Origin of the sequence: Dysgonomonas sp. UBA7710, assembly GCF_002482385.1 — a bacterium.
GTDB lineage: Bacteria > Bacteroidota > Bacteroidia > Bacteroidales > Dysgonomonadaceae > Dysgonomonas.
In genome coordinates this window covers 1-184,538 of the sequence record NZ_DLFW01000022.1, presented here as the reverse complement: position 1 = coordinate 184,538, position 184,538 = coordinate 1, and the positions used below count along the sequence as shown (strand labels likewise).

Below are 184,538 nucleotides of genomic sequence, written 5' to 3'. Positions count from 1 at the left end.
ATTTTGTAGATTTTTTGAATTTTAAGTAATCCGGATAATTTATTGCCGCATGTCATCGGCTCGCCGAAGGTTGTTTCCGTCCGGAGGGAGGGTTCCCGGCATGCCTGAAGAAAAGAGATGCTTCGTTATCCGGCATAATAAAATGTGATATCGTTAACTGCTGACTGTTCACTGATATATCTGTTACCTTTTGAAAAAGACAGTGACTTGCAATCCGGTTGTATATAAGGTGTTTACCCCCCGATCTTCCGGATCTGTAATCCGATGAAACCGGGGATAATTTTGAGTAGAGAACTTATGTCGAAATAGTGCTAGTAAATTGTCGATAATTTATCATTTTTAATTATATTTAACTTGTATATTTGTATTCGTGAATTAAACCTAAAAAATAAGAATGAGGGATGAACTGTTTCACATCTTGTGTTTCACAATTAGAAATAACAGTTAATCGATTACATATCGAAAACGTTAACCCTTTAAAATTTAACATTTTAGATTTGTTTTTGTGCGCAAATAAACTAGAGAGAGAGAGAGAGAGAGAGTAATCAAGTCTTACCTAAAGATATACAACTCGAATTATTACTATTCGGGTTTTTTACTATGTATATATATGATAAAAAAGACCTTGTCTTCTGTATTCCATTCAGAAGGTAGGAGGTCAGTTGCGTCGTGTCGTTATGTTTAGGGCAGATACAGATTTTACAGATTCAGAAACGATTTATCCGGTAATTTCTTCTTTATTATTATTAATGGGTAACCTCAAATTTTTTTATTATGAATGTTTACTTAAAAGAAAACAGAATTAGTAAGAGTATATTTAAAGTACTGCTATTGTGCGGTATCTTATTATGCTCTCATGCCTTTGCTCAGGCTCAAACAGTAAGGGGTGTCGTTAAAGACACAAATAATGAGCCTATTATTGGAGCAAGTGTCACCGTGAAAGGAACGACTAATGGTACCTTGACGGACGTAGATGGGAAATATACTATATCGGCAGGTACAAATTCGGTATTGGTCTTTTCCTTTGTCGGTTATAAGTCACAGGAAGTAACTGTAACCTCATCGGTAATTGATGTGGCCCTTCAGGAGGACGCCCTTCAGCTGGATGAAGTTGTAGTAACAGCTTTGGGTATTAGAAAAGAATCGAAAGCGCTGGGCTATTCGGTTAGTACAATAAGTGCAGGCGATTTAACGAAAGCAGCTGCGCCTACTTTAGGTTCCGCTCTTTATGGAAAAGCAGCCGGTGTGCGTATCCAGACAGCCCCGGGCGGTATGGCGGGTGCTATTTCCATTAAAATCCGCGGTCTGAATTCCCTGAACCTGACCAATATGCCCCTGGTCGTGGTGGATGGTGTACCTATCCATAACGGTGATGCCAATCTGAGCGGTTACTGGGATAATCAGCGGATATCGTCTAATGGTTTGGCAGATATCAATCCCGAGGATATTGAAAGCCTGTCTATACTGAAAGGTGCCGCGGCCTCTGCCTTGTATGGTTCGGAGGCGACCAACGGTGTTGTGATGATTACGACCAAAACAGGTAAGGGTTCTACGGGCTTGGGCGTGGACTTCAATGCCAGTCTGACATGGGACCCGGTGGCTTATATGCCCCAATATCAGACTAAATATGGCCCGGGAGTTAATGGGTATCAACGCACTGCGGCAAACGGACTCGATGAAGAAGGATGGAGGATTAATGGCTGGGATGACAGACATGGCGTAAACCACAGAAGAGCGTCTTCAACGACAAGGTATTGGGGGCCGAAATACGATGGTAAAGATGTGCTCTATTATGACGGAACAGTACGCAAATACTCTCCGATAAATGATAATCCGTGGTCGGAAACATTCCGTACAGGCTTTACCCAACAATACAACCTGGCTGTTACAAACGCTACTGAAAAGGGCAATCTCCGCTTTTCTTATACTTATCTAGACAATTTGCCTACGCAGTATAATTCCACGTTTCATAAGCATAATTTTAACCTGACAGGTAATTATAACGTAACGAAAAATATTTCAGTCGGTTACGGTGTTAATTATATAATACAGGATCAAAAAAATCCGCCTTACCGCCTCAGCCGTACATTGACTAACTTTGGCGGTATGGCAGGGCCTTTCGATGACGTTAAGTACCTGCGCGAGCATACAAGAACAAGTTTGGGATACCTGAACCGGATTTATTCTGATGAAGCTAATCAACTTACTCCGGATGAAGGATTCGAATGGACTCCGGCTCCTTATGCATTGGTGGAGGAATATTTCTGGAATATCCTGAGTAAGGAATATCTTAAAAATACCAACCGCTTGTTGGCAAATGTTACTCCAAGCTGGCAAATAGTAAAGGGTCTTACCCTGAAAGGGCGTATAGCGACGGATTATACTGCCGAAAAGATCGAGCAAAAAGAACAGGCAAGCAACTCTCCTATGATCAACAAAAATGTAGGATACTATATGGCGCGTAACAATCGCTACGAGATTTTCTACGGTGACATTATGTTGAATTATGAAACCAACCTGACAGATAAGTTGGGCATGAACGCTATGGTCGGCTGGCAGGGACGTACGGAAAATGAATTCGACACTTGGGCGAATACCAATGAAGGCCTCTCGGTAGAAAACTGGTTTCACCTGAATGCCAGCAATGCTTCGAAATCTTCGGATATGACTAAAATGAGCCTGTTGAAGACCGCGTATTTCGGAACATTAAACCTGTCGTACAACAACTGGGCTTATCTGGAAGGAACACTCCGTCAGGAAAAAGTTTCCACGCTGGCACCCAAGAAGAATGTATTTTATTTCCCATCCGCGAGTGGAAGTATATTGTACTCCGAATTATTTAAGGATAAAATGCCTTCGTGGTACGATTATGGAAAGATCCGTGCGTCTTACGGCGTTGTGGGTAATCCTCCACCGGCATATTACGCTGCTCAGGCTTATACGCAAAAGTCAGTTGCCGGATGGATATATAATAGTGTCGACCCTGCAGTGGGCAATTACAACCTCCGCAACGAGAAGAAATTCGAGTGGGAATTTGGATTGGAAAGTAAATTCTTCAACAATCGCTTAGGTTTCGAGCTTTCTTATTATACGAATAAAATACAGGATATGATTTTGGAGGCGACCATGCCTGCGTCTTCCGGTGCTACAAGTCTCAAGATGAATATCGGCGACATGAAGAACAGAGGAGTTGAACTTTCCCTGTACGGTACGCCGGTTCTGACACGTGACCTGAGATGGGATGTGCGCGCCAATTTTGCATGGAACAAAAATACCGTGGTCAGGCTGGCGGAAGGTATCGACCAGATGACACATACAAACTGGGATAATGGTTCCGCGTACCTCTATTCAAAGTTAGGAGAACCGGCCGGAGATATATATGCTTTGGCGCCTAAACAAGATGATAAAGGTAATTATATTATCCGTGAAGATGGTTTCTATCAACTGACCGATAAACCGGTTAAAGTGGGAAATGCCATGCCGAAGATGGTCGGAGGTTTCGCTACTACTTTCTCATATAAGAATTTCGTGCTCGATGCTTCGTTCGATTACCGCATAGGCGGTGCGGTAATGAATATGCCTTACCAGTATATGATGGGACAGGGAGCGATTAAAGAAAGCCTGGATTATCATGATGGAGAAGGTAAAGGGCTGACCTATTACTTCGATGCCAATCGTAATGTAGTTCCTTTCACAGGTTCTGCAGGCCCTAACGGAGAGCGGATTTATGATAACGGTGTGATATTGCAAGGTGTTAAAGCGGATGGAAGCGCTAATACGACGATGATTCCGGGTGATAAGTTGGCATATTGGACTTACAACTGGGGCGGTTATGATCCTACGGATGTAACTTATTATTCTCATGGCGTATTTGATAATACCTATGTAAAATGTCGCGAATTGTCAATAGGTTATAATCTTCCGAAGTCTGTACTTTCCAAAGTCAAGTGTAAGAGTTTGATGGTATCCGTATTTGGACGCAACCTGTTCTATGTTTACAAGAACATGCCGATGCTGGATGCCGAAGCAGCCGACGGTACAAATTGGATAACACAGACCAGCCTGGGCGGTTCTACTACGACAACCCGTTCGGTAGGTATTTCGTTACGAGCCAGCTTCTAGTTTTTTAATTAATAAAAAAAGGAACAATATGAAAAAAATATATTTATTTCTCATTGTATTGGTTGCGGCGCTTACATTTTATTCCTGCGCCGACAGCGAGTATTCGGATAAATATCCTGATCCGAAATTGACTACCAAGGCATACTGCGACAAACTGATGACGGGAGTGTTTTATACAGGACGGACATATACTTTTAACTCCTATTGGCGTATGTACACTTGGGATAATACTGTTACGGGGAAGTATGCCCAGACACTCGGGTTTATGAATTCGCAAGGCTCCCTTTATTCGGCTAACGACAGCTACGCTAACGACCGTTGGGTACATTTCTATAATACACTGACCCAATTTCGTGTACTTCAGAATGTCTATGAAGGGTTAAGCGACAGCGAAAAAGATACATATAGAATATTCAAGAATTTGTCCGAAGTATTTGTTTACGATCATTTATCGCAGATAGTGGATACTTTCGGCGACGCGCCGTTCAAAGAGGCCGGATTTCTTGCCATTACCGGTGATGTGGCCGGCAGCTATCCGGCATATGATAAGGCTACGGACATATATACTACGATGCTCGACCGTCTGGGCGAACTTTATACAGATATACATAATTTAAAAAATAATTTGGACAAGCAAGCCTCTGCATCTCTGCCTATCCAGGATTTCATCAATTACGGCGATCTGGATAAATGGGAAAGGTATTGTAATTCGCTTCGCCTGCGCCTTGCCGTACGGGTGGCTTCACAAGGAGACTTATCTGCCAAAGGGAAGCAGGTGATAGCTGAAATCCTGGGTGGTGGCTATCCCCTCGTATCCAGTCTGAACGAAACTATTAAACTGGATTCCAATGATAAAGACACCGGAGTTTTTTTCAATCCGGATGATCTTCGGACAGGCTATATTGACCAGAGCCGTGCATCACAAGCCATGTTAGATGCATTAACAAACGCCGTTTCGGGAGAAAAAGACCCGCGCCTGCCTATCATGTATTCCAAGAACGCGGCAGGAGAATATAAAGGGCTGTCTACTCACGAAACGTATGCCGAACAAGAAGTAAACACCGCGAAGCCGGAATCAGAGCGCGTATATTCGCGTATCGACTCTACTACAGTGATGTACAATACACAGTTTATAAGTCCGATCTTCACGGCAGCTGAAGTAGACTTTCTGAAAGCAGAAGCGTATCAGAAAGGATGGGCCAGCGGCGATGCAAAAGCGGCTTTTGTTGACGGGATTCTACACTCCGCACAGTTCTATTTCGAAGAGAACGCAATTAGTCCGAGCAAAGACGGGACAAAGATGGACATGCCGGCAGAGTCGGTTATTAAGGCTTATGCAGAAAAAGTATGGAATGCCGCCTCTAACAAAGAAGAAGCTATCATTACTCAGAAATGGCTGAATTTTGGTTATATGCAGCCGTTCCAGGCTTGGAATGAAGTGCGTCGTACAGGATACCCTCAGTTATATTATCCGGAAGATCAGTCGGCTCAATTATTGAAAACATTACCTTTCCGGGTTCGTTATCCGGATTCCGAGAGAAGTAATAACGCAAAAAATTATGATGCACAGATACAGGCTATGGGTGGAACAGATAATGCCTATATAAAATTGTTTTGGGCGAAATAATACGATAGATTGCAAATGCTCTGAAATTTAGAAATAATCTTAAGTTATATAGTGGGTTCACACAAACATTAAATTTAAGACACTGAAAAACTCCAGATCTTTATTAGGTCTGGAGTTTTTATTTTTTTTACACTGTTGATAATAGTGTAAATATAAGGTATTTACATAATGTTCGGAGTTAGCGTGTAACAGCAGTCAGTTAATAACTGATATTGTGTCATGTTTTATACAAAAAGAATAACATAAAGAATTCTCATTTTTCTTAAAAAAAAATCTGTTCATTTGTAACACTTCTTTTTTTATTGCGTACATATAATTAAAGGAAAGTGTTTAATGCCATATTCAGCAGAGTTAACTATCAGTTGTTATTATGCTTAGGACGTCAGTAAACAGATATGAGGCCTAAATAGAAAGGGTAACAGGATTAGTAAATGATAAGTTTCGACTCAGGTATAATCGAGCAGTGCAGGAAAGGCGAACGCAGGGCGCAAATGCAGATGTATACAACCTTTTACAAAAGGGTTTACAACACATGCTTTCGCATACTCCGTGACTCTGCCGAGGCTGAAGATACGATGCAGGATGCTTTTCTGAAAGTTTTTTCAGGACTGGATAATTACAATGACTCTGTTCCTTTCGAGGCCTGGCTGGTGCGAATAGCTATTAACACGTCCATTGACAGGCTGAGGAGGAGAAACATGGAGATGACAGAGTTGCATGATAATATGAATTATGACATTGCCGACACGGACGATAATGCCGATTGGGAGCAAATAATGGAGAAAGTAGGTCAGGTGAAATCAGCTATAGATAAATTACCGGAATCGAGCCGTCTGGTTATAAATTTGTATCTGATAGAGGGTTATGACCATGAAGAGATCGCTGAAATACTAAACATAGCATCGGGTACGGCCCGTATACAATATATGAGAGCAAAACAAAGATTAATCGAACTTATCTGAAAGGAGAGAGAGATGAAAGATAGAAAAGAATACATAGAAAAGAATAGAGAACTATTTGACGATAAAGAGCCTTCGGTAGGTCATATGGCGCGATTCGAAGCATTGCTTAACAGGCAAACCGAGATTCAGGAAGCTGAAAAGAAGCCTACTAAAAGAGTAAAACTGATAAGCTTTATCTCTATTGCTGCATCCATTGCGATATTAATTGGAGTAGTGGTCAGATTTTACGCGCCGCAAAGCATAGAAGTGGCCCCGCCAACTGAAAGTTCCATAGCAACTGATGAATTCAGGGCGACAAACGATTACTATAATCAGCAGATGGAGGAGCAGATTGCGGATATCATGTGCAAACTGGCCTATACCGATACCGAAAATCAGGCACAGCTGACTCGTGATATAGAGAAGATAATGAGCAACAATACAGCCTTTGTGGATGAGATGTCAAAAAATGAGAATCAGGAAATGGCAATACGCTATCTGGTGAAACACTATAAAATAAATATACAAAAACTGGAAAGTATAAACGAAAAATTAGGTAAATACACAAAATGCTAAAAATGTACACACGATGAAGAAGAATATATTATTAACGTTTTTATGTTGCCTTACCCTCTTTCATACATTTGCGAATGAAAGCGCAGGTAATCAGCCTCAGGACTCTGTCAAAGTATTCAAAAAGAAACTGAATCTCGATTTAGATAAGGTATTGGATGGAATAGACATAGACTCAAGCCAGTTTATGGAATTAAACGACTTCAACATCAATATAAATACAGACTCTATCACTGCACTGGCTATGAACGCTGCAAAAGAGGGTATTAAAACGGCGAAGTCAAGTCTCAGAAATCTCAATGTTGACGGGAAAGGATACACCGCTTATGCCTTTAGTTATGATAGTAAGGGAACCAGGCAACGTGCTGAAGGTACACCTACCCGTATAGAAAAGAAGAGCTTTTCGAATATATCCGAGATCGAATTCTTCCATAAATACGGAAATATAATAGTAAAGGAATCAAATTCGAGTCAGATAGATCTGGAGATACAATATTTCGATAAGAGGGATCAATCCGCTTCATGTAATATTGCAACAAGCAATAAGCTTCTTTCCATCACTACGAATAATACCGGCAGGAGTAATTCGAAACCTCAGATTAATTATATAATAGCTGTTCCTAAAAATATATCGCTGAATATTAATCTGGACTATGGCGATGTGAAATTGGATAAACTAAACGGAAGTTTCGACGCGAACCTTTCGTACAGTGATCTCTCCGCACAAGCCTTAAATAAGGCTGCTTCTGTAAAAGCACGGTATAGTGATGTGAAAATAGGAGAAGCACAGGATATTAGTATATCAGGGTCCTATTCGGATTTCAGAATAGAGAAGGCAAAAAGAGTGGAGTCGTCTGGTAACTATAACGATTGCCGGTTCAATAACGTACAAACCCTTGTGATTCCTAAATCCTCCTCATACGGTGATATGAAGATAGGTACTATCGGCAGTATGACAGGGCAGCTGATGTATGCAGATATAATTATAGATAACTTGTTGTCTGATATCGATATTCGCAGTTCTTATGGCGATGTCACGATTAAGGGAATGTCGCCTAAAGTGAAAACGATAAATGTAAAGGGCAGTTACTGCGATGTTGCAATAGGCCTTCCGCTGAATATTTCAGCTACATTCGATGCCAGCCTTGTATACGGAGATCTCAACATATCGAAAAAGTATGCTGTAAAATATACCGAATCCATTGAAAAGAGCAATAAGGTAACTAAAAAAGGCCAGATAGGAAACGGTACGCCTACTGCAACTATAGTAGTGTCTAATAATTATGCAGATATTGATATAAGGTAAGCAAAAGAAGGTATTTAATGCAATATTATTTATACATACTATTGCTGTTTTTAGATACGAAAGTAATAAATAGGTCTGCGACCTTAAAAATAGAAAGAACTATGAAAGTAAAAAGTATTATCCTGTTAGCTGTGTGTTGTGTGGTATCTTTAGGTATATCGGCACAAGTTGTAAAAGAAAAGAAACCAGTAAGTTCATTTAACAAGATTGCCGTAAGTGGAGGTATAGATATTTATTTTACCCAAAGCAACTCGCACTCATTGGAGATTGAAACCGATGCGGAGAATATGCCGAAAATTGAAGTAATAGTAAGCAATGGCAATCTCCAACTGAAGCGGAAAGACGGCGAGCGTTTTAAAAGAAACTCAAAGATATATGCTTATGTTTCTGCCCCTGCATTAGATGCGATAGCCATATCGGGTGGTTCGGATTTCAATGCGAAAGAATTGAATAATAAAGGAGCATTGTCTATCGCGGCATCAGGCGGTGCGGATATAGAGATAGACCGGTTGAATGTAAATGAGGCAAATTTTGCTTTCTCCGGAGGTTCCGACTGTGATATCAGGGATTTAAGAGCGAATAAGCTCAAGATAGCAGCATCAGGCGGAAGCGATTCAAATATAAATATCGGCAGTGCAGATGAAGTAAGCCTTTCCGTTAGTGGCGGAGCCGATGTAGAACTATCGGGAAAGACGAAGGTTATCTCTGTTAGTTGCAGTGGCGGAGCCGATGTTGATATCAAGAAACTGACATACGAAACTATCAATGCCCACAAGTCGGGTGGAGGTAGCATAAGTAAGTAATAGATTTGTGATAAGAATAGAGGTGTACCCGAAAGTACACCTCTACTTTCTTTTACTTCGAACGAGACCGCTTCTTAATTCGTCTTGAACTTATACTGAACTTTGGCTAAATCTTCATTAGCCTTTTCAATTTTACTTTTCAAGGTTTCTTTGTAAGCGATCAGTTTCTTATGCAAGTCTTCATCTCCCGTAGCTATCATTTGCAGGGCAAGGATAGCCGCATTCTGGGAACCATTGATACCCACTGTGGCAACAGGTATTCCCGGAGGCATTTGCACGATAGCCAGCAATGCATCCATTCCGTCGAGCGAAGCATCGATAGGCACTCCGATAACCGGAATAGATGTCATAGAAGCTATAACACCCGGGAGATGGGCGGCCATACCGGCTGCCGCGATAATTACTTTAATTCCGCGTTTGTGAGCTGCTTTAGCGAAAGCCTCTACACGTTCGGGAGTACGGTGTGCCGACAAAGCGTTTATTTCGAATGGAATCTCCATTTCATCGAAGAACTTTGCGGCTTTTTCCATTACGGGAAGATCGGATGTACTTCCCATAATTATACTTACGATAGGTTTCATTTAATTATTTACCAATTAGTTTTTTGTAATCTGCCGCCGAAAGCAAGCTGTCCAACTGGGCGGCATCGCTTACAGCAATTTTAATAATCCAGCCTTTTCCGTATGGATCTTCGTTAATCAATTCAGGCTTGTCTTCCAGATCGGCATTTACTTCGAGTACTTCTCCGGATACGGGCATCAACAGGTCGGAAACGGTCTTTACAGCTTCTACACTGCCGAATACTCCGTCTTTGTCGATTGTTTCCCCTTCGGTAGTAACATCTACATAAACGATTTCACCCAGTTCGCTTTGAGCAAATTCTGTAATACCAACTACAGCTTTATCACCGTCAACTTTGATCCACTCGTGATCTTTTGAATACTTCAGATTTTCAGGAAAATTCATAATTTCTTTATTTATGCATTAATAAATTATAAGTTCTTAATAAACATGATAACACCCCAATATGCCCCGATCAGTACACACAGGTATGAAACAACAAGGCCGACTAAAAAGCCCGTATATACTTGTCCCGGAGTGTGCCGTTGAAGCGTCAGCCGGGATACGCCCAAACACCCTGCTAAGATAAACAAAATGATGAACAAAATGAATGGATTCAGCCCTTTAACGTTGTAACAAACCGACAAAGTGCAACCGATCAGTCCTCCAATTCCCATCATATGTGCGCTGATCTTCCAATATTTAGTTGTGATGGCAGCTATAACGATCAGAACGAGAGGTGCAGCCAGCACACCGATAAACCATGCATATAATCCGGCCGATACAAAGTAATAGATCAGTAAGCAGTAAGAACAGAACGCCGCGACAAAGGGGATCAACCTGTCATTTCTGTTTTTCAGGTCATAATCTTTTATCAGCCCGGCTTTTCTCAAAAAGTATATGCTACTCGCCGGAATCACGCATGTAAGGAAAAATACGGGAGTGATAAACTGTATAAACTGCCCGGCAAAGATCAACCTGAAATCCGTATACAAAAACAAAAGTGAGACACCATACACTCCCATAAAAAAGGGATGCAGGATAATAGATATTATCCGTGCAGGAAGTGGCTCTTTTTCTTTTGGTGGTTCATATGAGAACGGCGATTTACCGGAGGCGGACTCATCCCCGGCATTCGCGGGATTGTTTCTTATCTCCGGCACATTGTCTATTTCTTCTATCATATTTCCTTTCTTAATCGGGCAACAGGCAAGTTCATCTGTTCCCGGTATTTAGCTACAGTACGGCGGGCAATTATATATCCCTTCTCTTTCAGTATCTCTGAAAGCCTGTCGTCTGTAAGTGGTTTCTTCTTGTCTTCGTGTTCGATACATTCTTTTAATATGGCTTTCACTTCACGGGAAGAAATTTCTTCGCCTGTGTCAGTCTGCATTGACTCTGAGAAGAAGTATTTAAGCGGGTAAATCCCGAAATTAGTCTGCACATATTTACTGTTGCTCACCCGTGATATGGTGGATATATCGTATCCTGTACGTTGAGCCACATCTTTCAGTATCATTGGTTTTAGCTGGGCTTCGTCTCCTGTAAGGAAGAAGTCGTACTGCATATCCATTATAGCCTGCATAGTGCGCTGAAGTGTATCCTGTCTCTGTTTGATGGCGTCGATGAACCAACGGGCGGAATCCAGCTTCTGCTTTACGAATAAAACAGCATTCTTGCTATCGGCAGACATGCTTTCCTTATTATCGGCATACCCTTTGAGCAGGTCGGAATATTCGCGGCTTACTTTCAGGTCGGGGATATTACGGTTATTCATGCTTAACAGAAGTTCACCGTTATATGTTTCTATGATAAAATCGGGAACAATAGTACTCAACGTAATGGACATGGAATCTCCCCAGTTATTCCCCGGTTTAGGGTTTAGAGTAGTGATTTCCTGTATTGCACCTTTTAGCCCGGTCTCATCAATATCCAGTTGTCTTATGATTTTATCATAATGCCTTTTGGAGAATTCCTCGAAGTAGCCGGAAATTATCTTTATAGCTGATTCCGTATTGTCTGATTTTTCTTTTCGCGTCAATTGCAAAAGGAGACATTCCTGTAGATTCCGGGCGCCTATACCTGCCGGCTCGAAGTCCTGGATCGTATTCAGGATTTCTTCGAGTTTAGAAACCGGAATATCCAGGTTCTGTTGGAAAATAAGGTCGTCTGAGATTGCAGAAAGAGACCTGTCCAGATAACCGTTTTCATCAATGTTTCCAATAATATATTCGGCTACTTTTTCATCATCCTTTTCCAATTCACATTCGCCCAATTGCTCTATCAGGTATTCGTGCAGGGAAGCTGCTACCGAGAATGGTATTTCGTCTTGTTTACCGGAAGCTTGTCTATTACTGTCCCGCAATTGATAATCAGGAATCTCTTCTTCATTCATGTAGTCACCTAAAGTCAAATCTTCCTGCGATATATTTCCATCGTCTTCCGAATTGTACTCATCATCGAAATCCGATGAGTCATCTGTCGCTTCAAGACCTTCTTCAAGAGCCGGATTATCTTCGAGCTCTTGCTTTATTCGCTCTTCCAGCTCAATAACAGGCAGCTCGGTTAATTTAATAACCTGCATCTGAAGAGGTGAAAGCTTCTGCTGCTGCTTGAGTTGTAAGGACTGTTTTAGAGCCATAAAGTACCTGATAAAATTCTATTAAGACAAAGATAATAATAAAAACAATATTTAAACGTAATGGTTCAGCTATTGAATAACATAAGAATTATAAAGGTTCTCCCTCTTGTACTCCGGAAGGGCAGAGCCATTCAACTCTATGAGTTTTTGGTCATGCAGGGAAATACAGGACGGCACCGGGTATTTTGTTAAAATCTGACATATCTGACAACTTTTCAGTAAACAGTTAGCAATAAACAACCCGTAAGATGTAAAAACTTTGCGCCTTTGCGTGAAACAAAATAAGGCGTCAGCCAACCCGTAACTATTAAAAAAGGTAACAACCTTTTCAGTAAACAGTTATCAGTCATCAGTTAATAACTCGTATCTCGTGTCTTGTCTACTCGTATCTCATATTACTTAAAACTCACGACTTGTTAAAACCTGACAAACCTGACAGCTTTTCCTGCTTTTTTACTTTTTCCCAATCTTTAAATTCCTAAACATTAAATTTTTAAATCCTTCCACATCTGTCAAAGAACTATAAGCTAATAGCTAACGGCTAAAAGCAATATATAGATAAAGTTCTTTTGAAATATTTACGGATTCGGCTTGTCAGAATTCTCTCAATCCCGAAACCTTATATCTGCTGAGGGCCTCCAGTTTTACATCCCTGTTTACGACAACGCCATTGATGGCCAATGCCTGTTCTACGGTTTTGAATGCAATTTCGGGATGGTTATTGTCCTGGCTGAGATGACAGAGCCAGATATTTCGGAGATTTTCATTATAGATACTTGCAATAAATTCGGCCGAAAGACGGTTGCTCAGGTGTCCCATACCGTTTTTTATCCGTTCCTTGAGATAATACGGGTACCTGCCTGTCTGAAGCATATATTCGTCATAGTTGGCCTCTATTACAAGATGGTTGGCCTTGCAGGCATAATCCCTTATTTTGTCGGTAATCTGGCCTATATCCGTTACGATGACAAGAGCCTGCCCGTCAAACTCGATGTGATAGCCTACGTTTTCGATGCTGTCATGCGGCACATCAAAGGCTGTTATATTAAAGTTATCGATTGCAAACGCTATCTCTTTCTCTATGACCCTTTTTGATTGGTACAGTTTGGCCTGAACGACCCTGTTGCGCTGAATGCCTTCGTGTACGGTCTCGGTCGCATAAATAGGGATGTTGTACTTGTCACCGAAGCATCCGACTGTTTTGATGTGATCGGCATGGTCGTGCGTAATAAGGATTGCTTTAATCTTTTCGAAAGCGACCCCGTATTCCCGCAATGCTTTTGTCACGTTGCGGATACCTATTCCGGCATCTATAAGGATACCATTTTCTTTGGTTCCCAAATAGTAACAGTTTCCGCTGCTACCGCTGCCCAGGCTGAAGAACTTATATTTGTATTGTGAAAATAAATCATATTGCATAGCGTGCAAAGTTAAGGAGTATCCGGATAAAAAAAGGTGTCCGCAACGTTAAAGTTATGAACACCTCCGGATATAATTTGAGCGGGTTCTTATCCTTTTTTCAGGAAGCAGGTTTTTAAGACGATGCTCGACCCGTCTATTTTGCAGTCTACTTCTGTCGGTTCTTCTGTCAGGCGGATACTTTTTACTTTTGTTCCACGCTTGATGACCATCGACGAACCTTTTACTTTCAGGTCTTTAATAACTGTTACGGCATCACCGTCAAGTAATTCTGCACCATTGCTGTCTCTGGGGGTTGTGTCTTCTGTTTCTGTGTTTGCTTCGCCTGTCCATTCGTGAAAGCAATCGGGGCAAACATATGCCGTACCGTCAAAATAAGTATTTTCCATGCTGCACACAGGACAATTCGGAGTTCCTTCCATTTTTGCTAATTTTTAGTGTTAAAAACGCAAAGATAACGCTTTTAATGTCTGTAGCCAAAATCGGTACATTTCGGCAAACGTATCCACAATATTTCCGGGGCCTGTATGATTAAGTTACTATTCAGAATTAATATAAATTTCTTCTATTATTAAAAAATTCAAAAAATCTTCAAAATTGGCAAATATATTTACATGCGATTTAATCGGTAAAGTCCGTTAGATCAGGTTAGTTTATTAATTAAATGTCTGAAATAGGAACAGACGTAAAATCAATTTGAAATGAAAAAATGTTTATTATTTGCCTTCGTGATGGTTGTGTCGATCATTTCTGCTAATGCTCAGGAAGCCGGAAAATTCAGAGGTGGACTAGACTTTGGTTATGCGATACCTAAAGGAGGAGGAGGTATTGGGGCTGCATTAGAGTTTAAGTACAATCTGAAAGATAATATGAACGTGGGTATCCGTATCGAAGATGCGTTTATGGCTAAAGAAGTAGGAGAATTAGAGGGAAGCGTATCAGGAAATGAAGCTTATCTGGGTACTTTCGATTACTATTTCAACAAGGGAACTTCCAGTTTTGCTCCATTCGTAGGCGCCGGTGCCGGCTATTATAGCTTGGCGACAATCAAAGTCAATGATACTGATCTGGGTGCTGATACATCCGGTAAATTCGGCGGATTGTTAAGAGCAGGTTTCGAATATAAAAAATTCAGAATGGCAGCAAGCTATAATCTTGTTCCTTCTTCAAAGTTTGAAGTTGGTAACCAGAAAATATCTTCTTCAAATGGCTATTTCTTAGTAACGGTAGGATTCTATATCGGCGGTGGTAGCTGGAAAAAATGATATTGAAGAGAAAATAACTAATATCGTAATTATATAAATAAGGTTTCGCCAGTTCACTGGCGAAACCTTATTTATCTTTATAAGAAGGAGGTAATGAATTTTCAGATTGCTATTCATTAAGTTATAAAGTAATTTGAATAATCTGATGTCTGAATAAAATAACAATATCGAAAACGTATTAAAATAAAAGTTTAACTATTTAATCGTACACTTTTGCTTTTGACACGCCCCCCTCTCTACTTTTTCCGTTCATCGCTTATTACGGGCTGCCTGTTAACAGTCGTTTGTGTCGAATCTGCCGGTAGGGCAGGAGGGGTTTGCTGCTCTGCCGGAGTTGTTGCATCTTGTTGCGACTGACTTTGTGTCTGGGTCTGTCCCTGCTGGGTCTCATTCCGCCTGAACCTTCTTGGCTTGAATGACTGGAACAGGCGCTTCAGAGTAGCGGCTTCTTTGTTATAAATAATACCGACGCCCTGTGTAGTAGGTGCCTGTCGGTAATATTTATCATTGGTATGGCTATATGCTCTTAATGTCCACATTGTATTTAATTTATATTCCAGGTCGAAATTACCGATAAAGGTATTATCCACACTCGATTGATCTGTCCGGTAGCCTAAGTCGGTTTTCAATATCAGTCTGTCATCCCAGAATGTACGCGATACATTTACCTGCATGTTCATGTCAGACAATGTACCGTCGTTCGACTCCACTGTGGCGCCTACCTGCCATTTATCTCCCAGCATATTACCTACCAGGGATGACATAGCACCGGATAGGGCGCTGCCGGCGATGCTGGTCCATATACCGTCGCCGAAGTTTGCACCGCTGCTTCCCGAACTTGGATAAAATGTACCCATGGCAATTAGGGATGCAAATTGTTTTATCTTCTGTTCATCGGTGCTGATATAAGTGTTTACTTTTCGCTGTACATCATCGTTGGCATCAGGTAAGCTAATGTTGTAGGTCAGATCCATATTATCCATATTTCCTACAATGCCCAGCACACAGTCAACGGACACCTTGGAAGATGAATTATCCATCGCAAAACTAGGGTCTAATGTTTCCAGTGCTGCCCTCACCCTCCTGTAAGCCGTGATTTCGAATCTGGTTTTCATAGGGTCTCCGATAAAATGCAATTTGCTGCCGTTCTGTATTTTAAAGTCCAGTTTCTTTATGTTTTGCAGGTTCAGTTTCACAGTCCCGTCCGTCAATGAGTAGTCGCCAAACGCCGACATATTCTCATTCAGCATGTTATAATTGAACGTGATAGAACCGTTTCCTTTTGCTTGCAGCTCATCGCCTGTGGTTGGATCTATGATAATGCCGATTGCCAGATCGGGAGTTACATCGAGTTTTACCGTCAGCTGTATGGGTAATGGTTGATCCTGAGCTTTGGCAACCATATCTTTAAGCGAATTTTTCAGTTTTTCTTCCGGCACATTTATATATACTACACTCTTATAATCGGTCGCTTCCGAGTGTTGAGGCAAAAGAATATTCAAATTCGAATTTTTGTCATTCTTTATCTGCAGGTTCATATTAATGCCGTCGTTAGTCCCGTCTATCCTGACATTACCTGAGGCATAGACCCGCCCGTAGAAAAGACTGTCGGTCCTGTGCTCTGTATTCAGCACCATGAGTTTGTTCATCCGCATATTGAGCGAATATTTCATGTTGTCGAAATTCTTATGTGTTACAGTAGCACTTACGTTGGCCGTATTCCCCTGGCTGTCTTTCAGGGTCAGGTTGTCAAATCCGATACGGTCGGGGCTTACCCTGATGGTATCGGATATGGTATAGGTTACATTGGTGTAATCCACCCCTATCTGTGTATCGTTGAATCCGAGAAATCCCCTCACAAGCGGCGCTTTTGTATTGCCTTCTATCATCAGGTTGGAACTGATGGTTCCGTCCACTTTGTTGAGCATATCGGAAACGAATGGCTGTATCCAGCGCAGGGGCATCTTTTCCATCCTTAACTGGAGGTCGAGTGAGTCCTGATTCGTATATATTGTACCATCTATCTCGGCGAAGGTTTCCCCCGCTTTAACCAATGCTGCCTGCATAGCCACTCCTCCGTATTCGTTACTCCAGTGACTATCGAGGTCCATTGTGCCCAATGTGTCGCTGAAGAGGACGATATCGGCTATCTGAAATCCTTCCGTATATAATTCGGGCTGGTCGAGTATATTTGTGAGCAGGACATCTCCGTGGATACATCCGCGGATGTTCTTCACATCGAATGCTTCCAGCAGGTCTCCTATCTCGGCATGGGTGAAGTAAACCCTGAGGCTATCGCTTTTTTCTCTCGAGATCACTCCGTCTATATTGAAATACGGTTTTTTATTCACACCCAAGCCTACATTATGTATTTCGGTTCGGGTTCCTTCGTTCAGTATTTCGGCAGGCAGGAGATTTAGCGCTAGTTTGTCGACCGTGATGTCTGACGGAGTTATCTTGAGGGAAGATACAAGCTCCTTTTTCTCATTCCTGCTAAAACTGGCCAGAGCTTCTATATCCCCTTTTATATTAATATTGGTGCTGTCGCTGGTTACGCTTATGAATGTATAGATTGTATTTTTCTCTCCGTTGGTATTGAGGGCGAGGTTATACTTTCCTTTATCCATCATGACACTGCTAGCTCCTGAAATATTGAAGGCCGAGTCGAGGTTCATGACATCCAGAGTCGTATTTTTAATTTCAATTTCGCCATAACGAAGACGTGGAATATTCCCTTTCACCGACAATTGTTTGTCTATGGTATTAATGCGTCCGCTTATCGAAGCCGGATCTATGATATCGACAGGTAAGACGAATATTTCTCCCAGTTTTTCAGTATTGTTGGCTGTAATATTGAAGGTGAAGTTATTTTGCTCTTTCTTTGTACGTTTTCTCATTTGGAATACATCGGGCAGATATCCGTTCATCAGGTTTGTAAATTCGTCTCCGATAGTAGTGAATGAATATTGTCCTGCTATATTGGCTGTCAATAGAGAAGAGGTGAGCGTGATAAATTTACTGCCATCCTCTTCTTTTCCTGATTCCAACGTAAATTTACCCGGTTGAAACGTAAAATTGTCATCATGGAAGTCAAGGCTGTCCAAGTCTGCTTTCCCTATAATATTATCAATGTCCAACCCTTTAAACTGGCCCTTGAGGGCGAGGGTTAGGCGAGGGTTTACCCAATCAGGATTCTTGTAGAACGGGTCTATGTGTACCGAATCGAGTCTGATATGTACATTGATATCAGGTACTTTGGCCTGAGACATATCTGCGTCAACGAATATTTTTCCTATTTTCCAGTCGGCACGGGCAGTCAATCCCATCTTTTGAGCATTGTAAAATCCGCTGAAAGGAACGTTTTTCATTGTTTCTTTTTCGAATTGCAGGGCATCTATACTTCCCTGCATCTGTGCAGAGAGAGATTCTTTTTCTGTTTGTCTTGCTCTCAGGTCTATATGTGCTGTGAGTCCACCCAATCCTGTTGTGCCTCCGAGTAATCTGCCCAGATTGAAGTTGCGTGTTTTCAGTCCGGCGTTTACATTGAAATTGGTAAATGTCGTATCTACACCACCGGTAGCGACGAGCGAGACGAGCCCCTGCCTGCACCATGCTTCGGTATTGAGTTTGAACTTATTCAGTTGTCCTGTCAATGTTCCTTTAAGGAATATGTCTCCCATATCCCTCAATATATCAGGAGTCACAAAGGTGGAATCGCCGAGTTTGGCAAAATCGGAAATTGCTCTGGTCGATGCTTTCAGTTTACTGATGGAAAGACTTATATCCGAGTTCCCATATCGCTCATAATTCCCCAGACTGGCCAGCCCTTCAAGGACAAAATCATCGCCATAGGTGAGGTTTATATTTTCGATATTCACAGCAGGCAGCGTTCCCGATATATTGGTTTTCAGTGAAAGTCTGTTTCGCAGAAATTTGAGATTCGGCAGGAACGCGATTAAATCTCCGGCTGATAATTCCGTGTCGTCGGTGCCTATTTCGAAAGCGCTGTTCGATAGGTTATATCTTACTTTAGTGGTTATCAGGTGAGAGTTAGGTAAGTTTAAGGAGAGGTTTTCTACCCAGAGTTGCGACTTGTCGGAGTATAAATGCCCTTTCAGGCTTTTGATTTCAACTCCCGACTTTTCTTTTGCCGACAGACTGTTGAGCGCGATGTCGAATTTGTCGGCATCTATCGAGTTCAGGTCTACATTCGCATTCACATCGTATAAGGATATATGGGATGCATTGAACATCTGCGGTGTCTCCGGCACAGACAATACGTCATAATTCAATCGACCGCGTTTCAGACTGACGTCTTCGATGACCACTACCAGCGAGCTTTTGGTCGTATCCACTTTGGTGGTGTCGGCGCTCGAAAATGCATCTATTACAAACTGGAAGTTAAAGTCGCTTACACTATCTTTCTGATTTACATTTATCAGGAAATTATCTACCGTGATTCCTGTAATAGCGAGTTTATTACTTTTGATAAATTCCCAAGGGCTGAGGCTTACGCTCAGGTCCTGCGCATAAAGCAGTGTATCCCTGGTCTGATCTTCTATATAGATGCCTTTAAGGCTTACATTATTGAACAGGCTTAAACGGACTTCGTCTATCGAAACCTCCGTTTTCATCGTCTCTTTCAGTTTGTTTACGGCAAAGTCCGCAACCTTTTGCTGCACATACGGTATGGAAAGCAGTACATATAAAAGCACATTAAGCCCGATAAGTCCGAAGACTATATACAGGAATATTTTGAAAAGCTTTTTAATCAGGCTTTTCTTTTTCGGGGTTTCTTCCGGCGCTAATTTTACGTCTTCTTTTTCCTCCATGCAGAACTATATTATTTTAGTCTTTCAGACCATTCTTCCTCATTGAATCCTACCAGTACAAAGTCATTTCCTATAACCAGCGGCCGTTTTACAACCATTCCGTTAGATGCGAGTATATCTATCAATTCACTCTCGGATGCAGACTTGACCTTTTCTTTCAGATTTTCTTCCTTATAAATTCTGCCTGAGGTATTAAAGAACTTTGCGATAGGTAATCCGCTCTTCTTTATCCATGCAGCCAGTTCTGTCTTTGTCGGGTTATCAGTTGTTATATCACGGCTTTCTACGGTGACATTGTTTTGTTTTAGCCATTTGGCCGCCTTCTGGCATGTGCCGCATTTTGGATATTGCAGGAATAGTTTTGTGTCCATTCTGATTTCTTTATTTTATTTTGACTAATTGCAAAATTAAGGATTTACTAATGATTAACGCAGTTTATGCATTTAAAGTTCTTGTTTTTTAATCGGAACGCATAATATTTGTGTATTTTTGTGCCTAAATCTAAAATTAGCAGCATGATACAATCAATGACAGGTTTTGGGAAAGCCACAACCGAACTTGACAAAAGGAAAGTTACAGTAGAGATTAAATCCCTTAACAGCAAACAACTGGACTTGTCAGTCCGTATGCCAAACCTATACAAAGAACATGAAATGGAAGTCCGCAATATGCTTTCCCGTGAATTGGAACGTGGAAAAGTAGATTTCCTTATATATGTGGAGAATATCGGCAATGAAACAGCAAACCAGATCAATCACAATCTGCTCGAAGGATATTATAACCAGATAAAGGAATCGGCCCGTAAACTGGGAATAGATACTCCTGCCGATTGGTTTTCGACTTTACTTCGTTTACCGGACGTATTAAAATACGAATCGCAGGAAGTGGATGAAGCCGAATGGGCTGCCGTTTCGAAAACAATAAGTGAAGCGAAGAAGCAATTGCTTTCTTTCCGCAAACAGGAAGGAGCTATGCTGGAAAAACTGTTTGAAGAAAAAATAGCGAATATATCACGGCTTCTGACTGACATAGAACCACATGAAGCCGAACGTGTAGATAAAATAAAAACCCGTATTACAGAAGCCTTGCACAAAATAGAGGACTTCGATTATGACAAAAACCGTTTCGAGCAGGAAATGATATATTATATCGAAAAACTGGATATAAACGAAGAAAAAGCTCGTCTGACAAATCATCTGAGCTACTTCCTCGAAACAATGAAATCCGGTTCGGGACAAGGTAAAAAGCTGGGTTTCATTTCTCAGGAAATGGGGCGTGAGATAAATACAATGGGTTCGAAGTCGAATCATGCCGAAATGCAGCAGATAGTTGTACGCATGAAGGATGAACTGGAGCAGATCAAAGAACAGGTGTTGAACGTATTATAAAGGTCACTTATAAAGTTAATGGGTAAATTAGTCATATTTTCGGCTCCTTCAGGCGCAGGTAAATCTACAATCGTCAATTACCTGCTTTCGCAGGATTTGAACCTTCAGTTTTCAATATCGGCTACCAGCCGTCCGCCAAGAGGAACAGAAAAGCATGGAGTGGAATACTATTTTCATAGTCCGGAAGAATTCAGGGAAAAAATCGCCCGTGGTGAGTTTCTCGAATATGAAGAGGTATATACAGATAAGTTTTATGGTACGCTGAAAGCAGAGGTGGAACGTATTATGAACGGTGGAGGCAATGTGATTTTCGATGTGGATGTAGTAGGCGGCTGTAATATAAAGAAATATTACGGAGATAAAGCTTTATCCGTTTTTATAGAGCCACCTTCCATAAATGAACTGCGTTACCGTCTGGAAAAAAGGGGTACCGATTCGCCCGAAGTTATCGAATCCCGTATAGCAAAAGCCGAATATGAAATGACATTCGCATCCCGGTTCGATGTGGTGATACACAACGATAATCTGGAAGAGGCGAAAGCAAAAGCATTGAACGTGGTAACTGATTTTCTGAAGGAATGAATATCGGCATCTTTTCAGGGTCTTTCAACCCGATACATATCGGGCATCTGATTCTCGCGAATTATATAGTGGAATTCACGGAAATAGAAGAGGTGTGGTTTCTGGTAAGCCCGCAAAATCCGTTAAAATCGGAGAATGAGCTTTCGGATGAACATATACGTCTGGAAATGACAGAACTTGCGCTGGCAAAATATACAAAGTTAAAAGCCAGTGATTTTGAATTTTCAATGCCCACCCCATCTTATACGGTGAATACTTTGGACGCTTTGCAGAATGAATATCCCGGACATAATTTCACTCTGATTATCGGCGCAGATAACTGGAATGTATTTGAAAGCTGGCGGGAATATGACAAGATTCTCGAAAATTATAAAATTAAGGTATATCCGCGATTGGGTTACCGTATCACTATTCCTACGAAATTGAGGGATAAGGTAGAGGCGCTGGATTCTCCTATTATCGAGATTTCATCGACATTTATCAGGGATAGTATTGCCGGAGAAAAAGATATAAGGGCCTTTTTACCGGATGACATATATGATTATATTTTGAATAAAGGATTGTATAAATAAAGATTATGAACAAGGAAGCATTGACAAAAGATTTGGAGATTCGCTGTTCCCGTCTGCAGAAAGCAATGCAGGCAATGGAAGTAGAAGCTTGTGTATTAAGTACATCTGTGAACGTATTTTATATGACAGGCATGGTTTACAATGGTTATTATTATCTGCCGGCCGGGGGTACCCCTATACATTTTATTAAGCGGCCCGAAGGTATCGCTTTTGAAAATACGATCTATATCCGGAAGCCGGAACAAATTGCGGAAGAACTTCAAAACAGAGGCATGTCATTGCCCAAGACTTTATTATTGGAGACAGATGTCCTTTCCTTCGGTGAATGCGCCCGTTTGATGGGAACATTTAATATAACCAAAGCTGCTAATGCTTCAACTTTTATGCGTAAAATACGCAGTGTGAAAACGGATTTCGAACTGGAACAGGTGAGAGCCTGCGCCCGGAAACATGAAGCTGTTTATAAGCTGATCCCGTCCGTTTACAGGCCAGGGATGACTGATATAGAATTACAGATAGAGATAGAAAAGCTGATGCGTCTGCACGGCTCTATGGGTATCTTCCGCAGTTATGGCGACAATATGGATATTTATATGGGAAGTTTGCTGGCCGGAGAGAATGCAGAAGCTCCGTCTCCTTACGATTACGCTTTGGGCGGAGCAGGTAGTAGCCCTACTTTACCTCTGGGCGCATCGGGACAAAGGATAGAAAAAGGACAAACCATTATGGTGGATATGGCAGGAAATTATTCCCCGTGGATGACCGATATGACACGTGTATTTTCGGTGGGAAAGACATTAGATATCGCTTATCGTGCCCATCAGGTATCGATAGATATTCATAACCATATAATGGATATTGCCAAACCCGGAACCGCTTGTGCCGAACTGTATAATATCCCGATGGAAATGGTAGTAAAGAATAATCTTGAACCATACTTCATGGGTACGAAACAACAGGCTAAGTTTGTCGGACACGGACTCGGTCTTGAGATAAACGAGCCTCCGGTATTGACTCCCCGTTCGAAAGAATTACTGGAAAAGAATATAGTTTTTGCGCTGGAACCGAAGTTTGTGATTCCGGAAGTAGGGGCCGTGGGAATAGAAAATACATATGTGGTGACTGAAACCGGAATAGAGAAACTGACCGTATTGGAAGAGGGGATAATAGAGCTGTGAGGGATAGGGAAAAAGGGCAAACCACTATCGGAGATAATTAACCCTTCGTTTGCGGGTTCGCAGTGTGAGTACTGCTCATAGAGCAAATCTTTCTACTTTTTTTAAGTAAGACGCAGTTTGTGAAACCGCGCCGGTGGGAGGAAGGCAAATTCTTATATTACCACATCTTTTACCGTGTTATTTCTCATCTCCCAGCTAAGGCCGAAGGTAATTCAACAAGACAAAGAGGAATATATCTTAATTATTATTCATTACTTAATTCAATATATACTCTAATAAACTAATGCTTGGAATTTATTTTACTTATCAGACTTTTTAATAAGTACGGATTCTATCAATTCTTTTGCTGTAAAATTCTTTAATTGGATTCCATTCGAAGCCACTGCCGCTCTAACCTCCATAGCTTCATCTCCGGATAGCTCTTCCAATAAATATTCGGGGCAATTCGGATTTCCGGCAAGTGCCGCACGAACCTTAAAATCCTTATCTTTGGATAAAGCATCCATGATATTTTTATGTAAATTGGGATTCGCTCCCACAGAACAGCGTACCGCACTGTTTCCGGATACGGATAATCTTTCCAATACCGCGTCCGGACAATTGGGATTTCGTGTTATGGATAGCTGCATGTTAACGTCTTCATAGCAGGCAAACTTATCCAGTATTTTTTTCGGACAGTTTATATTTGAGGCGACGGTGTGATGGATTTCAATGGATTTGTCACCTGAAAGCTTTTGTAATAGTTTTTCGGGACAACTTGTATTTGAAGCAACTCCTAAACGGACTTTTATATTTTCATCCCTCGATAGCTTATCCAATACGCCTTTATCAGTAGAAGGATTAGCGGCTACGGCCGCGCGTACATTAAATGCCTTTGACCGCGAAAGTAATTCGAGTAGTTTCTCCGGGCAATCAGGGTTGGAGGCGATTCCTACGCTGATCTTCTGGTTATCATTTTCATAAAGGCTCAACAAAAGCTCCTTCGGACAAGCGGGATTTGAAGCCATGGCACAAAGAATGTCCAAAGATCCCGTAGCATGGAATTCTTCAAATAATTCCTTTGGACAATTTGGATTTGAAGCCACCGCAATACTGAAATAAGAAGCGTTTAACGCCAGTTTGTGCAAAAGCTCTTTGGATGCATTGGTATTCAGCGCGACACCCAAACGCACTAGATTATCCGTGCTTTCTGAAAAAAGTAAAAGCAGATCTTTCGGGCAATCGGGATTCTGAGCAACCCTGGAAACCACTTCAACATTTTTATCCCTGGACAAGCGTTCCAACGTCCATATATATTCTTTTGTGTACTTTCTTTTATAATAGTAGTTTCCGGGGGAAACAGCGGAACATAAGCCACAACTGAAATAAAGTATAAATAACCATACAATAAAATGTTTCTTCATGAAAAAATCCTCTGTAACTGACATTGTTGCTATTTTTTTATGTATTTTTTATAATATTTATTTCATTAAGTTTTTAACCGCGTTGATACGAACATTCTGGTCGTTGTCCTCAGTCAGCTTTTTTAATACATCCCAAGGGGTGTTCGGGTTGTTTGCCACTCCCCAACGTACATCCGTATTTGCATCTTCGGCCAATACAACCAGTATATCCCGGGGTGTATTCGGATTTTCAGATACAATCCAACGTACATTTTCACTCCTATCCATTGATAAAAATTTTAATATATCCTGAGGAGTATTGGGATTCTCCGCCACACTCCAGCGAACTTCATTATCTTCATTTTCGGCCAGTTTGGCTAATACTTCTTCTGGTGTGTTTACATCTTTGGCTACTTCCCATTCGGTAAAGCTGTTATTTTCTTCCGATAGTCTCTTTAATATTTCCTCCGTTTTATTTCGGTTGGCTGCAAGAGTTTCTGTTTTTACTTCTTCACGAGGGCTTACCTGTAAACTCTCTCCTGCTGAAAACTTATTTTCTGCATTCCTGATAAAATCTTTAGTATGATTCTGAACTTTATATATATCCGCGTATTCAGGAGAAAAGGCATAGGCGTCTATTGTTCCGTTTATGGTTCTGGATACAGCCCAGTTGACGTACAGGTTATTATCTTTTGACAGGGCTTCCAGCATCCGGGGGGAAGTATTCGGGTTTTCGGCGACTCCTTTACGAACATGATAATTAAAATCCGTCGACAGCTTACTCAATATATCCGGAGGGGTATTCATATTACGGGCCACACCATAGCGGATATTCCAGTCGTTATTTTCGGATAGATTCCTGAGGCTGTCTGTTTTAAGGTCAGGATTCAAGGCTATGTCCATACGAATGTCAATATTATCTCTGCGATTATAATTTTCCCACGTATTATCATCCGCGTATAAATTCCCAAAGAAATCGATTGTCCCATTTGTGCTTCGGGTCACAGCCCTGCGTACATATGGGTTGTCATCTTTCGACAGGGCTTCCTGTATTTTAGGAGGGGTATTCAGGTTCTCGGCAACTCCTTTACGAACTCTATAATCAGTGTCTACCGACAGTTTACTCAATATATTTGGAGGGGTGTTCAGGTTACGGGCCACACCGTAGCGGACATTCCAGTCTTTACTTCGGGATAATTTTCTCAAGGCGTTTGCTTTAAGGCCGGAATTCATGGCTATGTCCATACGGATGCTATCGTCCTTTTCCCGGAAAAGCTTTTCCGGAAACTGACCTTGTATATGAAATAAGGATGACCGGTGGAACGAAGACATATCATTCCTTCTTATACTATGTGCCCTGCAACAAATGGTAGAAACAGATAATACAAGGACTACAACAAAATTTGAATATTTCATTTTTAATTTATATTATACAAAATAAAAACAAATAGCATAACCCATCAATAGCTAATTATCACTGTTTTTTACAGAATAATTGTGTACAGGTATTTATATAGTTTTTAGCAAAATACGGGTTGCAAAGCTACACTACGGAGAAAATTAATCTTTATTGTTTGTATAATAATAAACATGGGTTGCATACCTATCGTAAATCAGTTCCAGATATCCATTGTTTTTAGGCTGTCAACCAAGGGGACTATTTTTTCCGAAGCAAAGCCATTAGAATGGGACGCTAATATATAAACAGAATCTTCATTCGTAATAAGCTTAATATCATTCCTGTTTTTACCTCCGCTAAAGAAACCTTTCCCCAAAATAACATTATGCTCAAAAGGGGCTAAGGATATCGTGTCATATTTATTTTTATAGCAGAATCTCGGTACGCTGGAAAAATAGAGATGTAGTTTGTCGTTTTTTTTAATGTTGTTCCCTGTAGAATCTATAGCTTGGTTCGTTTCTTCATTGTTTATATAGATATTTTCAAAATTTCTATAATACAATATACCATTGAGAGAGAATAGGATAACAAAAGAAATAGCCAGGATTACTATATTGGAAACAAGATTGTCTGAAAACGATTTGCCAAGAAAAAAAAAGAACAAGATGGCTAAAAGATGGTACAAGAACAGGTACAGTTTGTCTTGCACAGGATACACGCCTAAAATAGAGGCAAAGAGCGTTATAATAATACCTCCATAAATAACGTTAACAAATCGGTTTCTTTCAATGCATAAATTAATAAAGAAGCCTAGGGATACAATAATGAATATTAGATATTTATAATATCCGAAGTATATAAATAATTCCTGTATTAGCGTTTTCTGTTTTTCTATATGGGAGTAGTCCGTTGGAATCAGAGAAAAATTCTTATTTTTCCAGTATTCAGCCATTTCGCCTGCATCCATCACAGGATTCAGCCAGTGGAAATAGTGAAGGATAAAACTGATAAATATTATAATCCCCAGAATAGTCACGAACCTCATCTGAGAGAAATTTTTCTTTATCAAGCTGTCGGTAAATTCGATCAGTAAAACGCTTGCAATAAAAAAACAGCCTGGATTTGAGAGCCATATAATAGGTACAAAAGAAAAGCAGAAAATACATTTACTTACTTTTTTTTCATGGTATAAATAATACAGTATAATCACGAATAAGACTACGGAACAATCGCACATATATGGTTTAAATTCATTCGAATATCTGAATAATATTGCCATGTTGGACATAAGAGCTACACCTATTAAAGGATATCTCGTATTCAGAACTTTCTTTAAGATATAATATGAGAACGAGAGAAGAAAAATAAACGAGATGAATGACCATATCCGTAAAATGAATTCTGTATTTCCAAAAATTATTGTGATTATTTTTACAATATATAAATAAAGTACGGGTGCGGATTGTATCCATTCGAGAATATCGGAAGTAAGATTATCTAAAGACCTTTTAGTGAAAGAGTAGGCTAACATAGCCTCATCCAGCCACAGACTGCGATCTCCCAGATTCATCATAAAGCTGGTATATATAGCAGTAAGGATAATAAAGAGCAACAAGGCATATATAATGTACTTTAGTAGGACTATTTTTTTATCTTGAGTTTTCAGGGAAATGAAGATGCTTTTTACTGCTTTTGTATTCATAGAGTTTAAATATTATTCTTTGTACAATAATACCGGTCAATTTTGTAGAATTTTTGAATTTTTCCGGTATAATGGTTAATCTTGCCGTCCTTCGTTCTTGCAACAGTTCATCAGTGGGGAAATCATTTCACATCCAGTAACTGTTAACATTCTGCATAAATTGAAATCCTGTTTATCTATAAAGAAACTAATTAGCGAATTAGCAGATTTGTAAATAGCGCAAAGTGATATACCCGGGACTTTGGAAAAAATAGAAGCAGCAGATAATGCTGTGGAACAAAAACCGGTAGAAAAAATATTGGAGACCTGTGCTGCGGTAATCAGAGAATATCCCCCGAAAAACGAATATATGGGAAGGGAGATGAAAGTGCTGACTTCTTCCCAAAAAAGAAAGGCAGAACACAAAAAGAGGAAAAATAAGCCCCTGCGGGTAGTTATAAGTGATGAGTTTTAAGTAATAAGTGCTAACGCGTCACGATTGTTAACTGTTAACTTACAAAAGTGTCAGATTTACATACGCTACGCTCCTGTGACCGTTGGTTGTCAGATTTTAACATTTTGACTGAGCCGGAATAAGGATGGGAAAACTGATACTGTGATAAAAAAACACTTACTTTGTATCCACATTGAGAAAGCTAGATTTATCCGTAATCTGTTTACGAAACCCTATAAGAAAATCCGATGAAAACAATCAATATTAAAGGAGAACTACTAGATCTGTCTTATCCCGTTGTAATGGGGATACTAAACATTACTCCCGATTCATTTTATTCCGGTAGCCGCAAAGAAACCGGGCAGCAGATTATAGACAGGGTTTCGGAGATACTTTCTCAGGGAGGAACAATTATAGATATAGGTGCGCAGTCAACCCGTCCTTCCTCGACCTTGCTGTCTGCGCAGGAAGAAATAGAGCGGCTGAAGTTCGCTTTGCCTGTTATCAACAGGGAATTTCCCGATGCCATCCTTTCGGTAGATACTTTCTATGGGGATGTAGCCCGTTTTTGCGTTGAGGAGCATGGAGTATCCATTATAAATGATATATCGGGAGGTGAAATAGACAAAACCATGTTCGATACGGTTGCCCGGCTTAATGTGCCTTATATATTGATGCATATGCGCGGTATGCCTCAAACGATGCAGGATCTCACCGGTTATGATAATCTGATTCAGGATATTTTCTATTATTTCTCTAAAAAGGTAGCCGAACTGCACTTACTCGGCGTGAACGATATTATTATCGACCCGGGATTCGGGTTTAGTAAGACGATGGATCAGAACTATGAGTTAATGGCTGCGTTGCGGGGCTTCTCTGTTTTTGAATTACCTCTTTTGGTGGGGATCTCGAGAAAAAAGATGATTGCCGGTTTGTTAGACACAACTCCCGCCGGAAGCCTCAATGGAACTACTATCCTGAATACTTTCGCCTTGCAGAACGGAGCGGATATTTTACGGGTACATGATGTAAAAGAAGCGGTGGAAGCGGTGAAAATAGTGAAAAAACTGGAGGAATATAAGTTCTGACTGTCAGCTCAGTACATGTAATGTATGGCAAGCGACCAGAGCTGCTGTTTCGGTACGCAAACGGCTGTCACCCAAAGAGATGGGTTTGAATCCACTGTCTGTCGCCATTTTGACTTCCTCTTCGGAGAAATCGCCTTCCGGCCCGATAAGAATAAGAGCATTACCGCCTTTCTTATAAATGTCTTTCAGCAGTACTTTTTCCTGCGGATAGCAATGGGCGATGAACTTCTGTCCGTCATATTCCTGTTTGATGAATTTCGAGAAAGATTGTATGTCATCCAATTGAGGCAATAAGGCTTTTTGGGATTGTTTCATTGCTGAAATAAGTATTTTTTCTATCCGTTGAGTCTTTATCTCCTTCCGTTCGGAATGTTGGCAAAGAATAGGGCTGAGGCGGTCGATCCCTATTTCCGTGGACTTTTCTGCAAACCATTCTATACGGTCGATATTTTTTGTCGGGGCAAAAGCTATTTGCAGGTTGAAGTCCCAGCCTTTAGGCTGTTCTATGGTTTTGAGGATGTTTACTATACAATGTTTCGGGTTAGCCTGCATTATTTCGGCATCATAAAAAAAGCCCTTTCCATCGGTAAGTAGTATTTCATCGCCTTCTTTTTTACGCAATACTTTTATGCAATGCAGAGCTTCCTCCACCGGCAGTTCAACATTGGAGAGAATATCAGGGGTAAAAAAGATTGTTTTATCCATTGCTTAATCTTCGAAGATGATCTTATTATCGCCCAGCTCTTTGATTTTAGCCAGTGACTCTACATGAATACCGAGTTCGCGTAGACGTTGTCCTCCGTCCTGGAAGCTTTTCTCAATAATAAAGCCCATGCCGTAAAGTTCAGCCCCGGCTTCTTTTATCAGGTTGTATATGCCGATGGCTGCGTTACCGTTAGCCAGAAAATCATCGATAAAAACGACTTTGTCGTTCGGATTCAGGAAGTCTTTGCTTACGCAGATTGTATAGTCTCTGTCTTTGGTAAAGGAATGGGCAATGGTCGACACCATATTTACCATTGTTTTCGGTACTGCTTTTTTTACAAATACGACGGGCAATTCAAGCAGGTAACCCAGCATAATCGCAGGGGCAATGCCACTGGCTTCTATTGTTATAATTTTATTTATCGGCAGATTTCCGAACTTGCGGACAAATTCCACTCCTATCGATTTCATCAGGATAGGGTCCATCTGGTGATTGATAAAGCTATCTACTTTAAGGATTCCCCCGTCAAAGCTTTTTCCATCTTTAAGGATACGGTCTTTTAGTAATTTCATATTAGTTAGTTACGAGTTACAAGTAAACAAGTTACGAGCTGCTTTGTATTATTTTAAATTTTTCACTTTCCGTTTTTCACTTATATCAGTCTTTGATACGGATAATCACATTAGCCAGGATAGCAGCAACACCTCCGGTAGTAATTCCCGAAGCAAAGATCCCTTTTATGGCAGTCGGCATCTGGGAAAGGATATCAGGAACCAGTTCCACGCCGAGCCCACAGGCAAAGCTGACCGCAAGTACCAATATAGCCTTTCTGTCAATGTTTTGTGACGCAATGATGCGTACTCCCGATGCGGCAACTGTACCGAACATCAGCAATGTGGCACCTCCAAGTACAGGCTCAGGCATAATAGAAAATATACCGCCGATAAAAGGGAAGGCGCTCAATATAATAAGGAATGTGGCGATATAGTAACCTACACGGCGGCTGGCTACTCCTGTCAACTGGATCAGTCCGTTATTCTGCGCAAATATCGAATTAGGGAAAGAGTTGAATATTCCGGCAATAGCCGAATTGATGCCGTCGGCCAATACTCCCCCTTGTACACGCTTCATAAATTTAGGGCCTTCTATAGGTTCTCCGCCAATCATCGAGTTTGCAGTGATATCACCGTATGCTTCGATAGAAGTGATAAAATAGATAAGAGCTACGGCAATGAAAGCAGAGAGATCAAAACCTAATCCGTATTTGAATGGCTGGGGAATGGTAAATGCTCCTATTTCACCCATATTTGAAAAATCTATCCATCCCATGAAGTATGACACGACATAGCCGATAACAATACCGATAATAATGGAACTCATACGGATATACTTATTCTTTATACTGTTCAATATAAGAATGGATATTAGGACAAGGGCTGCGATACCCAGATTCTGCGGGCTGCCGAATCCTCTTTCTCCTTCAACACTCATGGCTCCGAATCCGCCGCCACAGGATATAATCGCCACTTTAATGAGGGAGAGTCCTATCATTGTTACCACAATGCCCGAAACGAGCGGAGTGATGATCTTCTTTGTATATTTCAGCAAGCGGCTCACAATCATCTCCACAGGAGAGGCAGCGATGCAGACTCCGAATATAGCGGCAAGGATGGCTGCCTCCGTCATATCGCCTTTAGCTGCGAAACTGGCAGTCAGCGCGCCGATGAAAGAAAAGCTAGTTCCCTGTATGCAGAGTAAGCCACAACCCACAGGCCCGAAACGACGGCACTGTATAAATGTAGATATACCCGAAGCGAGTAATGCCATGGAAACAAGGAACCCTGTGGTTTCGGCACTGAAATTTAACGCCCGGGATATAATTAACGGAGGGGTTATAATAGCCACAAAGATAGCCAGCAGGTGTTGAAATCCTGCAAACATGGCCTCGCTGAAAGGCGGTTTATCCTCAATCTGATAAATCAGGTCTGTTTTTCGTATCGGTTGGATAATTTCATCCGCTTCTTTCTCTGTGACTTGCATATACTTTAGTTATTTAAAGATTTAAAAATTTGGCTAACGCCGATTTCCAATTCAGGATTTCAAGATTAGACCTATACTAATATTATTTCTCGTTGCACCATCGGCACACCATATCAGCCGAGAGTATCTTTCATTTCCATATTGAATTCATACACATCCTTCACTGACACAATTTTTCTGGAAACATTATTTATATCTTTTCCCTCCTTTGTCCACAGGAAAGGTACAAAGCTGTATGCGTAATCGGGATTGAGTGCCGCAACATCCTTTTCCCAGCCTTTCCAGCGCAACCCCTCATAAAAGTCGTTCATATCCGTTTCGAAACAAAATAGAAGGAACTGGCTATATCCGATCTCCATTGGCAGCCATCGCAACGAGTCGGGTGCAAAATAATACATGTTACCCGCGTCTTTCCCCAGAAAGCCCGCATTAATCGCATAAAATCCGCCAATAGCATCATCTGCCACGAGCAGATACGGTGCAGGTTCCCCGAATTCTTCAAATGTTTTGCCTTGATTCCAGTCCGGCAGGGTTCTCTTCATACGGTCGCTACCTGAGCCCAGGATTCGTATCCAACCATTGTCGATGAGCAGGCCGCCTGTTTCGTAAATGATTGCTCCCATCAGGGAACGTGTGGTGACTTGGGTATTTACCAGAGCATTTTCGGCTCGCTCGCGTTCGCAAGGTAGAATTTCCACCTTGTTTTTGGCCATACTTATCCATTCCTTGATAACAGGCCAACCCGGATCTTCCGTATTTACAAGCTCTTGTAGTGTACGCATAGGTACAGGTTTTAGAATAAGGTGCAAAATTAGTATAATTATAGATATATGCTAAATAATGTAGTGAGAATAATGTAAAAGCCAGCGTTAAATATGACATTTTGGAAAAGGAAGAGAGTTTCATCATGAATCCGGCCGCCAACAGTGAATAGTAAACAGCGGTTGAAGTAAAAGCTGATAATTCGAGTCCTCTTTCAAGTTGTTAAAATCTGACATATCTGACACTATTTACAGTAAACAGTTAGCAGTAAACAGTAAGCAACCCGTAACTGTTAAAAGGTAACAAAAGTAACAGGAATCAATGTGCTAATTGGCTAATATGCCGATGTGCCAATGGCGCGAAGCGACAAAACGTGTAACTCATAACTGCCCGCAGGGCACAGTAACTCGTAACTAATTTTACAGTTATCAGTTAACAACTCGTATCTTGTATCTCGTCTACTTGTATCTCTTTAAAAAAAGGTAACAAAGGTAACACATGTATCAGTTAGCAGTTAACAATTAGAAGCCCTTTATACTTACTACTCAATACTTACTACTTCTTAAAAGGTAACAAAAGTAACAGTTTTTTAGCCTTTGTGCCCTTTGTGACTCCCTTCGTGTACTTAGTGGTTAAAACTCTTTGCCACAAGGGACACAAAGATTTACACAAAGAACACTATATATTCAGTTAACAGTCAACAGCATTTCCCGCAGAGACGCTAAGGCGCAAAAGGTAACAACCAACTGCCACGGGAATATAGCCTATGTAAAAGTTACCCCTTTTTAATTTTTAAATCTAAACCTTTCTGATATTTCAAAGAACGTTTTCATTGCCCAATTCGCTAATTGACACATTAAAATGATATAGATAATTATTTTCCGTTTTGTTGATGAATTTACCCACTTCAAATGTCATGGAGCTAGAAAGATTAATCTCCTCAGTCAGACATTCATATTTTTAATTAATTATTATATTTGACATCAATTTCTAATCGCATAATATAAGACTTATATGCTGATACAATTCCTCTTTGTTCTCACAGCCATTATTATCGGAGCCCGTATACAAGGCATCGGATTAGGAGTAATGGGAGGATTAGGGCTTGCAGTCCTTGTCTTTGGTTTCGGACTGGAGCCGACCTCGCCACCCATAGATGTCATGTTGATGATAGTTGCCGTTATTGCGGCGGCAGGTTGTATGCAGGCCGCAGGAGGACTCGATCTGATGGTGTCGATGGCAGAGAAACTCTTGCGGAAGCATCCGCAACGTATTACATTGCTAAGCCCGATAGTCACTTATCTGTTTACCTTTGTTGCCGGAACAGGGCATGTCGCTTATTCCGTATTACCTGTAATAGCCGAGGTTGCCCGTGAGACAAAGATACGTCCCGAGCGGCCGCTCGGCATCGCTGTAATTGCATCCCAGCAGGCTATAACTGCCAGTCCTATCTCGGCGGCCACAGTAGCATTGCTAAGTATGCTGGCAGGGTATGATATTTCCCTGCTTGACATCTTAATGATAAGTATACCATCGACCCTGATCGGAGTATTACTGGGCGCTTTGTTCAGTATGCGTGTAGGAAAGGAATTGCACGAAGATCCTGAATATCTCCGGCGGGTAGAGGATGGTATGTTTGCTAAAAGCACCTCAAAGGAGAAAATAGATTATAAGTTGAAGAGTAAAGCGGGATTGTCTGTCCTTATATTTATTCTGGCAACTGTCTTTATCATCCTGCTTGGATCGGTGGAAAGTTTGCGTAAAATAGGAGGTAATACTTTGAATATGCCCATTATTATAGAAATATTGATGCTATCTGCCGCCGCCCTTATCCTGCTTACCACAAATACAAACGGGATAAAAGCTGCACAGGGTTCTGTCTTTATTGCCGGAATGCAGGCCGTAGTTGCCATATTCGGAATCGCCTGGATGGGGGACACTTTTATCAATGGGAATATGGAGCAGTTACGCGCTTCCATCGAAGGAGTCGTGACTTCAATGCCCTGGATATTCGGAATCGCTTTGTTTGTAATGTCTATTCTGCTATATAGTCAGGCCGCTACTGTACGGGCGCTGATGCCTCTGGGGATTGCATTGGGAATATCTCCGTGGATGCTGATAGCTCTTTTCCCTACTGTAAACGGATATTTTTTCCTGCCGAACTATCCTACTGTTGTAGCGGCTATTAATTTCGACCGTACGGGAACTACCCGTATCGGTAAATGGGTTTTGAACCATTCCTTTATGTTGCCCGGACTGGTTGCGACTATCGGAGCCGTGTGTACGGGCTTATTGATGATTATGCTATTGGGAAAATAATACGCTATCCTGTCTGTTATTCAATAGTAAAGGTGCTGAGTACAGCCCTGTGATCGGATGGATACTTATTAAACTTTATATTGCTCAAAGGACTTTCTTCTCCTACAATCTGAGAATTCTCCAGTTTGATATTGTCCCCTGAGAAGAATACAAAATCGATACGGTCCAGGACTTCTGTATATGCTTTTGTCTCAGGCAGAGTTGTCCATGTATGTCCGGGATCTTTGACTTCATCCGGATATTTCTCCCGATAAGAATCTTTTAGTCCGGCATCTATAAAGGCTTTCGTCGATGGCCATGCGACAGCTGTCTTACACAGCTTTGCTTCTACAGCCTTGTCTGTCCAGTCCAGACAGGATGGTTCGTTAAAATCTCCTGTTAAGAATACCGGATACCCTTCTTTCTGAACAGTCAGAATATCTGCTATATTAGATTTAACCTCTTTTTCGCGGGAGTTTTTCGCAGATTCAATTGCTTCAGCTTCTGTGGAAAGAAACGGAGCTCCACAATATTCGATTCCGTTCAGCTGGTATGGTTCGTATGGGCAATGTATCAGATGCACATTGAACATCCACACAAAATGGCTGTCATCTATCTTTATTTTTACTCCTTGCTTATTCTCCGATGTGTCTACAATGGGGTATTTACTAATGATGGCTGTACTTCTTCCATATACATAAGAATGCCAGTTCAGACTGTCTGCTATCTGTTTTGCCGTATTCTGGTCTTTACGCGTGGCTTCCTGTATGCCTATAATATCTGCTCCGCTGTTTACCAGCACATCAGCGGTGGCTTCGATGGATTTACCGCCCCCCATCCATATATTAAAGCTCATTACGTTCAGAAATACAGGTTCGGAACTTTGCTTGTTGCGGCAAGATGCTGTTGTTACAAGCAGGATAAACGATAATAAAATAAATCCGGATATGTTTTTCATATTATATTGGGACTATATGTTTTTTTGAGGATACAAGATACATCTTTACTTGGATACTACAAAATAAGAAATGATTGAAAACTATTTCGTATTTTTGTTCCCTCTAAAAGTTTTAAGGTCACAGACCTATTTATTATTTTGGTAAATGAAGCAACAATAGTAAATTATGATTCAAAAATGTATCATTAACTCTATCTGTTACTAAATGATTAATTATGGAAATTGCAAGTAAATACAATCCTGCAGAAGTAGAAGACAAGTGGTATAAATACTGGTTGGAAAACAGGTTCTTTCATTCCGAACCCGATAGTCGTGAACCTTATACGATTGTTATCCCTCCGCCTAATGTCACCGGTGTGCTGCATATGGGGCACATGCTGAACAATACTATTCAGGATATACTTGTACGCCGTGCCCGCATGATGGGTAAGAACGCCTGCTGGGTGCCGGGAACCGACCATGCTTCCATTGCAACTGAAGCAAAGGTGGTGGCAAAACTTGCGTCCGAAGGTGTAAGTAAATATGATCTTACACGTGACGAATTCCTGAAACATGCATGGGATTGGACTCACAAACACGGTGGGATCATCCTGGAACAGCTAAAGAAACTGGGAGCGTCGTGCGACTGGGATCGTACGTGTTTCACTATGGATGAAAAACGGTCGGAAAGTGTAATAAAAGTATTTGTAGACTTATATAATAAAGAACTTATCTACAGAGCTAGAAAGATCGTTAATTGGGATCCAAAAGCTCAAACTACTCTTTCAGATGAAGAAGTAATATATAAAGAAGAACATAGTAAGTTATATTATCTGAAATATAAAATACAATTTGATAGTGAAGATAAATATATTGTTGTTGCGACTACCCGGCCTGAGACTATATTGGGAGATACTGCGGTCTGTGTAAACCCTAATGATCCACGATATAATCATCTAAAAGGTAAGCAAGTGCTTGTGCCTCTAATAAATAGACCTATTGATATAATAATGGATGATTATGTCGATATGGAATTCGGTACAGGATGTTTAAAAGTAACTCCGGCACATGATGAAAACGATTATGAATTAGGACAAAAGTATAAACTGAATATAATTGATATATTTGAAGATGATGGAACTATTAGAGACTATTATAGTTTTGACCCTTCTGTACCAGAAGTCGTAAAATCGTATGTGGGCATGGATCGTTTCGATGTTCGCAAGAAAATTGAGAAAGATTTAGAAGAGGCTGGTTTACTTGAAAAAGTTGAGGACTACACTAATAAAGTAGGTTATTCGGAACGTACTGATGTTGTTATAGAGCCTAAACTTTCAACACAATGGTTCCTAAAAATGGAGCATTTAGCAAAACCTGCTTTGGAAGCCGTAGAAAACGATACTATTAGATTTCATCCAGCTAAGTTTAAAAATACTTACCGTCACTGGATGGAAAACATCAGAGACTGGAATATTAGTCGTCAATTGTGGTGGGGGCATCGTATCCCAGCATGGTATTTTCCATTAACAATTAGTTATACCAACAATAAAGTAACAAAAAGGTTTGAAAATGTTTCAATTCCAACTATAAATAAATTTGAGTTTGTTGTTGCTGAAAATATTGAGGAAGCAAATGAAAAAATAAAAGAGCGGTATATAGAACTTGGTTATCCGGAAGAATTGATTCCATTCGTTTTAAATAATATTGTTCACCAGGAATCTGATTGCCTCGATACATGGTTTTCTTCATGGTTGTGGCCGATATCTGTTTTCGATGGAATAAACCATCCTGAAAATGAGGATATAAAATATTATTATCCGACTAATGACTTGGTGACAGGGCCGGATATCATATTTTTTTGGGTAGCCCGCATGATTATGTCCGGATATGAATATCGTAATAAGGCTTGTTTCGAAAACGTTTATTTTACAGGGATTGTACGCGATAAAGAGGGGCGTAAGATGTCGAAACAATTAGGTAACTCTCCTGATCCGCTCGATCTGATTTCGAAATACGGAGCAGACGGCGTGCGCATGGGATTGCTGCTCACTGCTCCGGCAGGAAATGATATTCCGTTCGATGAGGCTCTTTGTGAACAGGGGCGCAACTTCAATAATAAGATATGGAATGCTTTCCGTCTGATAAAAGGCTGGGAAGTGGATAAGAATATTGAACAACCCGAATCGGCCAAAATAGCGATAGAATGGTTTAAGAATATATTGGCTAAAACGATTGCAGAGCTCGACGATTCTTTCGGTAAGTATCGTTTGTCGGAAGCTCTGATGGCTGTCTACAAACTATTCTGGGATGAATTCTCTTCGTGGTATCTGGAAATGGTGAAGCCTGCTTACCAGCAACCGATAGACGCTGGGACGTACGAGGCTACACTTGGCTTTTTCGACTCTTTGCTTCGTCTGCTTCATCCGTTTATGCCGTTTATAACAGAAGAATTGTGGCAAGCGTTGGCCGAAAGGAAAGAAGGCGAGAGTATTATGGTTTCCGATATGCCGAAAGAATCTTCATCTGATAACGGATTGCTCGAAGCCTTCGAAAAAGTAAAAGAAACCATTGCCGGAGTGCGTACCATCCGCCTGCAAAAGAATATACCAAATAAAGAGGAATTATCGCTTGAGGTTATCGGTGAATACAATACTGCTTTCGATAGTGTTATTTCCAAGATGGGAAATCTTACTTCAATAAAGACTGTAAGTGAAAAAGATGTTACGGCGGTATCTTTCTTAGTTGGTACAACCGAATTCTCCGTACCTCTGGGTAATAATATTGATGTAGAAGCCGAATTGAAGAAACTGAACGAAGAGCTCGTTTATCTCGAAGGATTCCTTAAATCGGTAGCGAATAAACTCGGCAACGAAAAGTTTGTTGCTAACGCCAAGCCTGAAATTGTAGAAAACGAGCGCAAGAAACAGGCAGATGCGGAGAGTAAGATAAAAACGATAAAGGAAAGTATTGCTAATCTTAGCAGGTAATTTCCCTAATCACCTGAAAAATAACATAGAGGAGCTGCATTTGTAGCAGTTCCTTTCTTTTTAACCCAAAAAGATAAATAATATGGCTCGTATTTTATACTTCCCTTACCAATGGTTAATATTTGTTCCATTGCTGATTTTGGCTACTATCTGGTGTACGCTGACGATTATAATAGGGTCTGTCATCGGCAATAACAAATTCTGGGGATATTACCCCGGAGTGATCTGGGGTAGGTTTGTATGTATGGCCGCATTATTAAGAATCAAAATTAACCGGAATGAGAATCTCGATAAAAATCAGTCGTACGTCTTTGTAGCCAATCATCAAAGCGCGTTCGATATTTTCCTGATATACGGTTATTTGGGGCATAATTTCAAATGGTTGATGAAGCAAAGCCTGAAAAAGATGCCTTTAGTAGGTTTTGCCTCCGATAAAGCCGGCCATGTCTTTGTAGACTCCACCACCCGCAAGGGAATAGTGGATACGATGCGAAAAACAAAAGAGACGCTCAAAGATGGTATGTCTACTGTTGTTTTTCCGGAAGGCCACCGCTCTCCGGACGGGAAGATGGCTGAATTTAAGAAAGGCGCCTTCCAGACGGCGCTTAGCCTTAAACTGCCGATAGTTCCGCTTACTATCGATGGAGCTTATAAGGTATTGCCTATCCATTCGTGGATAATGAATCCTGTGAAAATAACGCTTACTTTCCACGACCCGATAGAAACCGCTGATCTCAAATCGGACGACTTGCCGGAGTTGATAGATAAGGTACATGCGATTGTAGGATCGTCGTTACCTAAGGGAAGTAAATGAAGTATGGCTTTTTAAGAGCCGGATATATTATCAAGACTTGTAATAATGGATGAAATATTGATTCGTCCCATAGAGGAAAAAGATAACAAGGAACTTGCCGCTTTAATCAGAGCTGTGTTTGAAGAATTTGGCTCTGAAAAAGTAGGTACGGTATATAGTGATCCGGAAACAGACACTCTTTTCCGGTATTTTTCCAAAGCAGGAGCCGAATACTGGGTTGCAGAAGAAAATGGGTCACTTATAGGGGGGTGCGGTATATATCCAACGAAAGGATTACCTGACGGATGCGCCGAGTTAGTCAAGCTTTATTTATCACCTTCAGCCAGAGGAAAAGGTCTGGGGCTCCGGTTGTTTGATAAATCAGTAAAGAGTGCTATTAAACTGGGTTATAAACAACTATACCTCGAATCGTTTCCTGAGTTTTCCAAAGCTGTGTCCATGTACGAGTCTTTCGGTTTTAAACAGTTGGATCATCCTCTTGGCAACTCCGGACATTATGCCTGTACTATTTATATGATTAAAGACCTCTGAATATCACCGTTATGCTCAATAAGATAAAGTCGTATATGATGCCTATAGCTATGATTACAGGGATTGTATTGCATCGGTATATGGGGGGATTATCTTTTCTTACTCCTTACCTTATTGTAGTAATGCTGCTTATTACTTATTGCAATATTTCTTTCAGGGATATTCAGTTCACACGCCTTCATCTTTGGCTGATACTGATACAGGTTGCCGGCAGTATCGCCGTTTATTTACTCCTGTTACCCGTACACCCGATAATCGCGCAGGGAGCGATGATTTGCGTTCTTGCTCCTACAGCTACATCGGCCCCTGTCATTACAGGGATGTTGGGCGGCAATGTAGCCAGCCTGACCGCATACAGCCTGCTTAGTAATATGACAATAGTTGTTGTCGCCCCTCTTATATTTGCATTTACCGGGGAAGTAAATGCTACGTCTTTCGCCGATTCGTTATGGGTTGTCTTTCAGAAAGTATTCATATTGTTGTTCCTGCCGTTCTTTGGAGCTCTCCTTCTGCAAAAGTTTTTGCCAAGAGTACATTATGAGATACAGAAAGCGAAAAGCCTTTCTTTCTACATCTGGTCTGTTGCACTGGTAATTATCACAGGAAAAACCGTTCAGTTTATTTTAGATCAGGAAAGTCCGAATTATGTTGTAGAAGTAGGTATCGCGTTAGCAGCTTTGGCCGTTTGTATTTCTCAGTTCTTAACCGGACGTAAGCTGGGCCGCGTCTATGATGATACTGTTGCCGGAGGACAAGGACTCGGACAAAAAAATACCATCCTTGCTATCTGGATGGCGCAAACATATTTGAATCCTATTTCATCGATTGGTCCCGGGGCGTATGTACTTTGGCAAAATGTAGTAAATTCTTTTCAGGTATGGAAAAACCGGAAGAGTTTGTAATAGGTTTAATTTACGCTGGCCTTAGGTTGTACAAAGATATCTGATGGCACCAGCACCATATTTTTCAGATATTCAAATTCCAGTTCAAAACATTCGCTGAATATTTCATCAGCAAACGCATCTTCAAGTTGTTTTATAGTCCAGAATTTTCCATTCATTTTTCCATTTTTCTTTATTAAGTCTTCGTCATCGATATTTGCTGTGAATAAAAATATAAGACGTCTTGTGTCTTCATTCTCAAAGACATATTTCAGCAGGAATTTAATGGAAAAATCTATCTCATCACCTACCATTTTGCGGATACTGTTGCGTGCAGCCAAATTGATCTCATGGTTGAAAAGCATGTATTTTTCGAAGGGATAGTCAAGTTTTCCCGGATTTAATATATCATTCAGAGGCCTTTCCTGTAAATACACTTTAGATTTTGAAATCAATGCTACTCTGACCACAGGATGTAAGAATTTGTTTTTCATGTTTATGGATACATTCTTTGCAATCTTACCTGTAACTTCACCCTTCTCTGTAACGATCGGGATCCATTCCTCTATCCTTAATTTGGCTACCAGATTGCTGATTTTGAGAACCTGATAGACCCCTATTGATAGAATGATAAGAATTGGCAATATAGAGAAGATTATAATTTCGGAGATATGGACGTTCTGGCTATTGACAGTGAACTGGCGATACAGCATTATGCCGAAAATATGGAGAGTGAGTCCATACTGTATCAATGTAGCCGTTTCGTAAAATTCATTTAACAGGGCCTTTTGAATCAGGTTCTTCTGGCGGAAAAAGTGAGCGGCCATATATGTCTTACTAGCCCTGAGCAGCATGAAAAGACAGATTATGATAACTTCACAAATGACAACATACGTATTAGGCTTTTCTACGTACGGATGAATGATAAGCCATATAATAAGGCTGATAAGGATGGAAATACCTGAAATATAGAATGTCGCACTAAAAGCCCGGCTTTTATAATACATCCGGAAGAACAATTCTCCAAAAACAGCCAGGGCAAGCCCTGCACATAATGCAAATTGTTCCATTACGTTCATTGTATGTAAAATGATGAACAGGATGAACGGGAAGAGTCCTATTACAGGATTTGAAGCGTGCTTTCTTAAACCTTTACTTAACATTTTTATTAATTCTATTATCCGAGAATGGTTATGTGAGTTTGTTTTTTCAAGTAATAGTGCTTTAAATACAATAAAGCAGGTTCATTAGGCGTAGTCTCGTCACAATTTATTATTCTCTTTAGTATTTAAACAAACTATGTGAAATTTTGTTTGATAAAATCCCTTAATTGTTCTTGAAGAAATTGCATTAAATCATTTTTCATATTCTTTAAATGTGAAAAATTTATTTATGGCAAATTGTATCGCAGCAACAATGAGAATAGCAAATACTTTGGCCTGCATATCATCTATTTTCATAACACCGATGAATAAGGTGAGTAACATCGAACTAATGACCATACCCACTATCGCAATGGAGGCAAAAGACATGAAACGCTTCAATTTCTTATCTGTAACCTTGAATGTGAAATAACTGTTGAGAATGAAATTGTTTATAACGGCCAGAGTCTGACTTATTATATTGGATATGAGTATGTCAAGCATGCCTATGGACATATTTCCTTTCAGCAATGAACTTATCGTTGCCGAAAACGGATAATGCACGGAAAACTTATTTACCAACAGGTAAAATATTCCCATATCTATTATTAATCCTACAACACCGACCAGACCATATTTGATTAATTGTCTGACGGCTTTTCGTTTAGCCAGTCCGGTTAACTGCTCCTTCATGTGTGCTTTTAAGTTTGTCTGAATACGCTAATTCTTCTTTTCTATTTTGAAGAAGAGTATTTCGTTTTTGTTTTCGTTCATTTTATCGCTCGATTCGAGCAGAGTGAATTCATACTCTTTATATTGTTCTTTTATTCTCTCTATATCGAGTTCTAAGGCGATAAAGTAGCCAGAGTCGGGTTTTTCTTTTTCTATATTCTTAAACCTGTTGTGCATCGAGAAATTAAGAGAATACAGATTTCTGTAGCTCTTCAGGTAATTAGTTACATATACGTTGTCATTAAGGTCATACTTCTTCGCAAGGAGTTCGGCAAACGGGCGGGTAGAATACGCATCTTTGTAGCCCGGTAGCAAATATGAGTCCATAAATATATTTATTGCCAACATGAGTCCGAATCCGGCCATCAGTATTTTCAGATTCATCTTTTTTCTCAACAGATAGAAACTGTTTACTATGGCGGCAAGCAGTATAGTTATCCCTAACAGACCAAGCCATCCCGGATACCGGAATAACGTGAAAAATACATGAATGTCCCGCAAGGTCCTTTCTCTTTTCGACAGGGATTGCGCCATATCTTCGGTTATTATACCCATATATGCTAATATTACCACCAATAATGCCAGTATACCTACAGACAACAATATTGAGGTAGATATACGCACTGCCATTGGTTTGGCATCTGTAAGAAAGATAAAGAAACGGGCAATAAAGATGGCAATAAACGGATAAGTGAGCATAATATATGTACTCCGCTTTGAGGCAGGAACCGTAAAAAAGATTATGGTTACGGCCGTTACAAGCAGACTGAACAGAAGTACCTTATCCATGGATATAATTTGGGAAATGAAGGATTTTATTGTCCCTGATGGTTTTTTATACCGGATAAAGAATAAGGAAATTGCCAGCAATATAGTCCACGGAAGAAATCCTCCTATAAGAGAAACAGGATAATAATACCATGGATTTTCCACTCCCAGTTCATAGTCTATATCAAGACTTGAAGAATCGAGACGCAGAAAACGTCCGAAATTCTCGGCAAAAACTTTATCCAGAAATGCGTCTCCCTGAATCTGGTATGCTGCATAGTACCAAATGAGCGGGACTATGAGAGCCGAGGCTAATATGGCAAGGCATTTCAGTGCGGATTTAAAGAAGTTTTCCCGCCGGGTGAGTAAGAATATTCCGAAAATAAGACAGGGAAGGAGGGCTCCTACAGGTCCTTTAGCTAAAGTAGCCAGACTAAGAAAGGCCCAGGCTGATAGAAGCAATCCGAACCGTCGTTTTTCATGCCATGTATATAATTGAATCAGTGCGGCAACCATCAGGAATGTGAGCAACATGTCTATCCGTGTAGTCATAGCCGCCCGATGTATTTCGAAACAGGTAATTATTATCAGGCAGGATATGAAGGCTTCCAATACAGGACGGCGGCGGGCAAAAAACATGAAACAAATGCCTATCATGGCAATAAATGCAATCGCTGAAGGCAGGCGAGAAGTGAATGGTGTAACTTCTCCTTTGTTTATGGCAAGGGAAAAAGCGGAAATGAGCCAATGATTCAACGGGGGCTTGTATGCGAATTCATCGGCATAGCTGGAAGGGATGATCCATTCTCCCTTTTCGATCATAGATATGGCTAATGCCGCCTCGCGAGGCTCTCCCTTAGTATAGAATTCCCCAAGTCCAATCCACGGTAATGTAGATAATGTAGCAATGAGGAGAATAAGTAGAAGAGGTTTTTGCAAGTATAGTGTTTGCAGAAAATGGGATTTCTTCATATACCTATAGTTCGTTTTTTTCTTTGCAAAGATAAGTTTTTATTCTTTTGGTAGCCATAATTCACAATTAAATATAAACAGAGCTTCTATAGCTCCCTGGAATATCGGAAAAATAGGGTGCACAAACCGGGAAATGGTATATTCTGACGAGGGGAATACTTTAAAATGTTTTAAAACAAGAACGATTCTCGCGACGATACAAAATAAATAAGTATTTTTGATCTCATATTATATTGACAATATGAATGACAGAATAAAATTATCGGTCTTAGGTTTTTCGTTCAATCAGACACAATCGGGGGCATACGGATTGGTTCTGGCGGAAGAGGATGGCATACGCCGGCTGATGATTGTAGTGGGCACTCCTGAAGCTCAGTCTATAGCGTTCAAATTGCAAGGCTCATATCCTCCGAGACCTCTTACCCATGATTTATTTCGTTCGTTACTTCATCAATTTGGTATCATTCTACGTGAAGTGGAAATATATAAATATGAAAATGGTGTTTTTTTCTCCCGTATGATATTAAGCCAGGGAGATAAAAATATTCAGATAGAGTCCAGGACTTCCGATGCAGTGGGAATTGCATTGAGAACGAAGTCCCCTATATTTACAACAGAGGCTATTATGCAGGAACAGGCGATCGTCTTTGATGAAAATTCTATTCAGGATGCAACTACTCCCGAAGATGAAAGGGATCATCTGGCCCTGGATTATTCTCTTCTTAATCAGGATGAACTGGAGACTCTATTGAAAGATGCAATTGAAGGCGAAGATTACGAATTAGCTTCTTTACTGAGAGATGAATTGAAACGAAAAGGCAAAAAATAATATCGCAATGCGTCTTTTATAATGCACTGTCCCGTTGAACCTAATCTATTCATTTCCTAATGGAAATACCTCAATCATACCAACATAGTGTTTATTGAGAAATACTTCAATAAATAATCTTATAAATAACAGGTGACTTTCAAAGCAGATATTATCTATTGTAAGTATTTCGCAAAAAATAATTAGCTTTGTGAGACTAATATTTTTAAATGAAAGACTTATGAGATATTATATAAGTTTATTATTGTTCTTCTTTATCGGGGCAAATTACGGAACAGCCCAAACAACAGTAAAAATGAGCGCTGTGAAAGCGAATAACTATGGTGTTGCTTATTCACTGCCCAAAACATCACTGGTAATTACTGTCGGTTATACAAAAAAGACGCGTAAAGCCGGAGAATTTTTTCAGTATGCCGAGCGCTATCTGAGCATCTCCAATCCTATAACAGAAGACGTGGTATCTTACACATTAGATAAAATAGACGCAACAACAAAAGGTGTGGTGGATAAAGATAAATCATATCTGGTAGAATTCAGATCAAACACGACTGCTCCGTTTGTAACACTCACAAAAGATGGCCTGATATGCGCTATCAACGATGATTATACATTTCCAAAAGAAGAAACTAAAGGAGATGCTCCCGCAGTCTCAGCAACTCTTCCAAATCCGCGCAGTTTCTTGTCCGAAGAAATATTAAGGGCCGGCTCTACAGCAAAGCAGGCAGAACTGATAGCCAAACAAATTTACCGGTTGCGCGAAAGCCGTAACAATATTCTGACCGGAGATGCCGATAATATGCCGCCTGATGGCAATGCCTATAAACTGGTGATGACTCAGCTGGAAGAGCAGGAAAAAGCGCTGACAGCCATGTTTGCCGGGACAGAGACGGTGGAAGCGGCAACAAAGGAGTTTGTTGTAATCCCTGATGAAAAAAATATAGATAACCGTATTATCTTCCGTTTTTCTTCCAAGCTGGGTATTGTGGGTGCCGACGACCTTTCGGGTTCTCCTGTGGCCCTGACGCTAAAGAATAAAGAGCCAAGGGAAGTACAGGTGCTTACCCCTAAAGAAGAGAAAGATATGGAAAAGAAATTCTCGGCAGGGATAATTTATAACATTCCGGGAAAAGCCGGTTTGCAGATATCATATAACGGGCGAAACTATGTACAGAAGGATTGCGACATTGTACAATATGGCGGGCAGGATGTACTCGTGCCAAAGATGTTTGATAACAATAAATTACCGATAAAGGTTGTCTTCTACCCTGATATGGGAGCGATAAAACAGATCATTCAATAAGCAAATTTAAATATTAGCCGATTAGCAAATACATACAAAAATGTCGGCTTTGTCTGCTTCTTACGAAAGTTACGAGTTGCAAAGTTCTGTTGACTGTTAACTGCTAACTGAAATACATGGCTTTAGAAATAGAACGGAAATTTTTAGTCAAGGGCGACTTTAAACAACATGCCTATGCACATGAGGAGATCGTGCAGGGCTACCTGTCTTCTGTTCCCGAACGTACCGTCCGCATCCGTATAAAAGGAGATAAGGCGTATATTACGATTAAGAGTGCAGGGGATGAGTCGGGTATGTCCCGTTACGAATGGGAGAAAGAAATACCCGGAGAGGAAGCCCGTGAATTGATAAAACTATGCGAACCGGGCATTATAGATAAAGTGCGCTATTATATTAGGAATGGGATTCGTAAATTTGAGGTGGATGAATTCCATGGTGAAAATGAAGGGCTTATAATGGCCGAGATAGAACTGGGCGATAAAGAAGAAGAATTTGACAGGCCTGACTGGTTGGGAACCGAAGTGACAGGAGACAGCCGTTACTATAATTCATCTTTGGTAAAATATCCTTATAGGGAATGGACGAATGAATGACGAATGAAAAATTAAGAATAAGGAAATAGTGTATTAGCATCTGATATACCAGCAAGTTAAAAACTTATTACCTATTACTCATTACTTACTACTTATGTAAAATATGATCGATACCGAAGTAAAAGTACATGACAACTTTTCATTAGAGTTTAAGATTGGCTTTATTACCAATAAAAATACTAAGGATGTGAATGATTTCAAGATCAACACGTGGTTGTTTTTGCCCAATAGTCTCGATATCAATCGTTCTACCTATAAGAAAAGTGACTTTTACAGGGATGTAAAGAATAATATCCGCCTTATTACACCCATATATTCTCTGGCCGAAATACTTAAAGCGGGGCGGGGGCCTTTACCGCGTTTACAGAAAGCACTGGACGATTTGGCTGTGAATCCTGCCGATGAGATAAGGTCGGAGAGTTTTGTCTATCAGGTGAAGATGTTTGTTTGTATTCTTAAAAGCGCGCTGCGCCGCCACGTACAGATAATAAAGAATACGGCAACAGATGAAAAAATAGCTTTGCATGTCGAAAATTATATACGCGATATCAGGGATATAGCATTGCAATACCGTGAAATGTGGGATGAATTGACTAAACCCGATATTACTCAGCAACAGAGGGAATTCTTCCTCTATGGAGATGACTTCCTTGGGAATATCACCGAGCAATACACATTCCAGATCATGAGATTTCTGGAAGGCCGGCCTGTATATACACGTTTGAAGCCCGAATTACACCGATTGGTGGAAGACGAAATCGCTCATCGTAAAAAGCGTGGATTCAGGTTGTTGGATAAGGACGACGAAAAACATAACAGTCTTGTTATTTCCCAGCGTAATATCTTGAAGAAACTTGTAGAAAGCGACCTGTTTCTGCAAATAGTGCGGAAAAAGGACGGATTACTGGCCGAACAGTTTTATTATAGTATAGCAGCAGGTATAGCCATGGTGTTTGCCACTGTCGTGTCCTTTTTTGCTACGTTACGGTTTGGTAATTTTACCACCGACTTGTTTATTATACTGGTCTTCAGTTATATGTTCAAAGACCGGATAAAAGATATGATGCGCTATTATTTTTCATCCAAACTGGGCAAAAAGTATTTCGATACCAAATTGAAGCTGAGTATCCGTAAACAGGAAATAGGATGGATAAAAGAGGCTTTCGATTATATAGAAGAGAACAAGTTGCCGGAAGCGGTTCGTAATTTAAGGGCCCGCTCACCGCTGGTGGAGGCCGAAAACCAATTCTATGACGAAAAAATCGTACTTTATCGTAAATGGGTAAGCCTGTCGAGGGAAGATATAGAGAAGTATAAAGAATACCGCTTATCGGGAATCAATGACATCACCCGTTTCAATCTGATGAACTTTACTCAGAAAATGGATAATCCTTCGATTCCGCTTTATATGTCCGATGAGGAGAAAGGTTTCGTGACACTGGAGGGCAATAAAATATATTCACTGTACTTTATAGTGCAATGCATATCCGATAAAGACGAATACTACAGAAAATACCGTGTGTTATTCAACCGCAATGGGATTGCAGATGTAAGCGAACTCGATTAGATAAAGTTTAAAGGCAGATTCCTGCGTTTCTTTTTCTTATTATTCTGAACATAAGCATATACCGCAACACTGGCTACGGCAGCTACTAAAGTTACGGCTAATACTTTTTTTGTCATATCGTTAATTTTATATCAAATATATATTAGTATATTATAGTAAAGGTAATAACAAAATCGGAATATAGGCGTATAGAAAACAAGAATATTTGAGATATAAAGACAGTCTCTTTATCCAGGCCTGAATTTCAACTTAAAGCCATTCTCTGCCACATAGACACCCAACAGGATAAATACGGAGCCAAACAACGCGACGATAGTGATATGTTCGTCTATAACAATTGCCGATGTGAGCAACGTGACAAGTGGAACGAAATAGATATAATTGGATGTTTGCACTACCCCCAGTTCCTTCACTGCGCTGTTCCATGCAATGAAACACAACAGTGAGGCTATTAATCCGAGAAAGATGAGGTTTGATGCTATTACGGGATTGATGAGCAAAGAGGGTGTGAATGTAGCCGAATCCATCAGGGAAAAAGGCAACATGGTTATGATTCCGTAAAAGAAAACTTTCCGGGTGATAAACAGAGTGGAGTATCTTCCGTTCAATTGTTTGAGTATAATGCCATAGAAAGCCCATGACAAAGCGGCTAACACAGTCAGCATATCGCCAAGCGGATTGATCTGTAAAATAAAACTACCATTGAAAACAACTAAAGCCATCCCCACAAGAGCGACCAGAGATCCGGTAATAAGGCGTGGTCTCAATGGTTCTTTTTTATAGAAAAGGAATGTCAGCAAGGCTGTAAAAATAGGAGAAGTACATACTATCAGTGAAACATTGGACGCCAGTGTTATTCCTAAAGCTGTATTTTCGAATACAAAATATAATGCGCCTCCTGTCAGTCCGGCCGCAGCGCACAACAACTCATCTTTCTTGCTGTTTGCAAAAAGAGTGCGGGGACAGAAAAACCATATTCCTATATAAGCCAGGACAAAGCGGTAGAGGAATATTTCAACAGGAGAAAGGCCATATCCGATCAGTATTTTTGTGGATACAAATGTTGTTCCCCATACTATCACCGTGAAGATGGCGATAATATGATACCAATATTTTTTACGTGTAATCATAATGTGCTTGGAATATGGCTACAAAAATAATGGATATGGCCCGTTTTATAGTATAATAGTCCAATAAATTTAACAAAAATCTACAGTTCCGTAAATCCCTTCAAGTGCAGCATCAACCAGTTCGCATACCATCACATTCTCTTCAGGGAATCCCAATATATGCCTGATCCCATATGCGGATGTAGGTTTAAATCCAAACCGGTGATAATATGCAGGATCACCACAAAGGAAAACGGATTTATAACCCATCTCACGGGCAAGCCTGAATCCTTCACGAATTAATGCAGAGCCGATTCCCAAATTCCTGTATTCGAGAAGGATGGAAATGGGTGCAATGAGAAGGGCTTCCGTTTTGCTGTTGTTGGCTCTGGTTACATATGTTTTTGTGAACATGATTTGTCCGGCTATCTTATTATTCACTTCTGCAACCAAATCCATCTCAGGAATATAATTGTCTCCTTGTCTTAATTCTTGAGCGAAGTCCTGTTCGTCACCGTCCTTTACTTTTGCTGTTTCAAATGCTGTCTTAATCAGCTTGTATACTTCGGGTTGTTCTTCCTCTGTAATTTTTCTTATTTTCAGATCATTCATATTGCTGCTTTTTACTGAATCAAGTTTCCACCATAGGCTACTTTTATTTTTTTGGTAATTTACGAAGCCACATTTTTGCAATATCCTGTGTGATGCGATATTACCTTTTTCTGTCTCTGCTGTTACGGATTTCACTCCCGGTTGACTTAATGCCCATTCGCACATGGCCTGTACGGCTTCGGTCATGTAACCCTTATTGCGGTAACGGGTATTTGTACCATATCCTATCTCAATACATTTATTTCCCGTCGGCGAATTTTTAAAATTGGCACTGGCGATAGCTTTATTCTCCGATTTTAATATGATTTGCCTGTTGGTAAGCCAGATAAAGTTATCTGGGTCAGACAACGCTTTTTGGTACTGATACTCCATTGCCTGTTGGGTGTGTTTATCCAGGCACTCTCCGGACGGTATCAGTCCCATTTCTGTTTCCATTCTGTCTACTCCGATCAAGAGCAGACGGAATTGCTCTGCCGTTAGCGGAACAATTCTCAATCGTGCTGTTTCTATAACCATTATTTACCTGAATTTTAGTACGATATAGAATGCATAGTTGCGGAAACCTTTGTATTTTTTATATAAATTGATTTCTGCCAGCTGGCTATTTATAAACTGTTTCGCTTCTTGGCTATTATTTTGCTGCTTCAGGAATGGACTTACCCGTTTTATTCCTTTTTCCGTTGTTTTTGTTTCTTTACTCATGATAATTGATGCTTTTAGTTTATGCATATCGTGGTATGAGGGTACGACAACCTTCATAGATGATAGTAACAAAATGTTTTTAATAAAATGCAAAAAAGTAAATCACCCGAAAAATGAAGTATTCGGGTAAAGAATGAAGGGATAGCCGGTAAAAGTAAGTTGTATTACAGATTACGGGCCATTTACAGCACCAATATATTCTTATGAGTAAGAGACATAAATTATTAAATATTGATGCAAAGATATAATTAATATCAAACCGGACAAATAATATTGGAATTTAGCGGAATGAATGTATCCGTATCAGGACAGGTTTTATCTGAGAATGACATATTCCTTAAAAAAAACAATTGGCTCATTAGAGTTGTTTTTATTAAAATATATTCGGAACTTAGAGGTACAGATAATAACCTATTAAAAAATAACCTATTATGAAGTTTTTTATCGACACAGCCAATTTGGACCAGATCCGTGAAGCCAATGATCTCGGAGTACTAGACGGAGTAACAACAAATCCTTCCCTGATGGCAAAAGAGGGTATAAAAGGTGTGGAAAACCAGCGTAAGCATTATGTGGAAATCTGTAACATCGTAGATGGCGATGTCAGTGCCGAGGTAATAGCGACGGATTATGCGGGGATGATAAAAGAAGGGGAGGAGCTTGCTGCTCTTCACAAAAATATTGTGGTGAAAGTACCTTGCATAGAAGATGGAATCAAAGCTATAAAGTATTTCAGCAAGAAAGGTATCCGGACCAATTGTACACTGGTCTTTTCTGTGGGACAGGCGCTATTGGCCGCAAAAGCAGGAGCTACTTATGTGTCGCCGTTTGTTGGGCGTCTCGATGATATTTCCAGTGATGGAATAGAACTGGTAAGCAAGATAGTGGATATGTATTCCACATATGATATGGATACTCAGGTTCTGGCGGCTTCGATACGCAGCACGCAGCACATTATCCAATGTATCGAAGTGGGGTCGGATGTGGCCACATGCCCGTTGGCCGCAATCAAAGGGTTGCTGAAACACCCGCTCACCGATAGCGGATTGGCTACTTTCCTTGCCGACTATAAGAAAGTGAACGGATAATCGGGGAAAATATATAATGAGTGCAGGTAGTGTTATATTACCTGCACTTTTGTATTTAATTCTTTTGTATGTTCATACGGGAAATGTCTATCCTTGTTATATATGAGTTATTTTATCCAATCGATTTTCTGTGTAAAGAGTTTATCATCTCCATTTTTTTTGTAAGTTTGTTAATGTCATCTTTTTATAAATTTTCAATAAATTACCCCAATGTCAATATTCGGTTATGCGATCCTTATCTTTATTCTTATCCGGCTTGTAAATCACTTTATGAAACAAAGCCGTGAGCAGAACCAAAATTCATCAAACGGGTTTAATTGGTCTGATTCTTATTCTCAAAGGCTTCGCTCTGTCCTTAAAACCTGCGAGGGGTTCAACGGTGATGAAATAATAGACAGCGCGGTAGGTTTCTATTTATTCAGCTATGATAGTGCAGCTAAAGAGTTCATTTTCATAGAAGATGATGACGTGATTCATCGGTTGTCCTACCGTGGTCTTATAGATTATAAAGTGAGAGAGAGCAAGAATTATAGGATAATAATCGATCTCAAAACCTCTCTTTCCGGTAAACCATATATTTCACTTGTATGTTTCGAGCGGGAAAAGCTTTTGCGGAAAATGCCTCAATTGCAATATAAGACGCATGAAATAGATAAACTATATGAATTGGAACGGGATAAGATTGATGAAATTGAAGATTTCCTGTCCGGGATTATAGAAGAAAACAAGGCGGTTTCCGATACTCCTCCTGCTTATAAGGAAGAAGAAATAGTGAAAGAAACTGGGGTAATAAAGATTGAGATTCCTCCTGTTCCTGCAAATGTGGCAGATATAGTAACAGCAATAAAAGAAGAGAAGGAAGAGGTTGCTACATTTTTGGATGAAGAACCGGTGATAGAGGCTGTAGAGGAAATCCCGGATGTGTACGAGACTACTTCTGCAGAAGAACAATCAGAACCACTTTTAGAGGAAGAAGAATCTATAGAAGCTGAGGTAGAGGAAGAAACACCGGCAATTGATGGGGGAATAAAAATATCACTTTCGGAAATAGAAGAATATTCGCGCGGAAAGTTTCTTGAATATGAGGTTCAGTCTGCAGTAAGTGATGCTAAAATGAAGGGACAGAAATATATCTGTCTTTCTAAAGAGCAACTGGAGAAGTTAAAGTCATAAACCGCCTCTGAGGTTGAACTTGTATTGAATTCTTCTGGAAAAACTTTATCTATGCAAAGAGAAGGTAAATGGAGAACAGCGAAAAAGAAGAACATGATAGAAAAACTGACAAATGAAAATCGTGTAAAAGTGTCAACTTTGTCAAGTCTATATAGAAACTGTGTAAAAAGGCATTCTTAATTCTTCATTTTTAATTATTAATTGATTTCTGTTACCTTTGTAACCTTTTCTAATTTATCATTAACAAGTAAGAATCAAAATATAAACAATGACAAACAGAATAACATCTTTATTTGGAATAAAATATCCCATTATCTCGGGAGGAATGGTATGGTGTAGTGGCTGGAGACTGGCTTCGGCTGTCAGTAATTCAGGAGGATTAGGGCTTATCGGGGCCGGATCAATGCACCCCGAAACACTCCGTGAGCATATCCGGAAATGTAAGGCTGCAACAGATAAACCATTTGGAGTCAACGTGCCGTTGATGTACCCTGAAATAGACACGATAATGGATATTATTATTTCCGAAGGGGTGAAGATTGTATTCACATCGGCAGGTAATCCAAAACTTTGGACTAAAAAGTTACAGGATAACGGCATCATTGTAACCCATGTGGTATCCAGTTCCAAGTTTGCACTGAAATGTCAGGAAGCGGGTGTGGATGCTGTTGTAGCCGAAGGGTTCGAAGCCGGAGGACATAATGGCCGTGAGGAAACATCTACCATGGTACTTATACCACAGGTAAGACAAAGTATACATATTCCGCTTATTGCAGCAGGAGGGATTGGTACAGGTAACGGAATGCTGGCAGCTTTTGCATTAGGTGCGGAAGGGATACAGATGGGTACACGTTTTGCCCTGACACAGGAGAGTTCGGCTTCTCAGGAATTTAAGGAACTCTGTATTAACCTGAAAGAAGGTGATACTGTTCTCTCTCTGAAAAAGCTCAGCCCTACCCGCATGATAAAGAATGAGTTCTATAATGCAGTGCAGTCTGCCGAAGACAGAGGTGCATCGGTAGAAGAAATGCGCGAGTTGCTCGGACGCGGCCGTTCTAAAAAAGGAATCTTTGAAGGTGATCTTGTTGAGGGTGAATTGGAAATAGGGCAGGTAAGTTCTTTGATAGATAATTTGCCTACAGCCGCAGATGTGATAAATCATATCGTTGCGGAATATAATATCAAAGTGGAAGATATAATCACTGGCGATTTTAAATTATAAAATGCTGACAGGCTTCGATCTGTGGAAGGTCTGGGCTGCCGGAGTAAGATTCACAATGTATTAAAAACAGGAGTTGCATTATGAAATATAGCCTTATCGTCTACCTGTTGCTTTCGTCCTGCTTTTTTTTCTCTTGTAAGAAGCAGCAGGAACAATCCGTTTACGACTTTGAACAAATAAAGGAGAAAGGCGAACTGACTATTATAACGCTCAATAGTTCTACTTCATACTTTATTTACAGAGAAGAGCCAATGGGGTACGACTACGATCTTGCTCAGGACTTCTGCGATCATTACGGGTTGAAACTGAATGTAAAAGTGGCGGAGAATACTACCCGGCTGATAGAAATGTTAAAAAGGGGGGAGGGAGATCTTATCGCCTATGCAGTGCCTATACAAAATGAGTTGAAAGATTCCATTTCCTATTGCGGACTGCAACAGATAACCCATCAGGTTCTTGTTCAGAGGGCGAATAAAGGAGACACTATAATAAAGGATGTAACAGGTCTTATCGGAAAAGAGGTGTATGTAGAGGCGGATACAAAATATCACCAACGCCTGCTCAATCTTGATTCGGAATTAGGAGGAGGAATTAAGATACATACAGTTAGTGAGGATACTATTACCAGCGAGGACCTGATAGAGATGGTATCGTTGGGCAAGATAAGATATACAGCCTGTGATGAATATATTGCCAGGTTAAACCGCACTTATTTCAGGAATATTGACATCTCTTTGCCAATAAGCTTCGAGCAACGGGCCTCATGGGCGGTGCGTAAGGATATGCCGAATCTGGCGAACGCTCTTAATGAATGGTTTGCCGAGAATGACAATACACCTGTATATAAGAGTATTATAAAGAAATATTTCGAGTTAAGCAAACAGCTTTTTGAGGGGGATTACGAGATTCCGAAAAATCTGCCCAAAGGTGCGGTTTCTGTTTATGACGATCTGTTCAGGAAACATGCCAAGAACACAAAATACGAGTGGCAGTTCCTTGCTGCTATTTGCTATCATGAGTCCCGCTTCCAAAACAATCTTACTTCGTGGGCGGGCGCTGCCGGAATTATGGGACTGATGCCTCGTACTGCGGCCTCATTGGGGTTGACAAGTCAAGACCGCATGAACCCTGACCTGAGTATCGGGGCAGCTGTCGAATTACTGGACAGGCTGGACAAAATCTTCCGGAAAGTAGAGAGTATCAGTGAACGCGAAAAATTTATACTGGCTGCCTATAATGCAGGAAACGGACATGTGAATGATGCGCAGGCTCTTGCCTTTAAATACGGAGCCAATCCCTATATATGGGAAGGAAATGTGCAAAAGTATCTGGAGCTGAAAAGCAATCCGGAATACTATAATGACCCGGTATGTAAAAGCGGGTATTTCAGAGGTGGCGAAACGATGAAGTATGTGAATAATGTACTGGCTACGATGGAACGGTTTAAAAGGATAAGCGGGAATAAAAATAGGGGATAGCCCTTTAGAGCCATCCCCCATTCTTCATATAGTAGATAGATTAGTTGTTTCCTTCGTTGTTGTTCTTCTGTATAGGCTTTTCCGGTCTTGGAGGACGTGGAAGAAGTACCTTACGGGATAATTTGAATTTCCCGGTTTTAGGGTCGATGTCAATCAGTTTCACTTCTATTTCATCGCCTTCTTTCAGTCCGGCTTTTTCCATATCTTCGATGCGATCCCAAGAGATCTCAGAGATATGAAGCAAACCATCTTTGCCCGGTAGGAATTCACAGAATGCACCGTAAGGCATTACCGAACGGACTTTGGCTGTGTACACCTCGCCTACTTCGGGAACGGCTACAATGCCTTTGATTTTCGCAACGGCGGCTTCGATAGAAGTTCTGCTTGTAGCAGATATTTCTACGCGGCCATAACCATCAATTTCCTCGATAGTAACGATAGCGCCTGTTTCTTCCTGGATACCTTGAATGATCTTACCACCAGGGCCGATAACTGCACCGATAAACTCTTTGTTGATGATAATAACCTCGATACGCGGAGCGTTTTCTTTGAAGTCCGCACGTGGTTCAGGCAATGTTTCAAGGATTTTACCCATAATGTGTAAACGTCCTTCACGAGCCTGGTTCAGGGCTTTTTCGAGTATCTCGTATGACAATCCGTCTACTTTAATATCCATCTGGGTAGCAGTGATACCGTCTTTTGTTCCACATACTTTAAAGTCCATATCACCGAGGTGGTCTTCATCTCCGAGTATGTCGGAAAGTACAGCGAAGTTTGTACCTTTTTTCTCTGAAATAAGTCCCATTGCTATACCCGTTACCGGTTTCTTGATCTGCACACCGGCATCCATCAGAGCCAGAGTTCCGGCACAAACGGTTGCCATAGAAGATGAACCATTCGATTCAAGAATATCCGATACTACGCGGATAACATATGGGTAGTTAGCCGGAATCATTGGTTTCAATGCCCTGTGGGCAAGGTTTCCGTGTCCGATTTCACGACGGCCTACACCACGTTGCGGGCGTGCATCTCCGGTAGAGAACGGAGGGAAGTTATAATGTAAAAGGAACCTTTCTTTTCCATTGTTCAGTACATCATCGATGATTTTCTCATCCAGTTTGGTACCTAAAGTAACTGTGGTCAGTGACTGTGTTTCTCCACGAGTAAAGATAGCAGACCCATGCGCTCCCGGCAGGTAATCCACTTCGCTCCATATAGGGCGGATTTCTGTTGTGGAACGTCCGTCGAGGCGTTTTCCTTCATCGAGGATAGAACGGCGCATAGCTTCTTTTTCCACATCGTGATAGTAACGGGATATCAAAGAACCCTTTTCTGCCAGTTCTTCTTCAGTCAGGCTTGCCTTATATTCCTCTACGATAGCTGCGAAGTTATCCCCGCGCTCGTGCTTGTTTGTATTAGCTGATGCTGCTACAGCGTAAGCCTTGTCGTAGCATTTTGCCCATACATCTTTACGAAGATCTTCATCATTTACTTCGTGACAGTATTCGCGCTTTACTGTTTTGCCTACAGCTTCCATCAGTTCTATCTGAGCCTGGCATTGTACTTTGATCGCTTCGTGCGCTACTTTGATCGCTTCCAGCATTTCTGCTTCTGAAACTTCCTTAAACTCACCTTCTACCATCATGATATTGTCGATAGTAGCACCTACCATAATATCCATATCAGCTTGCTCCAGTTGAGCGAAAGTCGGGTTAAGGATAAATTGTCCGTCGACACGTGCAACTCTCACTTCTGATATCGGCCCATTGAAAGGCACATCAGATACAGCCAGTGCGGCGGAAGCAGCAAGTCCTGCCAATGCATCCGGCATATCTATTCCGTCGGAAGAGAACAGCGTAACATTCACAAATACTTCTGCATGATAATCATCCGGAAATAACGGGCGAAGCGCGCGGTCTACAAGACGGCAAACCAATATTTCATAATCTGAAGCACGCCCTTCCCTGCGAAGAAAACCTCCGGGGAAACGGCCGAATGCAGCAAATTTTTCTTTATACTCTACCTGTAAAGGCATAAAATCAACGTCCGGTTTAGCGTCTTTGGCTGCGCAAACTGTAGCCAGCATCATGGTATTACCCATGCGCAGCATTACAGATCCATCCGCTTGTTTCGCTAATTTTCCGGTTTCAAGGGTGATAGTCCTTCCATCACCTAAATCGATACTCTTTGTAATCGGATTCATCATAAATATTTTTTTCTAAACTTCTTAAAATCGGACAAAGGTACGCAAAGTTTTTGAGAATTAAGGGGATGGAGACTGAAAAGACAATATACATGAGTTGCGTACCCTTCATTCTTAAATATTAAATGCTTAATAGATATAAAAAAGCAAGTTATTTTACTTATTGGCTGATCGTTGTTATCCAATAGTTTATAGGAAAAACTTTACAAAGTTGACACTTTTTACAGTTAACAGTTAGCAGTCATCAGTTAACAACTTGTATCTCGTGTCTTGTCTACTCGTATCTCATATAACTTTCAACTTACTACTTATTAAAAGGTAACAAAGGTAACTCTTAGTTTTGTCACAGGTTAAACAATTAAAGAATAATTAATTATGACAAAGCTCAATTCTCTCAAATTGGCCAGGATTAACAGGCTTATCCTTGCATCTCTCGAGTACGCTACGGCTCATTCTTCCGAATGTAAATTCCGTTCTCTTGACACTTCTCTTTTGTTAGTGTCTGATCGTTCCGGTGAATGTTACCCTAAATTGTCTATTCCGGTTAAAGTTGATCCTGTGTCTAAGGATTCTCAAGTTTACCCTGACGATTTAGTGTTGATTAAGGAAGCTTTTAAGGCTACTACCGTTCAGGTGTGTTATTGGCCTGGTCAGTCGCCTTATGTCAATTTCTATTTCGATTAGTTGTCTTTTCAATTATTACCCCCTAACGGGAAACAAAAATATAGTGCTCTTTATTTATTATTCTATTCTTAACCTTGCGGGGTGTGGTGAACTAGAAAGGTAGCTAACGCTTTTAGGCATATAGACTGTATTAGACCCGCCCCGTATTTTATTGGCAAGGCCTAGGTAGAAATTTAGAATAGAACTAATAAGAGTATTAGGAAACGTCAAATAAGGTTTTGAATGTAATAATTTAATAAAACCGTTTACATGGAGAAACAAGCGTTCATAGGTGTTGATATTTCTAAACTGACATTAGACATTTGTCTGTATGATTCGGAAAAGTACCTTTTAGAAAATTACTTAACTATAAGTAATGATTCTAAAGGTTTTTCCCATTTCCTTAAGTGGCTTAAATCTGAACATTTCAAAACTAACACTATCGCCGTATGTATGGAACATACAGGCGTCTACGGCTTGGAATTCAGCCGTTTTCTTGAATCTTCCGGTATAGACTTCATGTTCGTCCCCGGACATGAAATAAAATACTCCTGTGGCCTTCGCCGTGGCAAGTCTGATAAGATAGACGCCCGTGCGATATCCCGCTACTGTTATGAAAAACGTGACAGGCATGTTTACGACAAGCCTAAGACGGCTTACCGTCTCCGCCTTCAGGAACTTCTAACGGAACGTCGTGCCTATGTAAAAGAGCGTAAGCGTATCAAAACATACCTTACCGAACATAAGAACGCTGTAAACGCCTCTACCGGGCGTTATACCCGTCAATTAGAGCAAATCAGTATTCTTGTTAAAGAAGTTGAAACTGACTTATTGGAACTTATCCGTTCCGATGAAGAAACCTTCAACAATTACAATCTGCTGACTACCGTTGTCGGTATTTCCCTTGTCAATGCTGCCAATATCTTACTGCACACCGATAATTTTAAGGCTTTCGATAATCCCCGTGATTACGCCTGTTATTGCGGTGTCGCCCCCTTCGGTAAACAATCCGGTACGAGTATCAAGCGTGCCGATAAGGTTAGCCAGATGGCAAATAAACAGCTAAAAGCAGACCTTTCGCAATCTGCCCTTGCTGCTGTCCGGCATGACCCTGAATTGCGCTTATATTTCGAGCGTAAAAGGGCATCCGGTAAACACCGTAATAACGTTCTTAACGCTATCAAATTCAAGCTTATCCAGCGCATGTTTGCCACTGTCAAGCGTGGTTCTCCATACGTCAAACTCGGCGGTTATTCAACCCCGAAGCAATCATTAAATCATTCTATTAATCATCAAACTATTAATTCTTATGAAAATCAAAATTAACGCAGGCCTGGCCAGTATTCAGGAACTTACCCCTGACGAATTAGACGCAATATTTGGAGTTGTAGAGGCTGTTGATAGACAGTGTTTTCCTACTTCTTCGCGCGATGAATTTAGCGGTCTTTGGCTGTCTAAAGACGCTTTTGCAGCTTCTATTACAGATGCTCAGCGTTCTGCTCTAAAGAATCTCGGAACCCGTATACGTGACATCTATAACTCTTAAGCTATGGCATCTCTATCATTACTTACTGCTTTAAATTCTGTTACGGAATCTTTGAATAAGGTTGAATGTATTTCAGATATGTTTTTGTTGACTGTAAACTGCTACGGTCGTATTTTACTTTATTTCCGTGATAATACTTTGACGAAAGGTGAAATTTCGGATTTAATGGGAAAGTTGGGTATTTCTGACTATAAGATATCTTATTCTGAACTGTATTTCTGTAATTATGTATCATTCAGGTATATATGAATAATCAGGCGGTTTATTCCGCCTCTTATTATACTTATTTATTAATCAATCTTTTAAATTAAATCATTATGAAAGTTTACGAAGACGTTAAAAACTCGTCGGACTTGCAAATTGAAAACGGTTGTCATTTTCTGTTATTCGATTTAACGAAAAACACTGCTGTTGATGGCCTGCAAGCCTTCTTTAAGGACTTGAACCTTTCTCAGGCTGACAACCTGAAAGTGCTGTACACTTCCCGCAAAGGCGGTCAACGTACATTGGTTCCTTCCCTTCCTGTGTTTCCTTTGGCTATCGCTGCCACGATGGGCCCTCAACACATTCAGGCCTATAAACAAGGCGGTGCGCAAAATCCCGGTTACATCAACCGTGTTGTGTTCCCTGTCATGATCGGTGCAGGCGGTGCCCTTGCCCTTGATGACAACTCTTATGTATCCGTCTCTACCGGGTTTTCTGATGTCAAATCACTGAAAATCTATGCAGTTGATACAGTAAAGAGTTCCCTTGCCTTTGTTTACGAAAGCATTCACCTGAACGCTTCCAATCAGAAAGCAATTGACCTTACCAACTGTAACCAATTGTTAGTTCCTAAGCAGTTGCGTGACTTCCAGTTATTAGCGAAAAATTCCGCAGAATATTCTGTTAACTGGGATGAGAAAGAACTCGAAGCCGTTGCCCGTGCTCAAAATGACGTTCTTGCCGTTGTCGGTACTGAAATCACTTCTACCCGTGTTATCAACGGCCAGAATATCACTGACCTTGTTCAGGGCTTCACGAATGAACTCGAGTTCTCCGGCGGTGCGTTCTACGATGCTATCGGCGTTACTGATTTCGTTACTTCTAAGGTAACAACCCAGTATGATGACCGCGCCTATGTCCTTCGCGTAGTGGATACCTCTACTATCTAGTCTGGCACGGTATTTGAAAAACCGCTATATTTTTTTTTCATCCGGGACAATATATAAATCGTGCGTAGCACACCTTAGTATCATTCTCCCGGATAGCGGAATGAAATGTAGCATTAGAATTATTAATTATGGATTCGTTTAAAGCATTGGTAGAACGTGCCAACCCCGGTTATAACATGAACCTGTTCGAGAAAAGAGGTCATGAGGGCGAAACATTTGTAGCCCTTATGCGTGCTTTTCCTCACGAACTGTTCGAAGCTGCCGAAAAATACGGCTCTATCAGGAAGTTTATAGAGGATATTATGAACGGTGGTACATGGTACGCCAAAGGCGGTAATAAATACACCCTTGTACCTGATAAGCCCGGTTTCTTAGGCGGTTTCCTTACTGCCGCTTCTATCGTTCTCGGCGGCGTGTCTACATTCGTTCCTGTTGTAGCTCCCTTTGCTACTGCTGCCGCTGTCGGCGCGTCCGCTGCGAATACTGCGGCGCAAAAAGCCGTTTCCGATATGCCGTTCCAACAGCAAATAGTCTATGACTTTCTTTTAAAGCCCCTGCCCGGTGATATCCTGCTGACAGGACGTACGGATATGCCTTCCGGCTTTTACTATCTGGCTTCTACGAAAGAATACCTCTATACCCTTGATAAGAACGGTATCGGTATTTATGACGTTAAAGCCGTCGGTAACGGCTTAGGCTCTACCGACCTGAAAGAGCCCGGACAATTCGATACAAGCGGTTTGTCTCGAATCTACCTGAATGCTGACGGTACATTTAATAGTGAATTAAGTACATTTAATAGTGACGCTATGGCCTTTGATTTAAGTAAATTTCTTGATACGGCGGGTAAAGTGGTTGGAACTGCAACTAATATTTATAGTCAGGTTTCAAACTCTTTCCTGCCTACCTCCGGAAGTACTGCGGTTTCGTCTACGCTTGCCCCGCAAACGTCCCAAACTGCTGCTTCCGGTACTGTCTATTCCGCCCCCGCTTCTACAAATGCGGGTGGTTTATCTACTCCCGTGATGCTCGCCATTGGTGGCGGTATACTATTATTGTTTTTATCAATTTTTGTTTTACCAAATAAAAAATAGCTTATGTCGGTATTGACCGCCCCGAACGGGGCATTATATAACATTCCTGACGAACCGGGAGCAAAAGCGGAATATACACGGGTTCTTCTGGACTCCCTTGTCTCTCCGTTCCTTACCCCCTCGGCTATGGATGCCGGGCTTGTGAATAACTTCGTTTCCGGTACTGACCCCCTGTCAGGTGCGCAGCAATCCAACCTGTTAGGCCTCGATGTAGTGATGGAGTCTTCTACACAGGTCGATTCTATCGCCACCCGCTTGGCTGATTCTTCCGGCGGTAATAAAACAGACTGGATAGCCCTTATTACCGGCCTTTGGCAGACAGCCAAGCAAAGCAATATATTCGGTACGGCTAAAGATCAGCAAAAGATAGAGGGTGAACTCGGTTATGCCGTTGGCGCCGTTGTCGCAGATACCGTATCACAAAAAGTTGCCCGGTTTATCCGTGATAACTTCCTGCTTGTTGTCGGTGGTACTGTAACCCTTATCCTGTTCATTGCTTACTCCCTCGGAAAACGCAGGTAATAACAGCTAATCCGAAAAGTATAATTAAACACTTATTATTCAATTATTAATCAATCTTTTAAATTAAACGATTATGAAAAGTCTTATCAAATGGATGGCATTACTGGCCATCTTCGCAACTGCCGGAAAACTGTTTATGGACGCTTTCCTTCCCGAGTACGAACAATGGCGTGAAAAGTACCCGCCTGAACCGGAAGAAACGGACGATGACGAAACTGAAAAGGCAGATAATGTCATTCAGGCTCAGGACCTGTTTAAACCTGATGCGGAAAAATTCGCACAGGATGCCGAAACCTATAACGAGAAAGGAGGTTTGTAATGGCAAGGTATAGAAATTCATACGGCCGTCGCCGTGGCTACGGTCGCCGTCGCCGTTTCGGGTACGGCTTCCGCCGCTCCTTCCGCCGTTTCCGCACCCGTTACAGGACGATATTCAAAACCCGTTACCGTAACAGGTATGTACAGGTTCGTAATCGCAGACGCCGTTCTTACGGCCGTCGCAGACGTGGCGGAAACAATATGTTCCCGATGCTTAAGAAACTCGCTATAGGCGCATTGCTTATCTTCGGAGCTATATATGTCTGGAATAACTATCTGAAAGCCTTTTTGACAAAGCAAGGCATTCTTAAAATATAGTTATGGCCATGAATAAAAGTTTATTAGGTTTGATAATAGCGGCTATAGTCGCTATTATCGGCTACCTTATCTATAAGTTCTTCTTTAGTAAGGATAGCAATAGTACAAATAATGCTGCCGGGTTAGCAGGTGGAACCGTTGCAGCCAATGCAATTAAACCGCCTGTTGTTACCACACCCGAGAGTAACACGGCTGAATTCGGTAGTATTTATAGAAATGGATTTGATATGAACCAACAGGAGACATTAACCAACGGTACGGCTCTTAGCCAACGTACCAACAATCCCGGCGCATTGTTCTGGGATAATACAACCAAATGGCAGGGTATGAACGAAACCCTTACATTGAAAAACGGTATCATTTACTTTGACACGTTTGATTACGGTGTGCGTGCTCAGCTTATGACTTTGAAGAACTATTCAAAGAAGCACGGTATCAAGACACTGAACGAACTGACAGCCCGTTATGCTCCGGTAGGTTCCGGCGGACATGAGACCAATAACCCGATAGCCTACGCAAATATCTTGTCTTCGTATATCGGTATCGGCGTAAATGATACGTTCAACCTTGACAGTAACAGGGAACTGTTAGCTGCCATCGGTTACTTCATTCACCGTGTCGAAGCCGGTTACTTTTGGCTTCCACGTACCAAGTACAACGAATGGAGTACAAAAGTTTAAAGAGTTACATATTTTGTTTTGTGTATTATAGTTAATTTGTTCAGAATCCGGGCCGTTGTGAAACTCCCCGGCTTCATTTAACCCTTAATTGATAAAATTATGTCCCGTACATATAATATAGATTCTACCCGTAACTACGACATAGACGGCCGTACTTACCACAATACAAGTAATGAAAGCCGTTCACGTATCAATAGCGCACGCCAAAGCGATGTAGACGCCCGTAATTACTCCAATGCTATGCATAATACAGGCGGTGCAAAGATATTTAGTTTTAAAGGCGGTGGTACCGGAAAAATGATTACAGGCACATTTTCGTATGTGTTAATGTGGTCTGTTGTTGGTGTTATCGTTTTTCTTGCCTTTCAATTTCTTTGGCCGTTAATTAAGAAATGGAAAAATGTTATTAATCCTTCTGTTGGTGCTGCTATTGAAAAAGAGAATCAGGAAGTAGCAAAGCATTCATCTGACAGGATGTCTAACGGTGATACTTATCTTGGTGCTGCTACTTATCTTTTTGATGAAATGTATTCTGATACTTTGCTTCCGTGGGCAAAAGATACCGATCATGAAATTGTAGGCAATTATATGTTAACAGTTAAATCGGCTGAATTTGTTCAGTTATCGTCTACTTTCTCTTTGGTTAGTAAAGAGCGTCGAAGTTGGTATCATATGGGTGAAGAACAGTATTTTTCTCTTACGGATGCTTTGAAGAAATTGTTTTCATCTTCTGAAAAAACAAAATATTTATCTCATTTGGGAGTTCTTTAGTTCTTCTATTCTTTCTTCTAACATCTTTATTTTCTGTTTTTGTATGTGAATTTTTGATATAGCCCATATTGGAAGGGCAAGAAACGCTATAATTAGTATTGGTAATAGTATTAATATTTCTCCCGTTCCTAAGTTTCCTAAAAATAGTAATGTATTCATATTCTCTTATGCATTTTAGTTAATAATCCCCAAATATAAAAATAATTATGAAAAAGTTTATCATTTACCTTTATAAACGTTTCGTAGGTGACTTGCCTATCGTTGATAATAGCCCTCGTTTTTATTACCCTGAACCGGGTACGGTCCTGTATTATCACAGTCTCCGCGTTAAGGCTGTAGAGGCTACGCATGATTGTTCTGATTGTTTATTTCGTAATAGTCATGCTTGTTCTGATTTTGTGGATTCGTATAAGGGTCTTACATGTGATCGGTGCTACCGTCCTGATGGTAAAAGTATTATTTTCAATGTTGCACCTGCTGAAAATCTTTAGTATAAAATAATTATGTTGAAAAAGCTGATCCGTTATTTATTTAAACGTTATATTCTGAATTTACCTTCAGGTGTTGAGATAATTAATATTTCCCAAAAGAACTATTATGTTGTAGATGGTGAGATGTTTGAATGCTTTAGATGTGATTATAGGTCTATTTGCAAAGGTATTAACTTTGTACATAAGCCTTTTCCTGCTCCCTGTATTCCTTATCTTGAGTTACAAAATAGATCTGTTTACTTTAGAATTTGTGATACTAATGGAAACTGTTAAAATCACCCCAACTCTCACCCTCAAGCCCGTCCCGCAGCCTTATCACCGTCTCTGCTATGGCTGCTACCTTAATCAGTTCATTAACTGTTCTGATATCAAGGTTAAACACGGCCTGCATTGCTCGCCTAAAGCCCGTGAGGACGGTTTAAACGTAATCTTTAAAAAAGTTGACTCATGAAAAAGCCTCTCTTATCCTCCTGGCTCTTTGTCTGCTATGTACAAACCGAACGTAAGTTCATTATCCATACTATAGCCGTACAAAGCTTCTATCAGGCCTTAAAAGAGCACTCCGCTATCTTTCCCTCCCATGCGGTTATCTTTTCGCTGCAAATACCCCTGCACCTTGCCGAATACATAGGCAGGCAGTTGCAAGGCTATTTCATTGAACCGGAAAGGATTTATTCGGAGTTCGCCCGGTGTATCAACACCCCTATGCAGTCACTTGTAGTTAATCAGGTAAAAACCTATCAGGGTTTAGTCCCTTTAACCTACAGTGACGTTTCCAAACGCTTCGGTTTATCCGTTTGGAATGGTGATTATTACGAAAGCGCACAGGCTTTTGTTCTGCATCCCTCTTTAATCGAATTCTTCAATTCGGTTTTCTTTGTTACCAGTGATAATGTTTTAAATATGTTTAAATTATGAATGCCAACGGTATAAATAAGCTTAGCGAAAGGCAAACGTCTTACGCTCTGCGCATGTTCAAATGTACGCCCCTTACCGCCCCTGCTGTCGGGCAGATAGACAATTCTATGTATTTCGATTGCGACAGGCCTTTTGTCCTGCTCCATGCCTTTACGGTAAACAGGCAGCTTAACCGTGACCGTTATTCCGATTTGTCACAGGGTGTCAGTAATGCCCTGTTGTATCTCGACAATCACCCTATCGTTCAGGTCGCCCAGGTCGCCGAAATCAGTTCCTTTCATATCGCTGCCGGACGCTTCTTTGTCGATGACCTGCGCCCGATAGACGGTGATGTCGATATAGACGGCAATACCCTGATGCGTGATGACTTCGAACAATACGTGTTCGTCCTGGTCTGCATCAATTTCTAATCTTTAGTTTTTCACTTTTCACTTTTAAAATTATGAGTATAGATAAATTCCGGTTAAACTGGCGGTCCAACCCTCAGGCCCAGTATGACGAGTTGCAAAAAATGGTAATGCACCTCTCTAATATCGCTAACGGTATTACCGATATCAATATTAAATTGAATGTCCTGCCCCAGATTGTTACGGCAATCAATAATCAAAACTTGCTGTTACAGGCTATTTCAGACAATACGGGCTGTGCCTGTAATGCGCTTGGCGATGTTAACGGCAAACTTGACCAGATTATAGAGCTGTTAGGTGTTCCCACTTATGGTTTCGTTCTGTATACCACATCTGTGGATATTACCCCGGAAATAATTGAAGCCGGTTCATTTATCCTTGCAGGTGTATCCACTAAAGACGGTGAGTTATTCGATCAGCTTATGTTAGTGGATGAATATGACTTTATAGATAGCGTCAATGTTATTTCCGATACACAGATAGAAATACAGTTAGACCCTGCGTATGATATCCCCGAAGGTACTTTGGTTATTCAGGTTCAGCAGGCTGAAAGTAATATAATACAGCAGTTCAATATGTATTATGAGGCTCCCCCTGTTCCTGCATCGAACTTTGTCCGTCTGGACGATGGTACTATCGTTCCTCTTACATCTTCTAATGAAGTGGCTTCTTTGTGTACTACCGGAGTTGCTTCTACTTCCATTACTGTGGGTTCCCATACCTTTACCAAATACTCGGTAAAAGAAGTATGTATTGTCGATGGTTCGTTATTAGTTAATAATACTATACCGGGTAATTTCTGCCGTGAGTTTTCCGCTCTTACCTCTTTGACTATCCCCGGTACTGTTACGGCTATCGGTGAAGCTTTCCTGTTGAAATGTACATCTTTCAATCAGCCGTTGGCTTTACCAAATGGTTTGTTAAGTATTGGAAGTAATTTCTTGGATAATTGTACGGCTTTTAACTCGGATATTGTTTTGCCGGAAGGTTTAAAGACCGTCGATACTTACTTTATGTACACTTGTAAGTCTTTCGCCCGTCCGTTGACTCTTCCCGATTCGCTGACCTCTGTCGGCGGTCTGTTCATGTATGGTGCGGATGCTTTTACAGGCCCGTTAAATATCGGCCGTCTGGCGCCTTCCGTGTTCTCGCTTTCCCCTACCGGATATACCCTTTGTACGGGTAATGCGAATGCGGTCGCCTATACAAGCGGTATTAGTGTACTCGGTAATGACTCTAATGCATTCCGTGCCCGGTTCCCGAATCGTGATGCTAATCCGTTCCGTAACTTACTTCCTTACGGTATCGTTCCAATCCCGAACAGGCTTAATTTTTCATCTCCCGCAGGTTCGCAGTCTGTTAAGCTGACTTCTACCCTGCCGTGGTATTACGATAATTACACGGACGATCAGGGGCAGCCTCACGAAGACGTTTTGCCTGACTGGTTGCAGGTTAGTATCCTTAGTGGCCCGCATGGTACGTTTACCCCGGTATTTACCGTTACGGAAAATACAGGCCCTACCCCTCGTTATGCAAGCCTTACCTTTACCACAGGTGAAACCAGTTCCGGTCTTGTCGTTGAGCAGGAAGCTTTCGCCTCTGACCGTCATTTCCGGACACGTCTGATAATGGACTTCCCTGTTAACGATGGCACGGCAAAGGTTAACGTTATCGCTACCGTTAAGACTGCCCAAAATCAGTATGAGTTTATTAATTCCGCAGACTATCCTTCCGGGCATAGCTCGATGGAATTTAATTTCGATGATATCATACCGTCTGCCGATACAACCCCTATCGCATGGGCTAGTGTCAACGTTAACGGAAACTTTCAGGCCGGAGTATCTTCATTCCTGTCCGACGATACGGGCTTCCTGCAGGAAGGTGAATCCATGTACGGCAGCTTGTATTATTCAGGCCCTGTATCCGGCAACCTGTCTTTTGAGGCTCATTTTACAAATGCGTGACCGTTTGTAGCCTTATTTAGCTGACAGGCTAGCTCATTATTAATCAAAGGTTCGGAGTGTTGAAAAATACACTCCCGCCTTTCTTGCACCCTTACAGTTATGACAACTTTAGAAAAAAACATACAATTCCTCTGGCAGAAACGTGACCTCAAACATGAAACGTGGCTATGCCTGTTCGATTACCGTGGTATCAATATCCATATCCGTTTTGCTAAACACCCTGTCAGTGGTGAATATTCCGCTTCCTGCCAGTCTCCCCGCTTCGATTTAAAGCACGAAGATTTTCGCAAGCTGTTGCAGTTCGTTTTTATCCATTTGCGCCACTGTAAAGACCCGATTATAGGTATTGAGCATAAGAAAACGATTGATAGAACCCTGCGTTTTATTGACTCGTTAAAGCAGGAACCTACTTTGATGTTCCCCGAGGATTAGGAAAATGTATTATAACGTATACTCTCTATAGTTGGACTTGTTTATGTTACACTTTTCGGATTAGCTTATTTATGACCTTTTGCTTTAGTGTCTGTATCTTATTGATACTTTGTTTGTTGTCTATCCTGTTTGCGTCGATTGGTAAAACAGGTAAATTTTAACTGATATGTTGAACGATTATGTTCTTAAGATTCGTAGAGATTTTAGCAGTGTTCTTATTCCTGTTGGTGCGTGTCCTGCGGGTACTCGCAGAAAAAAGCAAGTCAAAGACCGAGCGCATCTTTATACTGGTGGTGCTTTTGCTCGTCATCGTGCTGGCTGTAGCTGCGATAGCTGTGTACTCCTTTCAGATGTTGTAGAGGACGATACACCCGCAAAAAATGATTCTGAGAACGGTTATCTTATCCGTTCCCGCAGTAAGCAGGCCATTAAGAACGCTGCGAACTCTATCTTCTTTCGCAGTCAGCACAAGGAATACCTGCGCTTCGTTACTTTCACCTTTCCCCCTGTACCCGTTAAATTTGATGACAAGGTACAGGAAGATAAATATTTACATAACCTCTTTAAAAAGTTTCTTGACAATGAAAGAAAAAACTACGGCCTTAAACGATGGCTCTGGACAAATGAACGACAGTCAGGCGACAGGCTCGACAAACACGAAAAACACGCCCGTGAAGTTCTTCACTATCATTGTATCTTTGAGTACGAAGACCGTATTAACTATTACCTTGTTAATCTGCGCTTTCTTCGGCTTTTGCATCGCAATAACTTCGATGTGCTGTCTTCTCATAGTAAAGCTGTTAAAAAAACTTCGCTGGAGTATCCCAAACTAAAGAAAGCCTGTCAGTCCATCGCCAAAGGTGATTATACTTATTTCATTCAGGACACCGAACGTATGTATTTTAGGGATGAACTCGGTATTAAGCGTTTCATGTTCCTTTCTCCGGTCGATTTCGAGCGCATCCGTTACAGCTCCCTCGACATCGGTAAAATATCCGCTTACATCACCAAATACATATCAAAATCAAGTGATAAAATCTACTGCCGCAGATGGGGCAGTTCTAAAGGTTTAGTTATCTCTGACAGCCAATTAAAACAGTTTGCGGAGGAAAACTTTCCCCAGGAACATATCGATTATGATACAGGTGAGATTATTATCACCGCTAATCAGGAACAGATATTTAAATTCTTCTGTATGGGTGACCCCGATACGAAGCTGTTTAAATTCAAAGTTGAAATACTGGATAAGGAAGAGGAATTAATCTATATCCCGCCCAACTGGCAAAAATGGCGAAACCATTCGCATCTTGCACAAGTCTTTAAGCAGTATTTTAATTATGATATCTAACAGCTTGCATTTAACATCATTTAACTCTTGGCTTTGATTTTCTGCCTGAAAAACTTGTTTTAACTTAGAAATACAGTCTTTTTAGCCTTTGTGCCCTTTGTGATTTCTTTTGTGTACTTAGTGGTTAAAACTCTTTACCACAAGGGGTACAAAGATTTACACAAAGAACACTATATAAAAATCTGACAAACCTGACAACTTTTCCTGCTTTTTTACTTTTTCCCAATCTTTAAATTCTTAAACATTAAATTTTAATCCCTTCCAAATCTGTCAAAGAGCTCCGGCTATCAGCTATATATAGATAAAGTTTTCTGAAAGTGTTTAAGTGGGTAGTAAGGTATTGTATATAAAAAAAACAAGCCCCGGGTTTCGGAGCTTGCTTTATATTCTGACCTGTTGTTTAGAACTTATATCCTACTGTCAGGTAAGCGTTCATATTTTTACCGCTCGGATTAGATATTCCTGTAATATCTTCAACAGCTGCACTGTTTTTTACATTAATCAGATTACTTAAACCTAAATCATAACCCAATCCTACGACAATCTTGTTAAACTCAGCCCCAACACCAAGACCGACACCAAAATCGAATCTGTTATATTTGAAACCTAACGCCTCTTCTATGTCTTTATTGAATGCATCAATACTTATTGCGCCGGCTTTGTATTTACCACTTGCAGCATATGCTATATACGGACCGGCATGCAATACCAATTTAGTATTTTCTGCTACCTGGAATTTATATCCTATATGTACAGGCAATTTCAAATATGATAAATTTATCTTTGAATCGCCTTCTTTTGTTCCTTCAAGAGAATAGTCCAGCCCTGTCAATAAATACAGGTCCGATGCCAAAGTATAATCCAATGTTACTCCTACATTGAATCCAATTTTAGCATCTCCTTTTAGGTCTTCAGTCATATTCGAAAGATTCATCCCAGCCTTTACGCCAAAAGTAAGAGGTTTGTCTTGTGCTTGAATGCCTATAGCCAATAACAGTGTAATAATAATTAAGTTTGTTTTAAGAATTGTTTTCATAAGTTACTTTTTGTTAGTTTTTAGTTAAGATTTATAATTAATCATAAGCAAATGTATATTCTTTTTATCAAATTTAAAAACAAATAGAAAAAAAGAATATAAAAAGATGTCATATAGATTATTTCTTAATAACCGCTTAACAAAAATATTCCTTTTCAAGGAAGATAAATATGTGTGCCTGAGTTTTTTCCAATCTCATCTGCACTTGTTATCACCACTTCTTTAACACCTGCTTCGATAGATTCGAATGCGTTGTCAAGTTTAGGTATCATACCTCCTTGTATAACACCTTTGTGAACCAAATCCTTAAATTCAGCTTTGTTTAGTGACGGGATTACACTATTATCATCATTTTCGTCCATCAGCACCCCCTTCTTCTCGAAGCAATACACAAGGTTCACATCAAATACTTTAGCAAGGGCTTTTGCTGTTTCTCCGGCTATTGTGTCGGCATTGGTGTTTAATATATGGCCTTGCTTATCATGGGTGAGGGGAGCCAATATAGGTACTATTCCCTGGGATATGAGAGATGATAGTATTCCGGTATTCACTTCCTTTACATCTCCTGCAAATCCGTAATCTATATCTCTTACAGGCCTTTTTTCGGAACGGATCAGATTCATATCCGCACCTGTAAGTCCAAGGGCATTGACGTCCAGGGCTTGTAGTCCTGCGACAATATTTTTATTAACAAGGCCTCCGTAAACCATCGTTACTACCTGCAGTGTTTCTATATCCGTGATACGGCGGCCGTTTATCATGCGGCTTTCTATACCGAGGCGCTCTGCCAGTTTTGTTGCTGACCGCCCTCCGCCATGAACGAGTATTTTATATCCTTCTATTCCGGCAAAATCTTTTAGTAGTTGTTTCAGCGATTGTTCTTCTTCCACAATTTTGCCGCCGACTTTTATTATGGTTAGCTTCTCCATATATTTACTGAATGAATGTGTATAAAGATAAAACAAAAAGAGATTGTTCCAATCGAAACAATCCCTTAATAAATCTTTTCTCCGAAAGATTACTTTCTGATACCTAGTTCTTTGATGATAGCACGATATCTCTCAATATCATTATCTATCAGGTAATCAAGCAAACGGCGACGTTTACCTACAAGGCGTCTTAGAGATCTTTCAGTGTTATAATCCTTCTTATTTGACTTCAAGTGCTCAGTCAAATGCGAAATACGGTATGAAAACAATGCTATCTGGGCTTCAGGTGAGCCAGTATCAGTGTTAGACTTTCCGTGTTTTGCGAAGATTTCTTGCTTTTTAGCTGAATCTAAATACATAAGTTGTTATTTATATTATTTAACGAGGTGCAAAGATAAAACTTATTTTTTGACAGACAAACATTTAACCCGAAAATCCATCAAAAAGGCAGGTCGTCGCCACTGTCGCCGCTAAAGTCCACCGGAGGAGCAGGTTGTGCAGGTTGGCCAGCTTGTCCATATCCCTGTGCCGGAGCAGGTTGACCTGCACCTGCAGGTTCTACTTTCCATGCTCTGAGATCAGTGTACCAGTTTCCGTTATATTCGCGGCTTTCTACGTCGAAAGATACATCCAGAATATTTCCTATTTGAAGTATAGACTCATTTATTTTATCGCCCCAGAAAGTCATGCATACTTTTTTGGGATACATACCATCGGTTTCCAGAATGATGCTCTGTTTTCTCCACTCTCCGTTTTTACCCATACCTGTCTGCACAGGAAGTACTTGAATTAATTTTGCTGTTAACTGCATTATTATATTATTTTGTTGATTTTCAAAAATGAGGCATAAAGATACAAAAAAATCAATTAATTTCAACTTTCATCGAAAGGTATCTCCTGTTGCGCTTCTTCTATGGCTTGCAGTTTTTCGGCTGAGGTAATAAATTCTTTGTAATAAGAAAGAAGCATTGTGGTAAGAGGAATGGCAATTATCATACCCACTACACCCAACAGTGAACCCCATACGGAAAGGGATAAGAGAATGATTGCCGGATTCAACCCCATGGCTCTGCCCATTATCTTCGGTACCAGGAATAAATCCATGATGCATTGCACAATGACATATATCAATGCTACCAGACCCAGCATAACCCAGAAACTGTCGTGGGTCTGTGATGCCCGCAACCAGCAGAGCAGTATCGCCGGCGGGAATGTGATAACCTGAAGGTATGGTATCATATGTACAAGACCGACAAAAAGACCAAACATAATTGCCATCGGTAAACCTATAATCTGAAACCCGGTAGCATACAGCACAGCCAGAATGCAGCAGATAAAAGCCTGATGACGGAAATATTTATTCATGCTTGTTTCAACGTCCAGTGTAATGCGTCCTACTATCGGGCGATATTTGGGGGGAATGAGAAATCGCCAAAGCTCATTTATCTTATCATAGTCGAGCAATATAAATATCAGGTACAGGATAACGATAAAAACTACCGTAAGGCCAAAAAGAAAGGATATCGTACCCGAAAACAGGGACTCTACGGCAGGGCTTATATATTGGATAATCTCTACGAGGTTGTCTTTCGATAAGGTGCTTTGAAGTTCCTTGTAGTCTACATACCTGCCTATAATGTCGGCTACACTTACCGGAATACCGTTTTGGCTTATTGCCGACAGATCATAACTCGCAATAAGGTTGTTGATCTGCCATATTTCATTTTCGATAAGGGGAACCAGTATGAATCCGAGCAGCGTAAATATTCCTGCCACCGACAGCAACGTAAGCACAACGGCTATAGAGTGCGGGAGTTTTAGCTTCCTTTGATAAAACCGTACCAGCGGATTAAGCATATAAGCTAAAAGCCATGCCACGAAAAAAGGCAGTAATACATCTTTCAGTAAATACAGAAAGTAAAGGGCGGCCCCGACAGCCAGTACGCTTATCAACAAGCGGATAGTACGGTCGAAGGTAAAAGGCTTGTCGAATGGTTGTCCCATTGTCATATGCAGATGCTGTTTTAATTAATTTGATATATCTTTACAAAGATATTTTATTTTTTCTTATTTACGGTAATAATCTGTCTATGATGAAAGCAAAGGGTAGATGTTTATTAACATTCTTGGTATTAGTTCCTTATATACTGAATGCGCAGGTAAAACAAGCAGGGATACAAACTTTCCTCAATCATCAGGGGCTCAAACATGCCTCCGTCGGTATTTGCGTTAAAGACCTGTCCGGCAGGCAGCTTGCCGGATATAATGAAGATAAGGCATATACTCCCGCATCAATACTGAAGGTGGTAACCACCGCCACTGCGCTGGAAACGCTGGGCCCTGATTATAAATATCAGACTACACTGGCTGTGGATAAAGATAAACGTGATAGATTACTGGTACATGGATATGGCGATCCTACACTGGGTACCGGGCAATTGGATAATATCCCCGATGCGTTCCTGTCTCAATGGACAGATCGGATCAGGCAGAAGTTCGATTCAACAAAAAATCTGAATATTACTATCGTCGACGATTATTTCGGGTATGAAGGAGTGTCGCAACGATGGACATATCAGGATATGGGCAATTATTACGCTGCGGCAAGTTATGGTATCAGCGTCTACGATAATACCTATAAGCTCTTTTTCAATACGATGCGCCGAGATACCTGCCCGGTTATAATAAAGACCCAGCCCGAAATGAACCTGTCGTTCCGTAATACCCTTACAATGAATACTACAGGTCAGGATAACGGATATATTCACGGAGAACCTTTTTCTGTGAACAGGATTCTCTCGGGCGATATCCCCGCTGGAAGGCCGTCGTTCAGTATAAAAGGTGATATCCCTGATCCGGGCTTATATCTCGGCGAGGTACTGGCAAAGGCCTTATTTGATAAAGGTTTTAAGATAGGTTCGGTAGAAAGCGCTTACGACAGGTATTACAATCAGATGTACTCGGAAAACAGGAAGGCTTTTAATGAAGATATATTCTATCGGCACGAGTCTTTTCCATTGAAAGACATAATAAAGGATACCAATGTAAGGAGCAACAACCATTATGCGGAACATCTTATACGCACTGTAGGCCGTACAAAAACGACCGATATATACTCCTCTGCCCTGGATGCGGGAATTGACAGAACGAAAGACCTGTGGAAAACCCGGGGATTGAATATCGATGCACTTACTATGTTCGATGGAAGCGGCCTTGCTCCGTCCAACGCCGTGAGTCCTGTATTTATGTGCGACTTGCTGGTGTATATGCTGGCAAAAAGCAAATATGCCGATGTATTTCTGGAATCGTTACCCAAAGCGGGGAAAGACGGAACTGTGAGCAACCGGCTTAAAGGAACACGCCTTGCGGGAAAGATCTCGATGAAAAGTGGTAGTATCTATGGGGTACAATGCTTTGCGGGATACTATACGGACGGGGATAAGAAATATGCATTTACCGTAATGGTAAATAATTTTACGGGTTCGCGTAGCCAGGTGGTACAGGCTATAGATAAATTGTTGCTCTCAATGTTTTGAGGGTAAGTAGTAAAGAATCTATGAGGGTGTGTCTAAAGTATTTTTTACTATCTATTTACATACGCTACACTCCTGTGACCGTTGGTTGTCATGTTGAACGGAGTGAAACATCTCGTTTCTCAGGGCTGAGATCCTTCGTTGCACTCAGGATGACAAAGAGGATAGCACATTGATAGTGCTGTTCTACTTTAGACACACCTCCCTAAAGATCTCCACCAGAAAATGGTGTATTAATTTTTATTGATTCTTTATCTCACTTTTTCTTTTCGCCCGTAAGCTCTTCCATCTTATTCAAGACTGCACGGATCGGTAAATCTCTTTCCAGAATGATTCCGGTCGGTGAAATCAGGATATTGTAAGGTATTTCGCGAATGTAATAGGTGTCGAACGGTTTTGCAGCCCAACCCCCTTTTACAGGTAATATATTCCATTTTATAGTATCGGTTATGTTTTCGGCGAGAGGTACCTGTTCGGAGTCTTTCACGATGGAAATGAATTCGATATTCTTTTTTTGTTTTTTCAGTTCGTTATAGACATTGATTGCGTCTTGTTTTTCGTCGCGGCATACCTCGCATGTGGTAGCTGCAAATAGAAGAAGTACATATTTGCCTCTAAAGTCAGATAGCTGCACTGTTTTGTCCTGCATATTTTTTAGAGAAAATCCCGGAGCGTAAGCATTTACTGCCGACAACTTAACTTTATCCCTAAAACTTTTGAGTTCTCCAGTCAGTGGAAAATCCACAGCTTTGCCTTTTAGCAGAGACAGGTTTTCGTCGAGCCGCGGAATGGAGGTTTCATCCTTGAAAAATGTATTTATCAGCATTACGCTGGCTATCTTGTCGGGGTTTGCCTTCACATAAGCTGCTGCGATATTTGATAATTCGAAGTTGATATTCTTTAGTTCCACAACATAATCTTTCACCACCAGGCTGTCTTCGTTCTTGAGATTATTTTCAGCGGTATTCAATATATCGGCACGGGATTTCAGCAAGGCCTTGTTTTTATCCTTGAAACTTGTGAGATCATCGTTCACATCACCTCCTTTCACATCTATGATGTCGGGATATAAGACGTCGCCTTTAAGTTCTACTTTCCAGCCTTTATCTGCCAGAACAAAGGTGCTTTTTGTGTTCTTGTTGAAATATAATGAAAATTCTGTCAGTGTATCAATCTCGCCCCGGAAAGAGAATTCACCTTTTGGGCTGATGGCGACAGTGTCTATAAATACGGAATCTCCGGCTTCATGCGACATGAAAAAATAATCGCCAGTTACATTGTCGAGTTTTCCGGTTATTTCAAATTCTTTTGGATTTTTGCTGCATGACGTGACTATTGCGACAAGCAATAGGATAAGTCCTGTGCAGTGTAATATGTTGTATTTTAACATCTTCTCGTTTTTTAGATAAGGTCGCGGACCTATTTGTTATTTTGTTAATTAAAATATGACAAGTAGTTAGATGGAAAAATATATCATAAAATACTTTCTTATGTTTATATACTAACTTCTCATTCTTATAATTAGTAACGCAAAAGTATAACTTTTATTTCTAAAACGTTTAAAAAAATAAATTGTTCTAAAAAAAAATTAATTAATTCGCTGTGCTCTTGCTGGTTCCGGTGATCGTAGACGTCCAAAGTATCAATCTGCACATGTTAAATCAATCTGCAACATAGAAATTCACTATCTTTGTTCACTAAAAATCAGCTATAGATATGAAATTTATTAATTCCGTTTTTTTAGCCATAAGCATTTTGCTTCCAATGAAATCACACAGCCAAGAAATACCCCTGACATTAGAAGACCTGACGCCCGGAGGTAAAACGTTTAGCAAGTATCGTGCCGAAATGCCCCGTCAACTCGGTTGGCATGGAGATAAGCTGACCTACATAAAGGGTGATTCCGTGATGATTGCTCCCAATACAGACAAAGAGAAACCTCAGGTGTTACTTAGTCTTCAGGATATTAACTCGGGGATGAGGTTCGATAAAGATGAGTCACTGAAAAGCCTGAATACAATACAGTTTATTTCTCCGGAGTCAAATGATATACTGATCGCCACTCCTGACAAGATATACTTATATGACTTTGTGGCAAAAAAGATAGTGGCCACATTCCTTTCGTTAGACAAAATGAATAACCATGACTGGGCCGAAAAAAGCAGAATGCTTGCATATACAAAAGATAATAATCTGTATATACAGGACTCGGAGGGGAAAGAGACTGCTATAACAAGTGAAACCAATCCGGGTATCGTCTGCGGACAATCTGTTCACAGGAACGAGTTCGGTATAAACAAAGGTATATTCTGGTCTCCGGCAGGAAACCTTCTGGCATTTTACCGCATGGATGAAACTATGGTTACCGATTATCCGTTAGTAGATATTTCGGCGCGTATCGCCAAACTGAAAGATATAAAATATCCGATGGCTGGCATGAAAAGCCACCATGTTACAGTTGGGGTTTACAATCCTGTCACACAACAAACAGTGTATCTGAAAACAGGTACTCCTAAAGAAAAATACCTGACAAATATAGCATGGAGCCCCGATGAAAAAAGTATCTATATTGCTGAAGTTAATCGGGGACAGGATACTTGTATTGTCAAGAGTTATGACGCTGCGACGGGTAAACTGCAAACAACGCTGTTTACCGAAACTCATCCGAAATATGTGGAGCCTGAAAACCCCGTGTTATTTCTGAAAAACGACCCTTCAAAGTTCTTGTGGCAAAGTGAACGTGACGGATTCAATCATTTGTATCTTTATGATACGACCGGAAAATTATTAAAGCAAATTACTTCCGGCAAATGGGATGTTACTTCTATATTGGGATTTGACGAAAAAAGCGAGAACCTGTTCTATGTCTCTACCGAAGCAAGTCCGATAGAGAAGCATATTTATAAATTGAATCTGAAAACCGGAAAGAGAGAGCAGTTGTCGAAGGAAGAAGGTGTTCATGACGGTATGCTTAGTGCTTCGGGAAAATACATCTGCGACAGATACACTTCGCAGAATAACCCCGGAAAAGTGACGATTACAGAAACCAAATCGAATAAATCGTATGTCTATTATTCTGCTAAGGATCCGTACAGAAATGTGCAGCTGCCCGAGATAACATTGGGCAAACTGAAAGCGAATGATAATGCGACAGACTTGTATTATCGTCTGGTGAAACCGCTAAATTTCGACCCGGACAAGAAATATCCGGTCATTGTTTATGTATATGGAGGGCCTCATTCACAGATGGTGGATAACTCATGGATGGGACAGGTCAGAGGATGGGATATCTACATGGCAGAGAAAGGTTATGTGGTGTTTACGATGGACAACAGAGGTACATCGAACAGGGGAATAGATTTTGAAAATATTACGCATTGCCGGCTTGGGGTAGTGGAGACGGAAGACCAGATGACAGGTGTGGAATATCTGAAATCGTTAGCGTATGTAGATGCCGGCCGGATAGGCGTGCATGGTTGGAGTTACGGCGGATTTATGACCCTGAACCTGATGCTTCGCCATCCCGAAACATTTAAGGTAGGAGTGGCGGGAGGGCCTGTTACCGACTGGAAATACTACGAAGTGATGTATGGTGAACGTTATATGGATAGTCCTCAGGAAAATCAGGAAGGATATAAAAATTCGAGTATGGTGGAACGCGCCGGAGACCTTAAAGGCCGCCTGATGCTGATACATGGGGATGAAGACCCTACCGTAGTGATGCAACAGAGTTTGCAATTCCTGCATTCTGCCATTAAAAAGGGTACGCATCCCGATTTCTTTATATATCCGGGCCATGGACATAATATGACAGGACATGACAGGGTACACTTACATGAGCATATAACCCGTTATTTTGATGATTTTCTGAAATAGGTAATCTTTATAATACCCTTATTGACTATGCCGGAGAAAAAGGACTGCCGGATATTATTATTTGGAATAATAGATTGCCCGGCAACAAATACTGCAAGTCTGTGTGAGCGGGGATAACAATATAAATCAGCCCTGACCGGAAAAGGTCAGGGCTGATTTATTAAATATTGTATTTACTTAGGGATTTATACCTTTTATCCGTATCGGTTCGGTTGTATTCTCAACCGTTTTTCCTTGCTTATTCGTTACAGATACTGTAAACGTATACTCATCGGTATGCTCGGGTGTAGTTTCCAACATAAGATTCAAACTAAGACCGCCATGTGGCTTGTCTGCTAAATTTACAGATAACAGTTTGTCTCCGAATAATGTATGAGATCCATAGTCATTAACAATAGAATAATAATTCGGTCCGGTAACAGGCTTATACCCATTTTTTACATAGGCGCAAATATCCTCAAAGTAAATAGAAAAGATATCGTTCAAGCTACTACCTGCCGGGTGGCTACTATCTATAGCCTTGTCGCAAGTTACATTTATATACCGCAAGGTATCTGCATTAGCGTGTCTCGTACCGTCACCATACTTAGTATTATAAGACGTGTCTCCGATCTTTTCTACTAATTCATAATAGTAATCTGTATTGGAACCATACCAACCGATAAAACCTCTTCCTTGACCTCCGTATCCTATGTCTACATGAATGGAAACACCATTCTTAACATCATAAACTTCAGGTTCTTTAATATTAACATTATTAGTAATTGTATTCTTCGTCTTATCCACGGTGATGCCACTAATAACACGTACCTGAATTTCATCCAATTCAGCGAAGCCTTGGATATAAGATTTTTCATTAACAGGTGGACTAACACAACCACAATCCTTTTTATCATCACAACTAGTAATAATTAGCAGTGATAAAGCCAAACATAATACAAATAACTTTTTCATTTTATCTCCTTAAATTAGTATAAATACTCAGATTGATAATTACGGGGCGTAAAATGTCCGGCAGTAGTTTTCTGCCGGACATTTTTATAACCTTATCAAAATTTAATCTGCTCCCTTTATCCGTACCGGCTCGGTAGTCTTTTCTATCGTTTTGCCCTGCTTATTTGTTACAGATACTGTAAATGTATATTCGTCCGTATGTTCCGGAACGGCTTCTAATATAAGGTCTATGTCAATACCTATATGCGGCTTTTCAACCAGATTGACGGATGATAATCTATCGCCAAACAAAGTATACGGATATTCATAATATTCATTAACAATGGAAAAATATTTAGAGCCTGTTACGGGTTTATATCCATTCTTAACCAAGGCACAGATGTCGAGAAAATAAATTGAAAAAAGATCGTTCAGGCTACAGCCTGCCGGATGGCTGTCGTCCATAGGTTTGTCGCATATAATGGTTATAACCTGTAAAGTATCTGCATTAGCCCATGTTATACCACTATTTGGATACTTATTATAAGATATATCCCCTATTCTTTCTACCAATTTATTGTAGTAGTCCGCATTGGAATTATCCCATGTTATGGCTCCTCTTCCTTTTCCTCCGTCTCCAATAAATACTCCGATACTTAGTCCATTTTCACTACCGTAAGTAATTGTATTCTTCGCTTTATCTACTTTAGCACCAGTTCCGATAGACAATTGAATTTCTCCCAATTCAGAGAAACCTTGTATATAAGATTTTTCATTAACGGGTGCAGTGTCACAACCACATTCGTTTTTATCACAACTAGTAATGATTAGCAACGATAGAACCGAACCTAATACAAATAACTTTTTCATTTTATCTCCTTAAATTAGTATAAATACTCAGATTGATAATTACGGGGCGTAAAATGTCCGGCAGTAGTTTTCTGCCGGACATTTTTATAACCTTATCAAAATTTAATCTGCTCCCTTTATCCGTACCGGTTCGGTAGTCTTTTCTATCGTTTTGCCCTGCTTATTCGTTACAAATACCGTAAACGTATACTCATCGGTATGTTCCGGTATAGTATCTAATACAAGGTATAGTTTAGTTCCGATATATGGCTTTTCAATCAAATTTACAGACGACAATTGCGATCCAAACAAGGATAACGGATATCCTTCTGGTGTTCCACCATCTAAAGAATAATAATTGAGGCCTGTTACGGATTTATATCCGTTCTTAACTATTGCATAAGGGTCTTTCACATAGATTGAAAAAATATCGTTCAGGCTACTGCCCGCTGGATGGACCTCATCCAGTGATTTATCGCATATGATATTAATAGACCGCAAGGTATCTGCATTAGCGTACATGTCATAGCCATAGCGGTGTACAGTTTCTGAATTAAAAGATGTATCCCCTATCTTTTCCACCAGTTCGTAATAATAATTAACATAGAGATTATTTTTCCCCCAATCTATTAGTCCTTTACCAATTCCTTCAACTCCAATATTTATCACAACGCCTATCCCATCTGTAATTTCATATATTTTAGGCGCATCGAAACTTGTGGACATAAGGTTGACTATCTTTTTCTTTTTGTCTATTTTAACCCCGCTTATCGGGCTTACATGAATATCTTCCAATTCAAAGAAACCTTGAATATAAGATTTTTCATTGGCTGGTACAGAAAAGGGTCCCGGAGGTTCTATATATGTACATCCAGTTACTCCGAACAATAATAAAGCCGAATATAATGTAGATAACTTTTTCATTTTATCTCCTTAAATTAGTATAAGTACTCAGAAGGTATTGAAAATTATTGGTTGTTCCTTCTTCTGCCGAACTTTTTGTATCGGAAAAAGCAACAGGGTCTTGAGTTGCATCAAATACCCCGCTGGCATAATATCCGTTTTTATCACCTCCCCAGCCCCAGTTGACATGTACAAGGTCACGGTAAATATAACTGATGACCGGTTGGGTTCCTCTGGCTATTGCACCTGTACTCTTAGAGACAACAATGGTTTCCATTCTCTGCTTCTGCTGAACATATCCATCGTAATTCCATGCATGCCCTTCTTTATAAGTCGTAGAGGTTGTTATTAGCCCCAATAACTTATTCTTTACTTTTAAGCTGTATCCTTCGGCATAAGCTATTCGTCTGAAATCCAATGAGCTTTTTACGCGATAAAAGTCATAACCGGATTTTTCGCCTCCCTCAAAACCAAGCGACTTCAACCAGTTTATAGCATCATCAGAATTGGCGCCACTGGTTTCGCATCCATAACTCATTCCCACATGTACACCTATCCGTTCCATCAGCCTTGCAACATTATCTTTTACTGCCTCATCAGCCTCGCTCAAATAGCCTCTCCATTTATTATAAAATAGAATACGTCTGCCATAATCATGTGTATATTTTGTCATTTCCGTCCAGTTCATACTATACCCGTCTATAGAAGTCGGATACCCCCAGTAAGCCATTATCTGTGCGGTTGCTACTGCTACACAGCCGACACAAGGCGCATTCCCGTTACAACCTTTTGACTTTGTATATTTATTGTATAAATCTGAATTACCATTTCCTTGATTCCATTCCACAACCAATAATGGAGCAACTATACTTACGCTTTCCCAAGGACCAATGCTTCTGGTGACAGTTTCCGTGCCGTAAGAACCTCGGTCGCCACTACCATCGCCTCTTCCGGCTTTCAGTATATTTTCCAGTTCTTCAACCGACAGCTTGCTTAAAATCTCCTGTGTCAGGGAATCCTTCCATGCTTCTGCTTTTTCAATCGACTGTGCGATATAGGTTTCGGCATTTTCCAAAAACAAACCCAGCCCCGGATTATCGGTATATGTCCCCAGTTCCCCGCTTTCCGTATAAGCCAGGATCTGGTCTGGAACCCTTATATCCGCCGATACGATGGCAAAGCCCTCTTCATTCTCAAAATTAAATACATAGGCGACGGTATCGGCAACTTCACCCGACGATTTTGTCCCGTTCGCTTTCGGAATGGTCAGCGCCAAAGAATTTTTGACAGTTTTTGCTCTGCCCGATTTGGTCAATCCTGAAAAAGAGTTTGCGATTTCGATTGCTTTGTTCATGGCTTCCGCCTCCGTTATTTTCGGAGAGCCATTCTCCATTTCGGCGAGCAACCTGAGTTCTTCGGGAGAAAAGGTAATTTCTTCCGTTGCCACATCCTTGTTTACCGGGGAGTCTTCATCTTTGCAACTTCCAAAAAAGAATAAAAGTGTCGCGAACGCAACTAAAAAACGGTTAACTTTCATAAAGCGTGTTATTATATTAGCCGATAGTTCCCCAATCAGCATTATAGTTTGAAAAAGAGGTATGGAAACTGTGTAACTTTATCCTGCTCATTTATTTTATGCACTAAATTAAACAAGGATAACTTTACAAATACCTCTTAGAATCTTTTGATAAAGCCATGTCCTGACAACTGCATAATAAACTATATTTTATACAAGAATACGGCCCGATTTTGTAGTTTTTTTGAATTTCCCTGACAAGGATATAAATAAGGAGTATTTTTAACTTTTTTTAATATGAATCAGTGTTTGGAAATTTTATCTATATGTGTAGCTATTAGCTAATAGTTTTTTGAAGTATTGATTGGCCCCTCCAACCTCCCCAAGGGGAGGCTACAAAGAGGGTAAAAAGTAATAGGTAGAAAAAGTGTTACCTTTGTTACCTTTTAATAAGTAGTAAGTTGAAAGTTATATGAGATACGAGTAGACAAGACACAAGATACAAGTTGTTAACTGAGAATGCTGTTACTTTTTAACTATAGAGGGTTAAAAGAAGTGAAATTAGTTGCAAGGAAGAAATATAAAAATGACTTATTGCCTTTTCTTAGACTATTATCTATGTATGAGAAATTAAAAGTGACTGATAATAAGCCGGAAGAAGACTTTGTTGTTAACTGTAAAATGTGTTACCTTTGTTACCTTTTAGAGTCGAATTAGAAATCGGCGGAGCCAGAATGAAAGGTTGAAAATAGAAATAGAAAAATTCCGGCTATTGCTATTTCACAGAGCTGAAGGACAAAAGTTATCAGCTGAAAAAGATAATACAGAAATAGCTAAAAAAGTGTCAACTTTGTCAGCTTTTAACAAAAGAATATATTATCCGGATTGGAATAAGTAAAAGAAAGTATTGCACACAACATTATTAATCATAATTGGTTGTTGTTGCAGATAAAAAAGTGATAAATAGGTCTGGGACCTTAAAATAATTATGTATAAAATAAGTAAACAATTTTCGTTTTCCGCTTCACATATACTCGGTGGATTGCCTGCCGGACATCCTTGTTCACGGCTGCACGGGCACAATTACGTAATTACTGTACATCTGCGGGCAAAAGGATTAGACAATGTAGGTTTTATTAAAGATTACAGGGAACTTGATAGTGTGAAACGGTATATTGATGATACACTCGATCACAGGCATCTGAATGATATATTGCCATTCAATCCGACGGCCGAGAATATGGCGAAATACCTGTATGATATTTTCAAAAAGGATATCCCCGAACTGTATGCGGTAGAAGTATCAGAAACCCCTAAAACAACAGCCATCTATGAAGCTGATAGTGAATGAGATTTTCTATTCGCTGCAAGGTGAAGGGGGGCGTACGGGTGAAGCGTCTGTATTTATCAGGCTCACAAAGTGCAATCTGGCTTGTAGTTTTTGCGATACGGATTTTGCCGATGGTGACGAAATGAGTGTGGACGAAATACTGGAAGCTATCAGTGTCTATCCATGCAAGTGGATAATATGGACCGGTGGCGAACCTACAATCCAGTTAAAGGATGAACATTTGGCTGTTTTTCGCGAACACGGATATAAGCAGGCAATAGAGACAAACGGTACGCGAAGGGTGCCTTCATTGATAGATTATATCACCTGTAGCCCTAAGCAGGACTATGAAACAATAAAGAACCGGATTCCTTTTGTCCATGAGATCCGTATGCCTATACAGGCCGGAGATCCGGTGCCGGATATTTCGATATTTCCACAAGCCGATAATTACTTTTTGAGTCCGGTCTTTGATGCGGATAAAATCAATGCGGAAAATGTCGCCTATTGCGTGGATCTCATAAAACAACATCCTCAATGGCGGCTCAGTCTGCAAACGCACAAACTGATACATATTGAATAGTAGGAATGGAAAAATTTGAACTCGATATATTAGGTTGTGGCTCGGCCACACCTACAACCTTACACAATCCTTCTTCTCAGGTATTGAATATCAGGGAAAAATTATTTATGATAGATTGCGGAGAGGGAACCCAGCTGCAATTTAGACGTAGCAAGCTGCGTTTTGGTCGTCTTAATCATATATTTATCTCACATCTGCACGGAGATCATTGTTTTGGTCTGATCGGATTAATATCTACATTGGGGCTTCTGGGACGGACAGGCGCTCTTGTTATACATACTGTTGCCGGACTTGAAAATACACTTCGCCCTGAAATCGACTTTTTCTGTAAGGACAACCCGTTCGAGGTCAAAATAGAGGTGTTCAATCCGAAAGTAAGTGAAATAATCTACGAAGACAGGTCTGTTTCTGTGAAGACGATACCGCTCGTGCACAGGGTGCCTTGTGCCGGATTCCTTTTTCAGGAGAAGCAGAAAGAGGCGCATCTGCTACCAGATATGATTAAATTTTACAATATACCGATAAGGGAGTTGGCAAAAATAAAAAAGGGAGCTGATTTTGTTACGGAAGAAGGTAAAGTTGTGCCTCATGAAAGACTGACAATTCTGGCGGAACCTCCGCGTTCCTATGCTTACTGCTCCGATACGGCTTATAGTGAGAAGATTATCCCCCTTGTAGAAGGCGTGGATCTGCTATACCATGAAGCGACATTCGCTGATACGGATAAGCCCCGCGCTAAAGAAACAGGCCATTCGACAGCCCGGCAAGCCGCGCAAATAGCAAAGATGGCTAATGTGAAGAAATTGATGCTAGGCCATTTTTCGGCACGGTATCCCGATAATAATATTTTACTGGAAGAAGCCAGGGTGGTATTTCCGAACACTGTACTAGCTAACGAAGGACTTCGTGAAAAATTGTGAAAGCTCTTATTTTTTTTACTCTTTTTATTCTTTTATAAGGTTTAATACCTATATTTGTGAATATTAGGAATAATAGATACATGGTAAATTTGAGAAACATACTATTCCTTATATTGTTTGGTGGGGCCATTTTCTCTACAAATGCGGGAGAAATGGATTTTCCGTCAAACATTTTTGCATCCGAGCCTCAGCAGACTACAGATAAAACAATGAATCTGATTGTTGAAGTGAATGGTGGTACTGTCAGGATTCCGTTAGAGAATGTTCCTACATCGGGCTATCTTGAGGTATACAGTATTTTGGGGGTAAAAGTTACCAGTGTCAACCTGAAGACATGTATTGGAACCTGCCCTCTCGAATTACCCAAAGGGCTTTATATAATAAAGGCGGGAAAAGTAGCACAGAAGATAGTTGTCAGATGACAGAAGATACGATATAATAGGGAGAGTCATTCGGAAGAGTGGCTTTTTTATTCAGTGGGTCACAGCCTATTTAGTGAGTGATACCTCCACTTCCATAATGCCGCCCCAAGGATCGCCCGCCATCATATTTTCATGGATAGATAGTTTGCATATTCCATCGGAAGGTATGCCGTAGCTCAGACTCCGGTCGAAAGGACCATCCATGCTACCGTCAGGAAGTGTTATTTGCGAGAATCTAATATTCGCAAGCGAGTCTGTAGAATATAGCAGGGCGGTAATCTTTTTATAGCCTTTGGATTCGAATTCGACATAAATGACCTGCTTCTTTTTCTTCTGTATCGCTATTTTACCTTTTCCGTTGATTACACTCAGGCGGATAATCCCATCATTGGATGGAATCATTGCCGGACTGTTTTCTATGTTCTCTGCCGGTTTATCGATACCGGCTTCCAGGCTGTCTTTCTTTGTAGGGAAAGAGCATGCAGAGGAAAGGAAACAGCTTGCGATTATGGCTATGATTGATCTGATCATAAAAATAATAATATAAAGATTTCAATTGCAGGTGCTGATATTAAGATAACAATGCCTAAATGACAATTGTTTGTAGATCGATATAAAAAAGGATAATCTTGCTGAGATTACCCTTTATAATTAGCCATTTTTGATTTGGTCAAAACTGATACATGAAGCCAACAGATACAACGAACTGTGAATAGTTTTTTATGAAAGCCTCTTTCGCTTCAATCTGGATAAATGTATTGTCAGTCAGGGAAACCTGTCCTCCGAGACCTAAATTCAGCCCTATACGGTCATTTGAATATTTAGGACCATCGAAATTAGACCTGCCCGGATCGTATGTCCAGCGGGTTAAATTCAATCCGGCAAGAGGATATAATGACACTGTTTCCGAGACGCCGAAGACATAATGTCCGTCAGCATTGATTCCGAATGCGCTAAGGTTATGCCTGTCTATATAGTATTTATACTCGGCGGTTCCTCTCAGATGGCTGGTAAAACCATATTGCGCCCGCAGGCCTATTCCTAATGATTCTACTTCCGAGCCATAATTTAGATTTCCTGCGAATGAGAGTTTTCCGGTCTGGTCTTGAGATGAAGCCGTAATTATTGCAGAGAAACAAATAGTTAAGATAATTAGAATTTTCTTCATAGGCATTCTATTTGTGTATTATTAATTAGTTTCGTAAGCAAAGATACGAATTTTTGAAAGAAGGGAGGGTAGTTATTGCTTCTTGTCAGAGGAATATGGCGCACCATCTGTCGAATTGCCGGACAGAGGCTTCACCGAACTTGGACAGGCTTTGCCGCACTTTTTCTATCGGACGTTCTTCTCCCAAGCGGGTTTTAGAGAAGAAACAATCCGCAAAACATATCAATTTCTCTTCAATGCTCACGGGACGCATATCTCGGTGAGGCAGAGGAAGTTTGTTCTCTATAATTTCCTCAAGAGACAATCCTGTACCGGTATGTCTTTCACAAACAAGCGCATGCAGGGGATAGCCCGACTTTTCTACAATTTCACGCCCGAGATATCCGTGTGCTAGATAAGGTTCTATTCCGAAGCACTTTATAGACGGCGCATTTGTCATAAAGATGCCGATGTCGTGAAGCATGCCTGCCTCACTTACAAACTTACTGTCGATATTCAGCTCCGGATGATTTGCCGCTATGGATAAAGCCTTGTTGGTAACATCGGTACTGTGTTGTACCAGGATATTGTACAGTTCCGAGTCTTTTATATAATATTTTTCGATTATAGCTAATGTATTCATACTGCATCAGGTCTTTTTCGTATAAAAATAAGTAAGTTTGTAAAACGGCTTTTCACTTTAAAAAACAGTCAGATAAATGAAAAAGTTTTATATATTTTTCCTTACCCTCATAAGTCTCACTTCAAATATAACGGTTTTTACTCAAACACTGTCATTAGGTGCGGACAGAATTGATGTTTTATTACCTGCTATCAAAGATAAAAAAATTGCTTTAATAGTTAATCAAACTTCAGTATTATCTAACGGAACACATCTGTTAGATACACTTTTATCTCACAAGATACGTATAACCAAGATCTTTGCTCCCGAACATGGTTTCCGGGGAAATGCAGATGCGGGGGAAAAGATTGTGGACGGTAAAGATGCTAAGACCGGAACCCCTGTCATCTCCCTATATGGAAAAAATTATAAACCGACGGCAGACCAGTTGAAAGATACGGATATACTTATTTTCGACATACAGGATGTTGGAGCACGTTTTTATACATATATCAGTACGATGCACTATGTGATGGAAGCATGTGCCGAGAACGGGAAAGAGTGTATTATTCTGGATCGTCCCAATCCGAATGACTATATCGACGGGCCTGTTTTAGACTTAAAATATAAGTCATTCGTGGGTATGCATCCGATTCCGGTATTGCATGGACTCACAGTGGGAGAATTAGCCCGGATGATAAACGGTGAAGGCTGGCTGAAAGGTGGGACAAAATCTGATCTGAAAGTGATTACAATGACGGGGTGGAAACATGGATTTTCGTATATTCTTCCCGTAAAGCCATCGCCTAATCTGCCAAATGCCTGGGCAATAGGTTTATATCCGTCTCTCTGTTTTTTTGAAGCTACAAATGTAAGTGTCGGGCGTGGCACTGATTTTCCTTTTCAAGTGGTGGGAGCTCCTGATCCGAAATATGGAAAATTTTCTTTTACTCCACGGCCGAATGATGGGAATAAAAGCCCATTGAATGTAAATAAGGTCTGCTATGGTCTCGATTTGAGAAATTATGAACATCATCGGAGATTGGATTTGAAGTTCCTGATCGACTTTTATAAAAAATCAGGGCAGGGCACGGCATTTTTTACAAATCCTAAATTTATGGATTTGCTGGCAGGGACGAATGTGTTAAGATTGCAGATCGTTAAGGGTATGTCGGCGGAGGATATTTATAAAACATGGGAAAAAGACCTTGCAAGGTACAGAACAATGCGGGAAAAGTATTTGTTGTATGCAGATGAATAACTACATCATAAAATAAGAGTATGGCTGATAACGATAACAGATGTCCGCTTTGCGGAAAAAACACAAACGAGGGTGAAACTTTTTGTGGCGACTGTCAGGAAATTGCTCAAAATGCATATCCGGAGGAATTATTGTCTAATAAAAGAGATTCAGAACCGATGTCCGGAGAAGAGGAGAAAGCTGATCCGGATATAGAAAATGAGAATCCGTCTTATGAAGAAAAGGTAATAGATAAAAGTATAGAGGAGAATTTGCAGAGGGTTTCCCTTTCGAGAAGCAATAAGACGTTGTTTATTTTTGTTGCTGTAGGGTTAGTATTTATGCTGTTGCTAGGTGTAGTAGGTCTTTTTATGAAGAACAAAGATGAGGAGGCGACAGAATCTGCATATTGGAGTAAATGCATTGAGGAAAATACGCCTTTAAGTTATTCCAAATATCTGGTTCATTATCCCGAAGGAAGTTACAGTGGAGAGGCTCAGAGTAAAATAATGGAACTACGGGAGAAGGAACGGGAAGAATGGGAGGCTCTTCGCAAATCAGGCAATATAGATGCTCTCTTTTCTTTCTTGTCCGATCATCCGCAGACCCCATATGAAAGGCAAATAAAGCATGTCGTGGATTCGTTAGGTTGGCTTCAGGCAATGGAACAGAATACGGCGGATGCTTACCAGGCTTACCTCGACAATGTAAAAATAGGACGGTTTACGGGAGAATATCAGGATATGGCGGAAGGAAGACTCGATTATCTGATTCAGCTAAAGGCTGTTGAGGGTGATGAGTTGAAGGATGTAGAGAAAGTATTGTCCGGCTTTTTTAAAGCCCTTTCGTCGGGGAATAATAAAGATATACAAAAGCATTCGGCATCTGTGTTGCTTAAATTTTTTGGTAAGGAGAATCAACTTAGTACAGTGATTGCGGATTCCCTGAAGGCAGATTTTAAAGTAAAGAAGATAAATAGCGTATCTTATGTATTACCTCCTAATCTGCCGGAGATTATTAAGGATAATAAAAGCATTTATTTTGCCACGCTACCTATAAAGGTTGAAACTACATTTGCCGACAGGAAAAAAAAGAAGCAAAGCTCAGAGCATATCTTCAATATAGAACTAGATGGGGAGAAACGAATCCGGTCGGTATATATGAAAGGGAAGTAATCGTTTTATGAAAGCTCTAAACCGAATTCGTCTTTCAACCGGCGGAGGCTTTCGTTCTCTTCCATCATCAGATTGAATTTTTCTGCTGGTGTGAAGGCAAGCTTCTTTTCATTGTCCTCACTTATACGGACTTGCATTTTTATATGGGTATTGCGAAGTTGTGTTCTCAATTTCACCAGAATATCCATTCTGTGCTCCAGCAATCGCTGTTCCTGTACAGGGTTATTTACTACAACCTCAAATAATGTATTTTCTATGAGATTTGGCAAGCAATTGAGCATTGTGTTCTTCAGATGATGCTCTTCTGTCAGGGCTTCGGCAAATGTTTTCCATTCATTGATGAGTTGCAGGGGGCTGAACCGTTCATTTAAGGATTCAACCTTCTCTTCCACTTTAGCCTCCACTTCTTTTTTCTGTCCAAAGGCTGAAATGGAGATTCCTAATTCACCGGGATATATGGGTTTTGGAGCGCTTGCGGTTGTTGTATTACCTGCTGCTTGTGGCGTGCTTGGTATATTCCTTGTTACGGGAGCTGTGGCAGGCCGGCTGTTTTGGGGAAGCGTTACAGGCTGGTTTGTTGCAGGAGCCTGTTTGGCTTCTTGCTTCGAAAATATGGGATCAATTACCTGCTTTTTTTTTTGATCTTCCAATCCTGTCTGAGGGGAAGATAGTTGGCATAGCCTTATGACGGTCAGATCGGAGAGTAACCGTTTATTCCGGCTTAGCCTGTAATTGAGGTCACTTTCGTTTACTATATCTATTGCCTTGTAGAGAAATTCGTTATTACATTTCCTTGCGGTCTCAATGTATCTGTCGCGGATAGAAGCACCGACCTCAAACAATTCAGCGGTTTTCGGGTCTTTGCATAGGAGTAGGTCTCTGAAATGAGACGCAATGCCTGTGATGACATTATTCCCATCAAATCCTTTGCTTAGTATCTCGTTTAATATGAGCAGCCCATCCACGACATTATTGGCAAGTATGCAGTCGGTAAGTCTGAAATAGTATTCATAATCCAGTACATTCAGATTTTCTATGACCGCCTTGTATGTTACATTTCCTCCGGTGAAACTAACTACCTGGTCAAAAATAGATAATGCATCGCGCATTCCTCCATCGGCTTTTTGAGCAAGTACATTCAAGGCTTCCGGTTCAGTCTGTACATTTTCCTGAGACGCTACATACTGGAGATGTTCGACAGTATCTTTTATTGTAATACGACTAAAATCGTATATCTGACAGCGGGATAAAATAGTAGGCAAGATTTTATGCTTCTCCGTTGTTGCAAGGATAAAGATAGCATGATGCGGAGGTTCTTCCAATGTTTTAAGGAAAGCATTGAAAGCTGCTTGTGAGAGCATGTGTACCTCGTCGATAATATATACCTTGTATTTTCCTATTTGGGGAGGTATGCGCACCTGCTCTATCAATGAACGGATATCGTCCACCGAGTTGTTGGATGCGGCATCGAGTTCATGGATATTAAAAGAGCGCTGTTCGTTGAATGCAATACAGGATTCGCATTGATTGCATGCTTCGCCGTCAGCTGCGGGTGAAAGACAATTGATAGTTTTAGCAAATATACGGGCACAGGTTGTTTTTCCTACTCCACGCGGGCCACAGAAAAGATAGGCATGTGCCAGTTTTCCTGAAGCAATCGCATTTTTGAGAGTAGTGGTCAATGCGCGTTGCCCGACAACCGAGTTGAAGGTCATAGGGCGGTACTTACGTGCTGAAACTATATAGTTATCCATCTCAATTTCTTCTTTAGCAGGACAAAGCTATGAAAAAAAACGGAAAGAAAAAAGCTAAAATTTACCCGAAAGCATTAACTTAAAAATTGTATGTTTGTTCTGAATTTCCGGGTCTTCTCCAGGCTTATATGATCTTATTTATATCAAAAATTCCATTTTTTGCATATAAAGCATTGTTATTAGAAAAATAATTATACCTTTGTACCCGCTAACGCAATTAGCTACGCGGATGTGGCGTAATTGGTAGCCGCGCCAGACTTAGGATCTGGTGCCGTGAGGCGTGGGGGTTCGAGTCCCTTCATCCGCACTGAGCCGAAAGGCAAAACAAAGTAAATCCTTGAAAATCAGCTGGTTTTCAAGGATTTTTTTATTCCCTGAAATTTGCTCAAAAAGCAAAAAAATGCGGTTATGTATCGAGAATTGGAGCTAGATGGTAAATCTATTACTGCCCAACTTCTCAAAGATATGTATCTCGGAAATCACAAAGCTGAAGAAATTGGAAAAACTTTAGTCGAAGGACATTCCGATTATAACGAGCGATGCCATAAACTACTTGGCATAGAATCTTCACAGTCTACAATCTATAAATTCGATACTTCTCTAAAATATCTGAAAGAGTTTATGTCAACAGAGATAAGTATTGAGGATATTCCACTAAAGGATATTAACGAAGATTATATCCGCAAATATGAACTCTATTTGAAAACCGAAAAAGGCTGTGCAAACAATTTTTGTGTAATATCCCACTCCTGGAAATACCAGGATGCTGTTAGAAAAATATTCAAATGATAAAGGATGTGAAATCTTTACGGAGGGAAAGAACAATTTATGGCTGAAATATCGCCCGAAGAAAAATGAGTTGTTGGCGCGTGTTAAACTGCTGCCCGAAGCAATCGCCTTAATTGAAAAGTGTGATGAGAACCGTGAAATGTTGTTTCCGATACAACCCTCTGCTACCTAGGCTCCAATACGAAAGTTTTGACCTCATTTAATCCAAACTGAGCTAAATTTCGCATACCGTATTCAGACTATTTACTGGGAAAAAGAAGGAGTTGAGAAGCAAAATAAAGTTTATTTGACAATAGGTAAAAGATATATCTGGGTTTAAAACCACTAAAGGTATGGAATCATTACCTTATATTTTTTAAGCTGGTAATTGATATTTGCCTGATTGTAATATAATATGGCTGTAGATTAAATTGTCAATTTTTTTATATGATATTTTATTAGCCCTTTCATGGGACTCTCCACAACAGAATCTACATAAATCCCAATACTCTGTGCGACATCCCTGAGTATAGTTGAGTACATTTTCGCTATTGGCCCAACAAAACGAATCGGATAATTACAATAGTCTTCATACTGAAATACATTTCTTTCCAGAAACACTTTCATATTGTCACACACTAACTTATATATATACGGATGGCTTATATTTTCATACAGAAAATAAGAAATAACAGATAATATTTTATTGGGAAATTGAGTAGTATAAAGATAGTCAACTATTCCATCTGGATCTATCTTGTTTTTTTTATAAAACAATTTTATAAGTTCTTTAGGTGCTATATTTTGCAGGCAATCGGCCAAAAACAATTTACCTAAAGTAGTTCCACTACCTTCATCACCTAGCATATATCCAAGAGACCTCACCTTTTTAACAATAGATGTCCCGTCATAAAAACAAGAGTTTGATTCCGTATCGAGAATACAGGCTATACCGGCTTTATCCTGAAACAACGAACGGGCAACACCATCCAGGTTATTTTCTACAATTGCTGGAGTTTTTAATTGTGTTTCGAGAGGTGTTTTCACCATATTCTTCATCTTTGACGAAGAGCAACCGGTACCATAAAAATATATCTTATCCACTTTAGTTGTGAAAAATACCTGCGGAAGTTGTAATCGCAAAATACGACTAATTTCTATCCTGCTCTGGAAGAGAGGATTGATTCCATCAGACACGAACGATTCTATGACTCCCTGTCTACAGATAAGTGCCCATTCCGTTTTTAAAGAATAACTTTGTGCTAATAAAATCACGTGTATATATGTATTTCTTAATACCAAAATAAAGAACTAATTGTTGGAATCAAAAGAGAATCCAAATCAAGGAATATATGTAATGCTATTTTTCATCATATTTTATATTCGGTTACAATCAATAATTATACTATGAATTATTATTCTCGAAACAAATATATATATTTCCACATATCAACATCTAAAAAATAAGATAATAGACCTATTAATTAACTTAAATTAATGATAAGATACATAAATTAAATATTTATATATGCTTTTAATCAAAAGGAGGGTATAAATAAAAAAGATGTACATAATTTCAATTAAAAATATAATTATCAGATATATAAATGTATTTATGCAAGCTTAAATCATCAAAATATTTTATTAAATTATGTATCTTATCATTAATATTAGTTAATATTAGAATCCAAATCTAGGTTTGTTATATTGTATTTATATATTTGCAATAATCTAATTGAAAAACAAAAAAAATATAAATCTAAATATTTAATATAAAAATCATTCTTATTAAATAATAGTCATATAGATTTAATTAATCAACAATCAACACACTATCGGCATAGGGCCAGTAAAATGAGCAACAGTACCAAATATTACTAAAATACCCTATTAGAAGTAATATTTTCAATTTAGATAAGAAACACACTAAACAATCTTAAATATAAAAACATGGCTGTGATTGGTATAGACTTAGGAGGAACTAAAATAATCAGTGCAATCTTTGATAGAGAAGGAAACATTCTCTGCAAAACATCTCATCTGTTAGAAAACCGAATAGGTAAAGAAGTAGGGCAATTAGTATTACAAACAATAGATGAACTAATTACAATGTCAGAGAAAGAGATAAATGACATTGAATCATTAGGTATATGCGTGCCCGGAATAGCCGATAGCAAGACCGGATTGGTATGGGCACCCAATATAGAAGAATGGGAAAACTATCCGTTACAAAAAGAAATAGAAGAGTATATCAATAATGACAATATTAAGATAAGTATAGCAAGCGACAGAACATGCTATATATTAGGCGAAACATGGAAAGGGGCGGCCCAAAATGCAAAAAATGCAGTATTCATTGCTGTTGGAACAGGTATTGGAATGGGACTGTTGATAGATGGAAAAATAGTTCACGGACATGGGGATGTAGTAGGTTCTGCAGGATGGTTTGCTCTGGAAACTCCTTACTTCGATGAGTATGAGAGATATGGATGCCTCGAAAGCTATGCTTCGGGTGATGGCATAGCACGTCATACAAAGAAGTTGTTGAAAGAGGGTTTATTATTCAGGGAGAGTACATTATATAAGAAAGAAATGGAGACTATAACAGCTAAAGATGTATTCGAAGCATATAGTAGAGGAGACTCATTAGCAAAATTTATTATAGGTAAAGCTATCATTTTGTGGTCTATGGCTGCAGCTAATATGGTAAGCTTACTAAACCCCGAAATAATAGTATGGGGGGGCGGTGTATTTGGACCTGCAGCCCAATTATTAGAACGTATTTATGACGAAGCCTGCAGATGGGCTCAGCCAGTTGCAATAAATCAGGTTAAATTCGAGAAGTCGCAACTCATGGGTGATGCAGGGTTATATGGAGCCGGACATCTGGCGCTATTATCTTTAGATAACTAAACAGCAAACAAAATGAAGTATAACAATACCTTGGTATATATTGCGGCATGTATTGGAATGGCTTTTTTCGGAATTGCATTTATCGTAATGGGTTCTGTTTTACCTTCCCTCACAGCCAGATATGCTCTTGATACAGTTGGAGCTTCATCGTTAGTTACATTCTTGCCTGTAGGAGTGTTATTGGGTTCGTTAATCTTTGGCCCTGTAGTTGATAGGTTCGGATATAAAATTTTACTTATAACAAGTACTATTTCCGCTTTACTAGGTTTGGAAGGTCTGGCATTTTTTGACAATCTAAACATCTTACGCTTTTGTATATTCCTTATCGGCTTCGGAGGTGGTATGTTGAACGGAGCGACAAATGCACTCGTTTCAGAGATTTCTGATGATAAGAACAGAAGTTCGCGTTTGAGTATCTTAGGCGTATTTTATGGAATCGGGGCATTAGGAATCCCTTTTTTACTTGGTTTCTTATCTGAATATTATACCTATCAGATTATATTGCAAAGAACAGGACTTTTTATGCTTCTATGTGTTATCTATTTTATCGCAATCAAATTTCCTGAACCTAAATTTAAACAGGGTTTTCCAATCAAAAAAGCTTTAACCCTGATTAAGGAGCCTCTGTTGTTGATTATGAGCTTTTTCCTGTTTTTCCAGAGTGGTCTGGAAGGACTCATAAATAATTGGACTACAAGTTATCTGGAGGGAGCCACTAATATTGATAAAAGTAACGTTATCCTTAGTCTTACATTTTTTGTTTTGGGGATGACTATAGCCCGACTGCTACTTAGTTATTTGTTACATATAATAAAACATTCACGCATATTAATAGGAGGCATAATCATTGCGATGTTAGGTATTATTATTTTAAATTATTCTTCTACATTTTATATGGCCGCAACAGGCCTGTTTATGACCGGATTTGGGATTGCAGCGGGATTTCCTGTTATGGTAGGCATCATAGGGTCTATCTATAAAGAAACAACAGGCACCGCTATCGGCATAGCTCTGTTTATTGCACTCAGTGGCAATACAATTCTAAATTATGTGATGGGACATGTATCTAAAGTATTTGAGATTTCATCGTTCCCTGTATCTATTATTATTCTACTGGTTTTACAAGCGATTATCATATTTAGTAATACTAAAATTATCAATAAATAATTATTATTAAACATTTAAAAATCAAGTTATGTTAGCACTAGAATGGTTAGCAAATGCTCGCGGCATTATGCAAAAAATCGAAGACACCCAACTGGAAAATATCAAAAAAGCAGCATTAGTAATGGCTGACAGCATTGAAAAGAATAATTGGGTTCATACATTCGGATGTGGTCATGCGACAATCCCTGTAGAAGAAATGTATCCACGCATCGGAGGATTTGTTGGCTTCCACCCTATGGTAGAATTACCAATGACTTTTTTTACAGGCATAACAGGACAAATGGGGATACATCAGTTTTTGTTCCTTGAACGGGCAGAAGGCTATGGTAATGCAATTATGAAAGCATATAACTTCAATGAAGAAGATTGCATCTGGATTTTTTCACACACAGGTATCAATAATGTAAATATCGATGTTGCCTTACGTGCAAAACAGTTAGGTATGAAAGTAATTGTTTATGGTTCGGCGGCAGAAGCTAAAGGTAAAGTTACCCGCCATCCAAGCGGAAAAACATTATTTGACATTGCCGACATAGTTGTAGATTCTTGTGTACCGGTAGTAGATGCTTCTGTTCCGTTAAAAAACCATCAGGATAAAGTAGGCCCTGTTTCTACATTGGCATTCGTTACACTGGTATGGATGACTATTACTACAGTTGCCGAAATTCTGGCTGATAGAGGAGTTAAACTATATATCCACCCTTCGCACAATGTGCCGGGAGATACTACCGCTCAGGAACGTCTGGATGCATGTCTGGCCGAATACAAAAAACGTGTATCAAAGATTTAAGTCATACAATGCTATGAGAAACAAGGATATATATGTTGATCTATCAGTGGAGAACTATGGAAATGCCAAAGGACAATCATACTCCTTTGCAGTATTGCCGTGGGGAGCTACCGAACCGCACAATTACCATTTGCCATATCTTACAGACTGTTATCTGGCCCATGATATTGCTGTGGATGCTGCATCAAAAGCATGGTCAACATATGGAGTCCATGGAATGGTACTGCCTTCTATTCCCCTCGGAGCTCAAAATCCAGGACAACGGGAACTTCCATTCTGTATTCATGCACGCCATGAAACTCAAAAACTGGTATTGTCTGATATTGTAGAATCACTCAATACGCAGAACATAAAGATACTTGTAATAATGAACGGGCATGGAGGTAATAGTTTCAAACCTATGATAAGAGATCTATCAATAGACTTTCCTGAAATGTTGATTGTTAATTGTGATTGGTTTGCAGTGGAACCGCGTAAGGGATATTTTGAAGAGGAATTTGACGACCATGCAGGAGAACAGGAAACATCAGTTATGATGCACTATCATCCCGAACTGGTAAACCTGCAAGCTGCAGGAAATGGAGATAGCAGAGCTTTTGCAATTGATTCTCTGAATAATAAGACAGGATGGGTTCCCCGCAATTGGTCGAAAGCATCAATTGATACAGGGGTAGGAAATCCTAAGAAATCAACGGCAGCAAAAGGTGCAAGATATGCCGATATTGTAACAGACAAAATTGCTGCGCTTTTTAATGAACTGGTCAATAAGGATCTTTATTGACTATCTGACTCTATCGGGTTAATTTATTTAGCCCAATACTTATAGCTTATATTTGTAACATTGTTAATAAAAAATCAAAAAACATGAAACGACGCTTACTTATATTATGTCTTATAGTTATGAGTATAACTCTGGCAAATGCCCAAACGACGAATTCCTGGATAAGAATCAATCAATTAGGGTATCTTCCCAAAGATATCAAAGTAGCAGTGTTAATCTCGACCGAAGAAATCACTTCTGATTTATCTTTTCGTGGAAGTAGTGGACAACCACCGGTTTTACCTGCAACTCAACATGGCACACCGAATTTTTCTCTTATTGATGCAAAAACCGGGAAAACAGTATTCAGCGGCCAGGGAAAAATTGCGGATGCTGCTTATTGGGGATTAAAATCGGCTTTTCGCCTCGACTTTTCTTCTGTTCAGATAGAAGGCGATTATTATATCGAGGTTGCCGAAGTTAAATCTCCTCAATTTAAGATTGGAGCAGATATTTACGAAGGATCTGTTGATTTTATGCTTGATTATATGCGCCGTCAGCGTTGCGGACATAATAATTTTTTAGGCACTGTTTGTCATCAACATGATGGATATATTGTCGAACATCCCACCCGTACAGGAGAACGTATCGATGTTCGCGGAGGTTGGCATGATGCTGACGATAAATTACAATATGTTACCACCACTGCAAGTGCTATCTATCACATGATGTTAGCTTACTATCAGGCAAAAGACAAAACAATCTTCAAAGACAATTATCGCGCTGATGCCAGTCCGGGTAGTAACGGTATTCCTGATATCCTGGACGAAATCCGCTGGGGACTTGACTGGCTATCCAGAATGAACCCTGCGCCTAAAGAAATGTACAACCAGATTGCTGATGACCGGGACCATGCCGGTTATGGTCTGCCCCAAAATGATAATGTAGATTATGGATGGGGTCCCGGTAAGGGACGACCGGTTTATTTTATTACCGGAGAGCCTCAGGACTTGCCCAATCCCAAAACCGGAGAGATTCAACTGAACCGTACCACCGGGGTGGCTTCCACAGCGGGTAAGTTTGCCTCCTGTTTTGCTCTGGGAGCCGAACTGTTTAAGAATGTAGATCCTGCTTTTGCTAAAGCCCTGTCTGGTAAAGCAGAGCCTGCCTATGAGTTTGCTCTTGAGCATCCTGGAAATACCCAAACCGTCTGCGTGGTTTCACCGTATTTTTACGAAGAAGACAACTATGTGGATGATATAGAGTTAGCGGCTGCTACGTTCTATACTCTTACCAAAGACCCGAAATGGCGTACCGAAGGCGATTACTGGGGACAATTGGAACCTGTCAATCCTTTGTGGGCATTTGGTTTTGCGCGTCATTATCAGTTCTATCCTTTTGTCAACCAAGGGCATCACCTTATGGCAAAATCCGAAGATGCAGTAACAAGTAAAAAATTCACAGACTTTATGCGTCAAGGATTACAGACCATTCGAAACCGTGCAGGAAATGAGCCGTTTATGAACGGTGTACCTTATGTGTGGTGCGCTAACTTTGCCGTTATTGGTGCCGCTTCTTATGCTCACCAATACAAAGAGATTTCAGGAGACAATTCTTTTGAAGAAATGGAAGCTGCCTTACGTGATTGGATCTTGGGCTGTAACCCTTGGGGATTCTCGTTTATCGGAGGTTTTCCGAAAGGAGGCGTTTCTTCCAGAATGGACGATGCCCGTTTGGGCGGATTAGTTGACGGGCCTATCGATGAAGGTTGGCATGACACATTTATGGGTATTCCAAAAGTAAGCCGCAGCAAGGATCCTTTAGCTGCCTTTCAAAATGGCCCGGCTGTATTCCATAAAGATTCCTATGGTACTAATGAGCCTGTGATCGATGGGACTTGCTACATGATGTACTACCTCTCCATGATGGAACAATTAGGGAAAGAACAGTCTGGTAAATCAAATAATACTGTTACTGATGCCTACGGTGCTACGGTAAAATTCGATACCGATAGCAAAGTAGTTCACCTGGTTTTTTCGGCTGATTCTGCTTTCGAAGGAGCAACAACTATCCTTAGGGCATTAGACAAGCATAATGCTAAAGCTTCTTTCTTTTTGACAGGCAATTGTTTACGGATGAAAGAACATGAGCCTGTTATCAAAGAAATTATACGTAAAAAACACTATGTGGGAGGCCATTCTGGTAAACACCTATTGTATGCTCCATGGGACAAGCGTGAAGAATCGCTGGTCAGTACAGATAGTCTCATCTCTGATTTCAACCAGAATATGAGAGAATTGGAAAGGTTCGGAATCGATATAAGCAAGGTAAAATACTATCTGCCTCCTTATGAATGGTATAATAAGCAAAGTGTAGAGCTAGTAGAACGATTAGGACAATACACTATAAATTATACTCCGGGCATCCGTACAGCAGCTGATTATACAACTCCGGATATGAAAAATTACCATTCATCACAAGAACTAATAGACTCTCTTTATGAATATGAAAGTAAAAACGGACTGAATGGCTGTATAATACTTATACACCCGGGCACACATAAAGACCGGACCGATAAGTTGTACAACAGGCTGGATGAAATTCTCAAGCACCTTAAAAATAAAGGTTACCAATTCAAACATCTATAATAATTCTAATATTTGAAGCAAAGAATTTGAATATTTATAACTAAAACAATTATTATCTACGTGTATTTTTACTAATACTTGAACTCTCTGATTATAACTTACATTATTTGATTATTAACCATATCTAATACCAAGCCTATGGATAATTCATCGAAATAATGACAGGCACATTATTTGCCTGTCCCGGGACTCATTTGACTAAATAATTGAGTTGAAAACACTGAAAATTTATAATTATGAACAAAAAACATTTATTTATATTATTATTTCTGATACTTCCTATAGCAAATATAATCATAGCAAATCCAGGCCTATCAGGAATATCAGCCAGTGAAACACCCCAGCAAAAAAAGATGCTGGTAAAAGGGAGTATTGTTGATACAAGCGGTGAAGCTGTCATTGGAGCAACAATCAAAGAAAAAGGTACCACAAACGGAACTCTTTCTGATACTGATGGTAATTTTTCTATCGAAGTTCAGCCTGGTTCTACACTTATCATAACTTATGTAGGGTATGACACACAGGAAGTAAAGGCTACTGAACAAATGCGGATTATCATGAAAGAAAACTACAACAGCCTGGAAGAAGTTGTTGTTGTCGGTTATGGTGTTCAGAAAAAGAAATTAGTAACGGGTGCTACGGTACAGGTAAAAGGAGACGATATTGCCCGGTTGAACACTCCAAGTGTAATGGGAGCCTTGCAAAGTCAGGCGCCGGGAGTTAATATTACCCAAGTCAGTGGATTTATCGGCGACGGATTTAAAGTAAACATCCGTGGTATAGGAACTAACGGTAGTGCTACTCCACTCTATGTAGTTGATGGAATAGTAGGCGGTAGCCTTGATGGTCTGAGCCCTAACGATATCGAAAGCATTGACGTACTTAAAGATGCAGCTACAGCCGCTATATATGGTTCCCGTGCTGCCAACGGGGTTATCCTTGTGAAAACCAAGACCGGTAAATCCGGCAGGCATGAAGTTACGTACGATGGTTATTATGGGGCACAGAATCTTTATAAGATTCCAACGGTTCTCAATGCCCAGGAATTTATAAATATCCAAAATGAAAGCCGTGTTATGGATGGTCTGGCTATATATAACTGGGATAATCTGATTCCCGGAAAAGATCTGGCTTCAATTCGCGATGGTTCATGGAAAGGAACAAACTGGATTAAGGAAATACTAAATAAAAACGCGCCTGTTCAATCCCATAGTATAAACGTTACCAGTGGGACAGAGCGCTCAGTTTCATCAATAGGTTTTACATATTTGCAACAGGAAGCCACAATGGGTGTTCCATCCAATGTTCCGGTATTAAACCGTTATAACGCCCGTATCAATACAGAATCTACTCTTATTAGAAAGGGAGATTTAGATATATTGAAAATAGGTGAAACTCTGAACTACCGATTCAATCACTCCAAAGGACAGGTTGCACGTGATGACATCTATTGGAATACGATTCACAATTCTTTAGTTATGAGCCCTTTAATGCACGCATATAATAGCAATGGTAATTATTATATGTATAATGATCAGGTTGCCGATGGTTATAATTGGGATGCGGCTAATGGTGCCAATAAAAACCCGATTGCCTACATGGATTATATGATGAATCAGAATGTCAGTAAGTCTCATTCACTGCAAACCAGTGTATATGCTGAAATAAAACCAATGAAAAGCCTGACCTTCCGTTCACAGTTTGGATACATGCTGAGTTCATCCAGTTACCGGGCTTATATTCCATCGTATGGAAAACTGACTGCCACACTACAGCAGGATCAGGATCGTGTAACTCAATCTATGGCTCAGTCACAATACTGGACATGGGATAACACGGTCAATTATATCAATAAATTCGGAGATCATAATGTAGATGTACTATTAGGACAAAGTATGGCGCGTCAGGTACTAAGTGAATCAATGAGCGGTTCTAATCAAGGTTCTATTTTCTACGATTTCGAACATGCATGGTTAAGCAATGTCCCAAATCTGAGTACAATACAATCCCTGACCGGTAGTCCAACTCTTTCCAGTGGAACTCTTTCCTTTTTCGGACGTGTCAACTACAATTATAAAGAAACGTATATGGCATCATTCATATTACGTGGTGACGGTTCATCCAATTTTGCACCGGGACATCGCTGGGGATATTTTCCTTCGGTTTCGGCAGGCTGGGTAATCAGCAATGAAAGTTTCTGGAATGAAAATGTAAAAGGTATAGACTTCCTGAAACTTCGTGCGTCTTACGGTTCCAATGGCAACGACCGTGTAAGTTCTTTCCAATACATAGGATTAATTACCTCCAATAACAATTACGGAGGCTATCCTTTTGGAAATTCTATGGATGATGCATCAACAGGTTCTTATGCTTATCGTGGAGTAAATCCTGATTTGAAATGGGAAACTCAAACAATGGTAAATCTGGGATTAGATGCCCGGTTCCTTGATGGCCGTATGAAACTGGAATTTGACTGGTACAACCGCGATACCAAAGATTGGTTGGTAACACCGCCTCAACCTGCAGACTTTGGTGTAGACCCTGCTTATGCTAATGGCGGAGATGTACGCAATACAGGTTTTGAAGCTGTTTTAGGTTGGAATCAACAGGTAAATAAAGATCTTTATTTCGATGCCAATGTTTCATTTAGCCATAATAAGAATAAAGTAACAAAACTGGCTAACTCGGAAGGGATAATTCACGGCCCTATCAGTGTTTTATGGGAAGGATCGGATGAGTGCTTCCGCACTGAAGTAGGCAAACCATTCGGTTATTTTTACGGGTATAAGAGTAATGGGATATTTCAAAATCAAAAACAAATAGATGAATATACCGGAGCCAAGCTTTTAGGAAACAATACGCAACCCGGCGATGTGATCTGGCAGGATGTAAATGGTGATGGAGTAATTGATGCTAATGACCGCACAGAAATTGGAAATCCTCATCCGGATTTTACTCTCGGTTTTTCATTTAATGTCAATTTTAAAGGAATAGAACTGAATGTAAGTACTTATGGAGCTTTTGGTCATCAGATATTGAAGTGTTACCGGGATTATGTCGCTTCACCTATGGCAAACTATACAACAGATATTTTCCAGCGTTGGCATGGTGAAGGAACATCAAATAAATACCCGCGTGTATCCAGTTCCGTAAATTCAAACTGGAACAGAATATCTGATATTTATGTAGAAAACGGAGATTATTTCAAACTTAAGAATATATCTCTAGGGTATGACTTTAAGAGATTATTCAAGAATATACCGGTTTCTCAATTAAAACTATATGTAAGTGCTCAAAACCTATTTACTATTACAGGCTATAGTGGTATGGACCCGGAAGTTGGCTATGGTGCCGGTAGTAGTTATTCTTATGCACAGGGTATCGACCTCGGATTCTATCCTAGTTCACGTGTCTATATGATTGGGACAAGTATTAAATTTTAAAAGAAAAGAACGATGAAAAAATATATTGCATTCATCCTATTGACTATAGTTTTTCTGACGAGTTGTAGCGACTTTTTGGATACAGAAAGTCTGACTACCAAGTCCACAGAGAATTTTCCACACACGGAAACAGAAGCGAATGAATTGATAACAGGTATTTATGCCAATCTGTTATTTCAAGACCCTGAAGTATCGTCCTATATCTATACAGCACAGTTGGCTGGCGATGACTGCCTGGGCGGAAATCTGGAAGCATCCAACAACTGTGCTACTAATTTCCTGATGTATACCAATCTTAATATGCTACAACCCTTATATGCTCGTTGTTATAAACAAATCAACAGGGCTAATGTAGCCATTGAAACATTAGATAATGTAACCAGTTGGTCAAGTGATAGCGAAAAGAAACGTTGTTTTGGTGAGGCTTATTTTCTGAGGGCTTTTGCTTTCAATGAATTAGTACAAATGTTTGGCGGAGTGCCTTTACGTACTGATAGCAGAAATCAGAATAAACTGCCGCGTGCTTCTGTAGATGAAGTATATGAACAAATTGCATCTGACCTGAAAAACGCTATCGAGCTAATGCCTGACCGTATCTATTTGGATGGCTCTACAATGGCCGGACACGCCACTAAATATGCTGCAGAGGCTATGATGGCACGTGTATTCTTGTTTTATACGGGACGTTATGGAAAAGAAGAATTACCCGGTGGTATTACCAAAGCACAGGTAATTAGTTGGATAGATGATTGTGTAGATAATTCGGGACATGATTTGCTTCCTGACCAACGTAATCTCTGGAGTTATACTAATAAAGCATCTGAGGATAACACTGCCGGTTACAGATATAATTATGTAGTGAACAATAGTCTGGATTGGGCCGGACTTGGTTCTATCGAAACATTATTTGCAAATAAACATAAACTGAAAGGTAATAACTGGACTTATACCTGGTTCAGTAATACTGTGGCACAATTCTTCTCTCCATCTGCGGACAACTCCAAGGCAGAGGACGGCGAAGGTTATCCTTTCGGAAGAGGTTGGGGTGCAGGGCCTGTTTCACCGGGAATGGTAAACGAATGGAAAGCCTGGTCGGCACAACAAGCTTATTTAAACGGAGCTACCGAAGACCCACGTATGACAGGTTCTATATGGTCGTACCGTGCACTTGATCCAAATAATAAAGGAAGCGTGTTGTTTGACAGACGATTATCTACAGATGAACCTGACTATACTGTTTCATACAGATATTATGAACAGACAGGTTATCATCAGAAGAAATATATCAATGTCGTGTCTTATTATGACAATCAGATACGGTCTTTTGCCTTACAACTCTATCCTGAGATTACACCCGATGTTATAAGCCAATCATTGAATAATATAGCCGATCTGATTCATATCCGTTTTGCAGATGTATTGTTAATGCAGTCGGAACTAAAAGGTGATGCAACAGGGCTTAACCGTGTGCGTGCCCGTTCTAATCTGGCTCCGGTAAGTTATTCGCTACAAGCCATTAAGAACGAACGCAGATGGGAATTAGCCTTTGAGTCTATCCGTTGGTGGGATTTGTTACGTTGGTCTGGACCATCATTAGATGAAGCCGGGGATGCTTTGAACGGACAAAAAGGATTCACTTTATTAAATGCGGGAGTAGAAGTTCAGATGGTAAACTTCGACTACAAAGCACGTTTGAAACAAACTCAAGGTTACTGGCCTATTCCTCAGACTGAAATAGACTTATCGGACGGGCTGTTTGAACAAAATCCGGGTTGGGGCTCTGAGGCCTTATTCACAAGTTGGAACAGAATGTAATAACCTTAAAACGACTAAATATGAAAGCAAAAATATATGGAATACTATTGATATGCCTTTTAGTTGGCTACGGATGTGATGCGATTGAGGATGAGTTATTACGTGACGACTTTAACAACCCGGGCACACCCATAAGCCAAGCTGATCTGGATGCCGCTATATCGGTTACACAACCTATTCCCAATACAGATGACAAAGTAGAAGGCGACCAATATGTAGTAATAAAAAACAACAGGCCTGATATTGGTGGTGTATGGCATCTGGGATGGAGTACAGGAGAGAAAATTGTTGGCTCTGATAACGATACAATCATCTACGATACAAATGGAGAATATGATATTTATTACACCGGTATCTCAGCCAATGAGATTGTTACGTCCAAAAAGTTTCATGTAAGTATAACCAATTGTTTTGATGAATATGACTTCCTACTGTCAGGTGCAGTAGACAAAGCTGATAAGACAGCAAAGAAAACATGGAAATTTATGGAGGTTACCGGAGCGCTTTATAACGGGATGTATGGAAACTGGAAGTATTACGCTCCGGTTCCTAACCAGAATTCATGGGGAACTGTAAACACGGCAACGGTACCGGAACAAACCATGACTTTCGAGTTCGATGGACACAAGATGACAACTTATCTGGCATCAGGAGCTGTTTCGAAAGAAGGAATTTGGGCTTATACACATAATACCCCGGAAGGAGTTACGGGCGAATTAATCACTACAGCGCCGGTTATTGGCACCAGTTTCAGTTGGAATGTATGGTCCGGTGTTAATACTCCGTACTGGATAACCAGTATAAGTGAGGACTTATTAGTACTTTGCTTCCCATCCACATATAACAAACCTGCAGAAGTAGCGGATTGGGATATTGATGCAATGTATTTTTTCCTGGTACCGGTTGAATAAAACTATCTATATCTGCCGGTAATTAAGTTACCTTCGTTGCCGGCAGATATTTAATTCTACAAGAGAATAATTTTTACTATAAATAACCTTAAAATAGCATGAAAAAAATATTATTTACCATACTTATCGTATTATTGTTTGCAAGTTGTGGTGATGACGATTATGTAACAGGAATAAGATCTCCGGGCAAAGACAGTGATTTAGTAGAAAGAGTAGAAGGCCGTGTAGTAATAGCATATGTAACTTATTATGGTACTGCTATTCCGAATGCTAACCTATTCACCAACCTGAATTATGCGTTCGCCGAGCTTTATATGGAAGATGGTGTTTATAAAGGATTTAAACTTCAGGGAGAAGAATCGCGCTTTCAACAGATAGTTAATCTAAAGAAGGATAATCCGGACCTGAAAATATCAATTTCCTTTTCTGACGTAAAGGAAAATCCGGACAATCCGCTCGGAGGAGGATTTTCATTACTGGCCAAGTCTGGGACATACAGGAAAGAATTTGCAAAAGATTGTAAAGCGTTTTTACAAAAATGGGGTATAGACGGTGTTGAGATGGATTGGGAATTTCCCGGACTATCGTGGAGTGGTAATGCTAACGATTACGATGTGGCTGTTGATGTAGCTAATCATGTATTATTGATGAAAGATCTACGTGAGACGCTAGGGAGCAGCTATCTGCTTACTTATGCAGGTTATTGTAAAGATAAAGAAAATGTAGCAGGAGGAAGCCGTTATATCGATATAGCAGCAGTAGCGCCTTATGTGGATTTTGTAAATATTATGACATACGATCTGGCTGAAGCCCCACATCATCAGTCGGCTCTTAGTGATCCGTCGGCTTTTTCTGATTGTACGAGAGCTGTACAAACTTATCTTGATGCTGGTATGCCAGCTAATAAACTGGTACTGGGTATCCCTTTTTATGGGCGTCATTCTTTCAGTACAGCCCCGACCGCTATCAATTATAAGGCTATCATTCAGCTTGATAAACAGTCCTATAAAATAGATAACTGGGATGCAAGTGCATCTGTACCTTATGTCACATACAATGGCGAGTATTATTGTGGATACGACAATGAAGAAAGTATTTCTATTAAAGGAGAATGGCTTCTTGGCAAAGGTATGAAGGGTATGATGTATTGGGACTATGATGGTGACGATAGCGCCAACACACTAGCCCGTGCAGTCTGGCAATCTACAATGAAATAATAGACAAGAGGATAAGAACAATGGAAGTAAATAAAAATCAAATGGCTACCTCTGTAATATCGGATAATGTCCGGCGTATTGCATCAATTGACATTTTCAGGGCATTAACCATGTTCTTAATGATTTTCGTTAACGACCTGTGGAGCGTAAGCGGAGTTCCCCATTGGATGGAGCATGCTGCCTTTGATGAAGATATGCTTGGGTTAAGCGATCTCGTATTTCCTTCCTTCCTCTTTATTTTAGGTATGTCTATTCCATTAGCCATTGAAAAACGGCTTGCTAAAGGCGAATCAAAGGTATCCATTGTCAAGCATATCTTTATACGGTCTTTCGCCTTATTGGTAATGGGACTATTTTCTGTAAACAGCGGTAGCGGCCTTTCTGATACTGTCGGTATTAGCAAACCCATATTTTCGCTGGTTATGGTAATATGCTTCTTTATCATATGGAACAATTATCCGAAAACTGGGAGCAGTATTCATAAGAATATTCAACTGGTTATGAAAATAATAGCAGCTATAGTACTTATAATATTTGCTATTATCTACCGTGACCCTTCAGGCGGATACTTCCAGCCTCGCTGGTGGGGCATATTAGGACTTATCGGGTGGACATATTTATTGTGCGCTCTGATTTACTTATTGTTTCGTAAACGTAGATATGGCCTTATCCTTTCCGGTCTGTTCTTTGTTCTTCTATGTATTGCCGGCAGCAATAAATGGTTGGGGATATTTAGCGGTATCATACCAAGTAACGGCTGTTTCCATGCATTCACAATGGCAGGTCTATTATTATCATTGGTAATGACTCAAGCGGATAGCAAACTGGATGTCAAGAGGAAAATCATGTATTCTGCAATTATCGGGATAATATTTATTATTGCAGGATGGATAAGCAATAAATGGTGGATTATTTCAAAATTGCAGGAAACTCCTCCCTGGTTGTTTTACTGCACAGGGATTTCCATATTGTTTTATTTATTTATCTATTGGCTAACCGATATAAAAGATAATGCCCGCTTGTTCAATATAATTAAGCCGGCAGGTACCTCCACACTTACATGTTATTTGATACCATCTATACTATATGCAATATTCACATTAGTTGGATTTTCCAAAATAAGTTTTGCGTCTGAAGGAATAACAGGATTGATAAAGTGTGTTTGTTTCTCATTTATTGTAGTAGGAATTACAGCTCTATTGAGAAAAGTTAATATTAAATTAAAGATATAACTGTAAATATTCAATTCATAGACAAAATATAGCGATACTCTAAAGACGAAAAACACATCTTAAATAAATAGGCATAAAACTATTGTTTGTTAATTTGATACTGACATGAGAAATCTTTTCTAATCTTCTAAAAGCAGCAATTATGGCGACGTAGATAATTGCTGTTTTTCTTTTTTGAGGTCAGTGTTCTATAATCTCTGAAATATATCTTACAGATATACATCTCGCACAATTGAAAAATAGAAGTATAATCCGGATACGGTTCTTTCAGCTTGTGTTTGCACTGATCTACATATGCCAAATAATTCATGCGACAAATATCCATGAATACTTTTATTGTCTGTTTGTTGAAAATTTATTTTAAATATAAAACGGCGCTTAACCGATATTAAGCCCCTATCTGCAAATAAGAATGGGAAGAGATCGTTATTATCTTTTCAGATAGCTGTTAAAGAGATATCATTAACTAATTTGCTTTTATAAAATTCTTATATTTGTTATCAAACTGTAAATCTATGGAATCTATTCTCAGGGAAGTAACACCTCTTTCAGAAAGAGACTGCTTCATGATTTTTACACGGACAAAAAAAGAATTTACCTATCCCGTACATATACATGCCGAGTACGAGCTGAATTTTATAGAGAATGGTGCCGGAGCAAAACGTGTGGTGGGGGATAGTATGGAAGACATAGAAGATTTGGAACTGGCGCTTATCACAGGTCCGAGTCTTGAGCATGCATGGCTGAACAATAAGTGCGAATCGAAAGAAATAAAGGAAATAACCATACAATTTCACGGGGACCTGCTGAACGACCACCTGTTGCAGAAAAACCAGTTCCGCACGGTAAAGGAAATGTTCGAAAAAGCGCATTATGGAGTAGTTTTCTCTCAGGAAACGATTCTGAAGATGAAAAATCGCCTGTATTCTTTAGCATCCGAAGCTCAGGGAGCGCATTCCGTCTTGAAACTGTTCGGAATATTGTACGACCTTTCACTTTCTCCTATGCGCGAATTATCAAGCCGTTCTTTCAAATCGCAGGAGCAAAGCTATGATAGCCGCAGGATAGAGCGGGCATATAATTTTATGCTGGAAAATTACAATAAAGAAATAAGGCTTGCCGATGTCGCTGACCTCGTCGGTATGACAGAGGTAGCTTTCAGCCGTTTTATCAAGAAGAGAACCGGACGGAATTTCATTGATTCCCTTAATGACATACGTTTAGGACATGCTACACGCATGCTTGTAGATACCACCCACAGTATAGTGGAAATATGTATGGTATGTGGATTTAATAACCTTTCCAATTTCAACAGGATTTTTAAGAAGAAGAAAGGTTGTACGCCTCGCGAGTTCAGAGAGAATTATAAAGAGTCAAGATTTTTCCTGTAATTATACTATAATTATGTAAATATAAAAAGCATGAATTTCTCTTTGAATTCATGCTTTTTCCTTTAAGAAACCTTTTACCAATGAAGTATAACCCTCACCTTTACCTATTTTAGAATATTATCCGTTATCTTTCCGCAATTCTTCAATGACACAGCCGGCAACTTCGGATTGGCAGGAGAAGGCACAGCAGTCATGTTGTTCAGGGTCATATTTTTTACCTTATTAGCTTCTATAGCGTACGTATAATGAGCTTTCTCTACCTTATCCCAGCCGATATTCCCCTGATTGAAGTGGATATTTTCCACATTCTCCAGATAGACTACAGGAATGTCCGACTGATAGAGTTCTTTCTCCCTTATGGCGTTCAACCTCAGGTCGAAGTTGCCTCCAGCTACCTCTTCCAGTGCACTCTTCCTGATTACAAAGTCGAAGTTATTGAAAGTCACATTCTGTATTTTCGTATCGTCGGATGCAATCATGACTATCGAGTTCTCGCCGACACAGGTAATATTGGTGAAATTGATATTCTTTATTACTCCGATATTCGGCTTTTCGGGAACAAGCATCATAGCAGTCATGTTTATCGGCTCACCCTGCCCCCACCAGTCGCCTGTATGAAGCCTTGTTTCGATATGTATATTGGTAAAATTCATGTTCTGCACCGAACCCGTATCACTTACGGAAATATTTATACCGCGGTTTGAATCGTATATGACGATGTTGTCGAAATTGTAATTCGACATATGATTCTGGTCGTGTCCGCCTATCCGTATACCGCTCGAACGAGACTGTAAAACACAATTAGATACATTCACGTTTTTAGACGGCTTCATTATATCCTTAAATCCCGGATCGCCGTGATGGTTACCGTATCCGGCCACTACAATGGCATCGTCGCCGCAGGTGATAATACAGTCCGACATATTTACATTGCTGCACGAAATAATATCGATACCATCGCCATTCGGGATGAGCAGATTGTTGTTTATCGACAATCCTGTGACCTTTACCCTGTCGCAATGCACTATCAGAATAGTCCAGTAAGGTGCGTCTATACATTCGAAACCGGAGAGTGTCACATTGGTACACTCGCTGAAAATAACCATCTGGTGAAACCTGTCTTTGGGAAATAATGGTCCGTCGCCAAGTCCGCTTTCTACTTTTCTGAAATTTTCTTTCTGGCGGGTAAATACTTTCTGGTCGTCGCCTATTGTTTTTGCCTTACCTTCGTACATAAACTCCATTCCCCGCCCGAATATCCTGCCGTTTCCGGTAATGGATACGTTTTCAGCTTTTTCGGTATAGAATATTCCGGCCAGCTCTTTGTTGTGTCTTTGATATTGAGTGAGGTCGGTAGTAGCTTTCAGCACGGCCCCTGTTTCGAACCGGAATTCCACATTCGATTTCAGGTTGATTGTTCCTACAAGATATGTGCCGGCAGGTATGTATACCATGCCTCCTCCATTCTTATAGCATTCATCTATTGCATTCTGTATCTGGGCGGTGGCCAGTGTGACACCGTCGTTTTTAGCGCCGAAGTCGAGTATGTTGTATATTGCGGCATCAGATGAAATATGAATGCTTAGAAAGAGGATGAGTGCCAGTATTTTGTTTGCCATAATTGTTCTATTTTTAGTGTAAATTATTTCTTGAGTATGTTGTTCGATACTTGTGTACAGTTGGTTAACGAGATAGCCGGTAATTTCGGATTCGATGGCGAAGGGATAGCTATCATGTTGTTCAGTTTCATATTTTTTACTTTGACTGCCTCCATTGCATGGGTGTAATAAGGGGCTTCGACACCGTCCCAGCCTATATTTCCCTGGTTAAAATATACATTTTCGGCATTCTCTATATAAATAACAGGTATATTCGATTTATATATCTCTTTACCTGTTACGGTATTTGGTCTCAGGTCGAAATTCCCTCCGCTGATTTTGTCCAATGCGCTTTTCTTTAGTGTGAAATCGAAGTTGCTGAATGTTATGTTTTCCAGTTTCGATTCTTCCGAGGCGTATATTAGTACTGAGTTTTCAGCTATACACGTAATATTCGAGAAATTGATGTTCTTGATTATCCCGACAGGATTATCAGGCACTCCTCTCAGAGCCGATATTTTTATCGGCTCGCCTTGTCCCCACCAGTCGCCTGTATGGAGCCTTGTTTCGATACGGATATTGGAGAAGTTGATATTCTGTGCCGAACCTGAATCCCTTACCGTGATGTTGATTCCGCAATTGGAATCGAAGATAGTAATATTGTTGAAATTGTAATTAGACATATGGTTCTGGTCCCATCCCCCGATCCTGATTCCACTCGAACGCGATTGCAGGACACAATTAGAGATATTGATGTTCCTCGATGGTTTTAGGATATCCTTGAACCCCGGGTCGCCGAAGTGGTGTGCATAACCCGCTAACACGATGGCATCGTCGCCACAAGTGATGATGCAGTCCGAAACATTCACATTGCTGCTGGATATAATGTCCAATCCGTCGCTATTGGGAATCAGTAGGTTATTATTAATGGACAGACCTTTTACTTTTACCCTGTCGCAATGTACGATAAGGAATGTCCAGTAGGGTGCGTCGATACATTCGAAGTCCGATAATGTAACATTATAGCAGTTGCTGAATATTATCATCTGCTGAAATCTGTCTTTCGGATACACAGGTCCATCGCCAAGGCCTTCCGTCACTTTGCGGAAATCGTTTTTCTGACGGATATAGTTCAATACATCCCCGCTAATGACTTTAGCACTGTCGGCATACATGAATTCCATGCCCTGCCCGAATACTTTTCCGTTTCCGGTAATGGATACATCCTGTGCGTTTTCGGTGTAGAATACCCCGGCCAATCCGTTGTTATCTTTCTGGTATTGTGATAAGTCTGTAGTTGCTATCAGTGTTGCCCCTGTTTCGAACCTGAATTCTACCTTGGATTTCAGGTTTATTGTACCCACAAGGTAATTGCCCTTCGGTACATAAACGACACCTCCGCCATCATAGTAACATTGGTCGATAGCTTTCTGTATATGTTGGGTAGTCAGTGTCTTCCCGTCGTTTTGTGCGCCGAAGTCCATCACATTGTATGATGTGGCTTTGGATATGAGGCACAAACCTATAAGCATAAATTGTAATAATATACGTTTGTACATAATATAAATAGGTATTAGTTGGTTTTGTCTTGCATTTCCTTATTGAATTCTGAGATTATCCCTACGGTATTATCGGAATGAAACACCGAGTATAAGCCTTGTTCTTCCTGAGCCGGGTCACCCATATAGTCGTCCCCTTTTTCCCAGAATACATGGTCTTTATTTTGTTTGGCGAATCCTCCCCATGCCCAGAAGTTAGCACCTGCGAGTATCCCTTTTTTTAGGTAATTTTCTTTGACCAGATTGAATACATAAGAGTAATATTCGTTTCTGTCATTTACCGGAGTTCCTGTGTCAAACTGGAAATTGTCGCGCGGATAGCCGAATTCCTCTATGACCATTGGCTTTTTATATCTGGCCGATATATCGAGATGCTTTTGTATATAGATTCCTGTCTGCTCTTTGGAATATCCGAGAGTTCCATGCAGATCGTCTTTTTTAGCCCATCCCCAGTTGTAAGGCCAGATGTGGATGGTGGTATAGTCTATATCATTATAGGAATGTATGAGTTCCCATAGCTGAATGTCGCCTTCGCAGCCTTGATAACCTTCACTGCCTACCGACACCAGGTGATTAGGGTCGAGTCTTTTTAACTGCCGGGCAACATCGCTTATCCATAAGGCAAACGCGACTTTGTTCTCTTCTGCGAATGCGCGCGGTTCGTTGCCTATCTGCCACGACATTATGGCCGGGTCGTCAATGTAGCGCTTGTTTGTATAACGGTTTGTACGTGTGACTATGAATTCCACATGTTTGGCAAACAGGGTTTTGCAGGAATCGCACTTTGGGTATTGCTTTACATATTCGGAGAAGGTGTTCCAACCGTCGATAGCCGGGATAGGAGCTTTTCCATGTCCTGCCCATTCGAGATATTGGCTGTAGCCTCCCGACCATTCCCACGAATTGTTCAGGAATAAGACTGCCGACATATTTCTCTTACCCATCTCGGCCAGCAGATAATCGAGCCCGGCGAGAATAGTATCGTTATATATGCCGGGAGCGGTTTGCAGTGTAGGTTCCACTTTCGATTTTATTCCATTCACTCCGTCGGCACCTACCAGTATGCGCAGATTTTCTATGCCGGCGGCAGAGAGAGAATCGAGTTCTTGTATAAGGCGTTTTCTGTTTCCGCCTTCTCCTTCGGAGGCGAGGATAGCCCCGTACCAGAAATTGGTACCTATATAATAATAAGGTTTACCGTTCTTGAAGAACTGACCTTCTTTTGTTATGGTTACAAATGTATTGCCGGATTTTTGTTGACTGCATCCGTATAGAATGAAAATCAGAGAGATAAGTAATAAAACTTTTTTCATTATTTGGGGGTATTAGGTTATATCAGAAATAATATTACAAAAGTACAAAGGATGTATCCTAAAAGACAAGTATTTATTTATCCTGATATGGTACTTTTTTATCTTTTTATGTGTAAAAAAGTATTATTAATGTTAAAACACTTTTGCTGGAATCATTTTTATTTATACTGATAACAAGGTATTTATTGATATAATATTTGATATGACAATTTGTATATTTTATTTTTGATTAAAAAAGTATCATTTAATGATAATAAAGTATTTGTTTTTTATGCACCATGTAGATACTTTTGTAGTGTAAGCTAATCATGAAAAATTATAACCCCAACAATTAAAATCACTAACTATATTCTTAATCTAAATCTCACGTTATGAAAAGAATACTTTATCTATTATTTCTTCTTTGCATAATCCCGTGTGCGGTGTTTGCCCAGACATACCAGATATCCGGTGTGGTAACGGATGCAAAGGACGGTTCACCATTGCCGGGTGTTGCGGTTCAAACTCAGGAAAGGGTCGCTACAATGACCGATATCGACGGGCAATATTCTATCAAAGCTAACAAAGGTGATATCCTCACATTTTCACTTATCGGAATGAAGCGTCAGGAAGTTAAAGTGGAATCGGAACGGAATATCAATATTGCCATGGAAGATGAAAATATAAATCTGGACGAGGTGGTAGTTATCGGTTACGGTACTGTAAAGAAAAGAGACCTTTCGGGAGCAGTAGGTCAGGTGAAAGCTGACGATTTGCTGAAAGGGAATCCTATGAGTAGTATCAATCAGGCCCTGCAAGGAAAAATGGCCGGAGTCAGTGTTATACAGAACGATGGCGCTCCGGGAGCAGGAATCAGTATCCTGGTTCGTGGGGCAAACTCATTTAAAACCAATTCGCAGCCGTTGTATATTGTCGATGGAGTTCCATACGATATTGCCTCTATGCCGACGAATGGTTTACAGAATGGAAATAATCAGACGGCGAATGCATTGGCAAATATCAACCCGCATGATATAGAATCTATTGAAGTATTGAAAGATGCATCGGCGACAGCTATATATGGTTCCCGCGGAGCAAACGGCGTTGTATTGATTACTACCAAAAGAGGACAGCAGGGTTCTGAAAAAATAGAATTCACTGCCAATTTCAGTATGTCCAATCGTAGCAAGAAAATGGATGTGCTCGATCCGGTGACTTATGCGCGTTATGTGAATGAAGGTGTGACTAACCGTGAATTTTATGATGGCGTTTCTTATTATATGCTGCCATATCCGGGACAATGGTCGTACAGGTATGATACCAATAATAATATATTGACCGATACCGGAAAATATCTTCCCGGGCCGGAAGATTTCCTAAATCTGGGCATGCGTACAGACCAGTATGGAAACACAACCTCGGTAATGAGTACCGACTGGCAGGACGGAATCTTCCAGACTGCATATAGTCAGGAATATAATCTTAGTGTTTCCGGTGCGAGCGATAAAGGATGGCATTCATTCTCCGGTAACTTTATGGATCAGACGGGTATTATTGTGAATTCGGCTTATAAACGTTATTCGTTGCGTACGAATCTGGGACGTAAACTGAGAAGCTGGCTTGAAGTGGGCACGAATCTGAGTTATACGAATTCGGTAACTGATTTTGCAAAGACAAACTCATCCGAATCGTCTGTGGTTCGTTCGGCTCTGGTATTTCCTCCTACGTACGATCCTCTGGTAGGACGTCAGGAATCGAACGAGCTGAACTGGCTGGCTGCCAATCCTTATGTATATGTGCGCAATACTATAGACCAGTTGAGATCTAACAATGTATTCAGTTCATCCTATGCCGAAGTGAAATTTACGGATTACTTAAAATTCCGGCAGAATCTGGGTTTAAGCTATTCTTCAAACAACCGTTATACATTCTACAGCCGCCTGACACAAGAGGGTTATCCACCGACAAACGGAAGAATAGGACAGAGTGACAACTGGTATCAGGGAACTACGGCAGAGTCGATTATGACTTTCGAAAAGACCTTCAATAAGGTACATGCCTTGAATGTTGTTGCCGGCTTCACTTTCGAAGAAGCAAACTGGGGTAATAAGTCGGTAAGCGGATACAATCTGCCTACAGATATAACAGGACCATACAATATCGGAGCTGCACTGACTATAGAGACACCTTCATCAGGCAGGGGGATGTCGAGGATGGTATCTTTACTGGGTCGTGCAAACTATGTATACAATGATAGATATATAGCTACGGCATCTTATCGTCGCGATGGATCGAGCCGGTTTATAGAAGGAAATAAATTTGCCAATTTTGCTTCCGGTGCTTTAGCATGGCGGATTTCAGAAGAGAAGCTTATCAAAGACCTGAATATATTTGATAACCTGAAACTAAGATTAAGCTACGGGCAGACCGGAAATCAGGGAATCAATTCTTATCAGACTTTAGCCAGACTGGGTACAAATAATTACCCGATAGGCAGTTCTCAGGTTAGCGGTTTCTCCGAAAATGTATATAACGGTGCTCTCAATCCTAACCTGAAATGGGAGACGACAGACCAGTATAATATAGGTCTCGATATATCTTTCCTTAAAGGAAGAATAAATCTTACAGCAGACTATTATTATAAGAAGACAAAGGACCTTTTACAGAATGTATCGATACCTACCAATTCAGGATTTACCAATATGTGGTCTAATGCGGGCTGGGTGAAAAATAACGGACTCGAACTCACAGGTAAATTCTATGCTGTAACAACCAAAGATTTCAGCTGGGATATCGATGCTAACATTTCTTTCAACAAGAATGAAATCGGTGGGCTGGCAGGCGACCAGTTTGCGGATCCCCTCTGGTATGCGGCAAGTAATGTATTTATTCAGCGCAACGGCGCTCCTATCGGTGCCATGTATGGCTATGTAGAGGATGGATTCTATGACAATGAGGCCGAGGTGCGGGCCAATCCCATTTATGCCAATGCGACCAGTGCTGTGGTAAAAAGTATGGTGGGCGAGATTAAATATCGCGACCTCGATGGCGACGGGGCTATAACTGCTCACGGAGACAGAACCATCATTGGTGATGCAAATCCGGATTTTGTATATGGTATAACAAATAATCTCCGCTGGAAAGGATTTTCTTTGAGCTTTTTCTTCCAGGGAGCTGTCGGGAATGATGTATATAACGCCAACCTGATGGAGATAACAATGACAAATATCGCCAATATCCCACGATGGGCATACGAAAAACGATGGACGCCGGAAAACCGTGACAACGCCCAATGGCCGAAAGCGATATCGGGCGGATATACCCGCGAATGGAAAATCTCAGACAGATATGTGGAAGATGGATCATATCTCAGGCTGAAGAACCTGAATATAGGATATACCTTCAATCCTAAGTTCAAAGCTATAGGAGATGTTCAGGTGTACGCCAGCGCAACCAATTTATTTACAATTACGGGATATAAATGGTTCGATCCCGATGTGAATGCGTTCGGTGGGGATATGTCGAGACGTGGTGTGGATTTGAACTCATATCCTTCGAGCAGGACATTCTCGCTGGGGCTGAAAGTCGGTTTTTAAATATATAATCTTAATTATTTGAATCATGAAAAATAAATTCTACAATATAGCGCGGTTAATTCTTCTGGGTGCACTGGTTATAGTGACTATACCGTCCTGCAACGATATGCTGGAAGAGAAAAAATTCGATTTTGTTCAACCTAACGACATTGCCGATTCGGACGATGGTGCTACTCAATGGGTGATGGGTACATACAACCTGCTTATAGATGACATGTTCAGATGGAGTGTTTTCCCTGCCGCATTTGATTTCGACTGTGACTATATCAGCGGTCCCGACTGGGCATTCAAGAACTTCGGAGCGGGTAATTTCCAGTCTATCGATGAAACCAAAAATATGTGGGAGAAACCTTATGTCATTATTCACCGGGCTAACTATGCGATGGAAAATATAAATAAGATGAGCAATGTTACTCCCAGATATAAGGAGAATGTGATAGGTGAACTACGTTTTCTGAAAGCATATTCCTATTTCCTTCTGGTGCGGGCTTTCGGTGAGGTTCCGATTCGCAAAGAATCGATAAATGCTACAGGGGAAGTGAATATACCCCGTTCTTCAGTCGAAGATGTCTATGCCTACATCATAGAATTGCTTAAAGATGCGGAAATGATGATGTATAAGAATACAGACCCGGGATTTGTTGAAGGCCGTGCCTCAGCAGGTGCAGCAGCTTCCCTGTTGGCAAAGGTATATGCTACGATGGCATCGGGAGCTATGCCGGCGGGCAACGACATAAAAGTAAAAGGCGGATTACCTTTTGTCTTGGAAGGAAGCACCAAGGTATATACCGATCCTGTCGCTGTTACTGTAAAGAAAAAGCAACTCACGGGTTATGATAAATTCGATTATAAGGAATATTACGGACTAGCGCGTGATAAGGCTAAACAGGTGATGGATGGGGTATATGGAACATATGGACTATTGCCGTATGATAATCTGTGGAAAAAAGAATCATGGAATAAGACCGAACATATCTGGATGTTGCAGGCGATTTCGGGAGATCCTAAATTCGGTATGGCTTATACGGTAGGTTATGCCGGGATATACGACAGCGATGGAAATATCTTCAACGGGCTGTGGTATGGTATGCGCGACCACTGGTATAAGCTATTCGAAAGTAAGGATTACAGGGTAGAAAAAGGTGTATTGCACCGCTGGGCAAGAAACTTTGATGTAGTATGGAATATAGGATCGTTCTATCCTAATACAGAAGAATACAGAAAGAAAGCATTGGGATATACAGATGAGCAAGGAAATGAAATACCGCCTCAGGCGCCATATAACGACGGATTAAGATATACATGTAACAGGGATGCCGCATTTTTGGCCTTTCTTACCAAATATGACGACAGAACGGATAAAACGATTGAAAGAAGCGATGCGCACTGGCCATTCCTTCGTTATGCTGATGTAGTTCTCATTTACGCAGAAGCAGAAGCAGAAGTAAACGGAGCACCGGATGATGCGGCATTGGAAGCCTTAAATAAAATCAGGCGCAGGAGCAATGCTACCGAAAAGACATTGACAGGTTTGGGAAATATCGGCTCACTTGTAGATTTCCGTTCGGCCGTATTGGAAGAGCGCGCGATGGAATTTGCGTTGGAAGGCGACAGGCGTTGGGATTTGATTCGTTGGGGTATTTATGTGGATGTGATGAACAGCATAGGAGGTACAGACGAATCGGGTATTTATAAAGTACGATCGTCTAAACATGAGTTATTCCCTATTCCAAATTCTGAAATGGACTCTAATAAGGCCATCAAAGAAAATAATCCGGGCTGGAGTTAATATTTTCAAGAACGAAAAATACATACAGATATGAAAATAATAAATATAACATATTCGATAATATTTGCAGGGCTTGTCTTTCTGGCGGCCGCATGCAGTGATGTGGTAACGTACAATGATGGATATGACGACCAGCTGGCATCATACGGCCCTCCTTCCGTGAGTCGCGTAACTACTGCAAAAGATACAGTTACCGCGATAACCGAAAGTTCGCTTGCGGAGATGATTACGCTGCATGGTAATAATCTGACAGATGTAACCTCCATCTTTATTAATGATGTTGAAGTCGATCTGTCAACTATATATGCAGTCAGAACACGCCTTACATTACCTATTCCCAGAGTTTTGCCAATGGAAGTGAATAATCAGATAAAAATAACAACGAAGTTGGGTACAGTAAATGTCCCTTTGACGGTAAATCTTCCGGAACTGGTTCTGACAGGGTTTTATAACGAATTTGCCCATGATGGGGACACGGTACGGTTTCTGGGTAATAATTTTGATTTATATGAAATCGATATTGAAAATGCCACGATGACAATGAACGGAAAGAATGTGAATATCATAGACGCGGACGCTACAGGCTTCTCTATCGAGATACCGGAGGGAACTACCGACAATTCGGTACTTAGTGTTTCCACACCTAAATTGACGACACCTCTTCAACTGAAATTCAGGGAAACAGGTTATCCTATCCTTACGGCTAAAGATATGGAAGAGGCATGGAACCCGGAAGGTCTTCACGATGGAACAGCCGAAGGGGATCCCGATCCGCTGAGAGGAAAATTCTACAGGGTTAAATACAACTATAGCGGATATTGGACATGGCACAATATAACTTACGCCCGCTTCGATGTACCTGATGTGGATATCATAAACAATCCTGAAAACTATTGGGTGAAATATGAGATTAACAATAATATCAATTATCCGCTGGTACGATATATAAGAGTAGGGCGTAATAACGACGGTGACAGGAATTATATGTGGGATCCTACGCCATATAACGGCGGCGTAACAATGAATACTTTAGGCAAATGGAAAACTGTGAAATTCGAGGTGACAGACCTTTTCCGTCCTGATGACCCGAATAGCGGAAAGAAGACCAATCTGTTCATGCCTGTTGAGGGAGCGGATAGAAACCACTTTATAATAGTGAATCAACCGGAGAATCCTGCCGATGTGGATTTCAGTATATGTAATTTTCGTTTTGTAAAGAAAAACTAAAAATGGTATAAGTAATACAGGCCGCAATGTCATGTAACATTGCGGCCTGATAATAGCTTCATCAATTAACATATAAATAAATGAAGAAAGGAATTATTATCTGCTTGCTCAATTTGTTTTGTTATTCTGTTTTTGCCTCTTGTTCGGGGGATACGGAAAAAGAGGGAGGAGAAGAAGCCGGTTATCCTTCTCCGGTTGTAGAGACTATCCGTTACGAAGCAGAAAATGCGACACTGGTGGGCGATGCCGTTGTAGAAAAAAGCATGTCCGGATTTTCGGGAACAGGCTATGTGAATCAAAACAGCGGCGATATTTCTTTCAGGATCAATGTTCCCGAAAAAGGGAAATACAAGCTGGATATACGATATTACACAAACGGACAGAAAAAAGAAAATCTGTTATTCATAAATAACATACAACAGTCGAGCCTGATATTTGATCCTGCACAAGACTGGGAAACACTCCCGATAAACGGACTCATATTGGATAAAGGGGAGAATATAGTCCTCATAAAAAAAGGCTGGGGCTGGATGTTTTTCGATTACATAGAAGTAGGTAAAATGCAGGAAAATATCTCTTTCAACGTATCGCCATCCCTTGTGACACCCGGCGCTTCGGTACAGGCAGTGAAACTGTACAATTTCTTAAAAGATAATTTCGGAAAGAAAACGATATCCGGAGCTATGGCCAATTACAGTACAGGACTGGAAGAGGCAGACTGGATGCATGAGAAAACGGGTAAATGGCCTGCTCTCGCATGCTTCGATTTCATAGACTATAACCGTACATGGGACTTTGTGAATTACGACGCCATAGTGAATAACTCCGAGATATGGTGGCAAAATAACGGTATTGTCTCCATCATGTGGCATTGGCGCGACCCGTTGAAACTAACAGACCAGTTCTATACCGAAGGTACCACATTCGATGTATCAAAAATCAATGATATAAATTCGCAGGAATATAAATCAATGATAGCAGATATAGATATAATAGCGGGCTATCTGAAACAGCTTAACGATTTGAATATCCCTGTCCTTTGGCGTCCGTTGCACGAAGCAGCCGGAAGGTGGTTCTGGTGGGGGGCAAAAGGAGCTGCTCCATGCAAGGCCTTATGGGTATTGATGTATGACAGGCTTACAAACCATCACGGGCTGAATAACCTGATATGGGTATGGACAAGCGACGCCGCAGGTGAGGCGAGTGAGTGGTATCCCGGCGATGAATATATAGATATTATAGGTATGGATATTTATCCGGGCGAAAGACAGCACGGTTCTCAATATATCGCCTTCAATAAAGTGAAAGAATTATACGGTGGCCGCAAGATAATCGCACTTAGTGAATGCGGTTCTATACCCGATATAGATAAGATGTTCGGATACGGTGATGTGTGGTCGTGGTTTATGCCATGGAACGGGCCTATGACACGTCTCGATGAACACAACGGAGAAGAATTTATCAATGAGGTCTTAAATAACGATAAGGTAATAACCAGAGATAAAATGCCTCCTTTAAAGTAACCAACTATTAAAGAATTAATAAATTCAATTCAATGAAAAGAACTGCATTATTTGTTTTCGTATCTATAATTACTATCGCTGTCTCTGCACAGCAAATGAAGCCTGAAAGTACAGAATGGTATTATCCGCAACCACCTAAGGTTGTTCCGGCAGGCAGTATAGGTCAGCCGCCTTCGGATGCAATTGTATTGTTCGATGGAAAGGATTTGTCGAAATGGGTATCCGCAGACGGTAGCGCGGCAAAATGGACAGTAGTGGACGGTGGTATGACGGTAACACAAGGTGCAGGCGATATTTACACAAAAGAATATTTTGGCGATTGCCAGTTGCATATAGAATTCAAATCTCCGACTCCTGTGAAGGGTAGCGGACAAGGCAGGGGAAACAGCGGTGTCTTCCTTCAGAGCACTTATGAAGTGCAGGTGCTGGACGGAGACAATAACCCTACCTATGTGAACGGTATGGTCGGCAGCATATATAAACAGCAGGCGCCTTTGGCGGATGCTTATACCAAAGCAGGACAGTGGCAGGTATATGACATTTTCTGGAAAGCTCCTGTATTCGGAACGGATGGAAAACTCGAAAGTCCTGCAATAATAACGGTAATGCTGAACGGTGTCTTAATTCAGAATAACTATGTGCTGAAAGGTACGACCGAATATATCGGTTTTCCGAAATACAATGCACATGGAAGATTGCCGCTGATGTTGCAAAATCACGGCGATGCGGTTGCATATCGTAATATATGGATAAGAAATTTATAAAATTGGAATAAGCCTGAAACGAGTATGATAGGGTGATTTCAATTGATGATATATATTAAAAATATAAAAGAAATGAACGATCTTTTTAAAAAACGTCTGGAGGCTGTAACTAAAGAATATGAAGAATTAGTTACGCGTAAGAATGAACCGCTATTTCCCGGCAACGGGATATTCGAAAGGTATAAATATCCTGTGCTGACAGCCGCACATGCTCCGGTATTCTGGCGATATGATTTGTCGCCCGGGACGAATCCTTACTTTATGGAGCGTTTCGGCATAGAGGGTACATTCAATGCCGGAGCTATAAAATGGCAGGGGAAATACTTAATGGCAGTACGGGTGGAAGGTAACGACCGGAAATCTTTTTTCGCAATAGCAGAAAGTCCTAACGGAATCGATAACTTCCGCTTTTGGGATTATCCGATAAATATGCCTGAAACCGATAATCCGGATGTAAACGTCTACGATATGCGCCTGACGGCACATGAAGACGGATGGATCTACGGCATATTCTGTGCCGAGCGCAAAGACCCGGATGCTCCGGCGGGAGACTTATCGTCTGCGGTGGCTGCTGCGGGTATAGCCCGTACAAAAGATTTAAAAAGTTGGGAACGGCTGCCGGACCTGAAATCGAAAAGCCAGCAACGGAATGTGGTACTGCACCCCGAATTCGTAAATGGAAAATATGCTCTCTATACCCGTCCTCAGGACGGATTTATAGATGCCGGTAGCGGAGGCGGTATCGGCTGGGCTTTGGTCGATGATATCACAAGAGCGGAGATAAGGGAAGAGAAGATTATCAATTACCGTTATTACCATACGATTAAGGAACTGAAGAACGGCGAAGGTCCTCATCCCATAAAGACGTCTAAGGGCTGGCTGCATTTTGCGCATGGTGTGCGTATGTGTGCTGCCGGATTGAGGTATGTCCTTTATCTGTATCTTACCGACCTCGAACAGCCCGACAAACTGATTGCCGAACCTGCGGGACATCTGATGGCCCCGGTCGGGGAAGAAAGGATTGGCGACGTATCCAATGTGCTGTTCACCAACGGGTGGATTGCGGATGACGATGGTACTGTATTTCTCTATTATGCTTCTTGCGATACACGCATGCATGTTGCTGTCTCTTCTGTCGACCGTCTGTTGGATTATTGTCTGAATACGGCTCCCGACGGGTATCGTTCTGCGACTTCCGTGCAGGTATTAACAAAGCTTATAGAAAATAATTTCGAATTAACACGAAAAGGAAATAGCTTAGTCGGGCAGAATAAATAAGTAAGCTTCACAATGAATTCTGTAAAAATTACATTAAAAGAGAAAGTAGGATACGGATTCGGGGATGCGGCATCGTCCATGTTCTGGAAACTGTTCGGTTCCTACCTGATGATTTTCTATACCGATGTGTTCGGATTGCCTGCGGCGGTGGTCGGATCTATGTTTCTGATAACCCGTATCTGGGATTCGCTCTTCGACCCGATCGTAGGTATGGTTGCCGACCGTACGAATACACGGTGGGGTAAATTCCGTCCCTATCTGTTGTTTCTGGCAATACCTTTTGCCGTTATCGGGGTATTTACTTTTTTTACTCCCGGTCTGGATTATACAGGTAAGGTAATATATGCCTATGTAACCTACTCCCTGATGATGATGGTATATTCGGCTATCAATGTGCCCTATGCCTCGTTATTGGGTGTGATGAGTCCTGATCAGAAAGACAGAAATATATTGTCTACCTTCCGCATGACCTTTGCATATATAGGCAGTTTCGTAACATTCCTGCTGTTTATGCCATTGGTCAATTATTTCAGCAATGGCAGCAATACTGTCGAAGACCAACAGCACGGCTGGTTTATGGCAGTAGTAGTGATTGCTGTGATATGCGCTGTGCTTTTCTTTATGTGCTTTTCGTTCACAAAAGAACGCGTGAAACCGATAAAGCAGGAAAAAACACCCTTGCTTGACGATTTGCGCGATTTGATAAAGAATAAGCCCTGGTGGATTCTGTTGGGAGCAGGTGTCGCAGCATTGGTATTCAATTCGATACGAGACGGAGCTACTGTCTATTACTTTAAATATTATATCGTGGAGGATGGTTTCGGCACAATCAATCTGTTTAGTATCCCGTTCGTCCTTAGTGGGTTATACCTTGCATTGGGGCAGGCTGCCAATATAGTGGGCGTCATACTGGCTGCTCCGGTCAGCAACCGTATAGGTAAGAGATATACCTATATGGGCGCGATGGCTATAGCTACTGTGCTAAGCATTGTATTTTACTGGATGGATAAGGACAGCCTCACCTTGATTTTTATTTTACAGGCATTGATAAGTATTTGTGCAGGAAGCATTTTTCCGCTGCTATGGTCGATGTATGCCGACTGTGCCGACTACTCGGAGCTGAAGACCGGAAACAGGGCGACAGGACTGATATTCAGTTCGTCGTCGATGAGCCAGAAATTCGGTTGGGCAATCGGCAGCGCCCTGACAGGCTGGCTGCTCGGTTACTTCGGATTTCAGGCGAATGAGGCTCAGAATCCTGAAACGATCAATGTGATTAAAATGTTCCTGAGTTTCCTTCCTGCAGTGGGTACCTTATTATCGGTCGTATTTATCTATTTCTATCCCCTGACAGAAAAGAAACTGGTAGAAATAACATCGGATTTGAATTTAAAGAGGGAAAATAAATGAACGGATTCAGGAAAGAATTAACCGGAAACATCCTGCCATTCTGGATAAACAAAATGCAGGACGACCATAACGGCGGCTTCTACGGACAGATAGACGGCAATAATATACTGAATCCTCAGGCCGGTAAAGGAGCTATATTGAATGCCCGCATCTTATGGACTTTTTCTTCCGCATACCGTATTCTTAAGAATGAAGAATATCTGAAAATGGCACAACGTGCCTTCGATTATATCGTTACATACTTTATCGATAAGGAATCCGGCGGAGCTTTCTGGGAACTGGGTTATAAAGGTAATCCTGTAAATACGAAGAAGCAGACTTATGTACAGGGTTTTATGCTTTACGGTTTTTCAGAATATTTTCGTGCCACAGGTGAGCAAAAGGCATTGGAGCTGGCTAAAGATTTCTTTTACCTGATTGAAAAATACAAGGATAAGGAAACAGGCGGTTATCTTGAGGCATTTACCCGCGACTGGCAGCCGATAGAAGATATGCGCCTTAGCGATAAAGACGATAATGAGGTGAAAACGATGAATACTCACCTTCATATACTGGAACCATATACAAATCTTTGCCGTATATGGAAAGACCCGCAGTTGGAATCGGCACAGAGGCAATTGATAGATCTTTTTACAGATAAGATTCTGGATAGTAATACAAATCACCTGAATCTTTTTTTCGATGAAGACTGGAATGTAAAGTCTAATGCTGTGTCTTATGGTCATGATATTGAAGCTTCGTGGCTGCTTTTCGAGGCGGCAGAAGTATTGGGAGACAAAGCGCTTATCACTGAGATAAAAAATTTGTCGCTGAAGATAGCCGATGCTGCTTCCGAAGGTATCGATGCCGATGGCAGTATGATATACGAATATAAGAACAGGCATATGGATACGGAACGCCACTGGTGGGTACAGGCCGAAGCTGTAGTAGGATATATGTACGCATACAGAAATTCTAAGAATGCTGTATATAAAGAACGGGCTTCGCAAGTCTGGTCGTATATTCAAGACCGGATGGTCGACAACGAAAACGGCGAATGGTACTGGAGCCGCCTGCCGGATGGAAGTATCAACAGGAAGGATGATAAGGCCGGATTCTGGAAATGCCCTTATCACAATGGCCGTATGTGTATGGAAATGATAGAGCATTTCGGGATGAATATGGAATAAGAGCCTGTTTAAATTTTAGCGAAAAATATTATTACGGGCTCTGATAAATAATTCTTAGCAACTTTTTTTGTTCTTTTTAGCGTATTTTCCCCTTTTTTCTTTTGGTTTAGCCCGCTAAACCCGTGAGTAAAAATGATAAAATCCATTTAAAAACAGCTATAAAAAGTTTTGCTATAAAATTTAAACAGGCTCTAAATAAAACACGATTATAAAATGAGACATTTACTACTATTTACACTTCTTGTTACGATGTTATTTTCATGTAAACAAAAAGAAGAAGCGACGAATAAATTCTTACCGGTAGATAAGAATGCAACAAAAGAAACAGTCGGGCTATATAACAGGCTTTTCCAATTGATGGATAAAGGTATTATGGTCGGGCATCAGGATGATCTGGCTTACGGTCATTCATGGTATAAAGAAGACGGACGTTCCGATGTGAAGGATGCTACAGGCGACTACCCTGCGGTAATAGGCTGGGAGTTGGGACATGTAGAAATAGGAGCGGAGTTTAATCTCGATTCTGTCTATTTTCAGGATATGAAACGTTATATAAGGGAAACTTACGACAGAGGCGGGATAACTACTGCAAGCTGGCACGGGGACAACATCGTAACCGGAAATACAGCCTGGGACTGTGCTCAGGATTCGGTCGTAAGGACTATCCTTCCGAATGGAGTTAACCATGAAAAATATCTGGTATGGCTCGACCGTGTCGCCGGTTTTTTCCTCGATCTGAAAGACAAAGACGGAAATCTTATTCCTGTCGTATTCCGTATGTATCATGAGCATACCGGGGCATGGTTCTGGTGGGGAAGTAAGCAGTGTACGCCTGCCGAATACAAGCAGTTGTGGAAAATGACGGTAGAATATTTACGCGATAAGAAAAATGTTCATAACTTGCTGTATGCTTATTCACCTTCGGAAACTGAAAATGAAGCCGCTTATCTCGAGCGTTATCCCGGCGATGAGTATGTCGATATTGTGGGATACGACAGTTATGTGAATGGCAAGTCGGCAGAAGATATCCAAAGGTATAAGGAGGCGATGGACCGCAATCTTAAGATTGTAACCGATTATGCCGCAAAAGCAAATAAAATACCTGTTATCGGTGAAACAGGAATGGAAAGCCTGCCCGATTCTACCTACTTTACAGGAATTGTTTATCCGCTGATAACGCAATATAAGATAGCATGGGTATTATTCTGGCGCAATGCGTGGGAAGCCGATAAGCCCAATCATTATTATATGCCTTTCGAAGGGCATTCTGCAGCTAATGACCTGAAAGAATTTACAGAAAGGCCTCAAATATTTATGAATGAGTGTATTAAATAATTATTTAAAATAAAGCAAACATATGAGATTCTGCTTTTTTTCGACAGAAGTTTATCTATGTATTTAGCCGATAACCTTTAGCTGTTAGCCTTTAGCTCTTTGAAGTGTTGATTGGCCCCCTCAATCCCCCAAGGGGGACTTACAGAGAGGATAAAAAGTAATAAATAGTGAGTAAATAGATACAAGTAGACAAGGTACGAGATACAAGTTACTAACTGATGACTGAAAAAGCTGTTACCTTTGTTACCTTTTTTGAATAGAGTTACAAGTTGCTCGCATTTTATTTTGTTTCACGCAAAGACGCAAAGGCGCAAAGGCGCAAAGTTTTTATATCTTACCAGTTGTTGACTGATGACTGTAAAGTCTCTTGTGTGATAGCTTCGGCTAACGGCTAACGGCTAATAGCTATCAGCTAAAAGCTGAAATATCTGTTACTTTTGTTACTTTTTCACCACGGAGAACCAACGGTCGGCAGAGCCAAAAAAGAGTAACACAGAGTTTTTAATAACCGGGATGCTTCGCTCAGCTCAGCATGATAAGGCACAGCACTGTTAACTGATGACTGCTAACTGTTCACTGATATTCCTGTTACTTCTGTTACTTTTTAACTATATACAGTTAACGAATGTGAAATTAATTATGGATTATAAGAAGTATATTTGCTTATTCTTCTTACGTTTAACCTAAATATAAAATACTGACAGATGAAAATATTACATTTTGGAATAACCTTGTTCCTGATACTGGCAACGCCATCGGTTTTTGCTCAAAAGAGTGTGTCGTTAACCTCTCCCGACGGGCGTTTGACATTTTCTTTCAGGCTGGATGATGTAAGTCCTTCTTACAGAGTGGCATTTAAGAAACAGACATTGATAAAAGAGTCTCCGCTAACGATGGATTTCGAAAACGGGGCTTTCGGTGCTAATCTCAAAATGAATAAGCCTGTTTTCAGAACGGGAAATGAGACATATGAACTCATTGTAGGGAAAGCCAAAACAGTTCATAGTCATTATAAGGAAGTGACCATTCCGCTCGAAGAGAAGAATGCTCCGAAGCGGAAGGTAAACCTGGTTGTAAGAGCCTTTGACGACGGCATAGCTTTCCGTTATGAATTCCCGTCGCAGCCGGACTGGGATTCCTATGTGATGCATGATGAAAAAACGACATTTAATCTCGAAGGAAACCCTAAGGCATTGACACTGTTCTTACCATCCTATACTACTTCGCATGAAGGCTTATACACCCATTTGAACTACCGTGACATAGAAAGCAACAAGCTGATGGATATGCCTGTCATGCTGGAATATTCCAATAATGTATTTATGGCAATTACCGAAGCGGCAGTCGTGAATTATGCCGGTATGTACCTGATGAAAGAAGACGGTATGCTTGTCGGTAAACTGTCGCCGCTTCCGGGGCAGGAAAGGGTGAAAGTAAAAGTAGGTTTACCTCATCATACGCCCTGGCGCGTGATGTCGGTAAGTGACAGGGTAGGGGCTTTGATAGAATCGAACATCCTTACCAATCTGAATGAACCTTGCAAGATAGAGGATACTTCATGGATTAAACCGGGTAAAACAACTTTTACCTGGTGGAATGGTAATGTGGTGCCTGATACGACATTCCTACCGGGGAATAATTTTGAAACCAATAAGTATTATATTGATTTTGCTGCACGCAGCGGGCTCGATTACCATTCCGTTTACGGTTATGCTGAACAGTCGTGGTATGTCGACGACGGTTATGATTTCAGTACACCGGGGCCGAATGCAGATGTAACGAAAACCATCAGGCCCATAGACATGAAGAAGATATGCGATTATGCCAAAAGCAAGGGCGTGGATATTCATGTGTGGGTAAACTGGAAACCTCTTTATGCGAAGCTGGATGAAGCATTCAGGCAGTTTAACGAATGGGGGGTAAAAGGTATGATGGTCGACTTTATGGACAGGGACGATCAGGAGATGATACGCATACAGGAAGAAATATTGGCCACGGCAGCCAAGTACAGGCTATTTATACAATTTCATGGTTCGAGTAAGCCGTCGGGACTGCACCGTACTTACCCTAATGAATTTACAAGGGAAGGGACATTAAACTATGAGGTATATAAATGGGATACTATTATCAATGCCGATCATGATATATCCATGCCGTTTACTCGTTTGCTGGCCGGAGCCGCAGATTATCACCTGGGCGGTTTCAGGGCAGTACCGCAAGATAAATTTAAGATACAGTATACGAACCCATTGGTGACAAGTACCCGTTGCCATATGCTGGCAATGTACGTAGTATTAGAAAGCTATCTGGGAATGGTGTGTGACACACCGCCTTCTTACGAAGGACAGCCGGGGTTCGAATTCCTGCAGAAGTTACCTACTATATGGAATGAGACAAAGGTTCCCGATGCAAAGGTGAATGAATATATTACTATCGCAAGACGGCACAATAACGACTGGTATATAGGTTCGCTGAATAATAGTAAAGCACGGTCTTTACAGGTTACTTTGGATTTTCTTGGAAACGGTGACTATACGGCAGAAGTATATACCGATGCGGATGATGTAAATGTTAATCCCAACCACCTGAAAAAGCAGATTAAAGAAGTAAGAAGAGGCGATGTCCTGGAACTGCCTTTAGCCTCCGGCGGAGGTGCAGTAGTGCATATTTCTCCGGCTGATTGACTAAAAATGAAGGAATGAACTGGTCGCAATTTGCGACCAGTTACCTAAAACTATAAAACATAGCATTGTTACTCTTTTTGCTTTTACACAAGAAGTAGTGTAATATTATCGGGTGTGTTGCGTTCCCCTATAGCAATACAAGTGAATATTAATAAATTTATTGCATATAAAAAAGATTTATTGTAAAAATAATCTTTACCTTTGCGGCAAAATTTTGGTGTCACAATTTCGCATCTTCGAAAAAGTGATGAAAAGGGAATCAGGTGCAAATCCTGAACAGACCCGCTGCTGTAAGCTCTGCTAAAATCTTTGAACAATACTCAAAACCACTGTTCGGTAACGAATGGGAAGGACGTTCAAAAATAGAGTAAGTCAGAAAACCTGCCAAAATAGATTAGTTATAAGCTTTCGTGGACTAAGGCTGAAAAACAAATGCATTTCAGGTAAATCGTATATATCTTCTTTAGGATATTACTTACACGGCATGTTTTTTGAAAAATCTTGGTTCATGATGTTTAAAAGATTAAACATTGATTGAGTATGAGGTTTTTATCCGTTTTTATCACATTAGTCTGTTTATTACCACTAAGTCTGTACGCCCAAAAAAAAGTATTTATCTCAGGTAAGATAAAAGACACGAAAGAAGCACCCGTTTCCCAAGCTTTAATAACTGTTGAAGGTACCACAACAGGAGTATATTCGGATGACAATGGATATTACTCTTTAGAGGTCTTATCAGGTAAGCATACAATCTCTGTATCTGCATTTGGCTTTAAATCCCGAAAGACACTAATCGATATAAGGAATAATAAAAATCAGGATTTTATACTTGAAGAACAAACCGTCAATCTGTCGGCAGTAGAGGTATATGGAAAAACAAAAAGCCAGCAACTTCGTGAAGGCTCTTTCACCGTAAATGCAATTGATGTAAAAACTTATGCTAATTCGTTGAACAACCTGAATGATCTGATTGGTCGCAGCAATGGTATAAAGATAAGGGAAGATGGGGGCGTCGGTGCTGATTTTGACCTTTCTATCAATGGCCTTTCTGGAAATTCGGTCAGGTATTTCCTGGATGGAATGCCATTGTCATCAATTGGTAACGGTATCACTCTGGCCAATATCCCGATAAATATAGTGGATCGTATCGAAGTTTACAAAGGCGTTGTTCCTGCCGAACTGGGAGCAGATGCATTGGGTGGAGCTATAAATATCATAACAAAGAAAGAAGTAAAGAATTATCTTGATGTATCTTATGGCATAGGATCGTTCTCTACCCATAAAGCAGATTTGAATGCACAATATGTAGACTCAAAAACAGGTGTATTTTTTAGACCTACTTTTGGAGTCAATTACTCCAAAAATAATTATACAATGAAGAATGTACAGGTTCCGGATGCAGATAGGGAAGGCTTTGAAACTATTAATGCGAAAAGATTTCACGACGGCTACTTTTCTCTTCTCGGACAATTTAATATTGGAGTGACCAATAAGAAATGGGCAGACCTCCTTTCCTTTACCACATCGTACTCCTATGTAAATACCGAATTACAAACCGGCTCTGTCCAAAATAAAGTATATGGTATGGCCGAGCGGGAAAATAAAGCATTCAATATTTCGGCCCTGTATCAAAAAAGAGAATTTTTCACAAAAGGACTGTCTGCCGATATATCTATATCTCAAACATGGGACCATTCGATTGTGACAGATAGTGCTTTTCGCCAGTATAACTGGAGAGGAGAATATATTGGAGCTTCACGCAATGAAATAACCGGGCGCGCCAGATCTATACGGCATACAAAAAGACCGCTGACCATCGGACGCGCTAACTTCGATTATTTACTAAACCAGACTCATATCTTCAATATCAATTATATGCTTGAGCGTGTAGAAAATAAGCGTAGCGACGATCTTGATTCCGATTTCGCACCTTCCAAAGACATATTTACCAAACACATAATAGGCCTTTCATACAAACAAAGCTTCTGGAATGACAGATGGAGTAATACATTTTTTGTAAAAGATTATATTAGCCATCTGAAGATAGGCCAACAAGATTTGTCATGGATTACAAATTCCAATGCAGTTCCGCGTTCATCCACATCCGATAATTGGGGATATGGGTTAAGCAGTCGTTTTCATATTGCTGAATGGTTATCCGTCAAAGGCTCAGCCGAACGCAGTATCAGATTGCCTCTAGCCCGTGAATATATGGGAAACGGTACAACTGTTTATCCAAATTTTGCACTGAGTCCTGAGAATAGCCGGAATTACAATTTTGGATTGTTTGGAACAATCAATCTTGCGCAGAAACACAATCTTACCTATGAGACAGGATTGTTTTACCGAGGGGTGAAAGATTATATCCGTCTTGTGATAACAGAATCGGAAGGCACCAGTCAATATCAGAATGTGAATGATGTAACTGTCAGGGGAATAGAAGGAGAACTCAGATATGATTATGACGATTTCCTGCAAATTATCGCTAATATCAGCTATCTGGACGAAAAAAGTAAAACAAAATATCAGGCTGATGGTAAACCAACAACAACATACAATAATCGTGTTCCAAACAAGCCATGGTTGTACAGTAATGTAGAGTTGAATCTTAGAAAAAAGAATTTATTGGGGCGAAAAGAAAATCAGCTGAAAGTTGCCTACTATTTCCAATATGTACATTGGTTTTATCTTACGTGGAAAGATTATGGAGTATTTAATCCGGAATATGTAATTCCTACACAGTATATCCATAATGCATCGATTACCTATTCATTAAAAAACGAAAAATACAATTTGTCCCTGGAATGTAATAATATATTTGACCGTATGACTTATGATAACTATCGAATGCAAAAACCAGGACGGTCTTTTTTCTGCAAATTCAGAATATTTATTAATTAATATCAACAAATTATTATGAAGTATTTCAAATTTTATTTTACTGCATTTTTTATCGCAGCATTGAGTTTATGCTGTTTTTCATGTTCAGATGACGATGATAATAATGGGATTAAAGATCCTGATTTGCTAGAGACTAACCATTTCGATATTTGGGTTTCGGTAGGAAGCAGCACTTCCGGAATGGGTTCTAATGAAACGCAATTAGTGAAAGCAATGAAATCGCTTGAACAAGAAAATGCAACAGATAGTATTGATTTCCAAGGATCGGGCGTAAATATTACAGCTAATTATTATCAGGAAACTATTATTAAAGGACAGTATTACTATCAGGTACCAAAATCGGAAGATCGCTTCGTTAAATTTCAAATAGGTACTCAAGGTGTTAGCCTTATAAAAGAAATTCCATTCAAAACCAATACATATAGCGGAAGAAAATATACTCATGCTTGGATTGACGATAATACATTAGTGATTATGGCAGCTAATGGGGATGCAACAAAGGTTATCTGGACAAAATTGGATGCTGCTAATATGACAATATTGAGCGAAGGCACACTTAATCTGGAGAAACTTTCTAAGTATAGCACATCCGGTATCGCAAGCTATAGGGCAAGTGACAATAAAATATTGTATTCATACTGCCATGGTACATCGAGCTTGAGAACTAAGTTTTATATGGCTTTCATCGATGCATCAACTATGAATGTTGAAAAAACGGTAGAGGAAGACCGTGCCGATTTTATGGCAGGAACAGCGTATGGGGAGTTGCTTCAAAGTAAATCATTCTTTGATGCCAATGGAGACTATTACCTTGCTTGTAACACCGTAAACGAAGGGGCTTCAAGTACGACACAGCAACATGGTACTATGTTGCGTATAAAAAAAGGAGAAACAGAATTTGATTCAAGCTATGCAGGATTTATTACCCCATCAGGAGGTAAAGGCAAAATTATAACAGTGGAGGCTTTGGCATCAGGGAAAGCCTTACTTTACGTTATGGACCCTGATTATACAGGTGTTTCCGGTAGCTGGGGTAGTACAGCTGCCAATTGTTATTATGCGACTTTAGATCTAAATACAGATAAGCTTACAGTATTAAATGTGCCTTATAGCAAAGGTAATTTTTCTCAACGCTCAGTCGTACTAGGCAACAAAGCTTATATCGGTGTTAATCCGGATGACTCTGCTCCTTTAGTCTATATATATGATATACAATCGAGTAGCTTAGCTAAAGGTATGCCTATTAGGGTAGGGTACTCTTTTGATCGTATAGTAACACTGCAAGATTAATTAGTTTTAATATAAATCGATGAAGAAGGCGAGGGCATTTTTTTTCTCATTGCACCGGATTACCGGAACCATAATAAGTTTATTCTTTTTTATGTGGTTCATATCAGGACTTGTATTGATTTATCATTCATTTCCGAATGTGGATCAAATACAAATATATGAGAAAAGAGATACCCTACCGTCTTCTTTACCAGGTATACATACCATACTGGCACAATTACCTGAATCCGATAATAAAGTTAGAAATATTAAAGTTAGGAATTTTCAAGGCCAATCTTTATTTTCCATCAAAACAAAAGATAGCCTTTATACTATTTGTGGCGATACTATTCAAAGTATAAAACCTGTAACACAAGCAACAATAGATAATATTGTAAAAAAATGGGTGGATGCACCTATTATAAAAGTGGATACGCTGAATGAACGCGATATTTGGATAATGTATTCGCGTTACGAGAAGGAAATGCCTATCTATAAATTCTATTTTAACGACGAAGAAAAACACCAATTGTATATCTCTTCCCGCACAGGAGAAGTACAACAATTTACAAATTGCGAGCAGCGTTTTTGGGCTTGGCTGGGAGCGATTCCTCATAAATTTTATATTCCTGCTTTACGAAAGAACACAGACACATGGATTTTATCATTAACCATCGGAGGAATCATAGCCCTGATAACTGCAATATCAGGTATATATACAGGCGTGTATGTTCTTTGTAAGAGATATAAGAAAAAAAGAAAGATAGGGACTCCATACAAAAAATACTGGTATAAATGGCATCATATTTTAGGGCTTATTCTGGGCAGCTTCTTAATAACATTTGCGTTTAGTGGAGCTATGGCACTGCAAAGGATACCTCAATGGGTTATAAAAACACACGGTGACTATAGGGTTACTGATTCTCAACTGAGAGGAAAACCTCTTGCTATAGATGCCTATATATTGGATTATCGTGCAATTATATCAGAATATGGTGATGTAAAAACAATTGAATGGTCGTATTTTCAAGATACACCTATTTACAATATAGTCCGAGGCAATAAAGAAGTATCTATCAATGCATCTACTCCGAACATAAAAGAGCTATATCTGTCGCAATCCCAAATTGAAAAAGCAATATGTAGAGTACATAAAGATAACGGAACGTTGACCCTTTCGCTTATTAATGAATATGAAGAATATTATATGTCAAGGGAAAACAACCTACCGCTTCCTGTCTATAAAGTAGAGATTGATAATGCGGATAATAGTCTTTATTATATAAATCCTAAAACTGGTGATTTCAAATACTTAAATCAGAATCGGAAAGCAAAAAAATGGGTATTTAGCGGACTTCATTATCTCAACATTAAGTGGTTGGTTGAACATCCGGTTTTGTGGACTATTGCTATATGGATATTGTGTATTGGGGGTTCTTTTATCTCATTGTCAGGAGTTTGTCTGGGAATAAAATATATAAGAAGAAAGATAAGGTCATTGGGATATAAACTCAGGAAGACAAGGTCTTGGAAATATAGAAAAAAAAGACAAGGCCTCAATTAGCTTTAAGTTTTATCCCAATGGCAAATTATCAAACCTAACTTTCGTATAATGATTCTCTTCCTTCATCCGCACTGAGAGCGACAAATTGAAGATTTTTTCTTTTTGTCGCTTTTTTATTCTTATAACTTCTTCTTTCCATATAGATAATTTTATTTAAACTTCATCAAATAAAATAAGGAGATCGGCGTAAAAAAGTATAAAGAATGCAAGACAAAATATATCTTTGTAATCAATTAATGATGATTAGATATGAATATTACAATAAAATCTCTTGAAAGCATAGATCAAGCCGCTACCGAATTCGTAAAGTCGATGGGAGATAATACCGTCTTTGCATTCCGTGGCGAAATGGGCGCGGGAAAGACTACCTTTATCAAAGCCATCTGCGAGAAATTGGGTGTGTCAGATACTATAAACAGTCCTACGTTTGCCATAGTCAACGAATACCGTTCTGATAGCGGAGAACTGATTTATCATTTTGACTTCTACCGCATCAACAAAGTGGAAGAGGCTTTCGATTTCGGCTACGAAGATTATTTTTATAGTGGCAGCCTTTGCTTTATAGAATGGCCCGAACTGATTGAAAATCTGCTGCCAGCCGATACGGTGAATGTCAGTATCAAAGTGCTGGAAGATGGTAGCAGGAGTGTAGTAATTGGCGCTTAAAATGTTAGGTTCTTTATAGAAGATAAGAAGGGACAGGCTGTATAGTCTGTCCCTTTGTATTTTAAGCTTTTCTTATATCACTGCAGCTTCCACTTTCTTGAGGAAGTCTTTTCGCATTTCATCCGTACCTGTGGAGGTATGTTCGCAATTGAGCCATGTGGCATTGTTGATACCTACCGAATAGAGCATGTTAGGAATAAAATAATCCTGAACGAAAGGCTTAAATGTTTCGCCGGCGCTCTCCGATGTTGTAATTACTGTAGTCCGTCCGATTTTAAGAAGCGGAGTCCATCCGTTCTCGTAGCTGAATGCAAAGCCCTGAAGCAGCACTTTGTCGAAAAAACCTTTCAGTATTGCAGGCATTGTTCCCCACCAGATGGGATACATGAATATTATCTCACCGGAATTCTTCAGCATTTCCTGATATTTCAATACAAGCGGGTCGATTGCTTTTCCCTGGTTATATACTGCGAGTTCCGCTTCGGAGAATGATGGGTTGAATCCGTCTTTGGTAAGGTCTATTACCTGATATGCTTTGTTCTCTTGTTCGAATTTAGAAGTGATTGTGTCTAAAATAGCTTTGTTGAAGCTACCATGCCATGGGTGGCTGAATACGATTGTTACCATTATTATGTTTAATTTATTTATAGAGTTGTTGATTATCAATATTGCTTAACCTGCAACATTGACTTTTATTCCTAATTCTTCGATACGTTTTGCGATTTCCTTTAATTTCTCCACAGAAACTTTCTCAAGGTTCTTTTCGGGTGTTTCCCTGTCGATTGTGTAAATCATCACTTCGCGCGGATTTGTTTCTTTTACCACTTGCAGCCATGCAGAGATTTCCTCTTCTGTGGTGTTGTCCACGGCTTTTCCGTCGTGACTCCCTGTTACAAACATTGTTTGCATAATAAAATTGCCTTTGAAACGCTTAAACAGTTCTTTTTGTTTTTCGACGCTGTATTCCGGTGAGTTGGGGCGATCTATCAGGCGTATAGTTTCCAGTATACCTGAGTCGAGCTTGAGTATATTATTGTCTACTTTTTCCAATGCATCAAAAACCTTCTGTTTTCCTGCATGCATGGCATTGGACAGCACGCTGATCTTTGCTTTGGGAAAATATTTGTCCCGTAATTCTATCGTATCGTCTATGATTCCGGCAAATTGAGGATGCATAGTCGGCTCTCCGTTTCCTGCGAAGGTGATAACGTCAATATCGGTATTTCCTTCGCGGAGCCGGATAAGTTTATCTTCCAGCGCAGCCTTTACATTTTCACGGTCGGGTAGTTTTGTCCTTGTCCTGAAATCTTTGTTGTATCCGCATTCACAGTAGATACAGTCGAATGAACACAGCTTACCGTCGTAGGGCAGAAGGTTCATTCCCAGCGAACTGCCGAGACGCCGGCTGTGTATAGGTCCAAAAACTATTTCGTGAAATAATATAGTTGACATTAGTTTGTTCTATCTTTAAGAACCTGTTTAAATTTTAGCGAAAATTTAAACAGGCTCTGAATCTTTTTGCAAAGATACTGACTTTCTCCCTGTCGGATTCCATATAGTCCGTTAATTCTTTGTAAACGATATCTTCGGCAGCTTTCTCTATTTCGGGCTGTTCCAACTTGATTTTTAATGAACCGCCATATGTGAATTGGATTCCCGATACGGATGTGATAAGTATAAGTCCGGAATTGTCCGTGTCTACCTCCTGACCTGTAAAATCTTTTATAAATCTTATGATTCCTTTCTTAACTCCGTCGATAAGAGACCCGTGATTGTAAGTTTCCGTATCTCCTGCAAAAGATTGAATATAAGGGGTTGTTGCATAGTCGAGAAGCGATATGGATATTTTATACTGAAATCCGTTGTGTTTCTTCTCTATATCTAGCCGGAATGAGGGTTCATCTATCGAACGTTCCATTAAAATCTGGTCCATTCTGTGAAATATCCCTTTTGGATAATGAAATACACATTGCTGGAAGTCATTATGCAGATTGTCGCTGAGGCTGATTTTTATTTGAGGGTTGAGGTAAGCTGTTTTGCGGAATGCAGAACATAGATATTCGAAGTCTACATCTGTTGTCTTGAATATTTTGCCGTCAGGAACAAAATCCAGAATAAGGTCTTCCCTCAGATAGCCCTCTTCTATATTAATTTCGAATTGACTGTTTTGAGACAAAAGTGTATGAATTTTTCCTCCGTTATATACTTCTATCTTTGCCGACCGGCTAAGACCTAAAATCACAGCCAGATCCATAATGTTTTTTTGTGTGTCGGGATTGCCTGCTTTTTTCAGAAGTCCGAGTTTTTTAATAAGGGAATCTACGTCTATGGCAGATGATGTGATACGAACCGTGCCGTCCGATGCCAGTTCTATATCCACTTCTTCCATTTTCGCCGAGGACATTAAATCGAGAATGAAATGTTCTGTCATTGTGCAGATACCTTTTCCTTCTATGCTGCCTGTGTACATTGCAGGGCGCAGACGGATGCTTTCTATCAGGGATATCTCTCCCATATTGGTTTCTTTAAACTGGTTTTCCATTATCAATATTTTAAAAACTTGACAATTAGCAATCGCCGAAGCGAAGGCGAGGTAAATCTGACACTTTTTCGACGTTTTTTTATATTGTCATTTTTTCTCCTGTGTAGGGACTGGCCTTGTGCCTGACCGGTATGTAATATGTGCACAACCATAAGGAATTGCCTCTATATAAAAATTCAAAAAGTTACAAAAGTTACATATTTTGCACTGTTTTAAATTGTCACTTTTCTTAATTACTTCTTGTAACTTGTAACTGCCCAAAGTGCGAAGTAACATGTAACTCTCATATAGATAAACTTTCCCAGTAACTATACACCATCATATAATCCAACTCACACCATACATAATCAATATATACCGCAATAATTTACCCGAGAACATCGCCACATTGACAATATATACATTTGCCCGCATATATCCCAAAGCCAGCGCGATGACGTCGCCCACAACAGGCATAAAACTGAAAAAGGCCATGATCGCTCCTTTCCCTTCCAGCCATTGCTGCATCTTTTCTATTTTGCCCCGGTCTACTTTCAGGTATTTTTCTATCCATTCTATTTTTCCCAGACGACCGAGGTAATAGTTTGTCATACCTCCCAGCCAGTTGCCGACCGAGGCTACAATGACACATCCCCACGCATTCATCCCCATAGCCAGTAGTCCGGCAAAGACAAATTCCGACCCGAATGGCAAAATAGTAGCCGCCAGAAAAGATGCCAGAAAAAGACCTATATAGCCATATTCGACAAATCCGTCAAGCATGTATTTTATAGTATATGAAGAAGGCAAAAAGAGGTGCCATTATGCATAAACCTATTCCTGCTTTTTTTACCCATGATTCAGTTTTCAGGCTTTCTTCGTCATACCTGGCCTTACGCATGAGTGAACGCGGACTGATAATCATAAAGATGCCGAAAATGAGCATGAAAACAGCGTATATATAATCCCAGTTTGAATATTGCATTATCTTAAATTTTTAAATGGTTTCTTTCTTCTTTGTATAAAAATATAAATACATAATGCAAATATAGCGAGAATGGTTGTATAAAAACCGAGCATTTGTATTAAAGTTCCTTTATAAAAGACTTCTACTCTACCTGTCTGATCTACCGGAATTTGTACTAACCCATTACGACTCCCGGCAACAGGGATATCCTTTCCGTTCAGGGTAGCCGCATAGCCCTTGTAATAGATTAACGGGAGTTCAAGACTGTCTTTCATTTCCACATTTACATTAAATGCCGTGATATTTCTATCCCGTACGAAAACTGTAATTGCCGTTTTACGGGTCTGTGATATAACGCTGTCTCCGCGATCGCGGATAAAAGTATCCGGAAACGGCATTGCAGCAGGATAATATTCCATTCCGGCCATAGTATAGTGGGTTGTTTCGTTCAGTTCGGTATCGGATAAGCGGGGACCAACTTTCATTTCTTTATACGAAGAGGCATTAATGACAATAACCACGGATAATAGAATAACCAGTGTCGACAATACTGCAATCTTACTGTTTCTTCCCTTGCATAATAAGCATAAATAGTACCCTCCCGCCAGAGCAAAGAAAAAACAGACAAACTCATATAGTCGCCACGGAAACTGGATAAAGCTTAGATATGAAAGAGGGAACTTAGTCCAGGGAGCCAGACCGGAAGTAAGAAGAATATAAAAAATACCGATAATGACCCCGGTATCGATACTTCTTAAATATTTTGCAGATTCTTTGTCTTTACTTCTGACAAAAAAGCGAAAACACAGTGGTAGTAAAAGCAACAACCCTATTCCTATGGATTGGCTTCCTGTTGTGAACCCTGCAATCATACCGTACATTATAGTGGGAAAATCAAGTCGGCTCTGCGCTGTGGTATATGGTAAATATTTGAATTTCTGAAAATAAAATGCGTCGGAAGCCACCTGCTCAAAAAAAGGAAACAGATAGTAGCCCGTCACTATAATTGTAACGGCCCCGGCCAAAACCAGATAATAAAGCCGCTTAGGTTCTTTCAACAAGCTTCTGTTATAAATTACCAATATGATGCATACTGTAATAAATAACAATAGAGAAGAAAGTACATGTGTAAAGATCATCAGTGAAAAACCGATAGCAATAACATACCATTTTCGGTAATCGCCCTTGATGATATAATAAAGCCCGAGAAAAACGACAGGTAAAAATGTAAATGAAAATGCTTCACCCCATGCCGCCCTATGGTATAAATCATAAAGACGATAAAGACAAAAAGTATATAATAACGAACCCAAAACTGCCGCATACCTGTCCTTATATACCTTCTGGATAAAGATATACATGAAAATACCACATAAGAACGTCATCGAAAAAAAGAGGGACAGATAAGCAAACGATTTACCCGTAAAGATAGCCAGAACAGCAAAAGGAATCAGGATAAAGTCAGAATAGAACGGTTTTACCAGATATCCGTAATTATATAAGCCCTTGTAATCGATATATGAAGGAAATGTGCCATCCTGAAGCCCCTGCATCAATGCTTCGAAGCGTGCGTTATGAAAAAAATAATCATCTCCTCCCACAAAAGACCGACCATACGCGATTGTCGTCAAAAACAAGAGGTACAAAAGTATCAGCAGGAATATCCAGAAATGACATTTCTTATCCGGAACCAAGGGAAACATATATTATTTTTTTTGTTTACTATCTTTTCTTAAAAATAAAAATATAAAAACAGATAATGCTATAATACTTACGACAGAGATATAAAAACCAAGCCTCTGAATTATTGTGCCATCATACCATACTTCTATCCTCCCCGGCTGGTCGACAGGCATCTGCACCAGACCATGAGCGCTTTGGGTAATTGGTAACTCTTTGTTGTTCAGTAATGCTGTGTAGCCTTTGTAGTAGAATAGAGGGAGTTCCAGTGAATCGGCACTTTGAGTATTTATCCTGATATTCATTATATGTCTATCTCGGTTATGGCTTTCAATCGTTGTATTCCCGTTCATGGAGACGATACTGTCGCCCCTGAGAAGAATATAATAGGCAGATTCCGCTTTATCGGGAACATATTCGGCTCCATTCAGGTAGAAAAAATTGGTGGCATCAGGCTTTTCGTTGGTTTGCCCGATATGGTGAATATGCATAATCCTGAAATTGTCATTGTGCATATATATCACCGCGGCAGTACACAGAATAACAGCTAAAGCGACGATAAAACGTCCTTTTTCTTTTATAAATATCCTCGACAGGTAATAACCCGCCGCAATGGCGAAGAAAAAAGTAACCAGCAAATACAACCTGCCCGGATACTGGATGAAAGACAGCAGAGTGAACGGAAACCGTCCCCACGGAAACAGTTTCGAAGATGCAAAAATATAGAACAATCCGATAAGCAACCCGGTATCTGCACTCCTGAGCATTTCAGGTTTCCCCCTGACAAAGAGACGAAGAGGAACAACCGCAGTAAGCAGGATACCGATACCCACTATCGTTATATCATCCGGATAATAGAATCCGGATATCAATCCCCAGAAAACATAATCGAGGGGAATTTTAGCATTGGCAGGCAGCGTCCAGTCATTCGCCTCATAGCGGTATGTGTTTGCCTGCATTTGTTCCAGAAGGGGAAATATATAGACTGCCGTAATGGCTAAGGTGATAATTCCTGCAAGAATGAGATAAGCGAATCTTTTGGGCTCTTTTATCAACTGTTTATAGTAAAAAAGAAGGACTATGACTACTGTAATAAACGTGAGAACCGTAGAAATAACATGTGAGAAAATAAGCAGGCTGAAACCGATGGTAATAACATACCATTTCCTGTAATCGCCTTTAATTATATGGTAAAGTCCCAGAAATACCAACGGGATAAAGGTAAAGGCAAAGACTTCGCCCATGGCGCCCCGATTGTAAATATCATAGAAGCGGTAAACGGAGAATGTATAGAGTATCCCGGCCAGAAAAGCGACAAATGAACTCTTATATATCGTTTTCACCGTGGAATACATGAATATTCCGCAAAAAATGGTCATGGTAAACAACATCACCTCAAATGCATTGTACGAACCGATAAGGATGCCCAATGCAGCAAAAGGAATCAATACCACATCGGAGTAGAATATCTTACTCAGATAACCGTAATTCAGTGCCGCGGCATAGTCTATATAATGAGGGAAAGTACCTTCCCGAAGCGCGGTAATCAGCGCTTCGAAACGTTTCAGATGAAAGTAATAGTCATAACCCGGATGCTTATATACAGGGCCGAATACTCCCGTCATATATGCTGAAAGGAGAAGCAATACAGCGAAGAAAATCAAGAAATGATATTTCCTGTTCACTGCTATGGCTGCTATAAGACTATTTATTGTATTCATCATTTGTTTGCATTACTCCGTTTATGCTTGGAGATAAAGATATATATTATCAGTCCGATAGTACTCAAGATAGAAATATACCAGCTGTATTGCTGTGTGGCTGTCCATGTATAGACGACTTCAATTCGTCCTGAAACGGAGGCTTCAATCTGTACTAATCCGTTTTCACTTTCAGTAACGGGTATTCCCTTTTTTTCTCCCCGATAAGCGGCTTGGTATCCTTTGTAGTAAATCAATGGCAGTTCCAACTTGTCAGGATTGCTTGTCTTTACATCAAACGAGGTGATACCTTCTTTTCTTGTAAAGCCAGATACAATTGCTTCCTGTTTTTCCGATATTATTATATCTCCCCGTTCATGTATATAATGGTGTGACGGCATTTTTACAGGAAGATATTCCAATCCGCCCAGATAATACTCATTGTCTACCGAGGCGATTCCTGTGAACCAATGTGGAGCCTCACTGAAGGCCAGAGACTGCCAGTATTTATAATTGTTATTGTTTACAACGAAGGTAATGAGAGTAAAAAGTATAATCACACTTCCCGCAGCAATTTTTTGTTTTTTAGTTCTCACTATCACAGATAAGTAATATGCTCCGCTAATGGCAAAGAAAAATATAATAAATTCATACAATCGCCATGGAAACTGGATGAATCCCAGTGGCAGCCGTCCCCAAGGGAAAACAGCAGAAGCAATGACAAGCAAGATAATCCCGGTTAAAAGGCAAAAATCAGCAATCCGGACAGATGAACCCTTCTCTTTTATAAACAATCTCAACAGTACAAGTAGTATAAGCACCGGACCTGTACCGGCCATATTTTCAGTTTTGGGATATAATATTCCGCTGAGAAATCCCCAGCCGAGGTCTTGCCAGTCTAGTTTGGTTTGTCCGGTTATATTTTCTTTTATGCTGTAATAGAATGTATTCGAAGACATTTGTTCCAGCAATGTCAGTATATAGCTGCTTACAATAGGTAATGTAATTATTGCCGCCAGAGCTAAATAGCCTGTTCGTTTCGGTTCTTTCACCAGAGGCTTATAGCAAAGAACGACAATGAGCGCAAGTATGATGAAGGTAAGGAACGACGACAACAGGTGCGTATAGATTAGCAGGCTATACCCTATTGTCAACAGATACCATTTCCTGTAATCACCCTTTATGATGTGGTAAAGCCCGAGAAATATAACGGGCAGGAACGTGAATGAAAGCGATTCGCCCAGAGCCGCACGGTTATACCAGTCGAAAAGATGATAAGCCGAAAATGTATATAGAATTGCGCTTGTCGATGCTACGAATGCATTCCTGAATACCTTGTTCACCGCGATATATGTGAATAATCCGCACAGGAATGTCATGGTAAAAATCATTACATTGTATGCTGCGATTGTCCCGGTGAGGATACCCAGTGCTGCAAACGGCAATATAATAAGGTCGGGATAAAACCCTTTGGTGAAATAACCGTAGCCTTCCAGAGCGTTGTAATCTACATAAATAGGATAATCGCCCGATTTCAACGCATCGATCAGTACATTGAACCTCCCGATATTGAAGAAATAGTCATGCCCTGCGTATGCCGATAAAGGTCCGAACCAGCACACCATAAATAAGGATGAGGCGAATAACAGGGACAGGAATATCCAAAGGGAATATTTACTGTCTGTCTTTATTTCAGCTTCATTATTCATTCGATACTCTTCTTTTTCTTTTCGATAAAAAGATATAGAAACATAAGCCGAGGATACTGAGTAAGGTTATTATCCAGCTCAGTTTCTGAATCGGCGTGCCTCCGTAATAAACAGTTATATGTCCGGGTTTATCGATGAGAATTTCCACCAATCCGTTTTTACTTTCGCCAACGGGCGGTATTTTCTCATTATCTTGTTTAACTACATAGCCTTTGTAATATATCAACGGAAGCTCTAGAGTTTCACTTCCTATATTGCCTGTGGCATTTATATCAAAAGAAGTGACACCTTTTATTCTTCTGAAATTTGTAATGCTTGTCCCCTCATAAAAAGTACCGATACTATCCCCACGTTGATGTAAATATTCAATTGAAGGCACTGCCGAAGGGATATATTCCAGCCCACCCAAATGGTAGTCGTTATTGAATGCAGCTACTTGGGTAATAGGACGCCCGCAGCGGTACATTTCATACGATTTGGCATCGTTGGCCATAATCAATACTGAAAGTATAACAACTGTAAATACGGCGACTGATTTGCGTTTGTTTGATCTTAGTATCAATGACAGATAATATCCTCCGGCAACGGCGAAAAAGAAACTTGTGAATTCGAACAGCCGCCATGCCATCTGTATAAAGTTCAGTTTATTGAACGGGAAAACAGACCACGGGAACAATGGGGAAGAAGCGATAATATATACCAAACCTATAATAACCCCTATATCCACACTCCGCAATGCGGATGATTTCCTATAAACGAACAACCTTAATGCGACAGTACCCGTAAGCAGAAAACCTACTCCCGGAATGAAGGCCTGCGCAGGTGTAACAATCCCTGTAAACATGCCCCAGATAATCCAATGGAAAGGGAGTGCCGAGTCCTGCGTTTTTGCCATTAATTCGCGACTTTCGTAATAGAATGTGGCGGTTATCGCCTGTTCCAGCATCGGGAAAAGGTAATATGCTGTGATCGCCAGAGTAGTGATACCTGCCACTAGCAAATACAGGATACGTTTTGGTTCCTTAATAAGTGGTTTGTAGTAGATAAGGAGGAAGATAAGCAAGGTGAAGAACATCAGCACAGAAGATATCAGATGAGTGAAAATCATCAGGCTGAAGCCTATTGCCAGAATATACCATTTCTTATAATCTCCCTTGATAATGTGATATAGCCCCAGAAAGACTATGGGGATAAATGTGAATGTAAGCGTTTCCCCCAGTGCCGCCCGGTGATACAAATCCAGTAACCGGTATACGCAGAAGGTATATAGCAAAGCTGCTATCGCGGCAGCAAACGGTTTTTTATAAATATAATTTACAGTGATATATGTAAATACACCACATAAGACCGTCATTGTAAATATCATAACCTGATAAGCAAACCCGAGGTTTGTCAGGTTACCAATAAGAGCAAAAGGAATCAGTACAAAATCGGGATAGAATGCTTTTGTGAAATAACCGTATCCATCAATGGCATTATAGTCGAGGTAAATAAGCAGAGGGCTTGTTTTCATCCCGTCCATCAATGCCTGTAACCGTCTGTAATGAAAAAAGAAATCCTGCCCGGGACAAAGCGGTTGATATAAATACATCATTGTTAGTGACAGGAACACTAACAGGATGAAGAACAGCCAGAAGTGGCTTTTCTTATTTGCTGCAATATTATCGGGGATGCGGCTGAACCAGTCCATTTTTCCTTTTTCTGTTTAGTAAAGTTATATAAACACACAAAGATAATATACTTATCAGAGATATGTATAAACTTACTCTCTGAATCGTTGTTCCTCCATACCAGGCTCTTATTTCTCCCGATTGGGTTACCGGTATATTTACAAAGGCCATGTCGCCTTGCATTACGTGCAACTTTTCCCCGTCGAGGGTAGCTGTATATCCAAGGTAATAGAGTAACGGGAGGGTCAGGGTGTCGGGTTTATTTAACGAAACATTAAATACAACCGTGTTATATTCTCTTCTCAAATTACTTATTTGGGTACTGTCGCTCATCCCTTCCACTTTCTCACCTCTGCTATGGACATAATAGATATCTTCCAATGCAGACGGCAGATATTCGCGCCCGATGAGGTTATATCCGTTTTCATAGGTCGGCTCTAAAGCTAACGCTCTTACATCCGCGGGTAGGTCTTTCGATGAATCGATAGATTTATAGTTCTCACTCTGCATATATGTGGTTGCCATTACTGCAAGAACAATAACAACCGAAACTACTAATCGCTGTCTGTCCTTAATAATTACCGAAGACAGATAGTATGCTCCCGCTATGGCGAAGAAATAAGATACAAATTCATATAACCGCCACGGATATTGTATAAAAGAGAGCAGGCTGAATGGAAACCGTCCCCACGGGAAAATCCGGGAAATGGCTATGATAAAGCATATTCCGATTATTACACCTATATCCGCACTTCTTAACCTGTCATCCTTTTTTCTTTTAATGAAAAAGCGAAAGAACAGGAGCAGTGTGAGCAGGATACCTATCCCCGTCCATAATTCCCTGTCCGGATAGGCTATTCCGCTTATAAATCCCCATAAGATATAATCAAAACCTACTTTGCCGTATCCGGCCCCTCCTCCCGGACTACGCGAATCGAGGTAAAAGGAGTTGGATGACAATTGTTCCAGCATAGGGAAGGTATAGTAAGATGTGACAAAAATTGTGACTATACCGGCTAATAGGAGATATATCAGGCGTTCCGGTTCTTTTATCAATGATTTGGAATAGATTATCAATAAGATAAGCAGTGTTACAAACATCAGTACCGATGCAATAGTATGCGTATATATAAGCAGGCTGTATCCGGCGGCAAGCACATACCATTTCCTCCTGTAATCACCTTTTACGATATAGTAAATTCCGAGAAAGACAATAGGCAGGAATGTAAAAGACAGGGCCTCGGCGAGTGCCCCCCGCTGATAGAAATCGTACAGGCGGTAAACGGCAAAGGTATAGAGTATAGCTGCTATGGATGCGGTATATGAACTTTTGTAAACAACACTGACTATGTGATACATAAATATGCCGCACAATATCGTCATGGTAAATACCATCAGGTCATAAGCAAAATATACGCTTGTGAAGGTGCCGACAAAGGCAAAGGGAATCATGATGATATCGGAATAGAATCCTTTGGTAAAATAGCCATATCCGTCCACATTGCTGAAATCGACATAAAACGAAGGATAAACGCCATGTTGCAATGCGTCAATTAATGTGTACAGCCGCCTGTAATGAAAGCTGAAATCGAAACCGGAACAGGAAGATGACGAACCGAAACAAAACATCATAAACAAGGTGAGAAAAACCAATACCACAAAGAATATGCAGTATTGGCTTTTCTTATTCGATTGTATTTCCCTCAATATGTTATCGGTACTCATGCATCAGACACTATTTGTAATTAATGCGCCTCCAGCCAGTTTTTCCCTTTTCCACAATCAGCTTTCAATGGAACGACCAGTTTATAGGCATTTTCCATTTCCTCTATCACGACCTTCTGCACTTTATCCAATTCATTGCTTTCCACATTGAAGTTCAACTCGTCATGTACTTGCAGAATCATTTTCGACTTGATATTTTCCCGTTCGAAACGGTCAAATATGCGATTCATCGCCACTTTGATAATATCGGCGGCACTTCCTTGTATGGGCGCGTTTATTGCGTTTCGCTCGGCATATCCGCGTACAGTTGTATTCCGTGAATTGATATCCGGCAGATAGCGTTTACGGCCGAAAACAGTTTCCACATAATTATTGGTACGGGCTACGGATATACTCTTATCCATATATTCCTTTACTTTCGGGTAGGTAGCAAAATAGCCGTCTATCAATTCTTTGGCCTCTCCGCGAGGGATAGATAAGCGTTCCGCTAATCCGAAAACCGATATGCCATATATGATACCGAAGTTTGCAGTCTTGGCCTTACGGCGCATATCGCCTGTTACTTCACTGATCGGGATCTTATATATCTTGGCCGCAGTAGCAGCGTGGATATCCTCCCCGCTGTTGAACGCATCGATCATTGTCGGGTCCTGGCTCAGGTGTGCCATTATGCGAAGCTCGATCTGTGAATAGTCGGCCGAGAAGAAGATACACGCCTCATCTGCAATGAATGCCTTGCGTATTTCTTTCCCCTGCGCGTCGCGGATAGGTATATTTTGCAGATTCGGGTTGCTCGAACTTAACCGCCCTGTTGCCGTTACCGTCTGATTATAAGAAGTATGCAACTTATCGTCGAGTGGACTTACAAGCAGAGGTAAAGCATCGATATACGTGCTCAACAGCTTTTTCAGACCACGGTATTCGAGAATTTTACCAACAATAGGATGAGCATCCTTCATGCTTTCCAGCGTTTCTTCACTGGTTACATACTGGCCTGTTTTGGTTTTTTTCGGTTTTTCTACAATCTTGAGCTTATCGAAAAGGACTTCGCCTACCTGCTTCGCCGAATTGATATTGAATTCCTGTTCGGCAGCTTTATATATTTCCGATTCTATCCGTTGCAATTCCAGTGTCAGCGTTTTCGAATATTCGGCTAACGCCGTTTTATCGAGGCGTACACCTGTATATTCCATATCGGCAAGTACATAGATCAATGGTAATTCTATATCGTATAGTAATTTACCTAAATCCTGTTTTTCTATGGCTTTTTCCAGTATTGCTTTCAATTTCAGTGTAACATCGGCATCCTCACATGCATAGTCTTTTATCTGGTCGGGACGCAGGCTGCGCATATTGAGTTGGTTTTTGCCCCTCGATCCTATAAGTTCATCGATATGGATGGTTTTATATTTCAGATAAGTCTCTGCCATATAATCCATATTATGACGCAACTCCGGATTGATGAGGTAATGGGCAATCATGGTATCGAAGAGCTTGCCCCGCACATGGATGCCATACTTCTTCAATACGATGATGTCGTATTTTATATTCTGTCCGATTTTCTCTGTTTTCCCATTTTCGAAAAACGGCCTGAATTGCTCTACAATGGCTTTTGCTTTTTCAAAGTCCGCGGGTACAGGCACATAGTAGGCTTCTCCTTCTTTGAAGGCGAACGACATACCCACCAGTTCGCTCACATTCGGGTCTAGTCCTGTAGTTTCCGTATCGAAGCAACAAGATTGTTGCGAGGCTATTGTTTTTGCTAAATTGGCGATTTCATCATCTTTTTCTATTAAATGATAGGTATGTGGGATGTCTTTTAATTCCTGTAAACCAGAATAATTATTAGTATCGGAAGATTCAGCCTTTGCAGGTAGTAATTCCGCGAATAAATCGCCTTGTATGGCTTCGTGCGTGGTTGTTATCCGAACAGGATTTACAGGGGTTCCGTCTTTTTTCAGTACACGGTTTATCAGTGTTCTGAATTCCAGTTCTTCGAATAAAGCCGAGAGTTTCTCGGCATTGATTTCCTGACGTTTAAATTCATTCTTATTAAATTCAATAGGAACATCCGTTTTGATGGTTGCAAGGAATTTAGAGAAAATAATTTGCTCTTTGTTTTCTTCCAACCTTAACTTCAATGTGCCTTTCAGATCGGCAGTATGTTCAAGCAGGTTTTCGATAGTACCATATTCCTCCAGTAATTTCTGCGCGGTTTTTGGCCCCACACCCGGACATCCGGGTATATTATCGGAGGCATCGCCCATTAGCCCGAGTAAATCTATCATCTGTCCGGGAGATGATAATTCATACTTTTCCATGATTGCCTTAGCATCGAGCGTGTCAAATCCTGTTCCTGCAAACTTCGGCTTGTACATGAATATATGGTCGCTGGTTAGCTGCCCGTAATCTTTGTCGGGGGTCATCATATACACATCGAAATTTTCTTTCTCGGCTTTCTTTGCAATTGTACCGATTACATCATCCGCCTCATAGCGGGCGACTTCCAGTTCCTTAATATTATAAGCGGCTATAATTTCTTTAATAACAGGCACTGCCGCTTTTATGTCTTCGGGCGTTTCCAGTCGTTGAGCTTTGTAATGTTCGTAGGCATCGTGCCGGAAGGTACCGCCGGGCGGGTCGAATGCAACGGCTATATGCGTCGGGTTTTCCTTACGAAGCAATTCTTCCAGTGTATTCACAAATCCGAATACCGCGGATGTATTCTGCCCTTTCGAGTTTACTCTGGGACTTTTGATAAAAGCATAATATGAACGGTATATTAATGCGTAGGCGTCTAATAGAAATAATTTCATCGGGATAAATTAAAAATTGGTGACAAGTTACGGAAAAAGGAGCGAATTACAAAAGGTCTTTTTTAAGTTACAAGATAGTGAAAAATGAAAAGTGAAAAATTATACGAGATACGAATTGTTGACTGCTAACCGTTTACTGAAAAAGTATTACCTTTGCACACAGATTCGAATACAACTAATGGATAACAGATATTATAAAGAATTTGGAACCCTTCTGTCCAAATATTTCCCCTATAAAGTTCAAAAAATCTCGATTAATGCAGGGTTTACATGCCCAAATCGTGATGGGTCGAAAGCAGTGGGGGGATGCACGTATTGCAACAACCAGAGTTTTAGTCCCGGATATGGAGGAAAACAGCGTAGCGTAAGCGACCAGTTGAGGGATGGCATTGCTTTCTTCTCCTACAAGTATCCTGAAATGAAATACCTCGCTTATTTTCAGTCGTACACAAATACATATGACAGTATTGATAAGCTCATTTCGTTATATGAGGAAGCGCTTTCATATCCCGGCGTTGTGGGGCTGATAATAGGTACCCGCCCCGATTGTATGCCTGACGAATTACTCGATTATTTCGCCGAGCTGAATAAGCGAACATTCCTTATAATAGAATATGGATTGGAATCGACACTCGATTCTACTCTCGAATTTATCAACCGCGGGCATACGCATGCCGAAAGTGTGGACGCTATTCATAAAACAGCCGCGAAAGGTATTTATACGGGTGCTCATCTGATTCTGGGATTGCCCAATGAAAGCAGAGAGCAGGTATTGGCACATGCCGGCGAGGTATCGAAGTTACCTCTGACAACCTTAAAGTTGCATCAGTTACAATTGATAAAAGGTACGGTTATGGCAAAGCAATATCGTGAGCATCCCGAATGGTTCAACCTGTTCGATGTAGATGATTATATCGACTTAATCATTGATTTCTCGGAAAGGCTAAATCCTGCTTTTATTATCGAGCGTTTTATTTCACAGTCACCGAAACAACTACTTATCGCTCCCGATTGGGGCTTGAAAAATTTCGAATTCACCGCTAAAGTATTAAAGAGGTTTGCAGAAAGGGAGACATGGCAGGGACGGCTTTTCTATAAATAAAATTACAGAAACGAGATGTCTGTAATTTTAACGTTCTATTATTTTCTGCTACGCGCAATCACAGATTGCTTGTGTTCCTTTTGCCCAAAGCCGCAAAAGGAACCAAAAACGCTTTAGCGCCCCGCTTCAAAGGCCGACCCGTTAACAGAAGAGACGGCAAAACGAAAAAACTCGCAGGAAGACTTGTGATATCCGAATACTTAGATAAGCTCGCCCGCTGGCGCGGACTTCCAGTCCGTGTCTTGTTGACAGGGCAAAATGTTTGCTACGCAACACACAGACGGGACGTCTGCGCGAGCGGGGTGCCCCGCCTGCGGGATGAGGCCGGAATCGCGACGCGACGACAAGACAAAGGCTCTTCAGGCTTTAGCCATACGTGCATCAGCCGACTCGTAACTCGTAACTGCCCACGGGGCGTAGTAACTTGTAACTAAAAATAGAACGTTAAAACTAAACAAATGATTCGTATAAATCTTACTTAAGCACTTTCGGTCTTATATCTTCCTGCGATGTAGAAGGCTTATTGTCTTTTTTACCTGTGAAGAAGTTTTTTACTTTAGAGAAGAAACCGGTAACTTTCTTCGCAAAATTCTGCTTTTTCTGTGATACTCCGACAGATTCCACAACGGCAGGCTGTAGTATTTGCCAAAAATAATTGAATGTCGAATGATAAGGGTCCCTTTCTATATAGAGGTAGGGTTCACGGGGTTTTGAATTCTCTTTGTTCGGATTGTTTGACCGCAGGAATGCATTTGCAACGTTAGTGACAAATTTATTTGAAGACTCCGGATCATCGCCTTTCAGTATATTTATACTCAAATCATTGTAGAGGAATTTCATCCCTACAGATGCATTCATGCTTGAGGCTTCTGTCCTAAAAGTCAGGTCTTTGAGTGTGCCACTCTTTATTTCCGCTTTAGCCAATGGGGTTATAATCTGGTTCAGGTCGCGTAAATCGAAACGATGCAAATGTGCATCCAAAACAAAACAATCATAATCGGAGCTGACAGACATATCCCATTTTGCAGTAAAATAACCTGTTCCCATAAGATTGCCGTTTGCATTGAGATGCATGTATTGCTGAGGATGTGAGGCTATGTTGGTAAGTCCGTCTATACGGGCGTTCATACCCATGAATGAAATTTGTCCCGGTACTGTTCCATTCTTAGGTAATTCTTCATATATAACAGAGAAATTAGAAACATCGGTCGTATCTATAGCTATCCGGAACGGAAGATCATACAATTTAGTATAGATAAGGGGTTGAAGCTTAGGCGGTGTATATATCTTTTTATTTTTCAGGTTTTGAAGCATAACATCTTTTACCACAAGTCGTTTGGCATTCAATATATTGTCCGAGAAATAGGTTCGGTAATCGACACCCGAAAGGCTGATATTTCCTGTGGTGACATCGAACCAATCCATGTGTGTCGGATGCTTATAAGCAAAATCCATTTTGGGATAAACAGATGTCATTTTTATACCCGAAAGAGCCAGACTTGCATTTTTCTTGTTTACATCTATCTCTCCTATATCAATTGTATAAAAGCCATTCATAATCGGGAAATGGAGGTCTTTAGTATTAAAGCGGATATCTTCCATATCTACCTTCCGGGCATCGGTATCAATGAAAAATCCGGTCATGCCAAGATTCGTCGTATTTACTGTTTGACGGTCTTGTTGTTTTTCATCAAGGGAATGCTCATAGTTTATATGTGCGTCGGCCAGATTGAATTTCTTAATTGATAGTTTGTTTATATACGGATGCAATGAAGAATACAGGTCGGTACCCGAAGAATCTTTCTTCTGCATCGGAATAGTATCACCAAGATTTCTCTTTCTTATATCCAGAGTCGGTTTTGTTATATTGACAGAGGCCATATCCAAAAAGGATTTTCCTGTCAGGTGGTTCCAATCAATAGCGGATAAATCAAAATTCTCCAATTCAGCACCGAAGCTTATATCCGGTTTCTGAATATTAAATATACCATTGGATAGGGTGAACGTTCCGATAGTTATTTTTTTCCCAAAGATTTTTAGTAATTCGTCTATATCCCCGGGATTACCTTTCGTTTGCAGATTGTTTTCTGAGGGACTACTTATCTGTTTCGCAATATAGTCTACTTTGGGAGATTCCAAAACAAACTTATCTATTCTGAAATTCCTGTTTAAATCCCATTGTAACGAATGCAGCTGTAAAGCCTGTAATGCTGTATGCAGGCTATCGCGGGATACCCGGTCAATATAGGATACCTGCACGTTCTTTATATCTATATTATTTGCTTCAAGGCTTTTGATAACAGAGATCGCATTGCCGGAAGAAGTTTTATCATCCTTATTTACCGGTGAATTGGCGGTTTTAATAATTTGTATCCGTGGTGAATTAACTTCAAGGGATTTTATCTTTGCTTTTTCTTTATTCAGATAGCTGTCGTTGTCAAACCCTTTCACTCTTATCAGCGGGATATCGATATCGTAATAGGTAGCCGGAGCTTTATCCCATATATTTTCCTGCGGGATCAGTTTTACATCACGCAAGAGCAATAGTCCTGTGAGCGTCGAAATATTTGCATCCTTTATCTGTAATCTGTAATTCTTTCCCGGCAGAAGGTTGTCGAAATCTTTAAATGAAAGCCCGATATCGTCGCAGGTAAATAAGTATTTTTCTGTCTTTCGGGTTTCTTCATCGATCAGGAATTTTACCGCATAGAAATTCAGTTTCTGCAAACGGAAATCGTCCTTAGTACCTAAATCATGTATAATAATATTCGCATTAGCCAGATTTATGTTTCTTACAGATAAATAGTCTGCATAGGGGTTGAATATATTCAGAGCATCATCGGATATTTCTATTTCGTCTTTCTTCGATGAATCCTGTTTATTTTGCTTTTTTACTTTGAAATACCTGATATCGGGCGACTCTATTTTGAGCTCCTCTGCCGAAACGCCTGTGTCGTAATTCAGCCCGTCGATTCGGATTGATTTTATAGTACCCGAAAAATAATCTTTTCGCACATTTACGATTGATGTGGGATTGACCTTTATATCGGAAATATTGAAATATTTACTTTCTGTATTAAGGGTTAAAGCTGCGATGCTTACTTCCGAATTGTTACTTGCGATCAACCCCTTTATGTCGGTTGCCGACATGGCAAAGTTGTCTACATACCAAAACTTTTTTTGCTTCTCAGACAATGAGTCGATAACAAAATTCTTTGCGTGGAAATCAAATTGCTCCAATGAATATGTATCGGACTTGCCATCTTGAGTAAAAGTATAATGGAATCTGGTCTTTTCAATTCCTATTTTCTCAATGGATATGCTTTGAAGAATAGGTGATGTAATGCTGTACAGGGACCATGCCTGGTCATTGTCCGCGTTATTTTGCTTTAAAGAATCACCGTCCTGAGCAGCAGATTTTTCTTTCACACTATAATATTGAATATCGGTGGAAGAAATATCGAAAGAATCGGCATTCAGATAATTCAAAGCGTTTTCTCTCTTGAATTTGACTCCTTTAATAAATACCGATTTAATAGTCGCATCCAGATAGTCGCCCGCCTTCTCCATCCTGCATGCCCAAAAGTCATCAGTCGGATGCAGATGGACGCCTTCTATCTGTACCAGTTCGTCGATTGTACTCAGTTTAATGTTCCTTGTATTCAATATAAGCTGGTTGCTGTATAATAATTGCTGAGGTTTGTCTGCCGTAAATTCAAAGTTATCACAATAGAGTAATTTTCCCGATGAATACGAATCCTTATCCAGTCTGAATCCGTAGGCGTTGAAGTTTGCATCGCTAAGTGCGTATTGAACCGGGGAAATGGAGTCTTCAACGATATAATAGATATTGGCGTTCCCCAGATTTATTTGTTTCACGGTGAGAACATCTATATATGTCGAAATCATCTGGTATAATGTTTCCCGTTCTTTATTTTGCTGCCCATCCAACGATGATTTCAGAGAAGAATGTAATTGAGGCTGAAAGACTTTTATATCAGGAGATTTAAGTTCGAACAGGCTAAAATCCAGATTCTTGTAATTCCTGCGCCATGTAAGATTTATGCCTTTGAAGTGAATCTTATCTATTTTTACTTTGTAATAGAGGTCGGGGAGGCTGTCTCCGTTTTTCCATTTTTCGAAAACCGCTGAGTCGGGAATGAGTTCAACTCCGTTAATTATAAGTTCCCCGCTAAAGAATCCGACAGAAAGGTGATCGTATGAAAAGCTGTAGAAGCCATTTGTCGCTTTCGAAACTTCTTCCCTGAATTTTTGCCTCAGGCTGTCTTCCAACTGATAGGTCAGATACCAGTTAAGACCAAATCCCCCTGCTATGAGCAATGCAAGTGTGATAAGTATGATCTTTAGTCTCTTCTTCCCTTTTTTAGCCATTAAACAATGCCGTTTTGTTTAGTTATCTTATTATCAACAAATACAGGGAGGATTTGTTTTCCGATTATCAGTCGGATAAAAGAGTTTAGAGGAAGGTTTCGTCTATAATATCGGAAGCGACGTCTTTCTTCGATTTCAGGCCAAAGTCTTTGCGTTCGCCATTGCGGGTGAGTATTGCTATTTTGTTTGTATTGTATTTGAATCCTGCTCCTGCGTCATTTAAAGAGTTAAGTACGATGAAATCGAGGTTTTTCTTCACAATCTTTTTCAGGGCATTGTTCTCCTCGTCATTCGTCTCCAAAGCAAATCCGACAAGAAGCTGGTTTGCCTTTTTCATTTTACCCAGTGATGCTGCGATATCTTTGTTAGGTACAAGTGATATATTAAGTATATCACCGCTCCTCTTTACTTTTTCCGCATACTGCTCTTCCGGGCGGAAATCAGCAACCGCCGCGCATAATATAGCCGCGTCCATTGCGGGAAAAGCCTTTACGGAAGCATTATACATTTCTTCCGCAGATTCTACATCTATACGTGTAATGTTAGGGTGATTTATCGTCAACGATACAGGACCTGCAATTAAGGTAACCTCAGCTCCCCGGCCGGCGCATTCTTCGGCAAGGGCAAAACCCATCTTCCCCGATGAGTAGTTGCCGATAAAGCGAACCGGGTCTATCCGTTCATAAGTCGGTCCGGCTGTTATCAGTACTTTTTTTTTTGAAAGGGTTTCCTGCTTCGTGAAGAAATCCTCAACAGTAGCCAGAATTTTTTCAGGTTCTTCCATCCTTCCCTTACCTGTCAGATGGCTCGCGAGTTCCCCGGAAGCAGGTTCGATAATGATATTTCCATACGAGCGTAGTATTTCGAGGTTCCGGGTTGTTGCGGGATGGGCAAACATATCCAAATCCATGGCGGGCGCGATCACCACAGGCGCTTTCATCGACATATATGTGGTAATCAACATATTGTCTGCTACTCCATTCGCCATTTTACCCAGGGTGGAGGCTGTTGCAGGGGCAATAAGCATGAGGTCTGCCCATTGGCCAAGATCGACATGGCTGTGCCATGTGCCGTCGTTAGCGGTAAAAAATTCACTGACAACAGGTTTCCCTGTAAGTGCCGACAGTGTGACGGGAGTAATAAACTCTTTCCCGGACGGGGTAATTACGATCTGCACTTCCGCGCCGGCCTTAATCAAAAGGCGGGCCAGCGATGCTGCTTTGTATGCCGCAATACTGCCTGTAATACCTAATACGATATGTTTATCTTTCAATGTCATATTTCCGATACATTTTAAGAGCAAAGATACGGTTAATAGAAATATGAGTATTCAAATGGATATAAAATTTATTTAAATCTTAAGGTCGCAGACCGATCTTTCTCTTTAGTATCTGTAATAACAATACACGGTTACGGTTAAATAATGTGCCATTAAATATTATTTTCACCTATTTAACGTATCAAATATCTATGTTTTAGGGTTTCAAACGATACTTTTCTAATTCTTTTACATACTTTTGCCTAGCAAAAATTTAAAACAATCACTTAATCAAGCAAAAAATGACCGAAATACTAAGACAAAAACTAAGCGACTCGAAAGCAGCCCGATGGACTGTGCTGTGCGTTGTTGCATTTACCATGTTCTGCGGATATTTTATTACTGATGTAATGGCTCCGTTGCAAGATATGTTAGCAAAGGAATTAGGGTGGGATGCCGGCGACTATGGCTTCTTTACCAGTGCATACGGATGGTTCAATGTATTTCTGTTTATGCTTATTATCAGTGGCATTATCCTTGATAAAATGGGCGTGCGGTTTACCGGATTGGGTGCATGTATTTTGATGATTATAGGATGTGGCCTTAAATATTATGCTGTATCCGGACTGGGTTCTTTTGAAGGAACAATGTTCGGATTCAAATCTCAGGTGATGGTCGCCGCTATCGGATTTGCCATTTTCGGAGTAGGTGTGGAGACAGCCGGAATAACAGTTACAAAAGTGATTGTGCGTTGGTTTAAAGGACATGAAATAGCGTTGGCAATGGGTCTTCAGGTCGCGGTGGCCCGTATAGGCACAGCACTGGCACTATCTGCTGCAATTCCATTAGCAAAATATTTTCATCATATATCAGCTCCTGTACTATTTGGTGTAGTGCTTCTTTGTATCGGACTTATTGCTTATCTTGTTTTTTGTGTTATGGACAGGCGTCTGGATGCATCTGTTGCAGATATGGATAAAGAAGCGGAAGAGCCTTTCCGTATCAAAGACATAGGCTCAATCATATCAAATAAAGGATTCTGGTTAATAGCTCTTTTATGCGTTCTTTTCTACTCAGCCGTATTTCCGTTCCTTAAATATGCAACCTCCCTGATGATAAATAAGTATGGATTAGATCCTGAACTGGCCGGGAATATCCCGGCAATACTTCCATTTGGAACTATTCTTTTAACTCCGTTCTTTGGCGGAGTCTATGATAAAAAAGGAAAGGGAGCAACAATTATGGTAATAGGAGCTGCCATGCTGATAGGCATCCACTTCCTGTTCTCATTACCGTTGTTGAATGTTTGGTGGTTTGCTACAATTTTGATGGTACTTCTGGGAATAGCATTTTCGCTTGTACCTTCGGCTATGTGGCCGTCTGTGCCGAAAATTATCCCTGAAAATAAACTGGGATCTGCGTATGCCCTTATTTTCTGGGTACAGAATATCGGATTAAGTATGGTTCCGTTGCTTATTGGTACGGTCCTGAATAAATATTGTACTTTAGGGATGAATCCCGATGGCAGCCCTATCTATGACTACACTCTTCCCATGATTATCTTCACCTGCTTCGGAATACTCGCCCTCATAGTCGCTTTCCTGCTGAAACGCGAGGACAAGAAAAAAGGCTACGGGCTGGAATTACCAAACATAAAGAAATAAAACAAAAAGTCCGGTTCCTCAAAACAACCGGATTTTTTATTTTACCGATTTTGAATAGAATAACTTTATATAAATGACTCCCGAAATAGAAACAACTCCAAAAGGACATCCCAAAGGACTATACCTGATCTTCGCCACCGAGATGTGGGAACGGTTCAGCTATTATGGAATGAGGGCTCTCTTTGTACTGTATATGACAAAGGCGCTGCTTTTCGATAAAGCGTATGGCGCGCAGGTCTACGGCAGCTATACAGGCCTTGTATATCTCACTCCGCTGATTGGCGGATATATCGCCGATCGCTATTGGGGAAACCGCCGCTCCATCATCGCGGGTGCGTTGCTCATGGCAATGGGACAATTCCTTATGTTTCTTTCCGGCTGTTATTTCGAGAATGTGGAATTGGCTACCACACTGATGTTTTCCGGACTGGGATTCCTTATATTCGGCAATGGTTTTTTCAAGCCTAATATTTCTACCATGGTGGGACAATTGTACAAGCCGGATGATAAACGGAAAGACTCGGCCTATACGATCTTCTATATGGGTGTGAATACCGGATCGTTCTTTGCCCCCATTGTTTGTGGTGTCTTGGGAGATACAGGACATCCCGCCGACTTTAAGTGGGGATTTCTTGCTGCCTGTATCGGTATGTTACTCGGGGTTATTGTTTTTATCCTCTTGAAAGATAAATACCTGCGAACTCCTGCGGGAGACGCGATAGGTGTTATTCCCAATAGCCGTGACACGCGGCGGATGGAAGCAGAGAAGAAACCCGCAGGGGATACCTTATCTGCCGCAAAGGGTAAGTCAACGATCAAACTGGCCATTATATGGGGTGCTGTCTGGATTGGTTTATTCATTTTGCTGTATACGGTGCTGAAGACCGATATCATCGGATCTATTATATTCTCTCTCGCTATTGCGGCACCCGGATATGTAATATCGGACCCGTCACTGACCAAAATAGAGCGGTCGCGTATCTGGGTAATTTATATTATCGCCTTTTTCGTGATATTCTTCTGGTCGGCATTCGAGCAGGCCGGGGCATCATTAACCTATTTTGCGGAAGAACAAACCGACAGGCATGTGGGGTTGTTTGACTGGACTATACCGACATCTTATTTCCAGTCGGTAAATGCTGTCGCCATTATCATCTTCGCACCTGTCTTTGTCGCTATCTGGACAAAGCTGAGCAAGAGAGGGAAAGAACCTGCTTCCCCTTATAAACAATCAATCGGTTTGTTTCTGCTGGCAATCGGTTACCTGATTATAGCCTTTGGCGTGAAAGGTCTTGCGCCGGGTATAAAAGTAAGCATGCTCTGGTTGATAAGCCTTTACACCATACATACATTCGGTGAACTCTGCTTATCCCCGATAGGATTGTCGATGGTGAATAAGCTTGCTCCAATACGGTTTGCCTCTCTGCTGATGGCTATCTGGTATATGAGCACATCGGCTGCCAATAAATTTTCGGGAACCTTGAGCAGTTATTATCCCGAGCCGCTTATCGAACTGGCAGCAGTACAATTGGTGGAAAAAGAAAATACCTTAACTTTATTACCTGAAGAATTTGAAAAGGATATGACCGAAAGAGACGGAACAAAAGTCATTCCTTTCGACCGGATAATGTTTTATAAAGTAGAGGACAAAACCTTGAAGGCTGAGATACAAAATTCATTGGAAAAACAACAGCTGGAGAATCCGAAAGTATTTATGGGATACAGAATCTCTAACCTTTATGATTTCTTTATGCTCTTTGTATTTATGGCCGGGGCGGCATCAGTCATCTTGTTCTTTCTGTCGAGGCGTTTAATGAAAATGATGCATGGGATAAAATGACGGGTTTCAGTTAACAGTTATCAGTCAGCCGTTAACAAGGGATCGAAATATTAAACAACTTGTAACTCGTAATTGTGAATTGGGTCTAGTAACTTGCAACTAAAAAGATGAGAAAAATAGCTTTTGAACCAATAGCCAACGAAAAATCGCGAATATTGATTCTGGGAACAATGCCCAGCGAAGAGTCTTTGCGTAAACAGGAACGTTACGGGCATAAAAGCAACCAATTCTGGAAGATCATTTTTGCTTTATTTGACAAGCCGCTACCGGACAGTTATGCCGGGAAAAATGCTTTACTTGAAGAGAATAATATCGCTATCTGGGATGTTCTTGAGTCATGCGAAGGGACAGGAAGCCTCGATAGCAGTATTAAGAATGAAAAGCCGAACGATTTCAAAAAGTTTTTCAGGAAATATCCTCAGATCAAACATGTCTTTTTTACAAGCAAGAAGGCTGAAGAATTTTATAGAAAATATGTAGGTTTCGATGAAAACAGGATATTTATTACCCTGCCTTCTCCCAGTCCGGCTAATGCACGGATGACGCTTGCCGAAAAAATTGAAAAGTGGCAGGTCTTTATTGATACTGTAAAGGCTACAGAAGTGACGGATTTATGATAAGGTAATAATCTGGTCGCAGACCTGTTAATTACCTTTTATATCTGCAACAATAATTGTTTATGATTAATGCGAATCAGTAGTTGAAGTGATTATTGTAGTATGAAATTGTTGAATTTTTAGTTACAAGTTACTACGCCCTGTGGGCAGTTACAAGTTGGCTGATTCACATTATTTACTACATTTGCATGTATAACAACAGTATAAGCCTTTGCATTGGAAAAGAAAAACTCGTCATATAATCAGATTCTAAAGTCTACATCTATTTTTGGAGGGTCGCAGATACTTATTATCCTGACCGGGGTTGTCCGCAATAAGATGATAGCTGTTCTGCTAGGACCGGTCGGTGTGGGTATTATCGGCATATATAACTCGGTTATAGAGATGATACGCTCGGCCGGAGGATTGGGAATGGATACCACAGGTGTGAAGGAGATTGCAGAGGCGGAAAGTTCCGGAGACAAGGAAATACTTTATAAAACTGTTACCCGGTTCAATAAATGGTTTGGGGCGATGGCTTTGTGCGGAGCACTGGCCTGTCTCATTTTCTCTTATCCGATTAGTATCTGGGCCTTTGAAGACAGTAGTTTTACCCTTTATATCGCATGTTTATCAGTCTGTGTGTTCCTTGCGATACTGACTATGGGCAGATCTTCCGTATTACAGGGGATGCGCAGGATTCCCGAAATGGCAAAATCCGCTTTTCTGGGAAGCTTTTTCGGATTGCTTATATCTATACCTGCTTATTTACTTTTCGGTCTGGATGGGATTCTTCCTGCTTTTGTATTTTCATCACTGCTTTCATTTCTGTGTGTAGAATTCTATTACCGGAAACTACATCTTAGAAAAAGTGATATATCAAATAAAGAGGCTTTCGAATCGGGATTGAAAACCCTGAAATTAGGACTTTTCATTGTTGTAGCCGGATTTATAGGTACAGTAAGTATGTTTTTCATTAAGACCTTTGTCGCGCGGAGTATAGATATGGATGCCGCAGGCTTGTTTCAGTCGGCATGGGTGATTACAAATATATACCTGAGCCTTATCCTCCGTTCTATGGGGTCGGATTTTTTCCCCCGCCTGTCAGCTATTGCAAATGAAGGAGAGAAAGTGAAGAAACTGGTAAATGAGCAAAGTTATATTATTTTGATAGTAGCTTCTCCTATCATTGTCGGGATGCTGTTGTTTGCCGACTTTGCTCTGTCAGTTCTTTACAGCTCCGAATTCGGGTATGCTGATGCCGTGTTGAGATGGCAGGTGCTGGGAACTTTTTTCAAGGTGCTCTGCTGGCCTGTAGCCTTTATTATGTTGGCAAAGAACAAAGGGGTTACTTTTCTGGTCACAGAAATCACATTTTATCTGGTTTACCTGCTGTCCGGTTATTTACTATTCCCTAAATACGGGCTTGAAGCTACGGGCATGGGGTATCTGATAGCCTATGTCGTTTATCTGCCTGTGGTTTTCCTAGTGGGTAAAGCTATTTCGGGCTTTGTCTGGAACAGCAATATTCTAAAGATGACAGCTATAAACATGCTGTTTATCGGAATCGCTTTCTATATAGCGCAATATTATGCGGGGGGATATAGCTTGCTTTTGGGCGCAGGAATCTTAGTCATATCGCTTATATATGCGTATATTAAACTGAAAAAAGTATTCAGTATAAGTGAATTACAGGACTGGTTCAGAAAAAAATAACAGGATCAGATTTTACCCTTTTCTATTTCTTTTACCCTTGGTATTACCAGACTGTCCTCGATGAAAGTATGGGCTTCAAGTTCTTCCTCCGACATATACAGTTCGGTAAGAATATTTACCATAAGCATCTGGTCTATAGTGCCGGGCAGATATTTCATCAGTATCTGTTTCAGATCGTTCATCTTACCCTCTATGTCATTGTGCCTTTGCTCGAATATGTTTATGGAATATTTTTTTTCCCCCGATTCGGTAATAAGGGAGTATACATAAGGGAAAACAACCTCATCTTCATATAGCATATGTTCCTCTACTTCCTTCGTATAATTGTCGAAGAAATTGAGCACAACATCTTTCAATCTTTTTTCGGACGTATCGAAAACAAGCTCCAGTTTACGGCGGATATTGGGTAGCCTTTTTTCCAGAAAATAGCTATGGGAGCTTTTCAGATAGCGGAGAAACGGTTCCAGTGGAAGGGCTCTGAAAGCTTCTTCTATATTGATGATGGATTTATTGGATTGATAGCCGGCAAGGAACAGGAAGCAGTCGGTATCGAATCCGTTTTCTTTACAAACAGCATCTACACTCTTCTCGCCAAATCCCAAAGATATATTCAGGCGGTTGAGTAACAGAAGAAGCCGGTAGTCGGCATCTATCAGTTCCGACATCTTCATTGACTTTTTAAATATGATAGTGATATTTTGCATGATATTGAAGTTTTATTCGTCCTGATACTTTATTTCGGATATATCTACAAGTTTGTTTATTATTGCATATATGGTCAGTCCCGAGATGCTGTGTACTTTAAGTTTACGGGTAATGTTCCGGCGATGTGTTATAGCCGTGTGTATGGATATATTGTGATGTTCGGCAATCTCTTTATTGCTCATCCCTTTTACTACGCTGATAAGGATCTCTTTTTCCCTGTCGCTGAGTTCTTCCTGGTCACTTTGCCCGGCTTGTTCTTTATTCAGGCAATTCAGTAATGTTTCTTCAATTCTTGACTCCGAATCGTTTATTTTGATAACTGCATCATACGATTTGTAAAACTGCTCATCAATGATATTATATACCAGTGCTATGATTGCAATATTTTTATTTAAGTTGAGTTGCTGGCGTATATCCTGCTTCGAGGTATGTCCCAGAAGCATCGGGTTGATGAGTACTGCATCGGGGCGAAGTATATCGAGCTGATAATTGATATCCTCCATTTCTTTTAGTTCCACTACCTTCCCCACACTGGATAACTGGGAGAGGACATAGACCAATCCTTTCCGTATAATATATGATGTTTCGGCTACTGCTAATACTTTCTTTGTATTCGACATCTTTTATGACTGTTTCTTATATAGAATCATTCTTTATAAAGTGCAAATTACGCTATAAATTATGTTATTAACAAATGTTATTGAACATAAAGAATGTCAATAAAAGATAATATCTTTATCTGTGTGTTTGAAAACAATATTTGTATTAGTTTTGTTTAGCGAATGAAGTACAAGTGGAAGAGGAACAAATGGGATAATGTACTAATATGCCAATTCTTGGATTGAGGGACAAGAACTCGTTTACCTGTTTACTCATCTGCTTGTATCTAAAACTTGTAACTCGTTATTTATGATCAACTTTAAACAAATTACACTATCTGATAAAAAAGAAATAGATGCCTGTTTTTCCGGAAATATTTATCGTGCCTGTGATTTTTGCTTTGCTAACCTGTTTGCATGGAATGCCAAGTTTAAGACGATGTATGCTGTGGAGCACCGTACGATATTTCTTCGTTTTCAGGACTCCGACGGGCAACTCTATTATATGATGCCGATAGGCAAAATGCCTCTGAAAGACGCTTTTGAATTAATAATGAAAGATGCGGAGGACAACAGAATCCCCTTCCAGATGAAAGGTATCACACTCCGGATGTGGGAAAATATACAGAAGGAGATGCCGGATAAGTTCCGTTACCTTCCCGACAGGAACAACGATGAATATATCTACCTGTCAGAGAAGTTGATAAAATTGTCTGGTAAAAAACTGCAAAGCAAACGGAATCATATCAACCGCTTTAAAGCAGACAATCCTGATTGGGAATACTTTCCGTTGACCTCTAAGAAAGAGTTGGACGAATGTGTGAGAATGCTTGATGAGTGGGAAGAGAAGTCTACATCCGCTATTAATATAACTCAGCGTTACGACTATATTGCGACAAGACTGATGCTCGAGCATTTCGAGTATCTGCAACTGCGAGGAGGCGCCGTGCGTGTAAATGGCCGGATTGTGGCTTTTACAATAGGTGAACCGCTGACCGAAGATTCGTTTGTGGTGCATGTGGAAAAAGCATTCGGGGATATGAATGGTGCTTATACCATCATCAATCAGCAGTTTATAGAGCACGAAGCTTCGGAATTTGTGTATATCAACAGAGAGGAGGATATGGGACTGGACAATCTGCGCAAAGCCAAGATGTCTTACTATCCGGATATTCTTCTTGAGGAAGGGATGTTGATACCGAAAGTATAAATTAGCCCCCTAATCCCCCGGAGGGGGACTTGCAGAGAGGGTAAGTAAGAAATTATGAATTTGAGAAAAGTTGTCAATTTTGTCAACTTTTGATAAACAATAAGTTTTAAGTAGTATATAATGAGTAGTTTATATGATATAGTTAAAATACCCCCTCCGGGGGCTAGGGGGCCTAGATGATACAATTTGCAAATGAACATACAATGCCTTTGGTTCGCCAGATGTGGAAAACATGCTTTGGCGATGCTGACGATTTTCTGGATATCCTTTTCAAGTATAAGTATAGGGATGAGAATACGCTGATATACTTTGAAGGAGATAAAGCTGTCGCTTCTTTGCAAATGCTGCCCTATACAATTACATTTTACGGAGAGGAAATTCCTTTCGCATATCTGGCGGGACTATGTACTTTGCCCGAATACCGCAGAAGGGGATATATGGATCAATTGATACACAAGGCTCATGAAGTGATCGGAGAGAGAGGAATACCCTTGTCCGTTCTTGTCCCGGCAGAGGACTGGCTATATGGTTTTTATGAAAAGTATGGCTATCAGAAAGTGTTTGAAAAGGGAACTGTTCCGTTATATCCGTTAAAGAAAATACTGGAAGATAATCCTGATATAACCGGGGCGTATAAAGTATATGACGCATTGTTCCGCAATAAGGATTTTTGTGTGCAAAAAACATTTACAGATTTCAAAGCTATAGTAGAAGAACAAATCATAGACGGATTTCCCGAGAAGTATGACATTGCGGGAATGGCACGGATAATGGATGTGGATTGTCTGTATGGTCTGTATTCACAAAAGAATTCTCATGCCGGTATGGAGATAAAAGATATCCGTTTTTTATGCCGCCTGTTATTCGGTTATAAGACAGACGAACTGGATGAACCCTTCAGGAGCTTATTCCCGTTGCATCATCCTGTAATGAACCAGATGCTCGAATAAAAGATTTTTTAAGAACACCGGAATGATTTTTTAGGCTGATTCTGAAAGAAATCTACTATCTTTGGTACTTGATTTTTAATGCTGTATCCTGCTAATGGAAAACTTCGGAATAAGAGATATTGTTGATATACTGTTGGTTGCAACAGTAATGTATCAATTGTATAGAATTGTATCGAGGTCTGGTACAGGTGCTATTTTTAAAGGTGTTTTAGCCTTTATAATCCTGTGGGTACTTGTTTCGCAGGTATTGCAGATGCGCCTGATGGGGGCTATCCTCGATAAGTTTACCGACTTCGGATTATTTGTACTTATCATCATTTTTCAGGATGAAATAAAGCGTTTCCTTATATCTCTGGGTTCGAACCGTACCTTCCGCTTTATAACCAAGATATTCAGTTCGAAAGATATAGGTGAGTTAAACGATTCCGTTATAACCTCTCTGGTACTGGCTTGTATGAATATGGCAAAGACATATACCGGAGCGCTTATAGTAATAGAGCAGGAGATAAAGCTCGGTAATTATGCCGATACCGGAGAAGCGCTGGATGCTGATATAAGTACACGTCTTATCGAGAATATTTTCTTCAAGAATACACCTTTGCACGATGGTGCTATGATTATCGGGGGTAACAGGATTAAGGCGGCAGGCTGCATCCTTCCGGTAGCGCAGAACCACGATATTCCAAAATCTTTCGGATTAAGGCACAGGGCTGCCATAGGCATATCGCAGGAGACAGATGCTAAGGTTATTGTGATATCCGAAGAACGCGGTAAGATTTCATTTGTCAGTCAGGGTAAGATTGAAGCAAATATAACTCCTGAGAAGTTGCAGGAGCTTCTTATAGGAAGTATGCGTAAGAAGAAAAAAACGAAAATGACAGGAAATTAAGTTTATTGATACGACTAAACTAAAAGGGCGTAAAAGTATCACTTTTACGCCCTTTTAGTTTTTCAGATTATTCTGCTTTAATCAAACTCTCCCGGATTATCAGGGATTATATCTATCAGATAGATCTTAAATCTCAGTGTAGTATAAGCCGGAATTTTCACGTAACCGTTTGAGTCATACTGAGCAGTTGTACCATAACCGAGCTGGTAAGGAATAATTACCTCAACCTGGTCTCCTTTATGCATATGTTGCAGCATGGTTCTCATACCATCAATATAACCACTGACACGTCCACGCAGAACAGAACCATTGTTGTCACTCTGAAAAACAGACTTTGTTCCATCTTGCCATAGAAAAGATCCTTCGCAACGATAAGCCACACTGTCAGTAAAATATGGAGTTTCTGTATCTGTGATTTTAGTTGAAGCGGTTTTGGTTATTTCAGAGTCATAATCATCTATATATTTGAAGTATATAGTGCCATTCTTACTTTCCGATTCACGGGACTGATACACTGATTTATCTATATCCGTGATTTGCTTTTCATTATACGCTTTCCATTCTTCATCTATCACTATCTCATTATCAGTGCTACAAGAAATAAAAAATGCCAGCGAGCAAAATATGGCGATTAAAGCAAATAGTTTTTTATTCATAATTTTTATAGTTACGATTTACGGGTTACAAGAGGCGGGATTCATTCATCGCTTATAATTTATAACCCATAATTATTTTATATTGTTTTCAATAAGTTCTTCATACTTACTTTGTCGGCTATTATATCAGCCAGTTTGTCTATGGCTACGCGCTCCTGTTCCATAGTGTCGCGATAGCGGATTGTCACTGTATTATCCTCCAGCGATTGGTGGTCTACCGTTACGCAATAAGGAGTTCCAATAGCATCCTGACGGCGGTAACGTTTACCGATACTGTCTTTTTCGTCATACTGGCATTTGAAATCGAATTTCAAATTATCGATTATTTCCTGAGCCTTCTCCGGCAGTCCGTCTTTCTTTATCAAAGGCAGTACAGCCAGCTTGATTGGAGCTAATGCTGCCGGTAGTTTCAATACCACGCGGCTTTCTCCGCCTTCCAGTTCTTCTTCGCAATATGCTGCTGACATAGTGGATAAAAACATGCGGTCGACACCGATTGACGTTTCAATAACGTAAGGTGTATACGATTTATTGAGTTCGGGGTCGAAATATTGTAATTTTTTACCTGAATATTGTTCATGACTGCTCAAGTCGAAGTCGGTACGGGAATGAATACCCTCTACTTCCTTGAATCCGAACGGCATCTCAAATTCGATGTCGGTAGCGGCATTTGCATAGTGAGCCAGTTTATCGTGGTCGTGGAAACGGTATTTGTGATCTCCGTATCCAAGAGCCTTGTGCCACTTCATACGTGTTTCTTTCCATTTGGCAAACCATTCCAGTTCTTCTCCCGGACGAACAAAGAACTGCATTTCCATCTGTTCAAATTCGCGCATGCGGAAAATAAATTGCCGCGCAACTATCTCGTTGCGGAATGCCTTACCTATCTGGGCTATACCAAACGGTATCTTCATGCGTCCTGTCTTCTGTACATTCAGGAAGTTTACGAAAATACCCTGTGCCGTTTCGGGGCGCAGGTATACTTTCATTGCACCATCAGCGGTAGAACCCATCTCGGTGGCAAACATCAGGTTGAACTGGCGCACATCGGTCCAGTTACGTGTTCCGCTGATAGGGTCTACGATTTCGCAATCGATGATAATCTGGCGAAGCTCTTCCAGATTATTCTCGTTCAATGCTTTTGCGAAGCGGGTATGTACCTCGTCGCGTTTTGCCTGGTTTTCGAGGATACGCGGATTTGTCTGGCGGAACATGGCTTCATCGAAGCTGTCCCCGAATCTTTTAGCCGCTTTTTCTACTTCTTTATTTATTTTGTCGTCGATCTTTGCCATATACTCTTCTATCAGTACATCGGCACGATAACGTTTTTTGCTGTCCTTGTTGTCAATCAAAGGGTCGTTGAAAGCATCCACATGTCCCGAAGCTTTCCAGATGGTAGGGTGCATAAAGATAGCGGAGTCGATTCCTACTACATTTTCGTGTAGCAAGACCATGCTGTCCCACCAGTATTTTTTGATATTATTTTTCAGTTCCACACCCATTTGCCCGTAATCGTACACGGCGCTTAAACCATCATATATTTCGCTGGACTGAAATACAAAACCATACTCTTTGCAGTGTGAAACTATCTTCTTAAAAACATCTTCTGACATATCCCTTCAACTCGTTTTATGTTTGTTTTATATGTAATTGAATAAGTTGCACAAAGTAAACACTTTTTTTTGATATAGAAGGGGGTGCCATATCACTTATCGGAACAACTGCGCAAAATTTAATCTTTTTAAAAAAGTTTATCTATATAATTAGAGCCGATAGCATTTAGCTGATAGCGGATAACTCTTTGACAGATTTGGGAGGATTTTAAATTTAATGTTTAAGAATTTAAAGATTGGGAAAAAGTAAAAAAAGCAGGAAAAGTTGTCAGGTTTGTCAGATTTTAACAAGTCGTGAGTTTTAAGTAATATGAGATACGAGTAGACAAGACACGAGATACCCCCGCTCGCGCAGACGTCCCGTCTGTGTGTTGCGTAGCAAACATTTTTGCCCTGTCAACAAGACACGGACTGGAAGTCCGCGCCAGCGGGGAGATGCTTCGCTCTGCTCGGCATGACAAGCTAATTATTAATTATTCATTCTTAATTGTTTTCTGTGTTACCTTTTTTAATAGTTACGGGTTGGCTGGTGCCCTGTTTTGTTTCATGCAAAGACGCAAAGTTTTTATATCTTACGGGTTGTTTATTGCTAACTGTTTACTGTTTACTAAAAAGTTGTCAGCGTTTACATACGCTACGCTCCTGTGACCGTTGGTTGTCAAGTTTTAACATTGTGTAGTTAGCAAATGTAAATTTAATTGAATGCTGGACTGGAAAGAATAGAAATAAATAAAATTTTCTTCAATGCACTTTAGTGAATTTCCCATGTTTAGCACTCTATAAAGAAATACTAAAAAAAGCGTTACCTTCGTTTTTTATATAAAATAGAATATTAATGAGGTATCTGTATTTATTCCTACTGCTTGTAATAAGTCTCTCTTCTGTTTCCCAGACAGCGAAAAGAGATGTCAGGGGATATATACAAGGCACTGTATATGACGAAAAAACAAAAGAACCGATTGTTTCAGCAACCATTCGTCTGCTAAATCAGTCGGACAGCCTTTATATACAGGGTGTTGCGTCGGGCGAAAAAGGGAAGTTCAGATTTTTGGCATCTCCGGGTAAATATGTGCTGGAGATCTCATTTATAGGTTATAAGACTTTTTTACAAAACTTTAATACTACTGCAAAAAGCCCGGATTATACGGCAGGAGATATCTATTTGGAGGAAAATACGATTGAGTTGGGTGCTGCCGTAGTAGAAGCAAAAGTACCCAACATTCTGGTAAAAGGAGATACAATAGAATACAACGCGGGTTCATATACGTCACAGGAAAGTGATATGTTGCAGGATATGTTAAAGAATATCCCCGGAGTGGAGGTAGATGCGAACGGGAATATAACGGCCAATGGTAAAACTATAAATAAGATATTGGTAGACGGTAAAGAGTTTTTCGGAAACGATATACCAATGGCTCTCGCTAATCTGCCTGCCAATATGATAAAGAAACTGCAATTGTATAAAGAGCAATCCGAGACGGCCAAAGTAACAGGATTCAGGGATAAAGACCCTGAGCAGGTGCTCAATCTGGTAGTAAAAGAAGAACTGAAGCAAAGTACTTTCGGCGATATCAAAGGAGGATATGGCAGTGACGATAAATATGCCAATAAGATACTGGTAAATCATATGCGGGGCGATAATCAGCTCTCCTTTGTGGGGGATATGAATAATGTGAGTGATGATGAATATATGTCGGGGATGGATAATGGCATAGATAAGAATAAGAATGTGGGAGTGAATGCTTATATGCAAGTCTCGGAGAAATTCAAAATAGGAGGAAATGTAAGGTATTCGAACAACGAGAACCTGATGGAAACCAAGACGAATACTCAAACATTCCTCTCCACAGGTGACCGTCTGGCAAAACAGGATATGTCATCGACCAACATGCGCGAAAATACGAATGTAGGAATGAACATACAGTGGAAACCCGATAGCCTGACCACCGTTTTTGCCCGTTCGTATATCAGCTTTAATAATACGAGGAGCGATCAGGTATCGACAAATTTCTCTTATGTGGCGGACAAGGATACCACTTCCGGACAGTCTGTAAACCGGTCGAAAGGAGACGGATACAGTCTGAATAATTATTTCACTATTGGCCGTAAACTGAATAATAAGGGGAGGACAGTCAGCTTATCTTTTAATAATTCGCTGCGAAAAGATAACAGTAAAGGGACAAATTATTCCCATACCACTTATACAGGAGAGACAGAAGATAAAATAATAGACCAACGGACAAATACGGATAATAAAACAAACAGCTATAACCTATCCATGTCGTATGTGGAGCCACTAGGAAAAGATTACTTCCTGCAACTTTCCTATTCCTACGGACTGAATGACTCGGAACGGATACGGGATGTGCGCAAGAGGGACGGGGAAGGTAATTATACGATTATAGATTCGGCTTATGCCCGGAACACGGATAATACGTATATAAACCAGAATATCAGCCTTAACTTTCAGGCGACAAAAGAGAAATACAGATACACTATCGGTTTTAGCATAGACCCTTCGCATTCCCGCAGTAAAATCAGCCTTGGTGATTCTATCATCGAAAATCTGAGGCAGAGTGTGGTGAACTTTTCTCCAAGCCTCAATTTTTCATATACTCCGAATGAAAGGACAAATATAGATTTTAATTATTCGGGTTCCACAGGCCAGCCCGGAATAAGCCAGTTATCAGCTGATACGGTAATTGTAAACGCCTTGTCGAAATATTACGGAAACCCGAATCTGAAACCCAGCTACAGTAATAATTTAAATGTCTTTTATCAGAAATCGGACTATGAGACAAGCCGTTTCCTGATGCTTATGGCCGGATTTAATTATACATTCAACAATATTGTGGATTATACCCTGATAGACGAACAGGGGAATAGCACCAATACATACCGGAATGTAAGCGGAAATATGGGTGCCAACATAAATTTTATGTACAATACACCTTTAAAGAACAAGAAGTTCACTGTTACCAACAATTCTACAGGCAATTACTACAAGAACATCGGCTATACTAACGGCGAAAAAGCCATAACCCATAATGTGGTGCTGGCAGAACAGGTGTCGGCCAGATTTAAGAATGATAAATTTGAAACGACTTTGCGTGCGGGCATATCTTATAATATGACAAGAAATAACCTGACCGATTTGCAGGACAGGAATACGACGAATTATACACTCAATCATTTTGCCATGTGGCATCTTCCTTACGATTTTGCCATTACCAGCAGCCTCAATTTTTCTTATTATTCGGGATACGAAGATGATTTTAAGAATAGTGAGATATTGTGGAATGCATCCATATCGAAACAATTCCTGAGAAAGAAAAAGGGTACGATTAAAGCGCAGGTTTTTGATATACTGAACGACAGGAACAATATTACCCGTTATGTGAGTGGTAACTATATGTCCGATTCACGGACAAACACAATCAACCAGTATTTTCTGGTGACCTTTTCCTATAAATTCAATTTAATTAAGGGGAAGAAGGATACGGATGAAGGGGAAGAAATATACGGCGGCGGCTATTATTAGCATTGAGAAAAAGAATGGGTATACAAAAGCCTCTTCTAATTCTTTCAATTAGAGGAGGCTTCTTATGGTAGATTTTTCAAAAATCAACATGATCGGGATCAGGACCGATGCGTTTATTTTCATTTAATAAATTGATTGTTTTAATTTCCTCTTCTGTCAGTTTAAAGTCGAATATATTGAGGTTTTGAGCCATTCTTTTTTCGTTGGCAGACTTTGGTATGGTTACTACCCCTCTCTGATAATCCCAGCGAAGGATGATTTGGGCTGGAGATTTTGAATATTTTACAGCCAAATCTGTCAATATCTTTTCCTCGAATAGACCTGTCTGGTTTGCAGCAAACTGGCTCCACGCCTCTGTCTGAATACCTGCTTTTTTGCAAAAATCAAGATCGTTTTGCTGTGTGAGGTAAGGGTGTAATTCTATCTGATTTACAGCAGGTACTACTGTTGTTTCCTTTAGTAAAGTTTCGAGGTGATGTTGCTTGAAATTGCTTACACCGATGGCTCTTATTTTTCCGCTCTGGTAAATTTCTTCGAATTTCTTCCATGTTTCAACGAATTTTCCCTCGACCGGCCAGTGTATCAGGTACAAATCCAGATAGTCCAGATTGAGTCTTTTCAGGCTTGCTTCGAATGCTTCCTTTACTTTCCCGCTTCGTTGATCGGCGTTCCACATTTTAGTGGTGACGAAAATTTCTTCCCGTGGAATACCTGAATTTTTGATTGCTTTACCTACTGCTTCTTCGTTGTGATAATACATGGCTGTGTCAATGTGCCTGTATCCGACCTTTAGTGCGGTTTCTACTACTCTTTGTGCCTCGTTGTCCTCGATGCGGAATATACCCAGACCAATCCATGGCATTTGTACACCATTATTCAGTTTTACTTTTTCCATTGTTTTTATCTTTATAGATCATTGATCGTGATAATAATTTAACAATTAAAACTGTGATTAAGTTTAGATAATTTTATCTATGCGGATATAGCTTTTAGTTCTTTGACGTATTGGAATAAGCAATAAGCAGACAGGTAGGTATGGTGCGGGTTTTTAACTGTAAAAGGTGTTGTCTTTCTGATCTTATCGTCTTCACAAGATGATTCATTATGAAATGAATATTAGCAAAAAGATAGCCAAAATCTCTTATTTTGTAAATTTTCATTATCTAACTCGCAATCCTGTTGCTTATTGAATAATTATTTATATCTTGCGTTATCTATTTTAACATACTATATAAACTAATATCATGTCAGACAATTCTGCTAAAATCAAATTCTACGGTGGAGAAGATATTCCACTGGAGTTGCACAAAGTACGGGTAGTACAGAAATTACATTTAGTTCCTATCGAACGTCGTTTGGAAGCATTATACGAAGCCGGGTTCAATACATTCAGGCTCGATACAAAAGATGTATTCCTCGATATGCTTACCGATAGCGGAACAAATGCTATGAGCGACCGCCAAATGGGAGCCATGATGATTGCTGACGATGCCTATGCAGGTTCGCAGAGCTTTGTACGTTATCAAAAAGCCGTTGAAGATGTTCTCGGAAAGAAGTACTTATTGCCGGTGCATCAGGGACGTGCTGCCGAAAACATTATTTCCAATGCCTTTATCCGTAAGGGTAGTATTGTGCCTATGAACTACCACTTCACAACGGCAATGGCGCACATAACCCAATATGGAGGTAAGATAGAAGAATTGTTGTATGACGAAGCCTATGTGATAAACAGTAAGCACCCTTTCAAAGGGAATATGAATCTGGAAAAGCTGGAGAAGTGTATTACAAAGCATGGTGCGGCAAATATACCATACATCCGTATGGAGGCCTCCACAAACCTGATTGGCGGGCAACCTTTTTCTATAGAGAATCTGCGTGGAGTTCGCGCTATTGCCGATAAATACGGAATCAAACTTGTATTGGATGCCAGCCTGCTCGGCGAAAACGCATGGTTGGTAAAACAACGGGAAGAAGAATTTAAGAATAGCCCAATGGCCGAAATCGTACTTTGTATGACAGGCCTTGCTGATCTTGTTTACTTTTCGGCCCGTAAATTAAGCTCATCCCGCGGAGGCGGTATCTGTACTAACAATCATGCGATATTCAAAGAACTGGAACCGTTGGTACCTTTATTCGAAGGATTCCTTACCTACGGAGGTATGTCGGTCAGGGAAATAGAAGCGATCGCGGTGGGCTTGTACGAAACACTGGATGAGAGTATGATTTGCCAGAGTCCTCAGTTTATCGCTTATTTAGTAAATGCACTCGATGCCAAGGGTATTCCTGTGGTAACGCCTGCGGGAGTGCTTGGTTGCCATGTGAACGCTATGGAGATCTGTTCCCACATTCCCCAGACGGAGTATCCGGCAGGATCGCTTGCGGCTGCATTCTTCCTTATTTCAGGAATCCGTGGTATGGAACGGGGGTCAGTGTCTAACCAACGCGATGAATATGGCAATGAGACATATGCCGATATGGAGTTGCTGCGTCTGGCCATCCCCCGCCGTGTATTCACCCTCTCTCAGATAAAATATGTAGAGGACCGCATGACGTGGCTCTATGAGAACCGCCATCTGATAGGAGGGCTTAGATTTGTGTACGAACCGCCTGTCCTGCGCTTTTTTATGGGTGGGCTCGAACCGGTGAGCGATTGGCCACAAAAACTATTGGAAAAATTCAAGGAAGATTTCGGAGATAGTTTATAGATATATATAGGAAAGGATTCGATAATTTTCGGGTCCTTTCTTGATTGTTGACAATTTGATGCTAATAAATCTTAAATTAATAAAAGTATAAATAAAACTGTAAAATCCGGATACTATTTTAGCCCTAAAGCAAGCGCTGAGATACTATTTAAACGAAGTAAATAATCCTTAATAATCCTTACACATAGAGCCATTTTTTTTAACGCGGATTAACAGCGCCCGATTCGAAATCGGATATACATTTGTTCCGTATTTAAACAACATGTTTAACTTTTTTAATTGACAAAAAATTATGAAAAAGATTATTCTTTCAAGTGTTATGGCAATTGCATTAATTGCGTCTACTAGTGTTATGGCTCAAAATGTTACTCCAAAAACTGAAGCATCTAAAGTGAAAAAAGAAGCTAAAGCCGATGTAAAGGCTGCCGAAAAAACTGCAAAGAAAGAGACTAAAGCTCTAAAAAGCGATGCAAAGGCTGCAAAAGCTGATGTGAAATCAGACGCAAAGGCTGTTAAATCAGAAGTAAAATCAGAAGCAAAAAAAGTAAAAAGTGAAGTAAAAAAATAAACGAAAGAATACTTACATATTATAAGAATACCTCACTAGTATACGTAAGGAAACGGTCTCAATTAATTGAGGCCGTTTTTATTCTGCATTATTACTTAGCCTTGTGTTTGCTGCGTCTGCGGTCGTCGTAAACCGAGATCATCCAAAACATGCTGCAAACAGAAGATATCAGTATTACCGGAACAAGGAAAGTGGCCGAACTCAACCCGCTCTGTCCCGATGCAGAGTAGACAGCCAGCCCCACGATGGCGATAAGCGCATACATAACGCCGAAAGTGGTAAGCATGTTCTTTATAACGGGGCGTGTGGTCACTTTCTTTTTAGAGACCAGAGCCTTCTCCGTTTCTATCTGTTGCATGATTCTGTATTTCAGATTCTCTCCGGCTTTTATCTTTGTGCCCGACAGAAGCTCCTTTATTCTATCATCTTGCATATCGTTGTTTTTATTTATTCAAATATATAAAAAGTTTTTTATCAGGCACATTCATGCCTCATCAGTAGGTTTATGGTATCGGCGAATCGCTTTCGTGCCCGGTGCAGCTTTACTTTTATATTCGCATCAGTCAGTCCCGTTATCTGTACAATATCCTTTACGGAGTTATCTTCCAGATAATACAAGGTTAGTATCACGGCCTCATCTTTGGGTATGCGGTCCATTGCTTTATTGATAAGCTCTTTCCGCTCGTTTTCTTCTATCTGGGCCATGGTGTCCATATCGGAATAAGAGTCGTTCATGTCAATCTGTTTATAATCGACAAATTCGGTGTTGTGCACATTGCCTCTCGTCTCGGTGATGGCAGTATTATAAACAATACGGTAAAACCATGTAGAGAATTTACTGTCGGCTCTGAATGTATGCAAATTGTGAAAAGCTTTGACAAAGGCGTTCTGCACTATATCTTCCGCATCCTGCTTGTTTCCGCAGACACGGAAGGCTATAGTGACAGCCATGTCCTGATAGGTATCTACAAAGTAGCCGAAGGCGGAACTATCCCCCTTCAGTACTTTGTGTATCTGTTGCTTTTCGTTCATTTATTCAGCGTCGTCGTCAAACTCTTTTTTATCTTTCACCAGTATGTAAAACGTTACATAGGCCAATCCGAGGAATAATAGTATTCCGGAGGCAACTACCCAGAACGCTTCGTCCTCTCCAAGTTCCATAACCCGTGATATAATCAGGGCTATAATCAGTCCCAGGGCAATGCCTACGCAAAGGATACCATTCCGTAGCGATCTGTACTTGTTTGGAGTCGGCTTTGTCTGATCCGGCGGGATAATACCTTGTTTTATCAATTCCATACGTTCCTTGTGCTTCGAGGCTATTGATTTCAGGCCAAGGAACATACCGAAGCCTATAGGTAGCGCTACTGAAGACAGGATAGCTACAATTGGTATAATGTTGTGCATAAAGTCCATAATTTCTAATTTTTTATTTTTGTTATTAATCTGTTTCCGAATATATGACTACACGGTATTGCATTTGGTTACAAATTTTTGAAAATATTTTTCAGTAAAATTTATATTTTTGTAATCATTTGATTTATAATTGTTTTTGCTCTATTCGGATTTAAAGATATATTTATTAATTGTTAAAACTTGACAAACTTGACAACTTTTGCACTATTTCCATATTTCGACTCACAGCTTTTCAACTTTCAACTCAATCCGTTCTCGATGTATATCCCGGCGGCAGAAACGGATAAGGATTCGGTTTGGGCTTTTCTACCGGAGCGGCAGGCGGTTGCACAACAGGCGGCTGTTCCTCCGCTTTATCCTGTTTGTCTACCTGCTCACTTTTCACTTTCCATTCTTCATTTCTCACTTTTAGTTCTTCACTTTTCGTTTTCCGTTCTTCATTTTTCACTTTTTTCTCCTCTTCCAACTCTTTCTCCACGGCAGTCACTATCTCCGGATTGAGCGCGCCGCCCGAACGGAAGCCGTTCTCCTTTAATATCATCAGTTGCCGTCTGGTTTCCCCGTCCTGTACCTCGATGATTAACGGACGCTTTTCCCTGTTTTCCAACTGCTGCCGCTCTTTACTCCTTTCCTCACGGTCGAGCACGTACTTTATCGCGCGGATACTTGGCGGGCAGAATTTCTTTTCCACTACACGGTATTTCTCCACATCCTCCGCAGGGTTGTTCTTATCGGGGACATAGGTGATCTTCTCTTTTTTCTGTATATAGCCTTCAAGCAGCTGTTTCAGCCCGATGCGGGCATTTGCTACCAGAACCTCTTCCCTGCGTATAAACGCATCTTTCACAGCTTCCTTAAATTCAGGTCTGTTCTTTTTCCAGTCATAGAAAGTCTGGCGGCTGATCCGGAGAATCTTACATATTTCGGATACTCCGTGAAGGTCTTGTTCAATCATTTCTACGATGCGTTCGGCGGTGTTGTCGTTATATTTCATAAT

149 protein-coding genes, 1 tRNA gene and 1 riboswitch are annotated in these 184,538 nt (G+C 40.4%); of the genes, 87 read left to right on the top strand and 63 right to left on the bottom strand.

Features of this window, described 5'->3' with window-relative positions; genetic code table 11:
- The first annotated feature begins 774 nt into the window (after positions 1–774).
- The 6 genes from B3317_RS07200 to B3317_RS07175 all read left to right on the top strand — a co-directional run bounded on the left by B3317_RS07200 (position 775) and on the right by B3317_RS07175 (position 9,372).
- The gene (locus tag B3317_RS07200) at positions 775–4,122 is read left to right on the top strand and encodes a SusC/RagA family TonB-linked outer membrane protein (protein ID WP_291110110.1); all 3,348 of its coding nucleotides are present in this window, start codon (positions 775–777) and stop codon (positions 4,120–4,122) included.
- Positions 4,123–4,150: 28 nt separating this feature from the next.
- Positions 4,151–5,749, top strand: coding sequence for a SusD/RagB family nutrient-binding outer membrane lipoprotein (locus B3317_RS07195; RefSeq protein WP_291110108.1), 1,599 nt, complete (start codon positions 4,151–4,153; stop codon positions 5,747–5,749).
- 431 nt (positions 5,750–6,180) lie between these two features.
- Positions 6,181–6,711: an RNA polymerase sigma factor gene (locus B3317_RS07190; protein ID WP_291110106.1), complete on the top strand. Its 531-nt coding sequence runs from the start codon at positions 6,181–6,183 to the stop codon at positions 6,709–6,711.
- A gap of 12 nt (positions 6,712–6,723) precedes the next feature.
- Entirely contained in the window at positions 6,724–7,266 is a 543-nt protein-coding gene (locus B3317_RS07185) for a hypothetical protein (protein WP_291110103.1), read from the top strand.
- A gap of 13 nt (positions 7,267–7,279) precedes the next feature.
- On the top strand, positions 7,280–8,569 hold the full coding sequence (locus B3317_RS07180; protein ID WP_291110101.1) for a hypothetical protein: 1,290 nt from the start codon (positions 7,280–7,282) through the stop codon (positions 8,567–8,569).
- A gap of 101 nt (positions 8,570–8,670) precedes the next feature.
- Positions 8,671–9,372 (top strand): head GIN domain-containing protein, encoded by a 702-nt coding sequence (locus B3317_RS07175; protein ID WP_291110099.1) that lies wholly within the window; start codon positions 8,671–8,673, stop codon positions 9,370–9,372.
- A 74-nt stretch (positions 9,373–9,446) separates the two neighbouring features.
- On the opposite strand, the gene purE is transcribed toward B3317_RS07175, so the two are convergent.
- The 6 genes from purE to B3317_RS07145 form a co-directional block, all read right to left on the bottom strand.
- Positions 9,447–9,953, bottom strand: a complete 507-nt coding sequence (purE, locus tag B3317_RS07170; RefSeq protein ID WP_291110097.1) for a 5-(carboxyamino)imidazole ribonucleotide mutase — start codon at positions 9,951–9,953, stop codon at positions 9,447–9,449.
- A gap of 4 nt (positions 9,954–9,957) precedes the next feature.
- Entirely contained in the window at positions 9,958–10,338 is a 381-nt protein-coding gene (gcvH, locus tag B3317_RS07165; protein ID WP_291110095.1) for a glycine cleavage system protein GcvH, read from the bottom strand.
- A gap of 26 nt (positions 10,339–10,364) precedes the next feature.
- Complete coding sequence (locus B3317_RS07160; protein ID WP_291110093.1) at positions 10,365–11,117, bottom strand: hypothetical protein; 753 nt, start codon at positions 11,115–11,117, stop codon at positions 10,365–10,367.
- Positions 11,114–12,574: an RNA polymerase factor sigma-54 gene (rpoN, locus tag B3317_RS07155; protein ID WP_291110090.1), complete on the bottom strand. Its 1,461-nt coding sequence runs from the start codon at positions 12,572–12,574 to the stop codon at positions 11,114–11,116. The genes B3317_RS07160 and rpoN overlap by 4 nt, the downstream gene beginning before the upstream one ends.
- Positions 12,575–13,168: 594 nt before the next feature.
- Positions 13,169–13,993 carry an MBL fold metallo-hydrolase gene (locus B3317_RS07150; protein WP_291110088.1) on the bottom strand — a complete coding sequence of 275 codons (825 nt, stop codon included), beginning with the start codon at positions 13,991–13,993 and terminating at the stop codon, positions 13,169–13,171.
- Positions 13,994–14,082: 89 nt separating this feature from the next.
- Complete coding sequence (locus tag B3317_RS07145; RefSeq protein ID WP_291110086.1) at positions 14,083–14,415, bottom strand: zinc ribbon domain-containing protein YjdM; 333 nt, start codon at positions 14,413–14,415, stop codon at positions 14,083–14,085.
- A gap of 279 nt (positions 14,416–14,694) precedes the next feature.
- Between B3317_RS07145 and B3317_RS07140 the strand changes: the two genes are divergently transcribed.
- Positions 14,695–15,258 (top strand): hypothetical protein, encoded by a 564-nt coding sequence (locus B3317_RS07140; RefSeq protein WP_291110084.1) that lies wholly within the window; start codon positions 14,695–14,697, stop codon positions 15,256–15,258.
- 236 nt (positions 15,259–15,494) lie between these two features.
- Here B3317_RS07140 and B3317_RS07135 read toward each other — a convergent pair whose 3' ends face one another.
- Both B3317_RS07135 and B3317_RS07130 read right to left on the bottom strand, forming a co-directional pair.
- Positions 15,495–20,090 carry a translocation/assembly module TamB domain-containing protein gene (locus B3317_RS07135; protein WP_291110082.1) on the bottom strand — a complete coding sequence of 1,532 codons (4,596 nt, stop codon included), beginning with the start codon at positions 20,088–20,090 and terminating at the stop codon, positions 15,495–15,497.
- Between the two features lie 11 nt (positions 20,091–20,101).
- Positions 20,102–20,461 (bottom strand): arsenate reductase family protein, encoded by a 360-nt coding sequence (locus B3317_RS07130; RefSeq protein ID WP_291110079.1) that lies wholly within the window; start codon positions 20,459–20,461, stop codon positions 20,102–20,104.
- A gap of 144 nt (positions 20,462–20,605) precedes the next feature.
- Here B3317_RS07130 and B3317_RS07125 point away from each other — a divergent pair, with 144 nt between their 5' ends.
- From B3317_RS07125 to B3317_RS07110, 4 genes are read left to right on the top strand one after another with little or no spacing between them, the layout of a single operon-like run.
- Positions 20,606–21,478 carry a YicC/YloC family endoribonuclease gene (locus B3317_RS07125; RefSeq protein WP_291110076.1) on the top strand — a complete coding sequence of 291 codons (873 nt, stop codon included), beginning with the start codon at positions 20,606–20,608 and terminating at the stop codon, positions 21,476–21,478.
- Positions 21,479–21,496: 18 nt separating this feature from the next.
- Positions 21,497–22,060: a guanylate kinase gene (gene gmk, locus B3317_RS07120; RefSeq protein ID WP_291110074.1), complete on the top strand. Its 564-nt coding sequence runs from the start codon at positions 21,497–21,499 to the stop codon at positions 22,058–22,060.
- Positions 22,057–22,632 (top strand): nicotinate (nicotinamide) nucleotide adenylyltransferase, encoded by a 576-nt coding sequence (nadD, locus tag B3317_RS07115; RefSeq protein ID WP_291110071.1) that lies wholly within the window; start codon positions 22,057–22,059, stop codon positions 22,630–22,632. The genes gmk and nadD overlap by 4 nt, the downstream gene beginning before the upstream one ends.
- 5 nt (positions 22,633–22,637) lie before the next feature.
- Positions 22,638–23,810 (top strand): M24 family metallopeptidase, encoded by a 1,173-nt coding sequence (locus tag B3317_RS07110; RefSeq protein WP_291110069.1) that lies wholly within the window; start codon positions 22,638–22,640, stop codon positions 23,808–23,810.
- Between the two features lie 299 nt (positions 23,811–24,109).
- Here the strand turns inward: B3317_RS07110 and B3317_RS07105 are convergent, their stop codons facing one another.
- The 3 genes from B3317_RS07105 to B3317_RS07095 form a co-directional block, all read right to left on the bottom strand.
- Positions 24,110–25,237, bottom strand: coding sequence for a hypothetical protein (locus B3317_RS07105; RefSeq protein ID WP_291110067.1), 1,128 nt, complete (start codon positions 25,235–25,237; stop codon positions 24,110–24,112).
- Positions 25,238–25,270: 33 nt separating this feature from the next.
- Positions 25,271–26,608: a hypothetical protein gene (locus B3317_RS07100; RefSeq protein ID WP_291110063.1), complete on the bottom strand. Its 1,338-nt coding sequence runs from the start codon at positions 26,606–26,608 to the stop codon at positions 25,271–25,273.
- Between the two features lie 197 nt (positions 26,609–26,805).
- On the bottom strand, positions 26,806–28,293 hold the full coding sequence (locus B3317_RS07095) for a glycosyltransferase family 39 protein (protein WP_291110061.1): 1,488 nt from the start codon (positions 28,291–28,293) through the stop codon (positions 26,806–26,808).
- A gap of 241 nt (positions 28,294–28,534) precedes the next feature.
- Here B3317_RS07095 and B3317_RS07090 point away from each other — a divergent pair, with 241 nt between their 5' ends.
- The gene (locus B3317_RS07090) at positions 28,535–28,747 is read left to right on the top strand and encodes a hypothetical protein (RefSeq protein ID WP_291110059.1); all 213 of its coding nucleotides are present in this window, start codon (positions 28,535–28,537) and stop codon (positions 28,745–28,747) included.
- Positions 28,748–28,974: 227 nt separating this feature from the next.
- On the top strand, positions 28,975–29,814 hold the full coding sequence (folP, locus tag B3317_RS07085) for a dihydropteroate synthase (RefSeq protein WP_291110057.1): 840 nt from the start codon (positions 28,975–28,977) through the stop codon (positions 29,812–29,814).
- A gap of 3 nt (positions 29,815–29,817) precedes the next feature.
- On the opposite strand, the gene B3317_RS07080 is transcribed toward folP, so the two are convergent.
- The 4 genes from B3317_RS07080 to B3317_RS07065 form a co-directional block, all read right to left on the bottom strand.
- Positions 29,818–30,519, bottom strand: a complete 702-nt coding sequence (locus B3317_RS07080; RefSeq protein ID WP_291110054.1) for a 16S rRNA (uracil(1498)-N(3))-methyltransferase — start codon at positions 30,517–30,519, stop codon at positions 29,818–29,820.
- A gap of 3 nt (positions 30,520–30,522) precedes the next feature.
- Positions 30,523–31,092: a xanthine phosphoribosyltransferase gene (xpt, locus tag B3317_RS07075; RefSeq protein ID WP_291110051.1), complete on the bottom strand. Its 570-nt coding sequence runs from the start codon at positions 31,090–31,092 to the stop codon at positions 30,523–30,525.
- 85 nt (positions 31,093–31,177) lie between these two features.
- The gene (locus tag B3317_RS07070) at positions 31,178–32,560 is read right to left on the bottom strand and encodes a nucleobase:cation symporter-2 family protein (protein ID WP_291110049.1); all 1,383 of its coding nucleotides are present in this window, start codon (positions 32,558–32,560) and stop codon (positions 31,178–31,180) included.
- 113 nt (positions 32,561–32,673) lie between these two features.
- Positions 32,674–33,342, bottom strand: a complete 669-nt coding sequence (locus tag B3317_RS07065; protein WP_291110048.1) for a DUF2625 domain-containing protein — start codon at positions 33,340–33,342, stop codon at positions 32,674–32,676.
- Positions 33,343–34,336: 994 nt separating this feature from the next.
- Here B3317_RS07065 and B3317_RS07060 point away from each other — a divergent pair.
- The gene (locus tag B3317_RS07060) at positions 34,337–35,641 is read left to right on the top strand and encodes an anaerobic C4-dicarboxylate transporter (RefSeq protein WP_291110047.1); all 1,305 of its coding nucleotides are present in this window, start codon (positions 34,337–34,339) and stop codon (positions 35,639–35,641) included.
- A 16-nt stretch (positions 35,642–35,657) separates the two neighbouring features.
- Here B3317_RS07060 and B3317_RS07055 read toward each other — a convergent pair whose 3' ends face one another.
- Positions 35,658–36,578 carry an endonuclease/exonuclease/phosphatase family protein gene (locus B3317_RS07055; RefSeq protein ID WP_291110045.1) on the bottom strand — a complete coding sequence of 307 codons (921 nt, stop codon included), beginning with the start codon at positions 36,576–36,578 and terminating at the stop codon, positions 35,658–35,660.
- A gap of 215 nt (positions 36,579–36,793) precedes the next feature.
- Here B3317_RS07055 and B3317_RS07050 point away from each other — a divergent pair, with 215 nt between their 5' ends.
- The 4 genes from B3317_RS07050 (at position 36,794) to B3317_RS07035 (ending at position 41,791) form a co-directional block, all read left to right on the top strand.
- Positions 36,794–39,544: a valine--tRNA ligase gene (locus B3317_RS07050; RefSeq protein ID WP_291110043.1), complete on the top strand. Its 2,751-nt coding sequence runs from the start codon at positions 36,794–36,796 to the stop codon at positions 39,542–39,544.
- Between the two features lie 82 nt (positions 39,545–39,626).
- Positions 39,627–40,358: a lysophospholipid acyltransferase family protein gene (locus B3317_RS07045; protein ID WP_291110041.1), complete on the top strand. Its 732-nt coding sequence runs from the start codon at positions 39,627–39,629 to the stop codon at positions 40,356–40,358.
- Between the two features lie 45 nt (positions 40,359–40,403).
- Complete coding sequence (locus B3317_RS07040) at positions 40,404–40,889, top strand: GNAT family N-acetyltransferase (RefSeq protein ID WP_291110038.1); 486 nt, start codon at positions 40,404–40,406, stop codon at positions 40,887–40,889.
- 11 nt (positions 40,890–40,900) lie between these two features.
- Positions 40,901–41,791 (top strand): bile acid:sodium symporter family protein, encoded by an 891-nt coding sequence (locus tag B3317_RS07035; RefSeq protein WP_291110036.1) that lies wholly within the window; start codon positions 40,901–40,903, stop codon positions 41,789–41,791.
- Between the two features lie 5 nt (positions 41,792–41,796).
- On the opposite strand, the gene B3317_RS07030 is transcribed toward B3317_RS07035, so the two are convergent.
- From B3317_RS07030 to B3317_RS07020, 3 genes are all read right to left on the bottom strand, one after another.
- Positions 41,797–42,933: a hypothetical protein gene (locus B3317_RS07030; RefSeq protein ID WP_291110034.1), complete on the bottom strand. Its 1,137-nt coding sequence runs from the start codon at positions 42,931–42,933 to the stop codon at positions 41,797–41,799.
- A 192-nt stretch (positions 42,934–43,125) separates the two neighbouring features.
- Positions 43,126–43,605 carry a GtrA family protein gene (locus tag B3317_RS07025; protein WP_291110032.1) on the bottom strand — a complete coding sequence of 160 codons (480 nt, stop codon included), beginning with the start codon at positions 43,603–43,605 and terminating at the stop codon, positions 43,126–43,128.
- Positions 43,606–43,632: 27 nt separating this feature from the next.
- Positions 43,633–45,384, bottom strand: coding sequence for an ArnT family glycosyltransferase (locus tag B3317_RS07020; protein WP_291110029.1), 1,752 nt, complete (start codon positions 45,382–45,384; stop codon positions 43,633–43,635).
- Between the two features lie 241 nt (positions 45,385–45,625).
- Here B3317_RS07020 and B3317_RS07015 point away from each other — a divergent pair, with 241 nt between their 5' ends.
- The 4 genes from B3317_RS07015 to B3317_RS07000 all read left to right on the top strand — a co-directional run bounded on the left by B3317_RS07015 (position 45,626) and on the right by B3317_RS07000 (position 49,673).
- Positions 45,626–46,213: a bifunctional nuclease family protein gene (locus tag B3317_RS07015; protein WP_291110027.1), complete on the top strand. Its 588-nt coding sequence runs from the start codon at positions 45,626–45,628 to the stop codon at positions 46,211–46,213.
- 220 nt (positions 46,214–46,433) lie between these two features.
- Positions 46,434–47,513 (top strand): DUF4831 family protein, encoded by a 1,080-nt coding sequence (locus B3317_RS07010; RefSeq protein WP_291110024.1) that lies wholly within the window; start codon positions 46,434–46,436, stop codon positions 47,511–47,513.
- Positions 47,514–47,629: 116 nt separating this feature from the next.
- Positions 47,630–48,106, top strand: a complete 477-nt coding sequence (locus tag B3317_RS07005) for a CYTH domain-containing protein (RefSeq protein ID WP_291110023.1) — start codon at positions 47,630–47,632, stop codon at positions 48,104–48,106.
- 103 nt (positions 48,107–48,209) lie between these two features.
- Positions 48,210–49,673, top strand: coding sequence for a hypothetical protein (locus tag B3317_RS07000; RefSeq protein ID WP_291110021.1), 1,464 nt, complete (start codon positions 48,210–48,212; stop codon positions 49,671–49,673).
- A 227-nt stretch (positions 49,674–49,900) separates the two neighbouring features.
- Here the strand turns inward: B3317_RS07000 and B3317_RS06995 are convergent, their stop codons facing one another.
- The 3 genes from B3317_RS06995 to B3317_RS06985 form a co-directional block, all read right to left on the bottom strand.
- Positions 49,901–50,803: a DMT family transporter gene (locus tag B3317_RS06995; RefSeq protein ID WP_291110019.1), complete on the bottom strand. Its 903-nt coding sequence runs from the start codon at positions 50,801–50,803 to the stop codon at positions 49,901–49,903.
- 69 nt (positions 50,804–50,872) lie between these two features.
- A complete protein-coding gene (locus B3317_RS06990) occupies positions 50,873–51,910 on the bottom strand; it encodes a GNAT family N-acetyltransferase (RefSeq protein ID WP_291110017.1) in 1,038 nt (345 codons plus the stop codon).
- A 3-nt stretch (positions 51,911–51,913) separates the two neighbouring features.
- The gene (locus tag B3317_RS06985) at positions 51,914–52,096 is read right to left on the bottom strand and encodes a hypothetical protein (protein ID WP_291110014.1); all 183 of its coding nucleotides are present in this window, start codon (positions 52,094–52,096) and stop codon (positions 51,914–51,916) included.
- A 431-nt stretch (positions 52,097–52,527) separates the two neighbouring features.
- Here B3317_RS06985 and fsa point away from each other — a divergent pair, with 431 nt between their 5' ends.
- The 4 genes from fsa (at position 52,528) to B3317_RS06965 (ending at position 57,057) form a co-directional block, all read left to right on the top strand.
- Entirely contained in the window at positions 52,528–53,184 is a 657-nt protein-coding gene (gene fsa, locus B3317_RS06980) for a fructose-6-phosphate aldolase (RefSeq protein WP_291110012.1), read from the top strand.
- A gap of 210 nt (positions 53,185–53,394) precedes the next feature.
- Positions 53,395–54,357 (top strand): hypothetical protein, encoded by a 963-nt coding sequence (locus B3317_RS06975; protein ID WP_291110009.1) that lies wholly within the window; start codon positions 53,395–53,397, stop codon positions 54,355–54,357.
- Between the two features lie 268 nt (positions 54,358–54,625).
- A complete protein-coding gene (locus B3317_RS06970) occupies positions 54,626–55,579 on the top strand; it encodes an NAD(P)H-dependent flavin oxidoreductase (RefSeq protein WP_291110007.1) in 954 nt (317 codons plus the stop codon).
- Between the two features lie 80 nt (positions 55,580–55,659).
- Positions 55,660–57,057, top strand: coding sequence for a transglycosylase SLT domain-containing protein (locus tag B3317_RS06965; protein WP_291110005.1), 1,398 nt, complete (start codon positions 55,660–55,662; stop codon positions 57,055–57,057).
- Between the two features lie 40 nt (positions 57,058–57,097).
- Here B3317_RS06965 and pnp read toward each other — a convergent pair whose 3' ends face one another.
- Positions 57,098–59,263 carry a polyribonucleotide nucleotidyltransferase gene (gene pnp, locus B3317_RS06960; protein WP_291110003.1) on the bottom strand — a complete coding sequence of 722 codons (2,166 nt, stop codon included), beginning with the start codon at positions 59,261–59,263 and terminating at the stop codon, positions 57,098–57,100.
- 372 nt (positions 59,264–59,635) lie between these two features.
- Between pnp and B3317_RS06955 the strand changes: the two genes are divergently transcribed.
- From B3317_RS06955 to B3317_RS06885, 15 genes are all read left to right on the top strand, one after another.
- Positions 59,636–59,944, top strand: coding sequence for a hypothetical protein (locus tag B3317_RS06955; RefSeq protein ID WP_291110001.1), 309 nt, complete (start codon positions 59,636–59,638; stop codon positions 59,942–59,944).
- Between the two features lie 249 nt (positions 59,945–60,193).
- Positions 60,194–61,249, top strand: coding sequence for an IS110 family transposase (locus B3317_RS06950; protein ID WP_291109999.1), 1,056 nt, complete (start codon positions 60,194–60,196; stop codon positions 61,247–61,249).
- Positions 61,233–61,469: a hypothetical protein gene (locus B3317_RS06945; protein WP_291109996.1), complete on the top strand. Its 237-nt coding sequence runs from the start codon at positions 61,233–61,235 to the stop codon at positions 61,467–61,469. The genes B3317_RS06950 and B3317_RS06945 overlap by 17 nt, the downstream gene beginning before the upstream one ends.
- Positions 61,470–61,909: 440 nt before the next feature.
- On the top strand, positions 61,910–62,623 hold the full coding sequence (locus B3317_RS06940) for a hypothetical protein (RefSeq protein WP_291109994.1): 714 nt from the start codon (positions 61,910–61,912) through the stop codon (positions 62,621–62,623).
- 128 nt (positions 62,624–62,751) lie between these two features.
- Positions 62,752–63,717 (top strand): hypothetical protein, encoded by a 966-nt coding sequence (locus B3317_RS06935; protein WP_291109992.1) that lies wholly within the window; start codon positions 62,752–62,754, stop codon positions 63,715–63,717.
- A 3-nt stretch (positions 63,718–63,720) separates the two neighbouring features.
- The gene (locus B3317_RS06930; RefSeq protein ID WP_291109989.1) at positions 63,721–64,239 is read left to right on the top strand and encodes a hypothetical protein; all 519 of its coding nucleotides are present in this window, start codon (positions 63,721–63,723) and stop codon (positions 64,237–64,239) included.
- Between the two features lie 73 nt (positions 64,240–64,312).
- Complete coding sequence (locus tag B3317_RS06925) at positions 64,313–64,558, top strand: hypothetical protein (RefSeq protein WP_291109987.1); 246 nt, start codon at positions 64,313–64,315, stop codon at positions 64,556–64,558.
- Positions 64,558–64,875 (top strand): hypothetical protein, encoded by a 318-nt coding sequence (locus B3317_RS06920; protein ID WP_291109985.1) that lies wholly within the window; start codon positions 64,558–64,560, stop codon positions 64,873–64,875. Before B3317_RS06925 ends, B3317_RS06920 begins: the two co-directional genes overlap by 1 nt.
- An 8-nt stretch (positions 64,876–64,883) precedes the next feature.
- Positions 64,884–65,555, top strand: a complete 672-nt coding sequence (locus tag B3317_RS06915; RefSeq protein ID WP_291109983.1) for a hypothetical protein — start codon at positions 64,884–64,886, stop codon at positions 65,553–65,555.
- Between the two features lie 99 nt (positions 65,556–65,654).
- On the top strand, positions 65,655–66,326 hold the full coding sequence (locus B3317_RS06910; protein WP_291109981.1) for a hypothetical protein: 672 nt from the start codon (positions 65,655–65,657) through the stop codon (positions 66,324–66,326).
- 938 nt (positions 66,327–67,264) lie between these two features.
- Positions 67,265–67,735 carry a hypothetical protein gene (locus B3317_RS06905; protein WP_291109979.1) on the top strand — a complete coding sequence of 157 codons (471 nt, stop codon included), beginning with the start codon at positions 67,265–67,267 and terminating at the stop codon, positions 67,733–67,735.
- Positions 67,732–68,145, top strand: a complete 414-nt coding sequence (locus tag B3317_RS06900; protein ID WP_291109977.1) for a hypothetical protein — start codon at positions 67,732–67,734, stop codon at positions 68,143–68,145. Before B3317_RS06905 ends, B3317_RS06900 begins: the two co-directional genes overlap by 4 nt.
- Positions 68,146–68,177: 32 nt before the next feature.
- Complete coding sequence (locus B3317_RS06895) at positions 68,178–70,106, top strand: leucine-rich repeat protein (protein ID WP_291109976.1); 1,929 nt, start codon at positions 68,178–68,180, stop codon at positions 70,104–70,106.
- A gap of 99 nt (positions 70,107–70,205) precedes the next feature.
- A complete protein-coding gene (locus tag B3317_RS06890; RefSeq protein WP_291109974.1) occupies positions 70,206–70,538 on the top strand; it encodes a hypothetical protein in 333 nt (110 codons plus the stop codon).
- A gap of 166 nt (positions 70,539–70,704) precedes the next feature.
- The gene (locus tag B3317_RS06885) at positions 70,705–71,886 is read left to right on the top strand and encodes a hypothetical protein (RefSeq protein WP_291109972.1); all 1,182 of its coding nucleotides are present in this window, start codon (positions 70,705–70,707) and stop codon (positions 71,884–71,886) included.
- 400 nt (positions 71,887–72,286) lie between these two features.
- On the opposite strand, the gene B3317_RS06880 is transcribed toward B3317_RS06885, so the two are convergent.
- The 5 genes from B3317_RS06880 to B3317_RS06860 form a co-directional block, all read right to left on the bottom strand.
- Complete coding sequence (locus B3317_RS06880; protein WP_291109970.1) at positions 72,287–72,922, bottom strand: porin family protein; 636 nt, start codon at positions 72,920–72,922, stop codon at positions 72,287–72,289.
- A gap of 155 nt (positions 72,923–73,077) precedes the next feature.
- Entirely contained in the window at positions 73,078–73,851 is a 774-nt protein-coding gene (gene argB / locus B3317_RS06875) for an acetylglutamate kinase (RefSeq protein WP_291109968.1), read from the bottom strand.
- An 89-nt stretch (positions 73,852–73,940) separates the two neighbouring features.
- Positions 73,941–74,210: a 30S ribosomal protein S15 gene (gene rpsO, locus B3317_RS06870; protein WP_029903098.1), complete on the bottom strand. Its 270-nt coding sequence runs from the start codon at positions 74,208–74,210 to the stop codon at positions 73,941–73,943.
- A gap of 80 nt (positions 74,211–74,290) precedes the next feature.
- A complete protein-coding gene (locus B3317_RS06865; protein WP_291109963.1) occupies positions 74,291–74,662 on the bottom strand; it encodes a DUF3127 domain-containing protein in 372 nt (123 codons plus the stop codon).
- Positions 74,663–74,724: 62 nt separating this feature from the next.
- Positions 74,725–75,861 (bottom strand): AI-2E family transporter, encoded by a 1,137-nt coding sequence (locus tag B3317_RS06860; protein ID WP_291109961.1) that lies wholly within the window; start codon positions 75,859–75,861, stop codon positions 74,725–74,727.
- A gap of 80 nt (positions 75,862–75,941) precedes the next feature.
- Between B3317_RS06860 and dacB the strand changes: the two genes are divergently transcribed.
- The gene (gene dacB / locus B3317_RS06855; RefSeq protein ID WP_291109959.1) at positions 75,942–77,387 is read left to right on the top strand and encodes a D-alanyl-D-alanine carboxypeptidase/D-alanyl-D-alanine endopeptidase; all 1,446 of its coding nucleotides are present in this window, start codon (positions 75,942–75,944) and stop codon (positions 77,385–77,387) included.
- 253 nt (positions 77,388–77,640) lie between these two features.
- Here the strand turns inward: dacB and B3317_RS06850 are convergent, their stop codons facing one another.
- Positions 77,641–78,774, bottom strand: coding sequence for a TlpA disulfide reductase family protein (locus tag B3317_RS06850; RefSeq protein WP_291109957.1), 1,134 nt, complete (start codon positions 78,772–78,774; stop codon positions 77,641–77,643).
- Between the two features lie 326 nt (positions 78,775–79,100).
- Here B3317_RS06850 and B3317_RS06845 point away from each other — a divergent pair, with 326 nt between their 5' ends.
- Positions 79,101–81,260, top strand: coding sequence for a S9 family peptidase (locus tag B3317_RS06845; RefSeq protein WP_291109956.1), 2,160 nt, complete (start codon positions 79,101–79,103; stop codon positions 81,258–81,260).
- Between the two features lie 177 nt (positions 81,261–81,437).
- Here B3317_RS06845 and B3317_RS06840 read toward each other — a convergent pair whose 3' ends face one another.
- The 4 genes from B3317_RS06840 to B3317_RS06825 form a co-directional block, all read right to left on the bottom strand.
- Positions 81,438–82,085 (bottom strand): hypothetical protein, encoded by a 648-nt coding sequence (locus B3317_RS06840; RefSeq protein WP_291109954.1) that lies wholly within the window; start codon positions 82,083–82,085, stop codon positions 81,438–81,440.
- Positions 82,086–82,316: 231 nt separating this feature from the next.
- Positions 82,317–83,063, bottom strand: coding sequence for a hypothetical protein (locus tag B3317_RS06835; RefSeq protein ID WP_291109952.1), 747 nt, complete (start codon positions 83,061–83,063; stop codon positions 82,317–82,319).
- Between the two features lie 102 nt (positions 83,064–83,165).
- Positions 83,166–83,966: a hypothetical protein gene (locus B3317_RS06830; protein ID WP_291109950.1), complete on the bottom strand. Its 801-nt coding sequence runs from the start codon at positions 83,964–83,966 to the stop codon at positions 83,166–83,168.
- Position 83,967: 1 nt separating this feature from the next.
- On the bottom strand, positions 83,968–85,482 hold the full coding sequence (locus B3317_RS06825) for a C10 family peptidase (RefSeq protein WP_291109948.1): 1,515 nt from the start codon (positions 85,480–85,482) through the stop codon (positions 83,968–83,970).
- A gap of 967 nt (positions 85,483–86,449) precedes the next feature.
- On the opposite strand from B3317_RS06825, the gene queD reads away from it, so the two are divergent.
- From queD to B3317_RS06805, 4 genes are all read left to right on the top strand, one after another.
- Positions 86,450–86,812, top strand: a complete 363-nt coding sequence (gene queD, locus B3317_RS06820; RefSeq protein ID WP_291109946.1) for a 6-carboxytetrahydropterin synthase QueD — start codon at positions 86,450–86,452, stop codon at positions 86,810–86,812.
- Positions 86,793–87,374, top strand: a complete 582-nt coding sequence (locus tag B3317_RS06815; RefSeq protein ID WP_291109943.1) for a 7-carboxy-7-deazaguanine synthase QueE — start codon at positions 86,793–86,795, stop codon at positions 87,372–87,374. Before queD ends, B3317_RS06815 begins: the two co-directional genes overlap by 20 nt.
- Before the next feature lie 5 nt (positions 87,375–87,379).
- Positions 87,380–88,294, top strand: a complete 915-nt coding sequence (locus B3317_RS06810; protein WP_291109940.1) for a ribonuclease Z — start codon at positions 87,380–87,382, stop codon at positions 88,292–88,294.
- An 80-nt stretch (positions 88,295–88,374) separates the two neighbouring features.
- Positions 88,375–88,716: a T9SS C-terminal target domain-containing protein gene (locus tag B3317_RS06805; RefSeq protein ID WP_291109938.1), complete on the top strand. Its 342-nt coding sequence runs from the start codon at positions 88,375–88,377 to the stop codon at positions 88,714–88,716.
- Positions 88,717–88,782: 66 nt separating this feature from the next.
- On the opposite strand, the gene B3317_RS06800 is transcribed toward B3317_RS06805, so the two are convergent.
- The 3 genes from B3317_RS06800 to B3317_RS06790 form a co-directional block, all read right to left on the bottom strand.
- Positions 88,783–89,247: a hypothetical protein gene (locus tag B3317_RS06800; RefSeq protein ID WP_291109936.1), complete on the bottom strand. Its 465-nt coding sequence runs from the start codon at positions 89,245–89,247 to the stop codon at positions 88,783–88,785.
- Positions 89,248–89,386: 139 nt separating this feature from the next.
- Positions 89,387–89,884, bottom strand: a complete 498-nt coding sequence (locus B3317_RS06795; protein WP_291109934.1) for an outer membrane beta-barrel protein — start codon at positions 89,882–89,884, stop codon at positions 89,387–89,389.
- Positions 89,885–89,969: 85 nt separating this feature from the next.
- Complete coding sequence (locus B3317_RS06790; protein ID WP_291109933.1) at positions 89,970–90,506, bottom strand: HDIG domain-containing metalloprotein; 537 nt, start codon at positions 90,504–90,506, stop codon at positions 89,970–89,972.
- A 76-nt stretch (positions 90,507–90,582) separates the two neighbouring features.
- Between B3317_RS06790 and B3317_RS06785 the strand changes: the two genes are divergently transcribed.
- Together B3317_RS06785 and B3317_RS06780 are read left to right on the top strand one after the other, a co-directional pair.
- Positions 90,583–91,746, top strand: coding sequence for an exo-beta-N-acetylmuramidase NamZ family protein (locus tag B3317_RS06785; protein ID WP_291109931.1), 1,164 nt, complete (start codon positions 90,583–90,585; stop codon positions 91,744–91,746).
- Positions 91,747–91,766: 20 nt separating this feature from the next.
- Positions 91,767–92,900: a hypothetical protein gene (locus tag B3317_RS06780; RefSeq protein ID WP_291109929.1), complete on the top strand. Its 1,134-nt coding sequence runs from the start codon at positions 91,767–91,769 to the stop codon at positions 92,898–92,900.
- 5 nt (positions 92,901–92,905) lie between these two features.
- On the opposite strand, the gene B3317_RS06775 is transcribed toward B3317_RS06780, so the two are convergent.
- Positions 92,906–94,654, bottom strand: a complete 1,749-nt coding sequence (locus tag B3317_RS06775) for a DNA polymerase III subunit gamma/tau (RefSeq protein WP_291109927.1) — start codon at positions 94,652–94,654, stop codon at positions 92,906–92,908.
- A gap of 225 nt (positions 94,655–94,879) precedes the next feature.
- Between B3317_RS06775 and B3317_RS06770 the strand changes: the two genes are divergently transcribed.
- Positions 94,880–94,961, top strand: a tRNA-Leu gene (locus B3317_RS06770).
- Positions 94,962–95,062: 101 nt separating this feature from the next.
- The gene (locus B3317_RS06765) at positions 95,063–95,443 is read left to right on the top strand and encodes a phage integrase SAM-like domain-containing protein (protein ID WP_291109925.1); all 381 of its coding nucleotides are present in this window, start codon (positions 95,063–95,065) and stop codon (positions 95,441–95,443) included.
- Positions 95,444–95,848: 405 nt separating this feature from the next.
- Here the strand turns inward: B3317_RS06765 and B3317_RS06755 are convergent, their stop codons facing one another.
- Complete coding sequence (locus tag B3317_RS06755; protein WP_291109923.1) at positions 95,849–96,697, bottom strand: hypothetical protein; 849 nt, start codon at positions 96,695–96,697, stop codon at positions 95,849–95,851.
- A 675-nt stretch (positions 96,698–97,372) separates the two neighbouring features.
- Here B3317_RS06755 and B3317_RS06750 point away from each other — a divergent pair.
- From B3317_RS06750 to B3317_RS06700, 11 genes are all read left to right on the top strand, one after another.
- A complete protein-coding gene (locus tag B3317_RS06750; protein ID WP_291109921.1) occupies positions 97,373–98,335 on the top strand; it encodes an ROK family protein in 963 nt (320 codons plus the stop codon).
- Positions 98,336–98,347: 12 nt separating this feature from the next.
- Positions 98,348–99,502: an MFS transporter gene (locus B3317_RS06745; protein ID WP_291109919.1), complete on the top strand. Its 1,155-nt coding sequence runs from the start codon at positions 98,348–98,350 to the stop codon at positions 99,500–99,502.
- 28 nt (positions 99,503–99,530) lie between these two features.
- On the top strand, positions 99,531–100,292 hold the full coding sequence (locus B3317_RS06740) for a sugar isomerase domain-containing protein (protein ID WP_291109917.1): 762 nt from the start codon (positions 99,531–99,533) through the stop codon (positions 100,290–100,292).
- A gap of 13 nt (positions 100,293–100,305) precedes the next feature.
- The gene (locus B3317_RS06735) at positions 100,306–101,073 is read left to right on the top strand and encodes a creatininase family protein (RefSeq protein WP_291109915.1); all 768 of its coding nucleotides are present in this window, start codon (positions 100,306–100,308) and stop codon (positions 101,071–101,073) included.
- Between the two features lie 83 nt (positions 101,074–101,156).
- Positions 101,157–103,700, top strand: a complete 2,544-nt coding sequence (locus B3317_RS06730; protein WP_291109914.1) for a glycoside hydrolase family 9 protein — start codon at positions 101,157–101,159, stop codon at positions 103,698–103,700.
- Positions 103,701–103,936: 236 nt separating this feature from the next.
- Positions 103,937–107,143: a SusC/RagA family TonB-linked outer membrane protein gene (locus tag B3317_RS06725; protein WP_291109913.1), complete on the top strand. Its 3,207-nt coding sequence runs from the start codon at positions 103,937–103,939 to the stop codon at positions 107,141–107,143.
- Between the two features lie 12 nt (positions 107,144–107,155).
- Positions 107,156–108,958 (top strand): RagB/SusD family nutrient uptake outer membrane protein, encoded by a 1,803-nt coding sequence (locus tag B3317_RS06720; RefSeq protein WP_291109909.1) that lies wholly within the window; start codon positions 107,156–107,158, stop codon positions 108,956–108,958.
- 20 nt (positions 108,959–108,978) lie between these two features.
- Entirely contained in the window at positions 108,979–109,869 is an 891-nt protein-coding gene (locus tag B3317_RS06715; protein WP_291109907.1) for a hypothetical protein, read from the top strand.
- Between the two features lie 98 nt (positions 109,870–109,967).
- Positions 109,968–111,086, top strand: coding sequence for a glycoside hydrolase family 18 protein (locus B3317_RS06710; RefSeq protein ID WP_291109904.1), 1,119 nt, complete (start codon positions 109,968–109,970; stop codon positions 111,084–111,086).
- Positions 111,087–111,106: 20 nt separating this feature from the next.
- Positions 111,107–112,318 (top strand): DUF5009 domain-containing protein, encoded by a 1,212-nt coding sequence (locus B3317_RS06705; protein WP_291109903.1) that lies wholly within the window; start codon positions 111,107–111,109, stop codon positions 112,316–112,318.
- Positions 112,319–112,833: 515 nt separating this feature from the next.
- Positions 112,834–113,709 (top strand): AraC family transcriptional regulator, encoded by an 876-nt coding sequence (locus tag B3317_RS06700; RefSeq protein ID WP_291109901.1) that lies wholly within the window; start codon positions 112,834–112,836, stop codon positions 113,707–113,709.
- Positions 113,710–113,813: 104 nt separating this feature from the next.
- On the opposite strand, the gene B3317_RS06695 is transcribed toward B3317_RS06700, so the two are convergent.
- From B3317_RS06695 to B3317_RS06685, 3 genes are read right to left on the bottom strand one after another with little or no spacing between them, the layout of a single operon-like run.
- Positions 113,814–115,328: a glycoside hydrolase family 28 protein gene (locus tag B3317_RS06695; RefSeq protein ID WP_291109899.1), complete on the bottom strand. Its 1,515-nt coding sequence runs from the start codon at positions 115,326–115,328 to the stop codon at positions 113,814–113,816.
- A gap of 23 nt (positions 115,329–115,351) precedes the next feature.
- On the bottom strand, positions 115,352–116,866 hold the full coding sequence (locus B3317_RS06690; protein ID WP_291109896.1) for a glycoside hydrolase family 28 protein: 1,515 nt from the start codon (positions 116,864–116,866) through the stop codon (positions 115,352–115,354).
- A gap of 14 nt (positions 116,867–116,880) precedes the next feature.
- A complete protein-coding gene (locus tag B3317_RS06685) occupies positions 116,881–118,179 on the bottom strand; it encodes a glycoside hydrolase 5 family protein (RefSeq protein ID WP_291109894.1) in 1,299 nt (432 codons plus the stop codon).
- A gap of 371 nt (positions 118,180–118,550) precedes the next feature.
- Here B3317_RS06685 and B3317_RS06680 point away from each other — a divergent pair, with 371 nt between their 5' ends.
- From B3317_RS06680 to tsaE, 14 genes are all read left to right on the top strand, one after another.
- Entirely contained in the window at positions 118,551–121,754 is a 3,204-nt protein-coding gene (locus B3317_RS06680) for a SusC/RagA family TonB-linked outer membrane protein (protein ID WP_291109891.1), read from the top strand.
- Positions 121,755–121,779: 25 nt separating this feature from the next.
- The gene (locus B3317_RS06675) at positions 121,780–123,543 is read left to right on the top strand and encodes a RagB/SusD family nutrient uptake outer membrane protein (protein WP_291109889.1); all 1,764 of its coding nucleotides are present in this window, start codon (positions 121,780–121,782) and stop codon (positions 123,541–123,543) included.
- 30 nt (positions 123,544–123,573) lie between these two features.
- A complete protein-coding gene (locus B3317_RS18250; protein ID WP_291109887.1) occupies positions 123,574–124,770 on the top strand; it encodes a glycan-binding surface protein in 1,197 nt (398 codons plus the stop codon).
- Between the two features lie 80 nt (positions 124,771–124,850).
- On the top strand, positions 124,851–126,293 hold the full coding sequence (locus tag B3317_RS06665; protein WP_291109884.1) for a glycosyl hydrolase: 1,443 nt from the start codon (positions 124,851–124,853) through the stop codon (positions 126,291–126,293).
- 32 nt (positions 126,294–126,325) lie between these two features.
- Positions 126,326–127,057: a 3-keto-disaccharide hydrolase gene (locus tag B3317_RS06660; RefSeq protein WP_291109882.1), complete on the top strand. Its 732-nt coding sequence runs from the start codon at positions 126,326–126,328 to the stop codon at positions 127,055–127,057.
- A gap of 72 nt (positions 127,058–127,129) precedes the next feature.
- The gene (locus B3317_RS06655; RefSeq protein WP_291109880.1) at positions 127,130–128,335 is read left to right on the top strand and encodes a glycosidase; all 1,206 of its coding nucleotides are present in this window, start codon (positions 127,130–127,132) and stop codon (positions 128,333–128,335) included.
- A gap of 12 nt (positions 128,336–128,347) precedes the next feature.
- The gene (locus tag B3317_RS06650) at positions 128,348–129,745 is read left to right on the top strand and encodes an MFS transporter (protein ID WP_291109877.1); all 1,398 of its coding nucleotides are present in this window, start codon (positions 128,348–128,350) and stop codon (positions 129,743–129,745) included.
- A complete protein-coding gene (locus B3317_RS06645) occupies positions 129,742–130,914 on the top strand; it encodes an AGE family epimerase/isomerase (protein WP_291109875.1) in 1,173 nt (390 codons plus the stop codon). Before B3317_RS06650 ends, B3317_RS06645 begins: the two co-directional genes overlap by 4 nt.
- Positions 130,915–131,127: 213 nt before the next feature.
- Entirely contained in the window at positions 131,128–132,249 is a 1,122-nt protein-coding gene (locus B3317_RS06640) for a glycoside hydrolase family 26 protein (protein WP_291109873.1), read from the top strand.
- A 704-nt stretch (positions 132,250–132,953) separates the two neighbouring features.
- Positions 132,954–134,933: a glycoside hydrolase family 97 protein gene (locus tag B3317_RS06635; RefSeq protein WP_291109870.1), complete on the top strand. Its 1,980-nt coding sequence runs from the start codon at positions 132,954–132,956 to the stop codon at positions 134,931–134,933.
- 198 nt (positions 134,934–135,131) lie between these two features.
- Positions 135,132–135,336: riboswitch (cobalamin riboswitch) on the top strand.
- 137 nt (positions 135,337–135,473) lie between these two features.
- Complete coding sequence (locus B3317_RS06630; protein ID WP_291109868.1) at positions 135,474–137,834, top strand: TonB-dependent receptor; 2,361 nt, start codon at positions 135,474–135,476, stop codon at positions 137,832–137,834.
- Between the two features lie 15 nt (positions 137,835–137,849).
- Positions 137,850–139,124 carry a hypothetical protein gene (locus B3317_RS06625; RefSeq protein WP_291109866.1) on the top strand — a complete coding sequence of 425 codons (1,275 nt, stop codon included), beginning with the start codon at positions 137,850–137,852 and terminating at the stop codon, positions 139,122–139,124.
- Positions 139,125–139,143: 19 nt separating this feature from the next.
- Entirely contained in the window at positions 139,144–140,667 is a 1,524-nt protein-coding gene (locus B3317_RS06620) for a PepSY domain-containing protein (RefSeq protein ID WP_291109863.1), read from the top strand.
- 249 nt (positions 140,668–140,916) lie between these two features.
- A complete protein-coding gene (gene tsaE, locus B3317_RS06615; RefSeq protein ID WP_291109861.1) occupies positions 140,917–141,333 on the top strand; it encodes a tRNA (adenosine(37)-N6)-threonylcarbamoyltransferase complex ATPase subunit type 1 TsaE in 417 nt (138 codons plus the stop codon).
- A 72-nt stretch (positions 141,334–141,405) separates the two neighbouring features.
- On the opposite strand, the gene B3317_RS06610 is transcribed toward tsaE, so the two are convergent.
- The 11 genes from B3317_RS06610 to polA form a co-directional block, all read right to left on the bottom strand.
- Entirely contained in the window at positions 141,406–141,960 is a 555-nt protein-coding gene (locus tag B3317_RS06610; RefSeq protein ID WP_291109858.1) for an NAD(P)H-dependent oxidoreductase, read from the bottom strand.
- 45 nt (positions 141,961–142,005) lie between these two features.
- On the bottom strand, positions 142,006–142,785 hold the full coding sequence (locus B3317_RS06605; RefSeq protein WP_291109856.1) for a radical SAM protein: 780 nt from the start codon (positions 142,783–142,785) through the stop codon (positions 142,006–142,008).
- A gap of 34 nt (positions 142,786–142,819) precedes the next feature.
- Positions 142,820–143,875 (bottom strand): hypothetical protein, encoded by a 1,056-nt coding sequence (locus B3317_RS06600; RefSeq protein WP_291109853.1) that lies wholly within the window; start codon positions 143,873–143,875, stop codon positions 142,820–142,822.
- 318 nt (positions 143,876–144,193) lie between these two features.
- Positions 144,194–144,637 (bottom strand): YqaA family protein, encoded by a 444-nt coding sequence (locus tag B3317_RS06595; RefSeq protein ID WP_291109851.1) that lies wholly within the window; start codon positions 144,635–144,637, stop codon positions 144,194–144,196.
- Positions 144,630–144,839, bottom strand: a complete 210-nt coding sequence (locus tag B3317_RS06590) for a hypothetical protein (protein WP_291109849.1) — start codon at positions 144,837–144,839, stop codon at positions 144,630–144,632. The genes B3317_RS06595 and B3317_RS06590 overlap by 8 nt, the downstream gene beginning before the upstream one ends.
- The gene (locus B3317_RS06585; RefSeq protein WP_291109847.1) at positions 144,839–146,524 is read right to left on the bottom strand and encodes a hypothetical protein; all 1,686 of its coding nucleotides are present in this window, start codon (positions 146,522–146,524) and stop codon (positions 144,839–144,841) included. Before B3317_RS06585 ends, B3317_RS06590 begins: the two co-directional genes overlap by 1 nt.
- 3 nt (positions 146,525–146,527) lie before the next feature.
- Positions 146,528–148,225, bottom strand: a complete 1,698-nt coding sequence (locus B3317_RS06580) for a hypothetical protein (RefSeq protein WP_291109843.1) — start codon at positions 148,223–148,225, stop codon at positions 146,528–146,530.
- Entirely contained in the window at positions 148,222–149,910 is a 1,689-nt protein-coding gene (locus B3317_RS06575; RefSeq protein WP_291109841.1) for a hypothetical protein, read from the bottom strand. Before B3317_RS06575 ends, B3317_RS06580 begins: the two co-directional genes overlap by 4 nt.
- On the bottom strand, positions 149,903–151,600 hold the full coding sequence (locus B3317_RS06570; protein WP_291109839.1) for a 6-pyruvoyl-tetrahydropterin synthase-related protein: 1,698 nt from the start codon (positions 151,598–151,600) through the stop codon (positions 149,903–149,905). Before B3317_RS06570 ends, B3317_RS06575 begins: the two co-directional genes overlap by 8 nt.
- Complete coding sequence (locus B3317_RS06565; protein WP_291109837.1) at positions 151,572–153,305, bottom strand: hypothetical protein; 1,734 nt, start codon at positions 153,303–153,305, stop codon at positions 151,572–151,574. Before B3317_RS06565 ends, B3317_RS06570 begins: the two co-directional genes overlap by 29 nt.
- Before the next feature lie 20 nt (positions 153,306–153,325).
- Positions 153,326–156,121 carry a DNA polymerase I gene (gene polA, locus B3317_RS06560; protein WP_291109835.1) on the bottom strand — a complete coding sequence of 932 codons (2,796 nt, stop codon included), beginning with the start codon at positions 156,119–156,121 and terminating at the stop codon, positions 153,326–153,328.
- Positions 156,122–156,299: 178 nt separating this feature from the next.
- Between polA and B3317_RS06555 the strand changes: the two genes are divergently transcribed.
- Entirely contained in the window at positions 156,300–157,223 is a 924-nt protein-coding gene (locus tag B3317_RS06555; RefSeq protein ID WP_291109832.1) for a TIGR01212 family radical SAM protein, read from the top strand.
- A 474-nt stretch (positions 157,224–157,697) separates the two neighbouring features.
- On the opposite strand, the gene B3317_RS06550 is transcribed toward B3317_RS06555, so the two are convergent.
- Positions 157,698–161,615 (bottom strand): hypothetical protein, encoded by a 3,918-nt coding sequence (locus tag B3317_RS06550; protein ID WP_291109830.1) that lies wholly within the window; start codon positions 161,613–161,615, stop codon positions 157,698–157,700.
- Positions 161,616–161,700: 85 nt separating this feature from the next.
- Positions 161,701–162,894: a bifunctional phosphopantothenoylcysteine decarboxylase/phosphopantothenate--cysteine ligase CoaBC gene (coaBC, locus tag B3317_RS06545; protein ID WP_291109828.1), complete on the bottom strand. Its 1,194-nt coding sequence runs from the start codon at positions 162,892–162,894 to the stop codon at positions 161,701–161,703.
- 281 nt (positions 162,895–163,175) lie between these two features.
- Between coaBC and B3317_RS06540 the strand changes: the two genes are divergently transcribed.
- From B3317_RS06540 to B3317_RS06525, 4 genes are all read left to right on the top strand, one after another.
- The gene (locus B3317_RS06540; protein WP_291109825.1) at positions 163,176–164,537 is read left to right on the top strand and encodes an MFS transporter; all 1,362 of its coding nucleotides are present in this window, start codon (positions 163,176–163,178) and stop codon (positions 164,535–164,537) included.
- A 73-nt stretch (positions 164,538–164,610) separates the two neighbouring features.
- Positions 164,611–166,377: a peptide MFS transporter gene (locus tag B3317_RS06535; protein ID WP_291109823.1), complete on the top strand. Its 1,767-nt coding sequence runs from the start codon at positions 164,611–164,613 to the stop codon at positions 166,375–166,377.
- A 107-nt stretch (positions 166,378–166,484) separates the two neighbouring features.
- Positions 166,485–166,994, top strand: a complete 510-nt coding sequence (locus B3317_RS06530; protein ID WP_291109821.1) for a DNA-deoxyinosine glycosylase — start codon at positions 166,485–166,487, stop codon at positions 166,992–166,994.
- 216 nt (positions 166,995–167,210) lie between these two features.
- Complete coding sequence (locus B3317_RS06525; RefSeq protein WP_291109819.1) at positions 167,211–168,689, top strand: O-antigen translocase; 1,479 nt, start codon at positions 167,211–167,213, stop codon at positions 168,687–168,689.
- A gap of 5 nt (positions 168,690–168,694) precedes the next feature.
- Here the strand turns inward: B3317_RS06525 and B3317_RS06520 are convergent, their stop codons facing one another.
- Together B3317_RS06520 and B3317_RS06515 are read right to left on the bottom strand one after the other, a co-directional pair.
- A complete protein-coding gene (locus tag B3317_RS06520; RefSeq protein WP_291109815.1) occupies positions 168,695–169,393 on the bottom strand; it encodes a hemerythrin domain-containing protein in 699 nt (232 codons plus the stop codon).
- A 12-nt stretch (positions 169,394–169,405) separates the two neighbouring features.
- On the bottom strand, positions 169,406–170,014 hold the full coding sequence (locus B3317_RS06515; RefSeq protein ID WP_006800297.1) for a helix-turn-helix transcriptional regulator: 609 nt from the start codon (positions 170,012–170,014) through the stop codon (positions 169,406–169,408).
- Positions 170,015–170,303: 289 nt separating this feature from the next.
- Here B3317_RS06515 and B3317_RS06510 point away from each other — a divergent pair, with 289 nt between their 5' ends.
- The 3 genes from B3317_RS06510 (at position 170,304) to cdaA (ending at position 173,042) form a co-directional block, all read left to right on the top strand.
- Positions 170,304–171,203 (top strand): DUF2156 domain-containing protein, encoded by a 900-nt coding sequence (locus B3317_RS06510; RefSeq protein ID WP_291109813.1) that lies wholly within the window; start codon positions 170,304–170,306, stop codon positions 171,201–171,203.
- Positions 171,204–171,379: 176 nt separating this feature from the next.
- Entirely contained in the window at positions 171,380–172,153 is a 774-nt protein-coding gene (locus tag B3317_RS06505; protein ID WP_291109810.1) for a GNAT family N-acetyltransferase, read from the top strand.
- 94 nt (positions 172,154–172,247) lie between these two features.
- Positions 172,248–173,042 carry a diadenylate cyclase CdaA gene (gene cdaA / locus B3317_RS06500; RefSeq protein WP_291109808.1) on the top strand — a complete coding sequence of 265 codons (795 nt, stop codon included), beginning with the start codon at positions 172,248–172,250 and terminating at the stop codon, positions 173,040–173,042.
- Between the two features lie 77 nt (positions 173,043–173,119).
- Here cdaA and B3317_RS06495 read toward each other — a convergent pair whose 3' ends face one another.
- Positions 173,120–173,698, bottom strand: a complete 579-nt coding sequence (locus B3317_RS06495) for an FKBP-type peptidyl-prolyl cis-trans isomerase (RefSeq protein ID WP_291109806.1) — start codon at positions 173,696–173,698, stop codon at positions 173,120–173,122.
- Positions 173,699–173,775: 77 nt separating this feature from the next.
- Positions 173,776–175,311, bottom strand: a complete 1,536-nt coding sequence (locus B3317_RS06490) for a glycine--tRNA ligase (RefSeq protein WP_291109804.1) — start codon at positions 175,309–175,311, stop codon at positions 173,776–173,778.
- A gap of 835 nt (positions 175,312–176,146) precedes the next feature.
- Between B3317_RS06490 and B3317_RS06485 the strand changes: the two genes are divergently transcribed.
- Positions 176,147–178,852 carry a TonB-dependent receptor domain-containing protein gene (locus B3317_RS06485; protein ID WP_291109802.1) on the top strand — a complete coding sequence of 902 codons (2,706 nt, stop codon included), beginning with the start codon at positions 176,147–176,149 and terminating at the stop codon, positions 178,850–178,852.
- A gap of 76 nt (positions 178,853–178,928) precedes the next feature.
- Here B3317_RS06485 and B3317_RS06480 read toward each other — a convergent pair whose 3' ends face one another.
- Complete coding sequence (locus B3317_RS06480) at positions 178,929–179,747, bottom strand: aldo/keto reductase (protein WP_291109800.1); 819 nt, start codon at positions 179,745–179,747, stop codon at positions 178,929–178,931.
- 349 nt (positions 179,748–180,096) lie between these two features.
- On the opposite strand from B3317_RS06480, the gene B3317_RS06475 reads away from it, so the two are divergent.
- Together B3317_RS06475 and B3317_RS06470 are read left to right on the top strand one after the other, a co-directional pair.
- The gene (locus tag B3317_RS06475; protein WP_291109798.1) at positions 180,097–181,557 is read left to right on the top strand and encodes a tryptophanase; all 1,461 of its coding nucleotides are present in this window, start codon (positions 180,097–180,099) and stop codon (positions 181,555–181,557) included.
- A 292-nt stretch (positions 181,558–181,849) separates the two neighbouring features.
- Positions 181,850–182,125 carry a hypothetical protein gene (locus B3317_RS06470; protein WP_291109796.1) on the top strand — a complete coding sequence of 92 codons (276 nt, stop codon included), beginning with the start codon at positions 181,850–181,852 and terminating at the stop codon, positions 182,123–182,125.
- 91 nt (positions 182,126–182,216) lie between these two features.
- Here the strand turns inward: B3317_RS06470 and B3317_RS06465 are convergent, their stop codons facing one another.
- From B3317_RS06465 to B3317_RS06450, 4 genes are all read right to left on the bottom strand, one after another.
- On the bottom strand, positions 182,217–182,558 hold the full coding sequence (locus B3317_RS06465; protein ID WP_291109793.1) for a hypothetical protein: 342 nt from the start codon (positions 182,556–182,558) through the stop codon (positions 182,217–182,219).
- Positions 182,559–182,599: 41 nt separating this feature from the next.
- The gene (locus B3317_RS06460) at positions 182,600–183,157 is read right to left on the bottom strand and encodes an RNA polymerase sigma factor (protein ID WP_291109790.1); all 558 of its coding nucleotides are present in this window, start codon (positions 183,155–183,157) and stop codon (positions 182,600–182,602) included.
- Positions 183,158–183,541 (bottom strand): DUF6249 domain-containing protein, encoded by a 384-nt coding sequence (locus B3317_RS06455; RefSeq protein ID WP_006800284.1) that lies wholly within the window; start codon positions 183,539–183,541, stop codon positions 183,158–183,160. It lies immediately after the preceding gene.
- Positions 183,542–183,785: 244 nt separating this feature from the next.
- A complete protein-coding gene (locus B3317_RS06450; RefSeq protein ID WP_291110113.1) occupies positions 183,786–184,535 on the bottom strand; it encodes a helix-turn-helix domain-containing protein in 750 nt (249 codons plus the stop codon).
- Positions 184,536–184,538 lie beyond the last annotated feature (3 nt).

What these genes read in the sequence shown, in the direction of transcription:
- B3317_RS07200 (WP_291110110.1), top strand. Translation starts at nt 775, where the DNA reads ATGAATGTTTACTTAAAAGAAAACAGAATTAGTAAGAGTATATTTAAA.
- B3317_RS07195 (WP_291110108.1), top strand. Translation starts at nt 4,151, where the DNA reads ATGAAAAAAATATATTTATTTCTCATTGTATTGGTTGCGGCGCTTACA.
- B3317_RS07190 (WP_291110106.1), top strand. Translation starts at nt 6,181, where the DNA reads ATGATAAGTTTCGACTCAGGTATAATCGAGCAGTGCAGGAAAGGCGAA.
- B3317_RS07185 (WP_291110103.1), top strand. Translation starts at nt 6,724, where the DNA reads ATGAAAGATAGAAAAGAATACATAGAAAAGAATAGAGAACTATTTGAC.
- B3317_RS07180 (WP_291110101.1), top strand. Translation starts at nt 7,280, where the DNA reads ATGAAGAAGAATATATTATTAACGTTTTTATGTTGCCTTACCCTCTTT.
- B3317_RS07175 (WP_291110099.1), top strand. Translation starts at nt 8,671, where the DNA reads ATGAAAGTAAAAAGTATTATCCTGTTAGCTGTGTGTTGTGTGGTATCT.
- purE (WP_291110097.1), bottom strand. Translation starts at nt 9,953, where the DNA reads ATGAAACCTATCGTAAGTATAATTATGGGAAGTACATCCGATCTTCCC.
- gcvH (WP_291110095.1), bottom strand. Translation starts at nt 10,338, where the DNA reads ATGAATTTTCCTGAAAATCTGAAGTATTCAAAAGATCACGAGTGGATC.
- B3317_RS07160 (WP_291110093.1), bottom strand. Translation starts at nt 11,117, where the DNA reads ATGATAGAAGAAATAGACAATGTGCCGGAGATAAGAAACAATCCCGCG.
- rpoN (WP_291110090.1), bottom strand. Translation starts at nt 12,574, where the DNA reads ATGGCTCTAAAACAGTCCTTACAACTCAAGCAGCAGCAGAAGCTTTCA.
- B3317_RS07150 (WP_291110088.1), bottom strand. Translation starts at nt 13,993, where the DNA reads ATGCAATATGATTTATTTTCACAATACAAATATAAGTTCTTCAGCCTG.
- B3317_RS07145 (WP_291110086.1), bottom strand. Translation starts at nt 14,415, where the DNA reads ATGGAAGGAACTCCGAATTGTCCTGTGTGCAGCATGGAAAATACTTAT.
- B3317_RS07140 (WP_291110084.1), top strand. Translation starts at nt 14,695, where the DNA reads ATGAAAAAATGTTTATTATTTGCCTTCGTGATGGTTGTGTCGATCATT.
- B3317_RS07135 (WP_291110082.1), bottom strand. Translation starts at nt 20,090, where the DNA reads ATGGAGGAAAAAGAAGACGTAAAATTAGCGCCGGAAGAAACCCCGAAA.
- B3317_RS07130 (WP_291110079.1), bottom strand. Translation starts at nt 20,461, where the DNA reads ATGGACACAAAACTATTCCTGCAATATCCAAAATGCGGCACATGCCAG.
- B3317_RS07125 (WP_291110076.1), top strand. Translation starts at nt 20,606, where the DNA reads ATGATACAATCAATGACAGGTTTTGGGAAAGCCACAACCGAACTTGAC.
- gmk (WP_291110074.1), top strand. Translation starts at nt 21,497, where the DNA reads ATGGGTAAATTAGTCATATTTTCGGCTCCTTCAGGCGCAGGTAAATCT.
- nadD (WP_291110071.1), top strand. Translation starts at nt 22,057, where the DNA reads ATGAATATCGGCATCTTTTCAGGGTCTTTCAACCCGATACATATCGGG.
- B3317_RS07110 (WP_291110069.1), top strand. Translation starts at nt 22,638, where the DNA reads ATGAACAAGGAAGCATTGACAAAAGATTTGGAGATTCGCTGTTCCCGT.
- B3317_RS07105 (WP_291110067.1), bottom strand. Translation starts at nt 25,237, where the DNA reads ATGTCAGTTACAGAGGATTTTTTCATGAAGAAACATTTTATTGTATGG.
- B3317_RS07100 (WP_291110063.1), bottom strand. Translation starts at nt 26,608, where the DNA reads ATGAAATATTCAAATTTTGTTGTAGTCCTTGTATTATCTGTTTCTACC.
- B3317_RS07095 (WP_291110061.1), bottom strand. Translation starts at nt 28,293, where the DNA reads ATGAATACAAAAGCAGTAAAAAGCATCTTCATTTCCCTGAAAACTCAA.
- folP (WP_291110057.1), top strand. Translation starts at nt 28,975, where the DNA reads ATGAAAACAATCAATATTAAAGGAGAACTACTAGATCTGTCTTATCCC.
- B3317_RS07080 (WP_291110054.1), bottom strand. Translation starts at nt 30,519, where the DNA reads ATGGATAAAACAATCTTTTTTACCCCTGATATTCTCTCCAATGTTGAA.
- xpt (WP_291110051.1), bottom strand. Translation starts at nt 31,092, where the DNA reads ATGAAATTACTAAAAGACCGTATCCTTAAAGATGGAAAAAGCTTTGAC.
- B3317_RS07070 (WP_291110049.1), bottom strand. Translation starts at nt 32,560, where the DNA reads ATGCAAGTCACAGAGAAAGAAGCGGATGAAATTATCCAACCGATACGA.
- B3317_RS07065 (WP_291110048.1), bottom strand. Translation starts at nt 33,342, where the DNA reads ATGCGTACACTACAAGAGCTTGTAAATACGGAAGATCCGGGTTGGCCT.
- B3317_RS07060 (WP_291110047.1), top strand. Translation starts at nt 34,337, where the DNA reads ATGCTGATACAATTCCTCTTTGTTCTCACAGCCATTATTATCGGAGCC.
- B3317_RS07055 (WP_291110045.1), bottom strand. Translation starts at nt 36,578, where the DNA reads ATGAAAAACATATCCGGATTTATTTTATTATCGTTTATCCTGCTTGTA.
- B3317_RS07050 (WP_291110043.1), top strand. Translation starts at nt 36,794, where the DNA reads ATGGAAATTGCAAGTAAATACAATCCTGCAGAAGTAGAAGACAAGTGG.
- B3317_RS07045 (WP_291110041.1), top strand. Translation starts at nt 39,627, where the DNA reads ATGGCTCGTATTTTATACTTCCCTTACCAATGGTTAATATTTGTTCCA.
- B3317_RS07040 (WP_291110038.1), top strand. Translation starts at nt 40,404, where the DNA reads ATGGATGAAATATTGATTCGTCCCATAGAGGAAAAAGATAACAAGGAA.
- B3317_RS07035 (WP_291110036.1), top strand. Translation starts at nt 40,901, where the DNA reads ATGCTCAATAAGATAAAGTCGTATATGATGCCTATAGCTATGATTACA.
- B3317_RS07030 (WP_291110034.1), bottom strand. Translation starts at nt 42,933, where the DNA reads ATGTTAAGTAAAGGTTTAAGAAAGCACGCTTCAAATCCTGTAATAGGA.
- B3317_RS07025 (WP_291110032.1), bottom strand. Translation starts at nt 43,605, where the DNA reads ATGAAGGAGCAGTTAACCGGACTGGCTAAACGAAAAGCCGTCAGACAA.
- B3317_RS07020 (WP_291110029.1), bottom strand. Translation starts at nt 45,384, where the DNA reads ATGAAGAAATCCCATTTTCTGCAAACACTATACTTGCAAAAACCTCTT.
- B3317_RS07015 (WP_291110027.1), top strand. Translation starts at nt 45,626, where the DNA reads ATGAATGACAGAATAAAATTATCGGTCTTAGGTTTTTCGTTCAATCAG.
- B3317_RS07010 (WP_291110024.1), top strand. Translation starts at nt 46,434, where the DNA reads ATGAGATATTATATAAGTTTATTATTGTTCTTCTTTATCGGGGCAAAT.
- B3317_RS07005 (WP_291110023.1), top strand. Translation starts at nt 47,630, where the DNA reads ATGGCTTTAGAAATAGAACGGAAATTTTTAGTCAAGGGCGACTTTAAA.
- B3317_RS07000 (WP_291110021.1), top strand. Translation starts at nt 48,210, where the DNA reads ATGATCGATACCGAAGTAAAAGTACATGACAACTTTTCATTAGAGTTT.
- B3317_RS06995 (WP_291110019.1), bottom strand. Translation starts at nt 50,803, where the DNA reads ATGATTACACGTAAAAAATATTGGTATCATATTATCGCCATCTTCACG.
- B3317_RS06990 (WP_291110017.1), bottom strand. Translation starts at nt 51,910, where the DNA reads ATGGTTATAGAAACAGCACGATTGAGAATTGTTCCGCTAACGGCAGAG.
- B3317_RS06985 (WP_291110014.1), bottom strand. Translation starts at nt 52,096, where the DNA reads ATGAGTAAAGAAACAAAAACAACGGAAAAAGGAATAAAACGGGTAAGT.
- fsa (WP_291110012.1), top strand. Translation starts at nt 52,528, where the DNA reads ATGAAGTTTTTTATCGACACAGCCAATTTGGACCAGATCCGTGAAGCC.
- B3317_RS06975 (WP_291110009.1), top strand. Translation starts at nt 53,395, where the DNA reads ATGTCAATATTCGGTTATGCGATCCTTATCTTTATTCTTATCCGGCTT.
- B3317_RS06970 (WP_291110007.1), top strand. Translation starts at nt 54,626, where the DNA reads ATGACAAACAGAATAACATCTTTATTTGGAATAAAATATCCCATTATC.
- B3317_RS06965 (WP_291110005.1), top strand. Translation starts at nt 55,660, where the DNA reads ATGAAATATAGCCTTATCGTCTACCTGTTGCTTTCGTCCTGCTTTTTT.
- pnp (WP_291110003.1), bottom strand. Translation starts at nt 59,263, where the DNA reads ATGATGAATCCGATTACAAAGAGTATCGATTTAGGTGATGGAAGGACT.
- B3317_RS06955 (WP_291110001.1), top strand. Translation starts at nt 59,636, where the DNA reads ATGACAAAGCTCAATTCTCTCAAATTGGCCAGGATTAACAGGCTTATC.
- B3317_RS06950 (WP_291109999.1), top strand. Translation starts at nt 60,194, where the DNA reads ATGGAGAAACAAGCGTTCATAGGTGTTGATATTTCTAAACTGACATTA.
- B3317_RS06945 (WP_291109996.1), top strand. Translation starts at nt 61,233, where the DNA reads ATGAAAATCAAAATTAACGCAGGCCTGGCCAGTATTCAGGAACTTACC.
- B3317_RS06935 (WP_291109992.1), top strand. Translation starts at nt 62,752, where the DNA reads ATGGATTCGTTTAAAGCATTGGTAGAACGTGCCAACCCCGGTTATAAC.
- B3317_RS06930 (WP_291109989.1), top strand. Translation starts at nt 63,721, where the DNA reads ATGTCGGTATTGACCGCCCCGAACGGGGCATTATATAACATTCCTGAC.
- B3317_RS06925 (WP_291109987.1), top strand. Translation starts at nt 64,313, where the DNA reads ATGAAAAGTCTTATCAAATGGATGGCATTACTGGCCATCTTCGCAACT.
- B3317_RS06920 (WP_291109985.1), top strand. Translation starts at nt 64,558, where the DNA reads ATGGCAAGGTATAGAAATTCATACGGCCGTCGCCGTGGCTACGGTCGC.
- B3317_RS06915 (WP_291109983.1), top strand. Translation starts at nt 64,884, where the DNA reads ATGAATAAAAGTTTATTAGGTTTGATAATAGCGGCTATAGTCGCTATT.
- B3317_RS06910 (WP_291109981.1), top strand. Translation starts at nt 65,655, where the DNA reads ATGTCCCGTACATATAATATAGATTCTACCCGTAACTACGACATAGAC.
- B3317_RS06905 (WP_291109979.1), top strand. Translation starts at nt 67,265, where the DNA reads ATGAAAAAGCCTCTCTTATCCTCCTGGCTCTTTGTCTGCTATGTACAA.
- B3317_RS06900 (WP_291109977.1), top strand. Translation starts at nt 67,732, where the DNA reads ATGAATGCCAACGGTATAAATAAGCTTAGCGAAAGGCAAACGTCTTAC.
- B3317_RS06895 (WP_291109976.1), top strand. Translation starts at nt 68,178, where the DNA reads ATGAGTATAGATAAATTCCGGTTAAACTGGCGGTCCAACCCTCAGGCC.
- B3317_RS06890 (WP_291109974.1), top strand. Translation starts at nt 70,206, where the DNA reads ATGACAACTTTAGAAAAAAACATACAATTCCTCTGGCAGAAACGTGAC.
- B3317_RS06885 (WP_291109972.1), top strand. Translation starts at nt 70,705, where the DNA reads ATGTTGAACGATTATGTTCTTAAGATTCGTAGAGATTTTAGCAGTGTT.
- B3317_RS06880 (WP_291109970.1), bottom strand. Translation starts at nt 72,922, where the DNA reads ATGAAAACAATTCTTAAAACAAACTTAATTATTATTACACTGTTATTG.
- argB (WP_291109968.1), bottom strand. Translation starts at nt 73,851, where the DNA reads ATGGAGAAGCTAACCATAATAAAAGTCGGCGGCAAAATTGTGGAAGAA.
- rpsO (WP_029903098.1), bottom strand. Translation starts at nt 74,210, where the DNA reads ATGTATTTAGATTCAGCTAAAAAGCAAGAAATCTTCGCAAAACACGGA.
- B3317_RS06865 (WP_291109963.1), bottom strand. Translation starts at nt 74,662, where the DNA reads ATGCAGTTAACAGCAAAATTAATTCAAGTACTTCCTGTGCAGACAGGT.
- B3317_RS06860 (WP_291109961.1), bottom strand. Translation starts at nt 75,861, where the DNA reads ATGACAATGGGACAACCATTCGACAAGCCTTTTACCTTCGACCGTACT.
- dacB (WP_291109959.1), top strand. Translation starts at nt 75,942, where the DNA reads ATGATGAAAGCAAAGGGTAGATGTTTATTAACATTCTTGGTATTAGTT.
- B3317_RS06850 (WP_291109957.1), bottom strand. Translation starts at nt 78,774, where the DNA reads ATGTTAAAATACAACATATTACACTGCACAGGACTTATCCTATTGCTT.
- B3317_RS06845 (WP_291109956.1), top strand. Translation starts at nt 79,101, where the DNA reads ATGAAATTTATTAATTCCGTTTTTTTAGCCATAAGCATTTTGCTTCCA.
- B3317_RS06835 (WP_291109952.1), bottom strand. Translation starts at nt 83,063, where the DNA reads ATGAAAAAGTTATTTGTATTAGGTTCGGTTCTATCGTTGCTAATCATT.
- B3317_RS06830 (WP_291109950.1), bottom strand. Translation starts at nt 83,966, where the DNA reads ATGAAAAAGTTATCTACATTATATTCGGCTTTATTATTGTTCGGAGTA.
- B3317_RS06825 (WP_291109948.1), bottom strand. Translation starts at nt 85,482, where the DNA reads ATGAAAGTTAACCGTTTTTTAGTTGCGTTCGCGACACTTTTATTCTTT.
- queD (WP_291109946.1), top strand. Translation starts at nt 86,450, where the DNA reads ATGTATAAAATAAGTAAACAATTTTCGTTTTCCGCTTCACATATACTC.
- B3317_RS06815 (WP_291109943.1), top strand. Translation starts at nt 86,793, where the DNA reads ATGAAGCTGATAGTGAATGAGATTTTCTATTCGCTGCAAGGTGAAGGG.
- B3317_RS06810 (WP_291109940.1), top strand. Translation starts at nt 87,380, where the DNA reads ATGGAAAAATTTGAACTCGATATATTAGGTTGTGGCTCGGCCACACCT.
- B3317_RS06805 (WP_291109938.1), top strand. Translation starts at nt 88,375, where the DNA reads ATGGTAAATTTGAGAAACATACTATTCCTTATATTGTTTGGTGGGGCC.
- B3317_RS06800 (WP_291109936.1), bottom strand. Translation starts at nt 89,247, where the DNA reads ATGATCAGATCAATCATAGCCATAATCGCAAGCTGTTTCCTTTCCTCT.
- B3317_RS06795 (WP_291109934.1), bottom strand. Translation starts at nt 89,884, where the DNA reads ATGAAGAAAATTCTAATTATCTTAACTATTTGTTTCTCTGCAATAATT.
- B3317_RS06790 (WP_291109933.1), bottom strand. Translation starts at nt 90,506, where the DNA reads ATGAATACATTAGCTATAATCGAAAAATATTATATAAAAGACTCGGAA.
- B3317_RS06785 (WP_291109931.1), top strand. Translation starts at nt 90,583, where the DNA reads ATGAAAAAGTTTTATATATTTTTCCTTACCCTCATAAGTCTCACTTCA.
- B3317_RS06780 (WP_291109929.1), top strand. Translation starts at nt 91,767, where the DNA reads ATGGCTGATAACGATAACAGATGTCCGCTTTGCGGAAAAAACACAAAC.
- B3317_RS06775 (WP_291109927.1), bottom strand. Translation starts at nt 94,654, where the DNA reads ATGGATAACTATATAGTTTCAGCACGTAAGTACCGCCCTATGACCTTC.
- B3317_RS06765 (WP_291109925.1), top strand. Translation starts at nt 95,063, where the DNA reads ATGTATCGAGAATTGGAGCTAGATGGTAAATCTATTACTGCCCAACTT.
- B3317_RS06750 (WP_291109921.1), top strand. Translation starts at nt 97,373, where the DNA reads ATGGCTGTGATTGGTATAGACTTAGGAGGAACTAAAATAATCAGTGCA.
- B3317_RS06745 (WP_291109919.1), top strand. Translation starts at nt 98,348, where the DNA reads ATGAAGTATAACAATACCTTGGTATATATTGCGGCATGTATTGGAATG.
- B3317_RS06740 (WP_291109917.1), top strand. Translation starts at nt 99,531, where the DNA reads ATGTTAGCACTAGAATGGTTAGCAAATGCTCGCGGCATTATGCAAAAA.
- B3317_RS06735 (WP_291109915.1), top strand. Translation starts at nt 100,306, where the DNA reads ATGAGAAACAAGGATATATATGTTGATCTATCAGTGGAGAACTATGGA.
- B3317_RS06730 (WP_291109914.1), top strand. Translation starts at nt 101,157, where the DNA reads ATGAAACGACGCTTACTTATATTATGTCTTATAGTTATGAGTATAACT.
- B3317_RS06725 (WP_291109913.1), top strand. Translation starts at nt 103,937, where the DNA reads ATGAACAAAAAACATTTATTTATATTATTATTTCTGATACTTCCTATA.
- B3317_RS06720 (WP_291109909.1), top strand. Translation starts at nt 107,156, where the DNA reads ATGAAAAAATATATTGCATTCATCCTATTGACTATAGTTTTTCTGACG.
- B3317_RS06715 (WP_291109907.1), top strand. Translation starts at nt 108,979, where the DNA reads ATGAAAGCAAAAATATATGGAATACTATTGATATGCCTTTTAGTTGGC.
- B3317_RS06710 (WP_291109904.1), top strand. Translation starts at nt 109,968, where the DNA reads ATGAAAAAAATATTATTTACCATACTTATCGTATTATTGTTTGCAAGT.
- B3317_RS06705 (WP_291109903.1), top strand. Translation starts at nt 111,107, where the DNA reads ATGGAAGTAAATAAAAATCAAATGGCTACCTCTGTAATATCGGATAAT.
- B3317_RS06700 (WP_291109901.1), top strand. Translation starts at nt 112,834, where the DNA reads ATGGAATCTATTCTCAGGGAAGTAACACCTCTTTCAGAAAGAGACTGC.
- B3317_RS06695 (WP_291109899.1), bottom strand. Translation starts at nt 115,328, where the DNA reads ATGGCAAACAAAATACTGGCACTCATCCTCTTTCTAAGCATTCATATT.
- B3317_RS06690 (WP_291109896.1), bottom strand. Translation starts at nt 116,866, where the DNA reads ATGTACAAACGTATATTATTACAATTTATGCTTATAGGTTTGTGCCTC.
- B3317_RS06685 (WP_291109894.1), bottom strand. Translation starts at nt 118,179, where the DNA reads ATGAAAAAAGTTTTATTACTTATCTCTCTGATTTTCATTCTATACGGA.
- B3317_RS06680 (WP_291109891.1), top strand. Translation starts at nt 118,551, where the DNA reads ATGAAAAGAATACTTTATCTATTATTTCTTCTTTGCATAATCCCGTGT.
- B3317_RS06675 (WP_291109889.1), top strand. Translation starts at nt 121,780, where the DNA reads ATGAAAAATAAATTCTACAATATAGCGCGGTTAATTCTTCTGGGTGCA.
- B3317_RS18250 (WP_291109887.1), top strand. Translation starts at nt 123,574, where the DNA reads ATGAAAATAATAAATATAACATATTCGATAATATTTGCAGGGCTTGTC.
- B3317_RS06665 (WP_291109884.1), top strand. Translation starts at nt 124,851, where the DNA reads ATGAAGAAAGGAATTATTATCTGCTTGCTCAATTTGTTTTGTTATTCT.
- B3317_RS06660 (WP_291109882.1), top strand. Translation starts at nt 126,326, where the DNA reads ATGAAAAGAACTGCATTATTTGTTTTCGTATCTATAATTACTATCGCT.
- B3317_RS06655 (WP_291109880.1), top strand. Translation starts at nt 127,130, where the DNA reads ATGAACGATCTTTTTAAAAAACGTCTGGAGGCTGTAACTAAAGAATAT.
- B3317_RS06650 (WP_291109877.1), top strand. Translation starts at nt 128,348, where the DNA reads ATGAATTCTGTAAAAATTACATTAAAAGAGAAAGTAGGATACGGATTC.
- B3317_RS06645 (WP_291109875.1), top strand. Translation starts at nt 129,742, where the DNA reads ATGAACGGATTCAGGAAAGAATTAACCGGAAACATCCTGCCATTCTGG.
- B3317_RS06640 (WP_291109873.1), top strand. Translation starts at nt 131,128, where the DNA reads ATGAGACATTTACTACTATTTACACTTCTTGTTACGATGTTATTTTCA.
- B3317_RS06635 (WP_291109870.1), top strand. Translation starts at nt 132,954, where the DNA reads ATGAAAATATTACATTTTGGAATAACCTTGTTCCTGATACTGGCAACG.
- B3317_RS06630 (WP_291109868.1), top strand. Translation starts at nt 135,474, where the DNA reads ATGAGGTTTTTATCCGTTTTTATCACATTAGTCTGTTTATTACCACTA.
- B3317_RS06625 (WP_291109866.1), top strand. Translation starts at nt 137,850, where the DNA reads ATGAAGTATTTCAAATTTTATTTTACTGCATTTTTTATCGCAGCATTG.
- B3317_RS06620 (WP_291109863.1), top strand. Translation starts at nt 139,144, where the DNA reads ATGAAGAAGGCGAGGGCATTTTTTTTCTCATTGCACCGGATTACCGGA.
- tsaE (WP_291109861.1), top strand. Translation starts at nt 140,917, where the DNA reads ATGAATATTACAATAAAATCTCTTGAAAGCATAGATCAAGCCGCTACC.
- B3317_RS06610 (WP_291109858.1), bottom strand. Translation starts at nt 141,960, where the DNA reads ATGGTAACAATCGTATTCAGCCACCCATGGCATGGTAGCTTCAACAAA.
- B3317_RS06605 (WP_291109856.1), bottom strand. Translation starts at nt 142,785, where the DNA reads ATGTCAACTATATTATTTCACGAAATAGTTTTTGGACCTATACACAGC.
- B3317_RS06600 (WP_291109853.1), bottom strand. Translation starts at nt 143,875, where the DNA reads ATGGAAAACCAGTTTAAAGAAACCAATATGGGAGAGATATCCCTGATA.
- B3317_RS06595 (WP_291109851.1), bottom strand. Translation starts at nt 144,637, where the DNA reads ATGCTTGACGGATTTGTCGAATATGGCTATATAGGTCTTTTTCTGGCA.
- B3317_RS06590 (WP_291109849.1), bottom strand. Translation starts at nt 144,839, where the DNA reads ATGCAATATTCAAACTGGGATTATATATACGCTGTTTTCATGCTCATT.
- B3317_RS06585 (WP_291109847.1), bottom strand. Translation starts at nt 146,524, where the DNA reads ATGTTTCCCTTGGTTCCGGATAAGAAATGTCATTTCTGGATATTCCTG.
- B3317_RS06580 (WP_291109843.1), bottom strand. Translation starts at nt 148,225, where the DNA reads ATGATGAATACAATAAATAGTCTTATAGCAGCCATAGCAGTGAACAGG.
- B3317_RS06575 (WP_291109841.1), bottom strand. Translation starts at nt 149,910, where the DNA reads ATGAATAATGAAGCTGAAATAAAGACAGACAGTAAATATTCCCTTTGG.
- B3317_RS06570 (WP_291109839.1), bottom strand. Translation starts at nt 151,600, where the DNA reads ATGGACTGGTTCAGCCGCATCCCCGATAATATTGCAGCAAATAAGAAA.
- B3317_RS06565 (WP_291109837.1), bottom strand. Translation starts at nt 153,305, where the DNA reads ATGAGTACCGATAACATATTGAGGGAAATACAATCGAATAAGAAAAGC.
- polA (WP_291109835.1), bottom strand. Translation starts at nt 156,121, where the DNA reads ATGAAATTATTTCTATTAGACGCCTACGCATTAATATACCGTTCATAT.
- B3317_RS06555 (WP_291109832.1), top strand. Translation starts at nt 156,300, where the DNA reads ATGGATAACAGATATTATAAAGAATTTGGAACCCTTCTGTCCAAATAT.
- B3317_RS06550 (WP_291109830.1), bottom strand. Translation starts at nt 161,615, where the DNA reads ATGGCTAAAAAAGGGAAGAAGAGACTAAAGATCATACTTATCACACTT.
- coaBC (WP_291109828.1), bottom strand. Translation starts at nt 162,894, where the DNA reads ATGACATTGAAAGATAAACATATCGTATTAGGTATTACAGGCAGTATT.
- B3317_RS06540 (WP_291109825.1), top strand. Translation starts at nt 163,176, where the DNA reads ATGACCGAAATACTAAGACAAAAACTAAGCGACTCGAAAGCAGCCCGA.
- B3317_RS06535 (WP_291109823.1), top strand. Translation starts at nt 164,611, where the DNA reads ATGACTCCCGAAATAGAAACAACTCCAAAAGGACATCCCAAAGGACTA.
- B3317_RS06530 (WP_291109821.1), top strand. Translation starts at nt 166,485, where the DNA reads ATGAGAAAAATAGCTTTTGAACCAATAGCCAACGAAAAATCGCGAATA.
- B3317_RS06520 (WP_291109815.1), bottom strand. Translation starts at nt 169,393, where the DNA reads ATGCAAAATATCACTATCATATTTAAAAAGTCAATGAAGATGTCGGAA.
- B3317_RS06515 (WP_006800297.1), bottom strand. Translation starts at nt 170,014, where the DNA reads ATGTCGAATACAAAGAAAGTATTAGCAGTAGCCGAAACATCATATATT.
- B3317_RS06510 (WP_291109813.1), top strand. Translation starts at nt 170,304, where the DNA reads ATGATCAACTTTAAACAAATTACACTATCTGATAAAAAAGAAATAGAT.
- B3317_RS06505 (WP_291109810.1), top strand. Translation starts at nt 171,380, where the DNA reads ATGATACAATTTGCAAATGAACATACAATGCCTTTGGTTCGCCAGATG.
- cdaA (WP_291109808.1), top strand. Translation starts at nt 172,248, where the DNA reads ATGGAAAACTTCGGAATAAGAGATATTGTTGATATACTGTTGGTTGCA.
- B3317_RS06495 (WP_291109806.1), bottom strand. Translation starts at nt 173,698, where the DNA reads ATGAATAAAAAACTATTTGCTTTAATCGCCATATTTTGCTCGCTGGCA.
- B3317_RS06490 (WP_291109804.1), bottom strand. Translation starts at nt 175,311, where the DNA reads ATGTCAGAAGATGTTTTTAAGAAGATAGTTTCACACTGCAAAGAGTAT.
- B3317_RS06485 (WP_291109802.1), top strand. Translation starts at nt 176,147, where the DNA reads ATGAGGTATCTGTATTTATTCCTACTGCTTGTAATAAGTCTCTCTTCT.
- B3317_RS06480 (WP_291109800.1), bottom strand. Translation starts at nt 179,747, where the DNA reads ATGGAAAAAGTAAAACTGAATAATGGTGTACAAATGCCATGGATTGGT.
- B3317_RS06475 (WP_291109798.1), top strand. Translation starts at nt 180,097, where the DNA reads ATGTCAGACAATTCTGCTAAAATCAAATTCTACGGTGGAGAAGATATT.
- B3317_RS06470 (WP_291109796.1), top strand. Translation starts at nt 181,850, where the DNA reads ATGAAAAAGATTATTCTTTCAAGTGTTATGGCAATTGCATTAATTGCG.
- B3317_RS06465 (WP_291109793.1), bottom strand. Translation starts at nt 182,558, where the DNA reads ATGCAAGATGATAGAATAAAGGAGCTTCTGTCGGGCACAAAGATAAAA.
- B3317_RS06460 (WP_291109790.1), bottom strand. Translation starts at nt 183,157, where the DNA reads ATGAACGAAAAGCAACAGATACACAAAGTACTGAAGGGGGATAGTTCC.
- B3317_RS06455 (WP_006800284.1), bottom strand. Translation starts at nt 183,541, where the DNA reads ATGGACTTTATGCACAACATTATACCAATTGTAGCTATCCTGTCTTCA.
- B3317_RS06450 (WP_291110113.1), bottom strand. Translation starts at nt 184,535, where the DNA reads ATGAAATATAACGACAACACCGCCGAACGCATCGTAGAAATGATTGAA.